The organism is Microtetraspora sp. NBRC 16547 (assembly GCF_030268965.1).
GTDB lineage: Bacteria > Actinomycetota > Actinomycetes > Streptosporangiales > Streptosporangiaceae > Microtetraspora.
Genome location: NZ_BSSE01000013.1, coordinates 5,642 through 203,763 on the forward strand (window position 1 = coordinate 5,642; position 198,122 = coordinate 203,763).

Consider the following 198,122-nt stretch of genomic DNA (forward strand, 5'->3'; position numbering starts at 1 on the left):
TTCGTCGAACACCCGCGCCTTCGCAGGGCCTTCATGGAAGAGCGCGTCGTCACACACCCGAGGGTCCGCAGGGCCTTCGTCGCAGAACGCCGCTTCGTCGAACACCCGCGCCTTCGCAGGGCCTTCATGGAAGAGCGCGTCGTCACACACCCGAGGGTCCGCAGGGCCTTCGTCGCAGAACGCCGCTTCGTCGAACACCCGCGCCTTCGCAGGGCCTTCACGGAAGAGCGCCGCTTCGCCGAGCACCCGCGCCTTCGCAGGGCCTTCACGGAAGAGCGCGCCGTCACCCACCCGAGAGTCCGCAGGGCCTTCACCGCAGAACGCCGCTTCGTCGAACACCCGCGCCTTCGCAGGGCCTTCACGGAAGAGCGCCGCTTCGCCGAGCACCCGCGCCTTCGCAGGCACTTCGTCGAGCAGCGTCACTTCCGGGAGGCGCGCTTCCACGAGCGCGGCTTCCACGAGCGCGGCTTCCACGAGCACGCCGCCAGAGGGCGCCGGTGATTTCGGTCCGAATCCCGGCCTGAACCGACCTGTCCCTCCCCCGTGATCGGATCAGCGATCGAATCACGGGGGAGGACGCGAGGCCGAGACAGGTGCGTTTGTCGTAGCGGGTGGCCACTGCTCGAAGTCCTTCAGGCAGTTGGTCACTCGCTCGACACTTGCCAGGGCCCGGACCGTCAGCGCACTCCGTAGTCGCCGAGGCCGCGCTCCAGCATTCCGAAACCGAGTTCGGCGGCGGCCACCGCGTCGGGATAGGCCTCGTCCGCCGACCCCTTGAGGAGAGTCAGGCTGTAGTTCTCCGACTGCAACGCCCGCCACAGGCTCATGATCTGGCTCGCCGCGACCCGCGCCCGCAGGTCCACCGGCCCGGACTCCCTGAGCTCGCTGATCGTCGCGGGATCGACCGTCTCCCTGATGTCGTGCGAGCCCGGCTCCCGTCCCGCGAGCGCCGCCGCCAGCAGTTGCTCGCCGCGCAGCGAGAACAGGTACAGGCGGGCGGCCAGGGACGGGGACCCCTTCACCAGGTTGATCACCTTGAGCAGTGCCGGGTCGTCGTTGAGGCCGGTCTCCGGCGCACGGGCGGCGAGCCGTTCGAGGAAGACCCGCCGGAAGGCCGCGACGACGGACTCTCCGGGCGACCGCTCAGCGGCGATGACGGCCGGATCGGCGAGGTGCTCCTCCATGGAGCCGAGGACGATGTCCTCCTTCGTCCGAAAGTAGTTAAACACGGTCATCTTGGACACGTCGGCCTTCTCCGCGATCTCCGCGACCGACACGTCGTCGAACCCCCGCTCGTGGAACAGTTCCACGGCCGCGCGGAAGATCGCATGCCGGGTCTGCAGCTTCTTGCGCTCCCGCAACCCCATCGGCTCGCCCATGGAGGCCACCATACAGGGGCGAAATTTGGCTTCGAAGATATATTGACTCTATATAAAATTTGACTCAGTCATGGCCTGATGGCGGGTCTCGGCATGGTCGTGGGCCCGCTGATCGGTGCGCTCCCCGACCCCGTACGGCCGCGCGCGCTGGAAGCGGTGCTCACTCGCGCGGGAGACCGGCCGGTCGGCCTCACACGGGGGAATCGCCGGGAACCAGGACGCGAAGCGCGCCCGGCTCTACCGCGCACGTCATCGGGATGGGCCCGACGCGTTCCCCGTCGGCGTAGGCGACCACACCGGCCGCAGGTTCCGCCGCCTCCAGCGTGACGCGGGTCGCCCTCCGGATGGTGACCGCCGGGTGGCCCACATGGCCGCCCCGGTAGACCTTCGGGAACGTACGGAGGAACTCCACCTTGGGCACGGCCCCCAGCACGAGGACGTCGAGCAGCCCGTCGTCCGGTTGCGCGTCCGGGCAGACCCGCATGCCGGCGCCGTACGAGCGGGTGTTGGCCACGGCGACCAGCATCGCCTCCCGCTCGATCACCTCCACGCCGGCGTCGGAGTCGAGCACGATCCGGAACGGGATCGGGGTGAAGGAACGCAGTTCCTGGGCCAGCGCGAGAAGGTACTTCGCCATCCCGGGCGGCCACGCGATGCCGTTGGCGCGCTCGTTCACCCGGGAGTCGAAACCGCAGGCCACAACCCCGGCGAACCATCTCTCCCCGCTGATCCGCGCCGCGTCCACCCGCCGCACCGCGGTCCCGGTCGCGCCGTCGGTCCCGGCTCCGGTCACGACGGCGGCCGCGGCCAGCGGATCTCCCGGGATGCCGAGCGCGGCCGCGATGTCGTTTCCGGTCCCGGCCGGGACGATGCCGAGGGGCACGCCGGTCCCTGCCACGGCCTGCACCGCGAGATGCACGAGCCCGTCGCCGCCGAACGCGACGAGGGCGTCCGGCCCCTCCGCCACGGCCGTGCGCGCCTGGCGGAGGGCATCCTCCGCGGACGCGCCGACGATCACGCGGACGTCGCGGCCGCCGTCACGCAACCGCCGTACAACGGGGTCGACCAGCCGACGCGACCGGCCGCCACGGGCGGTGGGGTTAACCAGGACAACGAGATCACCGGACACACCCGGAACCTACCGGGACAAATCCCCCTAGTCGAGTCCCCGGCCCATCTTCTTGGAGACGGGCCGGGGGACCCGGCGGGAGCCGCGGCGGGCCGCCAACAGCGCGCCGTCGCGGGGACTGCCTACCAGTCGTCGGAGGCGGCGGGTGCTCCTCCGTCGAGCTCCTCTTCGAGCGCCTTGGCGCGGGCGGCCTCCTCCTCGTCGCGCTTGCGGTCACGGAGGTACATGACGCCCTCGGCGACGAAGAACAGCAGCACCATGGGCATGGCCAGCGCCAGCATGGTGAACGGGTCCTGGCTCGGCGTGGCCACCGCGGCGAACACGAAGAGCAGGAAGACGACCATCCGCTGGTGCTTGGCGACCGTCTTGAACCGCAGGATCCCGACGACGTTGAGGAACACCATCAGCAACGGCATCAGGAACGAGATGCCGAAGATGACGAGCATCATCACCAGGAAGCCGAGGTAGTCGCCCACGTCGATCAGCGCGATCGCGTTGTCGGGCACGAACCCCAGCAACAGCGACAGGCCCTTGTCCAGGGTGAAGTACGCGAGCGCGGCACCCGCGCCGAACAGCGGGACGGCCAGGCCGAGGAAGGCGAGTGAGTAGCGCCGCTCGTTCTGGTAGAGGCCGGGGGTGACGAACGCCCAGATCTGGTAGAGCCAGATGGGCGCGCTGACGATCGCACCGAAGATCGCCGCGACCTTGAGGTTGATGAAGAAACCATCCAGCACGCCGTGCACGACCAGCGAGCACTCGGTGCCGCCGGTGATCTTGTACGCCGCGGGAAGACGGCAGTACGGCCCCGTCATGAAGGTCCAGATGGGGTCGAAGAACGCGAACCCGACGATAGTCCCGACGACCATCGCCAGGATCATCTTGACGAGACGGTTGCGCAGCTCACGGACATGTTCCATGAGCGTCATGCGACCGTCCTCGGCGCCGGCGGAAGCCGACGTACTGGACCGCTTCAGCAGCGCCATCTAGGAATCCTTACGCTGTGGGCTCAGCTCGACGACTGGTCCTTCTGGGCCTGGGACATCGGCACACCGTTGACCGTGGGCTCCGAGGCCACCTTGAGGCGCCGGTTCTCCTCCTCCAGCGCGCGGAGCCGCTCCTCGACCGAGGAGGCCGCGTCCACCTGCTGCGGCGCGACCGGCTCGGCCTGCGCCTTGACCACGGTGGAGTCGTCATCGTCGCGGAGCTTGGCGGTCTCCCGCTTGAACAGCCGCAGGGACTGGCCCAGCGCCTTCGCCGTGTCCGGCAGTCGCTTGGCGCCGAACAGGAGCAGCACGACCACGCCGATGATGATCAGCTCAGTGGGGCCCAAGTTGCCCATAACGCATCCTTAGCAAACGCAGGGAGTACCTAAGCCCTGATGGTACGCGTTGCAGTGGACAGTCTTCACCCATGACCGTCCTGGTTGGTCCCTATCTTCACCCGAAAGTCACCGGAATGATGCTCCAGCCGCTGTCGCGTCCGATCGATTTCCCGGCTCAGGCCGCGGGCCGCGACGAAGACCCGGGACGCCAGGACGCCGAGCACGGCGAGGCCCAGGACGGCCAGTCCGACCGCGGTGGAGATCCAGATCATGCTGCGTAATCGTACCCAGGCCCCGCCGCGGGCGACGACGCGAGGTCGCCGCCGCTCACGCCACGCGTTCGTAGTTGGCCAGGGCCTGCCGGGCGGCGTCGGTGACCTGGTCGGCCAGGGAGGCGGGCGCGATCACCCTGCCGTTCTCGCCCAGCCGGAGCGCGAGCCGTACGAGCCAGGACTGGTCGCGGGCGCGGAGAGCGACGCGCAGGCGGCCCTCGCCCAACTCGGTGACCTCCTCGCAGGGGTAGTACTCAGAGACCCACCGCCCCAGGGGAGTCAGTTCCAACTCCACGAGCTCGTCGCTTTCGGACGGCCGGAACACGCCCTCGGTGACGTCCATCGGCTCGGCCTCGGCCGGAGGGTCGGCGGGCACGTCGAGGACCTCGACCTCGACGATCCGGTCGATCCGGAACATCCGCATGGCCTCGGCCCGGTAACACCAGCCTTCGAGGTAGTGCCGGCCGTCCACCAGCACGACCCGGATCGGGTCCACCTCACGCGGAGTGATCTCGTCCCGGCCCGGCACGTAGTAGCGCAGCGAGAGCCGCCGGCGCCGCCGCGCCGCGTCGGTGATCACGGCGCGGGCGCCGGGAGCGGCGCCGATCTCGACCTGGACCTGGGCGCTGACCGTGGCCGCGCCCTCGCCCGCGGCGCTCTCCAGCTTGGCGATCACCCGGCCGAGCACGTCCATGTCCCTGAACTCGGGCAGCTCGCCGAGCATCCGCAGCGCCACGAGCAGCGCACTGGCCTCGTCCACGCCGAGCTTGAGCGGCCGGGCGATCGTGTCGGCGTTGTCGATCAGGATCTCGCCGCCGTCCCACGACACGTCGATCAGATCGCCTGGGGTGTGGCCGGGGAGACCGCACATCCACACCAACTGGAGGTCGTCGATGAGCTGCTTCTCCGACAGGCCGAACAGCTCGGCCACCTCGGGCACCTCCGCGCCGGGGTGCGACATCAGGTACGGCACCAGCGCGAGCAGGCGCGGCAGCCGGTCAGAACTCATCGCTCGATCCCCCTTCGTACGGCGCGGCGGTGCTGGGGCGGGGCGGCCCGGAGCGGGGACCGCCGCCAGGGCGCGGGCACGGCGGTCACTGGAGCGCGCCCTTCAGGCGGCGGATCACGGCCTCGCGGGCGTCCGGCGGGTCGACGACGACGGCGTCGGAGCCGAGGCTGGCGATCCACCCGGCCAGCCATTCGGGGTCGGAGAACGTCAGCTCGGCCTCGTCCCAGCCGTCGGAGCCCGGCCGCAGGGCCTGCGCTGCGTGCCGCAGGCCGAGGCAGGTGCCCTGGCGGACCTTGATGAGAGCGACCCTCTCGACGCCCATCTCCTGGTACCCGACCATGGAGCGCAGGTCGACGCCCTCGGGCACGGTCACACTGCCGGGCCGGCCGATCGGGATGACCGCGCCGACGATCCGGCTGAGCCGGAACACCCGGGAGGCGCCCCGGTCGCGATCGTGCCCCACGACGTACCACCGGCCACGGCGGCTCACCACGCCCCACGGCTCGACGACGCGGGTCAGCACCGACTCCCCGGCCGCCCGCCGGTAGCCGAACGTCACGGCGCGGCGGTCCCTGACCGCCTCCCACAGCGGAGGGAACGCCGGATCGCGGGTGTCCACCCGGAGCTCGAGCGGGCTCGGGGCGAGGTCGGCGTGCACGCCGCCCGCCCTCAGCTTGAGCAGGGCGCCGCTGGCCGCCTCGGCCAGGCTGGCCCGCTGCCAGACCTGCGCGGCGAGGCCGATGACCGCCGCCTCGTCGTGCTCCAGGGTGATCTCCGGGAGCTCGTACGCCTGGCGGACGATCCGGTAGCCGGGATCGTCGTCCCAGGGGTCCTTGTGAACCGCGATGGGGATGCCGATCTCGCGCAGCTCGTTCTTGTCACGCTCGAACATGCGCTGGAACGCCTCGTCGTTGTCCGGGTCATACCCGGGGACGACCTGCCTGATCTGCTCGGCGCTCAGCGGCCGATGGGTCGCGAGCAGGCAGATCACCAGATTGAGCAGGCGCTCGGTCTTCCGCCGTGACATCGTGCCTCCCCTCCGGCCTATTCGGTGCACCCGTCTTCCGTGCTGAACGCTACCCTTTGCGACGTGATCAGATGGCGCAAGGGCGAGGTGCTCCGGGTCCGGCGGGAATGGCCGGGAGCCATGGAGCTGGACGTCACCGTCCCGGAGGGAGAGTGCCGGGCGCTGGCCTATCCCCCGCTGGTCGGTCGTCCTGAGCCAGGCGACACGGTGCTGCTGAACACCACCGCGCTCGCCATGGGCCTCGGTACGGGAGGTTACGCCATGGTGGTCGCCGTTCCGGACCGTTTGCCACAAGATCCGTCGGGGCCCGGCCATCTGGTGAAGGCGAGGTACACGCCGCTGCAGGCGACTGTCCTCGGTGCGGACGAGCAGGACTCGCCCTACCACCCCATCCTCAGGGACGCCGACTCGATCGACGGGATGCCCGTGGTCGTCGCGGACCTGCACTCGGCTCTGCCCGCCGTCCTCTGCGGACTTTACGAAGCGAGCCGTACCGAGGCGGACCGTCCTGAGGCGGACCGTTCCGGCGCCCGGCCCCGTGTGGCGTACGTCATGCCGGACGGCGGGGCGCTCCCCGCCTGGTTCTCCATGTCGTGCGCCCGCCTGCGCGAGCTGGACTGGCTGTGCGGGGTGGTCACGACGGGCCAGGCGTTCGGCGGTGACGTCGAGGCGGTCACCCTGCACACCGGGCTGCTCGCGGCCCGGCACGTCCTGGGCGCGGACGTCGCGGTGGTCGCGCAGGGGCCGGGCAACCTCGGCACGGGCACGCGCTGGGGCTTCTCCGGCGTCTCCGCGGGCGAGGCCGTCAACGCGACGGCCACGCTAGGGGGACGGCCGGTGGCCGCACTCCGGGTCAGCGAGGGCGACCGGCGCGAGCGGCACATCGGGGTGTCCCACCACTCGCTCACCGCGTACGGCCGGGTCGCGCTCGCCCCGGCGCAGGTCGTGGTCCCGGAGCTGCCCGGCGACTTCGGCAGGCGGGTGGCCGAGCAGGCTCAGGCCCTCGCCGTACGGCACGAGCTGGTGGAAGTGCCCGTGGACGGCCTGTACGAGGCACTGCGGCAGAGCCCGGTCCGGCTGTCCACCATGGGCCGGGGGCTCGACGAGGACCTGGCCTGCTTCCTGGCCTCGGCGGCGGCCGGCCGCCACGCCGCGTCGCTGCTCACCTGACCGGCCCTCCCTGACGCACTTCGACCGCCCGTCCTGTTCGGCCGCGCCCCAGAAAGTCGGTCACACCAGAACGGCGCGCCGGAGGCAGATCATCCGCCTCCGGCGCGCCGCCATACCGCAAACCCGGGGCTCAGGCGGCCCCGAGGACGTCCACGACGAACACGATGGTGTCGGTGCCCTTGATGCCGCCCTGGGGGTTGCCCTCCTTGCCGTACCCGAGCTCCGGCGGGATCGTGATCACGACGCGGCTGCCGACCGGCACGCCGGTGAGGCCCTGGGACCAGCCCTTCACGACCTGGTTGAGCGGGAACGTCGCCGGCTCACCGCGCTCCCAGCTGGAGTCGAACTGCTTGTCCGTGCCCCAGATCTTGCCGGTGTAGTGCGCGAGAACCATCTGGTCGGCGGTGACCTTGGGACCGGTGCCCTTGATCACGGTCTTGACGACGAGGCCCTTGGGCGGCTTGGCGGTGGTCTTGGTGGTCAGCGTCGGAGCCTTGTCATCGCCCGGGTTGACGAGCTTGACGCCCTCGATGCCGGGGTCGGTCGCGGAGCCGTGGGCCGCCTTGGTCGCCGCCGAGATCACGTCGACCACGAGCACCTGGGACGTGGTGTCGAAGTCGGTGCCCTGCTGCTTGGCGGCGGCGAGCTGGTCCGGCGTCAGGTTGTCCTTGGCGATCACCGCGAGGACGCGGCCGCCGGGCTTGGCGCCGACCAGGGCCTCATGCAGCGCCTTGGGCAGCTGCGGGTTGACCGTGACGAACTCGGACTTGCCCTGGTCGTAGTCCGACCCCGGAGACTTGTTGTCCTTGCCGTCCCAGTTGTAGACGGTCACCTTGGCGGTGAGCACGTCACCGTCCTTGACCGGCTCGCCCTTGCCCTCGACGACCTTCTCCGAGGAGGACGTCAGCCGCGGCTTCCCAGCCGGGAACGTCACGGTGGGCTTCTGGTCGGCCTGCCCCGTCACCTTGATCCCTGACCCGCCCGTCGGACCCGCGCCGGTGTCGCTCTTCTGGGCGGTTCCGCAGGCTGCGGCGAATATCAAGGGCAGAGCAGCGAGTACTGCCGTACGGCGGCGCATGTGGATTCCTCTAGACAGACAGCTAGGTTCGGGTAACCCTACCCGAACCCGCTGTCGGCCCGAGGTAAAGAGCTCACATGCCCGCGATCAGCTTGTCGACCCGTTCGTCAACGCTGCGGAAAGGATCCTTGCAGAGCACCGTCCGCTGGGCCTGGTCGTTGAGCTTGAGATGCACCCAGTCGACGGTGAAGTCGCGGCGCTTCTCCTGGGCCTTGCGGATGAACTCTCCGCGCAGCTTGGCCCGTGTGGTCTGCGGCGGAACCGATTTCGCCTCGAAGATCCGGACGTCCGAGGCCACCCGTTCGACGGAGCCGCGCCGCTGCAGGAGGTAGTAAAGCCCGCGCCTCCGGTGGACGTCGTGGTAGGCCAGATCGAGCTGGGCGACCCGCGGAGACGACAGCGGGAGGTCGTACTTCCGCCTGTACCGTTCGATCAGCTGGTACTTGGTGACCCAGTCGATCTCGCGGGAGACGAGATCGAGATCGCCGGTGTCGACCGCCCGGAGCGTGCGCTCCCACAGCTCCAGCACCCGCTTGCTCGTGTCGTCGCCGCCCCTGCGGTCCACGAAGTCCTTGGCCTTGAGGAGGTACTCCTCCTGGATCTCCAGCGAGGACGCCTCCCGGCCGTTCGCCAGGCGGACCCGGCGTCGCCCGGTCATGTCGTGCGACACCTCGCGGATCGCCCGGATCGGGTTCTCCAGTGACAGGTCGCGCATCACGACACCGGCCTCGATCATGCGCAGCACCAGGTCGGTGGCGCCGACCTTGAGCAGCATCGTGGTCTCGCTCATGTTGGAGTCGCCGACGATGACGTGCAGGCGCCGGAACCGCTCGGCGTCGGCGTGCGGCTCGTCCCTGGTGTTGATGATCGGCCGCGACCGGGTGGTGGCGGAGGACACGCCCTCCCAGATGTGCTCCGCCCGCTGCGACACGCAATAGACCGCGCCGCGCGGCGTCTGCAGCACCTTGCCCGCGCCGCAGATGATCTGCCGGGTGACGAGGTATGGGATCAGGACGTCGGCCAGCCGCCCGAACTCGCCGTGCCGGCCGACGAGGTAGTTCTCATGACAGCCGTAGGAGTTGCCCGCGGAGTCGGTGTTGTTCTTGAACAGGTAGATGTCCCCCGCGATGCCCTCCTCCCGGAGCCGCTTCTCGGCGTCCAGGAGGAGTCCTTCGAGGATGCGCTCCCCCGCCTTGTCGTGGGTGACCAGCTCCACGACGTTGTCGCACTCGGGGGTGGCGTACTCAGGATGGCTGCCCACGTCGAGGTACAGACGCGCGCCGTTACGGAGGAAGACGTTGCTCGATCGGCCCCAGGACACCACTCGCCGGAACAAGTACCGGGCGACCTCGTCCGGCGACAGCCTCCGCTGCCCCCTGAACGTGCAGGTGACGCCGTACTCGTTCTCCAGCCCGAAGATGCGTCGATCCATCACCTCACCCTATGTCTCCAAGGGGACAGGCGGATAGGGATAGGTCACAGGTGTGTCGACGTACGGCTACCGCGGGCGTGGCGGTAGCCGTACCCGGTCACGGGGCGTAGATCTCGACGACCTTCGCGATCTGGTGGTTCTTCACGGTGATCAGCGCGTACAGGCCGCCCTTGACCGCGCGGGAGATGAGCGTGTCCCGCGAGCAGCTCTGGGTGCCGACGTACTGGTTGTTGATCGTCTGGTCCTTGCCGTCACAGCCGACCGCGCTGAGGAAGACGACGTTCTTGGCGATCGGGGCGGCGAACGCCATCACGTCGCCCTCCTTGGGCCCCTCGAAGCGGCTCTCGCCGCTGCTCGGGTCCTTGACGAACTTGATGGGAACGTACTCGGCGACGTTCGCGTCCTGCATCGTCCTGAGCTCACCGCGGACGATGCCGTCGCGGCTGGGGCTGATGCCCTTGGTGAAATCGTGCCCGGGGTCGGACTGGAACTGCTCACCGAAGATCGGCGGGGTCTTGTCCGAGATCGGCGGCCAGTCGTCGTCCTGCGGGTCGTCGAACACGGCGTTGGAGCTGGGCTCGGCCGCGGGCGGCGAGGAGGACACCTCGGGGGTCGGCTCCTCCGACGGGGACGGGGGCGCTGTCACCGTGACCGTGGCCGTGGGAGCGGCGGCGGAGCCGGACGAGCCCGAGCAGGCGGCCAGCGAAAGGGCGGAAACGGCGATGGCGACGGGAACGCCCACCCGCCGAAATGCGCCGAAAGTCGTAAAGTCCGTGAATATCGTCATAACCGCATGAGACTAGCGAAACCCGGGTTGGGTTTGTCCGTAACCCGTGATCTCCACCACGGGCGCGCGTACGGCGGCAGCCGCCGCACCTGTCCCACTCCATGGGCGACCGCGCACAGAGCGCCCGAAGCCCAGCGAGCGGAGCGAGCCGGTAAGCACAGCGCCGCGCCCCGGGGAGGGGGCGCGGCGGGCAACCTGCGGCGGGAGCGTTACTCGCCCGAGCCGGTGTCGATCTCGCCCTCGGGACCGATGGGCGGTGCCGTCTCGGGGGCGGGAGCCGGGGCCGGCTCGGCGGGCGGGGCCACGATCTCGTCGAGCAGCCGCTGCAGTCGGGGACCGGCGAGACGGAGGAACTTGCGGTGCTCGCGGTTGCGGTCGAGTACGGCCACCTCGAGCTGCCCCGGGGCCGGGCGCTCTCCTCCGGGCTCGGTGAGGGCGAACAGCGCGGCGTCGAGTGCCTGGGCGAGCGGCAGGCCCTCGCTGTAGCGCTCCTTCAGCCGGCCGCTGACCGCCTCCGCCTGACCGCCGATGACGGCCATGCCCTGCTCGTCGAAGACCGAGCCGTCGAAGGTGAGCCGGTAGATCTGGTCCCGTTCCGGCTCCTCGCCGACCTCGGCGACGACGATCTCCACCTCCAGCGACTTGATCGACTCGGTGAAGATCATGCCGAGCTGCTGGGCGTAGAGGTTGGCCAGTCCACGGCCGGTCACGTCGCTGCGGTTGTAGGTGTAGCCGTTGATGTCGGCGTAGCGGATGCCCGCCAGGCGAAGCGACTCGAACTCGTTGTACCGCCCGACCGCCGCGAACCCGATCCGGTCGTAGATCTCACTGATCTTGTGCAGCGCCTTGGACGGGTTGGGCGCCACGAACAGGATGCCGTCGGCATACTGCATGACGACCACGCTGCGGCCTCGCGCGATGCCCTTCCGCGCATATTCCGCCCTGTCCCGCATGATCTGCTCGGGTGAGGCATATCCAAAGGGCATGGACACCGGTGGTGATCCTCTCTTCGAGTTATCGCAGCGGAGCGGTGGGGCCGTCGGGGTCGGTCATCCGAGCGTCGAGCATGCCCTGGACGTACTCCGCGATCTCCTCGTCGGACAGGCGGCGGAAGCCGTCCGCGGTGATCACCGCGACGACCGGCCAGATCTTCCGCGTCACGTCGGGACCGCCGGTCGCCGAGTCGTCGTCGGCGGCGTCGTAGAGGGCCTGCAGGCAGGTGAGCACGGTGTCCTCGGGGGTCGCGTTCTCCCGGTACAGCTTCTTCAGGGAGCCGCGCGCGAAGATCGAGCCGGAGCCGATCGAGTGGTACAGACGCTGCTCGTACGGCCCGCCGCCCACGTCGTACCCGAAGATCCGCCCGCCGTCGCGGTCGGGGTCGTACGCGGCGAAGAGCGGGACGACCACCAGGCCCTGCATCGCCATCGCGAGATTGCCCCGGATCATGGTGGCCAGGCGGTTGGCCTTGCCCTCGGTGGAGAGCGATCGGCCCTCCATCTTCTCGTAGTGCTCCAGCTCCACGCGGTAGAGCCGGGCCAGCTCGATGCCGGTGCTCGCGGTGCCGGCGATGCCCATGCAGGAGTAGTCGTCGGCGCGGAAGACCTTCTCGATGTCCCGCTGGGAGATGATGTTGCCTGAGGTGGCGCGCCGGTCACCGGCCATCACCACGCCTCCGGCGCAGGTCGCGGCCACGATCGTGGTCGCGTGCGGGATCTGGTCTCCGACCGGGGCGGCCAGCGCCTGCGCGCGGATCGGCAGCAGGTCCGGTGCGTGTGCGCCGAGAAACTCGGTGAACGACGACGACCCCGTGTTCATGAAGAGGTTGTTCATCCAGGCCTGCTGAGATGCCACGCGACTCCCTCCAAGCGTGCGTTGTTACGAACCGACCCTACTCATGTCGCGGCGCTGGTTGCACTCTTCCCGATCAGCTAAGGGCGAACCGCCCGGATATATGGATTTGTCGCCAATGCCGAGGGAGGACGCGTTCGCGGGGAAGGTAGCGGTCGTGGAGAACCTCGGATACGAGGTGATGGCGCTGTGCACGTGACGCCCGCCTGGGAGGACTCGGGCCGCGCCGCCGCATGTCGGGGCGCTTCCGAGGGAATCTGTACCTGGTCACGAACCAGGGCAGAACGCTCATCCGCCCACGTTTCCGGCGGATCACGCCCAAAGTGATTGGGGGACGCCATGAAGGTCGCCATCGTCGGGCTGGGGATCGCCGCGCAGGTGATGTACCTGCCGCTGCTGGCACGCCGCAGGGACCTCTTCGAGCTCAGCGCCGTCTGCGACCTCGACGAGGTCCACGCCGCGAAGATCGGCGCGGAGCTGGGCGTGGCCGCGTTCGACGACCCCATGACCATGCTCGGCAGAGGCGGCTTCGACGCGCTGATCGTGCTCACCAACGGATCGCACGCGCGGCTGGTCCGCGCCGCCCTCGACCGCGGTCACTGGGTGCTGTGCGAGAAGCCCCTCGCGTACAGCAGGGCCGAGCTGGCCGGGATCCCGGACGGCGCGCGGCTGATGGTGGGCTACATGAAGCAGTACGACCCGGCCGCCCAGCGGATGGCCGAGGTCCTCCACGAGGCAGGGGGCGCGGAGGCCGTACGGCACCTCGACGTGACCGTGCTGCATCCCTCCACCGAGTCGCAGCTCCTCTTCGCCAAGGCCCGGGCGTCGCGCCCCTCCCCCGAGGCGCTCGCGCCGTACGTCGAGGCGGATGAGGAGGCCCTCACGGCGGCGCTCGGCGCCGAGGCGCCCCAGCGGCTGCGCCGGCTCTACTCCCAGGTCGTCCTGGGCAGCCTCTGCCACGACCTGTCGCTGATGCGGATGTTCACCGGACCGCCCGGCACCGTGGACCACGTCGCCGTGTGGCCGGACGACGTCTTCCCGCCCTCGGTCGAGGCGAACGGCGACCTCGCCACCGGCAGGTACGGCATGCGCTGGCACTACCTGGCGGGATATCCGGCCTACCAGGAGCGGGTGGTCATCTACCACGAGCACGGTTCGCTCGAGCTCGACTTCCCGTCTCCCTACCTGATGAACACGCCCACCACGCTCACCTCGGTGACCCGTGTCGGGACCACCGAGCGGAAGATCGTCTTCCGGGACATCGCGGAGGCGTTCGAGCGGCAGCTCGTCGCCTTCCACCGGTTCGCCACCCAGGACGAACCCCCGCTCACCGGACGGGACGGCGCGCTGAGCGATATCGTCACGGCGCAGCGGATCATCCGGCGCCACGCCGAGTCCGCGGGCCTGCCGATCGGGGGCGAGGCCGGCGCCGCGGGCGGAACCCCCTGAGGAGCACGCGTGCACTTTGAGACCTCCCACGACATCGTCGTCGTCCCGCACACGCACTGGGACCGCGAGTGGTACCTCCCCTTCCAGCGGTTCCGCATGGGGCTCGTCCGCATGCTGGACGAGGTCCTCGACTTCATGGCGGCCGATCCGCTCTACCGCTTCACCGTGGACGGACAGCTCGCCGCCGTCGAGGACTACCTCGAGATCCGCCCGGAAAGGCGGGACGACGTCAGGAGGTTCGTCGAGGAGGGCCGCCTCGCCGTCGGCCCCTGGATGATCCTCGCCGACGAGTTCCTCTGCTCGGGCGAGACGCTGATCCGCAACCTGGAGTACGGCATGCGCGGCGCGGCCGCCCTCGGCGGGGCCATGCGGGTGGGCTACCTGCCGGACCAGTTCGGGCACTGCGCCCAGATGCCGCAGATCCTCTCACTCGCCGGGCTCCGGCACGCCTGTCTGTGGCGCGGCGTGCCCGCATCCGTCCGCCGGGACGCGTTCGCCTGGACGGGAGCCGACGGCTCCACCGTGGTCACCCGTTACCTGCCCGGAGGGTACGGCAACGCGGTCGCCCTGTTCAGCGGCCCGGCCGAGGGGCTACCCGACCGGCTCTCCGCCTTCGCCGCGTCCATGCGCCCGTGGCGGCCGGACGGTCCCATGCTGGCGATGTACGGCGCCGACCACTCCGCCCCGGCGGCCGAGATCACCGGACACGGGCTGCGCGTCGCCACTCTTGAGGAGTACCTGGAGCTGGCCGGGGTCCCCTCCGGCCTGCCGGAGATCCACGGCGAGCTGCGGTCGCACGCCCGGGCCAACATCCTCCCCGGGGTCGTCTCCGCCCGCGTCCCCCTCAAGCAGGCGATGGCCCGCGCCGAGCGGGTTGTCATCCGGTACGCCGAGCCGCTGTCCGCGCTCTGGCTGGCCGACCGTACGGCGTCCGCCCGGCTGCTCGAGCTCGCCTGGCGGCGGCTGATCGCCTGCTCCGGGCACGACTCCGTCACCGGCTGCGGAGCGGACGAGACCGCCCAGCAGGTCGCGGCGCGCATCGCGGAGGCGGAGCAGATCGGCCAGGCCGTGGTGGACCTGGTGAGCGCCACGCTGGCCGCCCAGGCGCCACGCGGCTCGCTGGTCGTGGTGAACCCGTCGCCGTTCGAGCGGACCGCGCTCGTGCTCGCCGACCTGCCGGAGCACCGGACCCGCCTGACGGACGCCTCCGGGGGGGCCGTCGCCGTCCAGCGGCTGGAACACGCGCCCACGCTGCTCGACGAGACGGTCATGGACGACCTCTCCCAGCTCCTCGGCCGGGTCCACGAGCGGGAGCTGTTCGGCCACGAGATCGTCTCCTGGGAGACCGGGAAGGGCGTGTTCACGATCACGGTGAGCCGGCACGCGCCGGGTGACTACGCGTACGAGGACCTGCGCCGGGCCATCCTCGGGGCCGGTCCGGGCCCCTGGCGGGTCCGGACGCTCGCCGAGCCGGTCGTCACCGTCGCGGCGCAGGTCACCGTCCCGCCGCTCGGTCGGTCCGTCCTGACCGCCGAGCCGGCTCTCGGCGGGCTCGTCCCGCTGACCCGCACTCCTGAGGCGGTGGCCGCATTGTTCGCACCCGAGGGCACGCTCGACAACGGGTTGCTGCGCGTCACCGTCGCCGAGGACGGCACGCTGTCGCTGCGCGGCCGGGACGGGACCGAGGCGCACGGCGTGGGCCGCATCTCGCACGGCGGCGACATCGGGGACACCTACAACTACGCGCCCCCTCCGGGGGACCTGATCGTCGATCGGCCCGCGTACGTCAAGGTCGAGGAGATCTGCCGGGGGCCGCTCGTGTCCGTGCTGGAGGTCTCCCGCTCCTACGAATGGCCTGCTGACGCGGCGGCCACGGTGAGCACGGTGGTCACGACGCGGGTTGAGTTGCGCGCGGGCGAGCCGTTCGTCCGGTGCGAGCTCGACCTCGACGTTCACTGCCGGGATCACCGCCTCCGGTGGCACGCGCCGCTCCCTCGCCCGGCGTCCGAGTCGATCGCGGAGGGCCAGTTCGCGGTCGTACGGCGTGGCTGCCCGGACGGCATGGAGAGCGGTGGGGGCGAGCGGCCGATCCCGACCTTCCCCGCCGAGGGCTTCGTGGCGGCCGGCGGCGTGGCGGTGCTGCTCGACCACGTCACCGAGTACGAGTTACTCCCCGGCCGTGTGCCACCCGCCGTGTCCGCTGACGGCGGTGGAGCCGCTGACACGGGGATCGGCCGAGGAGAGAGCGCGGGCGAGACGTCCGGCGCACCGGAGCGCGCGGAACTGGCGCTCACGCTGATGAGGTCGGTCGGCTACCTGTCACGGAACCAGAACCCCTACCGGGACGAACCGGCCGGGCCGCAGCTCGCGACTCCGGCCGCCCAGTGCCAGGGGCCGTTCTCGGCGCGGTTCGCCGTTCTGCCCTACGCGGGCGGCTGGGACGAGGCGCGACTGCCGCGCCTGGCCGAGGAGTTTCGCCAGGATCTGCTCGCCGTACCCGGATCCGGGACCGCCACCGCGGGCGGGACCGGCGACCGGCCCGATGCGGCGGCGCTCTCGCGGCGAGCGCCGGCGGTGTCGGGCGACGGCGTGATGATGGCCGCGCTCCGTGAGCGGGACGGCCGGTTGGAGATCCGCCTGGTCGCCGAGCATCCGAAGGCGACCGAGGCCGTGGTCACCGGGAACTTCACCGCCGCGTGTCTCGCCGACGCGCTCGGCTCTCCCACCGCCACGCTCGAGGTCTCAGCGGGCCGCGTACGGCTCCCACTGCGACCCTTCGAGATCGTCACCGTGCATTTGTGGGACTGACAAGGCGCGATCACAGGGCGCGACGACCGGGCACCACCGCCGGGCACCTTCCTGAAGGCGCCAATGAAAGGTGCCCCTGAAAGGTGCCGGCCCGGGCCTCGGACTCCGCGGACCGTCCGCGGCCTCCTCCGGACCCGGGCCTCCCCTCCGCGGCCGCTCCCGGCCTTACTCTCCGCCCTTCTGGACGTATGACCTCACGAACTCCTCCGCGTTCTCCTCGAGGACCTCGTCGATCTCGTCGAGGATGGAGTCGACGTCGTCGGTGAGCTTCTCGTGACGCTCCTGAACGTCCGGAGTCGCCTGCGTCTCGGTCTCCTCGACCTCGCTCCCCTGACGGCCCGCCTGCTTCTGGCCGCCGGTGTCCTTCGTCGCCATGTGGATACCTCCGCTCGGGGGATGCCTCTACTTCGTATCTTCCCCGAACCGGGCGACAATTCGCGCGGATCGCCCGCGATCTTTCGCCCGGCTCCGGAAGGCGGTCCAGCCAGCCAACCCTCCGCGCGGCGGGAAATCAAGTCATCCTCCGTGCGGCCCCACCCCGCCGGGACTCCGGCCGGCCGGTGCCGCGCCATGCCGCCATACCGCGCCGTGCTCCGACGGCCGGGACCGACCCCACAAGATCGTCTCGTAGACCGGATCGTTACCCTCGGCGGGGGCCCGTCGCGGTCAACGGTGATCCTTTTGCGATCACAATATGTACTCGGGAGACAAAGGGGCCGTGTCGTGCCAGGGGGGTGGCTCATGGGGACGGATCACGAACTGCTGGGAGATCGCTACCGGCTGCTCTCGGCCGTTCGCCGCGGGCGAGGAACGGTGATGTGGCACGCGCACGACCTGCGCCTGCGGCGCAACGTGGCGATCAAGGAGCTGCGCCCGGCGCATCACGACGACCAGCTCGACCTGCAGTCCGCGCGTCGGCGGGCGCTGCGGGAGGCCAGGTCGGCGGCCCGGCTCAGCCACCCCGCGGTGGTGACCGTGCACGACCTCCTGGAGGCGAACGGCCGTCTGTGGATCGTGACGGAGCTCCTTGAGGGCCTCACCCTGGAGGAGACGATCCGCCACCTCGGGCAGTTGCCGGTGCACTGGTCGGCATGGGTGGGGTTCCAGCTCCTGGCCGGTGTACAGCACGCCCACGAGACCGGAGTGGTCCACGGGGCCATCAAGCCGGCGAACGTCCTGCTGACCGAGGACCGCGTCGTGCTGACTGATTTCGGGATGGCGGCGATCGACGGCTCGGGCTCCTCCACGCTCCCGGTCGTCCGTACGGCGGCGTATCTCGCACCGGAACGGGTGACCGGCGGGAAGCCGACCGTCGCCTCGGATCTGTGGTCGTTCGGCGCGACGCTGTACTGCGCCGTGGAGGGCCGGCCTCCCTACGCGGAGGCCGGGTCGCTGAACGACCTCGAACGCGCGCTTGGCAGCGCTCCCGAGCCGTCACTGCGGGCCGGGCCGCTCCGCCCCGTGATAGACGGGCTGCTGCGGCTCGACCCGGACGAGCGACCGACCGCGAAGGAGGCGGTCGCCCTCCTGGTCGGCGTGCTGCGGCGGCTGGGCATCTCGGCGGCGCCGCCCGGCCGCCGGTCCGAGGTGCTGCCCGCTCGCGCCTTTACGACGTAGATTTCGAAGGCTCCGGGCAGCCGTCACTTGTCGCCCGTCAGGGCGGCCACGAGGGCGGCGGCGGTCCGGCAGCGGTCCAGTAGATCGCCGACATGGGCCTTGGTCCCGCGCAGGGGCTCCAGGGTCGGCACCCGCTGGAGGGACTCCCTGCCGGGGATGTCGAAGATCACCGAGTCCCACGAGGCGGCCGCCACGGACTCGCTGTACTGGCGCAGGCACCGGCCGCGGAAGTAGGCGCGGGTGTCGGTGGGCGGCAGCTCGATCGCCCGCTCCACGTCCTCCTCCGTGACCAGGCGCTGCATCCGGCCACGGGCGACGAGGCGGTTGTAGAGACCGCGGTCGGGCCGGATGTCGGAGTACTGCAGGTCGACGAGCTGAAGCCGCGGGTGCGACCAGGGAAGGCCGTCCCGGGTGCGGTACCCCTCGAGGAGTTCGAGCTTGGCGACCCAGTCGAGCTCGCGCGAGAGCTGCATCGGGTCCTCGGCGAGCCGGCTGAGCACCGACTCCCAGCGGGTGAGCACGTCCTTCGTCATGTCGTCGACGCTCGCGCCGTAGCGGTCCTCGACGTACTTGCGGGCCTGTTCCAGGTACTCCATCTGGAGCTGCACAGCCGTCATCTTGCGGCCGTTGCGCAGCGCGATCTCGTACTTGCAGGTCGGGTCGTGGGAGACCGCGCGGAGGGCGGCGACGGGCGACTCGACCGAGAGGTCCACGGTGAGGAACCCGTCCTCGATCATGGCGAGGATCAGCGACGTGGTCCCAAGCTTCAAATATGTCGAAATTTCCGACATATTGGCGTCGCCGATGATGACGTGGAGCCGGCGGTACTTCTCCGGGTCGGCGTGCGGTTCGTCGCGGGTGTTGATGATCGGCCGCTTGAGCGTGGTCTCCAGGCCGACTTCGACCTCGAAGAAGTCGGCGCGCTGGCTGATCTGGAAGCCCTCGCCCCGCGAGTCCTGCCCGATGCCGACCTTGCCCGCGCCGCAGACGACCTGGCGCGAGACGAAGAACGGCGTCAGGTGCCGCACGATGTCGGCGAAGGGCGTCGCCCGGCGCATCAGGTAGTTCTCGTGGCAGCCGTAGGAGGCGCCCTTGGCGTCGGTGTTGTTCTTGTAGAGCTGGATGGGCGCGTTCCCCGGCATCGCCGAGGCGCGGACGGCGGCGTCGTACATGACCCGCTCCCCCGCCTTGTCCCAGCTCACCGCGGCCCGCGGGTTGGTGCACTCGGGCGTGGAGTACTCCGGGTGGGCGTGGTCCACGTAGAGACGCGCGCCGTTGGTCAGGATCACGTTGGCGAGGCCGAGGTCCTCATCGGTGAGCTGGCTCTGGTCGGCCACCTCCCTGGCGAGGTCGAACCCTCTGGCGTCGCGGAGCGGGTTCTCCTCCTCGAAATCCCACCGAGCCCGGCGGGCCCTCGCGGCCGAGGCCGCCAGGTACGCGTTGACGACCTGCGAGGAGGTCACCATCGCGTTCGCCCCGGGCTGCCCGGGTACGGCGATGCCGTACTCGGTCTCGATGCCCATCACCCGCCGTACCGTCATGCGCACCCCGCCTGCTTTAGGCCGTCGTTTCGCCGTTATATCCCCGAGCCTAGCCTCTTCTCTATGCCCGGCTACCGGACAGTTACGGCACCGATGCTTCCTTACTTTGCGTCGCGACGCGTGACTCCTCAAGGGGAGGCGGCGGCGCGGATTGCCCGTCACGTAGCCGGATCCGGTCCAGGGAGGCGCTCAGAGCGGCCCGCAGCCATCGCTGCCCGGGCTTGTCGACGAGCCGGTGGATGAGATAGGCCAGCGCGATCGAGACCGCCATGGTGAGGCCGACCAGCGCCCAGCGGCCGACGGAGTCCTTCAGACCGGGGATGAGCACGGCCGAGACGTTCTGGTGGATCAGGTAAAGCGGGTAGGTGAGCGCGCCGACGGTGGTCAGGGCGCGCCACCGCAGCCAGCGGAGCCAGCCGAGGGACACGGCCGCGATCAGCGCGAAGATCAGCGTGATGGCGATGATCGCCCCTTCCGGCGAAGCCGGGAAGTGCGCGAAGCCGATCATGTCCACCCGCCCCTTGACCCGTTCGGTGGCGGCGAGCAGGCACAGTCCGTACGAGACGCCCACGAAGACCCACAGCACCAGCGTGGAGCCGAACCTGTGGATCAGGTAGAACGCCATGCCCGCGATGAAGTACGGCGCCTGGCGGGGCATGAACAGGAAGGTCAGCACGTCGTTGTGGGTGGCCTCGGCGACGACCACGAGGATGATCCAGCCCGCCATGAAGCCCAGGCAGCGCCGCAGCGTGATGCCGACCACCACGAACAGGCCCACCAGGATGTAGAACCTGAGCTCAACCCACAGCGACCAGAAGACGGCCCCCGCGTGCCCGATGTTGGTTCCGCCCTGCAGCATGGTCATGTTGACCAGGTAGTCGCGGAGCGACAGCTTGGGGTCGAAGGCCTTCACGCCGACGAACGTGTACATCACGAAGAGCGCGATCACGACGAACCAGTACGCGGGGTACAGCCGGGAGACCCGGGAGACCACGAAGTCGCCGATGCTGTGACCCCAGGCGCTCATCAGGATGACGAACCCGCTGATGAGGAAGAAGAGCTCGACGCCGAGGATGCCCAGGGTCGTGACCCGGTTGACGCTCGCGAACAGCGCCGTGGGGGACTCACCCCACAGCGACTTGCTGGCCGCCATGTAATGGAAGGACATCACGGCGAACGCGGCGACGAAACGCAGCGCGTCGAGTTCGACGAGGCGCGGCCCCCTCGCCGACCGGCCCGTGTCCCGGCCACGCGAAAGCACATGCGTCACGGGCGCGCACCTAGGTAGATCACGCCCCTTTGACGTGAATCCGATCTCCCCGGTTCCCGGAAATTTCCGGAACTCTCATGCCCACTTCCGGGAAATTCGTACATTTCATACTAAACGGCTTGTTACTACACAAAGCGGGAACAGGAAAGGCCGGGAGGGGACGATCCCCTCCCGGCCTTCACGAGCCGGAGCCGGTTCCTAGGTCGTGTCGGACACTCCCTAGAGGTACTGGCCGGTGTTGGCCACCGTGTCGATCGAACGGCCGGCTTCGGTGCCCTGCTTGCCCTGCACGAGAGTGCGGATGTAGACGATCCGCTCACCCTTCTTGCCGGAGATGCGGGCCCAGTCGTCGGGGTTGGTGGTGTTGGGCAGGTCCTCGTTCTCGGAGAACTCGTCCACGCAGGCGGCCAGCAGATGCGCGATCCGCAGGCCCTTCTGCTTGGTGTCGAGAAACTCCTTGATCGCCATCTTCTTCGCCCGGTCCACGATGTTCTGGATCATGGCGCCGGAGTTGAAGTCCTTGAAGTACAGGACTTCCTTGTCGCCGTTGGCGTAGGTCACCTCGAGGAAGCGGTTCTCCTCGCTCTCGGCGTACATCCGCTCGACGACCCGCTGGATCATGCCCGCGATCGTGCTGTCCCGGCTGTCGCCGTGCTCGGCGAGGTCGTCGGCGTGCAGCGGCAGGTCGCTGATGAGGTACTTGGAGAAGATGTCCCTCGCGGCCTCGGCGTCCGGCCGCTCGATCTTGATCTTGACGTCCAGGCGGCCGGGCCGCAGGATCGCCGGGTCGATCATGTCCTCGCGGTTGGACGCGCCGATGACGATGACGTTCTCCAGGCCCTCGACGCCGTCGATCTCCGACAGCAACTGGGGGACGATGGTGTTCTCGACATCGGAGGAGACGCCCGAGCCTCGGGTGCGGAAGATCGAGTCCATCTCGTCGAAGAACACGATCACCGGGGTGCCCTCGGAGGCCTTCTCCCTGGCCCGCTGGAAGACCAGGCGGATGTGCCGCTCGGTCTCACCGACGTACTTGTTCAGCAGCTCGGGGCCCTTGATGTTGAGGAAGAAGCTCTTGCCGGACTGGCCGGTCTTCTCCGCGACCTGCTTGGCCAGGGAGTTGGCGACGGCCTTGGCGATGAGCGTCTTGCCGCAACCGGGCGGGCCGTACAGCAGCACGCCCTTGGGCGGACGGAGCTTGTGCTCCCTGAACAGGTCCGCGTAGAGGTAGGGCAGCTCGATCGCGTCCCTGATCTGCTCGATCTGCCGCATGAGGCCGCCGATCTCGTCGTAGGAGATGTCCGGCACCTCCTCCAGCACGAGCTCCTCGACCTCGGACTTGGGAATGCGTTCATAGACATAGTTGGAACGAGGCTCGAGCAGGAGCGAGTCGCCGGCGCGGACCGGCTGCCCCTTCAAGGAATCGGCCAGCTTGACCACACGCTCCTCGTCGGCGTGCGAGATCACCAGCGCGCGGTCGCCGTCCTCCAGGAGCTCCTTCAACATGACGATCTCGCCGACGTCCTCGAAGCCGAGGGCCTCGACCACGTTGAGCGCCTCGTTCAGCATGACCTCCTGGCCACGCCGGAGCGAGTCGACGTCCACGGCAGGGCTGACATTCACCCGGAGCTTGCGACCCCCGGTGAACACCTCGATCGTGCCGTCCTCCCTCGTCTCCAGAAAGACGCCGAAACCGGACGGCGGCTGCGCCAGCCGGTCGACCTCCTCCTTGAGGGCGACGATCTGGTCCCTCGCCTCCTTGATGGTGGAGACCAGTCGTTCGTTCTGTCCAGTGAGGGCGGCCACCTGGGCCTGTGCCTCATGGAGACGCTCTTCGATGACCCTGGCCTGGCGAGGAGACTCTGCCAGCTTCCGCCGCAGTGCGGTGATCTCCTCTTGCAGGAAGGAGACCTGTGTTGTGAGGTCGGCGACCTCCCGTTCGCGCTGCGCGGCCCGAGCCTCAGCGTCGTCGCGAGCTGCCACGCCCCGTCACCTCCTTCCCCGTCGAGAACGACTACTCAAGACCCTACCTATCTTGGCGCTGTACGTAACCTGGCCGGGCAGTGTTCGTGTAGTTACATTGGGTGTTCGGTGTTTAGTCCCGAATGGACCGTTTATTCAGGTGAAGATGTGGTACTCACCCGAATGTTCCCCATTCAAGCGGTTTTGCCGGTTTATGGCTGAAACGTCATGCGGATTCGGTCCCCTCTCCGTACGCGCCCTTGGCGGGGCGCCTGCGCCTCGGCGGCGGCGTGACGCCGTCCGCCATGCGGCGGGCCGTGACGAGGAAGCCGGTGTGCCCCACCATGCGGTGGTCGGGGCGTACCGCGAGCCCTTCGACATGCCAGTCGCGAACCAAGGTCTCCCACGCGTGGGGCTCCGTGAAACTCCCGTGTTCCCTGATGGTCTCGACCGTCCGGGACAGCTGCGTCGTCGTCGCGACGTAACAGCAGATCACGCCGCCGGGGGTGAGCGCCTTGGCCGCGGCGTCCACGCACTCCCAGGGGGCGAGCATGTCCAGGATCACCCGGTCGACGTCCGCCTCGTCAAGCGCGGAGACGAAGTCGCCGACCACCAGCCGCCACTGCTTCATCGGGCCGCCGTAGAACTTCTCCACGTTCTTGGTGGCGACCCCGGCGAAGTCCTCACGCCGCTCGTACGACGTGACGGAGCCCTCGGATCCGACGGCGCGCAGCAGGAAGCATGTCAGCGCGCCCGACCCGACCCCCGCCTCGACCACGCGGGCCCCGGGGAAGATGTCGGCCATGGCGACGATCTGCGCGGCGTCCTTCGGATAGACCACAGCCGCGCCGCGCGGCATCGACACCGCGTAGTCCTGCAACAGGTGCCGGAAGGCGAGATAGGCGGTGCCCCCGGAGGAACGGACCACGGAGCCCTCGGGCTGCCCGATCAGGTCGTCATGCGGGATGGATCCCTTGTGGGTGTGGAAGACGCCACCCTCTTTCAGCGTCACCGTGTGCCGCTTGTTCTTCGGATCGGTGAGCTGAACCTGATCTCCGGCCTGGAACGGGCCGTGCCTGCGAAAACCCATGGCGCCAAGGCTATCCGTGTTTGTCCTGTCCCCATCCGCGTCCCGTACGCGCCGCGGAGACCCGGCGGCCTCCACTCTCACGTGCTGTCGCGGCCGGTTAATCGCTTGCGACGGAGATCGGGTCGCCTGGTAGAACCACCATATGTTTCCCGAAGAGGTGGTTACCGCCGGGCCGTACGCACTGCGCCCGCCCACGGAGACCGACGCCGACGAGGTGACCCGGGCCTGCGCCGACCCCGAGATAGCCCGGTTCATCCCGCTCATCCCCGTGCCCTACACGCGCGAGGACGCCCTGTCCTGGATCAACGGGCTCTCCCGGAAGACCTGGGAGGGCGGAGGCGCCGACTACGTCATCCACGATCCGGAGACCGGCGAGTTCCTGGGCGTCGTCGGGCACAAGCCGCTCGACCGGCTGGGCAACGGCGAGGTCGGATACTGGATCGCTCCCTGGGCGCGCGGGCGCGGAGTCGCCACCGCCGCCACCCGGGCGATGACCGAGCTGGCCTTCGCCCAGGGGGTTCCCCGGGTCTCGCTGCTGACCGACGTCGAGAACATCGCCAGCCAGCGCGTCGCATACGCGTGCGGGTTCCAGCGCGAGGGGGTGCTCCGCGGCGCGTACCCGAAGCGGGACGGCTCGCGTGCCGACACGGTGGCCTTCGCCCGCCTGGCGTCCGACTCCGGGGCCGCGATCCGGCCGTACCTGCCCTTCTTCCCCGGCGGGGAGCTGACCGACGGCGTCGTACGACTGACGCCCCTCACCCTCGCGGACGCCGATGACTTCCACACGGTGGCGTCCGTTCCCGACGTCTACGGGCACCACGTCCTCCCGGAGCCCCCGGAGCACGCCGAGTCCGTGGAACGCTGCCGGTACGCCCTCCATCTGTGGCTCGCCGGCGACCGGGCCGAGGTCGCCATCCGGGACGCCGCCACCGGCGCGTACGCGGGCGACATCCAGCTCACGAACGTCGTCCCGCCGCTGGACCAGGCGATGACCGGGTACAGCCTGCATCCCGACTACCGCGGGCGCGGCTTCGTCACCCGCGCGCTGGAGCTGCTCGTGGAGTGGGCGTTCACGCACACCTCCCTGCGCCGGATCATCGCGGGCACCGCGCCCGACAACACGGCCTCCCACCGGGTGCTCGAACGCGCGGGGTTCGTCCAGGAGGTGCTCGTCAAGGACCTGCTGCCCGGCCCCGACGGCACCCGCGTGGACGACATCCAGTGGTCCCGCACCCGCTGAACGGCGCCCGCAGGGGCCATGTCCCCCGAGACGTCGCCCAAGACATCGGCTGAGACATCGGCCGAGAGCGCGTCCACCCGAGACCATGTCGCCCGGGGCCCTCGCCCCGGGCGTGACAGCCGGTCAGTCGGCGCCGAACGCCGCCCTGAGCTTGGCGAAGGCGGCGTCGGTCCCCAGCAGCGCCCGGTCGATCTCCTCGTCGGTGTGGGCGGTCGACAGGAACCAGTTGTGCCAAGGGTGGAGGTAGACGCCCTCCTGGAGGCAGGCGGCCGCCCATCGCATGCCCTTGTCCAGGGTGGCGTCGCCCTCGAAGGACAGCCACGGGATCTGCACCGGGCCGGTCTGGTTGACCACGAAGCCGTGGGAGGCGGCCTGGGCGGCGATGCCCTCGCGCAGGCGGGTGCCCGCACGCTCGATGAGGGCCGGGCCGTCTGTCTCGCGCAGGATCTCGATGGTGGCCTTGGCCGCCGCCATCGCGGTGGCCGAGAACCAGAAGGACCCGGTGGAGTACAGCGTCTGCGCCGGGCCGCGCAGCGCGTCGACGCCCGTGACGGCCGCGATCGGGAACCCGTTCGCCATCGCCTTGCTCCACGCGGTCAGGTCGGGCCGTACGCCGAAGGGCTCCCAGGAGCCGCGCAGGTCCAGCCGCCAGCCCGCGCGCACGTCGTCGATGACCAGGGCGGCGCCGAGCCGGTCGGCGAGCGCGCGCAGGCCGCGGGCGAAGTCCGCGTCGGCGAGCTCCTGGTCCTCGAACGAGTCGTGCTTGAACGGCGTCACCAGGATGGCCGCGATGTCGCCCGCCTCGGCGGCGGCCTCGGCACTGGCCAGGTCGTTGTAGGTGAACTCGATGGTGTCGGCGCGCTGGTTCGGCGTCGTGCCCGACAGACCGGGCGTGCACCAGGGGTCCGCGCCGTGGTAGGCGCCATGCGCGACCAGCACCTTCGTCCGCCCGGTCGCGGCGCGGGCGACCATGAGGGCCTGCGTGGTGGCGTCGGTGCCGTTCTTGGAGAACATCGCCCAGTCCGCGGACGGGATGAGATCCACCAGCAGCTCGGCCAGCTCTACCATGACGGGGCCCGGCCCGTTCAGGCAGTCGCCGGACGCCTGCTGGGCCGCGGCGGCGGCCTCGACCCGGGGGTTGCGGTGCCCGACGATCACCGGTCCCCAGCTGCACATCAGATCGATGTACTCGCGGCCGTCGGCGTCCCACTGCCGGGCCCCCTCGCCGCGTACGAAGAACTGCGGGTAGACGTCGCCGTGCAGCGCGGCGTTGAGGTGGCCGTACATGCCGCCGGGGACGACCCTGGCGGCGCGCTCTCGCAGAGAGGCGTCCGAGGAACCGGTCACGGAGATCTCCTTCGTCCTGTCGGGAGTGGTCACAGGGTGGCCGGGTCGAGGCCGTCGAGGCCGGCGTCGCTGCCCAGCCCGCCCGCGACCCTGGCGGCGACGGCCGTGCCGAGCCGGGCGGCGCCGACGACGTCACGGCCGTCGAGCAGGCCGGCGATGAAGCCCGCGCAGTACGCGTCGCCGCAGCCCGTGGTGTCGACCACCGGTACGTCGAGCGCGGGGATCCTGGTGTGGCCGCCGGAGGTGGCCACCAGACTGCCCTCGCCGCCGAGCGTGACCACCACGCTCGCCACGCCCTCGCCGAGCAGCGCGGCGGCGGCCTCCTCGACGCTGTCCGCGCCGGTCAGCATGAGGGCCTGCTCCTCGTTGGGCAGCACGTGGTCCACGTGCGGCAGGAAGGTCCTCGCCCCGGCGACGAGATCGGGCATGTTGGACAGCAGGTCCATGGTGACCACCGTGCCGCCGGCGCGGGCCTCGTCCAGCAGGGCGAAGAACGCGGGATCGTGCAGCCCCCAGGTGACGTCCATACCGCCGAGGTGGAGCGCGGACGCCCCGGTGATCCGCGCCTTGTCGAGGTCGGCCAGGGAGAGCCCGAGGTTCGCCCCGGGCACGTGGAACGAGGGGCGGCCGCCATCCGGCCGGATCGGCAGGATGGACGCGGCGGTCTGCTCGCCGGGCTTGCGGACGACTCCGGTGACGTCGACGCCGTGCCGCGCCATGATCATGATCAGGAAGTCGCCGAGCTCATCATCGCCCACGGCCCCCGCGGACGCCACCGGAAGGCCGATCTTCGCCAGATCGACCGCGGTGCCCGCGGCGGCCCCCGCGGCCGTGATACGGATCTGTTCGAGCAGATGGGTGTCCTGGCCCTCCGGGATCGACTCCACCGGGCGGGCCAGCACGTCCACGATGTGGACGCCGAGGGTGACGACGGTCATGCCCGGGATAATAGACGGACGTCCGACTAAAATGTCAACAGACGAAGGGGGATCCGTCATGCCGAAGATCGTGGATCATGGCGAGCGGCGGGACGAGGTGATGGCGGCGGCCCGGCGGGTCATCCTGCGCGACGGCGTCGAGGGCGCGACCACCCGCGCGATCGCCAAGGAGGCGGGCTACTCCAACGGCGTGCTCACGCACTATTTCGCCGACAAGGACGACATCCTGCTGTCGGCTCTGCGCGACTCGCACCGCCGCATCGCGAACCGGCTGAAGGACCGGCTCACCGGGCTCACCGGGCTCGCCGCGCTGCGCGAGGTGCTGCTGGACAACCTGCCCCTCGACGAGGAGCGCGCCGCGGAGACCGGGCTCGAAGTGGGGTTCTGGGGCCGCGGCCTGAGCAGTCCCGCGCTCCTCGCCCTCCAGCGGGAGGACGCCGCCGAGCTGCGCTATCTCGTGCGCAGCCTGCTCCAGTCGGCCGCCGAGGCCGGGGAGATCGCCGTGCCAGGGGACCTCGGTGAGGACCTCGACGACGTGACGGAGCGGCTGCTGGCGCTGGTCGACGGGCTCAGCGCACACCGGCTCCTGTATCCCGACCGGATGACGCCGGAGCGCCTCGAACGCCTCATTCTGCGCGAGCTGGACCGGCTCGCCGCCTCGTTGTAGGGCCGTCCTACGGGGCTCCGGGAGCGCGGATGGCGGCGGCGGGCGGGCCGCCGCCGAGGGGCCCGCGCTCCGGGCCCCCGGCGAAGGTCAGGCGTGATCGGGCCGCGATCGGGCCGTGATCGGGCCCGGGTCAGGCCGGGGTCAGGCCGTACGGTGCGGCTCGTAGCGCATCGTGCGGGAGACCCCGATCCGCACGGTCGTGCCCGGGGCGATGGCGACGACCTCGTTCGGCGGGATGTCATAGAAGTTCGGGTCGCCGGGCGGCTGGATCTGCGTCCCGTTGACCGAGCCGAGGTCCACGAGCGTGACGTCCCACCCGTCCAGCGCGACCCGCAGGTGACGCCGCGACACCGAGCCGTCGGGGCTGGTCACCCGGGCCGGCCTGGCCTCTCCCGACTGCGCCTCCGGTGCCCGCTCGGGGTCACGCCCCAGCACGTAGTCGGCGTCGAGGGACAGGGTGACGCCGTCGTCGAGCAGCAGCACGCCGAGCGACGGCCGCGTCCCCTTGTACGGCACGAGCACGTGCGCGGCGATGGGAACGCCGCAGACCGCGCAGAACTGGGCGCGCGGGTCGTTGAAGTGGTCGTTGTTGCAGTCGACTCCGTAGACCATGGGCAGCGGCTCGGAGGACGGCGTCGAGTCGAGCTGGGTCGCCTCCCCCGGCTCCTCGTCGGAGGCGGGCGAGCTCGGGAACGGCTCGAACGGCCCGGCGTCGCGCGCGGGCGGCGCGTCGTCCTCCCAACCGCCCGCGAATTCCGGCTCCGGCTGCGGCCCGGTGACGTGGCCGAGCACCGGATCGGCGATCGGGCCTGGGATCGGGCCGGAGATCGGACCCGACGGCGGGCCGGAGACGGGGTCCGCGACCGGCCCGGACAGGGGCGGCGCGGGATACGGCAGCGACTCCGCCGGCGGCGCCGGAGGGGGAACCGAATCGGCCGGGGGCGCGGGGTACGGATGCGGTTCGTACGGCGAGGCGGGATAGTGCGGCGGCTCCGGTGACGGCCCGGGCAGCGGCGGCAGGTCGAACGGCCCCGAGTCGCGCTCCGGCTCCACCCGGGGGAAAGGCGGCGCGGGGACCTGGCCGGGCTCCTTGTGCGGCTCACCCGGCGGGAACGGCGGCTCCATGGGAACGAAAGGAGTGGGCGGCGGCACGACGGGCTCGCGCGCCGCGATCGGCTCCGCCGGCAGGACCGGCGGGCCCGGCATCGGATGCCTCTGGGGCGGCGGCGGGGGGAACACGATCCCGCCCGTCTCGGTGAAGTCCTGGACCACGCCCGCGCCGGCCACCACGCCGCCGTCGAGCCGCGCGTAGGGGCTGGAGGGGCCGGCGCCGGGCAGGCGCAGCTCGATCCTCGTCACGGGGCCCCTGACCAGGCGGTCGGTCCAGGTGAGCGCGTCACGCCCGGCGAGATGGACGTCCCCGTCAGGCCCGCCCCACACGGTGGCCTCCGCGGCGCCGCTGACCAGGACCGCGACGCCGCCCGCGGTCGGCCCGGCGACCGCGCACGCGACCGGCTCGCCCATCGCCCGGTCCATCGTCCCGGCCAGGACCTGGGCGACCCGGCGGGCCAGCGCCCGGCCGTCCCCGCCCGAGGCCGCGGTCTCCCGCAGCGCCGCGAGCAGGTCCTCGACCGGCTGGTCCACGGCTCCGCAGACCAGCAGCAGGCCGTTGAGATGGGCGACGACGCCCTCTCCCGGCAGCGGGCGGACCACTCCCACGCCCTGTTCCGTCACAGAACTCTCCCTTTCCGGAAACCCCACCAGATGAACGGCACCGGCATCGGCGCGCTCACCGGGACATCCGTCCGCGGCGGGCGGGCCCGGAACGTGACCGTAGGCGACACCAGGTCGATCACCCCAGAACGTAGCAAAAAGAATGCTATGCGGCCTTCTCGGGGCCGCGCGCCCCCGGAGAGCCCCGGCCGGGCCGCCGCCCGGTCCGCGCCCGTACGTGCCGCCGCGGCACCGGCCGCGGACGGCTCGTGGGTCGGTTCGCCGACACTCGGGGGGCTGGCCACTGCACGCTCCTGATCAGTTCGATCAGAACACTAGTCCCAGGGGGCCCCGCTAGACGAGTGGGGAGGGCGCCATATCCGCATCACGTCCTCAGACTCCGGAGAACACGCGGTTCACGTCGGCGGTGACGAGCACGCCGTAGATCTCCCCGCCCCGCTCGACCAGGAGGTACTCCCCCGAGGGGGTGCCGCGCATGGCGTCGAGCAGCGGCTCGCCTTCGAGGTCGGCGCCGAGGACCAGGGACGGTTCCAGGGTGCGGGCGAGGGACCCGACGTTCACCCACGGCCTGCGGTGCTCGGGGGTGGCGCTCACCGCGGCATCGTTGACGATGGCGACCGGGCGGCTCTCGTGGTCCACCACGACCATCGCCCCGGCGCCCGCGTCCCTCGCCCGGCGCAACGCCTCCGACAGCGGCACCTCCGCGGTCACCGGCACCGCCCTGCGGGCGAGGGTCCGCGCGCGGAGCTGGGGAAGGCGGGCGCGGACCCGGGCCACCCGCAGCGACTGGGTGGCGCCGGCCCAGATGAACGACGCCAGGATGACCGACCAGATCATCAGGGACACGTCGATGGCCTGCCCGGTCATCACCGACGTGAGGATCGGCCACGTGATCATGACCACCGCGAGCCCGCGGCCGACCCACGCGGCGGCGACGGTGCCGCTCCCGGAGTTCTTCGTGACCTTCCACACCCCGGCGCGCAGGATGCGCCCGCCGTCGAGCGGCAGGCCGGGCACCAGGTTGAAGATCCCGACGATCAGGTTCGCCCAGGTGAGCTGGAAGATCAGCACGTTGACGAGCCCCTCGGCCGGCACGACGAACGTGTGCAGGACGTAGCCCACCGCGCCGAGGCCCAGCGAGAGGGCCGGGCCGGCCGCCGCGACGAAGAACTCGCGCCCGGGGGTGTCCGGCTCGCGCTCGATCTCCGAGACGCCGCCGAGCATGTAGAGCACGATCCGGCGTACGGGGTAGCCGTAGCGCTTGGCGACCACGCAGTGGGCCAGCTCGTGCGCGAGCACCGACAGGTAGAGGAGCACGGCGAAGACCAGGGCCACCACGTACGTGGCGGGCCGGCCGAATCCCGGGAGGTACCCCGCGAACACCGGTTCGGCGGTCCAGGTGATGAAGGCGGCCACGATGAGCCAGGTCGGCGAGACGTAGACCGGGATGCCGAACGGCCGGCCCATCCGCAGTCCGGGCGAGCCATTCACAGGGGTACTCATGGGGTCGTCTTCCCTCCTTGGCCTTGATGGTACGCGCCGGGAGGTGAGTCCAGGCCACCCTGAAGGCGGGCGTACCGGCGCTGGGAGGGGTTCTGTCGGCTCGGTGGCCTACAGTGCGGGACATGGCCCTCACCGAAGAGCGCGCGATCATCGGCGCCCTTTCCCCTTCCCGTGCCGGCGACTTCATGACATGTCCGCTGCTCTACAGGTTCAGGGTGATCGACCAGCTGCCCGAGCGGCCCTCCGCCGCGGCGGTCCGCGGCACGCTCGTGCACGCCGTCCTGGAGCGGCTGTACGACCTGCCCGCCGAGGCGCGCACGGTGGCCGCCGCGCAGGAGCTGCTCGAGCCGCAGTGGCGGCGGCTGCTCGAGGAGGAGCCGGAGTACGCCGGGCTGTTCGCCGACGACGACGAGCGGGACCGCTGGCTCACGCAGGCCAGAGGGATGGTCGACCGCTACTTCACGCTGGAGGACCCGCGCCGCCTGGAGCCCGCCGAGCGGGAGATGTACGTCGAAGCGGTGCTGGACAGCGGGCTGCTGCTGCGGGGCTACATCGACCGGCTCGACGTCGCGCCCACCGGCGAGGTCCGGGTCGTCGACTACAAGACGGGCAGCGCGCCCGGGCCCGAGTTCGAGGCCAAGGCGCTGTTCCAGATGAAGTTCTACGCCCTCGCGCTGTGGCGGCTGCACGGGAACGTGCCGCGGATGCTCCAGCTGATGTACCTCGGCAACGGCGAGATCATCCGGTATGTCCCCGACGAGGCCGACCTGCGGGCCACCGAGCGCAAGGTCCAGGCGCTCTGGGAGGCGATCGAGCGCTCGCTGCGGTCGCGGGAGTGGCGGGCCAGGCGCTCGCGGCTGTGCGACTGGTGCGACCACCAGGCGCTGTGCCCCGAGTTCGGCGGCACTCCCCCGCCCGTCCCCGATCGGGAGCCGGGGCTCGGCTCGCGCAGGAGCAGCCACCGGGCGGCCAGCGACGAGCTGTGACGGACGCGGTCCCGGTTGACGGTGGCCGGGAAATCGTGACGGTGGCCGGAGGTCGTGACGGTGGCCGGGATGTTGTGAGGGATGGCCGGAGGTCGTGACGGTGGCACGACGGCCTCCGTTCCGGCTCATCCGTTCGGACGAGCTCCATATCCGCCCCCGGCAGGGCCGGACTCCCAGGTTGGCTCCGTAGATTTGGATCCGTGCGCGCCACCACCGCCGATCCGAGATCCCGGATCCGATCCCACGAGCTGATCACCGACTCGGCTCTCGCGGTGGCCCTGACCGTGGCGTCGCTCCTCTTCATCCTTCTCGTGGACGCCGAGACCGCGGCGCGCTGGCAGGGCGTGACCTCCGTGGAGATGCGCGCCCCCGACGCGCTCAGTCTCGCCCTGGCCGCGCTGTGCGCGCTGCCGGTGGCGTTGCGCCGCCGCTGCCCGCTGGTCGTGCTCGCGGTCACCACGCTGCCCGATCTGGCACTCCACGCGCTGGACTACAGTCCCGGCCTGAGCGGCGTCGCCGCGCTCGTCCTCCTCTACTCCGTGGCCGCGCATCGCGGCCACGCGCTCAGCCTGCTCGCCCTGGCCGTCACCGGCCTCGGGTACGCCGTGGGCGCCCTGCTGAGCGCCCAGCCGCTCTCGTGGACGGATCACGTCATCGCCGTCGTGCTCTCCATGCTCTGCTGGACGGGCGGCCGCGGCGTACGGCTGCGCCGCGCCTATCTGGCCGAGCTGGTGGACCGGACCGACCGGCTGGAGCGCGCGCGGGAGGCCGACACCCGGGCCGCCAGGGCCGAGGAGCGGTCCCGCATCGCCCGTGAGCTGCACGACGTCGTGGCGCACCACGTCAGTGTCATGACCGTGCAGGCGGCCGCCGCGCGCAAGATGCTGGCCGTCAAGCCGGACGTGGCGCGGGACGCGCTGACCGCCATCGAGGAGATGGGCCGTACGGCGATGGCCGAGATGCGCAACATCGTGGGAGTGCTGCGCACCGACGGCCCGGCGGAGCTCGGGCCGCAGCCCGGCGTGCAGGACGTGCCCGTCCTGGTCGACCAGATGCGTGAGGCCGGCCTGCGCACCCAGCTGAGCGTCGAGGACGGCGACGGTGCGGAGCGGGCGCTCCCGCCGGGCGTGGACCTCGCCGCCTACCGCCTCATCCAGGAGGCGCTCACCAACAGCCTCAGGCACGCCGGTCCGGCCGCCCGGGCGTGGGTCACCGTACGCCGGGAGGGCGGCGAGCTGCTGGTCCACGTGGAGGACGACGGGCGCGGCCCGGCGGCGGAAACGCGGCAGCCGAACCGCACCGGGCACGGTCTCGTGGGCATCAAGGAGCGTGTCGCCCTTTATGGTGGAGTCCTGCGGATCGGTCCCCGCGACGGGGGCGGGTTCGAGGTCAGCGCCCGTTTCCCCCTCAAGGACAGATGATGCCCATCAGAGTGCTGCTGGTGGACGACCAGCCGTTGCTGCGTACCGGATTCCGCTTCATCCTTGAGGCCGAGCAGGACGTCACCGTGGTCGGCGAGGCGGGTGACGGCGCGATGGCGATGGAGCAGTCCCGGGCGCTCCTGCCCGACGTCGTCCTCATGGACGTCCGCATGCCGGGCATGGACGGCATCGAGGCGACCCGCCGCATCGTCAGGGAGGCGGCCGCCAGCGCGCACGTGCCGAAGGTCCTCGTGCTGACCACGTTCGACCTGGACGAGTACATCGTGGAGGCGCTGCGCGCCGGTGCGAGCGGCTTCCTGCTGAAGGACGTACCGCCCGACGACCTGGTCCAGGCCATCCGGGTGGTCGCGGCGGGGGACGCGATCGTCGCGCCGGGCGTCACGCGGCGGCTCCTCGACCGGTTCGCCACCCGGCTGCCGTCGGCGCAGGAGCGCGCGATCCCGGCCCGGCTGGACCGGCTGACCGAGCGTGAGCTGGAGGTGCTCCAGCTCATCGCCAAGGGCATGTCGAACGCCGAGATCGCGGCGAAGCTCGTGGTCAGCGAGACCACCGTGAAGACGCACGTCGGAAACGTGCTGACCAAGCTGTCCCTGCGCGACCGGGTGCAGGCCGTGGTCCTGGCCTACGAGACCGGCCTGATCACGCCGGGGGCCCGCTCCTGACGGGCCGCCCGGCCTGATCGCGCGTCACGACGCCGACGCCGTACCCTTTCCCGCCGGGCCCTCCCCCGGCGCGGCGTCTCCGGCCCCGCCCGCCTGCAGGGCGCCCTCCGCGGTCACCGCGCCGGCACCGGTCACGGCGACGTCCCCGGACGCGGGCGCGTTCTCCGGGAAGTGGCAGGCCACCTGGTGGCCGGTCGCGAGTGCCAGCAGCGGCGGCTCGACCTGCGAGCAGATCTCCTGCGCCTTCCAGCAGCGGGTGTGGAAGCGGCAGGCCGGCGGCGGGTTGAGCGGCGAGGGCACGTCGCCCTGCAGCCGGATGCGCTCGCGGTCCTTGCGCCGCTTCGGGTCCGGGATCGGCACCGCCGACAGGAGCGCGTTGGTGTACGGGTGCATCGGCGACTCGTACAGGCTCTTGCGGTCGGCCAGCTCGACGATCTTGCCGAGGTACATCACCGCGACGCGGTCGCTGATGTGCCGGACCACGGACAGGTCGTGCGCGATCACCACGTAGGTGAGGTCGAGCTCGTTCTGCAGGTCCTCCAGGAGGTTGACCACCTGGGCCTGGATCGACACGTCGAGCGCGGACACCGGCTCGTCGGCGATGATGAGCTTCGGCTTGAGCGCGAGGGTGCGGGCGATGCCGATGCGCTGGCGCTGGCCGCCGGAGAACTCGTGCGGGTACCGGTTGTAGTGCTCCGGGTTCAGCCCGACCAGCTCCAGGATCTCCTGGACCGCCTTCTTGGTGCCCTGCTCGGTCTGGACCCCCTGGATCCGGAACGGCGCGCCGACGATGGCGCCCACGGTGTGCCGGGGGTTCAGCGAGCTGTAGGGGTCCTGAAAGATCATCTGGATGTCGCGGCGGAGCGGGCGGATCCGCCCCTGCGACATGTGGGTGATGTCGTGGCCATCGAAGACGATCTTCCCGCCGGTCGGCTCGATCAGCCGGGTGATCAGCCGCCCGGTCGTCGTCTTGCCGCAGCCCGACTCGCCCACCAGGCCGAGGGTCTCGCCCTTGACGACGTCGAAGCTGACGCCGTCCACGGCCTTGACCGCCCCGACCTGCCGTTTGAGCATCCCCTTGGTGATCGGGAAGTGCTTCTGCAGGTTCTGCACGCTCAGCAGGGAGTCCGTCACGGCGCCTCCAGGTTGGGCTTGATCTCGTTCTCCCAGATGGAGCGCCGGACATCCCCGGACAGGTGGCAGCGCACCAGGTGGCCGCCCTCGCTCTCCAGGAGCGTCGGCACCTCGGTGGTGGACTTGCCGCCGGTGCGGTCGCCGTACGTGCAGCGCGGGTGGAAGGCGCATCCCTGCGGCACGTTGATCAGCGAGGGCGGTGTGCCCTTGATCGGCATGAGGCGCTCGGTCCGCTCCCGGTCCAGCCGGGGCATCGAGCCCAGGAGACCCCAGGTGTACGGGTGTTCCGGCCGCTCGAAGATGTCCTCGGACGTGCCGTATTCGATGGCCTTTCCGGCGTACATCACGAGGATGTCGTCCGACAGCTCGGCGACCACGCCCAGGTCGTGCGTGATGATGATCAGCGCGGCGTTGAAGTCGCGCTGCAGGTCGCGCATCAGGTCGAGGATCTGGGCCTGCACGGTCACGTCGAGAGCCGTCGTGGGCTCGTCGGCGATCAGCAGCTCGGGGTCGCAGCTCAGCGCCATCGCGATCATCGCGCGCTGGCGCATGCCGCCGGAGAACTCGTGCGGGTAGCTGTCCACCCGCCGGTCGGGCTGCGGGATGCCGACCCGGTCGAGCATCTCGATCGCGTGCTTGCGCGCGACGCTCTTGCTCACCTTGTGGTGGATCCGGTACGCCTCGATGATCTGCGCGCCGACCGTGTAGAACGGGTGCATCGCGGACAGCGGATCCTGGAAGATCATCGCCATCTTCTTGCCGCGCAGGGTCCGCACGTGCTCGGCGCTCGCGCTGACGAGTTCCTCGCCGTCCAGCCAGATCTCACCCGAGATCCTGGCTCGGCCACCCTTGTGCAGGCCGAGGATGCCGAGGCTGGTGACGCTCTTGCCCGAGCCGGACTCCCCGACGATGCCGAGGGTCTTACCCCGCTCAAGGCTGAACGAGAGCCCGTCGACGGACTTGACCAGGCCGTCGTCGGTCGGGAAGTGGATCCGCAGATCCTTCAGTTCCAGGAAGGTCACGCGAGCCTCACCCTCGGGTCGACCACGGCGTACAGCAGGTCGACGATCAGGTTCGCCACGACGACGAAGAACGCGGCGAACAGGACCACGCCCATGACCTTGGGCAGGTCCTGGTTCGTGATGGCGTCGATGGCGTACTTGCCCATGCCGGGCAGGGAGTAGGTGCTCTCGGTGAGCACGGCTCCGCCCAGGAGAAGGCCGACGTCGAGACCGAAGATCGTCAGGATCGGGGTGAGCGCGGCACGCAGGCCGTGCTTGAGCACCACCGTGCGCTCGGTCAGCCCCTTGGCCCGGGCCGTGCGGATGTAGTCCTCGCTCATCGTCTCCAGCATCCCGGCCCGAGTGAGCCGCGCGTATCCCGCGGCGTACAGGAAGGCCAGGGTGATCCACGGCAGGATCAGGCTGTACGCCCAGGCCGCGGGGTCGTCGAGGAACGGGGTGAAGCTGCCGCCCGGCGCGGTGATGCCGAGACCGTAGCTGAAGATCACCAGAGAGACCATGCCGGTGAAGAAGATCGGGAGCGAGACGCCGCCGAGCGCGATCGTCATCGCCGCGCGGTCGAAGAAGCTGCCCCGTCTGAGGGCGGAGACCACACCGGTCGCCACGCCCGCGAGGACCCAGAGGATCGCGGCGCCGATCGCCAGCGACATCGTCACCGGTAGGCGGTCGAGCAGGTCCGGCCAGACCGGCAGCCGGGTGAGGAAGGAGTAGCCGAAGCACGGGGCGGGGCAGTGCTCCACGCCCGGGCCGTAGTCGTAGTCCGCGCCCGCGACGATGCCCTTGGCGAACCGTCCGTACTGCACGACCAGGGGATCGTTGAAGCCGAGCTTCTCGGCGGCGATCTTCACTTGCTCGGCGGTGGCGGTACGGCCGACGTAACGCGTGGCGAGGCTCTCCGGCGTCGCGCCCGCCAGGCGCGGCACCAGGAAGAAAATGGCGAACGTGATGATGCTCACGATGGTGAGCATCACGGCCGCCCAGATCAGTCGCCTGATGATGTATGTGGCCACAATCCCCCCGGCTCCGGGGGCCGGTCGCGCGGACCGGCCCCCTTGCCGTGCTCAGGTGTGTCGGATCGGTTACGCGACTACTTGACGCCGAGGCCCAGGTAGTCGTACATGCCGTACGCGTCGTTCACGAAGATGTTCGTCGCGTTCTTGCTGCGGACGATCAGGCTCTTCGTCCAGATGCCGGGAAGGATGAAGGCGTCCTCCATGACCTTCTTGTCGATCGCGGTCCAGAGCGCGTCGCGCTTGGCCTGGTCGGTCTCCGCCATCGCCTGGTCGAGCATCTTGTCGACCTCGGGGTCCCGGACGCTGATGTTCGAGGAGCCGCCGGTGTCACGGATGACGCGGCTGTCGACGATCTGGCCGAGGAAGCCGAAGCCGTCGGGCCAGTCCGACATCCAGCCGTTCTGGGCCAGACCGAGCTTGTTGTCCTTCGCGTAGCCCGGCTTGCCGGCGTACAGCGCGAAGTAGTCCGCCTGCGGGAACGGCTTGAGGGTCAGCTTGATGCCGACCCGGCCCAGGGCCTGCTGCAGCGCCTCGGCGGCCGCCTTCTCGTTCGGGCGCTCGGCGCGGTAGGCGATGTTGGTCTCGAACCCGTCCGCGTGGCCGCAGGCGGTCAGGTGCTCCTTCGCCTTGTCCAGGTCGCCCTTGTTGTCCGCGCCCGGCGGGTAGAGGTTGAAGTCCTCGTGACCGGGGATCGCGGGCGGCAGCAGGCTGGTCGCGATCTGACCACCGGCGAACTCGCCGCCGAAGGCGGTCTGGTAGTCCACCTTGTTCGCGGCGTACTGGACGGCCTTGCGGCAGTCGATGTTGTCCAGCGGCGGGACGTTGCCGTTGATCGACGTGTACCAGAGGCGGGTGCTCGTCGGGTTGTCGGAGTTGGCCTTGTTCGCCGGGTCGCCGAGGACCCGGCCGAGGGCCGCCTGCTTGACGCCGGTTCCGAGAATCGCGACGTCGAGGTCACCGGAGAGGACCCGGTTGTCGATGTCGTCGGCGTTGACGTTGGTCGTGACGTCGAAGCCGTCCGGGAGCGCCTTGCGGTTCGGGTCGGTGGCCGGGTCCCAGTTGGGGTTGCGGACCAGCGTGAAGCCCTTGCCGATCTCGTTCTTCTCGAACATGTACGGCCCGGAGGCGATCACGTGCTCGCGGTACTTCGCACCGGTGTCCTTGGCCTCCGGGACCGGGATGGTCGCCGGAAGCTGGGCGAAGTAGTCGAAGTTGCTCAGCGGCTGCTTGAGGTGGAAGACGATCGTCTGGTCGTCCGGCGTCTCGATCGCCTTGTCCGTGTTGACGCCCTTGGACTTGTACGGACCCTTGTAGCCCTTCGGCAGGTCCAGGAAGTCGTTGAAGTAGGTGTACCCGTCGGGGAACACCTCCTTGTCGAGCGAGCGCAGCACGGCGTACTTGACGTCCTTGGACGTGATCGCCGTGCCGTCCTCGAACTTGACGCCGGGCTTGAGCTTGTACGTCCAGGTCTTGGCGTCGTCGCTCGGCTGGCCCATGCCCTCGGCCAGGTCAGGCGTGAGCTCGTTGCCCTCCTTGCCCACCGCCGACTTGAACATCAGCAGGGAGCGGCCGTAGAGCCGGATGAAGTTCCAGGAGTAGCCGTAGTACGTGTCACCCGGGTCGAGCGAGTCCCAGTCGCCCTCGTTGGCGAACTTGAGCACACCGCCCTTCTTGTCCGACGGGTTGACGACCCCGGTGAGGCCGGCGTTGAACTCCGCCTTCGCCTCCTCCGCGGCCGGCTGCGCCGAGTCCTTCGGCGTCGTGCCCGAGCCGCCGCCGCAGGCGGACAGCGCGAGGGCGAGCACCGCGCCCAGGGCGGCCGCGCCCGTCGTGGTTCTTCTCTTCATCTACAACCCCTTGGTTTCGGAGCGGGGAACAACAGGGAATCGGGAGAGGGTCAGCGGGCCTTCGGGTCGAGTGCGTCCCTCAGGCCGTCACCGAACAGGTTGAACGCCAGTACGGTGACGAAGATCGCCATGCCGGGGAAGAACATGAAGTGCGGGATCGTGTAGAACCGCACCGCGTCCGAGAGCATGCCGCCCCAGGTGGGGGTCGGCGGACGCACGCCCACCCCGAGGAAGGACAGCGCCGCCTCGAACAGCACGTTGCTGGGGATCAGCAGCGTCGAGTAGATCAGGATCGGCGCGACCAGGTTCGGCAGCATCTCGCGGAAGATGATGTACGGCCCGCGGGCGCCGAGGCTGCGTGCCGCGTCGACGAACTCGCGCTCGCGCAGGGACAGCGTCTGGCCGCGGACGATCCGGCCGATGTACGGCCAGTTGAAGAAGCCGATGACGAAGACCAGCAGCGCGACGCGCAGAGTGTCGCCGGTCAGGCCGAACGCCTCGTCCGGCACGATGCCGGCCAGCGCGATGGCGAACACCAGCAGCGGGAAGGCGAGGAAGACGTCCATGGTCTTGCTGATGATCGAGTCGACCAGACCGCCGAAGTAGCCCGCCGTGACGCCGAGAAGCGTCCCGATGGCGACCGACAGCAGGGTGGCGAGGAACGCGATCAGCAGCGAGATCCGCGCGCCGTAGACGACCCGGCTGAAGATGTCCCGCCCGTTGAGCGGTTCGAGGCCGAAGAGGTGGGCGGGGCTGATGCCCGTGCCGTCCTTCGGCGCCATGGTCGACGGGTCGATGAGGTCGGAGTTGAACTGGGTCGGGTCCTGCCCGAACGCCCCGACGATGAGGGGCGCGAAGACGGCGACCAGGATCAGGAAGATCACGACCAGCGCCCCGGCGATGGCGACCTTGTCGCGCTTCAACCGCATCCAGGCGATCTGCCCCAGTGAGCGGCCCTGGATGGCCGCGGCGCCCGCTCCGGCGGCGGCGGGCGCCGGGTCCACCGGCTTGTCCGGCGCGTCGAGCGGCGCGGTCACCGGAGCTCCCCGTTCTCATCCGCCGAGAGCGCGTCGCGCTTCACGGCGAATCCCGGCGTCGACTCCACGACCAATGTGCGGTGCGTATTGATGACCCTGCTTCGCGCGGCCATGCGTGTCGGCCCCCTGGGTTCCAGACGTTGTCCCGTGGTCCCGGATGGCACGCCGGTCCCAGAAGGGAGAATCTACGTCCTGAACTGCATAAACAAGCCCATACGGGAGCTATGTGGCCCAACTGTGATTGACGCGAAACTTATTCGTACTGATCTTGAAGGGAATGTTCGAGACCCGTTCCGGTTACGTCTCGGAACCGTGACATTTCCCACTATCCGAGATTTCGCGAGACGCGCGTCAGCTGATGCCGCGCCGCTTGAGGATGTCCTCGATGTCGGAGAAGTCGTCCGCCTGGGCCGGCTTCGCGGGCTCGACCGGCTTGGCCTTCCCGGCGGGCGCTGCCGGGGCGGCGCCGGCGGGGGTCGTCGTGGAGGCGTCCGCTGTGGTGGCGCCGGCCTTGCGGCCCCGCGAGATGGCGCGGCCGCGCAGCGCGCCGGAGACGACGAAGAGCAGGACGGACAGGCCGGCCAGGACGATGCCCGTCCACACCATGGGCGACAGCACCAGACGGGTCACGAAGGACACCAGCGTGGAGACGACGTTCCACAGCGTCTCCAGGATCCCGGTCAGCAGCGCGGCGAGCGGCACCAACGACCACGCCGTGGCGCGCAGCCCGGCGGCCAGCCCCCGGCGGCGGAACGCCAGGTAGCTCAGCACGAGCCCCACGACGGTGATTCCGACGCACAGCGGCGTCCAGGCGATGGCGGTGAAGGACATGACATGCTCCTCTTATGGCGTTCGTTCCATCCTGGCACGCTCCGCCCACCGGCGAGCGTGCCGAGATCACCGAGAGGCCCTGAGATCCCCCTGAGATCGCGGCGCGGCACCCCTGAGACGCCTCCCCGAGACGACCGGTGAGACCACCGCTCAGGAGCTGCGACGAACCGCGAGCAGCCAACGGCCGATCCCCGCCCGGCAGCCGCTCCGCGGGCGGTCAGCCGATGAGTCCGCGCAGGAGGGCGACATCCACGTGGTGCAGCGACGGCACGACGATCCGCCCGGGCGCGGGGTCGATGTCCAGCAGGCTGGGCACCGCGACCACGCGGCACCCCGCCGCCGTCGCGGAGGCGACGCCGTTCGGGGAGTCCTCCAGGACCGCGCAGCGCGCCGGATCGGCGGAGAGCAGGCTCGCCGCCGTCAGGTACGGCTCCGGATGCGGCTTGGTCCAGGTGACGTCGTCCGCCGTGACGATGACGTCGAAGTGCTCGCGGCCGATGGACTTCAGCACCGAATCGGCGATCACCCGCAGCGACGAGGTGACCAGCGCGATGGGCACGCCCTCGTCGGTGATCGCCTGGAGCAGTTCGAGGGCGCCCGGCATGGTGACGACCCCGTCCGCGAGGCGCCGCTCCATGCCGTCGATCAGCCACTCCCCGATGAGGGACGGGGCCACGTCCGTCCCGGTCATCGCGAGCATGTAGGCGACGCTGCGCTCCCACGAGCCGCCCACGAGCTGTTCCTGATGCTCGGGCCCCCATGTGCCGCCGAGGCGGGTCACCACCTCGGACTCCACCTCGAACCACACCTTCTCGGTGTCGACCAGCAGTCCGTCCATGTCGAAGAGAACCGCGTCCAAGCTTCCCCCTTGCCGCTTCGCCGTACCGCGTGATCGAGGCGCGTCGTCGCATGCCGGGGGGACCCCCGCGAGATCACGATCAACGGGTGTGCAGGTCAGCCATGCTATACGGACCCGGTCACATGATCACGCGAGGGATGGTCGTCAGACGTTGAAGTACTTCGCCTCCGGGTGGTGGACCACCAGGGCGGAGGTGGCCTGCTCGGGGTGGAGCTGGAACTCCTCCGACAGCGTCACGCCGATGCGGGAGGGGTCGAGCAGCTCCATGAGCTGAACCTGGTCCTCCAGGTTCGGGCAGGCCGGATAGCCGAAGGAGTATCGGCACCCGGTGATGTTGACCTTGAGCATGTCGGCGAGGGACTCGTCACCGCCGATCCCCAGCTCGGAGCGGACGCGCGCGTGCCAGTACTCGGCGAGCGCCTCGGTGAGCTGGACGGACAGGCCGTGGAGTTCGAGGTAGTCGCGGTAGGAGTCCTTCGCGAACAGCTCGGCGGTGGCCTCGCTGATCCGGTTGCCCATCGTGGCCACCTGGAAGGCGACCACGTCGACCTCGCCGGAGTCGCGCGACCTGAAGAAGTCGGACAGGCACAGGTGCCGGTCGCGGCGCTGGCGCGGGAACGTGAAGCGGGTCCGCTCGTTGCCGGCGTCGTCGAGGATGATCAGGCTGTCGCCCTCGCTGACGCACGGGAAGTAGCCGTACGCGACCGCGGCCTCCAGCAGCCCGTCGGTCTGCAGCCGGTCCAGCCACATGCGCAGCCGCGGGCGTCCCTCCAGCTCGACGAGCTCCTCGTAGGAGGGCCCGTCCCCGCCGCGCGCCGCCTTGAGGCCCCACTGGCCCATGAACGTGGCACGCTCGTCGAGGAAGGCGGCGTAGTCGGCGAGCGGGATGCCCTTGACCACCCGGTCACCGAAGAAGGGCGCCCGGGGGACGGGGTTGTCGGCCGCGACATCGGACCTGACCGGCAGGTCCTCGACCGCGGTGCGGGTGAGAACCGCGCCGGTCTTGACCCTGCGGGTGCGCAGCGCGGGCAACTCGGCGCCCACCTCGCCCCGCTTGACCGCCATGAACGCGTCCATCAGCCGCAGGCCCTCGAAGGCGTCCCTGGCGTACCTGACCTCGCCCTGGAACAGGTCGGCCAGGTCCTGCTCGACGTACGCCCGGGTCAGTGCGGCGCCGCCGAGGAGCACGGGGTACTTCTCGGAGATCCCCCGGGAGTTCATCTCCTCGAGGTTCTCCTTCATGATGACCGTCGATTTCACCAGAAGTCCGGACATGCCGATCACATCGGCCTTCTTGTCCTCGGCGGCCTCCAGGATCGCCGACACCGGCTGCTTGATGCCGAGGTTGACCACCTCGTAGCCGTTGTTGGACAGGATGATGTCCACGAGGTTCTTGCCGATGTCGTGCACGTCGCCCTTGACGGTGGCGAGGACGATGCGCCCCTTGCCCACCCCCTCCATGCGCTCCATGTGGGGCTCCAGGTAGGCGACCGCGTTCTTCATGACCTCGGCCGACTGGAGCACGAACGGCAACTGCATCTCGCCGGAGCCGAACAGGACGCCGACGGTCTTCATGCCGTCGAGCAGCACGTCGTTGATGATCTCCAGGGCGGGCCGCTGGGCGAGCGCCTCGTCCAGGTCGGCCTCCAGGCCCTTCCTCTCACCGTCGATGATGCGGCGCTTGAGGCGCTCCCACAGCGGGAGCCCGGCCAGCTCGGCCGCCTTGCCCGCCTTCAGCGCGGCGGCGTCCACGCCCTCGAACAGCTCCATGAACCGCTGCAGCGGGTCGTAGCCCTCGCGGCGCCGATCGTAGATCATGTCGAGCGCGACCTGGCGCTGCTCGTCGGGGATCCGCGACATCGGCAGGATCTTGGACGCGTGCACGATGGCCGAGTCGAGCCCGGCGTTGACGCACTCGTTGAGGAAGACGGAGTTCAGCACCATGCGCGCGGCCGGGTTCAGGCCGAACGACACATTGGACACGCCCAGCGTGGTCTGCACGGTCGGGTGGTGCCGCTTGAGCTCGCGGATCGCCTCGATGGTCTCGACGCCGTCGCGGCGGGTCTCCTCTTGCCCGGTGCCGATCGGGAACGTGAGGCAGTCGACGATGATGTCCTCGACCCGCATGCCCCAGTTGTGGACGAGGTCCTCGATCAGGCGGTCGGCGATCCTGACCTTGGCCTCGGTGGTGCGGGCCTGGCCCTCCTCGTCGATGGTCAGCGCCACGACGGCCGCGCCGTGCTCCCTGACCACCCGCATGATCCGGGTGAACCGCGAGTCGGGGCCGTCGCCGTCCTCGTAGTTGACCGAGTTGATGACCGCCCGGCCGCCGAGCATCTCCAGGCCGGCCTCGATGACGGCGGGCTCGGTGGAGTCGATGACGATCGGCAGCGTGGAGGCGGTGGCGAACCGGAACGCCAGCTCCCGCATGTCCTTCACGCCGTCACGGCCGACGTAGTCGACGCACAGGTCCAGCAGGTGGGCGCCGTCGCGGGCCTGCGCCCTGGCGATCTCGACGCACTCCTCGTGGTTCTCCGCGAGCATCGCCTCGCGGAACGCCTTGGAGCCGTTGGCGTTGGTCCGCTCGCCGATGGCGAGGAAGGAGGTGTCCTGGCGGAACGGCACGTGCTGGTAGAGCGAGGAGGCGCCGGCCTCGGGGCGGGGCCGCCTGGCCTCGCGCCGCCGGCCCCGGACGCGCTCCACGACCTGGCGCAGGTGCTCGGGGGTGGTGCCGCAGCAGCCGCCGACCAGGGCGAGGCCGTAGTCGCGGGTGAACGCCTCGTGCGCGTCGGCGAGCTCCTCCGCGCTGAGCGGGTAGTAGGCGCCGTCGGCGGTGAGCTGCGGCAGGCCCGCGTTGGGCATGCAGGACAGCGGCAGCCGGCAGTGCTTGGCCAGGTAGCGCAGGTGCTCGCTCATCTCGGTCGGCCCGGTGGCGCAGTTGAGGCCGATCATGTCGACGCCGAGCGGCTCGATCGCGGTCAGCGCGGCCCCGATCTCGGAGCCGAGGAGCATGGCGCCGTTGGTCTCGATCGTCACCTGGGCGATGATCGGCACGTCCCGCCCGGCCGCCTCGATGGCCCGCTTGGCGCCCACGACGGCGGCCTTGACCTGGAGCAGGTCCTGGCAGGTCTCGATGATCAGCGCGTCCGCTCCGCCGCCGATCAGGCCCGCCGCGTTGTCGCGGTAGGCGTCGCGCAGCGTGGCGTACGGCAGGTGCCCCAGCGTGGGCAGCTTGGTGCCCGGGCCCATCGAGCCGAGTACGAACCGGGGGTGCTCCGGGGTGGACCACCGGTCGGCCTGCTCGCGGGCGAGCCGCGCTCCGGCCTCGGAGAGCTCGTAGATCCGATCGGCGATGTCGTATTCACCGAGCGCGGCACGGTTGGCGTTGAAGGTGTTGGTCTCGACACAGTCGACGCCCACCGCGAGGTAGGCGTCGTGCACGGCCCGGACGATGTCGGGTCTGCTGACATTGAGGACGTCGTTGCACCCCTCGTGCCCCTGGAAGTCCTCGATCGTGGGATCGTAGGACTGCAGCATGGTGCCCATCGCCCCGTCGGCCACCAGCACACGCTCGGACAGGGCTCTGCGGAAGGACGGTCCACTCGTCATGCGCCAAGCCTATCCGGATACGGGTCGGCGCTTTCGAACGTGTTGTCCGATGAGAACGATCAGCGGCCTTCGCCCGGTTCCCCCGACCGGCCGGGGCGGACGATCATCGTTGGGCGCGTAGGTGACGCCGGAGGCCCCCTACGGAATAGTCTTTGGGGGAAGGCCATATCCCTGTGGGCCAGTGAGGAGGCGGCGCGTGATCGAGCTCGAAGGGCTCCCTGAGCTCGTCGACCCGGTGCTGATCGCCGCGTTCGAAGGGTGGAACGACGCGGGAGAGGCGTCCAGCGGTGTGCTCGCGCACCTCGAGGCGGAGTGGAAGGCCACTCCGCTGGTCGAGCTGGACGCGGAGGACTACTACGACTTCCAGGTCGCCCGGCCGGTCGTCGAGTTGGGCGACGACGGCCTGACTCGGTCGATCACCTGGCCGACGACCCGGCTGCTCCTCGCCCGGCCGCCGGGCGCGGAGCGCGACGTCGTGCTGCTGCGCGGCATCGAGCCGAACATGCGCTGGCGCACCTACTGCTCGGAGGTCGTGGGTCTCTGCCACGAGCTCGGTGTGGACCTGGCGGTGCTGCTGGGCGCGCTGCTCAACGACTCGCCGCACACCAGGCCGGTGCCGATCGTGGGGTCGGTGAGCGACCCCGGGATGGCCCGCGCGCTCAACCTCGAAATGACGAAGTACGAAGGCCCCACCGGCATCGTGGGCGTGCTCCAGCACTCCCTCGGCTCGGCCGGGCTGCGCACCGTCTCGCTGTGGGCGTCGGTGCCGCACTACGTCGCCCAGCCTCCGAACCCCAAGGCCACCCTGGCGCTGCTCCGCAGGATCGAGGACATGCTCGACATCCCGATGCCGTACGGCGACCTCGCCGAGGAGGCCAGGGCATGGGAGCACGGCGTGGACGAGCTGGCCGCCCAGGACAGCGAGGTCGCCGAGTACGTCCGGGAGCTGGAGGAGCGCAAGGACGCCACCGAGCTGCCGGAGGCGAGCGGCGACGCCATCGCGGCCGAGTTCGAGCGCTACCTGCGCCGCCGGGACCGCGGCACCGACGGCTGACCCCCGCATCGCCGCCCCGGCGGTGAAATGTCGGATCCGCCGGTGCCACCGGAGCAATACGGATTTAACAGAGATTGGAACGCGCCCGGCACGGGCATCTCGTTGTGGTGTCGTCGTCGCCGCGGGGAGCGTGCATGAGTGCCCGGCAGATCCGAATGTTCACCGATCCTTCGCTACGCACCGTAGCCGAACCGGTCACGACCTTCGATCGTTCCGTACGCGATCTCGTCCGGTCACTCACCGCGACCATGCGGGCCGGCGCGGGGCGGGCCGGGCTGGCCGCGCCGCAGATCGGCGTCCCGCTCCGGGTGATCGCCTTCGAGGTGGACGGGAGGGCGGGGCACATCGTCAACCCGCGCCTGGAGGTCTCCGGCCGGGTGATCCGGGCCGATGAGGCGTGCCTGTCCGCTCCCGACCGGTGGTGGCCGTTGGAGCGCTCCTTCGCCGCCGTCGCCCGCGGCAGGGACATGTACGGCAAGCCGATCACGGTCCGCGGCATCGGCATGCTGGCGCGCGTGCTCCAGCACGAGGCCGACCACCTCGACGGCGTCCTCTTCATCGACCACCTGCCCGCGGAGGAGCGGGAGCGCTTCCTCGCCGCCATCCCGTAGGCGTTCGACCGGGCGCTCAGCGTGCCGTCCCGCGCGCCGCGAGAAAGCCCGGCGCAGGACATAGCGCCGGACACAGGGCCGAGCACAGGGCCGAGCACAGGGCCGAGCACAGGGCCGAGCACAGGGCCGAGCACAGGGCCGAGCACAGGGCCGAGCACAGGGCCGAGCACAGGGCCGAGCACAGGGCCGAGCACAGGGCCGGACAATACGGCGGATAGCACGGCGGACTGGCTGCCGGATACCGCAGTGGACATTCGCGTCACTATCCGACCACGAGGAGTAGCCGTCTCCGACCCTGGGGACGATGGCTTCGACCTGCCCTGCCGGACGTGGAAACCCCGAGAATCCACGCTCAACTCGGGGAGGGTCAACATGTCCGTGTTCTTCTGCGGTCTCACGCCGGCTGGTGAGCCCGCGCACTCCGGCGACCTCGGGCCGGCTCCCGAGGTCGCGCGCACACGCGGTCTCACGCCGGCTGTGGAGGCCGCGGTTTCCGGCGGCCATCCGCCGGACGCCCCCGCGGGTCACACCGCGGCCATCGGCGCGGGAGACGGGTCCGCTGGCCGACTGGTGGTCCCAGACGGCGGCGCTCTCGGCCGGGTGGGCGAGGCGGCGATCAGCCGGCGGGCGTTCCTGGCGCTCGGGGGCGGGGTCGCGGGCGGCGCGCTGCTCCAGCCGCTGGCGCCGGCCCGGCCACCGGCCGGGGCCGCGTCCTCGGCCACCCGCGCGTCCGGCGCCAGGACCTCCGGCACCGCCGGGAGCCCGACCGGCGGCGCGGCCTCGGGCCCCACAGGCGGCTCGGCCACGGCCGGGACATCGGGGGCGTCGGGCGCTTCGGCGGCGACGACCACAGCCGCGACCACGGGGGCCGCGACCGCGGGGACGGCGACGGCGACCGACACGGCGCCCGAGGCCGCGACGGCGGAGGCAGAGACATTGACAGCGGGCGACACGGCGGGCGACACGGCGGGCGGGACCGCGACGGCGGAAACCTCGACGAGCACAGCACCGAGCGCGGCGCCCGTGGCGGTGTCGAGGTCCGCGGCGAGGTCCGCGACGGGGACCGCGTTACCCACCCCGCCGCACATCCATTCACGGCAGCAGTGGCATGCCCGTCCGCCACGGCGGCCCGCCCGGGTGGTCGACCACGCGCCGGACCGGATCGTCGTCCACCACACGGCGACGGCCAACGTGGCCGACACCGGCATCGGCGCCGCCTTCCGGCTGTCACAGGCGATCCAGCGGTACCACATGGGCCGCAACGGCTGGGACGACATCGGCGAGCAGTTCACGATCAGCCGCGGCGGCTACGTCATGGAGGGAAGGAACGGCACGCTGGCCGCCATCGCGCGCGGTGAGCACGTGGTCGGCGCACACACGGCCAACCACAACACCCACACGGTCGGCATCGAGACCGAGGGCACGTACATGACCGAGTTGCCCCTCCACGGCCAGATCGTGGCACTGACCCGCCTCGCGGCCTGGCTCTGCGGGATCTACGGGCTCGACCCCGACGTGGCGATCATCGGCCACCGCGACCTCAACACCACCTCGTGCCCGGGCGACAGCCTCTACGCGTACCTGCCCGAGCTGCGCCGCCGGGTGATCCGGCGGATGGCGCGGTTCCAGGACCCGGCCCAGGCGGCGGCCCTGGCGGCCAGGGCGGCTCAGGCCGCCCCGCCGGTCCCGCTGGAGCGCCGGCCGCCGCGGCGGCTCGCCCTCCCCGGCCGGCTGGACTTCCTCGGCAGCGCCGCGCCGTTCGAGCACGGCCCCGCCGTAGGAGGGCGCGACCTTACGGGCTGAGCGGACCGCATGACACTTTCCGACCGACGGAACTTTGATCACGATTCGGAACCGGGGTAAACCGGGCAAGAGGAGCAGACGTCAGCGTTGACACCCTACTGTGCGGTTGGTCATATGTGTTTGACGATCAGCCGCCGCTAGGGGTTACGCGCTTTTTCCTTCCTCCGAGCCCGAACCCCGGTGCTGGCGCAAGAGACGCAGTTCGGCGGGGGTGGGGCATTGAGCGAGATCCGTTCAAAAATCGGGGCAAAGGGCGTACCACGCGATTAGCCACCCGGGACATAGATCAGGAATGTAACGTAGCCCTCGTTTTTCGGCGGAATTTCGGCCGTCCCGCCAACCCGACCGAGCCGTCGTGAGACCTGTCCAGGTACATTCCAACGTCCTCACAGAAAGCGACGGGCAACGTGCCCCCCGCGCCGACGACGCCGTCAGCACCATGCCCCGAATGCCCCGGAGGATCTTCATAACATGAACCCCGAGAGCACCAAATCTCTCTCGCGTTTACATTTAACGACATTCACTCACAAGTCGTCCAGTGACGGCTTTATCCGCCTAACGCCCGATATGGCGATCTCACCGCGCGTCAGCGTCGTAGTGCCCGCTCTCAACGAGGCCGAGAACCTCCCGCACGTTTTCGCGACCCTCCCCCGCTGGGTGAGCGAGGTCGTCCTGGTCGACGGCAACTCGACGGACGACACCGTCGCGGTGGCCCGGCGGCTGCGGCCGGGCCTGCGGGTGGTCCAGCAGACCGGAAAGGGCAAGGGCGACGCCCTGGCCGCCGGTTTCGCGGCCTGCACGGGCGACATCATCGTGATGATCGACGCCGACGGCTCCACCGACGGCCGGGAGATCATCAGATTCGTCGGCGCGCTTGTCGCGGGCGCCGACTACGCCAAGGGGTCCCGGTTCGCCAGCGGCGGCGGAAGCGACGACATCACGCTCACCAGGCGGTTCGGCAACTTCGTCCTCAGCACGCTGGTCAACCGCCTGTACGGCACCCGCTACACCGACCTGTGCTACGGCTACAACGCCTTCTGGGCCCGGCACCTCGACGCGCTCGGCCTCGACTGCGACGGTTTCGAAGTCGAGACGCTGATGAACATCCGCGCTGCCAGGGCCGGGCTGCGGGTACACGAGATCCCCAGCCACGAGCACAACCGCATCCACGGCACGAGCAACCTGCGGGCGATCCGCGACGGCTGGCGGGTGCTGAAGACCATCGTGCGCGAGCGCCTCTCGCCGGCGCCGGCCGCGGAGCCGAACCATTCCAGCGCTCCCGCGGCCGGGCAAGGGGCGGCGTAAGAAGCGTGAGCAGAGGTCGGGACGAGATGAGGCGATTTCGTCTCGGCCTCGAGAAGGGGGATCTTCAGCAGTGACCGAGACTCCGGCACCCGCCGCGCGGCTCGGAGAACGACCCCTCCGGGCCGTTCTGCGTGAACGGTTGTCCAGGGATTTCAACGACCCTCTGTATCGCTCCGCCTACGCCCTCCTGCTCAACGCGGGGGCGGGGGCCGTGCTCGGATTCGGCTACTGGATCGTGGCCGCGCACGTCTTCGAGCAGCGGGCGGTCGGGCACGGTCTCGCGCTCATCACGTCCATGCGGCTGCTCGCCTCCCTGACCTCGTTCGGGTTCGTCGGCTCCCTCACCCGTTTCATCCCGGAGACCGGCCGGGCGACCTCCCGGTTCATCGCGGGGATCTACATCGTGGGCGCGGCCTTCACGCTGACGGCCACCGTCGGTTTCCTGCTCACCCTGGACGTCTGGGGACCGACGTACCGGATCCTGTCGGGCTGGGGCCCCGGCCTGCTGTTCACCGCGATGGTCCTGGTCTGGAGCACCTGGACGCTGCAGGACGTCGTCCTCACCGCGCTGCGCAAGTCCGAGTGGGTCCCGGTCGAGAACGTGATCCTGTCGGTTCTGAAGATCGTGCTGCTGGCGGCCGGCGCGATGACGCTGAAGATCGCCACCGCGGATTCGGTCTCCTGGACGGTCTACCTCGCGTGGATCATCCCGGGGATCTTCGCGGTGGTCCCGGTCAACTACATGATCTTCAGGCGGCTGGTGCCGCGGCACCTCGTCGAGACGGGCCAGCGGACCCCGCCGTCGCTCGGCCGGATCGGCCGCTTCCTCGTGGGCGACTACTTCGGCGCGTTCTTCCGGCTCGCGATGGTGAACGTGGTGCCGTTCATCGTCGCCACGCGGGTCGGCGCCGGCACCTACGCGTCGTACGGCATGGCGGTGACGCTGGCGCAGATGCTGGAGGCTCTGGCCTTCACGATGGCGACCTCCCTGACCGTCGAGGGGGTCTTCGACGCCTCGTCGCTCGCCGTGAACGCCAGACGGGCGCTGCGCCGTACGCTGTCCACCCTGCTGCCCGTCGTGCTCGTGCTCGTCGTCGTCGCGCCCCACGTGCTGGGCATGCTCGGCAAGGACTACCAGGAGGCGACGACGGTCCTGCGCCTGATCGCGGTCGCGACGATCCCCCGGGCGCTCATCGAGCTCTATCTCGGCGCCCTGCGCGCGCAGGCCAGATCGAGGCCTCTGCTCGTGATCCAGGCGCTGCAGTGCGTCATCACGATCGCCGGGGTCCTCGTGCTGCTGCCGGTCATGGGCATCAACGGCGTCGGCGTCTCCCTGCTGTCCTGCCAGCTCGTCGTGGCCGCCGTGATCGCGCCCGGCCTGCGCGCGCTCTTCAACTCCACCGAGGAGACCCGCCGCCAGGCGTCCGGCTCCGCCGCGAGCACGCCGTGGTGGCTGAGGCACACCCGCGCCCTCCCCGCGATCCTCACCGTCGAAGGCGTCCTCCTGCACGTGATGGCCCCGGAACACGCGCGGCCCCTCATCCGTACGGCCGGCCTCGCCCTCGTCCTCGTCGCGCTCCTCGTATCACTGGCCGAGACCAGGCCGCACCCCCTGGCCGTGCCGTTCCATCTCGGCGCGGCGCTGTTCTGCCTGCACCCGTACGCGCGGGCGATCCCGGAGGCCTCGGCGCTCGTCGAGGGGATCGTCGGGACGGGGGTGGGCACGGCGGGCTCGGGCGTCGAGCCGTCGGCGCTCCCCGCCTTCCTCCTGCGCGCGGGCTCGCTCACCGCCGGCCAGGTGCTCGGATGGGCGCCCCTGGCCTGCGCGCTGCTCGCATCGCCCGCGGTCGCCACCCTCGTCCGGGCGATGCGCGTCCAGGCCCCGGGCGCGGTGCTCTTCCTCGCGGGCGCCTGGGGACTCCAGGTGTTCTACCCGCCCCTGGGCCTGGCCTACGTGCTCTATCTCAGCTTCATCGCCCTGCTGACCGGCCGACGGTCCGATCCCGTGATCACGATCCTCCTGGTCGTCCTGCCGGTCGTCGCGGCGAGCGCGCACCCCCTCACCGCCCTCGTGATGGCGGCCACCTGCGCGGTCCTGATGCCCGGATGGCTCCGCCCCGGCGTCCTGCTCGCCGTCACGCTCCCCGGGACGGCCGCCGGGGTGTGGGGCCTGGCCCGCTTGGGAACGCCGGTCGCGTCCCCGCCCTGGGCCGCGGCGGCGGACGGCCTCGCCGGGCCTCCGGCCGCCGCCGTGACCGTGCTCCTCGCGACCCTCGCGCTGTCCGCAGTGTGGGGGGCGGTGCGCCTGGTCCCGGCCGCGCGGCGCGGCCGCGCCGACCGCACTCCACTCGTACTGGTGGCCGTCCCCACCGCCGTCGTCGCGGTCACGCTGCCGCTCGCCGGAGCCGCGGCGGCCCACCTGGCGCTGATCCCGGTCTTCGCGTTGCCGGGTGCCTGCGCGCTCGCCTCGCACGCTTTCTCCCGGGACGGTGCCTCACCTCGACGGGCCTTACCTCGACGGCCGCCATCGACGGCCCGACGTTGACGGCGCGTGTCCCGTGCCGTCGCCCCACCCCTCACCCCGACCAGGAGGAAGCATGCGAGGCCGCCGTCTCGGTCTCACCGCTCTGTGCGGCGTGGTCGTCCTCACCGCGGCGCTCGGCTGCCGGCCCGACACGACGGCCGTCACCGAGGCATCCCCCACGACCAGTGAGAAATGCCCGCCGGACGACCGGCTCGTGCCCCGTTGCGGGGCCTGGTGGGGCATCTCCACCCCACCCCTCCGTGGATCGCTCTCCCTCGCCGTGGAGAGCGTCGAGAGCGACATCGGCCGCCGGTTCGCCCTGGTCTACGACTTCCACGACATGTCGCAGTCGCCGAACGGCGTCCTCCTGCCCGACAACCAGCGCGAGCTCGGCGACGACCGCATCCTGATGCTCGCCTGGGTGTCCGAGGAGTGGAGCACCGGCACCCGGATCCCATGGACGCGGATCGCCTCCGGGGAGCTCGACGCCTCCGTGATCGACCCGCAGGCCAGGCGGATCAAGGAGTACGGCAAGCCCGTCATGATCGCCTTCGATCAGGAGATGGACCTACGCGGCCCGCAGGGCGCCGGGACGCCGGAGGAGTACATCGCCGCCTACAGGCACATCCAGGATCGCTTCGCGGAGATAGGCGCGACGAACGCGATCTGGGCGTGGATCATCACGGGCTACCACAAGACGCTGCCCAGGCAGAAGGAGTACTACCCCGGTGACGACAGGGTCGACTGGATCGGTTTCGACCAATACAACTTCTTCACCTGCCAGGGCCACGGCGAATGGCGGAGTTTCCGGCAGACCGTGCAACCCACGTACGACTGGCTTCGCGCGAACGGTCTCGGCGGAAAGCCGATAATTCTCAGCGAGTTCGGCACCGAGGACGATCCTCAGCAGCCCGGGCGCAAGGCCGAGTGGTATCTCGACGTACCCAAGGTCGTCCGCGAACTCAGCGGAATCAAAGCGGTGGTCCAGTGGAACTCGGAGAGCAAGGGCTGCGACTTCCGGATCAGTGAACCGAATGTGCTGAGCTCGTACGCCCGCGCCGGAATGGACCCGTATTTGAACCCCTGACCCCAAGCTTCTCGAAGCGTATTCGCAGAACTTCTCGATACGACAGGATCGCCTTATGCAGACCCCCCTGGGAATCGGAAATACGTCCAGCGCGTACGGTGAACGCGGCATCGTGAAACGACTGACCGCGCTGCGCGCCCAGCACAAGCCAAAAGGAGAGCGGCTGCTCGACGTGGGCTGCGGCGACGGCTCGTACACCGTCCGGCTCGCCGAGGGTTTCACGAAGGTCGACGGCGTCGACATCGAGTCGGTCCGCCTGAAGATGTTCGCCGAGCGCATCGAGGGGACCGATCTCGCCGAGCGGATCACCATCCGGGAGATGTCGGCCTCCGAGCTCGACTTCCCCGACGACACCTTCGACCTGGTGACCGCGATCGAGGTGGTGGAGCACGTCCACGAGCTCGACAGGGCGCTGAAGGAGATCCACCGCGTCCTCAAGCCGGGCGGGTTGTTCCAGCTCACCACGCCGAACCGGTGGTTCCCGCTGGAGACCCACGGCGTTCTGTTCCGGGGGCGGCGTTATCGCTCGACCCGCGCGCCCTTCCTCACGTGGGTCCGGCCGCTGCACCGGCGCATGGCCGACGCGCGCACCTTCACCGGAGCCGAGATCCGCGGCCATCTCACCAGGGCGGGGCTGCGGACGCGCAGGCTCGACTACATCGGCCCTCCTTTCGACCTGATGGCCGGCGTCGGGCGGTTCGTACGGCCGGTGACGGACTGGATGGAGGGTACCCCGCTCCGTTTCCTCGGCATGGCGCTCGTCGTCACCGCGGAGAAGCCCGTACCCGCGGTCCAGACGGCGCGGACTCCCTCGGAGAACGCGGGGCGATGAGACGCGGCAGCCCGGCGGGAACACGCGCCCCGCTCGACCCGGACGTTCCCGCCCTCCTGGTGAAGATCGGGCGCTATCCCCTGCATCAGGGCGGGGTGGGCGCGATTCGCTCACTGGGCCGGGCCGGCGTCCCGGTCTACGCCGTTACCGAGGACCGCTACACGCCCGCCGCCGCCTCCCGCCATCTGACCGCCCGGATCCCCTGGGCCACCAGTGGCACCGAGCCGCCCGCACGGCTGGTGGAGAAGCTGCTCGCCATCGGCCGCCGGCTTCCCCGGCCCGTGGTCGCGGTGGCCACCGACGACGAGGCGGCCGTGCTGCTCGCCGAGCATCGGAAGACGCTGGAGGAGCATTTCCTGCTTCCTCCCGTTCCCCCGGGTCTGCCGCGCATGCTGGCCGGCAAGGAGGGGCTGCACGACCTTTGCGTGGCACACGGCGTGCCCACACCGTCTTCCGTGCGGGTCACGAGCCGGTGCCAGACGGCACGCCTGGCCGAGGCCATGACCTTCCCTGTGGTCATCAAGGATTGCGATCCCTTCGTGCGGCTGTCGGCTCCCGCGGTGCGCGGCTCCACCGTGGTGCGGACCCCGGCCGAGCTGTGTGCCGCGTCGGAGAAGTGGCCCGAGTCCCCGAACGTCCTGGTGCAGGAGTACCTCCCCCACGAGCGCACGACCGACTGGACCTCGCAGATCTGCTGCGACGTCGACGGAGAGCCGGTGGTGGTCTTCACCGGGGTCAAGGTCCGCTCCTGGCCGCCGAGGACCGGCGTCACGACCTTCGGGTACACCGCGGCCAATCCGGAACTCGCGGAGCTGACGGCGCGGTTCTGCCGCGGCATCGGCTACTCCGGTGTCGCGTCGCTCGACTGGCGGCTGGACCAGCGCGACGGAAGGTACAAACTGCTGGACTTCAACCCGCGGGTGGGCGCCCAGTTCCGGCTCTTCCAGACCGACCGGGGCGTCGATCTCGTCCGGGCGCTCCACCTGACCCTGACCGGGCGAGCCGGGACGGTGGGCACGCCGGTCGGCGGCCGCAGGTACGTCCTCGAGCATCTCGACGCTCCAGCGCTGCTGTCCTACCGCGGGAGAGGCCGCGTCGGCAGGCCGCCCTCCCCGGCGCGGCGGGGTGACCTGGAGCTGGCGTGGTTCGCCCCGGACGACCCGGTGCCCGCCCTCGTCATGGCCGCCCGGTTCGCGGCGCCCGCCGCGAACCGCCTCCTTCACATCGCCGCCGATGCCGTCGGCCTTCGCCCGCGACTCGCCCGGGTTCGCCGTCTCACGGAAAGCGTCGCGGGAAGAGTCACGGAAAGACTCACGGATAGGCGGCGAACCGGCACATGAACAGGATCCCCATGGCGACGGAGCCGCTCGCCGCGACGGGGCGGAATCCGATCCACCGGATCCCGCCGTCCCGCGTCCCGATCCAGGTGCTCGAAATCGAACTCTTTCCATCGGACGGCTCCCGCCCGTCCGTCCGCCACCCGGTCGCGACGGGGCGGGCGGTCGCCGCCGGGCCGACGCTGGCGCTGGTCCGGGCCCGCGGCCGGCCGCTCGGGCTGATCCAGGCCGACGCCCGCGACCCCGGAGAGCTGACGGCCCTGCTGACGGCGACGGCCGAGCGGCTCTCCGATGAGGGCGCGGGCCGGGCCGAAGCCGACGCGGCGCTCCCGATCGACCCCCCGCTCGTCTCCGTGGTGATCGCCACCCGGGAGCGGCCCGGGATGCTGGAGAAATGCCTGACGGCGGTGCGCGGCCTCGACTATCCGCGTTTCGAGGTGATCGTGGTCGACAACGCGCCGGTCACCGAGGACACGGCGGCCATGGTCACGACCCGCTTCCCCGACGTCCGTTATCTGAGGGAGCCGCGCAAGGGGCTGGCGCGGGCGCACAACAGAGCGCTCCCGGAGGCGAGAGGGGAGATCATCGCCTTCACGGACGACGACGTGGTGGTCGACCGGCACTGGCTGCGCGCCGTCGCGGGCGGCTTCGCCGCGGCCGAGCGGGTCGGCTGCGTGACCGGCCTCATCGTCCCCGCCGAGCTGGCGACCCGCGCGCAGGCCATGCTGGAACGCCACGGCGGGTTCGCCAAGGGCTTCGAACGGCGTGTCCTGTCCCTGGAGGAGCCCGGAGACGACCCTCTCTTCCCCTTCGCGGCCGGCACGTTCGGCTCCGGTGCCAACATGGCCTTCGACGCCGCGCTGCTCAGGAGGATGGGCGGCTTCGACCCGGCCATGGGAGCGGGAACTCCCGCACGGGGTGGCGACGACCTGCTCGCCTTCTTCCGCATCATCACGGCGGGCCGCCGCCTCGTCTACGAACCCCGCGCCATCACCTGGCATCACCACCGCCGCTCGGAGGCGGACCTGGCCACGCAGGTGTTCGGGTACGGCGTCGGCCTCGGCGCGTTCCTCACCGCCGCCGTGACCGCCGAACCGCGGATGCTGCCCCGGCTGATCCGCCGCGTCCCCCAAGGGGTGGGCCACGCCCTCCGGCGCGCGGCCGCCCACCGGACACCCGAGGCGGATCGTGACAGGCGCGACACCGCCGCCACCTGGCCGTGGAAACTGTCCCTGATGGAGTGGTACGGCATGCTCAACGGCCCACTTTCCTACGCCCGGAGCCGCAGGACGGCGCGCAGGACGGGAGGGACGACGCTGTGACGAGGTACCGGGCCGACGACGAGACCGTGCCCTTCCCCCGGGTGACCGACGGCGTGACCATCGCGGACGGCACGGTCGACGGCGCGGTCGACGGCACGGTCGTGGCGAGCGCCCCGCCGGCACTGTCCGTCGTCATCTGCTGCTACACCACCGATCGCTGGTTCCTCCTCGAGCGCTCGATCGCGGCGCTGCGCGCGCAGCAGGTCCCGCCGGCCGAGATCATCGTCGTCGTCGACCACTGTCCCGAGCTCACGGACCTCGTCCGGCTGCACTACTCCGAGATCGTGATCGTGAACAACCAGGAGGAGAAGGGGCTCTCGGGTGCCCGCAACACCGGCGTGGCGGTGGCCCGCGGTGACATCGTGGGCTTCATCGACGACGACGCCGCGGCCGAACCGGACTGGACGGTCAACCTGCTCGCCGCGTACGCCGACCCCAAGGTTCTCGGCGTCGGCGGGCTGGTCACCGCACAGTGGGAGACCCGGCGCCCCACCTGGTTCCCGCCCGAGTTCGACTGGGTCGTCGGCTGCTCCTACCGCGGCCTGCCGCAGCGGAGGGCGCCGGTGCGCAACTTCATCGGCGCCAACATGTCGTTCCGGCGGGAGGTGCTCAACGAGAGCGGCGGGTTCCGCGACGGTCTCGGCAGGATCGACGACCGCCCGCTCGGCTGCGAGGAGACCGAGCTGTGCATCCGGATCAGCGAGCGGCACCCCGAAGGGGTGTTGCTGCACGAGCCCTCGGCCGTCGTTCGCCATCACGTGCCCGGGGACCGCACGACCATGTCGTACTTCCGCGCCCGCTGCTACGCCGAGGGCCTCTCCAAGGCGGCGGTCACGCGGCTCGCCGGCGCCGGCAAGGCGCTGTCGTCGGAGCGGTCCTACCTGCGCTCCACCATCCCGAAGGCGCTGCTACGCCCGCTGATCCCGGCTCCCACGGCCAGGCTGCGCGACCTGGCGGCGATACCGGCGGTGCTGACCGGCGTGGGCGCCACCGGACTGGGCTTCGTGTGGGGCCGGGTGCGCGCGCCGGCCGGCGCGTGGGAGGAGCCGGGGGCGGTCTCCCGCGTGTCGCGGGTGACCGGCATGGCCGGGCGGCTCACGCTGCCCACCGCCCTGGGGTTGTGGGCCGTCTCGCTGCGGGACGTGCCGCTGTCCCGCATGTCGGATCTCGGGCTCCTGGACGTGCTGCCCCCGACGTACTGGGCGGCGCTCGCCGTGCTCACCGTGGGTTTCTGCCTCATGCTGGGAAACCGCAGGATCGGCACGACCTGGCTGGTCGCCCAGGTGCTCGCGCTCATCGCCATGCTGCACGGCACGCCGGCCGTTCTCTATCCCACGCTCCGCTACAACTGGGCGTGGAAGCACGTGTCGATCATCGACTATCTCCTGCGGCACGGCCACATCGACCCGGGCGGCGGGGAGTTGCAGGCCTACCACCAGTGGCCGGGCTTCTTCGCGATCAACGCGATGCTGCAGCAGATGGCGGGGCTGGACACGACCGCCGGCTATGCCCAGTGGGCCCCCGTCTTCTCCAACGTCCTGCTGATCGTGCCGCTGGCGCTCATCTACCGCACGTACACGCGGAGCCGTGAACTCAGATGGGGCGCCATCTGGATCTTCTTCGCCTGCTCGTGGGTCGGCCAGGACTACTTCTCCCCCCAGGCGACGGCGTATGTGCTGTATCTCGTCGTGATCGGGGTGGCCCTGCGGCGGTTGAACCGCCGTCTCGCGATCCGCCGCGCGGGCCATCGGGGCCACCCGCTCGCCAGGCCGTTCGTCCGCTTACCCGCGGCGGTGCGCGGGTGGCTCGGGCCGGGCGTCGGCGACGCCGAACTGCTCGCCGAGGACCTGTCGCCCGGCCCGCTACGTCTCCGGCTCGCCTGGACCGCGGTCCTGCTGATACCGATCATGGCGATCGCGTCGACCCATCAGCTCACCCCGCTGATGCTGCTGGCCGCGCTCGGCGTGCTGTTCCTGCTCAGGCGCTATCGGATCGCCATCCTGCTCGTCACCGCGGGCACGCTGATCGCCGGCTGGAACGCCCTGGTGGCCTGGCGGCTGATCATGGACCGGATGGGCGACCTGCTCTCCAGATTCGGCGACTTCGGCGGCAACGCCGCGTCCGGCTTCATCGGCCTGGGCAACGCGATGCCCGGCCTGGTGCTCATCGCGATGGTCGACCGGGCGCTGTCCGGCGGCGTCTTCCTGCTCGCCGGCCTCGGCGCGCTGCGCCGCGGATCGCTGCGCCGGTTCGCGTGGCCGCTCGTGCTGCTCGGCCTGGCCCCCATCACGCTGTTCGCCGCCGGCAACTACGGCGGCGAGATGATCTTCAGGATCTACATGTTCGCGTTGCCGGTGACCGCGTTCTTCGCGGCGGCGCTGTTCCTGCCGGCCCGGCGCTCGGCGATCCGGTGGGTGGTCCTCCCCGTCGTGACGTTCGCCATGGTGACCGGGCTGCTTTTCGGCTACTACGGCAAGGAACGGCAGAACGTGTACGACCCGGCCGAGATCACGCTGGTCCACCACCTGAAGGACACCGCTCCCGAGGGTTCGCTGATCATCTCCCCCACGTACAACATGCCGGACGCGTTCTACATGTACGAGCGCTTCGAACACGTCTGGTTCGCCTACCAGCCGGAGGAGAACAACGCCGGCCTGCTCAAGGACCCGGTGGCCTTCCTGAGCGACAAGCTCAAGGGGTATCCGGCGGACCAGCGCATATTCCTCGTGTTCAACAACGGGCAGCGGCCGGCCACGGAGATGGCGGGGGTGCTGCCGATGGGCGCGATCGACGCGATCGAGAGGTCGCTCGACGCCTCGAAGCACGCCAGGGTCTACTACCGGAACGCGGGCGGCGTGGTCTACGAGTTCCTCAGGGGCCGCGCGTCATGAAGATCCCTCGTACGCTCACCTGGTTTTTCGCCGCCTCCGGATGGCTCGCCATGTGGGCCACCGGCCTTCCCCCCGGACCGCCGCGGTTCGTCATCGCGTTCGCCTATGTGCTGACGTGTCCCGGCGCGGCGCTGCTCTGCCTGATCGCCCCCCTGCTGCGCTGGCGGAGCCGCCGGGCGGATCCCCTCGAAACGGTCGCGCTCACGCTGGGGCTCAGCCTGGCCGTCGGCATCCTCGTCAGCGAGATCTACTTCCTGTGGTTCCGCTACTCGCTGCCGGTGACGCTGGGTACTCTCGCCGGGCTGACGACCGCGTTCGCGCTCGGCGCCCTGCTCAGAGAACGGGTCCAGGCGCGCCGGGCGGGGAGACCCGTTGGAGGCCGGGCGAAGAAGCCGGGCGAAGAAGCCGGACGGGGGCCGCGCCGAGAAACAACAGACCGGGAGGCAGCAGGGCGAGAAGCAGCAGGACGAGAAAGGAGATCCGCCTGATGAGACCCATCCCCGTGCTGGCCTATCACTCGATCAGTGACGACCCTCCGTCCTGGATCGCTCCGTTCACCGTACGGGTGCGCGATTTCCACGAGCAGCTGGCCCGCGTCCAGGCGGGCGGATACACCACGCTGACGGTCGCTCAGCTCACGGGCGGCGATCCGGTGCCCGAGCGGGCCGTCGTGATCACCTTCGACGACGGTTTCGCCGACCTGCTCGGGGTGGCCGCGCCCGCGCTGGCCGCGCGGGAGATGACCGCCACGGCCTATCTCACGACGGGTGCCCTCGGGCCGGTGAGCCGGAGCCTGCTGCCGCCCGCGCCGATGGTGAGACTCGACCAGGCGGTCGCCCTCGAAGAGCACGGACTGGAGATCGGCGCGCACACCCTGACCCATCCGCAGCTCGACAGCGTGCCTCTGGCGACCGCCCGCCGGGAGATCGCCGAGCCGAGGAAGGTCCTGGAGGACACGCTGGGACATCCCGTCACCGGCTTCGCCTACCCGCACGGCTACAACAGCCACGCGGTGCGCCGCCTGGTGCGCGAAGCCGGCTACCTCTCGGCGTGCGCCGTGAAGAACGCCCTCAGCTCTCCCGCGGACGATCGCTTCCAGATCGCCCGCCTCACCCTCATGTCCACCACCACGCCGGCCGAGTTCTCCCGATGGCTGGCCGGTGAGGGGGCGAGAGTGGCCCCGTTCCCCGAGCGACTGGTCACCAAAGGCTGGCGTGCCTACCGGCGTGGCCGCGCTCTGCTGCGCAGATTGGACAAGGCATCATGACCGAGCATCCCCCCGTCTCGATCGTCGTCTCGACGATGGGACAGCGCGAGACGTACCTGAAGGAGGCGATCGACAGCTTCCTCGCCCAGGACTACCCCGGCCACATCACGGTGATCGTCTCGTTCGACAAGTCCGAGCCGGACGAGAGCCTGGTCCAGGAGCTGCCGCGCCGGCGGGTGCGCGTGATCAGAAACACCCGCACCCCCGGCCTTCCCGGCTCACGGAACGCGGGCATCATGGCGGCCGAGACCGATCTGGTCGCCTTCTGCGACGACGACGACCTCTACCTGCCGGGGAAGATCACCGCTCAGGTCATGGCGATCCGTTCGTCACCCCGGTCCGTCGCGGTCTTCTGCGGCCAGCAGGTGTTCCGCAACGACTCCGAGTGGACGGTCGACCAGATCCACCCCGCCCCAGAGATCACCCTCTCCGACCTGCTCAGGCGGCGCCACGCGGTGGCGCAGAGCGTCACGCTCATGGTGCGTAAGAGCATGCTGCTGGAGGACGGGGTAGGTCTGTTCGCCGAGGATCTCCCCGGCGGGTACGGCGAGGACTACGAGATGCTGATCCGCCTTGCCCGGCACAGCCCCATCCTGAGCGTCCCCGAGGTGCACGTACGCGTCCGGGTGAACCCCGCGTCGTACTTCACCCGCCGCTGGGAGATGATCTCCGACGCGCTCCGGTGGATGCTGGAGCGCTATCCGGAGTTCCAGACGGTCCCGAGGGGGTACGCGCGGATCGCCGGGCAGATCGCCTTCGCCCACGCGGCGCTGCACGATCGCCGCGGCGCGCTGCGCTGGGCCTGGACGACCTTCCGGGCCAGCCCGCTCGAACCGCGGACCTACATCGTCCTTCCCATGGTGGCCCGGCTGGTCGAACCCGAGTTCGTGCAGCGGCGGCTGGCCGCGTTCGGCTACGGGTTCTGAGCGGGCGCGGGCGCGATCCTCTCCAGGAGCCGTACGGCGAGGCCCGCCCGCAGCGGATCGACCGGAAGCACGTGGGCGGCCCACCGGCGTGCGGCCTCGGGGGCCTCGCCCTGATCGACCAGCTCCGGGCCCAGGAGGTCGCCGAGCGGAGGCAGGTACAGATAGTGGGTGACCAGGCCGTGCCGCTGGAGCTCCGCCACGACGCGGTCCCGCTCCTCCACCAGGAGCGGGACACGGATGAGGGGCTGGTCCGCGTGGGCGCGGGCGCCCGGGGCGGCCTGGGGGAGCGCGGCGAGCCGGGCCACTCCGGCCACGCGCTCGGCGCGCTGGGCCGTGACCGCCGCCAGGCGGCGCCGCAGGTAGCGCCGGTGGAGCGCGCCCTGCGCCCGGTCGAAGTCGCGCTGGGCGACGCCGAGCAGCAGGCGGAAGGCGTCCAGGTCTCCCCCCGCCTCCAGCGCCGCCCGCACCTTCGCGCGGTAGGGCTCCGGATCGTACGCGGGCGTGCCGCTCCGCCCGAGCAGGCCCATCGCGGCGAGCATCACCCGCGCGAGCGCGGGCCTGCGCCGGGCGTTGACGGCGACGGCGTACAGGATGTTGGCCACATCCCTGGTGGCCCTCCCCGGTCGGAGGATCTCGTCCCTGGCCTGCCGTACGGCGTCGGGGTCGAGACCGGTGACGAAGCCGCCCGCGTGGCCCGCGGCGTGCTTGGAGAGAGTGTGGACGCCCGCGTCGCCGAAAGTGCCGACGCGACGGCCCCCGACGGTGGTCTGCAACGCGTGCGCGCAGTCCTCGATGAGGGGGATGCCGGCCTGGTCGCAGCGTTCGCGCAGCTCGGCCACCCGGTCCGGGACGCCGAGGTGGTTGGTGGTCAGGACGGCGTCGACGCCGTCCAGCGTCACGGTCTCGACGTCGATGTTGCCGTCCGCGAGGGACGCCGGGGCCATGACCGGCCGGAGTCCGGCGGCCATGGCGGCGAACGCGACGAGCCCGGTGTTGACCGGGGACATCAGCACCCGGCCGCCCGGCTTCACCAGGCACCGCAGGGCCAGGTAGAGCCCGAACCTGGCGGAGGGCACGTGGACGCCGGGCCGGCCGATCTCCTCGCCGAGGATCTCCTCCAGCGACATCTAAAACTCGAACCGCAGCTCGGTGAGGCCGTTCTCGAAGTTCGACAGCAGCTGTCTCGGCTCTCCGACCGCGCGGATGCCGGGCAGCCGGTCGAACAGCTCCCGGAAGATCACCGTCATCTCCTTGCGCACCAGGTTGGCGCCGAGGCAGAAGTGGATCCCGGGCGCGCCGAACCCGACGTGGGGGTTCGGGTCGCGGGTGATGTCGAAGGTGTCAGGGTCGGCGAAGACGGTCTCGTCCCGGTTGGCGGACAGGAAGTAGAGCACGACCTTGTCGCCGGGAAGCAGCCGCTGACCGCAGACCTCGTGCTCCCTCGTGATCGTACGGCCGGTCCGCATCCCCGGCGTGACATACCGGACGATCTCCTCGATGGCCGTCGGCATGTGGCGCGCGAAGTCCGACAGGAGGAGCTCGCGCTGCTCGGGGTGCTCGGTCAGCAGCCGCAGGCCGTGGGCCATGCCGTTGCTCGCCGTGTTGATGCCGGCGGTGACGAGCAGCGTGCAGAACGCGCCGAGTTCCATGTTGGTCAGCCGCTCGCCGTCGATGTTGGCGTTGACCAGCGAGGAGATCAGATCGTCCGCGGGTTTCCTGCGGCGCTCCTTGCCCAGCTCGACGAACATCGAGCGCAGCCCGAGCATGCCGCGGGTGTTCTTGACGCCCAGCCTGACCGAGGACAGGAACCCGGGGCGCACGCCGGTGTAGTCGGCCCAGGTGTGCACCCGGTCGATCACCAGGCTCCGGTGCTTCTCGGGGACCCCGACCATGTCGCAGATCACCCCGGCGGCCAGCGGATTGGCGACCATCGAGATGAAGTCGCCTCCCGGCCCGTGCGCGATCACCCGGTCGATGATGCGGTTGGCCGACGCGGTGACGTCCTCCTCCATCTTGTTCAGCATCCGGGGGGTGAAGGCACGCGCGATGATGCGCCGCAGCCGGCCGTGCTGGGGGTCGTCCAGGTTGACCATGGAGTTGCCGAAGATGTATTTCGCCCAGGGCGGCGGCGGCGGGATCGAGACCGAGGGATAGCTGCTGAAGACCTCGGGGTTGCGCAGCGCCTCGGTCACCTCCTTGTGCCGGACGATCGCGTAGAAGCCGCGCCCGGAGCGCAGCCCCGGCACGCGGGGCTCTCCGAAGTACATCGGTTCCTCTATCCGGCGCAATCGGGCGAAAGCCGCGAGCCGTTCCTTATGAGGACGGGCCCAGAAATTCAGGCTACCCAGGTCGATGTCGTCGATGGAACGATCCGTTGGTGCGGTAGTCATCCCATAACACCTTCGTCGGGGGAATATTCATGTCTATTATCACGAGGCGTCCGTCTCCTGGCGATGAACCGAAGTCCGAAGTCCGTGACGTGATTAGTATGTCGCGGACATCTCCCCACGAACCCTGGATCCCGCCTAAATGAAGATAGATGTCATTCGTCCCCGTGACCTGGGACCGTCGGAACGAGTGGCCTGGCGGGCCATGCGGCGGGCCCACCCGCACCTGGCGAGCCCATGGCTCGCCCCGGAGTTCACGATCGAGGTCGGAGAGGTGCACGACGGCGCCCGCGTCGCCGTCATCTCCGAGGGAAACGAGGTGATCGGCTTCCTCCCCTTCGAGAGCACCGGATTCCGTACGGCACGGCCGATCGCCGCGTGGATCACGCTCGCGCAGGGTCTGGTGCACGCGCCTGGGGCCGAGGTGGACCGGCGCGACCTGCTCAAAGGATGCGGACTCGACGTTTTCGAATTCGAATACCTGGTGGCCGACCAGCCCTGGTTCGCGTCGGGGGCGACAAAACAGGCAATGGTGCTCGATCTGACGGGCGGCTATGACGCTTACCGCGCGTTCCTCAAGGAGACGTCGCCGAAATCGTTTAAGACACTTCGCTATAAAGAGCGCAAATTAGAACGTGATCTCGGTCCGATCACCTACGAGTACGACGTACGCGATTCCCGGCAGTTCGCGCTGCTGATGAAGTGGAAGTCCGACCAGTTCCAGCGGATCGGCCGTACCGACCGGACGGCGGTGCCCTGGGTGGCGGAACTCATCGACCGGCTCCACCTCCTGCGCGGCGACGACTTTCACGCTCCTCTTTCCATGCTCTACGCGGACGGGCGCCCCGTCGCCGGGCATTTCGGGCTGATCAGTGAGAACGTCATGGCGGGCTGGTTCCCCGCGTACGACCCCGAGCTGGGCGGCTACTCCCCCGGCCTGGTGCATCACCTGCACCTGGCCGAGGCGGCGGCACGGCGGGGGCTGCGGCACATCGACACCGGAACCGCCGGGGACTACAAGCAGACGATCTGCAACGGCACGTTCCCCCTGTCAGAAGGCGTCGCCCGCCGCCCCTCCCCGGCCGCCGGGCTCCACTGGCTCCGGCACACACCGGTCCGCCGCGCGCGCCGGCTCGTCCTCGACAGCCCCCGCCTGTACGGCATCGCCGACCGCGTGCTGAAGACCCGCGCCCGCCTGCGGAACGGCCGGGGTGAGAAGGGAGGCGACCGGTGAAGATCGAGGTGGTCCGCCCGGGAGAGCTGGGCCCCGCCGAGCTGGCGCGGTGGCAGGAACTGCACCGGTCCCACGCAACCCGTCCCAACCCGTTCCTGTCCCACGAGTTCGTCAGGGCGGTCGGCGAGGTACGGGACGACGTCTTCGTGGCCGTGGTCGGTGACGGCTCCGGCATCGCGGGCTTCTTCGCCTTCGAGCGGCACCCGAGAAAGGTCGGCAAGCCGGTCGCGGCGGGCCTGACCGACCTCCAGGGCATGGTCTACGCGCCGGACCTGGAGCTGGACCCCCGGTCGCTGCTGCGCGCCTGCGACCTGGCCGTCTGGGAGTTCGACCATCTCGACCCCGGCCAGCCGATGTTCTCCGCGCACCACAAGGCGCTCCACCCATCGCCGGTCATCGATCTCAGCGACGGCTACGAGGCGTACGCCAAGGATCTCGCCGAGCGGTCGAACAAGATCTACAGATCGACCCTCAAGAAGGAGCGGCGCCTGGCCCGGGAGGAGGGGGAGATCCGCTTCGAGTTCGACTCACCGGACGGGGACGCTCTGCGCACGCTGACGCGGTGGAAATCGGCCCAGTACCGCCGGACCGGGCGGCAGGACCGGTTCGCCGAGCCGTGGGTCGTCGCCCTGATCGAGCGGCTCCACGAGACGAGCACCGGCGTGTTCGCCGGAACCCTCGGCCTCCTCTACGCCGGGGACCGCCTCGTCGCCGGGAACTTCGGTGTGAGAACCGAGGAGGTGCTGATCGGCTGGTTCCCGGCCTACGACGTCGAGTTCGCCCGCTACTCCCCCGGCCTCATCCACCGGCTCCGGCTCTGCCGCGCTTCGGCCGACGCCGGGATCACGCTGATGGACCTCGGCCGCGGCGAGAAGAGCTACAAGCACAGCCTGAAGAACGGCGAGCTCCTCGTCGCCGAGGGCCGGGTCGCCCGGCCCTCACTGGCCGCCGCCGCCCATTGGGCGGCGCACGAACCGAGGCGGCGCTTCACCGGCCTCGTCCTCGGCACACCGATCCTCTACCGGACCGCCGATCGCGCCGCCAAGTGGCTGGGGGCCCGGCGGACGGCCGCATCAGGGCCGGCGGCCGAGGACTGAGCCGCCACGGGCCCGCCGCCGGCTCGGCTACAGTTCGACGCCGAGCAGCGCGTCGGCGACGTCCCGGACGAGAGCCGGAGCCTCCGTGTCCGTTCCTTCTCCAGCGGCCCACTGATCGATCACCCGAAGGGCTTCCGGCGCGTTCAGGTCGGCGGCGATCAGCTCCCTGACCCGGTCGAGCACGGCCCGTCCGTCCGGCCCCGAAGGACGCGCGACGGCCGCCCACCACCGCGCCAGCCTGGCCTCGGCCTCCGTGAGCTGGTCCGGGGTCCACTCCCAGTCGGCCCGGTAGTGCCGGTCCAGGAGCGCGAGCCGTACGGCCATGGGGTCGGCGGACCGCCGCAGCTTGGAGACGAAGACGAGGTTGCCCTTGGACTTGGACATCTTCTCGCCGTCGAGCGCGACCATCCCGGCGTGCACGTACGCGCGGGCGAACGGCCACTCGCCGGTCGCCACGTGTCCCTCGCACGCGCCCATCTCATGGTGCGGGAAGATCAGGTCGGAGCCGCCGCCGGCAACGTCGAACCCGGTGCCGAGGTTGGCCAGCGCGATCGCCGTGCACTCGACGTGCCAGCCGGGACGGCCCGGCCCGAACGGCGAGGGCCACGACGGCTCGCCGGGACGGTGGCCGCGCCACAGCAGCCAGTCGAGCGGGTGGCGCTTGCCCTCGCGGCCGGGGTCGCCGCCGCGCTCGCCGAACAGTTCGAGCATCCGCTCCTCGGGGTAGCCCGACACGGCGCCGAACTTGGGCGCGGCCGCAACCGAGAAGTAGACGTCGTCGTCGAGGCGGTAGGTGGCGCCCCGGTCGCCGAGCCGGGCGATCAGCTCCGCGACCTGGTCGATGACCTCGGTCACGCCGACGTACTCGCGGGGCGGGATGATCCGCAGCGCCTCCATGTCGGTGCGGAAGAGCTCGATCTCACGCTCGGCGAGCTCCTGCCAGTCGACCCCTGTCGCCTCGGCACGCTCCAACAGGGGATCGTCCACGTCCGTGGCGTTCTGCGTGTAGTGAACTCCGTGGCCGGCGTCCCGCCACGCCCGGTTCACCAGATCGAAGGCGAGATAGGTGTTGGCGTGTCCCAGGTGGGTCGCGTCATAGGGCGTGATGCCGCAGACGTACAGCCTGGCCTCGCTCTGCGGCCTGGTCGGGCTGACCTCGCGTGTGGCGGTGTCGTACAGACGCAGGGGAAGGCCCGAACCGGGGAGCCTGGGGATGTTCGGAGCAGACCACGATCGCATGCCCCCGAGCCTATCCGCGCCGCGGAGAGCTCGGATCACCCGGGCGGTTATCGACATATCTCCCGGCCGACTGCCGATCACCGTCCGGCGACGCCGGTCATCCCGTCTCGACCTGATGCCAGGACGTGGGGTCTCCCGGAACGGGGCAGAAGTCGTAGCGGACGCCCTCGTCGGCCAGGGCGACCAGCGTGATCGAGAGGGACGCGAAGATCTGGCCGCCGTCGAGCACCCGCCGGAACACCAGGGCCCGGGGATCATTCAGGGGCAGCCCGTCCCCCGACGCCGGCGGCAGCCATTCGCCCCAGAACCTGCGGATGGACCCGGAGCCCATTCGCGCCGGGCGCGCGGCCGCCGCGAAGCGGGGCCGGAACAAGGCGACGCGCGGGTCGTCCTCGCCTCGCTCCCAGCCGCTGTTGACGATCATGTGCACGCCCGCGGGGAGCTTGTCCTCCGTCACCTGATCGCCGTTCCAGCTCCACAGCCGGACGCCGTCGAGGCCGCCCACGACGAGATGGAAGGGGTCATAGGCGGTGAGATCGAGCCGTGGCAGTTCTCCCGCGGCGGCGGCGCGCAGCGGCAGGTCGCCCCGCGTGCGGCGGAGGTCCTCCGGCGCCGCGCTGCCCTGTCCGTTCAGCAGGGCGGCCACCCGCCGGCCCGCCGGGTCGACGGCCAGCCACGTGCCACCCGCCCGCAGATCACGCCCGCCGATCAGACCGGGATGGTCGGGCCAGTGGCGTGCGGGCGACATCCACGGCCGCGACACGAACTCGTCCCTGACGCCCGCGAGGAGCACCGGCACCCGAGCCTCGGGCGCCACGCTCACGATCACCGTACACAATGCCCGTTCCCTCCAGGATCGGTAGAGACTCATGCAGAGTGCATGGTTTTGAACGATCTGCGCAAGTCACCGTGATGTCTCAGATCGGCGGCCACGGAACCGCCGGCCAGTCCTCTGACGGGTACGGATGGACCCCGGCGTCGAGCAGCCGCCGGACCCGCTCCCACGTGGCCTCCACCTCAGCCTGGGTGAGGAGCTCGCGCAACCGGCGCCCCAGGCGGCCCCGGTCGATCTCGCGCTCAAGGTGCACCAGGACGGAGACCGCCTCGCGGGAGAGAGGATTGCCGCGCCACTGCCACAGCACGGTGCGCAGCTTGTCCTCCACCGCGAAGCAGACCCCGTGGTCGACGCCGTAGATGTGCCCGTCGATCAGCGGCAGCAGGTGCCCGCCCTTGCGGTCGGCGTTGTTGACGACGGCGTCGAAGACCGCCATCCGGCGCAGCTCGGGGGTCCGGCCGCGGATCAGGGCCAGAAGGTCGACGTCCGGATCGGTGTCGATCCAGAGCTGGACCATGCCGGGCCCGAACGGCCCGTCGCGGTAGACCGTCGGCGGGACGATCCGCCAGCCGGTGGCCGCCGCCACCTCGTAGGCCGCGACCTCGCGGGCGGCCAGCGTGCCGTCGGGGAAGTCCCACAGCGGCCGCTCGCCGCGGACCGGTTTGTACACGCAGGCGGCCACGAGCTCGCCCAGGCGCACCGAGCAGTAGAGCGTCATGTTGCTGGCCTCGACCAGACGCCCGGCCACGTCGAGGGCCCCATCGCGCAGCAGCCGGAGCGCCGTGGCGTCGTCCAGGCCGGCGCCGCCCTCCACGCTGACGGCCGGATCGCTCTCCGCTGTCATCCGGCCCCCCTGCCAAGCACGCTGCCCGGCCCGTCGCCCGACCCGCTCCCGTGCCTACCGATCCGTTCGCTCACGCCGACATGCCCCCGGGGTGGTGACCGTTGAGACGGGCGCAGATATGCCCTTCAGGCTCGAGGGGCTGCCCGCACAGCGGGCACGGCGGGCGGCCGGCGGCGACGAGGTCGAGTGCCCGGCGGCTGAAGGCGCGGGCGGCGGCGGGGCTGATCCGCACCCGCAGGACCGCCGGCTCGATCCCGGTGGCCTCGAAGTCCTCGTCCTCCTCCTCGGCTGCCGTGGCCTCCTGCGCCTCGATGATCACTTGTGAGGTCTCGGGGTCCCACGCGAGCGCCATGGTGCCGACCCGGAACTCCTCGTCGATCGGCAGGTCCAGCGGGGCGTCGTCGGCGAGTTCGGCCGGCGCGGTGGCCGGGACGGGCGCGCGGCCGCCGGTACGGCGCAGCACCTCGTCGAGCAGTTCGTCGAGCCGGTCGGCGAGCACGGCGACCTGGAACTTCTCGAGCGCGACGGTGGTGACCCTGCCCTGACCCCGGGCCTGCAGGAAGAAGGCCCGTGCTCCCGGTTGCCCAACGGCACCGGCCACGAACCTGTCAGGCGGATCGTAGTCGAAGACCGGCATAACCCGACCTTACGTGGTCCCGGGTCCGCCGCCCACGGCGGCATCGCTCCCGGTGAGGTTTTCTCCCCCGTCGTGGTTCTCCGGAACCTCGCTCGGCGGAGCCAGATCTGCCACGTCTCCGCCGACGTCGTTGAGCCTGAGCAGGAAGGGGCGCAAAGGGGTGTAGCGGATCACGGTAAGCGACGCGGGATAGGCGGTGATCCGCTGGAACTGGTCCAGGTGGAGCCCGAGCGCGTCGGCCACGATGGCCTTGATCACGTCACCGTGGGTGCAGACGGCGTAGGTCGCCTTCTCGCCCAGCCGGTCGTTCCACTCCCGCACCGCGCGCACCGCCCGGCGCTGCACCTCCGCCAGGGCCTCCCCGCCGGGGAAGACCACCGCGCTCGGGTGGGCCTGCACGACCTGCCAGAGCGGCTGGCGGACCAGGTCCTCGTAGGGCACCCCGGTCCACTCGCCGTACCCGCACTCCTCGAACCGGTCGTCGGTCGCGACCTCAAGGACGCGCTGCTGGCGGGACGCCACGGCCTGGGCGGTCTCCTGGCACCGCTCCAGCGGGCTGGACACGATCGCGTCCAGCTCCAGCGGGGCCAGCCGCGCGGCCACCGCCTCGGCCTGGGCACGACCGCGTTCGTCGAGATGGACGCCCGGCGTCCGCCCGGCCAGCGCGGAGTCCGTCATCGCGGTGAGGCCGTGCCGCAGGAGCAGGAGGGTCGTCATGAAGAGATCACGCCCAGCGAGAGGAGCGTGAGCAGGAAGGTGCCCGCGAAGACCCGGTAGATCACGAACACGATGGTCGAATGCTTGGCGACGTAACGCAACAGCCAGGCGATCGAGGCGTACCCGACGACGAACGAGACGAGGGTCGCGATCGCGGTCGGCACCGGGGCCACCCCTCCCCCGTCGCCGATGTGGCGCAGTTCGAACAGGCCGGACAGGACCACCGCGGGGACCGACAGGAGGAACGAGTAGCGCGCCGCGGCCTCGCGCGTGTAGCCGAGGAACATGGCGCCGGTCATGGTGGACCCGGACCGGGAGGCGCCGGGGATCAGGGGCAGCATCTGCCAGGCGCCGATGATCAGGCCGTCGCGCAGGCCGAGGTCGGCGACCTCCTTCTTCTTCCTGCCGATCTGGTCGGCGGTGAGCAGCAGGAGGCCGAAGAGGATGAGCATGCTCGCGTTCAGCCACAGGTTGCGCGCCGGGCCCTCGATCGCGTCCTTGAACAGCAGGCCGGCCACACCGATCGGGACCGTCCCGAGGCCGATGTACCAGCCCATCCGCGCGTCCAGGTGACCGCGCAGGTCGGGGGTCCACAGGCTGCGCAGCCAGGTCCAGAGGATCCGTACGATGTCGCGCCAGAAATAGATCAGCACCGCGAGCATGGTGCCGAGCTGGATCACGGCGGTGAAGGCGGCGCCGGGGTCGTTCCACCCCAGCAACTTCGGCACGATCAGCAGATGCGCGGAGCTGGAGATCGGCAGGAATTCGGTGAGGCCCTGCACGATCCCGAGCACGATGGCCTGGAGAGAGTCCACGATGGGCCAGCTTAAACGGTCCGACACGCTAATCTGGCCTGACAATGGATCAGCGACTTGTCGGGCGCAGCGGTCTCTCGGTGTCCCGGGTGGGGCTCGGCACGATGACCTGGGCCCGCGACACCGGGGCTGAGGAGGCGACCGCTCAGCTCACCGCGTTCGTCGACGCAGGGGGCACGCTGATCGACACGGCCGACGTCTACGGGGGCGGCGACGCCGAGCTCCTGATCGGCCGGCTGCTGCGGGACGTGGTGCGCCGCGACGACCTCGTCATCGCGACCAAGGCCGTGCTGACGGCCGACGGCGGCCGCGACGCGTCCCGGCGGCACCTCATCCGCGCCCTGGACGCCTCCCTGTCGCGGCTGGGGCTGGACGATGTGGACCTCTGGCAGCTCCACGCCTTCGACCCCGACGTTCCCCTTGAGGAGACGCTCGCCGCCGTCGATCTCGCGGTCTCCACGGGCCGTACGGCCTACGCCGGGGTGTGCGACTACGCGGGGTGGCAGCTCGCCGCGGCGGCGGTGTGGCAGCGTTCGGGCGACTCCCGGGCCCCCATCGTCTGCGCCCAGGCGGAGTACTCCCTGCTCGCCAGGGAGCCCGAGCAGGAGCTGCTCCCGGCCGCCGGGCACGTCGGCGCGGGCTTCCTCGCGTGGTCGCCGCTGGGCCGGGGCGTGCTGACGGGCAAGTACCGCACCGGCATCCCCGCGGACTCCCGCGCCGCGACGCCGCACTTCGCCGAGTTCGTCACGCCGTACCTCGACGAGCGCTGCCGCAGGATCGTGGAGTCGGTGGCGACGGCGGCCGACGGCCTCGGCGTGTCGCCGCTCGCGGTGGCCCTCTCCTGGGTCCGCGACCGGCCGGGCGTGTCGTCCGCCGTCGTCGGCGCGCGCACGCACGCGCAGCTCCTCGGTGTCCTCCAGGCCGAGAAGCTCACCCTCCCGTGGGAGATCCGCGAAGCCCTGGACGACGTCTCCGACTCCTGAGGCGGCCTGCTCCCGGCTGAGGCCGCGCGCCATGTCCCGGCCACGGGCCCGCTCAAAAACGAGAGTTCTTCTCACGTATCACGCGTCGATACCGAATCGCAACTTTCGGCGAAAAATCCGGGCGCATGGGAAAAGAGTGGGTGCCGTAGGGAGTGTCCGGCACATGCCGCTCATCACGTTCGCGAGCCCGGGTCGCCGCCCGCCAGTACGGCGTGGCGAGGCGTCGCTCCGGTCCGCGCGCGGCGGGGCGGGAGTCGCCGGACACGACCGACGCGCGGGCAACGACGATTCCGGGTTTTGGGAAGGGGAGCATATGGAGATCGGACGTCATACGTCTGCGATCTCTGCCGGCGCGCTGGCGGTGGCCCTCAGCGTGGGAGTCCCCCTGCTGGCGGCCGAGCCGGCGCAGGCGGCCGACTGCACGGGGGGCGGGCTGCTGTCCGGCGTGACCAACGGCCTGTGCTCGGTGGTCAACGGCGTGACCGGCACGCTGGACACCGCGACCGGCGGGGCCACGTCAGGGCTCAGCGGCGTGGTCGACAACACGGTCGGCGGGCTGACCGGAACGGTGAACGGCACGGTCAACGGCCTGACCGGCACGCTCGGCAAGACGGTGAGCGGCGTGACCGGAACGGTCGGCGGGCTCACCGGCCCTCTCAACGGCACGGTCAGGGGGCTGACCGGCACCCTGGGTGACACGGTCGGCGGGCTGACCAACACCCTGGGCGACACGGTCGGCGGAGTGACCAACACTCTCGGCGGCACCGTCAAAGGTGTCGGCGACACGCTCGGCGACCCGGTCAAGGGTGTCGGCGACACGCTCGGCGGCACGGTCCAGGGCGTCGGGGACACGCTCGGCGGCACCGTCAAGGGCGTCGGGGACACAGTGAACGGCGCGGTCACGGGTGTTGGCGACACGCTCGGCGGCACCGTCAAGGGCGTCGGGGACACAGTGAACAACACAGTGGACAACACCGTGAACGGCGCCGGCGGCACGGGATCGCCCGGAGGCGCCGTCGGAGGCGCCGTCGGGGGCGCCGTCGGGGGCGCGGTGAACGGCGCGGTGAACGGCGCGGTCAACCTGACGGACGGGCTGGCGCAGACCGTCGGGGGCGCGTGTCTCCCCGTGGTCGGGAGCACGCGCTGCGATCCCTCCGAGGGCAGGGCGACTAAGCCGTCCGGCGGCGAGGAGAGCCGGCCTGGCACGGTCCAGGGCGAGGCGAGGGACGGCACCCTCCCGATCGAGCCCACCCGGCCGCCGGAGAACCGGCCGAACTTCATCGACGGCAAGCCCATCCGTCCGGCGGATCTGTCCATAAACCCGGACGACATGGGCATTCCGCTGCTCTGGCCGGGGCAGTACGTCCCGGGCCTCGCCACTCACATGAAGGGTGAGGCGATCGGGGGGCACCGCCCGTACGACGGGATGGAGACGGCGCTGACCGCGGCGCTGCTGCTGTCGGCCGTGCTCGCCACCCGTGTGGTGTCGGCGCGCCGCGCCCGCGCGAACCTGCCGGAGTCGATGCCGTTCGAAGGAATACGGCTCACCGGGTCTCCCGGTCGCCACCGCATCGCCTGACGCGACGGGCCGAAGCACACGGGCCGAAGCACACGGGCCGAGGCGCGGCTCTGGGCGTGATGTGGGCACCGGCGGCCGACGGCGCCGCCGCACGATGAGTGCGGCGGCGCGGCCGGGCGCGATGGCACGGGGCGGGGCGGGTCAGGCCCCCATGGCGTGCACGCCGCCGTCGACGTGCACGATCTCCCCGGTGGTGGCGGGGAACCAGTCGGACATCAGGGCGAGGCAGGCCCGGGCCGCCGGCTCGGTGTCGGTCAGGTCCCAGCCGAGGGGCGCCTTGTCCGGCCAGCTCTCCTCGAACTCCGAGAAGCCCGGGATGCTCTTGGCGGCCATGGTGCGCAGCGGCCCGGCGGCGACCAGGTTGACCCGGATGCCGTGCTTGCCGAGATCCCGCGCGAGGTAGCGGGAGCAGGACTCCAGGCCGGCCTTGGCCACGCCCATCCAGTCGTAGACGGGCCAGGCCTTGGTGGCGTCGAAGTCGAGGCCGACGATCGCGCCGCCGTCCTTCATCAGCGGAAGGCACGCGACGGCGAGCGACTTGAAGGAGTAAGTGGAGACGTGGACGGCGGTCGCCACGTCCTCCCAGCTGGTGTTGAGGAAGTTGCCGCCCAGGCACGTCTGCGGGGCGAAGCCGATGGAGTGGACGACGCCGTCCAGCCCGCCCAGGTGCTCACCGACGCGGTCGGCGAGCGTGTCGAGGTGCTCGGTGTTCTGCACGTCCAGCTCGATCACCGGCGGCGGCTCGGGCAGCCGCTTGGCGATGCGCTCGACCAGGCTGAGGCGGCCGAAGCCGGTCAGCACGACGCTCGCGCCCTCCTCCTGCGCGAGTTTCGCCACGCTGAAGGCGATCGAGGAGTCGGTGAGGACGCCGGTGACCAGCAGCCGCTTTCCGTCCAGCAGACCCATGTGTCAGCTCCAGTTCCCGGTGGCCCGCGGCCACTCGTTCTCGTCCGTGCCGGAATGCCTTCCGGGGTGCTTCCAGGAGGTCAGTGGCCCATTCCGAGGCCGCCGTCCACGGGGATGACGGCGCCGGTGACGTAGGAGGCGTCGTCGCTCGCCAGGAACCTGACGACCTTCGCGATCTCGTCCGCGCTCGCCTGGCGGCCGAGCGGGATGCTCTTGCGGATCGCCTCCTGCTGGGCCTCGTCGAGCACGGCGGTCATGTCGGTCTCGACGAACCCGGGCGCGACGACGTTGACCGTGATGCCGCGCGAGGCCAGCTCCCTGGCCAGCGACCGGCCGAAGCCGATCAGCCCGGCCTTGGAGGCAGCGTAGTTGGTCTGGCCGGCCGACCCCAGCATGGCGACGACCGAGGAGATCAGCACGATCCGGCCGCGCTTGAGCCGCAGCATCGGCCGCACCGCCCGCTTGGCGACGCGGTACGCGCCGGTGAGGTTGGTGTCGATGACGTCGGTGAAGGCCTCTTCCTTCATCAACGGCAGCAGCGTGTCCTTGGTGATGCCGGCGTTGGCGACCACGACCTCGACCGGGCCGTGCTCGGCCTCGGCCTTCTCGAAGGCGGCGTCCACGTCCGCCGTGTTGGTCACGTCGCAGCGGACGCCGAACAGCCCCTGCGGGGGCTCTCCCGAGCGGTAGGTGACGGCGACGGCGTCGCCGGCCGCGGCGAGCTCACGGGCGATGGCGAGACCGATACCGCGGTTGCCGCCGGTGACGAGAACAGAACGAGCCATGTACGGGACGCTATCGGCTACCGCCCGGTAATCCTCTTGTCCGCTGGGCACAAGATCACAGGGTTAGGATCGTGGACATGCGCCAGATCGATCCCGATTTTCTCGCCCTGCCGCTCAGGCGGCTGGCGGACGCGGCTCTCCAGCGCGCCCATGACCTGGGCGCCGAGTACGCGGCGTTCCGCCTCGAACGGGTGCGCTCAGAGACCCTGCGCCTGTTCGACGCACGCCTCGAGGGTTCCATGGACGCCGACGACCTCGGCTTCGCCGTACGGGTGATCAAGGATGGCACGTGGGGCTTCGCGTCCGGCATCGAGCTGACGCCCGAGGCCGCGGCCCGCGCCGCCGAGGAGGCCGTGCGGGTGGCCGCCGTCAGCGCCCCGATCAACAGGGAGCCCGTCGAGCTCGCGCCCGAGCCCGTCCACGCCGACGTGACCTGGGTGTCCGCCTACGACGTGGACCCGTTCAACGTGCCGCTGCGTGACAAGGTGGAACTGCTCGGCGGCTGGTCGTCCGGCCTGCTCGGCCGGGTGGACCACGTCTCCGCCTCGCTGATGCAGGTCAAGGAGCAGAAGTTCTACGCCGACTCGGCGGGGACGGTGACCACGCAGCAGCGGGTCCGGCTGCATCCGGTGCTGACCGCGATGCGGTCCGACGGCGACCGGTTCGACGACATGCGCACGCTGGCGCCGCCCGTCGGCCGTGGCTTCGAATACCTCACCGGCACGGGCTGGGACTTCCCCGCCGAGCTGGCCGAGATCCCCGACCTGCTGACCGAGAAGCTGAAGGCCCCGTCGGTCGAGGCAGGCCGGTACGACCTGGTGATCGACCCGTCCAACCTGTGGCTGACCATCCACGAGTCGATCGGCCACGCGACCGAGCTGGACCGTGCCCTCGGCTACGAGGCGGCGTACGCCGGAACGTCGTTCGCCACCTTCGACAAGCTGGGCACTCTGGAGTACGGCTCGCCGAGCATGAACATCGTGGGCGACCGTACGGCCGAGCACGGCCTGGCGACGGTCGGCTGGGACGACGAGGGCGTCGAGGGCCAGTCGTTCGACATCGTCCGCGACGGCACCCTGGTGGGCTACCAGCTCGATCGGCGGATGGCCCTGCTGAAGGGCTTCGGGCGCTCCAACGGCTGCGCGTTCGCCGACTCCCCCGGCCACGTGCCGATGCAGCGGATGGCCAACGTGTCCCTCCAGCCGGCCGAGGGCGGCCCGTCCACCGAGGAGCTCATCTCCCGGGTGGAGCGCGGCGTCTACATCATGGGCGACAAGAGCTGGTCGATCGACATGCAGCGCTACAACTTCCAGTTCACGGGGCAGCGCTTCTACCGGATCGAGAACGGCCGCCTGGCCGGGCAGCTCCGCGACGTCGCCTACCAGGCGACCACGACCGACTTCTGGCGGTCCATGGAGGCCGTCGGCGGCCCGCAGACGTACGTCCTCGGCGGCGCGTTCAACTGCGGCAAGGGCCAGCCGGGACAGGTGGCGCCGGTCAGCCACGGGACGCCCTCGGCGTTGTTCCGCGGCGTCCGGATCCTCAACACGGTGCAGGAGGGCGGCAAGTGAGCGAGCGCATGAGCACTCCCCAGGAGACGGTCGAGCGGGCGCTCTCGCTCAGCCGGGCCGACGACTGCGTCGTGATCGTGGACGAGGGATCCTCGGCGAACCTGCGTTTCGCGGGCAACACGCTCACCACCAACGGGGTCGCGCGGTCCTCGCAGCTGACCGTGATCTCGATCGTGGGGCAGAGCTCGGGCGTGGTGTCCCGCGCCGCGGTACGGCCGGACCAGCTCGCCGACGTGGTGGCCGCGGCCGACCAGGCCGCCAGGGACGCCCAGCCGTCCGAGGACGCCCGGCCGCTCGCCGCCGGCGCCTCGACCGGTGACTGGGACCGCGGCGTCGAGCCCACCACCATCGACGTCTTCCGGGACTTCGCGCCCGCCCTGGGCGAGTCGTTCGCGGCGGCCGAGGCCTCCGGCCGGAGGCTGTACGGCTTCGCCGAGCACATCCTGACCTCCTCCTTCGTCGGGACGTCGTCCGGGCTCCGTGCCCGCCACGACCAGCCGACCGGGCGGCTGGAGCTCAACGCGAAGTCGCGGGACATGTCCCGGTCCGCGTGGACGGGCGTGGCGACCCGCGACTTCGCGGACGTGGACGTGGCCGCGCTCGACGCCACGCTCGCGCGGCGGCTTGACTGGGCCAAGCGCCGCGTCGACCTCCCGGCCGGGCGCTACGAGACGATCCTGCCGCCGACCGCGGTCTCCGACCTGATGATCTACCTCTACTGGTCGGCGGGGGCGAGGGACGCGGCCGACGGCCGTACGGTCTTCTCCAAGCCGGGCGGCGGCACGCGCATCGGGGAGCGCCTCTCGGACGTGCCTGTGCGGCTGTACAGCGACCCGGCGCACCCGGGCATCGAGTGCGCGCCGTTCGTCGTGGCGCACGCCTCCAGCCGGGAGCAGTCGGTCTTCGACAACGGCCTGGCCCTCGACGCGACCGACTGGATCTCCGGCGGGACGCTGGCCAACCTGGTGCAGACCCGGCACTCCGCCGAGCTGACCGGCCTCGCGGTCACCCCGCAGATCGACAATCTGATCATGACCAGCCCGGACGGCGGCCGCTCCCTGGAGGAGATGATCGCCGGCACCGAGCGCGGGCTGCTGCTCACCTGCCTGTGGTACATCCGCGAGGTGGATCCGCAGTCGCTGCTGCTCACCGGCCTCACCAGGGACGGCGTCTATCTCGTCGAGAACGGCGAGGTCGTCGGGGAGGTCAACAACTTCCGGTTCAACGAGTCACCGGTCGATCTGCTGGGCCGGCTCACCGAGGTCGGGCGGAGCGAGCAGACGCTGCCGCGCGAGTGGAACGACTACTTCACCCGCACCGTCATGCCCGCGATCCGGGTGCCCGACTTCAACATGTCCACGGTCAGCCAGGCGAACTGACCTCCGGGCCGCCGGTCTTGCTTGACCTCGCGGCCCGGCTCTTCGCTCCGCGCCCGCCCGGGCCGGTGCGGCCGTCTCCACGACGACCGCACCGGCCCGGGCGGGCTCATGCGTTCTCGGGTGCTTTCGCGGCTCAGGCGGGCCCAGGTACCGAGACGGGGTGGTGTCAGGCGTCCTCCAGGCGGAAGCCGACCTTGAGCCCGACCTGGATGTAGGCGACCTGCCCGTCCTCGACACGGCCGCGGACCTCGATCACCTCGAACCAGTCCAGGTGCCGCAGGGTCTCCGCGGCCCGGTGGATGCCGTTGCGGATGGCCTGGTCGACGCTCTCCCCCGAAGTGCCGACTATTTCGGTCACCCGATAGGTTCGATCCGACATGACGTCCTCCCTCTCGCTCGGACTCATGCTCGTATCGCTACGGCGCTTTCGCGCCCCCACCATGCGGGGTCTACCGTGGAGTTTGTGAAGCTTTGGGGCCGGAACCGGACGGTCCACAGTGTGACGGATGCCAGGCCCTCACTGTCGGAGGACATCCGGCGACGCGAGATCAGCTACGTGATCAAGATGTCGATCCGTCTCGTGTGCCTCGTCCTCGCCGTCGCCGTGCCCGCGCCGTGGCCGGTGCGGGCGCTGCTCGTCGCCGGCGCCGTCGTTTTGCCGTACCTTGCCGTGATCGGGGCCAATGAGCGAGGTAAAGGTCAACCCTCACCCATGGAATCCGCGGAATCTAACCAAAACGAGATACCACTGCATCGACGCGAGATCGGGTCGTGACAAAGTCTTGACGCAACCCATGGGTTGTAGGTGTACAGTTTAGCCAAGCGCTCTGGTCCCCCGTCGGAGCGCTGGTGCCGGCGTTCCGGGCCCCCGTCGGAACGCCGATGAAGCGGCGCCGGGTGGTTTGCCCCCGTAACCACCCGGCGCTGCCCTTCTTTTTTGCCGAATTTCGCTTTAATTCGAACAAATTCCCGTTCGCGGCTCGAAGACTCGCGTTTTCACGGCATATCGCGATATATCTGACTATCATTCCATCCACCGGACGACGCCCGGCGACGGCGGGCGACGCGCCTCATCGCCCACCAGTCGCCTGCGGCGAGCGCGAGCCCGGAGGCGCGTCGTCGGACGCTAAGCGTCCTTCATGGTTTCGGTCGTGGCCTGTTCCCAATTGCGGGCCATCGCCGACAGGCGCTCCACCGCGTCCTGGGGGGCCGTACCCGTTCCCTGGGCGAGCCCGACCAGGTAGGCGGTGAGCGGTGCGGCCGGACGGGTCACGCCGTGCGCCACGTCGCGGGTCAGGTCGAGCACCGCCTTGCGGTCCACCCGCTCGGGATCGACGCCCAGCTCTCGGCAGACCAGGGCGGTCCACTCCTCCAGCACGTTCATGCGGTCTCCTCGCTCGCCACTCGATTCCGGCGTGCCCGGTCGAGATCGTCCATGGTGTCGCAGTCGAACCAGGGGGCGCGTCCGTCCGCGCCGGGGGCGAGGCGGAGCGTTACGGGGCCCAGGGGGCCGAGCAGCCCGCGCAGCGAGTGGCCGGTGTAGCGGGCGAGCGCCTCCCGGAGCGGCTCCGCTCGCCACACGCCGGCCAGCCACTGCTCTCTGCTCTCGTCGTCGAGGAGCATGGCGCCGTTGGCTCCGGCCGCGCGGGCGGCGTCGAAGAGCGCCGTCACATGCTCCGCGTCCAGGAACGGCAGGTCGGCGGCGAGCAGCGCCACCTCGTCGGCGGTGACGAGGGCGAGGCCGGCTCGCAGCGCCGGGACCGGCCCGGATCCGGGCGGGTTCTCCCGGGTGTGTACGGCCCGTTCCAGCGGCCCCGGCCCGGGTCGTGGGGGGCCGACGACGACGAGGGTCCGCGCGCCGGGCACGGCGGCCGCGACCCGCTCGATCAGGGATCGCCCGCCGACCAGCGCACCCGGCTTGTCCAGACCGCCCAGGCGCTCCGCGCGCCCTCCGGCCAGGATCACCGCGTCGTACGGCACGGCACTAGCCTCCGATGGCCGACATGGGGCGGGACGGCTGGAGGAAGGACGGGTCGTCGATGCCGTGGCCGGGCTTCTTCCCGCGCACCGCCGCGACCCACCGGGCCGCGAGGTCCTCGTCGGACGCGCCGGACCGCAGGGCCGTACGGAGGTCGGACTCCTCGGTCGCGAAGAGGCAGTTGCGGATCTGGCCGTCGGCGGTGAGCCGGACGCGGTCGCACGATCCGCAGAACGGCCGGGTGACCGAGCCGATCACGCCCACCCGCGCCGGCCCGCCGTTCACGAGGAACAACTCGGCGGGCGCGCTCCCCCGATGGCGCGGGTCGTCCTCAGTGAGGTCGAAGGAGCCCTTGAGCAGGCCGAGGATCTCGTCTGCGGTGATCATGTTCTCGCGGCGCCAGCCGTGCTGGGCGTCGAGGGGCATCTGCTCGATGAAGCGCAGCTCGTAGCCGTGGTCCAGGCTGAACCGCAGCAGCGGGACGGCCTCGTGCTCGTTGATCCCGCGCATCAGCACAGCGTTGATCTTGACGGGGGTGAGCCCGGCCCGCTCGGCCGCGGCCAGCCCGTCGAGGACGTCCCGCAGCCGGTCGCGGTGCGCGAGGCGTACGAACACGTCGGGGTCCAATGTGTCGAGCGAGACGTTGACGCGGTCGAGGCCGGCCTCCGCGAGCGGGGCGGCGAGCCGGGCCAGGCCGATGCCGTTGGTGGTCAGCGACACCTGGGGACGCGGGGCGAGCCGCGCGGCCGCGGCGACGATCTCCACCAGCTCCCTCCGGAGCAGGGGCTCGCCCCCGGTGTAACGCACCTCCGTGATGCCCAGCCGTTCCACGCCGATCGCGACCAGGCGGACGATCTCCTCGGCGGTGAGCAGGTCGGGCTTGGGAAGCCAGTCGAGTCCTTCCGGCGGCATGCAGTACGCGCAGCGCAGGTTGCATCGGTCGGTCAGCGAGACGCGCAGGTCAGTCGCGACCCGGCCGAATGAGTCAACCAGCAAGGGGGACCTCCCGGACGTCAGAAGACTCAAGCCTACGACCTGTCGTCTCTCAAGCGGCAACGGCCGCCGGGCCGCGACGATTCTGAGTGGACCGGCGGCGGGGCGGTGATCAGGCGAGCGCGGGAGAGGGAACGGAGCGGCGCGGGTCGAGGAGGCCGGGATCGGTCGCCATGAACACGTCCATGGAGTCGCTGCGCCATCCGGCGGAGAGCAGGGCCCGCGTGGCGGCGTGCGGCGCGGGCAGGCAGACCCGGGCCCGGCCGCCGGGCGGGTCCAGTGAGGCCAGCACGGCGACGACCGCGTCCCTGGCCGCGTTGTCCCTGGCCGCGTGGGGGCCGGCGCCGGGTTCCACGGCCATGTGCACGATGCCGTACTCCGGCCCGGTCCCGGCCACGGCCGCCGCGGCGACCACGGCGCCGTCGCGGGCCGCGAGGACCGACCGCCCGCCGGGCCGGGCGGCCCAGGCCGCGTGATCGGCGGCCCGGTCGACGCCGGTCCAGCGCCGCTCCGACTCGGCGACCTCGTCGGGGCGGGCCTCCGAGACCGTCCAGCCGGACGGAAGATGGAGCGCTCGCACGTCCCCGCCCAGGTAGAGGAGCGGCCACCAGGCGTCCAGGCCCGACCGCGTGTACAGCGGCAGCGCGTGCGCGTGCAGGCTGCTGAAGGTCATGCGGCGGGGGGTGTCCTGCCACAGGGTCGCGAGCATGGCGTTGCCGGCGCCCCGGCCGTGGGCTCCCGGATCGACGAACAGGTCGCAGAGCATCGTCACCGCGTCCGGCCCGTCGCCGATCCGGCGGGTCGCGCCGAATCCCGTCACCTTTCCGTGCCGCTCGGCGACCACCACCCGGCCGTGGGCGAGCAGGTGACCGATGTACGCCGGGTCCGCTCCCGACCACTCCTCGTCCTGCCCGGTAGCGATGGCCACCTCCGCGATGGCGTCCAGATCGTTTGCGGTCGCATCCCTTATGTCCAGGTTCGTCACGGCCATACTGTGCCACAGTCCACGCCGGGCGTGGCCTCTTCAAACGCGCGCCCACGGCTCTCGCGGGTCCCGCAGCGTTCACCCCCCGAGCGGTTCACGCATGCGGGGCAGCGAATCGGGCATCTATCGATCACTCGGACATTTCGCCGATCGGGAGGTCCCATGACGCGAATCGCCGCCGTTCGGTGCGTCCTCCCCCCGAACCGATACGCCCAGAAGGAGATCACGAACCGGCTGGCGGAGCTGTGGCTGAGCCCGGAGACCGGCCGTGACCTCCTCGACCGGTTGCACACGAGCACCCGCGTCGAGTACCGCCACCTGGCGCTGCCGATCGAGGAGTACGGCAAGCTCGACGGCTTCGGAACGGCGAACGAGATCTACATCGACGCGGCGGTCGACCTCGGGACGGAGGCGGTCCGCGCCGCGCTGGAGGCGGCCGGGCTGGCCGCGTCCGACGTGGACCTGATCATCGTCGCCTCGACAACCGGCGTGGCCGCGCCCTCGCTGGACGCCAGGATGGCCGGCCGGCTCGGCCTGCGCCCCGACGTCAAGCGGCTCCCGATCTTCGGCCTCGGATGCGTCGCCGGGGCCGCGGGGATCGCCCGCCTGCATGACTACCTGCGCGGCGCCCCCGGCGAGGTGGCCGTGCTGCTCGCGGTCGAGCTCTGCTCCCTCACCCTGCAACGCGGCGACTCCTCGATCGCGAACCTGGTGGCGAGCGGCCTGTTCGGGGACGGCGCCGCCGCCGTGGTGGCCTGCGGCGACGAGCGGCCGGGGTCCGGCCCGGCCGTGGCCGCTACCCGCAGCCGCCTGTACCGCGACTCCGAGCGGGTGATGGGCTGGGACGTCCGCGACAGCGGCTTCCAGGTGGTGCTCGACGTGGGCATCCCCGAGCTGGTGCGCACCCACCTGGCCGACGACGTGCAGGGGTTCCTCTCCGATCAGGGGCTGACGACGGAGGACGTGACCGCCTGGGTCTGCCATCCGGGCGGCCCGAAGGTGCTGGAGGCGGTCGCCGCGGCCCTCGACCTGCCGGACGGCGCGCTGGACGCGACCTGGCGCTCCCTCGCCGGTGCGGGGAACCTGTCCTCGGCGTCCGCGCTGTTCGTGCTGCGGGACACGCTGGCGTCGCCGCACCCGCCTCCGGCCGGCACTCCGGGCGTCCTCCTCGCGATGGGCCCCGGTTTCTGCTCCGAGCTCGTCCTGCTGCGCTGGTAGCGGCGTCATGTCCTGGCATGTGACCTGGCATGTGTCCTGGTACGCCCTGCTCATCCTCGCGGTGGCGGCGGAACGCGTCGCCGAGCTCATCGTGGCCCGGCGCAACACCCGGTGGAGCCTGGCCCGCGGCGGCGTGGTCAGCGGTCGGGCGCACTACCCGTTGCTGGTGGCGCTGCACGCCGGGCTGCTCGTCTCCTGCCTCGCCGAGGTGCGCCTGACCGGGCGGCCGTTCGTCCCGGCGCTCGGCTGGCCCATGCTCGCCCTGGTCCTCGCCGCCCAGGGACTGCGCTGGTGGTGCGTCGTCTCGCTCGGTCCCCGGTGGAACACGCGGGTGATCGTGGTTCCGGGGATGCCGCCGGTGCGCCACGGGCCGTACCGTCTCTCGTGGCTGCGTCACCCCAACTACGTGGCCGTGGCGGCGGAGGGCGTGGCGCTGCCCCTGGTGCACACGGCGTGGCTGACCGCGGCCGGATTCACCGTGGTCAACGCGGCGCTGATGGCCGTCCGGATCAGGTGCGAGGAGGCCGCCCTCGCCGGAGCCGCGAGCCAGGACGCCACGCCACGGCCTCCATGCCCGCCCCCGAGCCCACCGCACCCGAGCCCGGCGCCCCCTGCCGACCCCGCATGAGCCCCGCCTCAGCCCTGCCTCCGCCCCACGGGCGCCGGAGAGACGGAACGCCCGGCTCCGCGAGGGAACCGGGCGAACCGTTCGGCGATATGCGGGGACGCGTCCCTGGGATCCGGTGCCCGCCGTGGTCGTCAGGGCTGGACCCCCGAGTCACGTCCTAGCGGTGGCCCCAGCCGCCGACGACCTTGACGTAGCGGGACGCCTCCGAGCCCTTCAGACGGCGGTCGCCGTCGAAGCGCACGCCCCAGGTGCCGGACTTCGAGGCCCGGACCCGGCTGAAGAAGCGGCCGTCGCCGTTGGTCTCGACGGTCTGGACGTACTTCCACGTCCGCGCACCCCTGGGCAGGAAGTAGACGTCGATGTCCTGGCCGCCGAGCCAGTGCCAGTTGTGCCAGTAGCTACGGCTCTCGTAGCAGTCGTCGCCCCGGCCCCAGCGGCGGTCGTAACCGTCCCAGTCGTAGTACCAGTCGCTGTAGCACTGCGCGACCTCGAGCCTGCCCCGGAGGTCGAGCTTGCGGCCCGTCCTCACCGGCTGGGGCGTGGCGTTGAAGCCGCTGATGCGGGTCGCCTTGGGGCCTCTCGGCGCCGACGGCCGGCTCCAGTCGTCGTGCTTCACGTAGAAGGTCCGGTCGGCGACCCTGACCTGGCCGTCAAGGCCGAGAGCCTCGACGTGCACCGTCCAGGCGCCCGTCTTGTTGCTCCAGTCGAAGTCCCAGGACGTGGACTTCGTGTCCCACTTGGGTTCCTGCCGGTCGGACGGGTTGTCGTCCTTCCTGGCCACCCAGTGTCCGCTGTGGCCGCCACCGTGACCGTAGCCGCCACCCTGCGGCTCCAGAACGTCGATCGTGACGTCCTTGACGTCCTTCGTCCGGACCGTGGCGGTCACGCGGACCGAGCCGTGCCGGCGGACGACGACCGTGCCAGGGGTGACGTCGACCGACAGGATCCGGGAATCCACCCGGTACGAAGGGGTGCTGGGCGTCGGCGTGTCGGATGTCCCCGGAGCGCTGGAGCCGTCCGGAACGTCCGCGAAGGCCGGCGTGGCCGCCGCGAGCGCCGTGGCGCTCATGGCGGCCACCATCATTGCGGCGGTGATGCGATTCACCATGAGGGTTGTGTCCTCTCCCCGTTGCGAACGCGCCCACGGCAGTGGGGCGCGCCTACGTCAAAGACGCGCAATGAAAGGGAAAAGTTGCCCCAAACTCACAGTCAAAACATCACAAATTCGCAACCGGCCTTCAGGAAGTTGTGATATCAGCCCGTTATGACACTGGTGTCCGATGCGTAGTGTCCCGTTCCTGTGAATTCGACCTGCCAGGTGCCCGCGGTCTTCGCCGGCGTCTGGCCCTCGAACCAGCCGTCCTTGTTCGTGACGGCGGTCCCCATGTCCTTCCAGTCGGTCGAACCCTGCTGGCGGAAACGAAGCGTGACCTCCCGGTCGGCGAAGGGCCGGTAGTCGACCCGGCCGCTCGGATCGACCTTGAGGAGGGTGCCGGTGACCCGCGCGCCGTTCGCGTCGCGGTTCACGCTGACCCCTTCCAGCCGTGTCTCCCGCCGGAGGTAGAAGGTCGTGTAACTGCTGACCGTGGCGCCGTTCGCGCCCTTGGCGGTCGCGACCACGGTCCACTGGCCGCTCGGATACCAGCGGGACAGCGCGGTCTCCGGCTGGAACCGCCACTTCTCCCAGCCGGTGAACCGCTCCGTTCCTTGCCGGCCCTGGGTGGACTGCGTCCCCGAGACGGAGACCCCGCCGCTGCTCCCGTTGATCCAGGGGGGACGCAGCGCCGAGGAGGTGGCGGACTTGGCCGGGGCGACGGCCTGAAGGGCGCCTCCCGCCTGCTCGGTGGCGGCGCCCGGCGGCGGGCCGGGATCGACCTTGACGGAGACCCCGCGGTCGCCCCTGGCTCCGCGGGCGACCACGTCGATCACCAGCTTCACTGACCCGGAGGGGCCGACGACCGGGTCGCCCGGTTGCACGGTGACGGATCGGATGGCCAGCTCGTCATCGGCCGCCGCCGGTGTCTGCGCCGCGGCCCCGAATGCGGCCAGTGGAACGGCGACCGCGACGGCCGCCCTGGCGATTAGACGTCTGCTCATGGCCGAAGACCGTAGGCAGCCCCGGGTAATGCCCCCAGGGTGGAAAACCACCCCGGATGGCAAAACGTCGGCCTGCCCGAGGTCATTCGTACATCGCGTCGATCAGTTCGGCGTATTTGGCGTGGATGACCCGCCGCTTCAGCTTGAGGCTGGGGGTGAGCTCCTCGGTCTCCGGCGTCCACTCGACCGGCAGCAGCCGCCACCGCTTCACCTGCTGCACCCGGGCGAGCTTGGCGTTGGCCGTCTCGACCGCGGCCTCGACCGCTTTCAGCACGTCCGCATGCTCGGCCAGCTCGGCGAAGTCGGTGAAGGCGATGCCCTGCGCCCGGGCCCACCCCGGGGCGACCTCGCCGTCGAGGGTCAGGATCGCCACGGCGTACGGCCGGCGGTCGCCGTAGGCGAGGGCCTGCCCGACCAGCGGATGCTCCTTGAGCGCGCTCTCGATGTTCGCCGGTGAGATGTTCTCGCCGCCCGCGGTGATGATGAGCTCCTTCTTCCGATCGACGATCCGGACGAATCCATCGTCGTCGATGGACCCGACATCGCCCGTGTGGAGCCAGCCGTCCTCGTCGAGGAGCTCGGCACCGGCGTCGGGGCGGTTGAGGTAGCCGCGCGTGTTGAGTGGGCTGCGGGTGAGGATCTCGCCGTCGGCGGCGATCCGGACCTCCACGCCCGGCTCGGCCCGGCCGACCGTGCCCAGCTTGTACGCGGCCGGGCTGTTGGCCGTGAAGGCGCCGGTCGTCTCGGTCATGCCGTACACGTCCACGACCTTCATGCCGAGGCCGGCGAAGAAGCGCTGCACCTCGATCGGCATGGGGGCGGCGGCGGTGGCGAGCCAGTCCGCGCGGTCGAAGCCGATCATCGACCGGATGACGGAGAGCAGGGCGGCGTCCGCCCGGTCGTAGGCGGCCTGGACCTCGGACGTGACGGTCCCGCCGTACTGGCAGGCCTCGATGTAGGCGAGCCCGGCGGCCATGGCCGCGCGGACGCGCTCCTGCTGCTCCTCCGGCTGGGTGGCGAGCAGCGCCTGGAGGCGGGCCATCATCTTCTCCCAGACCCGGGGCACGCCGAAGAACATCACCGGCTTGACCTGGGCGAGCGCCCCGGCCAGGTTCGCCAGGTCGGTGCAGAAGTGGACGTGGGAGACCTTGAAGAGCGGCAGGTAGAGGCTGAGCACGCGCTCGGCGATGTGAGCGTAGGTCAGGTAGGAGATCTGGGTGCCCAGGGTCGGCAGCGCCGTCATCTTGTCGGTGGCCGCGGCCTCGTAGACCACGTTGGCGTGGGTGAGGGGCACGCCCTTCGGGTTGCCGGTGGTGCCGGAGGTGTAGAGGACGGTCGCCACATCGCCGGGGGTGACGGCCCGCCAGCGCGCCTCGGCCGCGTCCGGGTCGGCGGCGAGCCGCTCGGCGCCCAGGACCAGGAAGTCCGCCCAGCTCAGGAAGCGGTCGCCGGACGGCGCCCCGTGGAGCACGATGACCTTCTCCACGAGGGGCAGCTCGGCGAGGATCGGCTCCCACCGGGCCAGCTCGGAGGGACCGCCGAGCACGACCACCCTGGCCGCGACGTCGCGCGCGATGAACGCCACCTGGTCGGGCGTGAAGGTGCTGTAGACCGAGCAGGGGACGGCGCCGGCGTGGACCGCTCCCAGGTCGGCGAGGACGTGCTCGCTGCGGTTGACCATCATCAGGGCGACCGCGTCGCCGGGGCCGACGCCCAGCGCGGCGTACCCGGCCGCGATCTCCAGGACCCGCCGCCGGGCCTCCGCGTAGGTCAGGGTGCTCCAACCGTCGTCGGCGGGATCGGAATAGGCGGGGGCGCCGGGATGACCGGCGGCCGTCCGCCTCAACTGCTCACAGATCGTCAGGCCCGCGATCTCGTGTTCGATCGCGGCGCGCTCCTCAAGGACCCGGGGCATCGCGCCTCCAGTTGCGTGGAGTCTTGGACGAGTGGCCTGCATCGCACCACATCGGATCAGCCCGGACAAGACCCACATCCCGCCCCACATCCCGCTCCACATCGCGCCCCACATCCCGCTCCACATCGCGCCCCACATCGCGCCCCACGTCACGACGGGGACCGCGACGCTTGCCCTCCCGTCACGCGGGCAGTCATCCGTATACGCACGGCGATGAGTCGGCTCCTGCCGTAACGGGGGGCGGGGCGAGACATGGAAACGGAGTTGCAGGAACGCGAGCGGACGTTCTTCGGGCATCCGCGCGGCCTGGCCACGCTGTTCGGCACCGAGATGTGGGAGCGGTTCAGCTACTACGGCATGCGGGCGATCCTCGTGCTGTTCCTCACCGCTCCCCCGGTGCGCGGCGGGATGGGACTGCCCAGCGTGACCGCGGTCGGCGTCTACAGCGTCTACATCGCCTCGGTCTATCTGCTCGCCCTGGCGGGCGGGTGGATCGCCGACCGGGTCCTCGGCCCGCGCCGGGCCGTGCTGTACGGCGGGATCGTCATCATGGCGGGGCACATCAGCATGGCCGTCCCGGCGGGTGGCGGGTTCGTGTGGCTGGGCCTCACCCTGATCGCGCTGGGCAGCGGCCTGATGAAGCCGAACATCTCGGCCATCGTCGGCGACCTCTACCGGTACGAGGACGACGCCCGCCGCGACTCCGGCTACTCGGTGTTCTACATGGGCGTCAACGTGGGGGCGTTCGCCGGGATCCAGTTCGTCCCCTGGCTGCAGCGAGGCGACCGCTGGCATCTCGCGTTCGGCGCGGCGGCGGTGGGCATGGCCTTCGGGCTCCTGCAGTACGTGCTGGGCAAGCGGCATCTGAAGGGGGCGGGCGAGTACCCCGAGCACCGGCTGACCCCGGAGGAGCGCGTCCGGTTCACGCGCGTCGCCGTGCCCGCGGGCCTCGCGGCGGGTGCGGCGCTGGCTCTGTGGGCGGCCAGCGGGACGCTCACCCTCGACCGGTTCACCATCGTGCTGACGGTCCTGTCCGCGGCGGTCCCCGCGGCGTACTTCGCCTTCCTGTTCACCGGCTCCCACGAGATCACCCCGAAGGAGAAGACCCGGCTGACCGCGTACGTGTGGCTGTTCGTCGCGGCCGCGGTCTTCTGGATGATCTACGACCAGGCGGGTGGGGCACTCACGCTGTTCGCCCAGGAGCGGACCGACCTGAACATCCTCGGCTTCGACGTGCCGCCCGGCTGGGTGTCCAACGTCAACTCCGTCGTGATCATCATCCTGGCGCCGGTATTCGCGGAGATCTGGATCAAGGCGGGCGACCGGATCGGCACGCCGCTCAAGTTCGCGGTCGCCCTCGTCCTGATCGGCCTGAGCTTCGTGGTGATGGCCGCCGCCGCGCTCGCCGCGTCCGGCGGCGACAAGGTGTCGATCATGTGGCTGGTCTCGGTGTACCTCGTGCAGACGATCGGCGAGTTGTTCCTCAGCCCGGTCGGCCTGTCCGTCACCAACAAGCTCGCCCCGCACGCGTTCGTGAACCAGATGATGGGGGTCTGGTTCCTCGCCGTCGCCCTGGGCGACTCGCTCGGCGGCCAGGCGTACCGGCTCACCACGGTGATATCGATGCCGATGTACTTCCTGACCTTGGCGATCATCGCCGTGGCGGCGGGTGTGGTCATGCTGGTGTCCACGAGGAGACTCACCCGCCTTATGGGAGACTGAGCAGCCGTGACCCCCGTGCTCGACCTCGCCGGCATCTTCGTCTTCGCTCTGTCAGGCGCGCTGGAAGGCGTGCGCAAACGGCTCGACGTGGTGGGCATGGTGGTGCTGGCGTTCTTCACCGCCGTCGGCGGCGGAATCATGCGCGACCTGTTCATCGGCGTGCAGCCGGCCGCCTTCCGCGACACGGGGTACCTCCTCGTGCCGATCGCGGCCACCGTCATCGCCTTCTTCTGGCACCCCCAGGTCGAGCGGGCCATGCCCGGGGTGCTGGTCTTCGACGCGGCGGGCCTCGGCCTGTTCTGCGCGGTCGGCACCACCAAGGCGCTGCACGCCGGTCTGGCCCCGCCGCACGCCGTGCTCCTCGGCGTCTGCACCGCGGTGGGCGGCGGCGTCATCCGCGACGTCCTGTCCGGCGAGATGCCGACCCTGCTCTACGACCGCCAGCTCTACGCCCTCCCGGCGATGCTCGGCTCGACCGCGATGGCGACCATGTACGCGCTGGGCGTGCGCGGGTTCGTCGCCACCCTGTCCTCGGCCGTGCTCGCCTTCACCTTCCGCATGCTCGCCATGCGGTACGGCTGGCGCGCGCCCCTCGCCAGGGGCATCAGAGGGTCGGTGTGAGCGGCTCCGCCGGGCGGTAGCCGTACGAGCCGGTCCCGGCGGCGATGCGGTGGACCGCGTCGACGAGGACCTCGGGCGGCTGGGTGAACGGGATCCTGACGTACCTTTCGAGCGTCCCGTCGACGCCGAACCAGGGGCCGGGGGCGATCCGCACGCCCCGGGCCGCCGCCGCGTCGGCGAGCGGGGTCGCGACGGGCGCGCCGAGCCTGACCCACAGCGAGCCGCCTCCCGGGGGCGGCGTGAAGGACCACGAGGGCAGCTCCGCGCGCAGCGCCTCGACGAGCGCCGCCCGCGAGGCGCGCAGTGAGCGGCACCGGTCGGCGCGGCTCTCCTTCAGCCGGTCGAAGAGGTGGGTCACCACGAGCTGCTCGAAGACCGCGCCCGCGATGTCCACCGACGCCCGGGACAGGGCGAGCCGCCGGACCAGCGCGGCGGTGGCCCGGATCCAGCCGACGCGCAGGCCGCCCCACCAGAGCTTGGACGCCGAGCCGACGCTGATCACCCGGCCGTCGGTGTCGAAGGACGCCAGCGGCGCCCGTCGCCCGACGTCGTCGAGCGCCAGCTCGGTCCAGGTCTCGTCGTTGAGCACGATCGTGTCGTGACGGCGGGCGGCGGCCACCAGCGCGGCCCGGTCCGCGTCGCCCATGAGGTGCCCGGTGGGGTTCTGGAAGTCCGGGATCACGTACGCGAGACGGGCGGCGGACTGCCGCAGCGCGCCCGCGAGCAGGTCCAGGTGCCAGCCGTCCTCCTGGATGCCGACCGGGACCAGACGGGCGCCGCGCAGCCGCGCGACGTCGATCGCGTGCGGGAAGGTGGGCGACTCCACCAGCACCGGGTCCCCCGGGCCGACGAGCAGCGTCATGACGAGGTGGATGGCGTGCTGGGCTCCCGCGGTGACCATGATCTGCTCCGGCCGGGTGGCCAGGCCGCGCTCGCAGTACCTCCGGGCGATGGCCTCCCTCAGCGGCGCGACTCCGACGGGGTCGTATCCCATGCCCAGCGCGTACCGGTGGTAGGCCTGGCCGGCCGCGGCGATGGCGTCGCCGAGGTACGGCGTCGCGGGCGGCGCGGCGCAGTGCAGCGGGATCCGCCCGGCGTCGTCGGGGGCGATCCAGGGGCCCTCCGTGCCGAGCGCGGCGGGATCGGGCAGCGCGATCCAGCTCCCCGCCCCCTGGCGGCTCTCCAGGTAGCCCTGCTCCCTCAGCCGGTCGTAGGCGGTGGTGACCGTCGTGCGGCTGACGCCCAGCTCCTCCGCGAGGTGCCGTTCGGCGGGCAGCCGCACGCGTACGGCGAGCCGGCCGTCCAGGATCAGCGCCCGCACGGACTCCGCGAGGGCCTTGTAGTACGGCCGGGCGTCCGCCGGGACCTCGACGATCCTGGCCAGTTGGCGCGCACTAAGGTATCGCTCCATAAGGCCAATTGTCCCGATTGGCCCTTTATTTGCAAGCGAGTGGCCCGGAACATGGAAGCCACTATGAGCGAAATCTCACTGCCCCGCGCCGGCTCCCTGCCCTCCCGGCTCCTGCGCCTCTACGTCGGCCTGGCCGGTTACGGCTTCGGCATCGGCCTGCTGGTCCACTCCGGGCTCGGTCTCGACCCCTGGGAGGTCTTCCACCAGGGCATGGCCTTCCGGACCGGCTGGTCGATGGGTCTGTGCATCAATCTCGTCGGCGCCCTCGTACTGCTGCTGTGGATCCCGCTGCGCCAGCGTCCCGGACTCGGCACGATCAGCAACGTCCTGGTGGTCGGCACCTGCGCCGACGCCACCCTGGCGCTGGTCACCGCGCCGACCTTCTGGGCCGTGAAGTGGGCCTTCCTCCTCGGCGGCATCGTCTGCATCGCCGCCGCTTCCGGCCTCTACATCGGCGCGGGGTTCGGCGCCGGCCCGCGGGACGGCCTGATGACCGGGCTGCACCGCCTCGGCCTGTCGCTCCGCGCGGCCAGGACCCTGGTGGAGCTGACCGCCCTCGCCGTGGGCTGGCTGCTCGGCGGCACCGTGGGCGTCGGCACGATCGTCTTCGCCCTCACGATCGGGCCCACGACGCAGTTCTTCATGAAGGCTCTGCGCGCCGTACCCGCCCGCACGTATTAGCGTCATCGGCATGCGGATCGAGGACTACGCCCTCATCGGAGACATGCAATCTGCCGCCCTCGTCGGCCGGGACGGCTCGATCGACTGGCTCTGCCTCCCCAGATTCGACGCCCCCGCCTGCCTGGCCGCCCTGCTCGGGGACGCGTCCAACGGCTCCTGGAGGCTGGCGCCGGCGGACGGCGGAGGGGACGGCGGAGCGGGACGACGCACCGCCCTGGCCACGCGGCGGGCCTACCGGGACGAGACGCTGATCCTGGAGACCGTGTGGGAGACGCCCACGGGCTCGGTGAGGGTGACCGACTTCATGCCTCCCCGGCAGTCCAACCCCGATCTGGTCCGGATCGTGGAGGGCCTGTCCGGCACCGTCGAGATGAGCACCGAGATCCGCATCCGGTTCGACTACGGCCGGATCGTGCCGTGGGTGCGTCGCGTGGACGGCCATGTGCTGGCCGTCGGCGGCCCCGACTCGGTGTGGCTGCGCTCTCCCGTCCCGTTGAAGGGCGGCGACTACAAGCATGCCGCCGCCTTCACCGTCTCGGCCGGGGACCGGCTGCCGTTCGTGTTCACCTGGCAGCCCTCGCACGAGGGCGCGCCCGAGCTGATCGACCCGTTCGAACAGCTCGCGGAGACCGAGCAGTTCTGGAAGGAATGGGTCTCCGAGTGCACCTACCAGGGCCGCTGGCGGGAGGCCGTGGTCCGCTCGCTGATCACCTTGAAGGCCCTGACGTACGCACCGACCGGCGGGATCGTCGCCGCGCCCACGACCTCGCTGCCCGAGGACTTCGGCGGGCTGCGCAACTGGGACTACCGCTTCTGCTGGTTGCGCGACGCCGCGATGACCCTCGACGCCCTCATCGGGTCGGGATACCTGGAGGAGGCCCGCGCCTGGCGCGAGTGGCTGCTGCGCGCCATCGCCGGCCGCCCCGAGGACATACAGATCATGTACGGCGTGGCCGGCGAACGGCGGCTGCCCGAGCTGACCCTCGGCTGGCTCCCGGGCTACGAGGGCTCCGCCCCGGCCCGCATCGGCAACGGCGCGGCCAACCAGCTCCAGCTCGACGTCTACGGCGAGGTCGTCAACTGTCTGTACGTCGCGCGCCGGGAGGGGCTGCCGCCCAGCAACCACGCCTGGTCCCTGGTCCGCAGGATGATGGACTTCCTGGAGTCGGGCTGGAAGCTGCCGGACGAGGGCCTGTGGGAGATCCGCGGTCCCCGGCGGCACTTCGTCCACTCCAAGGTCATGGCGTGGGTGGCCGCCGACCGGTGCGTCCGGGTGGTCCACGAGCTGAGGCGAACCGGGCCGGTGGAGCGCTGGACCGCCCTGCGCGACCGCATCCACGCCGAGGTGTGCGAGAAGGGCTTCGACGCCGAGCGCGGCACCTTCACCCAGTCGTACGGTTCCCGCGAGCTGGACGCCTCCCTGCTGATGATCCCGCTCGTCGGTTTCCTGCCCCCCGAGGACCCCCGGGTGCCCTCCACGATCGAGGCGATCGAGCGGGAGCTGGTGGAGGACGGGCTGGTGATGCGCTACCCCGTCGCCGAGGACAACGCCGTCGACGGCCTTCCCGGCCGCGAGGGAGCGTTCCTGGCGTGCAGCTTCTGGCTGGCCGAGGCCAGGGCGATGGTCGGCCGCAGGAAAGAGGCCATCGAGCTGTTCGAACGGCTGCTGTCACTGCGCAACGACGTCGGCCTGCTCGCCGAGGAGTACGACCCGCGCTACGGCCGGCTCGCCGGCAACTTCCCGCAGGCGTTCAGCCACGTGCCGCTGATCCACACCGCGCAGACGCTCAGCGTCTGATCCCTACGGCAGGGCCCGGCCCGCGATCCGCGCGAGGAGCCGGGCGAACTCCGGCGGAGGCGCGATGACGAGGCGGGTCTGCCCGTCCTGGGTGACCACGTCGGCCTGGATGCGGGTCAGCCGCCATCCGTGCCCGGCTTCGATGTGCCACCAGTAGACGTGGGGGCTGAGCCCGTCGCGCCGCTCGTCGTACTCCCGCTGGGCGAAGATCCGCAGCCGCTCGATCGCGCGTACCACGCCGATCCCGTCCACGGGGTGCAGGGCGACCACGCCCGGGTGCGGCAGCGCGACGAGCATGCCGTCGTCCGGGACCGGGACGTACCGCTCCAGGCTGCGCAGGTGCGCCGCCGCGCTGGGCGCGGACAGCAGCCCCGCCCGCACGCCGCCGAGGTCGATCCGCGACACCGTGGGCCGCTCGTCGGCCAGGGCGTTCGCCACCGCCACGTCGAGCGCCTCGGCCGGGGGGATGGGCCAGCAGAACGCCTCCTCCGGGCGGACCGGCCGGGCCCCTATGGTGAGCACCTCGATCAGGTCGGCGCTGAGGTGGCGGCCGATGATCCTGGAGGGGTCGGGGATCGCGGGGTCGTCGGCGGCGCGCACGCGGGTGCGCAGCAGCGGCCGGATCGGCGCGAGGTTGCACGCGTCGAATGGCTCCCCCGAAACAGCGTGGGCGAGGTGCTCGGAGACCAGCATCGGCCAGTCCTCGCGGGACCGGCGGGCGGCCTCGCGCCGCAGCCCGACGAGGTTGACCACGCGGACCTGGCCCGGCCGGGCGTCCTGGCCGTCGCCGAGCGGCGGGGATCCCATCGTCAGGGACGCGCCGTCCGGGGCGAACGAGCACGTGAAGCCCATGGTCTCGGCGACCAGGGCGAGCAGGGAGTCGAGGTCGACATCCTCGACGGATCTCGCTGCGGGAAGGTCAGGCCGCTTCCGGCCACGAAGTCGCCGCAAGAGTCCCAAAGCACCATCCCTCCGCCGCTGCCAGGAAATTTCCGGGCGGGATTTAGGGTGCCCCTTCAGGATCGCGGAAGAGGCCGGTCATGGAACACGATTGCGTATCGATAACCCCATCCGCCTCCATCCACAGACTGAACTGTGGTGAGCCGTGGCCGACGGGGAGTCCGGCGACGATCGGCACGCCCAGCGGGGCCAGCCGGTCGGTCAGCACGGCCAGCACGTCGTCGGGGTCCCCGCAGCCCACCCAGGAGCCGAGCGCGAACCCGGCCGCGCCGTCGAGGCTGCCCGCCTGCAGGAGCTGGGTGAGCATCCGGTCGATCCGGTACGGCTGCTCGCCCACGTCTTCGAGGAGCACGATGTGCCCGTCCGCGCGGAAGCCGTACGGGGTACCGCAGAGAGCGGCGAGCAGGCTGAGGTTGCCGCCACCGACCGGGCCTTCGGCGCGGCCGGGGACGAGGACCCGGTCCCCGCGGATCGGGCCGGCCGACCCGCCCTCGAACAGCGCCGCCCGCAGGCGGGACAGCGTCTCCGGCTCCGGCCCCTCGGGGGCGCCGAGCAGGGAGCACGCGGGCATCGGGCCGAAAAGGGTCGCGACGCCCAACTCCCTGGCGAACGCGCGATGCAGCGCGGTGATGTCGCTCGACCCGAGCAGGATCTTGGGCCCGGCCGCGCGCATCGCGTCCCAGTCGAGCGGTTCGAGCAGCCGGGTGGCGCCGTATCCGCCCCGGGCGCAGATCACCGCGGACACCGCCGGATCGCACCACGCCGCCTGCAGGTCGACGACGCGGGCGGAGTCGGGACCGGCGAGGAACCTCTCCCTGCCGAGCACCCGCGAGCCGACGATCACATCGAGGCCGAGCCCCTTGAGGACCTCCTTGCCGCGTTCCAACCGCGCGGGATCGACCGGACCGGAGGGGGCGACGACGGCTACGGTGTCGCCCGGACGCAATCGGCGCGGAAACAGGCGCGGAAACTCAACCACGGCACGACTCGGTGTGGATGCGTTCGTTCACCTCGCAAAGGCTGTCAGACTAGCCGTACCTATGCGACCTCCGACACACATCTTGGTTGTCAACGGCGTCAAGGTCCGCCGTCCCGTGTTCGTGCTCGCCGCCCCGCATTCCGGCGCGGAGTTCCTGGCCCGCGCCTTGAAACGTTCCCCCGGCTTCCACGTGACGATGGGCCGGGCCGCGGTCACTCGCGTCACCTACGCGTTCGCCCGCAGGCCGTCGATCGCCCGCAGCGGCGGGGCGCCGAGCGTGATCAGGGACGCCCTGGCGGAGGCGTGGCGGATCGGCCCGGACGCCTGCGCCGACTGCCCGGCCGCCTGCCGGGACGCGGGTGCCATCGTCGGGACCGGTCCATGCGTGCGCGCGGCCACGCTGACGAGGTTCGGCGACGCGGGGCCCGACCTGCTCTACAGCGCGCCGATCCTGCTCCAGGCGTTCCCCGACGCCAGGTTCGTCCAGATCATCAGGGACGGCCGCGACGTGGTCGCCGACATGCTGGCCGACCCCGCCTGTATGGCCTGGTTCCGTCCCCACATGCTCAGCGAGGACGCGGAGTTCCCCAATCCCTTCCTCGGGGTGAACTCGGCCGAGCACCGCGACCGCTGGCAGGAGATGCCCGCCGCGGGCAAGTGCGCGCTGCGCTGGCGCTGCGCCGTACGGCTCAGCGCGACGCTCCGCAGGGAACTGCCCCGCGAGCAGCTGCTGACGCTCCGCTACGAGGACATGCTGGCCGACCCGGGCGAGGCCGTCGAGAGAACGTCGGAGTTCCTCGGTGCCGCGCTCTCCTCCGTCGCGCTGTACGGCGCGGCGCCCGCCCTGGCCGGCGCCTGGCGCGCGAAGCTGTCGGCCACCGACCTCGCGCTGGTGGAGAAGGTGGCCCGGGAGGAGCTCACGCGTCTGGGCTACCGGTGAACTGGGTCCGGTAGAGCTCGGCGTAGGCGCCGTTCCGCGCGAGCAGCTCGTCGTGGCCGCCGCGCTCCACGACCTGGCCGTCCTGGATCACCAGGATCGTGTCGGCCTCCCTGATCGTGGAGAGCCGGTGGGCGATCACCAGGGAGGTCCGCCCGGCCAGCGCGATCTTCAGGGCCTGCTGCACGGCCGCCTCGGACTCGGAGTCGAGATGGGCGGTGGCCTCGTCGAGCACGACGACGTCGGGGGCCTTGAGCAGCAGCCGGGCCAGCGCGACCCGCTGCTTCTCCCCGCCGGAGAGCCGGTATCCGCGGTCGCCGACGACCGTGTCCAGCCCCTCGGGCAGCGCGCCGACGAGGTCGGCGATCTGGGCCGCACGCAGCGCCTCCCAGATCTCCTCGTCGGTCGCCTCGGGGCGGGCGTAGCGCAGGTTGTTGCCGATCGTGTCGTGGAACAGGTGGGAGTCCTGCATGACGACGCCGACCGTGTTCCTGATGCTGTCCATGGTGGCGTCCCTGACGTCGAGCCCGTTGAGGCGGACGGCGCCCTCGTTCGCGTCGTACAGGCGGGAGACCAGCGACGTGAGGGTGGTCTTGCCCGCACCGGAGTGGCCGACCAAGGCGACCAGCTCACCCGGCCGCGCGGTGAACGTCACCCCCTTGAGCACCGGCTGCGAGGGGCCGGTGTCCGGCCGGGCGACCGATTCGAGCGAGGCCAGCGACACCTCGGACGCCGCGGGGTAGCGGAAGTGGACGTCGTCGAACTCGATCGTCACCGGTCCGCCGGGGACCGGCCGGGCGTCGGGAGCCTCCGCGACCATGGGCTTCAGGTCGAGCACCTCGAAGACCCGGTCGAAGCTGACCAGCGCGGTCATCACGTCCACATGCACGTTCGACAGGCTGGTGAGCGGGCCGTACAGGCGCATCAGCAGGGCGGCGAGGGCGACCAGCGTGCCGAGCTCGAAGACGCCGTTCACCGCCAGGCTGCCGCCGAGGCCGTAGACGAGCGCGGTGGCGAGCGCGGCGACCAGGCCGAGCGCGATCCGGAAGACCGCGCCGTACATCGCCACGATCACGCCCACGTCGCGCACCCGGCCGGCCCTGGCGGCGAAGTGGACGGCCTCGTCGTCGGGCCTGCCGTACAGCTTGGCGACCATGGCGCCGGCGACGTTGAAGCGCTCGGTCATCATCGAGCTCATCTCCGCGTCGAGCTGCATCTGCTCGCGGGTGAGCGCCGACATCCGCCGCCCGACCCATTTCGCGGGGAAGATGAAGATCGGCAGCAGGACCAGGGCGACCAGGGTGATCTGCCAGGACAGCACGAGCATGGCGCCGAGCACCACGACCAGGCTGACGACGTTGGAGACCACGGACGACAGGGTGCTCGTGAGCGCCCGCTGGGCGCCGATGACGTCGCTGTTCAGCCGGGACACCAGCGCGCCGGTCTGCGCCCGCATGAAGAACGCCACGGGCATGCGCTGGACGTGGTCGAAGACCTCCGTGCGGAGGTTGTAGATCAAGCCCTCGCCGATGCGCGCGGAGAACCACCGCTGGACCAGGCCGAGTCCGGCGTCCAGCACCGCGAGCGCCGCGATGGCGACGGCCAGCCAGAGCACGACGTCGACGCGCCTGGGGACGATGCCGTCGTCGATGACCGACTTCATCAGCAGCGGGTTGGCGACCACGATCAGGGCGCCGACCACCACCATGGCGAGGAAGCCGGCGATCTGGCCCTTGAACGGGCGGGCGTACCCCGCGATGCGCCGGACCGTGCCCGGCGCGAGCCGCTCCTTGGTCACCGAGCTGTCACGTCGCAGAGACCGCATCACCTGGGGGCCGTAACCCCCGCCCATCATCGCCACGCTCACCCTCCCGCTTGTGAAGCACCGGGAGGATACCCCCCGATTCCGGCGTCAGCTGGAGGCGAACAAGGCGCGGATGCGGGCCACCTGTTCGGCGCGCTCGGCGGCGGCCTGCTCCTCGAGGGTCCGGCCGGGAGCCCCCTGAAGCAGCCGCTTGGTCGCCGTCGCGGCGTCTCGGTTCGTGCCGAGAAGCGCGGCCGCGAGGTCGCGTACGGCCTGCGGCAGCTCCCCGCCCGGAACCACCAGCTCGGCCAGGCCGAGCCGGGACGCCTCCTGAGCGCCGATGGTGCGGGCGGTCAGGCAGATCTCGATGGCCCGGGACACGCCGACGATGTCGACGAGCGGCTTGGTGCCGGTGAGATCGGGAACCAGCCCGAGGGCCGGCTCCTTCATGCAGAACTTGACGTCCTCCGCGACGATCCGCAGATCGCAGGAGAGCGCCAGCTGGAACCCGGCGCCGATCGCGTGGCCCTGGACGGCCGCGATGGAGACGATGTCGGGCCGGCGGAGCCACAGGAACCCGCGCTGGGCCTCGGCGACCGCCTGTTCGAAGGCCGTGTCGTCGAGCGCGGCGACCGTGCCGAACGATCCCTGCCCGGGCACCCCTTCGGGAGTGAACATGCGCAGGTCGATGCCCGCTGAGAAGGACGGCCCCTCACCACGGACCACGACCACCCGTACCTGAGCCGGGAGGTTCTCCCCGATCCGGGTCAGTGCCGACCACGTGGCGAACGTCTGGGCGTTGCGCCGTTCCGGCCGGTCCAGGGTGATGGTCGCGATCTCGCCGTCCACCTCAAAGCGCAGTCCGATCTCCGCGAGCTCACCCGCCGAGATCGCCTCCGTGCTCCCCCCAAGTGTCGCGTCCGCCATCCTCAGCTCCTGCATCCGGTCGAGTCGTCTCCGCGGTCCCGCCAGAGCCTACCGAATATCGTTCTGATGGCTCCTGGCGAGACCGCCCGGAATGCGGGAACAGGCGACTGCGGCCGCGCGCCCGCGAGGCGGATCCCTAGCGCTTGGACTTCCCGCGGGTCGCCCCACCGCGCCCGCGCAGAGCCACACCGGACTCGCTCAGGATGCGGTGGATGAACCCGTAGGACCGGCCGGTCGAAGCGGCCAGCGCGCGGATGCTCTCACCCGCGGCGTACCGCTTCTTGAGATCGCTGGCCAGCTTTTCACGGTCGGCCCCGGTCACCCGGGTGCCCTTCTTCAGAGTCTCGGCCACGAGTACCTCCTGTAGTGCCAGACTTCCGCAGCGTTACTCACGCCATGATCAGTCATTTCGGCGGGATCGGCTACCTACTCAGCGGGAAAAGATCCCTACCCGCTCAAATTAAGATCAGGCGAGGGCCACAAGATCGGAAAATTCGTCGCTCCACGCGTCCTCGACCCCATCCGGCAAGAGGATCACCCGGTCGGGCTGAAGTGCGTCGACGGCGCCCTCGTCGTGAGTGACGAGCACGATCGCGCCGGCGTACGAGCGCAGCGCCGACAGGACCTGCTCCCGCGAGGCCGGATCGAGGTTGTTGGTGGGCTCGTCGAGCAGCAGCACGTTGGCGCTCGACAGCACCAGCGTCGCCAGGGCGAGCCGCGTCTTCTCCCCGCCGGAGAGCACGCCCGCGGGCTTGTCCACGTCGTCCCCGCTGAACAGGAACGAGCCGAGCACCTTGCGCAGGTCGACGTCGGCGAGGTCGGGGCCCGCGGAGCGCATGTTCTCCAGGACCGTGCGGTCCGGGTCGAGGGTCTCGTGCTCCTGGGCGTAGTAGCCCAGCTTGAGGCCGTGGCCGGGCCGGACCTCGCCGGTGTCGGGCTCCTCCAGGCCGCCGAGCAGGCGCAGCAGCGTGGTCTTGCCCGCTCCGTTGAGGCCCAGGATGACCACGCGGGAACCCCGGTCCACGGCGGCGTCCACGTCGGTGAAGACCTCCAGCGAGCCGTACGCCTTCGACAGCCCGGCGGCGGTCAGCGGGGTCTTGCCGCAGGGCGCGGGCTCGGGGAAGCGGAGCTTCGCGACCCGGTCGCTGCGCCGCTCGCCCTCCACGCCGGCCAGCATGCGCCGGGCGCGGCGCTCCATGTCCTGCGCGGCCTTGGCCTTGGTGGCCTTGGCCCGCATCCGATCGGCCTGGGAGAGCAGCGCCGAGGCCTGCTTCTCGGCGTTGGCCCGCTCGCGCTTACGGCGCTTCTCGTCGGTCTCCCGCTGGGTGAGGTACGCCTTCCAGCCGACGTTGTAGGTGTCGATCACGCAGCGGTTGGCGTCGAGGTACAGAACGCGGTTTACCGTCGCTTCAAGAAGGCTGACGTCATGGCTGATGATCACCAAGCCGCCCTGGTGGGATCGTAAAAAATCACGAAGCCACCCGATCGAGTCCGCATCGAGGTGGTTTGTCGGCTCGTCAAGCAGGAGAGTCTCTGCTCCGCTGAAGAGGATCCGGGCCAGCTCGACGCGGCGGCGCTGGCCTCCGGAGAGCGTTTCCAGGGGCTGGGTGAGCACCCGGTCGGGCAGCCCGAGGCTGGAGGCGATCGACGCCGCCTCCGACTCCGCGGCGTAGCCCCCGAGGACGTGCAGGCGGTCCTCCAGCCGGCCGTACGCGCGGACCGCCCGGTCGCGGGTGCGCGAGTCGTCGGCGGACATGCCCAGCTCGGCGGCGCGCAGCTCGCGCAGCACCTCGTCGAGGCCGCGGGCGGACAGGATCCGGTCGCGGGCGAGGATGCTCAGGTCGCCTGACCGCGGGTCCTGCGGCAGGTAGCCGACGCTGCCGGTGGCGGTCACGGAGCCGGTGGCGGGGATGCCCTCGCCCGCGAGCACCCTCGTCAGCGTGGTCTTTCCCGCGCCGTTGCGGCCGACGAGGCCGACCTTGTCGCCGGGGTTCACGCGGAACGAGGCGCCCTCGATGAGCAGCCGGGATCCGGCGCGCAGCTCGACGTCAGTAGCAATGATCATGATTAGGGGAACATCCCAGTGTGATGGGGTCAGGACCGGCGCGTGGTCGCACGGATGGCCGGCGAGTGCGAAAGCGGATCCGCGCGAACTCGGGGAGACGATCAATCGGGAGCGCGCATACCGCCCAGTGTACGGCCTGTCCACCGGTCGCCTCCGGTCGCAAGGTCACGACGCCCGAATTGCCGCGCGTCTCGCGAGGATGCCGGCCTGTACCGGTTCAGTCGAGAACGCGCACGCGGACCGCGCGGAACAGCCCCGGCGTCTCACGCAGCACGGCCAGCCGGGGGTCGGGGACCGTGAGGAACGGCGCGCGTTCCAGGGCGAGGAGCGGCGCCAGCCGCCGGTCCTCGCGCACGCCGTCGATCGCGCGCCGGTCGCCGCCGAGCAGGACCGCCTCCAGCTCCGCGGCGTACGGCAGCAGCACCCGCGCGGCGACGTCGGCGGCCGCCTCCAGCGCCTCGCTCGACTGCTTCTCCCTGCGCCGGGCGAAGCGCTGCTGGGACCAGCCTCCCGCCGCGCTGCGGCCGTGGACCTGCCGGGAGCCGACCTTGGAGGCCACCAGGCGCTCTCCGTCGAACACGCCCGCCGCGTAGCCGCCGAGCCGTACCAGCAGCACGCCCACCAGCCGGTCGCGTCGCGCGTGCGCGGCGAGCGCCGCCACCGGGTCGCCGCCCTCCGCGTGGGATGCGAGGGGCGGGCCGTGGCGATCACCGGGAGGGACGGCGAGGGGCGGGAAGGGCACGTGGCATTCGGCCACCGCGCCGTCGGCGGCGGTCAGCCGTACGAGATCGGGGGCGGCCGTCGCCTCGACGGCCCCGTGCCGGGCCGCGAAGCCGTCGATCCAGCGCTCGACGCGCTCGGGGGCGACCGCCACCCATCTGCCCCCGCCCGCGGCCGGTCGTGCCGTCATGGGACCCGAGGCTATCCTGCCCGCCGCTCACTGACGGGAGGCGCCCGCGTCCTTGTCCGCCTCCTTGTCCGCGTCCTTGTCCGCGTCCTGGCCCGCGAAGGGCAGCGAGAACGGCGAGGGGCCGGAGCTTCCTTCGACCGGGATCACGACCGACAGCGAGGTGCCCTGCCCCACCGGACTCGCGATGTCCATCCTGCCGCCGATCGCCTCGACGCGGTCGCGCAGCCCGACCAGTCCCGAGCCCCGCTCCGGGTCGGCCCCGCCGCGCCCGTCGTCCCGGATCAGAAGGTGGACGGCCCTGGCGTCGGCCCACAGCGAGACGCGCGCTTCGGAGGCGCACGCGTGCTTGGCGACGTTGCTCAACGCCTCCGAGACCACGAAGTAGACGGCAACCTCCACGACTTCTGGCAGCCGCCGGTCGAGCCCCACCTCGAGTTCGACGGGGACCGCCGAGCGACGGGCGAGCATCTTCAGCGCGGGCATGAGACCGCCCTTCGACAGGATCGCCGGGTGGATGCCACGGGACAGCTCCCGCAGGTCTTCCAGCACTTCCGTCAGCCCCTGGGCGGTCTGCGACAGCCGCCCTCTGACCTCCCCCGGTACGTCGGCCTCCGCAGCGCGCAGCGCCAGGCCGAGGGAGACCAGCCGCTGCTGGGCCCCGTCGTGAAGATTGCGCTCGATGAGACGCCTGGACTCGTCGGCCGCGGCGACCACCCGGGCGCGGGAGGCGGCGAGGTCGGCCCGTGCCTGGGCGTTCGATATCGCCGTGGCGACGAGTGCGGTGAAGGCGAGCATGCGTTCCTCGGCGCCGTCGAACTCCTTCTTCGGATCCGTGGCGAAGGCGATCACGATTCCCCACAGGCGCGCCTCCACGAGGATGGGGCAGCCGACAGACAGGACGATCCCTTCACCGCGCGCCCATTCGGCGACAGGTCCGGTGGCCCGGTCGTAGCCCGTCATGCGCGCCGGCTGCCTCAAGCGCCACACCCGGCCGGAGACGCCGGGCTGATCGAGCGGCCAGCGCAAGCCGATGATCTTCTTCGAGTCGAGGTCGTCCAGGGCGCTCCAGGCGCCCACCACCGTCGCGTGGCTGGGCTCGAACCGGCCCACCACGACGCGGTCGGCCTTCAGGATGAGCCCCATCTCACAGGCGACCGCGTTGAACAGCTCCGTCGGCGAGGTGCCGCGCGCGACCAGCGTCGCCACCCGGCGCAGCGCCGCCTGCTCCTCGGCGATCCTGCGGTTCTCGTCCCGGCTCGCCTCCAGGGCGATCTCGACGGCTTCCCGATCATGCGCCACCTGGAGCAGCGCCTCGATCGAGGCGACCATCCGGTCGGAGAGGCGGCGCCGTACGTCCTCTGTCAGGTCGGTGGGATAGGTGAGCGTGGCGACCCGCTCGCCGTCCGCGCGCAGCGGTAGGGCCCTCCGGCCCTCTCCGGGGACGGCTGTGCCGCGTTCGAGCACCAGCCCCGGCAACCGGAGGCCGCGTGCCAGGCGGCGCGAGACGACGGGCAATGCCGCGCCCGGATCCTCGCTGGCCAGCAACAAATGGGCCAGGTCGGCCGCGAGGGCCGCCTCCCGCCGGCGTTCGTCGGCCTCGATGGCCCGCGAGCGCGCCAGCGCCGCGATCACGCAGGAAGCCGTGTTGACGGAAACGAAGACCAGCATGTGCAGCCAGACCCAATTCTCCGTGAACCCGAAGCTTCCGTAGGGCGGGAGGTTGAAGACGTTGAAGGCGAGGCCGCTGACGAGCACCATCGCCAACCCCAGCCACAGCCCCCACAGGTACGAGGCCACCAGGACACCGAGCAGGTACACCACGGCCAGGGCCCTGCTGCCCGTGTAGAACTCCAGCGCCAGCGACAGAACGGTCTCCGCCGCGACGAAGACGACGGCGAAGAGAATCCCCAAGGCGAGCGGCGGGCGTATCGGGTGCTGCAAGAGCGACGAAAGTCGCGCGCACATAACCGTCAATGTACTCGCGTGTCACGAAAGAGATGGGCGAAGGATCTTTTTTGAACGCATCCCTCTCTAGAATTGGCAGGATATTTATCGAAATAGCGCATAGCCTACCGATTACCGCCATCACGGCGGTCAATTCTGCGCCGAATCATGGGCGGAGATGCCGTTCGACTGTTTCGATCAAGGCGATGCCCTGCGGACCCGCGAGCGCTTCAGCCGACTACCCGATCATGCTCCGGCCTGAGCGCCGGGCTGGTCGTGCGCGTCCGCGCCGTCCTGGACTTCTTCGACCCGCGTCGGCGCGGTGGTTCCGCTTTGCCCGCCTTCTCGCCGGTCTTTGTCGCCGGCCTTCCGGAGGATGTCACGGATCGCCTGCCCAGACAGATCCGACTTCGACAGGAACGCGATGGCCGGGCTGTTCACGATCAGCTCGAGGAGGTCCTTCTCGGAGTACGTCGAGACGAGGATGACGCTCGGGGCGTCCGCGACCCCGTTCAGCCGCACGGCCACGTCGAAGCCGCTCTCCGCGCCCAGCTCGACGTCCACCAGCGCGAGGTCGGGACGGAACTCGTCGACTCTCCGGACCGCGTCGGCGGCGGTGGAGGCCACTCCGACGACGTCGATGCCCTCCCGTTGCAGCAGTCCGCGAGCGGTCACCTTGAAGTGATCGCTGTCATCGACGATGACGCACCGGACGGCCATGACTCCAGAGTCGCAGACAGACTCCGCCAGGACATTGCAGTTAACCGGAAACCTCTTGAGGCCGGATCCACGCGCCGTGAGGTGCCGATCATCCGGGTGGAGGCGAGAGACCGGGCGTCACAAGGCGCTGTGATCCGCGACACGCCCGGACACAGGCGTCGGACCTGCGGTGATATATCCCCGCAGAACAGTGGTGAAAATGTCGGTGAACTTCGCTTCCCGTCACTCCTGTCACGGGTAAAGGGGCAGCACAATTCAACCGTGTCGGTCCCCCTTCCCTTCGCGGCGCCGCTCGCCCAGACCGCCCCGGACACCGCCGCGTCCGGCCCCTCCGCCGCTGACCCGCAGGTCACCGGCCACGCCTCACCGGTGCCCAGATACATCTCCTCCGCCCACCCTCCCGCCGATGCGGCGCCGCCGGTTCACAACGCTTCCGACGCCCCCTCGCCGGTGCGTCCCGGCCACGCGCCCGCCCCGGTCTTCCTCCCGATCGTGGACCTCGACACCGGCGGCGTCGTCGCCGTCGAGGTGGCGGCGGGCGACGCCGCCGGGCCCGCGCCGTCCGACGTCTCCGGGACGGTGCGGGGCCTGTACGCCGCGTCCCGGGCGGCCGCGCTCCTTCCGCTCATGCTGCCGATCCCGGCCCGCGCGGTGATCGGCGGGTCCGGCGGCCTCGCCCCGCTGCACGAGGCGGTGCGCGCGTCCGGCCGGAGGCCGCGCGAGCTGATCCTCGTGATCGAGGGGGACGTCCCGCCCGCGGACCGGCGCGCCCTCCTCGTCGGGATCGATGGCCTGCGCGCCACCGGATATCTCGTGGCCTTCGGCGGGATCGGCAGCGCGCACCTGCCGCTCGACCTGCTCGCCGACGCGTCGCCGTACGTGATCGTGCTGGCCCGCGACCTCGTGGACCGGGTGCCGCGCGACCCGCGCAGGAGCGCGCTCGCCGAGTCGCTCGTGGGGGTGGCGCGCGCCCTCGGCACGCACGTGCTCGCCCCGGGCCTGCGGGACGAGGCGCAGCTCGCCGCCGCGCGCGGCTGGGGCATCCGGCTGGCCCAGGGCCCGCTGCTCGCGCCGATCGACTGGAAGCCGTCCGGCGGCCGGGTCCAGGTGCACGTCCCGCTGCCCGTCCCGGACACCACGCCGGTGACCGCGCTGCTCGGGCCGCGCGTCCAGGAGCTGCTGCTGCCCGCGGTGACGCTGTCCTCCGACGCGACCGCCGAGGACGTGATCGCGGCGTTCGGCTCCGAGCCGTCGATCACCAGCGTCATCCTGGTGGACGAGTACCAGCGCCCGGTCGGCAGCGCCGACCGGAGCCGCTTCCTGCTCTTCATGGCCGGTGCGTACGGCCATGCGCTGCACGCCAAGAAGCCGGCCAGGCGCCTGGCGGACGCGACCAGGACCGTCCCCAGGACCACGCCCGCGATCGCCGCCATGCAGCTCGCGGGCCGGGACGCGTCCCGCGTCTACGACGACCTGGTGGTGGTCGACGAGGTGGGCCGCTGCATGGGCATCGTCCGCGTCGGCGACCTGATCCGCAACGTCGCGAACCTTCCGACCTCCCGCTGACCACGTCGCCGCCGCGGATCGGGATATCCCGGTCTCACACCACTGCCGTCGGCTGCCGGCCGGATGGGCCCACGGTGGGGTGCACCTTTCGCTCGACCAGACCGTTGCGCTCCAACATGCGCTGCCCGGACCCGCTCCGCCAGGCCGCTGTCAGGTCGTGCAAATCCCGCGCGATCCGGAGCCGTTCCTCCCCGGCCGCTCGTGATGGGGCCGGACGCCTTGATCGCTCCGTTAGGGTGTTTGCATCCTTTGGCGGTGATTTCGTAGGGGGCTGGTCACGGTGAACGGCTCGGTGGGGGTCTCCTCCGTGCTCGGCGACCGCTACCGGCTGGACGCGCTGATCGGCCGGGGCGGGATGGCCGAGGTCTGGCGCGGCCAGGATCTGGTTCGCGACTGGCCGGTGGCGGTCAAGGTCTTCGCGGCGGAGGCGTCCGACCCGTCGATGCGGGCGCGGTTCGCGCAGGAGGCGCGCACCGCCGCGCGGGTGGTGCACCCCAACGTCGTCAGCGTGTACGACGTGGGCGAGCACGCCGGGCTGCCGTTCCTGGTGATGGAGCTGCTCTCCGGCCGTAGCCTGGCCGAGGAGCTGACGGCGCGCGGGCCGCTCAGCGTGGACGAGTTCCGCCACCTCGTCGGGCAGATCGCCGTCGGCCTGGACGCCGCGCACCGGGCCGGCGTCGTGCACCGCGACATCAAGCCCGCCAACCTGCACCTGACCGACGACGGCCAGATCAAGGTGGTCGACTTCGGGATCGCCCGGCTGGCGGACGAGGCGACGGCCCGGTTGACCGCCGTCGGCATGATCGTCGGCACCGCCGCGTACCTGTCCCCCGAGCAGATCATGGGCCGCCCCGGGGACGCGGCCAGCGACATGTACGCGCTGGGCTGCGTGTGTTACGAGCTGCTGTGCGGTCACCCGCCGTTCACGGGGTCCTCGACGGAGCTGGTCTTCCAGCACGTCCAGCAGTCTCCCGCGCCGCTTCGCGGCTACCGGCCCGACCTTCCGGTCGAGCTGGAGGTGCTGGTGCTGGCGCTGCTGGACAAGGATCCGGGCGCCCGGCCGACCGTCGGAGAGGTGATCGCCCGCGTGCGCGCGACCCCGCCTCCGCGGGCGGGCGACACCGCGGTCCTCGACGTGGGCGCCGCCCTGCTCGACGGCGGCGTCCCGCCGCCCGCCTGGCCGCCGTCTGCCCATCCGCCTAGCGGAGACCACGCGCCCGGCGGGCCGACCACGCACATGTCCGGCTGGCCGCCGGCACAGGGGCCCACTCAGGGGCCCACTCAGGGGCCCACTCAGGGGCCCACACAGGGGCCCACACAGGGGCACGGCGGGCCGGCCGCACACGGGTTCACCGCGCCCGGTCTGTCCGCGTATGGATTCGGCGCACCCGGACCGTCCGTCCGCGGTGGACCGGCGACGCGTCGCGGGATGTCCCGGCGCAAGGGGGCGATGATCGCCGCGGCGGCGGTCATCCCTGTCGTGGGGTTGGTATGGCTGGCCTCCTCGTCCTCGACACCGCCGTCCGACGCCCCTCCCGCCGCGGCGAGTACGGGTGCCACCACGAAGCCCTCCCCTGCCCGCCAGAGTCCGTCCACGGCGCCGACGCGGTCCGCCGTCCCGTCCGCCACTCCGTCACCGTCGCCGAGCAGGACCGCGACCGGCCCCCGGGCGTGGCTGGCCGGACTGGAGAGCGCCCTGGCCGCACAGGAGCAGCAGCGCGGCATCGACTCCGACACGGCGGAGAAGGTGCGCGATGCGATCGAGGAGATCCGGGACAAGCTCGAGGACGGCGAGCCGCGAAAGGTCCAGAAGAAGCTGCGGGAGCTCGGCAAGACGCTGAGCAAGGCGCAGCACAGGGGCAGGCTGGCCTCCAGCGGACCGCTGATCGACTACGTGAACCGCTCCGGTCTCCTGTCGGGCAGAGGCTGACCGAAGGAGATCGCCGGAGCGTCGACGCTCTCGTCGGTGGCGGGCAGTTCCTCGGCCACGCCGTCCACGACCTCGACGGGGACGGGAGCCCTCGCGGCGGCGCGGACGGCGATCTCGCGCAACCGGCGCTCGGGTTCGACCGCGACCACCCGCGTGACGTCCGGCGGGTAGTGCGGGAAGTTCAGCCCGTTGCCCGCCCCCACCTCGATGACCTGGCCGGAGAGCCCGGCCAGCAGGGTCCGGCGGTGCCCGATCATGCCGTGGCGTTCCAACGTCCGGCTCATCCGGGGATAGAGCCGCGCGAAGAGCGGGTGGTCGATGGCCGTTCTCGGCATGGGCGTCACCGGTCCCGGGGAAGGCGCGGACAGCGGCGGACGTGGAACGGCCGCCTCTTCCTCCTCAGACTGCCACGCGCACGGTGACGCTGCGCAATCAGAGGCGGCAGGCGTAGATGGCGGTGATCAGGATGGCCTTCGCGCCGATCTCCCAGAGCTGGTCCATCATCTGCTGGTGGCCCTTGCGCGGCACCATGGCGCGTACGGCGACCCAGCCCTCACGGTGCAGCGGCGACACCGTCGGCCCCTCGACGCCCGGCGTGATCGCGATGGCCTCCTCGATCCGCTCGACGCGGATGTCGTAGTCCATCATCACGTAGTCGCGGGCGACCAGAACGCCTTGGAGCCGCCGGATGAGCTGCTGGAACCCGTTCGTCTCCGGAGCGCCGGTCCGCTTGATGAGCACGGCCTCGGAGTGGGCGATGGGCTCCCCGAAGACCTCCAGGCCGACGTTGCGGAGCGTGGTGCCGGTCTCGACGACGTCGGCGACGGCGTCCGCGACACCCAGCCGGATCGCCGTCTCCACCGCGCCGTCGAGCTTGATGACCCGGGCGTCGATGCCTTCCTCGGCGAGGTACTTGCCGAGGAGACCGGCGTAGGAGGTGGCGATCCGCAGGCCGGACAGGTCGGCCACGCCGCCGTACCTCCCGGCGGACGCGGCGAAGCGGAACGTCGACCTCCCGAAGCCCAGCGGGACGACCTCCTCGGCCGGAGCTCCCGAGTCGACCAGCATGTCGCGGCCGGTGATGCCCGCGTCGAGCGTGCCCTCGCCCACGTAGACGGCGATGTCGCGGGGACGCAGGAAGAACAGCTCGCAGGAGTTCTCCGGGTCGACGACCACGAGCTCCTTGCTGTCCTTGCGCGGACGGTAACCGGCTTCTTTCAGGATGGTCTGGGCGGCTTCGGCGAGCGCGCCCTTGTTCGGTACGGCAAGACGCAACATGGTGTGACAGAACCCTTTCGGGACGCGGATGACGAGGTCATGAAACGCGTTTCGGCCGCCGGTGGGCGGCCTAGAGATGCTTGTAGACCTCGTCGAGCCCGATGCCGCGCGCCAGCATGAGGACCTGCACGTGGTAGAGCAGCTGGGAGATCTCCTCCGCCGCGCGCTCGGTGGACTCGTGCTCGGCCGCCATCCAGCTCTCGGCGGCCTCCTCGACGACCTTCTTCCCGATGGCATGGACCCCGGCGTCCAGCGCGGCCACGGTGCCCGAGCCCGCGGGCCGGGTGCGCGCCTTCTCCGACAGCTCGGCGTACAGCTCTTCGAAGGTCTTCATGATCTCTTTCAGGGTTGTCGGGTGATGCGGAACAAGCGTAGTCGGTCCACGCGACCTGCCGCATCGCGCCACTCGCCCGCCGCGTCCGCCGTGCGTGTCCGCTGTCAGCCGAAGAGCTTCCTGGCGGTCCTCAGGTGTTCCAGGGCCTGGAGGGACTGGCCGCCCTCGTGGCCGTTGAACGGCCAGATCGAGATGTCCTTGGGACCGGCGTAATGATTGTAGGTGGCGAACACGGTCGAGGCCGGGGTCACCTCGTCCCGCAGCCCGACGGAGAACCGGGCGGGCACCGTCGCCCTGGCCGCGAAGTTCGTCCCGTCGAAGTAGGCGAGGGTGGCGAAGACGTCCTCGGTCCTGTCCCGGTTGACCGCGCAGAACCGGCTCAGCTCCCCGTACGGCAGGGCGTCGGTGATCTCCACGGCATGGCGGATGTGGCACATGAACGGCACGTCGACGAACGCGTAGGAGATCCCGGGGGCGAGCGCGGCGGCGGCGAGGGCCATGCCGCCGCCCTGGCTGGCGCCCGCGACGGCGATCCGCTCCGTGTCCACGGCGGGATGCGCTCTGGCCGCCTCGACGGCGCGCACGACGTCGGTGTACAGGCGCCGGTAGTAATAGTCGTCGCGGTCGAGGACGCCCCGCGTCAGCTTCCCGGCGGTCTCGGGGCCGGTCCCGGGGGCCGGGTCGGACGTGTCGCCCTGCCGCCAGCCACCGCCCTGGCCCCGCGTGTCCATCACGAAGGCGGCGTATCCCGCGGCGGGCCACAGCAGCCACTCGTGCGGCAGGCCGCGCCCGCCGTTGTAGCCGATGTACTCGACGACGCAGGGCAGCGGCCCATCCGGGGACGCGGGAGTGAGCAGCCACCCCTTGATCGGGTGCCCGCCGAATCCGGCGAAGGTCACGTCGTACACGTCCACCTGCGAGAGGTGGGCGTCGTACGGCGTGAAGGTCGCCGCCAGCTCGTACGCGCGGGCCTCGGCCAGCGTCCGCTCCCAGAAGGCGTCGAAGTCCGCGGGTTCGGCCCGTTCGGGCAGGTAGGCGCGGAGCTGGTCGAGCGGCATGTCGGCGAACACGGGGGACTCCTTACGCACAGGCACACGCGGGCGGGGATCCCGGTGGCGCGGACCGTTCCGGGAGGGGGAACGTGGCAGGCGCCGGTGCCCCGCGCGGGGCACCGGCGCCTGCCGGATTATCGAACGATGGGCTCAGCGGCCGTAACGGTTGCCGGAGGGCCCTCCGGCGCGACCGCCCGGACGACCGCCCTGGCGGAAGCCGCCGCCGCGCGGAGCGCGGAAGTCACCCCGGCTGTCCGGACGACGCTCGTCACGGTGACCCTCGCGGTTCCCGTCCCGGTGGCCGTCACGGTGGGCGCCGCGCTCGCCGTCGCGGTAGCCGCCACGCTCCGGGCGGCCCTCGCCGTTCTGGCCGCCCGGACGGTCGCCGCGGAAGCCGCCGGACGAGCCGCGGCCGTCGTTCCAGGAGCCACGCGAGCGGTCCCCCTGGTAGCGGCGGCCGTCGCCGTCCCGGTCGCTCCGGAAGGGGCGGCTGTCCCGGTCACCCCGGTTGCCGCCATCGCGGTCGCCACGGTAGGGACGGTCGCCCTGGTTGCCGCCATCGCGGTCGCCACGGTAGGGGCGGTCGCCCTGGTTGCCGCCCCGGCGGTCACCACGGAACGGAGCAGCGTCGCGGTCGCCGCGGAAGGGGCGGTTGTCCCGGTCACCCCGGTTGCCGCCGTCGCGATCGCCGCGGAACGGACGCTCGCCGCCGTCGCGGTCGCCGCGGAAGGGACGGCTGTCCCGGTCACCCCGGTAGCCGCCGTCACGGTCGCCGCGGAACGGGCGTGCTCCGTCGCGGGAGCCTCCGTGCTCCCCGGCACGGTGCTCGGAGTCGCGCCCCTCGCTCCCCCGTGCCTCGAAGCGGCGCCCGCCGTCCCGGCCGGGCCGGCCGTCGCGGTCGAACCTGCGCTCGCGGCGGTCGCCGAAGCGACGGGGGCGGCCCTCGCCGCCCTGGCCCTCACGGCGCGGACGCAGCGGCTTGCGGACGTCGGGCTCCCACACGGGGATCGCCTCACCGCTGGGCTGACGCGCGCCGGCGACCTCGGCGAGCGCCGCGTCGCCCGGCCGTACGCGGTGCCGCGACGGGGAGATCCCCGCGCGGCGGGTCATCGCGTCGGTGGAGCGGCGCTCGTTCGGCATGACGAGCGTCACGACGCTGCCGCTCTCGCCCGCGCGGGCCGTACGGCCGCCGCGGTGCAGGTAGCTCTTGTGGTCCATCGGCGGGTCGACGTGCAGCACGAGGCTGACGTCGTCCACGTGGATGCCCCGGGCGGCGACATCGGTGCACACCAGCACGCTCACATTGCCCTCGCGGAACTCCCCGAGGATGCGGGTGCGCTGGTTCTGCCGCTTGCCGCCGTGCAGACCGCCGGCGCGGATGCCGACCCGGGCGAGCTGCTTGACGACCCGGTCCACGCCGTGCTGGGTGCGGACGAACAGGATCGTCCGGCCCTCGCGGTTGGCGATCTCGGCCGTCACGTCGACCTTGTCGTCCCGGTGGACCTGGAAGAGGTGGTGCTCCATGGTCTCGACCGAGGAGGTCGCCGGAGCCAGCGAGTGCGTCACCGGGTCGGAGAGGAACCGCTGGACCAGCTTGTCCACGTCACCGTCGAGGGTGGCGGAGAAGAGCAGCCGCTGGCTGTCCGAGGGGGTGGCGTCGAGGATCGCGCTCACCACGGGGAAGAAGCCGAGGTCGCACATGTGGTCGGCCTCGTCGAGCACGGTGACCTGGACGTCCTGGAGCGAGCACTCGCCCTGCTCCATGAGGTCGGTCAGGCGTCCGGGGGTGGCCACGACGATCTCGACGCCGCGGCGCAGCGCCTCGATCTGCCTGCCCATGGACATGCCGCCGACGACGGTGCGGGTGCGCAGCGACAGCCCGCGGCCGAGCGGCTCCAGGGTGTCGGCGACCTGCAGGGCCAGCTCACGGGTGGGCACGAGGATGACGGCGCGCGGGCGCTTGGGCAGGGCACGCTCCCCGGCGAGGCGGGCCATGGTGGGCAGGCCGAAGGCGAGGGTCTTGCCGGAGCCGGTCTGGCCGCGGCCGAGCACGTCGCGTCCGGCGAGGACGTCGGGGATGGCCGCGCTCTGGATGGGGAACGGCTCGGTGATGCCGTCACGGGCCAGCCCGGAGACGAGCGGCTTCGGCAGGCCGAGCTGCGCGAAGCCGGCGCCGGACGGCGCGGAGGATTCGGTGGCCGCAGCGTCTGAGGTGGCCTCTGAGGCGGCGTCGGAGGCGGCCTCTGAGGAGGGTGCCGAGATGTCCTCGGAGGACATGGGGGAAATATGGCCAGCGTCAAGCATGGTCACGAGGTTCGTGCCTTTCATCGAAGATGACGTGTCGGAACACGTGGGCGCGTCACTTCTGCGAAAGGACGAGCCAGGACGGGTACGGCGTGGCCGTACTTCATTCATTCATTCGAACGCAGGGGTGTTCATGGGTGGGGCTTCCAGGACCGTTTCCTGGACGGACACAAAGTCCGGCGCCGCCGATTCATCCGGCGGGCTGGCCCCTGCGTCGGGCGGCAGTGCCACGCGATGCGCGCGTTGGGTGATGCGGCACTGCGGTCAAACCGGCGACCTCGGCGTTCCCGCAGACGTGCAGGGCACCCGCATTGATACGAGCGGCCTTGTCACGGACACCATCATTCAAGTCGCTTCGGGCATAACGAGATGCAACGATACACCATTCCCGGTGCATCAACATCGCCAGGGTCGACCCCGGTCACGGCGCAACACACGGGTCACGGCGGGTCACGGCGGAACCTGACCGGACATGGGAGATCACGGCGGAACACCGGGGAACACCGGGGAACACGGCGATGGTGCCGCCTCATCGCTCGTGACGCGGCACCATCGGTGACATCGGTGACCGGCCGGTCGCCCCGGCCGGAGCGGCCTCCCGGGACTCGTACGCCCGGGGCCGTACGACGTGGGTCAGACGTTGAACCCCAGCATGCGGAGCTGCTCGCGGCCCTCATCGGTGATCTTGTCGGGGCCCCACGGCGGGAGCCACACCCAGTTGATCACGACGCTGGACGCGAGGTCGGCGAGGGCCGAGTTGGCCTGGTCCTCGATGACGTCGGTCAGCGGGCAGGCGGCGCTGGTCAGCGTCATGTCGATCGTCGCGATCGGCTGCTCACCCTCGCCGGCGGGGTCGAGGTTGACTCCGTAGATCAGGCCGAGATCGACCACGTTGATCCCCAGCTCGGGGTCGACGACGTCCTTGAGGGCCTCCAGGACGTCGTCGAGGGAGGTCTCTCCGTCGAACGTCGCCGTGGGGGTCTCGGTCGGCTTGCTCACGCCATCCTCCTTACGTTCGTTCGAGTGGTCACACCTGGCTCCGCAGCACGGCGTCCTTGTAGGCCATCCAGGACAGCAGCGCGCACTTGACCCGGGCGGGGAACTTGGCCACGCCGGCGAAGGCCACGGCGTCGCCGAGGACGTCCTCGTCCGCCTCGACCTGGCCCCGGCCCTGCATGAGCCGGGTGAACTCGTCGACCACGGAGAGGGACTCCTCGACCGTGGAGCCGGTGGCGAGCTCGTACAGGACGGAGGCGGCGGCCTGGCTGATCGAGCAGCCCTGGCCGTCGTAGGAGACGTCCAGGACCTTGCCGCCGTCGCCCAGCTTCACCCGCAGGGTGACCTCGTCACCGCAGGTCGGGTTCACGTGGTGCACCTCGGCATCGTACGGATCGCGCAGCCCGCGGCCCTGTGGATGCTTGTAGTGCTCCAGGATCAGTTCCTGGTACATGGATTCAGCGATCATGGCTCAGCCGAACACCTTCTGGACATGGTGGAGGCCTCGAACCAGAGCGTCGATCTCGGCCGTCGTGTTGTACAGGTAGAACGACGCCCGCGTGGTCGCAGGAATTCCGAACCGCAGGTGAAGCGGACGGGCGCAGTGGTGTCCTACCCGGACGGCGACGCCGAACACGTCGTCCAGGATCTGGCCGACGTCGTGCGGGTGGATGCCCTCAAGCGTGAACGAGACCGTGCCGCCACGGGCGATGACCGTGCGCGGCCCGATGATCCGCAGCCCGGGGATCTCCCCCAGGGCGTCGAGGGCGTAGCCGGTGAGCTCCCGCTCGTGCTGCTTGATCGCGTCCATGCCGATCGAGGTGAGGTAGTCGACCGCGGCGCCGAGGCCGACGGCCTCCACGATCGGCGGCGTCCCCGCCTCGAACTTGTGCGGCACCGGGGCGTAGGTCGAGTGGTCCATCCAGACCGCCTCGATCATCTCCCCGCCGCCCAGGAACGGCGGCATGGCCTCGAGCAGCTCACGGCGGCCCCAGAGCACGCCGATTCCGGAGGGGCCGGCCATCTTGTGCCCGGTGAAGGCGACGAAGTCGACGTCGAGGTCGGCCACGTCCACGGGCCGGTGGGGCACCGACTGCGAGGCGTCGACCATCATCAGCGCGCCGACCTCGCGGACCCTGTCCAGGATCGGGGAGATCGAGTTGACCGTGCCGAGCACGTTCGACTGGTGCGCGATCGAGACGATCTTCGTGCGCTCGTTGACCAGTTCGTCGAGATTGTCCAGCGAGAGACGGCCCTGGTCCGTGACAGAGAACCAGCGCAGTGTCGCGCCGGTGCGCTGCGCGAGCAGCTGCCACGGCACGATGTTGGAGTGGTGCTCCATCTCCGTGATGACGATCTCGTCGCCGGGACCGACCCGGAACCTGTCGTCGGTGTTCACGGGGTTGCCGAAGGCGTAGGCGACCAGGTTGATCGCCTCGGAGGCGTTCTTGGTGAAGATGACCTCGTCCCGCGACGGCGCGCCGATGAACTGCCCGATCTTGTCACGGGCCGCTTCGTACGCCTCGGTGGACTCGCTGCCGAGCGCGTGCAGCGCCCGGCCGACGTTGCTGTAGTGCTGGGCCAGGTGGTCGCGCATCGCGTCGATCACCTGGTTGGGCTTCTGGGAGGAGTTGCCCGAGTCGAGGTAGACCAGAGGCCGGCCACCGGGCAGCTCGCGGGAGAGGATCGGGAAGTCCTTCCTGATCCTCTCCACGTCGAAGCTCGGAACGCTCATTACGCGGACGCCTTCACGTAGGACTCGTAACCCTCGTCCTCCAGCTTGTCGGCGAGCTCCGGGCCGCCCTCCTCGACGACCCGGCCGCCGGCGAAGACGTGCACGAAGTCAGGCTGCACGTAGCGGAGGATGCGGGTGTAGTGGGTGATCAGCAGCACGCCGGTGTCGCCCGAGGCGCGGAACCGGTTGATGCCCTCGGAGACGACGCGCAGCGCGTCGACGTCGAGGCCCGAGTCGGTCTCGTCCAGGACGGCGATCTTCGGCTTGAGGAGTTCGAGCTGGAGGATCTCGTGCCGCTTCTTCTCTCCGCCGGAGAAGCCCTCGTTGGTGTTGCGCTGGGCGAAGGCGGAGTCGATGGACAGCGCGTCCATGCCGTTCTTCAGATCCTTGGCGAACTCGCGCAGCTTGGGGGCCTCGCCGCGCACGGCGGTGACCGCGGAGCGCAGGAAGTTGGAGACGCTCACGCCGGGCACCTCGACCGGGTACTGCATCGCGAGGAACAGGCCGGCCCGGGCGCGCTCGTCCACCGACATGGCCAGCATGTCCTCACCGTCGAGCAGCACGCTGCCGGAGGTGACGGTGTACTTCGGGTGGCCCGCGATCGCGTACGCGAGGGTGGACTTGCCGGAGCCGTTCGGCCCCATGATCGCGTGGGTCTCGCCCGAGTTGATGGTCAGGTTGACCCCGCGGAGGATCTCCTTGTCGCCGACGGCGACGTGCAGGTCACGAATCTCAAGGGTTGACACGTATTACTCCTTCGAGAGCGAGACGTACACGTCGTCGCCGTCGATCTTGACTCGGTAGACGTTCACGGGCTTGGTGGCGGGCGGGCCGGTGGGCTTTCCGCTGCGCAGGTCGAAGCACGAGCCGTGCAGCCAGCATTCGAGGGTGTGGTCGTAGACCTCGCCCTCGCTCAGCTTCACCTCGGCGTGCGAGCACACGTCGTGCAGCGCGAACACCTCGCCGCCGGTGCGCACGAGCGCGACCGGGATTCCCTCGACCTCGACGCCCAGGGCGCCGTCGTCGGGGATGTCGGTGACCTTGCAGACCTTCTCGAAACTCATCGGGCGAGCTCAGCCTCCACCGCGGACAGCACCCGCTCGCGGATCTCCTCGACCTCGATCTTCTCCAGGAGCTGGGCGAAGTAGCCGTGCACCACGAGGCGCCGGGCCTCGTCGTACGGGATGCCGCGGGCCTGCAGGTAGAAGATGTGCTCGTCGTCGAGACGGCCGGAGGCGGAGGCGTGCCCCGCTCCGGCGACCTCGCCGGTGAGGATCTCCAGGTTCGGCACCGAGTCGGCGCGGGCGCCGTCGGTGAGGAGGAGGTTCCGGTTGAGCTCGTAGGTGTCGGTGCCCTCCGCCTCGGCCCGGATGATCACGTCGCCGATCCACACGGCGTGCGCCCCGTCGCCCTGCAGCGCGCCCTTGTAGGTCACGTTGCTGCGGCAGTTGGGCACCCCGTGGTCCACCCAGAGGCGGTGCTCCAGGTGCTGCCCGGCGTCCACGAAGTAGAGGCCGGTCAGGTCGGCGTCGCCGCCGGGCGCGGTGTACGACACGGACGGCGAGAGCCGTACGAGGTCGCCGCCGAGAGTCACGACGAAGGACCGGAACGTCGCGTCCTTGCCGAGCTGAGCGTGGTGGTGGGACACGTGGACCGCGCCGTCGGCCCAGTCCTGCAGGCTGACGACCTTGAGGGTGGCGCCCTCGCCGACGACGAACTCGACGTTGTCGGCGTAGACCGCGCCGCCGGTGTGGTCCAGGACCAGCACGGCCTGCGCCATCGGCTCGACCCTGACCACGATGTGGCCGAAGGCCGCCCCGTGGCCGACGCCGAGGCCGCGCAGGTTGACCACGGTCGGCCGGGAGGCCACGGCCTCCCGGGGCACCGTGATGACGGTCGCCTTCTCGAACGAGGCGTACGCCTGCGCGCTGACCCGGTCGGACGGCACGTAGGACGCGCCGATCCTGGCGTCGTCGCGGCCGACCGTCTCCACGGTCACCTCGGGTGCGGCGTCCACGTCGATCACGACGTTTCCCGTGGGGGCGGCCGTGCCGTCGTGCAGCCCCTTGAGGCGGGACAGCGGCGTGAACCGCCACTCCTCCTCGCGGCCGGTCGGCACCGCGAAATCCGCCACGTCGTACGACGACTCCGCGTGGAGCTTGGATACCGGCATCGTTTCCAGACCCATCAGCCGACGGCCCCTTCCATCTGCAGCTCGATCAGGCGGTTCAGCTCCAGGGCGTACTCCATCGGGAGCTCCCTGGCGATCGGCTCGACGAAGCCGCGCACGATCATCGCCATCGCCTCGTCCTCGTTCAGGCCGCGGCTCATCAGGTAGAAGAGCTGGTCCTCCGAGACCTTGGAGACCGTGGCCTCGTGCCCCATCGAGACGTCGTCCTCGCGGACGTCGACGTAGGGGTAGGTGTCGGAGCGGCTGATCTGGTCGACGAGCAGCGCGTCGCACTTCACCGTCGAGGCGGACCCGGCCGCGCCCTCCTCGATCTGCACGAGGCCGCGGTAGGACGTGCGGCCGCCGCCCCGGGCGACGGACTTGGACACGATCGTGCTCGACGTCTTGGGCGCGAGGTGCACCATCTTGGCGCCGGCGTCCTGGTGCTGGCCCTCACCCGCGAAGGCCACCGACAGGGTCTCGCCCTTGGCGTGCTCGCCCATCAGGTAGACCGCCGGGTACTTCATCGTGACCTTGGAGCCGATGTTGCCGTCGATCCACTCCATGGTCGCGCCCTCGTACGCCACGGCGCGCTTGGTGACCAGGTTGTAGACGTTGTTCGACCAGTTCTGGATGGTCGTGTAGCGGCAGCGGGCGTTCTTCTTCACGATGATCTCGACGACCGCGGAGTGCAGCGAGTCGGACGAGTAGATCGGCGCGGTGCAGCCCTCGACGTAGTGGACGTAGGAGTTCTCGTCCACGATGATCAGGGTCCGCTCGAACTGGCCCATGTTCTCGGTGTTGATCCGGAAGTAGGCCTGGAGCGGGATCTCCACGTTCACGTTCGGCGGCACGTAGATGAAGGAGCCGCCCGACCAGACCGCGGTGTTCAGCGAGGCGAACTTGTTGTCGCCGACCGGGATCACCGAACCGAAGTACTCCTTGAAGAGCTCCTCGTGCTCGCGCAGGCCGGTGTCGGTGTCGACGAAGATGACGCCCTTCTCCTCAAGGTCCTCACGGATCTTGTGGTAGACGACCTCCGACTCGTACTGAGCGGCCACACCCGCGATCAGGCGCTGCTTCTCCGCGTCGGGGATGCCGAGCTTGTCGTAGGTGTTCTTGATGTCGGCGGGCAGTTCGTCCCAGGAGGCGGCCTGCTTCTCCGTGGAGCGGACGAAGTACTTGATGTTGTCGAAGTCGATGCCGGTCAGGTCCGAGCCCCACGTCGGCAGGGGCTTCTTCCCGAACAGCCGCAGGCCCTTGAGGCGCAGGTCCAGCATCCACTCCGGCTCGTTCTTGAGCTCGGAGATGTTGCGGACGACCTCCTCGGAGAGGCCACGGCGGGCCGCGGAACCGGCCACGTCCGAGTCGGCCCAGCCGAACTTGTAATTCCCGAGGCCTTCCAGCTCCGGGCGGTCGGTGACAGTCACCTTCCGGACTCCTTGCTCGTCGTTTCATGACTGCGCGCGTGCCGTACGGCCAGCGCGTGAGAACTCACATGTGTGGTGCAGACCCCGTCGCCGTTGGCGATCGTGGCCAGTCGTTGCACCGGTGTGCCGAGCAGCTGCCCGAAGGCCTCCGTCTCGGCCTCGCACAGCTGCGGGAACGCCGCGGCGACGTGCGCGACCGGGCAGTGGTGCTGGCAGAGCTGCTCGCCTCCGATGCCCGTCTCGGTCGCCGAGGCGGCGTAGCCCTCGGCGGACAGTGCCTCGGCCAGCACGCGGATCCGCTGGTCGGCGGGGACCTCGCGCATGACCGACTCCAGCCTGTCGACCAGGCCGGAGACCTGTGCCCGCGCGAACTCCGACACCGCCTCGCCGCCCATGCGCTCGGCCAGGAAGCGCAGCGCGCTGCCCGCCAGGTCGTCATAGGCGTGCACGAAGGTGCTGCGACCCGCGTCGGTGATCGCGAACAGCTTCGCCGGCCGCCCCCTGCCCCGCTGGCCGCGCGGCCGCGCCGTACGGGGTTCGATCATCCCGTCGGCGAGCAGCGCGTCCAGATGGCGGCGGACGGCGGCGGGAGTCAGCCCCAGCCGCTCGCCCAGGGAAGCGGCCGTCACCGGGCCGTGTTCCAGGATGAGACGCGCCACCCGCGCGCGCGTGCCACGCTCGGCGGACAACGCGCCCCCGGAAGCGCTCTCGGACGCGCCTGAACGCCGCGCGGCGGCGGCATTCTCGGCGTTCGTCTTCCCGGGCACGTATTTCACAACATCAGTGTGCCGTAATTCCTTCCCATGTCACAACGGAAGTGAGAACCGCCCGGGATGCAATTTGTCACGCAGGGTAGCCTTACCTAACCTGCCAGGAAAGGGGTCGCGGCGCGCGCGAGGAGGCCGCGAGAGGCCTCCGAGGGCGGAGGCACGCCAACGCCTCCCTAGACTCGTTTCGTCAAGAAGTGTGTCCCATCTGGCTGGGGGGAGGCCGGTAGCGTGGGGACTGCTGGCCACAGTGTGCCCTCGGGTCTGCCATGGTGCGGACGGCAGGCAGGAGAACCATGATGCCGGACGCCGCGAACACGCGACCCGCGGGAGGCGCCGACGACGCGCCCGCGGTCGAGGTGCGCGACCTCGTCAAGCGGTACGGCCGCACCACCGCGATCGACGGGCTGACGCTGTCCTGCGCGCGCGGCCAGGTCACCGCGATCCTCGGTCCCAACGGAGCGGGGAAGACCTCCACGATCGAGATCTGCGAGGGCTTCCGCCAGGCCGACGGCGGCACCGTCCGCGTGCTCGGCCTCGCCCCGTCCGACTCGTCGCTGAAGGCGCGGGTCGGCGTGATGCTCCAGTCGGGTGGGGTGCCGCCCGCGATGCGCGCCGGGGAGTGGCTGCGGCTGATGGCCCGGTTCCACGCGCACCCGCTCGACCCGGCCGCGCTGCTCGACCGGCTCGGCCTGAGCGAGCACGCCCGCACGCCCTACCGCCGGCTGTCCGGCGGGCAGCAGCAGCGGCTGTCGCTGGCCGGGGCCATCGTGGGACGGCCCGAGCTGGTCTTCCTCGACGAGCCGACGGCGGGCCTCGACCCGCAGGCCAGGTACGCCTGCTGGGACATCGTCACCGGCCTGCGCGAGGCCGGGGTCTCGGTCGTCCTCACGACGCACTACATGGACGAGGCGGAGAAGCTCGCCGACCAGGTGATCATCATCGACCACGGGCGGGTCGTCGCGGCGGGGACCCCCGCGACCCTGACCGGCGCGGAGCGCCAGCTCCGGTTCCGGGCCCGTCCCGGGCTGAACCTGGACGAGCTGCTCTCCGCCCTGCCGCAGGGGAGCGCCGCCAAGGAGTCGCCCGCCGGGCACTACATCATCGAGGGGCAGGTCGCTCCGGGTCTGCTCGCCACGGTCACCGCCTGGTGCGCGAGCGAGGGCGTCACCACCGAGGACCTCAGCATCGAACGGCGCACCCTCGAAGACGTCTTCCTCGAACTCACCGGCCGGGAACTGCGATGACCTCCCTCACCCCGGGGTACGACACGGCCCGCCCACTTCGATCGGACCAGGCGATGACCACGACGCTCGACTTCACCCCTCGACCGGGTGCGGCCCCGCTGCCGAGGATGGTGCTCGCGCAGGCGGGCGCGGAGATGCGCGCCATGCTCCGCAACGGCGAGCAGCTCCTGCTCACCCTGATCATCCCCGTGCTGCTTCTCGTCGGTTTCTCCCAGGCACCGCTGGTCAGCGTGGACGGGGCCCGCGTCGACTTCGTCACCCCCGGCGTTCTCGCGCTGGCGGTGATGTCGACGGCGTTCACCGGCCAGGCCATCGCCACCGGGTTCGAGCGGCGGTACGGCGTGCTCAAGCGCCTGGGTGCCACTCCCCTGTCCCGGCCGGGGCTGATGTTCGCCAAGACCGCCGCTGTCCTCGGCGTCGAGGTGATCCAGGTCGCGGTGATCTCCATGGTCGCGCTGGCGATGGGATGGTCCCCGCACGGCGACCCGCTCTGGATCGCGCTGCTCATCGTGCTCGGCACGGCCGCCTTCAGCGGCCTCGGCCTGCTGATCGCGGGGACGCTCCGGGCCGAGGCCACGCTGGCCGCGGCCAACCTCGTCTACCTCGTCCTGCTGGGGCTCGGCGGTGTCGTCTTCCCGGTCGCCAAGTTCCCGGAGGGCGTGCGCCCGGTCCTGGAGCTCCTGCCCATCACCGCGCTGACGAACGGCATGCGCTCGGTGCTGGCCTCCGGCGGGGGTTTCCCGGCGGGGCCGGTGCTCGTGCTGCTGGTGTGGGCGACGGTCACCCTCGGTGTGGCCGGCCGTACCTTCCGCTGGGAGTAGGCGGCCGGAAGCAGACCCCACCTCGGTGCGATCCGGCCCGGCACGAGGCGATAGGTTCTGACGCTCGGGTCGAGTGGTCGACGCCGTTTCGAGGCGGTCGACGAACGTATGGAGGTGGCGGCCGGATGACGGCTGAACCCGCGTGGGGGGCGGCGGAGCCGTACCGGATCAGGCCGTTCCGCGCCGGACGCGGCGGACTTCGGCCGGGCACGCTGCTGCGGGCGGCGTCGGACTCGATCCCGCCGTCGGGGCTGGTGCTGCTCGCCGTCCTCTCGGTGCAGGTGGGCGCAGGGCTGGCCAAGAACCTCTTCGCCGAGCTGCCGCCGAGCGCCGTGGTGTTCCTGCGGATCGCGATCGGCGCGGCCATCCTCGTCCCGGTCGCCCGGCCCCGCCTGAAGGGGTTCGGCCGGAAGGACCTCGCCGTCGGGGCGGCCTTCGGGCTCAGTCTCGGCCTGATGAACCTGTCGTTCTATGAGGCGCTGGCCCGGCTGCCCATGGGCATCGCGGTCGCGATCGAGTTCATCGGGCCGCTCACCGTGGCGGTCGTCGCCTCCCGGCGGCGGCTCGACCTGTTCTGGGTCGCGCTGGCCGGCGCCGGCGTGATCCTGCTCGCTCCTTGGGGGCAGGCGGACGGCGCGAACTGGGCCGGCATCGGGTTCGCCGCCCTCGCGGGCACCATGTGGGCCGCCTACATCGTGCTGTCGGCGGCCACCGGCGCCCGGTTCCCCGGCTCCAGCGGCCTCGCGCTCGCCATGGTCGTCGCCACGATCGCCGTCGCCCCCGTCGGGGTGGTCTCCGGCGGCGCCGACCTGCTGCGCCCCGAGATCCTGCTCCTGGGCGCCGGGGTCGGGCTGCTCTCCTCGGTCATCCCGTACACGATCGAACTGGAGGCCCTGCGGAGGATGCCGAAGCGGGTCTTCGGCATCCTCATGAGCCTCGAACCCGCCGTCGCCGCGCTGGTGGGCCTCGTCGTGCTCGGGGAGTTCCTCCAGGCCCGTGAGTGGGCGGCGATCGGCTGCGTCGTCATCGCCTCGATCGGCGCGACCAGATCCGGCTGAGCCGTTCACCTCTCCGGCCGGTCGCGCTTCTCGGGCTTGTCCGCCCAGATGCCGCGTACGTGCTGGATGTGGTGGCTCATGATGCGCTCGGCCTCCCCGGCGTCGCCGCGGACGAGGGCGTCCACGATGCCGACGTGCTCGCGGGCCGAGTCGATCAGGGCGCCGCGCTCGGCCAGGCCGCGCAGGCCGTACAGGCGGGCCCGGCCGCGCAGGTCGCGGATCACCTCGACGAGGTGCGCGTTTCCGGACAGGCTCAGCAGCCCCAGGTGGAACCGCAGGTCGGCGTTGACGTAGGCGAGCAGGTCGCCGCGCCGCGCCGCCGCGACGATCTCCTCGGCGACCGGCCGCAGCTCCTCGAAGTCGGCGGCCTCGCGGCTGCCCGCCAGCCGGGCCACCGTCGGGACCTCGATGAGCTGGCGGATCTCGGTGATCTCGTCGAGGTCGCGGTCGGTCATCTCGGTCACCCGGAATCCCTTGTTGCGCACGGCCTCGACCAGGCCCTCCTTGGCCAGGTCGAGCATCGCCTCGCGCACCGGGGTCGCAGAGACGCCGAACTGCGCGGCGAGCACCGGCGCGGAGTAGACCACGCCCGGCCGCATCTCGCCCGCGACGAGGGCGTCCCGCAGCGCCTGCGCCACCTGCTCGCGCAGGCTCTGCCGCTCGCCCACCAACGGCAGGCCGAGCCCGTCCGCGGCCGATGGCGCCATGTCCCTACCCTCTTTCGTGCTCACCGGAGATCCCCCGCCGGGTGGTCCACGCCTCATACGCGGCCGCGGCGACCACCAGGTCCTGCCAGGCCATGCCCACGCTCTTGAAGACGCGGGGGCCCGGGCCGGGAGCCACCCGGCCGGCGATGAGATCGGCGAGGTTCCCGGCGAGGTGGTCAGCCGTGATCCTACCGTCCCGCAATGGGACGACCAGGTCGCCGGCCTCCGCCAGTGCCGCCGTACGGGCCTCGACGACGACGGCGGACCGGGCGACGAGGTCGCCGTCCAGCTCGCGCGCGTCGGGTTCGTGGGACCCGACGGCGACGACCACGGCGCCGTCGCGGACCAGGCCGCCGGGGAACAGCGGGGTCCGCGCCGTCGTGCAGCAGGCGATCAGGTCGGCCTCCTCGACCGCCCGCCGCCAGGCCGGGTCGGATGCGGGATGGGAGCGGGCGGTCAGGCCCGCGGCGGCGCAGCGCTCCGCCAGGCGGGCCGCGCCGCCCGGGTCACGGGCCACCACGGTGACCCGTTCCACCGGACACACCTCGCGCAGCGCGGTCACGTGCCCCCACGCCTGCGGGCCGCTGCCGAACACCACCAGCGACCGGGCGTCCGGCGACGCCAGGTGCCGTACGGCGAGGGCCGACACGGCGGGGGTGCGCAGCGAGGTCAGCGCCGTGCCGTCCATGGTGGCGATCGGGCTCAGCGTGGCGGCGTCGAGCAGCAGATAGAGCGCCTGGATCCGCGGTAGCCCGCGCGCGGGGTTGTCCGGCGCCACCGTCGCCACCTTGACGCCCGCGTACGGCCCCCAGGACGCGGGCATGAGAAGGAGCTGCCCCGCCGGGACGTCGACGACCGGGCGCGGCGGGGCCGTCTCGGGGTCGAGCCCGCCGCGCAGCGCGTCCTCCAGCGCCTGTACGGCCAGGCCCGGCGGCACGAGCCCGTACACCGTGTCTCCGTCCAGGTGGGGCAGTCCGTTCATCCGCCCGTCCCCCTCATCTCGTCGGTGTCCTGTTGTCCCACTGGTCTCATTGGCCTCACTGGCCCCGCCGGTCTCACCGGAGGGTGAATCCGGTGCCGAGCGGATCCCTGGGGTCGAGGGTGAACCGGTGCTCCCCGGTGCGGAACGCCGTGCCCTCGATCTCCGGGACGATCGCCCGCCGTCCCGCCTCCTCGGTCACGTCGGCCACGCCCGCAAGGAAAACGCCGCCCGCGACGCCCTCGTGCCGCAGGGTGACCGCGCGCGGGTCGGGGTGGTCCTCGGCGAGCAGCGCCAGCCGGGCGGCGGTGCCGGAACCGCAGGGAGAGCGGTCCACCTCGCCGTCCGCGAACACGGTCACGTTGCGCTGGTGGTACCGGTCGCCGTCCGACCCGAGATCCTCGTGGAAGATCACGCCGTAGATCCCGGAGAGCCGGTCGTCCGACGGGTGCCGCGCCGACGGGTGCCCGGCCAGCGCGGCCTTGATCGACCGGCCGAGGGCGATCAGCTCGGTGAGGTCTCCCGGGGTCACCGAGAGGCCGAACGCGGCAGCCGGGACGGAGGCGTAGATCGCTCCGCCGTAGGCCACGTCCACGACCGTGCCGCAGGCGGGCACGTCCCTGGCGACGGTGTAGGACGGAACGTTCCGGAACGTCACCGCCTCGACCCGGCCGCCCGCGCTGCGCACCCGCGCCAGCACCCGCCCCGACGGGACGTCGATCGCGATGGAAGTCTCGCCGTCGGGGTCCGCGGCCACCAGGCCCTGCTCCACGGCGTAGACGCCGAGCGCGATGGTGCCGTGCCCGCACGCCGTGGAGTAGCCGTCCTTGTGCCAGAACAGCACACCCAGGTGCGCCCCGGGGTCGTCGGGCGGGACGAGGAAGCACCCGTACATGTCGGCGTGGCCGCGGGGCTCGTGGCAGAGCAGCCGGCGTACGGCGTCCACCTCGGGCGCGGTGGCGGCCGTCCTGCGGTCCAACACCGTCGCGCCGGGGATGTCCGGCACCCCGGAGACCACGATCCGGAACGGCTCGCCGGCGGTGTGGTAGTCGACCGTACGGACGTCGTGACTCGTCAGGAATGTCACTTCGGTCACTTCTGCCCCTTCGCTTGCGAGCCGCCCAGGTATGCCTCGGCGACCCGTGTGTCATCGCGCAGTTCGGCCGCCGTCCCCGAGAGGACGCACGTCCCGTTCTCGATGACGTATCCCCGGTGCGCGATCTTCAGTGCGGCCCGCGCGTTCTGCTCGACCAGCAGCACGGCCGTCCCCTCGGCGTTGATCTCCCTGATCACGTCCATCACGGCGGCGACCACCAGCGGGGCCAGGCCCATGGACGGCTCGTCGAGCAGCAGCAGGCGGGGCCCGGTGACCAGCGCCCGGCCGATGGCGAGCATCTGCTGCTCGCCGCCGGACAGCGTGCCGCCCTGCTGGCCGCTGCGCTCGGCCAGGCGGGGCAGCAGCGTGTACACCCGGTCGATCCGCCGCCTGACCTCCACCTGGTCGCCCACGGCGTACCCGCCGAGCAGGAGGTTGTCGTGGACGCTGAGCGTACTGAACACCCGCCGTCCCTCGGGGACGTGGACCAGTCCGAGCCGGACGATCGCGCTCGGCTTGGCGCCGGTGATGTCGCGCCCCTCGTAGACCACCCGTCCCGCGCTGGGCCGGACCAGTCCCGACACGGCCGACAGGGTCGTCGTCTTGCCCGCGCCGTTGTTGCCGAGCAGGGCGACGACCTCACCCTCCCCGACGGTCAGGGACAGCCCGCGCAGCGCGTGGACGCCGCCGTAGTGGACGTCCAGCCCGTCGATCTCAAGCGCCGCCATCGCGTCCTCCCGCAACGCTCGCCCTGGCCTGCTCGATCTCGGCCTCGTCGGCGTCCCTGCCGAGGTAGGCCTCGACGACCTCGGGGTTGCGCCGCACCTCGTCCGGGGGCCCGTCGGCGATCTCCCGCCCGAAGTTGAGCACGACCACCCGCTGCGAGACGTCCATGACCAGCCCCATGTCGTGCTCGATCAGGACGATCGCGATGCCGAGCTCGCGGATGCGGCGGATGAGGTCGAGCATCTCGGCCTTCTCACCGTGGTTGAGCCCGGCGGCGGGCTCGTCGAGCAGCAGCAGGTCGGGCCGCCGGGCGAGCGCCCTGGCGATCTCCACCCGCCGCTGCTCACCGTACGGCAGGGCCCGGGCGGGGCCGTACCTGTCGCCGCGCAGCCCGGCGAAGTCGAGCCAGTGGTGGGCCTGCTCGGTGCTCTCCCGCTCGCCCCTGCGGTAGCGCGGGGTGTGCAGCAGCGCGTCGAGGACGTTCTGCCTGATCCGCAGGTGGGTGCCCGCGCGGACGTTGTCGAGGACGGACATCTCACCGAACAGGCGCAGGTTCTGGAAGGTGCGCGCGACACCGAGCGCGGCCACCGCCGAGGGCCGCAGCCCGGTGATGTCGCGCCCGCGCAGCCGTACGGCTCCCGCGGTGGGCCGGTAGAAGCCGGTCACGCAGTTGAACGCGGAGGTCTTCCCCGCGCCGTTGGGGCCGATCACCGAGACGATCTCGGCTTCACCGACGCCGAAGGTCAGCCCGTCGATGGCGAGCACGCCGCCGAAGGAGAGCCGCAGGCCCTCGACGGAGAGCAGCGGGGCGTTCCCCGTGCCGTTCACTGGGCCACCTCCCGGGACCTAGCCGGCCACAGGCCCTGCGGCCGGACCAGCATCACGGTGATCAGCAGTACGCCGAAGGCGAGGAACCGGTAGTCGGCCAGGTCGCGCAGCAGCTCCGGCAGCACGCTGATGATCACGGCCCCGACGACGACGCCCCTGATCGACCCCATGCCGCCGAGTACCACGGCCATGAGCACAAGCGCCGACTGCAGGAAGGTGAAGCTGCCCGGGGAGATCGCCGACAGGTGCGCGGCGAACAGCACTCCGGCCAGCCCGCCCCAGATCGCCCCGGCGACGTAGGCCGCCATCTTGATCTTGTAGGTGTGCACGCCCATGGCCTCGGCGGCGTCCTCGTCCTCGCGGACGAACCGCCACGCCCGGCCGAGCCGGGACCGGCCCAGCCGGGCGGCGCCGACCACGGCGACCGCGACGACCAGCACGGTCACGTAGTACATGGAGACCGGGCCGCCGGTCAGGCCGGGGATGCCGTAGATCCCCGACGGACCGCCGGTGACGTCGAGGTTGTTGGCGGTGACCCGGATGATCTCCCCGAAGCCGAGCGTCACGATGGCCAGATAGTCGCTGCGCAGCCGCAGCGTCGGGGCGCCGATGATCAGCCCGGCGAGCACGGTGACCACCAGGACGGCGGGCAGCGTGGCGACGAGCGGCAGGTCGAACCGGGTGGAGAGCACCCCGCTCGTGTAGGCGCCGACGGCGAAGAACGCCGCGTAGCCGAGGTCGAGCAGGCCGCAGTAGCCGACGACGATGTTGAGCCCGGCCGCCAGCATCACGAAGATCGCGGCGCTGGTCATCACCGACAGCGCGTACGGCGTGGCGTTGACGAAGGGCGCGAGCAGCGCGACGGCCAGCCCGACAAGCCCGGCCCACCGGTTGTCCATCAGCCGCGACGCGATCGAGCGCGGCCCGGCGCCCCGGGGACGGGCGCTTGAGGGCGCGCCGGGGGGCGTGCCCTGTGGCACGGTGGCGGTCATACTCGCTCCGTCACGCGTTCGCCGAGCAGGCCCGTCGGCCGCACGGTCAGGAACAGGATGAGCACACCGAAGGCGAAGACGTCGCGCCACTCGCCGCCGAGCCAGAAGGTGCCGAACGACTCGAGCAGGCCGAGGAGCAGCCCGCCCAGCATGGTGCCCGGGATGTTGCCGATGCCGCCGATGACGGCCGCCGTGAACGCCTTCAGGCCGATCAGGAAGCCCATCATGAAGTCGATCTTTCCGTAGTGGGCCCCGGCCATGACCCCGGCGGCCCCGGCGAGGGCGGAGCCGAGGAAGAACGTCCGGGAGATGACCGCGTCCACGTCGATCCCCATGAGCGCGGCGGCCTTGGGGTCGAGCGCGACCGCCCGCATGGCCCGGCCCTCGCGGGAGCGGGTGACGAGCAGGTTGAGGCCGAGCATGAGGACGACGGCCACGGCGACCAGGGCGAGCTGCTGGAGGGTGATGCGGGCGCCGAGCACCTCCACCGAGGTGCCGCCCAGCCGCACCGGGTACACCCGCGGGTCCGCTCCCGCGGCGGCGCGCATGCCGTACTCCAGGGCGAAGGACGCACCGACGGCGGTGATCAGCAGCGAGAGCCGCGGGGCGCCGCGGAGCCGCCGGTAGGCCACCCGTTCGAGCAGCACCCCGGCGAGGCCGGTGACGCCCATGGTGAGCACGAGGACGGCGAGCAGCAGGGGCAGGGCCATGGCCGCGGACACGCCACCGGCCGCGCCGAGGACGGCGAAGCCGATGAACGCGCCGAGCATGTACAGGTCGCCGTGGGCGAAGTTGAGCAGCTTGATGATCCCGTAGACCATGCTGTAGCCCAGCGCCACCAGCGCGTAGAACGACCCGACGAAGAGTCCGTTCCAGACCAGTTGGGACATGTCACGATTCCCTGGAGGTCACTGGAGTGCGTCCTGGAGGACGAACTTGCCGTCCTTGACGACCAGGATCTGGAACCCGCCGGTGCTCAGGGTGTGCTCGGGGGTGAACTTCAGCGGCCCGGAGAACATCGAGAACCCGTCGATCCCCTCCAGGGCGGAGATGACCTTCTGCCCGTCGGTGCCGCCGGCCTTGGTGACCGCTTCGGCGGCCAGCCGTACGGCGTCGTAGGCCTGGTTGGAGTACGGCCCGGGGTCGGCGCCGAACTTCTGCTTGTAGTTCGCGATCCAGCTCTCCGCGCCCTGGAGGGTGTCCGGGGTCTGGGTCATGGTGGCGTAGACACCGGTGGCCGCCTCGGCCCCGGCGATCTCGATCAGCTTGGGCGAGACCGAGCCGTCACCGACCATGATCTTGCCCTTGTAGCCCGCCTGGCGGAGCTGGCGGGCGATCAGGCCGCCCTCCTGGAAGTAGCCCGTCCAGTAGACGTAGTCGGGCTTCTTGGCCAGCACCTTGGTGATGTTGGCGCTGTAGTCGCTCTCCTTGGGGGTGACCGCCTCCAGGATCGCGGTCTCCGGGCCGCCCGGCTCGTCGAGCAGGGTCTGGGTGCGCAGCGCGATGTCCTTGGAGTAGCTCGTGTTGTCGTGCATGAGGGCGACCTTGGTGGCCCCCTCCTTGGTCATCCAGGCCGCCGCGGCCCCGGCCTGCTGCGAGCCGGTGCCGTTGATGAGGAAGACGTTCTTGAGCTTCTGGTCGACGAGCTCCTGGGAGTTCGCCGCCGGAATGATCATCGGGATGTCGGTCTTGGCGAAGATCGGCAGGGTGGGGAGGGTGGCGCCGGAGCAGTATCCGCCGATCGAGACGTGGATGCCCGCGGTGACCAGCTTGTTCGCGCCCGCCGCCGCCGTCTGCGGGTCGCAGGCGTCGTCGGCGGTCTTCAGCTCCAGCTTGCGGCCGAGAACGCCGCCCTTGGCGTTGATCTCGTCCACCGCGAGCTGGGCGGCGTTGCTCATGTAGGGACCGATCGCCGCCTCGCTGCCCGACTGCGGGATCAGCATGCCGAGCACGATCGGCTCGTCCTTCTTGTCGCCGGAACCGGCGTCGTCACCGCCGAGCAACCCCTGCCCGCACCCCGCGGTCAGCAGGACCGCCGACGCCATGACGGCCGCGAGGGCCGTCCCATAGAGCTTGCGCATCCGCGCCTCCTCTTCCGAATGTGGAATGTGACATTGCACCTCCCGGAAGATCGGGTCAAGGTCTGAGATCAGACCGTTAGTTCCCTGTGAGGACGACGGCGCGAAGACCACATTGCAAAGACCACATTGCGAAGACCAGATTGTGAAGACCGCATCCGCCCGCCGGAGGCGCTCCGGCGGGCCCCGTCACTCTTAGAGCAGGAACCCCGCCGGGAAGGGGTCGCGCGGGTCGAGGAAGTACTGCGCGGTCCCGGTCACCCAGGCCCGCCCGGTGATCGTGGGGACCACCGCGCCGAGGGATCCGACGGCGGTCTCCTCGACCAGGCGTCCCACGAACCGGGTGCCGATGAACGACTCGTTGACGAAGTCGGTGTCCAGCGGCAGCTCACCGCGGGCGTGCAGCTGCGCCATCCGCGCGCTCGTACCGGTGCCGCACGGCGAGCGGTCGAACCAGCCCGGATGGATCGCCATGGCGTGCCGCGAGTGGCGCGCGTCCGAGCCCGGCGCGACGAACTGCACGTGGTGGCAGCCGCGGATGCCGGGGTTCTCGGGGTGCACCGGCTCCGCCTGCTCGTTGATCGCCGCCATCACGGCGAGTCCCGCGTCGAGGATCTCCTGCTTCCGGGACCGCTCGAACGGCAGGCCGACGGACTCGATGGGCAGGATCGCGTAGAAGTTGCCTCCGTACGCGAGGTCGTAGCCGACCTCCCCGAGGCCGGGCACCTTCACCGTGCGGTCCAGCCCGACGCTGAACGACGGCACGTTGGTGATGGTCACCGCCACGGCCGCGCCGTCCTCGACCCGTACCTCGGCGGTCACCAGCCCGGCCGGGGTGTCCAGCCGGATCACGGTCACCGGCTCGGTCACCTCGACCATCCCCGTCTCCACGAGGACCGTGGCGACGCCGATGGTGCCGTGACCGCACATCGGCAGACAGCCCGACACCTCGATGTAGAGCACGCCGAAGTCGGCGTCGGCCCGGGTGGGCGGCTGCAGGATCGCCCCGCTCATCGCCGAGTGGCCGCGCGGCTCGTACATCAGGAGCGTGCGCACGTGGTCGAGGTTCGCCAGGAAGTACTCCCGGCGCTCGGCCATGGTCGCGCCCGGGATCACGCCCACGCCGCCGGTGATCACTCGGGTGGGCATGCCCTCGGTGTGGGAGTCGACCGCGTGGAAGACCCGCTTCGTCCTCATCGCGCCCCTCTCCACTCGCACGCCGTCCCGGAAACACCGGACCCGGCGATGCTACGGCCGGCGACGGTACGGCCGCGCACCATCAGCGCAGCCCTTCGGCGAGCGCCTTCTCGGTGGTGGCGCGCACGGCGGCCTCCTGCTCGGCGGTCAACGGCTGCCTGGGCGGGCGGCACGGGCCGCCCCGGCGCCCGGCGATGTCCATGGACAGCTTGATCGCCTGGACGAACTCGATCTTGGAGTCCCAGCGCAGCAGCGCGTGCAGGGACCGGTACAGCGGGAGCGCCTTCTCCAGGTCACCGGCGACCGCCGCGCGGTAGAGCTCGACGGTCGAGGCGGGCAGCGCGTTGGGGTAGCCCGCGACCCAGCCGACCGCCCCGGCGAGCGCCACCTCGAGCAGCACGTCGTCGGAGCCGATGAGCACGTCCAGCCCGGGGGCCAGCTCGGCGATCTCGTAGGCCCGCCGCACGTCCCCGGTGAACTCCTTCACGCCCACGATGAGGCCCTCGGCGTGCAGCTGCGCGAGCAGCCGGGGCGTCAGGTCCACCTTGGTGTCGATCGGGTTGTTGTAGGCCACGACCGGCACCCCGGCCGCCGCCACCTCGCGGTAGTGCGCCACGACCGCCCGCTCGTCCGCCCGGAAGGCGTTCGGCGGCAGGAGCATGACCGCCCCGCAGCCGGCGTCGCGGGCCTGCTCGGCCCAGCGGCGCGCCTCCAGCGCCCCGTAGGCGGCGATGCCCGGCATGACCCGGTCGCCGCCGACGGCCGCGACCGCGGTCTCCACGACCGCGGCCCGCTCCTCGGGGGTCAGCGTCTGGTACTCCCCCAGGGAGCCGTTGGGCACCACGCCGTCGCATCCGTTCGCGACCAGCCACCGGCAGTGCTCGCCGTACGCGTCGTGATCGACGGTCAGGTCGTCGTGCAGCGGCAGCGCGGTGGCCACCATCACTCCGCGCCAGGGCTTCTCACGTGTCGTCATCAGGTTTCCTTCCATTCATCGCGGCCATCCATGGCGGCGAGGTCACCGAGGCTTACGGGCTGGGCGATCGGCCGCCGGGGCGGCGCCGGGTCCTCCCCGGCGAGACGCGCCACGGCCTCGCCGCAGATCCGTCCCTGGCACCAGCCCATGCCGGGCCGGGCCAGCAGCTTGATGGAGCGCGCGTCGGCGGCGCCCAGGTCGCGGGCCTCCTTGACCCGGCCGTAGGGCACCTCCTCGCAGCGGCAGATCAACGTGTCGTCGTGCAGCCAGGACGTCCAGCCGTCCCCGACCGGGTAGGCGCGCAGCAGCGCACGCGCGAACCCGGCCAGCCGCCGCCTCCTGGCCTCCGTGCGGGGGTCGGCGGGGTCTCCGGCCACAGGGGTGCCCAGGGCGTCGGCCACGACGGCGCGCCCCGCGATCACTCCTTCGAGCTCGGCCAGATCGGCCCCGCCCACTCCGGTGGTCTCCCCCGCCGCGTACACGCCCGCGACGCTGGTCCGCATGTGCCGGTCCACCCGCGCCACGGGGCCGCCCGCGGCGTCCCTGGACGTCTCGCAGCCGAGCTGCGCCGGGAGGTCGAGCTGGGGCACGAAGCCGTAGCCCACGGCGAGGGTGTCGCACTCGATCGTCTCCTGGCCGCCCCGGTAGGGCCGCCAGTCCGCGTCCACCTTCGCGACCGTCACGTGGGTCAGCTCGCCGTCGCCGTGCGCCGCGACCACCGCGCGTCCCCCCTTGTACGGCACGCGGTGCCTGGCCAGGCGGTAGCCGTACGCGAGGGCCTCGGCGGCCTTGCCCGGCCGGGCGAGGGCCTGGGGGGCCAGCGCGAACCGGCCGCCCGCCTCGAATACCCCGGCGACCGTCGCTCCCGCCGCCGCCAGCGAGGTCGCGACGGGCAGCAGGAAGGGCCCGGTCCCGGCGACCACGACGCGGCGTCCGGCCATGACGAGGTTGCCCTTGAGCAGCGCCTGGGCGGCCCCCGCCGTCATCACGCCGGGCAGATCCCAGCCGGGGAACGGCAGGACGCGGTCGTGCGCGCCGGTCGCGATGAGCAACCGGGCCGCGGCGACGGTGCGCGCCCGCTCCTCCCGGCCTTCCAGGCAGTGCACGGCGAAGCCGCCGCCCGGCCCGCGCTCGACGGCCCAGACCCGGTGCCCGAGCAGGATGTCGGCGTCGCCGAGCGCGTCACGGAGCCGTACAAACCGGGAGAACCCGTGATGGAGCGCCCCCGGCCGCGCGGCGCGGAACCCCTCGGGAAGCTGGCGGAAGTACTGGCCGCCGATCCGCGCTCCGGCGTCCAGGACCGCGACGCGCAGGCCCGCCCGCGCCGCGACGCCCGCCGCCGCCAGGCCCGCGGGTCCCGCCCCCACGATCACCAGGTCGTAGCGCCCCACAGCGCGCTCGCCCACGCCGTCTCCGCCCGCGTCAGGAGTGGGGGTGTCATGCGCCGTCATGAGGTCGTCACCTCGTCTCCGGGGCGGGCCTCGGTCAGGCAGGCCCGCAGGTTCTCCACGCCGTTGACGGTGACCAGGCAGTCGAAGCAGACGCCGATGCCGCAGAACAGGCCGCGCCGGCGGTCGCCGAACCGGGTCGTGCGCCAGGTGCGGATCCCGGCGGCGTGCAGCGCCGCGCCGACGGTCTGGCCCGGCACCACGGGCACGGGCCGCCCGTCCACGCGCACCTCGAACCCCGGCTCGGGCCGTGCACCCACCAGCCGGTACGGCGAAGCCCCGGACATGCCGCCTCCCTCGTCTCCGTTGCGCACAGTGCTGGCGCCGCTCACACGGCCGTCCGGGCCGCTCCCGCCGACGCCGCTCATGCCGCGGCCTCGGCGAAGCGGTCGGGGCGGAAGGGGGCCGGATCGAGTTCGGGTGCCGCGCCGGTGATGAGCTGCGCGATCAGGAGCCCGGTCACCGGGGCGAGTCCGATGCCCGCTCCCTCGTGGCCGCACGCGTGGTACAGCCCGGGAACCCGCGGGTCGGCCCCGATCACGGGCAGGTGGTCGGGGCAGTAGGGCCGGAACCCGCAGTAGGCGCGGATCGCCCGGACATCGGCGAGCGCCGGGAACAGGCCCACCGCCTGCCGTGCCAGCCGGGCGAGGACGGGCAGCGAGACGGTCCGGTCGAAGCCGACCCGCTCGCGGCTGGCCCCGATGAGGACGGTGCCCGCCTGGGTGGCCTCCACCACGGCCGAGGTCTCCAGGCCCGCGGAGTCGCTGGCCACGTTGGTCACGTAGGCGGCCGTGTAGACCTTGTGCCGGACCAGCGGCCCCGAGCCTACGGACGATCCGGGCGCCCCGGAGGCGTCGTGTGACGGCAGCCCGGTCAGCGGCTCGGTCACCAGGATGAAGCCCCTGCGCGGCATGATCGGCAGATCCACGCCCGCGAGCGCGGCGATCTCGCCGCCCCAGGTGCCGCCCGCGTTGACCACCGCGCCGGCCGGGATGTCCCCCGCGTCGGTGCGCACGCCAGTGACCCGGCCGCGCTCCGTGAGGAGGCCGGTCACCTCGGTCCCGGTGCGGAGGGTGACGCTCGGCCGGCGCCGGGCCAGCCGGGCGGCGGCGAGCATCGGCTGCACCTGGGCGTCCTGGGGGTAGAACACCCCGCCCGCGAACCCGGGTGCGAGATGCGGCTCGTAGTCGGCCAGCTCGTCGGCGGCCACGGCGCGGGTCACGACGCCGCTCTTCTCCTGGTGCCCGGCCAGCTCGGCGAGCGCGCGCAGCACCTCGTCGTTCTCCGCGACCACCAGGCCGCCCTTGGGCTCGTACTCGAAGCCGCCCAGCTCGCGGGCCTCGGAGGCCAGCTCGGTCCAGAGGCGGCAGGACAGCATGGCGAGGTCCAGCTCGGGGCCGGGCTCCTTGTCCGAGACGAGGATGTTGCCCTCACCCGAGCCCGTGGTGCCCGCGGCGACCGCCCCCCGGTCCACCAGGGTGACGCTCAGGCCCTCGCGGGCCGCGTAGTAGGCGCAGGCGGCGCCGATCATTCCGGCACCGATCACCACGACATCCGGCACGCCTGCCCACCTCCCTCTCGGTCAGTAAGGTGTCATATTTCACTGGCCCATGGCAATACCCGGCGATATCCCTCTAAACGGGATCCCTCTCAACGGGCCGGAGGCGGGACCACCCCCACCGCCGCCTACCATTTGAGCGTGACCAGCCTCTCCGCTTTCCACCGGTCGTACTGGCTGCCCAGCACCGTCACAATGCGGCGATGGGCGCTCGCGAGCGTCGTCGTCAACGCGGGCATCACGGTCACAGGCGCGGGCGTGCGCGTGTCCAAATCGGGGCTCGGCTGCCCGACCTGGCCGAAGTGCACGCCCGACAGCTTCGTCCCGGCCCAGCACGACGCGCACTCCGCGTTCAACATGGCGATCGAGTTCGGCAACCGGCTGCTGACTTTCCTGGTCCTCGCCGTCGGGGTCGCCGTCGTCGTCGCCGCCATCCGGCTCGTCCGCGAGGGCGACGGCCAGAGCCAGGGCCGTCGCGACCTGGTACGGCTCGCCTGGCTCCAGCCGATCGGCGTGCTCGCCCAGGCGCTGTGGGGCGGCCTGGTCGTGCGGACCATGCTCAACCCGTTCACGGTGAGCGTTCACTTCCTGCTGTCGATCGCCATGCTCGCCGCGGCGTACGCGCTGTTCGTGCGGGCCGGGGAGGGCGACGAGCCGCCGCGGCGGGTCGTCCACCGGGACATCCGCACGCTCGGCTTCGTCCTGCTGGCCGCGGTCGCCGTGCTGCTCATCGCCGGCGTCGTGGTCACCGGGACCGGACCGCACTCGGGCGACGACGCCGCCTCGCGGTTCGGCTTCGACATCGAGACCGTGGCCCGGCTGCACGCCGACGTCGTCTGGATCGTCGTCGGCCTCACGTTCGCGCTGCTGTTCGCGCTCCACCTGACCGACTCCCCGGCCCGGGTCCGGCGGGCCGCCCTGGCGCTGTTCGCCGTGGAGCTGGCCCAGGGCGTGATCGGCTACGTGCAGTACTTCCTGGCCATCCCGGCCCTGCTCGTCCTGCTGCACGTGCTCGGCGCGAGCCTGGTCTGGATCGGCACGCTGCGCGTCGTCTTCCTCATGCGCACCCGCGACCCGCTCCCCGGCGGCGACGCCACCGACGACGCGACGGGCGAGCGCGACGCGGACGCTCCGCGCGTCCTCGCGCCGTCGACGCCGGGCGACGCCACCGCCTGAGCGGTCAGCCGCTCTCCTCGACGAACGGCTCCAGCAGGCCCGGCACCGCGTGGCGGGCCAGCCGGAGCCCCTCGTCCCGCCCCACGTCGAGTACGTCGTACCGGCCCTCGCCCGCCGCGGTCGTGGCCGACACGGTCACCAGGCCGGCCCGCCGCTGGAACAGCGACTCGCTGATCGTCAGGCCGATGATCCCGGAGCGGTCCAGGGCGACCGTCCTGCGCCTGACCGCGCCCGAGCGGGTGACCAGATACCGCCGGGTCAGGCCGTGTCCCAGCGAGCGGTAGCCCTCGGCCGCGAGCGCCCACCCGGCCGGTACGGCCAGCACCGGCAGCGCCCAGGCCCAGGCGGGCACCCACGCGTCCAGCACGCCCAGCACGCCCAGCGCGGCCGCGAGCGCCGCCGCGGCGACCAGCGCCCGGCGCACCCGCCTGCCGCGGGCCGCGCGCGGATGGCCGCGCAGCCCGGCCGGGTCGAGCTCCTCCCCCAGCACCGCGGAGGCGATCCTGCCCGCCCGCGAGGCCCGCCTCCCCCGTGCCCACCTTCACCACGGCCAGACCGAGCGCCCGCCGTACGGGATCGGCGGTGACGTCCACGCTGCGCACGCGCTCGCGTGGGACGGCGCGGTACTCCTTGGTCCAGATGCCGCTGTGCAGCTCCAGGCGCCGGCCGGTCAGGCGGTACCGGGTGGTGCGCCTGCGGGCGGTCTCGTAGACCGCGGCCGCGCCGACGACGAGGAGAGCCGCGGCCGCCGCGGCGGCGACGGCCCTGTCCAGGGCGACGCCCCTGCCGACCAGGAACCGCGCGAGGGCGATCGCGGCGGGGACCGCGACGGCGAGGGAGACGACGGCGGCGGCGGCCACCACGCGCGGGTGCGGCGACCGCCAGGCGGCGTTCTCCTCCGTGGCGGTCTCCTCGATGTCGGGGGGACCGTCCACCACGCCACCGCGCGCGGATCGGCCCGGTGGCGCGGCGGGCGCAGGCGGAGGGAGCGCGTCACGAGGCCCGGTCCTTCTTGAGGGTGCCGGCCGTCCCGAGCAGGGCGACGCCGAGCACCGCCAGCGCGATCGAGGCGAACACCTCGTACCCCGCCAGCACGTCGAGCCGGTGGACGATCAGCAGGTCGTGCGCCCACCGCCACCAGCCGAACAGGGTGTTGGCGGCGCCGCCCACCCCCTGCACCAGCGCCACCCAGCCCGCGATTTCTAGTGCCGTGACCGGCAAGGTTTGCCCGGAAGGAGCGGTGTCCAGGGTGGTGCATCGCAAGGCGGAGGAGGAGGTCGTAGCGGAGCCTACGGCCGACATTCCCGGGCCCCGCGGAAAGTCCGAGCCTGCGAGGAGTTTTCGTGGGTGGGGCGACAACGCGGCGAGGTGCCGTCCTGGGCGACGCGACGGGGCAAAGATTGACGGGAGGGGCACTAGCAACGTCTTCATGGTGCAAGCCTCGGGGAGCGGGGGCGGCGGCCGCTTCTGCCCGAAGTAGCCGAGACCGGCTACTTTGGTCGCTGTCGCGAACCTGCGATCACGCCGTAACCTCGGTGAACATGAAGTCGAGGACGGAGTACGGGTGGCTGCTGCCCTCGGTCCTCCTCGGCGAGGGCGAGGGTGAGCGGCCCGCGCGGCGCTCCACGCGCGACTGGATCGTGGACACGGCGCTGTTCCTGGCCGCCTGCGGGCTCGCGCTCGCCTCGGCGCCGGACATCGCCGGAAAGCCGCAGGCGTACGTCGTCGCCGAGCAGGTGCTCGGCGCGCTGTCCTGCGCGGCCCTGTGGCTGCGCCGCCGGTGGCCGGTCACCCTGGCCCTGGTGACGTCGCTGCTCGGCTCGGTGTTCACACTGCTCGGCGGCGCCAACGTGGTGGCCCTGTTCACCGTGGCCGTGCACCGCCCCTTCAAGATCGCCGGACCGGTCCTCGCCTCCTGCCTCCTGGCGGCGATCCCCTATGTGCACATCTGGCCGGACCCCGACCTCGGCGTGTGGGGCACGTTCCTGTTGCTGGTGGCGCTCACCATGATGATCTTCGCGTGGGGGATCGTCGTACGGGCCCGGCGGCAGCTGGTCTTCTCCCTGCGGGCCCGGGCGTCCGCCGCCGCCGAGGAGGCCAGACAGCTGGAGCGGGAGCGGATCGCCCGCGAGATGCACGACGTGCTCGCCCACCGCATCTCGATCCTGAGCCTGCACGCCGGGGCCCTGGAATACAGTCCCGGCGCCCCGCCCGAGCAGATCCAGCGGGCGGCGAGCGCCATCAGGACCAGCGCCCATCAGGCGCTGCAGGACCTGCGCGAGGTGATCGGCGTCCTGCGGCAGGCGCCGGAGGACGCGCGGCCGGAGCGCCCGCAGCCGACGCTGGCCGACCTGCCCGCTCTGGTGGAGGAGTCGCGGCAGGCCGGGATGGACGTCGCGCTCGACCTCGTCGAGCCCGCGCCGTCCGCGCCTGAGTTGTCCGTGCCCACGTCGTCCGGGCCCGCGCCGCCCGAGGCGCTGGGCCGCAACGCCTACCGCATCGTCCAGGAGGCGCTGACCAACGCCCGCAAGCACGCCCCCGGTGCCCCGGTGACCGTACGGGTGACGGGCGCGCCCGGCGAGGGGCTGACGGTCGAGGTCGCCAACCCGGTGCCGGCGGCCGCGCACCGGCGGCAGGCCGTCTCCGAGATCCCGGGCGCCGGCACCGGGCTCATCGGCCTGGCCGAACGTGCCAAGCTGGCCGGCGGACGACTGGACCACCACCTGGCGGACGAGGGCGCGTTCGTGCTCCGCGCCTGGCTGCCGTGGTCGTGACTCGAGAAAGGGAGGGCATGGACCGTCGTATCAAGGTGCTCATCGTGGACGACGACGCGCTCGTACGCGCCGGGCTGTCGATGATCCTGGCGGGCGCGGGCGACATCGAGATCGCCGGCGAGGCGGCCGACGGCGACCAGGTGCCGCTCATGGTCGCCGAGCACCGGCCGGACGTGGTGCTCATGGACATCCGGATGTCCCGGGTGGACGGGCTGACCGCCACCGAGGCGCTGCGCGCCACGGCCGACCCGCCCGAGGTGGTGGTGCTGACCACCTTCCACGCCGACGCGCAGGTGCTGCGGGCGCTGCGGGCGGGCGCGGCCGGGTTCCTGCTCAAGGACATCCACCCGGCCGACCTGGTGTCCGCCGTACGCAAGGTCGCCGCGGGCGAGCCCATCCTGTCGCCCGCGGTCACCCGCCAGCTCATCTCGCACGTCTCCGACGGTGGCGCGGGAGGCCGCCGGGAGCGGGCCCGCGTCCAGTTGGACAAGATCAGCCCGCGCGAGCGGGAGGTCGCCGTCGCGCTCGGCGAGGGCAAGTCCAACGCGGAGATCGGGGCCGAGCTCTACATGAGCGTGCCGACGGTCAAGGCCCACGTGTCGCGGATCCTCACGAAGCTGAGGCTGAACAACCGGGTCCAGATCGCGCTCATCGTCCATGACGCGGAAGCGGCGAGCCGGACGTCCTGACTTCCGCCGTTCCGACGGAGATCAATGGGGGCTGGACCTACACTTGGTGCTCCATGAGGGCCCTCATGAGACGTCTCCTCCCCTGGACCTGGTCCCGCACCGGTTTGCGGCGCGGCTTCCAGGTCCTGGTCGCGCTGAGCGTCCTGACCCTCACCCCGATGACCTGGGCGTGGCTGGACAGCTCCGGGCATCGCGTCACGGCGGACCGCTCGGACGCCTCGCTCTCCTCGGTGCCCGCGATGCCGGTCGCCCTCGTGCTCGGCGCCGGGCTCACCGCGAACGCCGCCCCCACGGCGATGCTGCGCACCCGGCTCGACATCGGCGCCCGGCTCTACCAGGCGGGCAAGGTCCGCGCGCTGCTGGTGTCGGGCGACAACAGCCGGGTCGGCTACGACGAGCCGACGGCGATGCGCGACTACCTCACCTCCCAAGGGATCCCGCGGGAGAAGGTCGTCCTCGACTACGCCGGATTCGACACGTGGGCCTCGTGCGTCCGCGCCAGGAAGATATTCGGGGCGTCCCGCGCCCTCGTGGTGACGCAGACCTTCCACCTTCCCCGCGCCGTCACGCTGTGCCGTACGGCGGGGCTGGACGCCTTCGGCGTCGGCGACGACTCCTCCACGGACTGGCCGCTGCAGACGTACGTGTACGCCACCCGGGAGTTCTTCGCCTCGGCGAAGGCACTGCTGGAGGCCCGGATCCTCCACTCCGATCCCCGGTTCCTCGGACCGCGCGAGGTCACGCTCGACCGGGCGCTCGCCTCCTGCCCCGAGCCCTGCCGTCGAGCGGCACGCTCACACCACGTCTCGCGCGGGCACGGAGCGACGAGAGACATGGGCGGCCGGGCGTGATCCACGCGGACGCGGAACCTTCATCCCAGCGACCTCGCTGAGCTGCGGCGACCCGGTGGCGCGGACGTTCCGAACTCGGCGCCTTATCGGAAACCGTCGGCTACGCCCTCGGTGGCGGGTTCCAGCGGGGAGGTCCCGGAAACGGCGGAGGCGGATACTCCGGGCGCGGATTCCCCTGCCCCGAGCCGGGCGGAAAGCCGTACGGCGACGGGCCGGAGCCCGGCGGATAACCGCGCGGCGGACCTCCCTGCGGGCCCCCCGGCGGCGGAGCTCCGGGCGCGTACCCGGGCGGCGGCACCCCTCTGGCCGCGGCGGGCAGGTGCCGTGCCGGCAGCGGCAACGACATGCGCGCGTACGCCATGAGCTCGGCGAGCGCCCGCTGCCGCTCGCGGAAGGACTTCTCGTCGACGCCGTCCCGCGACGCCCTCTCGTGGAGCAGCCCCAGCTCGGTGGCGGCGAGCTGGTAGTCGCTCATCGCCCGCGCCCCCGCCTTGCCTCCGTGGGCCTTCGCCCACTGGCGGGCCTGCCGCCTGCCCTTGAGCGACGACAGCATGAAGATGTCCGCCTCGTTGATCAGCCCGTTGCGCACGTACAGCGGCAGGTAGTGGTGGATCAGTCCGACGATGCGCTTGCGGTCCCGGAAGATGACGCCGAGCTCGACGAAGAGCAGGACCATCAGCACCAGGTACGCGACGGCGAGCCCGGGGAAGCCGCCGAACGAGGCGAGGCCGTTCCACAGGCCGTGCAGGACCATGGCGCCGATCCAGCCGGCGCCCACGACCCAGATCCCCGCCTTGCCCCGGCGCTGCTGGGCCGCGTACGCCACGGAGATGCCGATCAGGGACGTGAACAGCGGATGCGCGAACGGCGAGAGCACACCCCTGAGCACGACCGTGGCCGCGAGTCCCTCGGGACCGTGCTCGGACAGCGCCGCCAGGTAGTAGCTGACGTTCTCCGACATGGCGAACCCGAGGCCGACCATGCTGGCGTAGATGATGCCGTCGGTGGGCCCGTCGAGCTCCTGGCGGCGGAACCGGAGCAGACCCAGCAGCACCAGGCCCTTCATGGTCTCCTCGACCAGCGGGGCGCCGAAGGTCGCCACGAGGTTGTGCGCGTTGGTCGCGTTGCCGATCTGGTGCTCGATGTAGATCAGGTTGAGGGAGTTCAGCAGGCCGGCGAAGAGCACGGCGACCCCGGCCCCCCACACGAACGCGAAGGCGAGGTTGGCGCGCGGTTCCGGCTCCATGCGGTCGAGGGCGAGCACTCCGGCCAGCAGCAGCGGGACGGGGGCGACCGCGAGCACGAGCGCGATGAAGAACTGGACGGGGCCGCCGTCGAATATGTCGAACGACAATGTCACGAGAGTGCAGATGCCTGCCAGCACCAGGCCGATGATCAGGCCGACCGACGGGCGTTCCTTCAGCACGGCACGCGGATCCAGGCTCGCCATTCCGCGAATGTAACCGACCGTGGACCCGCTGTCCGCCCCGCCCCCGAAGATCCCCGAGCTGCCGCCCCTCATTCCCCGCCTTTCCCGAATGCGGACCCTCGTCTGACCATACGCTCGGCCCGGCCATTCCCAGGCCGGAGTACGGTTCTGCCGATGTGATCTTCTTTGGGTCGTTCGTCACAGGGAGCGGAGCGGATGGGCGAGACCGACGGCGGCCGGCTGAGCCGCCGGACCTTCCTCGGCGTGGTGGCCGCCGCCACAGCGGGCGCCTCGGCCTGCGGGGCAGGACCGCAGGCGGATCCGGCTGAGGTGAAACCGGCCCCGGTGGGCGGCAGCCCGGCCTCCGGGCCGGACCTGCTCCCGTCTCCGAGCCCGTCGCCCACGGCGGAGGCCGCCCGCTACGAGCGGCTCAGACCGGGCGATCCCGGCTGGCGCGCCCGCTCGTACGGCCCGGCCGAGGCGATCGAGGGATACACCGACCAGGTGAGCGTGCTTCCCGGCCACCCGGTGGAGCTGCGTGTCTCGACTACCGCCGACCGCTTCCGGGTCACCGCGTACCGCATGGGCTGGTACGGCGGGGCCGAGGCGCGCCGGGTGTGGCGGTCGGAGTGGCTGCCGGGCCGCAGGCAGGGCCGCGGCGACCTGGACGGGGCCACCCGTACTGTGCACGCGAACTGGCGGCGCTCCCTCACCGTGCCGACGGCGGGCTGGCCGGAGGGCGCCTACCTGCTGCGGCTCGACTCCGCGAAGGGGCACCAGCGGTACGTGCCGCTGGTCGTGCGGTCCGCGGACGCCACGGGGAAGACGCTGCTGGTGCACGCCGCGGCCACCTGGCAGGCGTACAACCAGTGGGGCGGCTACAGCCTCTACTACGGCCACGGCAGCTACGGCGCCCGCTCGCTGGCGGTCAGCTTCGACCGCCCCTACGACAAGAACGGCGCGGAGAAGTTCCTCGTCCATGAGCGCGCGCTGGTGGTGCTCGCCGAACGCCTCGGCATTCCCCTGGCGTACACGACGGGCATCGACCTGACGCCCGAGGTGATGCGGGGGGCGGCCTCCATCGTCTTTCTGGGCCACGACGAGTACTGGACGCCGCAGACCCGCAGGCAGGTCACCCGGGCCAGGGACGCCGGGTCCAACATCGCCTTCCTCGGGGCCAACACCTGCTACCGGCGGATCCGCATCGCGGATGAGGGCCGCCTGGTCATCTGCTACAAGGACCAGTACGCCAGCGACCCGATGTACGGGCGGCGCCCCGCCGAGGTGACGGCGGACTTCCGGTCGTCGCCGGCGCCGGACCCGGAGTCCTCGCTCACGGGGGTCTACTACGACGGGTTCCCCGCCGACGCCCCGTACGTCGTCACGAATCCGCACCACTGGCTGTTCGAGGGGACCGGGGTGCGGCGGGGCGACGCGTTCCCGCACCTGGTCGGCGTCGAGTACGACCGGGTGACGCCCGGCGTGCCGACGCCCCGGCCGATCGAGATCCTCGCCCACTCCCCCTTGATGTGCGGGAAGCGGCCCAGCTTCGCGGACTCCGCGTACTACACGACGCCGAGCGGCGCGGGGGTCTTCGCGACCGGGACGATGCGCTGGGTGGAGGCGCTCGTGGCGGGCCGCCCCGGAGGCCCGCGGGTGCACGACATGAACGCCAGGACGCGCCGATTCGTGACGAGGACCACGACGAACCTGCTGCGTTCGTTCGCCCGGGGGCCGGCCGGCGAGCACAGGGCGGCCGCGCGCGACAACGTCCACCTGTTCTACACGTGAGCACGGCGCGGGTACGGCACGAGCCCGGGCAGGCCCGCCCCCGCCGGGCCGCTCACAGGGTGCCGGACGCCGGCCCGGGTCGGACCAGGCCCGGATCAGACCAGCAGCGAGTCGACCGCGACGGCGAGGAACAGCAGCGCGAGGTAGATGTTCGACCAGTGGAAGAAGCGCATGGGGCGCAGGTCCACGCCGGTCTTGCCCGCGTTGAGGCGGCCGAGAAGGCGGTAGACCTCCCACAGGCAGGAGGCGCCGAGGACGGCGGCGACGATCGGGTAGAGCAGCGAGGTCTCGGCGACGGGCCACAGCAGCATCGAGCAGATCACGGTGGCCCAGGTGTAGGCGATCGCCTCGCGCACGACACGGCGCTCGCTCGCGACGACCGGCAGCATGGGCACGTCCACCGAGGCGTAGTCCTCGCGGTAGCGCATGGCCAGCGTCCACGTGTGCGGCGGCGTCCAGAAGAACACCACGCCGAACAGCGCGACGGGGGCCCAGGAGAGGCTGCCGGTGATGCCGGCCCAGCCGATCAGCACGGGCATGCAGCCCGCGATGCCGCCCCAGACGATGTTCTGCACGGTGCGCCGCTTGAGCACCATCGAGTAGACGAGGACGTAGAAGAGGATCGCGCCGAGCGAGAGCGCGGCGGCGAGCCAGTTCACCGACAGTCCCAGGCCGAGCGTGGAGACCACGCCGAGGATCACGCCGAAGACCAGCGCGCCCTTCGGGGAGACCTCGGACTTGGCCAGCGGGCGGCGGCGGGTGCGCCGCATGGTCTTGTCGATGTCGCGGTCGATATAGCAGTTCAGCGCGTTGGCGCTGCCCGCCGACAGGGTGCCGAAGACCATCGTGGCCAGAGCAGTCCACAGCGGCGGCAGGCCGCGCGCGGCGAGGAACATGACGGGCAGGGTCGTGATCAGCAGCAGCTCGATGACCCGCGGCTTGGTGAGCGCGACGTACGCCCGGACAAGCGCGCCCAGGGAACGCGGCGCGGTTGCCGCCGCCGTTCCGAGCGGGGGCACCGATTCCATCTTCGTCAGCACCGTCAAGGCGCTTCCAGCGTGTGCGGGGTCAACGCGTAACCTCTGAATTGAGCGGATCTCCGGGCAGCAGCCAGGCACTTGTGGACTCACTGTAGTCGGGAGAACCGGTGGTCCCTGAACTGGGGCCGGAGGCGACGAGTCCGGGCGCCCGTGGAAACGCCGCCGCTCAGGGCGCCGGGCGGCCGGTGCGGTGGTGGTCTACCGAACGGTAGGACCCCCGACCCGTTAGGGTCCGGTGTGGGCGGGAAATGCCGAAACCGGCGCAATGAAACTAGAGGGGATCGAGCAGTTGAGCAGCGCAAGCCTTGAGTGGACCGATCTCGACCGGCGAGCAGTCGACGTGGTGCGAGCACTGGCGATGGACGCGGTCGAGAAGGCGGGCTCGGGTCACCCCGGAACTGCGATGAGCCTGGCTCCCGCGGCCTATCTGCTTTTCCAGCGCGTCATGCGGCACGACCCGTGCGACGCCAAGTGGGCGGGCCGTGACCGGTTCGTCCTTTCCTGCGGCCACAGCAGCCTCACCCTTTACATCCAGCTCTACCTGTCGGGGTACGGCCTGCGCCTGGAGGACCTGAAGGCGCTGCGCCAGTGGGGCAGCCTCACCCCCGGCCACCCGGAGTACGGCCACACCGTGGGCGTCGAGACGACCACCGGCCCGCTCGGCCAGGGCCTCGGCAACGCCGTCGGCATGGCCATGGCGGCCCGGCGCGAGCGCGGCCTGTTCGACCCGGAGGCGGCCCCCGGCACGTCCCCGTTCGACCACATGATCTGGTGCTTCGCCTCCGAGGGCGACATCGAGGAGGGCATCAGCCACGAGGTCAGCGCGATCGCCGGCCACCAGAAGCTCGGCAACCTCGTGGTCGTCTTCGACTCCAACCACATCTCCATCGAGGACGACACGCAGATCGCCCTGTCGGAGGACATCACCAAGCGCTACGAGGCGTACGGCTGGCAGGTCCTGGAGGTCGACTGGACCGCCACCGGTGAATACAAGGAGGACGTCCAAGCGCTCTACGACGCGCTGGAGGAGGCCCGCGCGGAGACCGAGCGGCCGACGTTCATCAAGCTGCGCACGATCATCGGCTGGCCCTCGCCCGGCAAGCAGAACACCGGCAAGATCCACGGTGCGGCTCTGGGCGAGGCCGAGGTGGCCGCCACCAAGCGGGTGCTCGGCCTGGACCCGGAGCAGACCTTCCAGGTCCCGGGCGACGTCCTCGACCACTCCAGGGAGGTCGTCAAGCGCGGCCGCGAGGCCCGCGCCGAGTGGGACAAGATCTACCACAGCTGGCGGGCGGCCAACCCGGAGCGTGCCGAGCTGTTCGACCGGATCTCGGCCCGCCACCTGCCGAACGCCTGGTACAAGGCACTGCCCACGTTCGAGCCCGGCACCTCTGTGGCGACCCGCAAGGCGTCCGGCGAGGTGCTGAGCGCCCTCGCGCCGGTGCTGCCCGAGCTGTGGGGCGGCTCCGCCGACCTCGCCGACTCGAACAACACCACCATGAAGGGCGAGCCGTCCTTCATCCCGGAGGAGTACCAGACGCGCGAGTTCCCGGGCAACCGCTACGGCCGCACGCTGCACTTCGGCATCCGCGAGCACGGCATGGGCGCCATCCTCAACGGCATCGCCCTGCACAACGGCACCCGGCCGTACGGCGGCACGTTCCTCGTCTTCAGCGACTACATGCGCCCGGCGGTGCGGCTCTCCGCGCTGATGAAGCTGCCGGTGATCTACGTGTGGACGCACGACTCCATCGGTCTCGGCGAGGACGGCCCGACCCACCAGCCGATCGAGCACCTGTGGTCGCTGCGCGCCATCCCCGGCCTCGACGTCGTACGGCCGGCCGACGCCAACGAGACCGCGGCGGCCTGGAAGACGGTGCTGGAGCACACCGACCGTCCCGCGGCGCTCGCGCTGACCCGGCAGAACCTGCCGGTCTACGAGGGCACGGGCGACGCCGACCGCGTCGCGCGGGGCGGTTACATCCTGGAGGAGGCGTCCACCGGCCAGCCCGCCGTCGTGATCATCGGCACCGGCAGCGAGGTCGAGCTGGCCGTCGGCGCCCGCAGGATCCTCGAGGAGCAGGGCGTCCCGACGCGGGTCGTGTCCATGCCGTGCGTGGAGTGGTTCCGCGCCCAGGACGCCGCGTACCGGCAGTCCGTGCTGCCCCCGGCGGTCCGGGCCCGGGTCGCCGTCGAGGCGGGAATCTCCCTCGGCTGGCACGAGTTCGTGGGCGACGAAGGGGAAGTGCTGAGCCTTGAGCACTTCGGCGCCTCCGGGCCGTACCGGACCATCTACGAGCAGTTCGGCCTGACCGCCGACCGTGTGGTGGCCGCCGCCAAGGCGAGCCTCGCCAAGACGGGGGCCGACAAGGGCGAGACGACCGGAAACTGAGGAGATCATGAGCGAGAACCTGAAGCGCCTCACCGCGGCCGGCGTGTCGATCTGGCTGGACGACATCAGCCGTGACCGGCTGCGCACCGGCAACCTGGCCGCCCTGATCCGCGACAAGCAGGTCGTGGGCGTCACGTCCAACCCCACGATCTTCGCGGGCGCCCTGAGCAAGGGCGACGCGTACACCGCCCAGCTGCACGACCTGCGGGTGCGGGGCGTCTCGGTCGAGGAGGCCGTCCGGTCGATCACGACCTTCGACATCCGCTGGGCCGCCGACGTGCTGCGTCCGGTCTTCAACGCCACGGGCGGCGTGGACGGCCGGGTCTCCATCGAGGTCGACCCGCGCCTGGCCAGGGAGACGGAGAAGACCGTCGCCGAGGCGCGCGCGCTGTGGTGGCTGGTCGACCGGCCCAACCTGTTCATCAAGATCCCGGCGACCGTCGAGGGCCTGCCCGCGATCACCCGGTGCATCGCGGAGGGCATCAGCGTCAACGTCACGCTGATCTTCTCCCTTGAGCGGTACCGCGCGGTCATGGACGCCTGGCTGGAGGGCCTGGAGAAGGCCAAGGCGAACGGCGTCAACCTCGCCACCATCGAGTCGGTGGCGTCGTTCTTCGTCAGCCGCGTCGACACCGAGATCGACGCCCGCCTGGACCGGGTCGGCACGCCCGAGGCCGCCGCGCTGAAGGGCCGGGCCGCCGTGGCCAACGCGCGGCTCGCGTTCGCCGCATTCGAGGAGGTCATGGCGAGCCCCCGCTGGCAGGCGCTGCGCGCGGCCGGCGCCCGGCCGCAGCGCCCGCTGTGGGCCTCGACCGGCGTGAAGAACCCCGACTACCCCGACACGCTGTACGTCGACCAGCTCGTCACGGCGGGCACGGTCAACACGATGCCAGAGAAGACGCTCGACGCGGTCGCCGACCACGGCAGGATCTCGGGCGACACCGTGCGTCCCTTCTACGAGCAGGCGTGGAACACGATGGCCGCGCTCAAGGAGGCCGGCATCGACTACGACGACGTCGTGCGGGTGCTCGAAGACGAAGGCGTGGACAAGTTCGAGGTCTCCTGGAAGGAGCTCCTGGAGACCGTGGCCGCCGAGCTCGGGAAGGCCTGAGATGACCATCGAGGTAACCCTCGGCCAGGAGCCGGAGGCCGTACGCGCCCTCCGGGAGAAGCTGGTCGCCGAGGGGGTTCCGGCGGCGCTCGCCGCCGGCGACCCCGGCCTGTGGGGGCCGGAGGCCAGGGCCGAGGCGGCCGTCCGCCTCGGCTGGCTGAAGCTCCCGCTGACCAGCAGGGAACTGCTGCCCGAGATCACCAAGCTCGTCGAGATGGCGCGCGCGGAGAGCCTCGACCACATCGTGCTGGCCGGGATGGGCGGCTCGTCGCTGGCCCCGGAGGTGATCTGCGCCACCGAGGACGTGCCGCTGACCGTGCTCGACACGACCGACCCCGCTCAGGTACGGCGGGCGCTGAACGACCGGCTGGACCGCACGCTGGTGGTCGTCGCCAGCAAGAGCGGCGGCACGATCGAGACCGACAGCCACCGCCGGATCTACGAGGAGGCGTTCCGCGACGCCGGGATCGACCCGGCCGAACGCATCGTCGTCGTCACCGATCCGGGCTCCCCGCTGGAGGAGACGGCCATCGAGTCGGGTTACCAGGTCATCCTGGCCGACCCGAGCGTCGGTGGCCGCTACAGCGCGCTGAGCGCCTTCGGGCTGGTGCCGAGCGCGCTCGCGGGCGCCGACGTCGGGCGCCTGCTCGACGACGCGGCCGCGGTGGCGCCCCGGCTCGCACGGAACGACGGCAACCCGGGTCTCGACCTCGGTGTACTGCTCGGCGCCGAGGCCCTCGCGGGACGCGACAAGGTGATCCTGCGCGACAGCATGACCGACATCAACGGGCTCCCCGACTGGATCGAGCAGCTCATCGCCGAGTCGACCGGCAAGTCGGGCAAGGGCATCCTGCCCGTCGTCGGCGCCGAGGCGGCCGAGGCGCACGACCAGTTCCTGGTCAGCATCGGCCCGGACGGCGGCACGTCGGTCGACGGCCCGCTTGGCGCGCAGTTCCTCGTCTGGGAGTACGCCACGGCGATCGCCGGCAGGGTGCTCGGGATCGACCCGTTCAACCAGCCGAACGTGGCCGAGTCCAAGGAGAACACGACCCGCATCCTCCAGGAAGCGGGCGACGGTCCTCTGCCGACCGGCACGCCGATCCTGACGGACGGCCCGGTCGAGGTCTACGGCGACGTTCCGGGCGACCCGAAGAACCTCGCGGACGTGCTCACCGCGCTGCTGCGGGCCATCCCGGATCGCGGCTACCTCGCGATCATGGCGTACCTGGATCGTGAGGCCGCGTTCGACGCCGCCCAGGTCGGCGACGCCTCGTTCGAGGAGCTGACCGAGGCGTGGGCGGCCGCCGACCCGGCGACGCTGCGGGCGCTGCTCGACTATCGGACCCACCACGCGGTGACCTTCGGCTGGGGACCGCGCTTCCTCCACTCGACCGGCCAGTTCCACAAGGGCGGCCCGGAGGTGGGCGTGTTCCTGCAGATCACCGGCGCGGTCACCGAGGACATCGAGGTGCCGGGCAAGCCGTACACCCTGGGCAGGCTCCAGCTCGCCCAGGCGCTGGGCGACCTCGGGGCGCTGGCGTCACGGGGCCGGCCGGCCGTACGCCTGCACCTCACCGACCGGGTCGCGGGCGTCAAACACCTGCTTTCCGTGGCGGAAGAGCTCTGACCATGAACACGCCACTGGCGACAAGCCGGGAGGCGAGGAGATCCGATGGGTGATCGGAAGAACCGCCCCACCGAGAAGGCGAAGGCCGCCGCGGGGACGCCAGACGTCCCGGCGGCGGCCGGGCCGACCGGCACGGCGGACGCACAAGAGACGACGGACGCACAAGAGACGACGGACGCACAAGAGACAACGGATGCCCAGCGCACGGCGGACGCGACGCGGACGCCGGAGCCGCATGACCTGGCGGCCGCGCTCGGCCTGTCGGTCGAGGACGCGAACACGGTGAACCCGCTCCGGGACCCGCGCGACAAGCGACTGCCCCGCGTGGCCGGTCCCTGCGTGCTCGTCCTGTTCGGCGTCACCGGCGACCTGGCGAAGAAGAAGCTGCTCCCGGCGATCTACGACCTGGGCAACCGGGGCCTGCTGCCCCCGGGGTTCTCCCTGGTCGGCTTCGCCCGCCGCGACTGGGCGCACGAGGACTTCGCCCAGGTCACGTACGAGGCGGTGAAAGAACACGCGCGGACGCCGTTCCGCGAGGAGGTCTGGCGGCAGATCGCCGAGGGCATCCACTTCTGCCCCGGGGAGTTCCACGACGACGGCGCCTTCGACGTGCTCGCGATGATGCTCAAGGAGATCGACGAGACGCGCGGCACCGGCGGCAACTACGCGTTCTACCTGTCGGTGCCGCCGAAGTTCTTCCCTCTCGTGGTGGAGCAGCTCAAGCGAACCAACCTGGCCAACGCCCCCGAGGGGGCCTGGCGCCGGGTGGTCATCGAGAAGCCGTTCGGCCACGACCTGAAGAGCGCCCGCGAGCTCAACGCGATCACCAACGCCGTGTTCCCCGAGAAGTCGGTCTTCCGCATCGACCACTACCTCGGCAAGGAGACCGTCCAGAACATCCTGGCCCTGCGGTTCGCCAACACGCTGTACGAGCCGATCTGGAACCGCGGCTACGTGGACCACGTCCAGATCACGATGGCCGAGGACATCGGCATCGGCGGCCGGGCCGGATACTACGACGGCATCGGCGCGGCCCGTGACGTGATCCAGAACCACCTGCTCCAGCTTCTCGCCCTGGTCGCGATGGAGGACCCGACGTCCTTCGACGCCGACTCGCTGCGCCGTGAGAAGGAGAAGGTGCTCCGGTCGGTGCGGCTGCCGGCCGACCTGTCGCTCGGCACCGCCCGCGGCCAGTACACCGCGGGATGGCAGGGCGGCGAGCCGGTCGTCGGCTACCTGGAGGAGGAGGGCATCCCGCCGGACTCGATCACCGACACCTACGCCGCCATCCGGCTGGAGGTGGCCAACCGGCGCTGGGCGGGCGTGCCCTTCTACCTCCGCGCGGGTAAGCGGCTCGGCCGCCGGGTCACGGAGGTGGCGGTGGTGTTCCAGCGGGCGCCGCACCTGCCGTTCAGCTCGACCGCCACCGAGATCCTCGGGCAGAACGCGCTGGTCATCCGGGTCCAGCCGGACGAGGGGATCACCGTGCGTTTCGGCTCCAAGGTGCCGGGCACCGCCATGGAGGTCAGGGACGTCAGCATGGACTTCGCCTACGGCGAGTCGTTCATGGAGTCCTCTCCGGAGGCGTACGAGCGGCTGCTGCTCGACGTCCTCATCGGTGACCCGCCCCTGTTCCCGCACCAGAAGGAGGTCGAGCTGTCCTGGATGATCCTCGATCCCATCGAGGAGCACTGGGCGGCCTCAGGCCGTCCGGAGGGCTATCCCGCGGGCACCTGGGGCCCGCCGTCCGCCGACGCCATGATGACCCGTGACGGGCGCGTCTGGCGGCGGCTGTGAGTGAACGGAAAGCGCCGTGACCACCTTCAACCTGACCGACACGACAGCTTCGAAGATCTCCGCGACGCTCACCCAGCTGCGCCACCAGATGGGCGCTCCCGCGGTGGGCATGGTCCTCACCCTCGTCGTGGTGTGCGACGAGGCCGGCCAGTACGACGCCGTCCGGGCGGCCACCGAGGCCGCGCGCGAGCATCCGTCACGCGTGCTGACGGTCATCCGGCGCGACACGTACGAACCCGACCGGCTCGACGCCGAGGTGCGGGTGGGCGAGTCGTCCCCGGGTGAGGTCGTCCTGCTCCGCCTGTACGGCCGGCTCACCGGGCACGCCGACTCGGTGATCAGCCCGCTGCTGCTGACCGACACCCCGGTCGTGGCGTGGTGGCCGGGCGACTCTCCCGCGGTGCCGTCGCGGGACGCCGTCGGCCAGTTCGCGACCCGCCGGATCACCGACGCCAGGGCCGCGCGCGACGCCGTGGCGGCGATCAGGGGCCGGCACACGGGCTACGTGCCCGGCGACACCGACCTCGCGTGGACGCGGCTGACGTCGTGGCGCAGCCTCCTCGCCTCCGCGTTCGACCGGCATCCCGGGCCGATCCGGTCCGGCGTCGTGGCGGGCGCCGCGGGCAACCCGAGCGCGCCGCTGCTCGCGGCGTGGCTGGCCGAGCGGCTGGGCGTCCCGATGGAGCTCACCGAGAGCGACGGGCCGGGCCTCACCGAGGTACGGCTCACGCTCGCCGAGGGCGGCGAGCTGAAGATCGCCAGGACGGACGCCCGGCTGGCGACGCTGTCCCAGCCCGGTCAGCCGGACCGGCGGGTCGCCCTGGCCCGCAGGTCGACCGCCGAGCTGCTCGCCGAGGAGCTGCGCCGCCTGGACTCGGACGACATCTACGGGTCGACGATCCAGTGGCTGGCGAAGTCCCCGATGTCCCAGTCGTCCCACTCGTCCTAGACGTCCCAGACGTCCTGATGGAGAAGAACACGCCGTGAGTGTCCCGAACGTCATCGTCCACCGCGACGCCAACGTGCTCGCCCAGGCCGTGGCGGCCCGTCTGATCACCCGGCTGGCCGACACGCAGGCGGCTCGCGGGTCGGCCCATCTCGTGCTGACCGGCGGAACCGTCGGCATCGCGACGCTCGCGGCGGTCGCCGGAACGGCCGCGCGCGACGCGATCGACTGGCGCGCCCTGGATGTGTGGTGGGGGGACGAGCGATTCCTGCCCGCCGGTGATCCCGAGCGCAACGAGACCGGCGCGCGTACGGCTCTGCTCGACCACGTGGACGTGGATCCCGCCCGCGTGCACGCGATGCCGTCCCCCGACTCCGGTCTCACCGCGGAGGAGGCGGCCGAGGTCTACGCCGCCGAGCTGGAGAAGGCGTCCCGGCCCGAGGACCACGGCCCGGTGCCGTCGTTCGACGTGCTGCTGCTCGGTATGGGCCCGGACAGCCATGTCGCGTCGCTGTTCCCGGGGCAGCCCGCCCTTTACGAGGAGGAGCGCACGGTGGTCGCGGTGCACGGCTCCCCGAAGCCGCCGCCGACCCGCCTGTCGCTCACGTTCCCCGCGATCCGGGCCGCGCGCGAGGTGTGGATCGTCGCCGCGGGCGCCGAGAAGGCGCAGGCCGTGCACCTGGCCCTGTCCGGGGCCGGCCCGATCCAGGTCCCGGCGGCCGGAGCCCGCGGCAGTCAGCGCACGCTGTTCCTGCTCGACCGGGCCGCGGCCGGAAAGATCCCTCCCGGCCTCGGCCGCATCGCCTCTCCCTGATCCCGCCACACTCGGCGCCGAACTCCTGCTCAACGCGCTCTCGACGATCGTGACCGCGTCGGAGGCCGTGGGCGGCCGCCTGATCGTCGTCGACGCGATCGATGAGGGTGCCGCCGATTTCTATGCTCATCACGGCTTTCTGCCGGTCAAGGGCAACCCATGCCGTCTGGTGATGAAAACGGCGACCGCACAGGCCGCGCTTGCCTCACGGAGCGCGGACTGACTGCTTCGCTGCACGGGGGCGGCTCCCAGGCCGCGTTCATCGAGTGCGGCCCGGAATCGATCTACAGAGGAAGGCGTAATATCTCGAGAAATCTGGCAGATTAGACCTATGCCAGATGCTCCCCTGCCCCGTGAAGAGTTGCGCGCGACCATCGAGGCCCGCCGCGACCTGGGCCCCGAATACGAAGCCGCTCTGACGGACGCCTTCCTCGACCGCATCGAGGCCACCATCGCGCAGCGGGTGAAGGCGGAGGCCGACAGCAGGCTTCCGGACACGCGGCACACGGCGTGGGTGGAGCAGCAGGAGCGCAAGCGGGCCCTCGGGATGGCGCTCGGCTCGCTCGGCATCGCCCTCCCGCTCACCGGCGCGGCCGGGGCAACCGGTGGGATGCCCGGAATGATCGTCGCGTGGGCCGGCATCGTGGCGGTCAACATGGCCTACGCCTTCGGACGCCGACGGCGCGGCTGAGGTCGGCCGCTCCCGGAGCGGCGGCGAGAGCCGGGCGGGCGGCGGCGATCGTGACCAGCGCGCCCGGCGCGAGCGATCGGACCCCGTGAAACGATCATCCCGGCCCGCGGCCGCTGAGTCGCCGCGAGCCGGGGTGATTCACCGTGACGGGATCAGCTCGGGGATGCCGTCGCCATCACGCCCACGGCGATCCGCGCCTCGATCACACCGGGGTCCTCGGTGTAGGCGAGCGTGGCGCCGAGGGAGAGCAGCAGCCTGCGCATGCGGGCGTTGTCGGACAGGAAGGACGCCCTGACCTCCGCGAAGCCGAGGTCGCGCGCTTCCTCCAGGAGCATGCGGCCGAGGATCCGGCCGAGGCCGCGTCCCTGCCAGCGGTCCTCCACGAGGAAGGCCATCTCGGCGATCCCGGGGTCGGGGGTGAACACCAGGTTGGCCATGGCGACCACCTGGCCGTCGTGCCCGGCGACGAGCGCACGGCCGTGGTCACGGTCGCAGAGCCGCTCGAACACGCGCGGCGGCAGCGACGGCATGGCGGTGAAGTAGCGGAACCTGCGGGACTCGGGCGAGCAGCGCTCGTGCAGGTCGCGGACGGCCTCCCGGTACAGCGGGGTCAGCGGCCTGACCATGACCTCGGCTCCGTCGCCGAGCCGTGCCGGTCGATCGGCGCCCTGCGCCTCGACGGGAGGCTGCGCGAGCCGTACGAGCGCGGCGGCGCGGGCGGCCTCGGTGAGCGTGAACGGCAGTTCGGCCCGGCGCAGCCGGATCGCGCGGCGCGGCGCCACGGGCACGGTGAGCAGGGTCGGGTCGGGCAGGTCGGAGAGGTCCGCGCCGTAGACCCAGCGTGCGTCGTCGGCGCGCAGCAGATCGCGGAGGATCTCCGGCAGCCGCCACGGCATGGCGCGCAGGCGGGCGGCGAGCAGCAGCACGCGGGTGGGCTCGTCGGTGAGGTCGTGGGCGGTCGCGGTCACGACATGGACCCGGCGCCCGCCGGCGGCCTCCAGGGCCTCGCGCACGGTCTCCGCGGAGGCGGGGATCTCGGCGACGAACTCGTCCACCGTGCCGTCCGTGTCCGGCTGGACGGAGAGGCCGAGGATGTTGCCGCCCTGCTCGGCCAGCGCCGCCGCCAGCGAGGCCAGCTGCCCGGGCCGCTCGTCCACCGTCGTCCGAATCCGCAAGAACCCCATCGATACCGCTCCCTCCGTCACAGAAGCAATCCTGTCGTAGATCTGTTACGCGATTGCTACATGGAGGTGTGCCGACCGTTTCAACCTGGCGAACCCTGTCATGAGCGACGTTATCGGTATGTAAGACGCCTTCTCACCACGGCATCCGCAGCGAGGTTCACCAACCGGTACGGATATAGCAGGATATTCCTCATGAACGCTCCGCTGTCCTCAAATTTCGTCAACGGCGATGTGTCCTTCTGGTACCGATCTCTCGGGATTCCGACCCCCGGCGCCCCTCTGGAGGGAGACAGGGAGGCCGACGTCGCCATCGTCGGAGGCGGCTATACGGGCCTGTGGACCGCCTACTACCTGAAGAAGGCGGACCCGTCCCTGCGGGTGGCCGTCCTGGAGAAGGAGTTCGCCGGCTTCGGCGCGTCCGGACGCAACGGCGGCTGGCTGACCGGCGCACTCGCGGGCTCGCCCGAGCGCTATGCCAGGACGCACGGGCGGGAGGCCACCCAGCGGTTGCAGCGGGAGATGTTCGCCGCGATCGACGAGGTCATCGCGGTCTGCGCGGACGAGGACATCGACGCGGACATCGTCAAGGGCGGGCTGTTCAACGTCGCGCGCGGCCCGGCGCAGGACGCCCGGCTGCGCGCCGAGCTGGCCGCGCAGCGCGAGTGGGGCTGGACCGAGGAGGACGTCCGGCTGCTCTCCCGCTCCGAGATGGACGAGCGGATGCGCGTCTCCGGCGCGGTCGGCGCCATCTGGAGCCCACACTGCGCCAGGATCCAGCCCGCCAAGCTCGCCCGGGGGCTGGCGGAGGCCGTACGCCGCCTGGGCGTGGATCTCTACGAGGGGACCCCGGTGACCGCGATCGCGCCCGGCCGGGCGGTCACGCCGTACGGCACGGTCCGGGCGCCGCACATCCTGCGGTGCACCGAGGGGTTCACCGCGACGGTGCCGGGCCACCACCGGGACTGGCTGCCGATGAACAGCTCGCTGATCGTCACCGAGCCGCTCCCCGCCGAGGTGTGGGAGACGATCGGCTGGGAGCGGCGCGAGCTGCTCGGCGACATGGCGCACTACTACATGTACGCGCAGCGAACCGCGGACGACCGCATCGCGTTCGGCGGGCGCGGCCGGCCCTACCTGTACGGCTCCCGCGTGGACGAGCGCGGGCACACGCACGACTGGACCGTGGACGCGCTGTGGAACCTGCTGACGTCGTTCTTCCCCGCCGTCGCGTCCTCCCGGGTGGCGCACGCCTGGTCGGGCGTGCTGGGCGTGCCGCGCGACTGGTGCGCGACGGTCGGCCTGGACCGCTCGACCGGTCTCGGCTGGGCGGGCGGATACACCGGTCACGGCGTGACGACGACCAACCTGGCCGGGCGCACGCTCCGTGACCTGGCGCTGGGACGGGACACGCCGCTGACCGGCCTACCGTGGGTGGACCGCCGCGTCCGCTCCTGGGAGCCGGAGCCGCTGCGCTGGCTCGGCGTCCACTCCATGTACCGCCTCTACCGCATCGCCGACGCCCGTGAGGCCAAGGGCATGACGCGGACCTCCGTGCTGGCCCGCGTCGCCGACCGGATCACCGGCCACTGATCTCCGCGCGCGCCCGGGGACGCCGGGCGCGCGTTCACCGTGTTCGCCACCACGTCGGCGCGGCCGACGTGGAACGACCAACGAAGAAAGGGCAGCATCGTGAGCTCCCCCATCCTCTTTCACGGCGGCCGGGTCTTCACCCCCGGCGGATTCGCCGAGGCGGTGCTCGTCCGCGACGGCGTGATCGCCGCCGTCGGCGCCGAGTCCGATCTCGCCCGGCTCTCGCCCAGCGCCGAACCGGTGGACCTCCAGGGCGGCCTGCTGACCCCGGGGTTCGTCGACGCCCACATCCATCCGGTCCAGGCCGGCCTGGAGCGGGCCTCCTGCGATCTGTCGGGCATCCATGGACTCGACAACTATTTGGCGCACATTTCGGCATTCGCCGCGGCAAGTCCGGAAAGGGAGTGGATCACCGGCGGCGGCTGGGACATGTCGGCCTTCCCCGGAGGCCTCCCCCACCGCTCCCAGCTCGACTTCCTCGACCGCCCGGCGTACCTGATCGTGCGCGACCACCACACCGCGTGGGTCAACACCCGCGCGCTCGAACTCGCGGGCATCACCAAGGACACGCCCGACCCCGTCGACGGCCGGATCGAGCGCGACCCCGACGGCACCCCCAGCGGCGTGCTGCACGAGGGGGCGATGGACCTCGTCGGCCTGCTCACGCCGCGCCCGACCGCCGCCGACGCCGAGGCGGCCCTGCTCGACGCGCAGCAGCACCTGTTCTCCCTGGGCGTCACCGGCTGGCAGGACGCCATCGTCGGCTCCTACGCGGGCATGGACGACCAGCTGCCCATCTACCTGTCCACCGCGTCGAGCGGCCGACTGAAGGCCCGCGTCGTCGGCGCCCTGTGGTGGGACCGTACGCGCGGGGCCGAGCAGATCCCCGAGCTCGTCGAGCGGCGCGCCCGCGCCGAGGGCCTGGACCGCTTCCAGGCCACCGCCGTAAAGATCATGCAGGACGGCATCCCGGAGAACTTCACCGCCGCCGTCATCGAGCCCTACTGCCGGTGCGGCGGGACCGGGCTGTCGTACGTGGACCCCGAGCTCCTCAACGGCTACGTCAAGGAACTCGACGCCCACGGGTTCCAGGTGCACTTCCACGCCATCGGCGAGCGCGCCGTACGCGAGGCCCTGGACTCGCTCACCGGGACGAACCCGGAGAACCGGCACCACATCGCGCACGTGCAGATCATCACCCCTGAGGACCTGCCGCGCTTCGCCGCCCTCGGCGTGACCGCCAACCTCCAGACGCTGTGGGCCACCCACCACGCGCAGATGGACGAGCTGTGCATCCCCTACCTCGGCGAGGAGCGCTCGTCGTGGCAGTACCCCTTCGCCGATCTCGTACGGCACGGCACACGGCTCGCGGCCGGGTCGGACTGGCCGGTCACCTCCGCCGACCCGCTCAAGGCCATGCACGTGGCGGTCAACCGCACCGAGCCGGGCGACTCGGCCCACGCGTCCTACCCGACCGCGCAGACCCCGTTCCTCCCCGGCCAGCGCGTCGACCTGCGGACCGCCCTGACCGCCTACACGGCCGGATCGGCCTGGCTGAACCGCTCGCCCGCCGGAGTGATCGAGGAGGGCCGCCCGGCGGACCTCGTCGTCCTCGACCGGGACCCCTTCGCCCTCGATCCCGAGGACATCTGGACGACCCGCGTACGGATGACCTTCGTCGACGGCGAGTGCGTCGCCGACAACACCACAGCCTGACGGAGCCGGCGCCCGGACACGGCAAGGCCCCCGCTCCCACTGGGGAACGGGGGCCTTCCCGTATGCCGCGAACAGGCCTAGTAGATCGGGCGCGACGAGGACCGCAGCCGCTCCAGGGCCTCGGCCAGGATCTGCGCGCCGTCCTTGTCGCTGCGACGCTCCTTCACGTACGCGAGGTGCGTCTTGTACGGCTCGTTCCGCGGCGGAGCGGGCGGGTTCGCCTCGTCCTGACCGGCCGGAAGCCCGCACCGGGGGCAGTCCCAGTGCTCAGGGACGGCCGCGTCGCTGGCGAAGCTGGGACGCGTCTCGTGCATGTTCGCGCACCAGAACGAGACCCGCACTCGGGGGGCCGCCTCGCCGCGTTCGGCTTCCCCCATGGGGCCCGCACCGACTCGGCTGCCACGGATCGCGTTGCCACTACCCACGAATGAACTCCTCGCTCTCACGCCCCGCGGGACACGGGGGAAAGATGAATCTATGTCACGTGTCGCCGCAGATGAGCCACTTCTGCCCGGTTTTTTACAGCCTGCCCGGTTTGGGCGTGCCGGTGGTTACGGCGTGCCCGTGGTTACGACTTGAGCAGCAGGCCCAGCGCGATGATGCAGACGAACCACACCACGCCCGTGATGATCGTGAGACGGTCGAGGTTGCGCTCGACCACCGCCGACCCGCCGAACGACGACGAGAACCCGCCGCCGAACATGTCCGTGAGACCACCACCCTTGCCCTTGTGCAGCAGAACGAGCAGCACCATCAGGGCGCTGGACAGAATGAGGGCGATGGAAATTCCGATAATCACCGTTGACCTGTTCCTATGACCCGCGCGGGTGCGCAACACCAGCGGTGTGACGATTCAATCTTGCCCTATGAGGGTACGGCCTGTTGTCAAGTCGCACCCTCCGAACGGCTCAGCCCGCCATCTCGCCGAAGCGGGAGATCTTCACGAACTCACCCGGGTCGAGGCTGGCCCCTCCGACGAGGGCGCCGTCCACATCCGGCTGCGCCATGATCCCGGCGATGTTGTCGGACTTCACCGATCCTCCGTAAAGGATACGGACGGCCGCGGCCACCTCACCGTCGTACAACTCGGCGAGTCGCGTCCTGATCGCCCCGCAGACCTGCTGCGCGTCCGCCGGAGTGGCGACCTCGCCGGTCCCGATCGCCCAGACCGGCTCGTACGCGACCACGAGGGACTTCGCCTGCTCGGCGGTGATCCCGTCGAGGGCGCCGTCGAGCTGGGCCAGGGTGTGGGGCACCTGCTCGCCGGCCTTGCGGACCGGCAGGCCCTCCCCGACGCACAGGATCGGCGTGATCGCGTGCCGGTAGGCCGCCTTCACCTTGGCGTTGCACACGCCGTCGTCCTCGCCGTGGTACTGCCGCCGCTCCGAGTGGCCGACCAGCACGTAGGAGCAGCCGAGCTTGGCGAGCATCACGCCGGAGATCTCCCCGGTGTACGCCCCCGCGTCGTGCCGCGACAGGTCCTGCGCGCCGTAGGCGATCTGGAGCTTGTCCCCGTCGACCAGGGTCTGCACGCTGCGCAGGTCGGTGAACGGCGGCAGGACGGCGACCTCGACGGCGTCGAAGTCCTTGGCGGTGAGGGAGAACGCCAGCTTCTGTACCAGGTTGATGGCCTCGAGGTGGTTGAGGTTCATCTTCCAGTTGCCGGCGATCAGCGGCGTGCGGCTCACGAGTCCTCCAGAGCGGCGAGTCCGGGCAGGGTCTTGCCCTCGAGGTATTCGAGGCTCGCCCCGCCACCGGTGGAAATGTGGGAGAAGCCGTCCTCTGGCAGGCCCAGGCGGCGTACGGCCGCGGCGGAGTCGCCGCCGCCCACGACGGTGAACGCCTCGGAGGCGATCAGCGCCTCGGCCACGGCCCGGGTCCCGCCCGCGAACGCGTCGAACTCGAACACGCCCATCGGGCCGTTCCAGAACACGGTCCGCGCGTCGGCCAGCTTGGCCGCGAACAGGTCGCGGGTGCGCGGGCCGATGTCGAGCCCCTGCCAGTCGGCCGGGATCGCGGTCGTGTCCACCACCTCGTGCGGCGCGTCCGGCGCGAACCCGGTCGCGGCGAGCACGTCGACCGGCAGCACCAGGTCGACGCCGCGGGCCTTCGCCTCCTCCAGGAAGCCGCGCACCTGGTCGAGCTGGTCCTCCTGCAGCAGCGAGCCGCCGACCTCGTGGCCCTGGGCCGCCAGGAAGGTGTAGGCCATGCCGCCGCCGATCAGCAGCCGGTCGACCTTGGACAGCAGGTTCGCGATGACGCCGAGCTTGTCGGAGACCTTCGCGCCGCCGAGCACCACCACGTACGGCCGGGCCGGGTCCTCGGTGAGCCGCTTGAGCACCTCGACCTCGGCCACGATCAGGCCGCCGGCCGCGTGCGGAAGCCGCTTGGGCACGTCGTAGACGCTGGCGTGCTTGCGGTGGACGGCGCCGAAGCCGTCGCCGACGTACAGCTCGGCCAGGGCGGCCAGCCGGTCGGCGAACGCGCCGCGGACCTCGTCGTCCTTGGACTCCTCACCCGGCTCGAAGCGCAGGTTCTCCAGGAGCGCCACCTGGCCGTCCTGCAGCGCGGCCACCGTGGCCTGCGCGGACTCGCCGACCACGTCCGTGGCGAACGCGACGTGCTCGCCGAGCAGCTCCGACAGCCGGCGCGCGACGGGCGCGAGGGAGTACTTCGGGGTGGGCGATCCCTTGGGGCGGCCGAGGTGGGCGCAGACGATCACCTTGGCGCCGCTGTCGAGCAGCTTCCTGATCGTCGGCACCGAGGCCCGGATCCGCCCGTCGTCGGTGATCGTCTCTCCGTCGAGAGGGACGTTGAGGTCGGCGCGCACGAGCACGCGCCGACCCTTCACGTCGAGCGAGTCGATGGTCCGCATCAGAGCGAGGCGCCCACGTACTCGATGAGGTCGACGAGGCGGTTGGAGTAACCCCACTCGTTGTCGTACCAGCCGACGACCTTGATCTGGTTGCCGATCACCTTGGTGAGGCCGGCGTCGAAGATGCAGGAGGCCGGGTCGGTGACGATGTCGGCCGAGACGATCTCGTCCTCCGTGTAGCTGAGGACACCCTTCAGCGGGCCCTCGGCGGCGGCCTTCAGCGCGGCGTTGACCTCCTCGACCGAGGTCTCGCGGCGGACCTCGACGGTCAGGTCGGTGGCCGAGCCGGTGGGGATCGGCACACGCAGCGCGAAGCCGTCGAGCTTGCCCTTGAGCTCGGGCAGGACCAGGCCGATCGCCTTGGCGGCGCCGGTGGAGGTCGGGACGATGTTCAGCGCGGCGGCGCGGGCCCGGCGCAGGTCCTTGTGCGGGCCGTCCTGCAGGTTCTGGTCCTGCGTGTACGCGTGGATCGTCGTCATCAGACCCTTCTCGATGCCGAAGGTGTCGTTGATGACCTTGGCCATCGGGGCCAGGCAGTTGGTCGTGCACGACGCGTTGGAGATGATCGTGTGCGTGGCCGGGTCATAGGTGTCGTGGTTGACGCCCATGACGATCGTCACGTCCTCGTTCTTCGCCGGAGCGGAGATGATGACCTTCTTGGCGCCGTTCTCGGCGTGCACCTTGGCCTTGGTGGCGTCGGTGAACAGCCCGGTCGACTCGACGACCACGTCCACGCCCAGGTCGCCCCACGGCAGCTTGGCGGGGTCACGCTCGGCGAACGCCCTGATGGCCTTGCCGTCCACGGTGATCTCGTCCGCCGAGGCCTTCACCTCGTACGGCAGGCGGCCAAGGATGCTGTCGTACTTCAGCAGGTGGGCAAGAGTGGCATTGTCGGTCAGGTCGTTGACCGCGACGATCTCGATGTCCTTACCGCTGGCTGCCACAGCGCGCCAGAAATTGCGGCCGATACGGCCGAAGCCGTTGACGCCTACGCGGATGCTCACGGAATCGGTCTCCTCGTACGTCGTGCGCCGGCGGTCCGGCGACAGGGCTGGCTTTGAAACCTCAGTCACAGACCCTATCCGACTCAAATTGGTTTAGACCATCGCGCCCCCACCGCTGATCGAATCCGGCAAAGCAGGCGTCAGAGAGGGGCGTTCACGGCAAAGCGGCCGGTCCGCGCACGCAAACCGGCCGCCATGCCCGCAGTGGGTAGAGGCGAGGTCAGGGAGCCAGCATGTCGGCTGTGAGGTTCGCCTCGGTGTTGGCGACGCCGAGATCCTGAGCGCGCTTGTCGGCCATGGCGAGCAGCCGCCGGATCCGCCCCGCGATGGCGTCCTTGGTCAGCGGCGGGTCGGCGATCTGGCCGAGCTCCTCCAGCGACGCCTGCTTGTGCTCGACACGGAGCCGCCCCGCGACGACCAGGTGCTCGGGCGCCTCCTCCCCCAGGATCTCCAGGGCACGCTGGACCCGAGCGCCCGCCGCGACGGCGGCCCGCGCGGACCTGCGCAGGTTGGCGTCGTCGAAGTTGGCCAGCCGGTTCGCCGTGGCCCGGACCTCGCGGCGCATCCGCCGCTCCTCCCAGGCCAGCACGCTGTCGTGCGCGCCGAGCCGGGTGAGCAGGGCGCTGATGGCGTCGCCGTCGCGGACGACGACCCGGTCCACGCCGCGCACCTCGCGCGCCTTGGCGTGGATCTTCAGCCGGCGCGCGGAGCCGACCAGGGCGAGCGCCGCCTCGGGCCCCGGGCAGGTCACCTCCAGCGACATGGAGCGGCCGGGCTCGGTCAGCGATCCGTGTGCCAGGAACGCGCCGCGCCAGGCCGCCTCGGCGTCGCACGTCGCGCCCGAGACCACCTGGCGGGGCAACCCGCGCACCGGGCGGCCGTGGTTGTCGATCAGCCCCGTCTGGCGGGCCAGCGCCTCACCGTCGCGGTAGACGCGCACGACGTACCGGGAGCCCTTGCGCAGCCCGGCGGGGGCCAGCACCAGCACCTCCGCCTTGTGGCCGAACACCTCGCCGATGTCCCTGATCAGCCGGCGTGCGGTGACGTTGGTGTCGAGCTCCGCCTCGATCACGATCCGCCCCCCGACCAGGTGCAGGCCGCTCGCGAACCGCAACAGCGTCGAGACCTCGGCCTTACGGCAGCAAGGCTTCAGCACCGCGAGGCGGCTCAGCTCGTCTTTCACCACACCCGTCATGGCCATCTGCGCGTGTCCTCCCCCAAACAGACTTTGGCAGCCAGTCTCTCGCACCACAGAGGGCCGGTCTCACCGCTTCTCACGGAAAATCTCGTCCAGGACCCTGGCAAGACGTGGTCCATCGTGCCGTGGAGATCCGTCAGAGGCCCCCACATCGGCCAATATCAGACGTGCTCCCATGGACACCGCGGCCTTCTCCAGCGCACGCGGGTCGTCGACCACGCCGTGGTCGGCGAGCACCGCGTCCACCGGCAGCGACGGGGCGTGCTCCCTCAGCACCTCCAGGTGTTTCTCCGGCGAGAAGCCGTCCGTCTCGCCGGGCTGGGGGGCGAGGTTGAGGATCACCAGCCGCCGGGCGCTCGTGGTGTGCAGCGCGCGGGCCAGCTCGGGGACCTTCAGGTGCGGCAGGACGCTGGTGAACCAGGACCCCGGCCCGAACACCACCCAGTCGGCCTCGTGGATCGCCTCCACCGCCTGCGGGCAGGCCGGAGGGTCGGGCGGGAGCAGCGAGATGGCCCGGACCCGGCCCGGCGTCAGCGCGCACGCCACCTGCCCGCGCACGGTCGTGACCTCGCCGTCCAGCTCGACCTCCGCCTGGATGTCCAGCGGGACCGACGCCATGGGCAGCACCCGCCCGTGCGCGCCGAGCAACCGCCCCACCCAGTCGAGGCCCATCACCGGGTCGTCGAGCAGCTCCCACAGCGCCACGATCAGCAGATTGCCGACGGCGTGCCCGTGCAGCTCACCCTGGCTCAGGAAGCGGTGCTGGACGACCCGGCTCCAGGTCTGGCCCCACTCGTCGTCACCGCACAGCGCGGCGAGGGCCATCCGCAGGTCACCCGGCGGGATCACCCCCAGCTCGCGCCTGAGACGGCCGCTGGAGCCCCCATCGTCGGCCACGGTGACGATGGCCGTGAGGTCGCGCGTCACCGTCCTCAGCGCGGACAGGGAGGCGTACAGGCCGTGTCCTCCGCCGAGGGCCGCCACTTTCGGGCCGGACGGACCGGTGTCCTCGGTCCCCTCGTCCTCAGCGGCCGACCCGCTCATGCCGCCCCTCCTCTTCTGACAGGACGGATCCGACCAACGTCACTCGCGCCCCACATCGCGGTGGCTGACCTGTACCTCAATGCCGCGGTCGCGCAGCCGCACGCCGAGTTGCTCGGCCATCGCCACGCTGCGGTGCTTGCCACCGGTGCAACCGACGGCGAGGGTGGCGTAGCTCTTGCCCTCGCGCGCGTATCCGGCGGCGACGACCCCGAACACCTCCTCGTACGCGTCGAGGAACTCCTTGGCCCCGATCTGGCCGAGGACGTACTCGCGGACGGAGGCGTCGAGACCGCTCATCGGGCGGAGCTCGGGAACCCAGTGGGGGTTGGGCAGGAAGCGGCAGTCGACCACGAGGTCGGCGTCCACGGGCAGGCCGTACTTGTAGCCGAAGGAGACCACGTTGACCTTGAGCCCCGGCCGGTCCTCCCCGCCGAAGAATGAAACGATCTTGCTGCGCAGCTCGTGCACGTTCAGCGAGGACGTGTCGATTATCAGGTCCGCGTTGGCCCTGACCTCGCGGAGGATGCCACGCTCGCGCGCGATCCCGTCGACGAGCCGCCCGTCGCCCTGCAACGGGTGCGGACGGCGAACGTTCTCGAACCGGCGAACCAGCTCCTCGTCGCTGGCCTCCAGGAAGACCACCCGGAACCCGACCCCGCGGCCGTCCAGCTCGCCGATCGCCGCGTTGAGGTCGGAGGTGAACGCGAGGCTGCGCACGTCGACCACCGCCGCGACCTTGTCCGCAGCCAGCTTGACCCGGCCCGCCTCCTCGGCCAGCGAGAACAGCAGACCGGGCGGCAGGTTGTCGATGACGAACCAGCCCAGATCCTCAAGGGCCTTGGCGGCGGTGCTGCGTCCCGCCCCCGACATGCCCGTGACGATCACGAACGCCGGTTCTCTCGCAGCGCACATCAGTCGCTCACCGCTTTCTCTCGGTCGGCGTCCCGCGCACCGCTCAGCGCCGCCACGATGGCCTCGGCCGTCGCGGGCCCGATGCCGGGAACCTCACGGATCTCGGCCACACCGGCCTCACGCAACCGCTTCAGCGACCCGAAGTGCCGCAGAAGCGCCTGCCTGCGAGCTGGCCCGAGGCCGGGAACCTCGTCCAGCGCGCTCTCTTTGACTGCTCTGGACCGCTTCGAACGATGGTAGGCGATGGCGAATCGGTGCGCCTCGTCACGAACGCGTTGCAGGAGGTAAAGGCCCTCGCTGGAGCGCGGGAGGATCACCGGCTGGTCGTCACCCGGCAGCCACACCTCCTCCAGCCGCTTGGCGAGGCCGCAGACCGCGACGTCGTCCACGCCGAGCTCGTCCAGCGCGCGCTGCGCGGCCGCCGCCTGCGCGGGCCCGCCGTCGACCACCACGAGGTTGGGCGGATAGGCGAACTTGCGCGGGCGTCCGGTGTCGGGGTCGATCGGCATGCCGGTGCGGGGATCCGCGCCCTCGCCCTCGGCGGCGTCACCGATCGAGGCCGCGGTGTCGGGGGCGGGCTCGGCGCCCAGCTCGCCGGTGGCCGACCGCTCCTCCAGGTAGCGCTTGAACCTCCGCGAGATCACCTCGTGGATGGACGCGACGTCGCCCTCGGCCTTCTTGATCGAGAACCGGCGGTACTCGCTCTTGCGGGCCAGGCCGTCCTCGAACACGACCATGGAGGCCACGACGTCGGTGCCCTGGATGTGCGAGACGTCGTAGCACTCGACGCGCAGTGGCGCCTGGTCCAGGCCGAGCGCGTCGGCGATCTCCTGCAGCGCGCGGCTGCGGGTGGTGAGGTCGCTCGCGCGCCGGAGCTTGTGCTGTGCCAGAGCCTCCTTGGCGTTGCGCTCGACGGTCTCCATCAGGCTCTTCTTGTCGCCGCGCTGCGGCACGCGCAGCTCGACCCTCGCCCCCCTCTGCTCGGTCAGCAGCTCGGTCAGGGCGTCGGCGTCCGGCGGCGGCGCGGCCACCAGGATCTCGCGGGGGATCGCGGCCTCGCCGTACATCTGCAGCAGGAAGTGCTCCACCAGGTCGCCGGGGGTGGAGTCCTCGACCTTGTCGACCACCCACCCGCGCTGGCCCCGGATGCGGCCTCCGCGCACGTAGAAGACCTGGACCGCGGCCTCGAGCGCGTCCTCCGCCAGGGCGATCACGTCGCAGTCGGTGTCGTCGCCGAGCACCACGGTCTGCTTCTCCAGCGCACGCTGCAACGCCTGGATGTCATCGCGCAGCCTGGCGGCCTTCTCGTACTCCTCCACGGCGGCGGCGTCGCGCATGGCGCGCTCGAGCCGCTTGATGAACCGGCCGGTGTTACCGGCCATGAAGTCGCAGAAGTCCTCGGCCAGCGCGCGGTGCTCCTCGGGGGTGACCCGGCCCACGCACGGCGCGGAGCACTTGTCGATGTATCCGAGCAGGCAGGGCCGCCCGATCTGGCCGGCCCGCCGGAACACCCCGGCCGAGCAGGTCCGCACGGGGAAGACCCGCAGCAGCAGGTCGACCGTCTCCCTGATCGCCCAGGCGTGGGAGTAGGGGCCGAAGTAGCGCGTGCCCTTGCGCTTGGCGCCGCGCAGCACCTGCACGCGGGGGAACTCCTCCCCCATCGTGACCGCGAGGTATGGATAGGACTTGTCGTCGCGGTATTTGACGTTGAACCGGGGGTCGAACTCCTTGATCCAGGAGTATTCGAGCTGGAGCGCCTCGACCTCGGTGCCGACCACCGTCCAGTCGACGCTCGCCGCGCTGGTGAGCATCGTCTGCGTCCGCGGGTGCAGGCCGGCGAAATCCGCGAAGTACGAATTGAGTCGCTGGCGCAGGCTCTTGGCCTTGCCGACGTAGATCACCCGGCCACCGGGGTCGCGGAAGCGGTACACGCCCGGTGACTCGGGAATCGCGCCAGGTGCTGGTCGATAGGTTGCCGGATCCGCCACAAATCCAGCCTACTGTCAGCTACCGACAATCGACGATCTCGATCGGACGGCGGCCGCGGGCGGACGGCGCGGGCGGGCGGGCGGCGCGGGCGGACGGCGCGGGCGGGCGGCGCGGGCGGGCAGCGCGGGCGGGCGGGCAGCGCGGTCAGACGAGCACGATGCCGTCGCCGTCCAGCCGGAGCGGGAATTCCTTGAGCGGCGCGCCGGCCGGACCGCCGAGGCACGCGCCGGTGTCGAGGGCGAACGTGCTCCCGTGGCACGGGCATTCCACTGCCTTCTCGGAGAACCGCCCGACCAGGCAGCCCTTGTGCGGGCAGTTCGCCGTGAACGCCTTGAAGACGCCCTCCGACGGCTGGGTGAGAATGATCTTCCAGTCCATGATGACGGTGCCGCCGCCCACCGGGACGTCGGACGTCTTGGCGATGACCTTCCCCTTGATCCCGGGGGGCACCACCGGCTCCGGCGGGACGCCCACGCCGCATCCGGCGAGTGCGACGCCGCAGGCGGCGACGCCCGCCGTCCCGAGCACCTGACGGCGCGTGGGCATACCTGGGGAGTTGCTGGTCATCGTGGATTCCTTCTCGGGGATCGGGGTGTGACTCCAGCCTATGGACGGAACCACCCGCCCTCGCATCCGGCCTGGCGAGTTCACGCCCGGCGGAACACGGCCGGTCGCGGCAGCTGCGGGCCGGGCATGCCTGCTCCCGGCGGGGCCGCGTTCACGGCACCGCCGGGGGCACGGCCGCGGGAACAGCCGAGGACACGGCCAAGGGCACGGCCGGGTGCCGGATGCGGGACAGCGGCCCGTCAGACGCCCAGGATCTTGCGCAGGAACAGGCCGGTGTGGCTCCCCTCGACGAGGGCGACCTCCTCCGGGGTGCCCGTGGCGACGACCGTGCCGCCCCGGGAACCTCCCTCGGGCCCCATGTCGATGATCCAGTCCGCGGTCTTGATCACGTCGAGGTTGTGCTCGATGACGATGACCGTGTTGCCGTTGTCGACGAGCCGGTTCAGCACGCCGAGCAGCCTGCGGATGTCCTCGAAGTGCAGGCCGGTGGTCGGCTCGTCGAGGACGTAGATCGTCCGCCCGGTGGAGCGGCGCTGCAACTCGGAGGCGAGCTTCACGCGCTGGGCCTCGCCGCCGGAGAGCGTGGTCGCCGGCTGGCCGAGCCGTACGTAGCCGAGACCGACGTCGTGGAGCGTCTGCAGGTGCCGCCGGATCGCCGGGATGGCGTCGAAGAACTCCAACGCCTCGTTGATCGGCATGTCGAGGACCTCTGAGATCGTCTTGCCCTTGTAGTGGACCTCGAGGGTCTCCCGGTTGTAGCGGGCGCCGTGGCAGACCTCGCACGGGACGTAGACGTCCGGCAGGAAGTTCATCTCGATCTTGATGGTGCCGTCGCCCGCGCAGGCCTCGCACCGGCCGCCCTTGACGTTGAAGCTGAACCGGCCCGGAAGGTAGCCCCGGATCTTCGCCTCGGTGGTCGCCGCGAACAGCTTGCGCACGTGGTCGAAGACGCCGGTGTAGGTGGCGGGGTTGGAGCGGGGCGTGCGCCCGATCGGTGACTGGTCCACGTGCACGACCTTGTCGGCCTGGTCGGTGCCGGTGACCCGGGCGTGCCGCCCGGGAACCGTGCGGGCGCCGTTGAGCTCCTTGGCCAGCGCGCTGTACAGGATGTCGTTGACCAGCGTGGACTTGCCGGAGCCCGAGACGCCCGTGACCGCGGTGAAGACGGCGAGCGGGAACTCGACGTCGACGCCCTTGAGGTTGTGCTGGCGGGCCCCCTTGACGACGAGCTGGCGCTTCCTGTCGCGCTTGCGCCGCGTGGCCGGAACCTCGATCGCCTTGCGACCGGCGAGGTAGGCGCCGGTGAGCGACTGCTCGCTGGCGAGCAGCTCCTGGACGGTGCCGGACACGACGACCTGGCCGCCATGCTCGCCCGCGCCCGGACCGATGTCCACGACCCAGTCGGCCGCGGCGATGGTGTCCTCGTCGTGCTCGACGACGATGAGCGTGTTGCCCATGTCGCGGAGCCTGATCAAGGTCTCCAGCAGCCGATGGTTGTCCCGTTGGTGCAGGCCGATCGACGGCTCGTCCAGGACGTACAGCACGCCGACCAGGCCGGAGCCGATCTGGGTGGCCAGGCGGATGCGCTGTGCCTCGCCGCCGGCGAGCGTGCCCGCGGCCCGGTCGAGGGTGAGGTAGTCGAGGCCGACGTCGAGGAGGAAGCCGAGCCTCGCGTTGATCTCCTTGACCACACGCTCGGCGATGTGCATGTCGCGCTCGGAGAGGTCGAGGGCGGCCAGGAAGCCGGCGCACTCGCTGATCGACATGGCCGAGACCTGCGCGATCGAGGCGTCGCCCACCGTGACCGCGAGGGATACCGGCTTGAGCCGGAAGCCCCTGCAGGCGGGGCACGGGATCTCCCGCATGAAGCCCTCGAACCGCTCGCGCATGGCGTCGCTCTCCGACTCCGCGTGCCTGCGCTGCACCCAGGGGATGACGCCTTCGAAAGTGGTGTAGTAGGAGCGCTCCCGGCCGAACCTGTTGCTGTACCGGATGTGCACCTGCTCGCCGTAACCGTGCAGGACGGCCTTCTGCGCTTTCTTCGACAGCCGCTCCCACGGCGTGTCCAGGTCGAAGCCGAGCGCGTGGCCGAGGGCCTCGATCAGCCGGACGAAGTAGTCGCTGGTGTGGCCGCCGGCCCACGGGCTGATCGCGCCGTCACCGAGGGTCCGCTCCGGGTCGGGCACGACCAGGTCGGGGTCGACCTCCATCCGGGTGCCGAGACCGGTGCACTCCGGGCACGCGCCGAACGGCGAGTTGAACGAGAAGGACCTCGGCTCCAGCTCCTCGAACGACAGGTCGTCGTAGGGGCAGTAGAGGTGCTCGGAGTAGAAGCGCTCGCGGTTCGGGTCGTCCTCGGGCAGGTCGACGAAGTCGAGCGTGATCGTGCCGCCGGACAGCTGGAGAGCCGTCTCGATCGAGTCGGTCATCCGGCGGCGCGCGCCGTCCTTGACCGCGAGACGGTCGACGATCACCTCGATGTCGTGCTTCTCGTACTTCTTCAGGGTGGGCGGCTCCTCGAGCCGGATGATCGTGCCGTCCACCCTGGCCCGGGCGAAGCCCTTGGTCTGCAGCTCGCGGAACAGCTCCGCGTACTCGCCCTTGCGGCCACGGACGACGGGGGCCAGCACCTGGAACCTGGTGCCCTCCTCCAGCTCCAGGACGCGGTCCACGATCTGCTGCGGGGTCTGCCGGGCGATGGGCCGGCCGCAGGCGGGGCAGTGCGGCTTGCCGATGCGCGCCCAGAGGAGACGGAGGTAGTCGTAGACCTCCGTGATGGTGCCCACGGTGGAACGCGGGTTGCGGCTGGTGGACTTCTGGTCGATCGAGACGGCCGGGGACAGGCCCTCGATGAAGTCGACGTCGGGCTTGTCCATCTGCCCGAGGAACTGCCGGGCGTAGGAGGACAGCGACTCGACATAGCGACGCTGGCCCTCGGCGAAAATGGTGTCGAAGGCCAGGCTGGACTTGCCCGAGCCAGACAGCCCGGTGAAGACGATCAGCGCGTCTCGCGGGAGCTCGAGCGAGACGTCCTTCAAATTGTGCTCACGTGCGCCACGCACGATCAGGCGGTCAGCCACTGCGGTCCCGGTAGGTCGTTGGAGTCAACAGGAGGTGCACGGGCAGGCTATCCAGAGCCACCGACAATTTCGTGGGGGCCGGAATCGCCGCCGGATCGCCCGCCGGGCCCGCGCGTACGCTCCGATGGTCGCGGCCCCTGTCTGTCCAGGGTATGGGCTCCTTCGACCGTACGTCTCCGAAGTCGGCGATGATGGCCTACGCCCCGGCCACATCCGGGACTCAGAGATGAAGGAGTGGCATGAGCTACACCGGTGACGTGACGAAGGGCGGCCCCGCCGACGTGCGTGAGCTGCCCGGGTTGACGATCTCCAAGATCGAGGTCGGCGACTTCGGCAACAACGCGTATCTGCTCCGTTGCGCGGAGACGGGTGACGGCCTGCTCATCGACGCCGCCGCGGAGCCCCGCCGCCTGCTCGAACTGATCGGGGACCGGCCGATCAGCACGATCGTGACCACGCACCGGCACGGTGACCACTGGATGGCCCTGAAGGAGGTGGCCGCGACGACCGGTGCGCAGGTGGTCGCCCACCCCCTCGACGCGCCCGAACTGCCGGTCGCCGTCGGCCGCACGGTCGAGCACGGCGACCGGATCACGGTGGGACGGATCCCGCTGGAGGTCATCCACCTGCGCGGGCACACGCCGGGGTCGATCGCGCTGTTCTACGAGGGCGGGGGCGGCCACCTGTTCACCGGCGACTCGCTGTTCCCCGGCGGGGTCGGCAACACGCAGAAGGACCCGAAGAGATTCGACCGGCTCTACACCGACGTGGTCGAGCGGATCTTCGACCGCCTGCCCGACCAGACCTGGGTCTACCCCGGGCACGGCAGGGACACGAACCTCGGCGCGGAGCGCCCCTCACTGCCGGAGTGGCGCGCCCGCGGCTGGTGAACGCCGTTAACCGGTCGCCACGCGGCCCGGCGGCGCGGTCTCAGGAGGTCGGCTCAGGAGGTCGGCTCAGGAGGTCGGCTCAGGCGGTCAGCTCAGATGACCGGCTCCGACGGCGCGGTCTCAGGCGGGACCGCCCGGCGACCGAGCGGCGAACACCTTGAGGATGCGGTCGGCGGCCGCCTCCGGGTCGTCCGTGCTCTCCACGATCTCGCCCCAGGACCACCGGTAGAACCAGCCGTCCGGCGTGGCCACGCAGTCGACGGTCTCGCTGAGCAGCGCGGCGTCAGGATCGGTCGCCTTCAGCGAGGGAGGATTGGACCGGAGCGCGACGTCGAGTCCCCTGATCTCCAACACCTCGGCCAGCTTGCCGAGGAAGTACGTCCGGGTGTGCTCACGAGGCGGGGTAGCGGTCATGCCCCATTAAACAAAGTGATCGCCCGGCGCGGAAGCCGGACACGAAAGCAGAGAGGCCCGGATTCACCATCCGGGCCCCTCTCGTTGTGCGCTTGGTGATCGTGCGCGGCGTCAGCCGGCGTGCTCGGAGCGGCGCGCCCGGCGGCGCTCCCACTTGAAAACCAGCACGCGCAGCGGGATGGCCGCCACGATGGCGATCTGCATGACCGCGCCCACGGTGATGAGCTGGTCGCCCCCGGCCAGGCCGGAGGCCCAGATGCTCAGGCAGGCGACGTTGATCAGCATCCAGGCGAGGACCACCGCCGCGACGTTGCCCTTGGGCTTGGGGTACTCGATGCGGCTCACCATGAGCCAGGCGACGCCGAAGATGCCGGCGATCGTGACGTAGTTCGGCTGGAAGAGCAGCACGATCGACACCACCGTCATCGCGCCCATGGGGATGGGCAGGCCCATGAAGTCGCCGCTCTTGGTCTTGACGCAGGCGAAACGCGCCAGCCGTACGACACCGGCGAGCAGGACGGAGGCGGCCGCGCAGAGCACCAGCCAGAGGGGAAGACGGCCGGAGAACCCGGCCCAGATCACGACCATGAACGCGGGCGCGAACCCGAAGCTGATCACGTCCGCGAGGTTGTCCAGCTCGGCGCCCATCGCCGATGCGCGGAACCTGCGGGCCACCAGGCCGTCGAACAGGTCGCAGGTCGCGCCGATGAGCAGGAGGACCACCGCGGTGCCGAAGAACCGGGGGTCGGGCTCGAACTTGCCGCCGAACTGCTGGAGGTTGGAGATGGCCGACCAGGCCAGGACGCACACGGCGAGGAAACCGCTCAGCGCGTTGCCGAGCGAGAGGGAGTCCGCGGCGGACAGGCGGAACGCCTTACCCACGGGCCCGCGGGGCTCCTCCTCCAGCTCACTTACCGGCCAGCTCTCGGCGCCGAGCTCAGGCGTGGTCAATGCGAGTCACCCCCGCCACGGTCTTCTGGCCGACGCTCACCGCCGGCGCGATGCCCTCGGGCAGGTAGACGTCGACCCGCGAACCGAACCGGATCAGGCCGATCCGCTCGGTCTGCGCCACCTTCGCGCCCGCTGAAAGGTACGGCACGATCCGGCGTGCGACCGCTCCCGCGATCTGCACCATCTCGATGTCGCCGAGCGCGGTGTCGAAGTGCCAGACGACGCGCTCGTTCTTGTCACTGTCCTTGTCGAAGGCCGGCACGAACCCCCCGGGAACGTGCTCGACCGACGTCACCGTACCGGCCACGGGAGCCCGGTTGACGTGCACGTTCAGGGGGCTCATGAAGATCGCCACCCGGGTGCGGCCGTCGGCCCACGGGTCGATGCTCTGCACCACGCCATCGGCCGGCGAGACGATCCGTCCCTCTCCCGGCGCACGCTCGGGGTCACGGAAGAACCAGAGCATCGCGCCGGTGAGCGCCGTGAGCGGCACGGCGGCCGCGGCCCACTTGGGGGACTTGCGGACTAGGACAGAGGTGACAGCCGCCGCCGCGGCGGTCGGAGCCAGCCACGGGGACACCCCGCGCGCGAGCCGGACCCGACCGCGGGGATATTCGGAATCGTTGGACACAGGGAACCTTTGTACTCTTTGCGACTGGGGACCGATATGCGACTTAACGATCGATATTACCGATCCCCTGGTCATTTGTACGGCACAACGAGACAAGCAAACAGTGTCAGTTCCCCTTGCGCCAGCCCTGTGGGGCCTCAGCAGGAAGTGACGACCTCATCCCGACGAGCCTTGATCAGGCTCGCGACGGTCGTCACGGTCATGGTGACGCCGATGACCGCCAAAGACACCCAAATCGGGATCTGCGGTGCCCATGAGACATGACTCTCATGCAACGCCTCGAGGACGAGTTTAACCCCGATGAACCCGAGCACGAACGCGAGCCCGTAGCTGAGGTATACCAGGCGCTGCAGCAGACCACCCAGCAGGAAGTAGAGCTGACGCAGTCCCATCAGGGCGAACGCGTTGGCGGTGAAGACGATGAACGGGTCCTTGGTGAGCCCGAAGATCGCGGGAATGGAGTCGAGCGCGAACAGCAGGTCGGTGGTGCCGATCGCGATCATCACGATGAGCATCGGGGTGACCAGCCGCTTGCCGTCCACCTTCACGATCACTCGCGAGCCGACGTAGTCCGGGGTGGTGCGGAAGACCTTGCGGGCCGTGCGCAGCAGGAGGTTCTCGCTGAACTCCTCCTCCTGCTTGTTGTGGTCGCGGACCAGCGTGTACGCCGTGTAGATGAGGAAGATGCCGAAGACGTAGAAGAGCCAGCTGAACCGCGCGAGCGCCGCGGCGCCCACGGCGATGAACGCCCCGCGCATGACCAAGGCGAGCAGGATCCCGACCAGCAGGACCTTGTGCTGGTAGAACCGCGGCACCGAGAACCGCGACATGATGATGAAGAAGACGAACAGGTTGTCGACGCTCAGGCTGTATTCGGTGAGGTACCCGGCGAAGAACTCGCCCGACGCCTCAGGACTTCGGAAGACGAGCAGGCCGATGCCGAAGAGCACCGCCAAGGCCACGTAGAAGCCGACCCAGAACGTCGCCTGTCTCATCGAGAATTCGCGGGGTTCCCCACGATCGACGATCCACAGGTCGAAGGCCAGGATGAGGAGGAGCCCGATGACGACGGCAGCCCAGACCCACACAGAAACATTCAAGATCGTTAACCTCCGGCACGCGCGCGAAACACACTGCCGGAGTCTCTCCCGCCCGAACAGGCCGGACCGACGGCCCCGGGTGCTGACACCGTGATGACGGAACCGCCGCGAAGGGATACTCCCCCCAACGCGCCCAGTATAGGGAGCAGGGCGTGTCACACCTAATCGGAAGTTCAAGAACGATGTATCCCCAGGTCAGCGACGCCGACTGGGGACCCTGAAGCGAGGGGCCGGCCCGGCTCCCACTCAGCCGGCGTGCTCCGAGTAGGCCCGCAGCACCGCGTGCAGCGCGTCCTCCTCGCCCGGCAGTTCCCGTCCCCGGCGAGCCGAACGCTCCGCGAGCGCCTTCAGCAGGGCGTGGTCGCCGAGCAGCCGGTCGAGCTCCCCCCGCATCGCGGCCGCGTTCCCCTCGGGGACCAGGACCGCGGCGTCGCCGACAAGATCGGGAATGCCGCCCACACGGGTGGCGATGATCGGCGTGCCCGCCTTGAGCGCCTCCTGGACGCTCAGCGGCTGTCCCTCCCACCGGCTCGGCACCAGCAGCGCGTCCGCGACCTGGAGCAGGTCCGCCGGGGCGGCCCAGCCGTACAGGAGGACGGGCAGCCGCTCCGCGTCGATCCGCTCCTGGATCTGCCGCCGCAACGGCCCGTCCCCGGCGACGACGAAGAGCGGCCTCGCCGCGTACGGCCCCGCCGCCGCGTCCAGCAGCGCCTCCAGCCCCTTCTGCTGGGCCAGCCTGGCGATCGTGAGCACGACGGGCCGGTCCCCGGTGAACCCGGCGGCCCGCTCGGCGAGCTCCCGCCGTACGTCCTCGGGTGAACGGGAGGGCCGCGCGAGAGGCGGCGCGGGCACGACAGCGGCGTCGATCCGCCTGGCGCCCCTGGCCCGCATCCGATCCCCGAGGTCGGGGGAAACGACCAGGACGCGGTCGGCCCGGCGCGCCACGATCCGCTCCAGCACCCCGTAGATCGCGCCCGTCGCCCCGCCGGCCGTGACGGCGTTGTGCAGGGTGACCACGAGCCGCGCTCTCCGTCCGGTCCCCGCCAGCGCGAGCGCGGCGAAGGCGCCCGCCCGCAGGCCGTGGGCGTGCACAGCGTCGGCGCCTCTGACGGCGTTCCTGAGCCGGAGGACGGCTCCGAGGTCGGCGAGCGGACGCGGCCGGTCGGCGATCGGCACGGCGGCGAACCGCGCGCCCGCGCCGGTGAAGTCGAAAGCGTCTTCGGTGGCCCGCGGTCCCGCGACCACCACCTGGCGACCGTCCCCGGCCAGCCGCTCGGCGAGCATCCGCACGTGCCGGCCCACGCCTCCCGCGCTGGTTCCCAGCACGAGCGCGACCCGCCGCACCCCCTGATCAGACACCTTCCCCCTCTTCCCGGCGACGCCTGATGGCGCGCAGATCCTCGCGATCGACGGCCGCCGCGACCAGGACGCCGACGGCGACGGCGGCGAGCCCGGCGAGGATCGCCACGCCCGCGCTCACCCACGGCCCGGTTCCGCCCACAAGCCGTACGGCTCCCGCGCCCGCCAGCCAGCCCGCGCCTCCGCCCAGCAGCGCGGCGGCCGCGGCCCGGGAGATCCCCCGGAGCGCCTCGCCGCCGCGGGCCCGGAACACGGAGGCGAGCAGGAGCGCTCCCCCGGCCGTCATGCCGACCGCCTGGCCGAGCGCCAGCCCGCCGAGTTTCCACCCGTCGGGGAGAGCGGCCGCGAGTGCCACCTGGGCGACGATGACGACCAGCCAGCCGGCGACCATGCCCCGCGCTGCCTCCCTGCCCCGGCCGTCGGCGTAGAGCACCTTGCTGAGGTGGGCCATCAGGCCGTATCCGACCAGGCCCGGCGCGAACAGCGCGATCGCCCGGGCGAACTCGGCGGGGTCCACGCTGGTGTCCGCCTGCCCCAGGAAGACCTCCGCGGCGGGAGCGGCGACGGCGGCGAGCGCTCCCGCGGCGAGCCCGGAGACCAGCACCACGGCCCGCGTCGTCCGGGACGACAGCGCGGCGAAGCCCGCCGGGTCGCCGGCGGCCGCCCGGGTCGAGAGCACGGGAAACGCGCTCGTGGCGATGGGCACCGCGAGCACGGCGTACGGCACCTGGTAGATCGCCCACGCGTAGCCGTACGCCGCGAGCGTGCCGCCGCCGATCCGGTTGGCCACGGGGATGACGATCGCCATGGCGGCCTGCTGCACCACCAGCGCGCTGAGCCCGGCCAGGGCGAGCCTGCGCACCTGGACGGCGACACCGGGAGGGAAGCGCAGCGTCGGCCGCAGCCGCAGCCCGAGCCGGGAGACGGGCCCGAGCACGGTGACGACCAGGGCGAGCACCCCCAAGGTCGTCCCGACGGAGAGCGCGAGCTCGGCCGGGCGCGGCAGCTCGGACAGGTCGGCGCCGTGCCCGCCGAGCGGGACGAACATCAGGTACGCGACGATGACGACGACGCTGGACACCAGCGGCGCGACGGCGGGGGCGGAGAAGCGGCGATGGGCCTGGAGCACGCCGTAGAGCACGACGGCCACGCCGTACAGGGGGATCTGCGGCGCGAAGACGACCAGCATGCGGCCGGCCACCGCGACCACCTCGCCCGCGTCGCAGCCGGGGACGGTGGAGGCGACCAGACCGACGAGCGGCCGGGCCAGGAGCGCGGTGAGCACGCCGAGCGGGACCAGCAGCACGACCACCCACGTCAGCAGGGCCGAGGAGATCCAGCCGACCTCCTCCCGGGCCCCCTCCTCATCTGTGGCTTCCGCGGCGCTCTGGGAGGTGTCTCCAGGACCGGGTACGGCCGCCGCCCGTGAGGAGGCGGACACCGCCGCATAGCGTCCGGCGGCCCCGGCGAGGACTGGGACGACCATTCCGGCGAGCGCTCCGCCGACGACGAGTTCGAACATGATGTTCGGCACGTTGTTGGCGGTGACGTAGGCGGTGGAGAGGCAGTTCGTGCCGACCGCGCGGGCGAAGACCAGCTGCTTGGCGAACCCGGTGGCGCGGGCGATGATGCTGATGGCTCCGATGAGCACCGCCGCGCCGGCGACGCCCGCGCCCACGCGCCTGGTCATACGGAGCCGCATCTCACGGGGTCGGGGAGGCGACGACGGGCGGAGGCGGCACGGGGCGGCGGCCCAGCATGTCGATCCGGTTGAGCACGGGGTTGGCGGCGATCACCTTGGTGAAGCTGACCTTCTCCGAAGCGGCGGTGAGCGCGGCGACCGTGCCGAGCAGGACCAGCCGGCCGGTACGGCCCAGCCGCACGGTGGAGGCGAGCCCGAGCAACGCCCCGAGCGCGTTCGCCCCGGCGTCGCCGAGCATGGCCCGCTCCCCCAGGTCCTCTGGCAACAGGGCCACGGCGGCGCCGAGCGGGATCGCGGTCAGCACGGCGGCGCCGCGTGGATCGGCCGCCCGCGCATCCGGAGACGCCGAAGACGCCGGAGACGTCGCCGGGGACGTCGCCATGGCTGTCCCCAGGGATGCCGCGAGCAGCGGCGCCCCGGCCAGGAGCGCGACCTTGATGGCTCGTCCCGGCCTGAGGTCGAAGAGGTTCGCCAGGTTGGCGCTCCCGGCGATGACGGCGCCGTCGACCAGCGTGTCGAGCACGCCCAAGGCCGCACCGCTGGGGCGAGTGGCCGGGTCACGGGCGAGCACGGCCGCGGCGAAGCCGGTCGCGCCGATCCCGATGATCTTCACGGCGCCGCTGGTGACCTCGCCGCGTGCGAGCGCCGACAGGTGGCCTTTGAACCCCTTGGACGAGGTGCTGCCGAGCACGTCGTCGTACGCGCCGAGGGCGCCGCTGCCGAGACCGGCGAGCAGCGCGGCGGAGCGGAGCCGCGGGGAGAGCCCGGGCGCGAGCGCCGCCGCCGCGCCGGCGCCGGCGACGAGGGCCGGCCCCTCCAGCAGCGTGATCGGCTCGCCCCTGTGGTTGGTCCTGGTCCACGTCTTCTCGTCGCCGATCGGGGGACGGCGCCGGAACGCGGCGTAGGCCGCGCGGGCCGCGACCGCTCCGGCCGCCGCGCCGGCGACGGCGGCGGCGAGAACGCCGATCATCGATGCGGGCTTCGCTCCCGGCGACGGGCTCGCCGGCGACCGGCGCAGCAAGGTGCTCGCCGCCAGACCGGTCCAGGGACGACTGGCCACAGCAGGCTCCTCTTCCTCGGATATTCCTCGGGACGCGTTCTGTCAGCCGCCCGACGCCACCGGTTTGGGGGTGGGGCTGATGCCGGGCGCGGCGGGCGGCGCGAACGCCGAGGTGTCGCTTCCGACACCGTACGCGCCGGAACGACCGGCAAGTTGCTCCCGAAGAGCGTAGACGACGGTGATCCGGCCCGCGGGCATATCGACGGTGTCCACGGTCGAGACCTTCGACGCGGCCTCGCCCGCGTCGTGCAGCGCCGAGATCGCGCCACCCGAGCCGGAGGCGGTCGTGGTGCCGGCCAGAACGGTGCCGAGACCGGCCGAGTCGAGACCCGCCGCGAGAGACACGATGGCGGCCGTCTGCGTCTCGGCGTCATCCCCCTCGTACGCCTGGCCCGGTGCCATCACGATCGCGATGGTGGCGCGCTGCGCCGGTGTGCCGGCCATGGCCAGGAAGCCGCCGGTCTGGAACGCCTCCAGCACGCTCACCGCGGCCGGGTCCTCCCGGCCCGCCTGACCGCGGTCACCGGTCAGCAGGGCCCCGCCCAGCACCGCCGCCGCCTTGTCGTACGGCGAGGCGGCGTCGGCGAACCGCGTCCCGGCGGGGGCGACGGTGCCCGCGAGCTGGTCGACGACGTTCGTCTGGTCGGAGGCGAGGAACTTCTCCGTCAGGCTGACCCGGCCGGTGTACACCGCGCCGGAGTCGCCGAGGACCTTCACGATGTCGTCGCGCCGGCCCGCGGGGGCTCCGGGGGCCTCGACGAGGACGACCCGCTCGCCGGTGAGCTGGCCACGGAGCAGAGCGGCCGAGTGCTCGGTCACGAAGGAGGCGTTGCCCTTCTCCCTGGCCTGCAGCGCGGTGATCGTGTCGCGGTTCTCCGAGTTCGCCTGGCGCAGCTGGGCGGTGATCTCCTGCGCCGACCTGTAGAACGGCGTCTCCAGCACGGTGCTGCCGAGCACGATGCCGACCGTGAGCGCGAGGAAGATCGCCACGATGGATACGAGGTGATAGCGGAAATCGATCACGAGAAGAGTCCGACCAGCCAGAAGGTGAAGCCGTTCCAAGCCTCGACCAGCCCGTTCAGCCAGACGCGGCCGACCGGTGAGACCGAGAGCACCACGCCGATCGTGATCAGCGTGGTGGCGACGAGAAGCAGCAGGGACGACGTGGAGATTCGACTGCGATAAAGCCTGCTGACGCCCTTGGCGTCGACGAGCTTGCTGCCCACCCGGAGCCGGGTGAGGAAGGTGCTGGCCATGCCGGAGCGCCCCTTGTCGAGGAACTCGACGAGCGTCCAGTGCGTGCCGACGGCGACGATCAGCGACGCGCCCTTGTCGTCGGCGAGCAGCATGGCGATGTCCTCGCTGGTGCCCGTGGCGGGGAACAGGACGGCCTGCTGGCCGAGCCGGTGCACCCGCTCCAGGCCCGGCGCGCGGCCGTCGCGGTAGGCGTGCACCACCAGCTCGGCGCCGCAGCAGAGCGCCTTCTCGGACACCGAGTCGAAGTCCCCGACGATCATGTCGGGCAGGTAGCCGGCCTCGACCAGGGCGTCCGCTCCGCCGTCCACCCCGATGAGCACCGGACGGTACTCCCGGATGTACGGCCGCAGCGTCGCCAGGTCCTCCTTGTAGTGGTATCCGCGGACGACGATGAGGACGTGCCGGCCCTCCATGGAGGTGCGGACGTCGGGCACGCCGATGCCGTCGATGAGCAGATCACGCTCGCGCCGGACATACTCCATCGTGTTGGCGGCGAACGCCTCGATCTGGACCGACAGCCCGGCCCTGGCCTCGGTCATGGCCGCCTCGACCGTCTCGACGGTCTGCACCTCGCCCTTGCCGACCACTTCGTCGCCGACGTGGACCAGCCCCTCGTGGAGGCGGATGACGTCGCCGTCCTTGATCCGCTCGAACAGCTCGGGGGTGGCGTTGTCGACGACTGTGACGCCGGCCTCGACGAGGATCTGCGGCCCGAGGTTGGGGTAGCGCCCGCTGATGCCCGCCGCCACGTTGACCACCGCGGCCGCGCCACACGCGACGAGGGCCTCCGCGCTCACTCGGTCGACGTCAACGTGATCGATAATCGCGATTTCCCCGGCCTTGAGGCGCTTGGTCAGCCTCTTGGTCCGCCTGTCGATTCTCGCCACTGCCGTCACCCCGGGAAGGTCGTCTGCCTTCCTGCGGCGGAGGCCCGGAACGTTCAAGCTCGGGACCTTCATCGTGACCATCCTGCCAGAGCGGGCGACCAAGATGGCCCCGCACCCCAGAGCGTGTCAGTTTTGTCACACCGAGTCAGGGTGTGGTCTTGTCCGCCGACGCGATCGAAAGGAGCTCCTCCGCGTGCGCTCTCCCCAGCTCGGAGTCCTCCAGCCCGGCGAGCATCCGGGAGAGCTCCCGGGCCCTGCCCTCCTGGGTGAGGGCGACCACGCCGCTGCGCACCACGCTGCCGTCGCTCGCCTTCTCCACGACCAGATGCTGGTCGGCGAACGCGGCCACCTGGGGCAGGTGGGTGACCACGATGACCTGGGCGTTCCTGGCGAGCCGCGCGAGCCGCCTGCCGATCTCGACCGCGGCCTTGCCGCCGACTCCGGCGTCGACCTCGTCGAACACGAATGTCGGCACGGGGTCCGCGCCGGCGAAGACGACCTCGATGGCCAGCATGACGCGGCTCAGCTCGCCGCCCGATGCGCCCTTGTTCAACGGCAGCGGTGGGGCCGCCGGGTGGGCTGCCATCCGGAGCTCCACCTCGTCGACGCCGTGCGGACCGAAGTCCTCGCTCCGCGTCAGGGCGACGCTGACGCGGGCGTGCGGCATGGCGAGCGCGGTGAGCTCGGCGGTGACCGCGGCGGCGAAGCGCTCGGCGGCGACCTCCCGTATCGCGGTCAGCTCGACGGCGAGCTCTTCCAGGCGCTCGGCGAGCTCGGCCCGCTCCCTGGTGAGCTCGTCGATGCGCTCGTCGTCGCCGTCGAGCTCGCCCTGCCGCGCCGCGGCGTTCCTCGCCCATTCGAGCACCGCGGCGGTGTCCTCGCCGTACTTGCGGGTCAGCCCGGCCAGCAGCGACCTGCGCTCCTGGACGGCCGCGAGACGGGCCGGGTCGGCCTCGACGGACTCGGCGTAGGCGGCCAGCTCGGTCGCCACGTCGGAGATGAGGTATCCGGCCTCGGCCAGCCGATCGGCGAGGCCGCCGAGCGCCGGATCGAAGTCGCGCACCGCCTCGACCGCCGACCTGGCCTGCCCGACCAGGGACACCGCGTCCTGCGCGATCTGCGAAGCGGACATGGGGTCGCCGAGCAGCGCGGTGTGGGCCGTGGTGGCGGCCGTGCGCAGCGCGTCGGCGTGCGCCAGCCGCTCGGCCTCCTCCCTGAGCTCGGCGTCCTCGCCCACTTTGGGGTCGGCCTTCTCGATCTCATCCAGGCCGAAGCGGAGCACGTCGGCCTCGTGGGCGCGCTCCCTGGCCCGGGTGGTCAGCTCCTGGAGCTGCTCGGCGACCTGGCGGTGCCGCTTGTACGCCTGCTCGTACGCGCGCAGCGGCTTGACCAGCTCCTCTCCGGCGTACCGGTCGAGCGCCGCGCGCTGACGGCCCGGCTGCAGGAGGCGCTGCTGGTCCATCTGGCCGTGCACGGCGACGAGGTCGTCGGCGAGGTAGGTGAGCGTCCCGACCGGGACGGTGCGGCCGCCGAGCCAGGCGCGGGAGCGGCCCTCGGAGGAGACGGTTCGGGAGATGATCAGCTCGCCGTCCTCGATCTCGCCCCCGAGGTCGGACACCTGCTGCGCCACCTTGCCGCCGGGGTCGACGACCAGGGTGCCCTCGACCGTCGCCCGGTCCGCGCCCGGCCGGACCCGCGCGGGGTCGGCCCGGCCGCCGAACAGCAGACCGAGCCCGGTGACGACCATCGTCTTGCCCGCGCCCGTCTCACCGGTCACCACGGTGAACCCCGGTGACAGCTCCAGAACGGCCTCGTCGATCACGCCGAGCCCCTGGATCCGGACCTCCTCGACCCGTGGCCGCACTGGTCCCCTCCCGTTTCGCCGACAGATCCCGCCAGAGATCCTACGCATATATCGCCAAGATTTTCGAGGACGGTGCGGTCAGGGGGACCGCACGCGCCCGCGCCAGCCCTCCACCGGGAGCCCGAACTTGGCGACCAGCCGGTCGGTGAACGGCGCTCCGGTGGTCTCCACCCCGAGCAGCCGGGCCAGCCTCACGGGCACGCCTCCCCTGCGTACCTCGACCCGGGCGCCCGGCGGGACGTCGAAGCGGCGCCGGCCGTCGCACCACAGCACGCCCGCGCTGGTCTCGGGGACGATCTCCATGGCGAGCGTGGAGCGCGGGGAGACCACCATCGGACGGGCGAACAGGGCGTGCGCGCTGATGGGCACCATCAGCAGCGCCTCCACCTCCGGCCAGACGACCGGGCCTCCGGCCGAGAACGCGTAGGCCGTCGAACCGGTCGGCGTCGCGCAGATCACCCCGTCGCATCCCCAGCGGGACAGCGGCCGCCCGTCGATCTCCGCGACGAGTTCGAGCATGCGGTCCACCTTCTCGACCGTGGCCTCGTTCAGCGCCCACGTCTCGGCGAGCGTCGAGCCGTTCAGCCGGATGGCCACCTCGACCGTCATCCGCTCCTCGACCTCGTAGTGGCCGTCGACGACGCGGTCCACGGCGGCCCCGAGGTCGGCCACCTCGGCCTCGGCGAGGAAGCCGACGTGCCCGAGGTTGACCCCGAGCAGCGGGACCCCGGCCGGGCGGGCCATCTCGGCCGCGCGCAGCAGCGTCCCGTCACCACCGAGCACGATCATCAGCTCGGACTCATGGAGAGAGCCGGGGGCCGTGGGCGCGATCTCCGCACCCGGACACGCGATCTCCTCGGCCTCGACGTCGAAGACGCGGACTCGCAGCCCGGCGCTCAGCAGCCGGTGGATCACCAGCCTGGCGCTGTCCACCGCCGCGTCCCTGCCGGTGTGGGCCGTGACCAGGACGGTCCGCGGAGGAAGCTTCTGTGTCGTCACCGCGGCCCTTCCGCCACTGCGCGCTCGATGGCCTCGTCCAGGTCGGCGACCGGCTCGTGCCCCGGCCCCTTACCCAGCCAGAGGACGTACTCGACATTGCCCGAGGGGCCCGGCAGCGGGCTCGCGGTCACGCCCTTCACGACCAGGCCCAGCGCTCCGGCGGCCGTCGCGACGTCCCGGACGGCTCCGGCGCGCAACGCGGGATCGCGGACCACGCCGCCCGCTCCCACGCGCTCCTTGCCCACCTCGAACTGCGGCTTGACCAGCATCGCGAACTCGGCCACCTCGGCCGCGCAGGCGGCCAGCGCGGGAAGGACCAGGCGGAGCGAGATGAACGACAGGTCGCCCACGATCAGGGTCGGCGGCTCTCCCACCATGTCGGGTGTGAGGTCGCGGACGTTGACGCGTTCCATCACGGTGACGCGGTCGTCGGTGCGCAGCGACCAGGCGAGTTGGCCGTACCCGACGTCGACCGCCAGCACGTGGGCCGCGCCGTGGCGGAGCAGCACGTCGGTGAAGCCCCCGGTGGAGGCGCCGGCGTCCAGGCAGCGGCGGCCCTCGACCTTGAGCCCCTCGAAGGCTGTCAGGGCGCCGAGCAGCTTGTGGGCGCCGCGGGAGACGTAGTCGGGTCCCGCGGCGTCCTCGGCCACCACGATGGCGGCGGCGGTGTCCACCTGGGTCGCCGCCTTGGCCGCCGTGCGGCCTCCCACCGACACCCGGCCCGCCTCGATGAGCTGCGCCGCCTGCTCACGGGAGCGGGCCAGCCCGCGGCGGACGAGCTCGCTGTCCAGGCGCAGGCGCTTCATCGGCTCCACCCGCCGTCCTCCGGCATCGCCGGCACCAGGTGCCGCGCGGGGCGCGCCAGCACGAGTGTCATCGGAACTGAGCGCCGCGCGGGGCACCGAGCGTCGACCGGAGCGGGGCACAGAGCCGCCGATCGGAGCACCGATCGGGCCGGGGATCGGGTCGGGCGAAGCGCGGCACGCGGCGCGGACACCGCGCCATCGGATCGTCGGTTCACCTGCGCGGCTCTCCCATGGGCTCGTCCACCGACGCGAGCGCGCTCTCCAGGAGGCTCAGCGCCTCCTCGAACACCCCGACGTGCTCGGCTACGGGCAGCTCCCCGAGCCTCCGGAGCGTGGACATGGCCCCCTGGACGGCCTCGTCGCCCCCGCGGGGCGCCTGCGGCACGGGCCGCGTCTCCTGCCCCGGTTCCCCCGGGAGCCCCGGCCGCGCCTCCGGCCGAAGTTCCCGCCGGGGCTCATGCTGGGAGTCGTGCGCCGCGGAGGCACCCCGCAGGAACCGCAGCCCCGCCGACGGCTCGGCGCCGGTCTCGGTCATTCGTCCCCTCCGATGGACCCGGAATCCCGGTCCTCGTCGTATTTGATCGTTCCCCCGCCCGCCACCGCGGCCGTACGGCTCCGGACCGCGCCCGCGGCCACGTGTGACGCTCGTCGTCTCGACGGTAGCGGAATCGGCCCGGCACGGCTTCGCGTTGAGCGTGCCGCATGGAGCCGCGGGACAGCCGGGGAGTACCGGCGCGATGGCCGTGGTCAGCGCATTCGCCCGCCGGACATACCCTGGCAGGGCCTCGACGACCATGCGGGCCCCCTTGTCGCTCATACGCCGCCACGTGTCAGATTTCGCGCAGTGCTCATGAGGAACGCTACCGTCCGTAGATACAGAGGCATCTGACCGGCCGTGGGAAGAGAGGCATACGCATGGCGACCGTCGAGGAATGCCGGGCGGCGCTCGAGCAGCTCGTCGAACAGTTCGACGAGCTCAGCGCGGAGGACCGTGCCCGGCACGTGGTCGAACGCAGGCTCGCCTGCCACATCTCCGACCTCGGCATGACCTTCTACGGCCGCATCCATCGTGCGGGGCTGGACCCCTTCACCGACGCCCCTCCCCAGGACGGCCGCCCCTCCGAAGTGAAGATCACGCTTGCCAGTGCGGATCTGATCTCCATGGTCAACGGTGAGCTGGACATGGGCCGCGCCCTCTTCGGCGGCCGGGTCAAGATCGACGCCAGCCTCGGCGACCTGCTGCGGCTCCGCAAGCTCCTCTGACGTCCTCCTCGAAAATTTCCCCTCCCCGAACCCCCGGCGGACACCTCACCGCTTCTCGCCGCTCCTCACCGGCTATCGGCCCCTGTCGAACGGCGGACGCGGATCCGCGTGTCGTGCCCGGAACCCGGGGCAGGCCACCCGGCGTTCACGGCGGAAAGCCAGCCGTCGGCCGGGCGCGATGGTCACCGCCCGGCCACGCCCCATGGTCACCGCAGCAGGGACCCGAGGGCCGCGAGAACCGGCTTCACCTCGTCCTCATCCGCCCGGCCCTCGCCGGCCCGCTCCCATGCCGCCGCGCACGACGCGCGCAGCCCGTCCATCGGGTCCCCGCTGCCGGACAGGCCGAGCCGGCCGCCCTCCCAGCGGGCCGTCCAGCCGCGGCACTCCCATCCACCCGGGCCGCGCCGTACGCGGGCGGGCGGCTCGTGCAGCCCGCACAGGCCCGCCGCCACGTGGGTGGGCCGGTGGTGCGGCGTCGCGGTGAGCAGGTCCAGCGGTCCGGTCACACCGGTCAGGACGAGCAGGCTGTCCACGCCCGCCCGGGTCGCCCCCTCGATGTCGGTGTCGAGCCGGTCACCGACGATCAGTGGCCGCTCCGCACCCGTGCGGATCATCGACTCGCGGTGCAGCGGCGGCTCGGGCTTGCCCGCGACGACGGGCTCCACGCCGGTCGCGGTGGCGATCACCCGGCTCATCGAGCCGTTGCCCGGCAGCACGCCCCGGTTCGTGGGCATGGTGGTGTCCGCGTTGGCGGCGACGAACCAGGCGCCCGCGCGTACGGCCAGCGCCCCCTCGCAGAGCAGGCCGTAGGACAGGGCGTCCCAGATGCCCTGCACGACGGCGACGGGACCGTCCAGCGCGGTCGTGACCGGACGCAGGCCGTATGCCCGCACCGCCATGCGCAGGCCCATGCCGCCGACGACCAGCACGGGCGATCCGGGTGGGAACCGCTCGGCTACCAAGCGAGCGGCCGCCTGGGCCGAGCTCACGACGTCGTCAGAGGTCGCCGGGACACCGAGGCCGCTCAGATGGGCGGCGATGGCGCCGGGCGTGCGGGAGGCGTTGTTGGTGACGAAGGCGAGCCGCGCGCCTCGGTCCCGCGCCGCGGCCAATGCTTCGGGAGCGCCGGGCACGGCGTGCCTGCCCAGGTAGACCACGCCGTCCAGGTCGAGCAGGAGGGTGTCGTAGGCGTCGATCAGAGCTGGGTCGCGCATGTCGGGGCTCACGCCTCCCTCGCCCGGAGCGTGGCGCGCACCTGGGTCAGCGCGGAGACGTAGTGCCGGATATCGGGGCGCATGGCCACGGCCACGGCGAGCGGCTCCTGGGCGGCCTCGATGTCACCGGTGCGCCACAACGCCATGCCGAGCCCGTAGTAGGCGTAGTCCTCGGCGGGGTTGGCGTCGACGATCCAGCGGAAGCTGCCCACCGCGTCGGCGTACCTGCGGGAGTTGAACTGCGCTCTGGCCAGGGCCTCGCGAATGCTGCGCGACTCGGGTTCCGCCTGAGCCGCGCGTTCCAGGAGCGCCGACGCGGCGGCGGGACTGCCCTCTTCCAAGAGCTTGACGCCACGCTGGAACCACTCGTAAACACCCCCGGCCGGGCCGTCCTGCTGGTAATCCGATGGTCCATGTCGTCCCTGGATCATTCTGTGGGGCCTCCTGCAATGCGATTTCCTGACCAACCCGCCACCGCAGCCTCGGGAAGACCGGGCATTTATGGCAACATGCCCGGTATGGAGACTTCTGAACGGCCGGCCTTGGTGCTGCGTCCGTTCCGCGGTGTGCGGTTCACGGTGGACGATCTCGCTGCGGTGACCTCGCCGCCGTACGACCTCGTCTCCCCCGATGACATCCAGGATCTGCTGGACTCCCACCCCAACAACGTGGTGCGCCTGATCCTTCCCGGGGTCAGCCACTACGCGGACGCGCGTTCGGAGATGGACGCGTGGCTGTCGTCCGGCGTGCTCGCCGTGGACCCCCTTCCCGCGCTCTACGTGTACGAGCAGAGCGCGCCCGGCATCTTGCAGCGGGGGCTGATCGGTGCGCTGGAGGTCGGTTCTCCCGCGGTGCTGCCGCACGAGGACGTCATGCCCGGCCCGATCGCCGACCGCCTGGCGCTGATGCGGACGACGGAGGCCAACCTCGAACCGATCTTCCTGCTCTACGAGGGCGGAGGGGCGGCCTCCCAGCTGGTGGACGAGGTCGCCGCTCTGCGCGTCCCGGTCCTCGACATCCAGACCGGCGACGGAGTCCGCCACCGCCTCTGGGCGCTGACCGACCCCGTGGAGATCGCGGCCGTCGGCGAGGATCTGCGGGACAGGCAGGCGTTGATCGCGGACGGTCACCATCGCTATGCCACGTACCAGAAGCTGCGCAAGGACCATGAGGAATCCGGTCCGTGGGATTACGGACTCGCTCTCCTGGTCGACTCCACGGTCTATCCGCCCGATCTGAAGGCGATCCACCGGGTGGTGCCCGGCCTGTCCCTGTCCGAGGCCGCGGCCCGGGCGAAGGGCGCGTGGCAGGTGCACGAGTTCGTCTCGCTCGATGACGCGCTGTCCGGGCTCGCCACCGCCTCGGGACCCTCGTTCGTGCTCGCCGGAGACGGCCCGTCGCATCTGCTCACCAACCCCGATCCGATGCAGGTCGAACACGCCATGCCTCCCGATCGCTCCGCCCGCTGGCGGGGCATGGACACCTCGATCCTCACCGAGTTCCTCCTGCCGAAGGTCTGGGGCATCGCGGACGACGAACGCCGGGTGCTGGTGGTGCATCACGACCCCTACGCCGCCGTACGGCTCGCGCGGCAACTCTCCGGAACCGCCGTCCTGCTCAACCCGCTGGCGACCGAGGACGCCCTGGCCGTGGCCGCGCAGGGGGAGCGTGTTCCCCGGAAATCCACCTCGTTCAGCCCGAAACCCCGCACCGGACTCGTGCTGCGCACCTTCGCCGCCGGCTGACCCCGCCGGTCGACGGTTCACCCCCCGCGGCCGCCATCCTCCGCGCCGGGGGTCACGGTCGCGGCCGGCAGCGGTCGCTGATCTCCATCTGCGGCCCCCTCCCGCTCCACGGGCCGAGCCGTCCGCGGGCGAGATCTCTGGTGAGGACGGTGACGCTCGATCCGCCGTGCCGTATGGACCTCGATCTCGTATCGGCTCCCGCCACGCCACCAGCGGCGGCGCACCGCCCCCTCGACCTCGACCACGTCGTCGAGCCGCCAGCCGGACACGATCTCGCGCACGCCGTCCTCGAACGTGGCGCATTCGATGGCGTCGGCACGCTGATGACCGGGGTGATCCTCGGGCCTCCGGACGGCGAGCCGCCATCGCGTGAGCAGGACCCCGCTGGGCAGCTCCCGATCCTCGGCCTCCATCGACAGCCGTCCGCGCAGCAGCACGGAGTTCAGATGCATGTCGTCTCTCCCCTCTCGCCGGGAGACAACTGTCGTTCACTAGGCTGAAGGCAGCTTTGCCCGAACCTGATTCTGGGGATAGTGGGGTGACTGTGGACAACGTGACACCGCTCGGCGCGGACGTCTACGAGATCGACACCAAGATGGCCGGATACTCCGGAATCACAGCCGGCTACCTGATCCTGGGCGATCGGCCCTGCCTCGTGGAGACCGGCACGTCCACCTCCGCGCCGATCGTCAGGGACGCGCTGACGTCACTCGGCGTCGGACCCGGCGACCTGGCGACTGTCGTCGTGACGCACATTCATCTCGACCACGCCGGCGGTGTCGGCGACATCGCGGGTTACTACCCCTCGGCCGAGATCGTCGTACATGAGAAGGGCGCGCGGCACCTCGCCGATCCGTCCCGGCTCATGGCCAGCGCCAAGATGGTGTGGGGTGACAAGCTCGACGTGCTGTTCGGCACCCTGGCTCCCACCGACGCCGCCCGGATCCACGCGCTCGGCGACACCGGGAGCATCGACCTGGGCAACGGACGGACCCTGTCGAGCCATTACTCGCCCGGACACGCCAAGCACCACGTCGGACTGCTCGACTCGCTGAGCGGCGATCTCTACGTGGGCGACGCCGCGGGCGTCTACCTTCCCGAGACGGGTGACCTCCGCCCGGCCACGCCGCCGCCGGACTTCGACCTCGGGGTGGCCCTTGACTCGATCGCCCTGTTCGAGGCCCTGGGTCCGCAGCGGCTGCTGTTCAGCCACTACGGCCCGGTCGCGAACGTGGCGGAGACCCTGGAAAGGTCGGCGGAGGAGCTGCGCGTCTGGGTGGACCTCACCCGGCAGGCCCACTCCGAGGGGCTCGATCTGGACCACGCCGTCGCGATGGTCCGCGACCGGACGCGTGAGCGGTACGCGGCGCTCCAGGGCGACGAGGCGACCGCCGAACAGTTCGAGCTGCTGAGCGGCGCTCCGTCCAACGTCGCGGGCATCATGCACTGGCTGGAACGCACGACCGGCTGACCACGCGCAGACGAAAAGAGCGGCGCCACCAGGTGTGATCACTGATGGCGCCGCTCTTCACCATACTGCTCAGGAGCTCGGCTTGTCCCGGTCTTCCGGACTGTCCAGGACGTCACCGAAGTTCGGCTCGATGAACGCCGGCCCCAGGGCACCGGACTCCTCGCCCTTGGCCGCCTGGTCCGCGTCGGCGTCGGCCCCCTTCTCGGCAGCGCCGGCCTCGGCCGGGCGGTCCGCCTTCACGGCCGGCTCAGCGGAAGGCTCCACGGCGGCCACGTCCTCGACCTCGTCGTCCGCCTCTTCCTCGGCGTCCGCCTCTTCCTCGGCACCGGAGACGTCGTCATCGGCGTCCTGCTCCGCCTCCACCTCATCGAGGTCGTCGAAGTCCTCCTCGAGGTCCTCGATGACGCCGCCGGTCAGCTGGGCGTAGCGTTCGGCCGCGTCGGTCTCGCCGTCCTCGTCGAAGGCCATCGCCTTGGCGAACCAGTCGGTGGCCGCGGCCTGGTGGCCCGCATCGGCCAGCGCGTCCGCGTACGCGAACGCGAGCCGGGCCGACCACGGCCTGGGCTGCGGGTCGCGCAGCTCGGGCACGCGCTGGAGCGTGATCACAGCGGCGTCGTGCTGGCCCAGATCACGGCGGGCACCGGACTCGACGATCGCCAGCTCGATCTTGCCTGCCCGGTCCAGCCGCTCGGCCTCTCGGGAACGGACCAGGTCCAGAGCGCGCTCCGGACGGCCGAGCCCGCGCTCGCAGTCGGCCATGACCGGCAGGTATTCGTCCGAGCCCGTCATGCGTCGCGCGGCCCGGAGGTCACCGAGGGCCTCCGCGTACTGGCCGGCGTGGTAGGCCGCGATCCCAGCCGCCTCCCGCACGACCCCGATCCGTCCCGCGAACCGGCGGGCCGCCTTGGCGTGCTCGTAGGCCCGCTCCGGCTCCCCCTCGCCGAGCGCGCGGGCCGCCGCCACGAGGTGGCTGGCCACCAGGTTGGCGAGATCGTTCGGCAGCGACCTCAGCTCGGCGCGCGCCTCGCTGTCCAACTCGTCCGGCGTGATGTCGGGCGCCAACTCCGGCAGCTTCTCGCGTTCCCTGGGCTCGTTCTCCTGGTCGTAGCGCGTACGGCTGCCCCCAGAGAAACCCTCGCGGCTGAACGGCCTGGCCCCGCCCCGGTCCTCACGCTGCGGGCGGTCGCGGAACGCGCCCTCGCCGTCACGGTCGCGGAAGGGGCGCCCGCCACGCTCATCGCTTCGCTGGAAGCGGTCTCCACCACGGTCACCGTCTCGATCGCGGGAGCCGTACCGACCGCCGAAACCGCCGCCCTCACGCGCGGGACGACCACCACGGTCATCACGGAAGCCACGAGACGCGTCCCGGTCACCGTAGGACCGCTGAGGACGGTCACCACCACGGGCGGCGTCCCGGTCACCGTAGGAACGCTGAGGACGGTCACCACCACGGGCCGCGTCACGGTCGCCGTAGGAACGCTGCGGCCGGTCACCATAGGACCGCTGACCACCACGATCATCGCGATCGCGGAAGCCACGGGCCGCGTCGCGGTCACCGTAGGATCGCTGAGGACGGTCACCGCCACGGGCCGCGTCACGGTCACCGTAAGAACGCTGAGGACGGTCACCACCACGGGCCGCGTCACGGTCACCGTAAGAACGCTGAGGACGGTCACCACCACGGGCCGCGTCACGGTCACCGTAAGAACGCTGCGGCCGGTCACCATAGGACCGCTGACCACCACGATCATCGCGATCGCGGAAGCCACGGGCCGCGTCGCGGTCACCGTAGGAACGCTGAGGACGGTCACCACCACGGGCCGCGTCACGGTCACCGTAGGAACGCTGAGGCCGGTCACCATAGGACCGCTGGCCACCACGGTCGTCACGGTCACGTGAGCCGTACCGACCGCCGAAACCGCCACCCTCACGCGCGGGACGACCACCACGGTCATCACGGAAACCTCGGGCCGCGTCGCGGTCACCGTAGGACCGCTGAGGACGGTCACCACCACGGGACGCGTCACGGTCACCATAGGAACGCTGAGGACGGTCACCACCACGGGCCGCGTCGCGGTCACCGTAGGAACGCTGAGGACGGTCACCACCACGGGCCGCGTCACGGTCACCGTAAGAACGCTGAGGACGGTCACCACCACGGGCCGCGTCACGGTCACCGTAAGAACGCTGAGGCCGGTCACCATAGGACCGCTGGCCACCACGGTCGTCACGGTCACGTGAGCCGTACCGACCGCCGAAACCGCCACCCTCACGCGCGGGACGACCACCACGGTCATCACGGAAACCTCGGGCCGCGTCGCGGTCACCGTAGGATCGCTGAGGCCGGTCACCGCCACGGGCGGCGTCGCGGTCACCGTAGGACCGCTGAGGCCGGTCACCGCCACGGGCGGCGTCGCGGTCACCGTAGGACCGCTGAGGCCGGTCACCGCCACGGGCGGCGTCACGGTCGCCATAGGATCGCTGAGGCCGGTCACCGTCGCGATCGCCGAACATGCGTCGCGGACGGTCAGCACGGGACGCGTCGCGATCTCCGTAGGAACGCTGGGGACGATCACCCCTGTCCCTGTCGCCGAAGGGGCGGTCGCCCCGGTCACGCCCACGGAAGTCGCCGCGGTCTCCGGAACGGCCCGCGAAGCCGCCTCGGCCCTCGTCGCGGCCTCCAGCGGTGCGGCGCGGCTGGTAATTGCTCTCTGCGCGGTTCTCTTCGCCACGGCCCACGCCGTCACGCCCGTCTTCTCTGTTCACTTCTGTCCTCTGTTACTCACTCACCGCGTACGGGGTCCAGTGCCGGGATCTCCCCTGATCCCTGGCCCCCCACAGGAGATGAACGTATGAGCCGGACGATGCTGAACGTCCGCTGTCGGCCGAGAGTCCGGTTGGTTGCTGGCTCTCGTCGCTCGCCGTGGCCTTCGCTCCTTGCCAGACGCGAAGAAGGCCACCCATTTGGGGGTGGCCCGACGCTTCAAGCCTAGCAAGTCGCCACTACCACACGAGCCGAAGTCAGGATCCGGATCTTGCCCTGCGGGGAGAGACGGTTTGCCCTGGTCAACAGTAGGGAGGGATCCAGTCGGAAAAGACAACGAACCTGTGGTGCGGCGGGAGAGCGGGGCGCGGAGGCGGGGGGTTGTGGAGGCCGGCGTAAGACCGTGCCAGCAACCACCGCGCCCGCGAACGCCGCGAACAGCGGCTCACCAGAGACCCGCTATCACGGCCGGCCGGAACAACCCCCCGCCGCAGCGCCTACGGACACCAGCCACACGCGCCCACACGCACCCACAGGCACCACCAAACAACCAACAGCCGACAACCAAACCCCGGAAAACCCCTACCCCGCAACCCAAGAAAACCCGCCCCGCAACACCCACCAACCCCGGACCAGAAACAACCACCAACAAAAAAGAGGGCCCCGAAACCCGGAACCCCCACAAACAAAGAAAACAAGAAAAACCCAGAAAACAGAGAAAGGGCCACCCCAAAAACGGGTGACCCTCCCCCACAAAAATTGTCCGGCGGCGTCCTACTCTCCCACACCGTCCCCAGTGCAGTACCATCGGCGCTGGAAGGCTTAACTTCCGGGTTCGGAATGTAACCGGGTGTTTCCCTACCGC

Annotated in this window: 179 protein-coding genes, 1 rRNA gene and 1 pseudogene; 60 read left to right on the top strand and 121 right to left on the bottom strand. The window is 71.1% G+C overall.

Annotation, left to right across the window (positions count from 1 at the left end; all coding sequences use genetic code 11):
• From QSK17_RS18620 to QSK17_RS18655, 8 genes are all read right to left on the bottom strand, one after another.
• A partial coding sequence (locus QSK17_RS18620) for a hypothetical protein (RefSeq protein ID WP_285706138.1) occupies positions 1-480 on the bottom strand: 480 nt, incomplete at its 3' end.
• Positions 481-677: 197 nt separating this feature from the next.
• The gene (locus QSK17_RS18625; RefSeq protein WP_285706140.1) at positions 678-1,379 is read right to left on the bottom strand and encodes a TetR/AcrR family transcriptional regulator; all 702 of its coding nucleotides are present in this window, start codon (positions 1,377-1,379) and stop codon (positions 678-680) included.
• 190 nt (positions 1,380-1,569) lie between these two features.
• Positions 1,570-2,508: a diacylglycerol/lipid kinase family protein gene (locus QSK17_RS18630; RefSeq protein WP_285706141.1), complete on the bottom strand. Its 939-nt coding sequence runs from the start codon at positions 2,506-2,508 to the stop codon at positions 1,570-1,572.
• Positions 2,509-2,630: 122 nt separating this feature from the next.
• On the bottom strand, positions 2,631-3,491 hold the full coding sequence (gene tatC, locus QSK17_RS18635; protein WP_285706142.1) for a twin-arginine translocase subunit TatC: 861 nt from the start codon (positions 3,489-3,491) through the stop codon (positions 2,631-2,633).
• A 23-nt stretch (positions 3,492-3,514) separates the two neighbouring features.
• Positions 3,515-3,847 (bottom strand): Sec-independent protein translocase subunit TatA, encoded by a 333-nt coding sequence (tatA, locus tag QSK17_RS18640; protein WP_285706143.1) that lies wholly within the window; start codon positions 3,845-3,847, stop codon positions 3,515-3,517.
• Between the two features lie 65 nt (positions 3,848-3,912).
• Positions 3,913-4,101, bottom strand: a complete 189-nt coding sequence (locus QSK17_RS18645) for a hypothetical protein (protein ID WP_285706144.1) — start codon at positions 4,099-4,101, stop codon at positions 3,913-3,915.
• Between the two features lie 55 nt (positions 4,102-4,156).
• A complete protein-coding gene (locus QSK17_RS18650; protein WP_285706145.1) occupies positions 4,157-5,110 on the bottom strand; it encodes a helix-turn-helix transcriptional regulator in 954 nt (317 codons plus the stop codon).
• An 85-nt stretch (positions 5,111-5,195) separates the two neighbouring features.
• On the bottom strand, positions 5,196-6,137 hold the full coding sequence (locus QSK17_RS18655) for a helix-turn-helix transcriptional regulator (RefSeq protein ID WP_285706146.1): 942 nt from the start codon (positions 6,135-6,137) through the stop codon (positions 5,196-5,198).
• A gap of 120 nt (positions 6,138-6,257) precedes the next feature.
• On the opposite strand from QSK17_RS18655, the gene QSK17_RS18660 reads away from it, so the two are divergent.
• On the top strand, positions 6,258-7,307 hold the full coding sequence (locus QSK17_RS18660; protein WP_502889245.1) for a DUF3866 family protein: 1,050 nt from the start codon (positions 6,258-6,260) through the stop codon (positions 7,305-7,307).
• Positions 7,308-7,437: 130 nt separating this feature from the next.
• On the opposite strand, the gene QSK17_RS18665 is transcribed toward QSK17_RS18660, so the two are convergent.
• The 5 genes from QSK17_RS18665 to prcB all read right to left on the bottom strand — a co-directional run bounded on the left by QSK17_RS18665 (position 7,438) and on the right by prcB (position 12,434).
• On the bottom strand, positions 7,438-8,385 hold the full coding sequence (locus QSK17_RS18665) for an FKBP-type peptidyl-prolyl cis-trans isomerase (RefSeq protein ID WP_285706148.1): 948 nt from the start codon (positions 8,383-8,385) through the stop codon (positions 7,438-7,440).
• A 73-nt stretch (positions 8,386-8,458) separates the two neighbouring features.
• The gene (gene pafA / locus QSK17_RS18670; RefSeq protein ID WP_285706149.1) at positions 8,459-9,817 is read right to left on the bottom strand and encodes a Pup--protein ligase; all 1,359 of its coding nucleotides are present in this window, start codon (positions 9,815-9,817) and stop codon (positions 8,459-8,461) included.
• Positions 9,818-9,914: 97 nt separating this feature from the next.
• A complete protein-coding gene (locus QSK17_RS18675; RefSeq protein WP_285706150.1) occupies positions 9,915-10,604 on the bottom strand; it encodes a hypothetical protein in 690 nt (229 codons plus the stop codon).
• Between the two features lie 209 nt (positions 10,605-10,813).
• Positions 10,814-11,590: a proteasome subunit alpha gene (gene prcA / locus QSK17_RS18680; RefSeq protein ID WP_285706322.1), complete on the bottom strand. Its 777-nt coding sequence runs from the start codon at positions 11,588-11,590 to the stop codon at positions 10,814-10,816.
• Positions 11,591-11,618: 28 nt separating this feature from the next.
• Positions 11,619-12,434: a proteasome subunit beta gene (prcB, locus tag QSK17_RS18685; protein ID WP_285706323.1), complete on the bottom strand. Its 816-nt coding sequence runs from the start codon at positions 12,432-12,434 to the stop codon at positions 11,619-11,621.
• A 357-nt stretch (positions 12,435-12,791) separates the two neighbouring features.
• Between prcB and QSK17_RS18690 the strand changes: the two genes are divergently transcribed.
• Together QSK17_RS18690 and QSK17_RS18695 are read left to right on the top strand one after the other, a co-directional pair.
• A complete protein-coding gene (locus QSK17_RS18690) occupies positions 12,792-13,901 on the top strand; it encodes a Gfo/Idh/MocA family protein (RefSeq protein WP_285706151.1) in 1,110 nt (369 codons plus the stop codon).
• Positions 13,902-13,910: 9 nt separating this feature from the next.
• The gene (locus QSK17_RS18695) at positions 13,911-16,709 is read left to right on the top strand and encodes a glycoside hydrolase family 38 N-terminal domain-containing protein (RefSeq protein ID WP_285706152.1); all 2,799 of its coding nucleotides are present in this window, start codon (positions 13,911-13,913) and stop codon (positions 16,707-16,709) included.
• Positions 16,710-16,874: 165 nt separating this feature from the next.
• Here the strand turns inward: QSK17_RS18695 and QSK17_RS18700 are convergent, their stop codons facing one another.
• Complete coding sequence (locus tag QSK17_RS18700) at positions 16,875-17,084, bottom strand: ubiquitin-like protein Pup (RefSeq protein ID WP_285706153.1); 210 nt, start codon at positions 17,082-17,084, stop codon at positions 16,875-16,877.
• A 366-nt stretch (positions 17,085-17,450) separates the two neighbouring features.
• Here QSK17_RS18700 and QSK17_RS18705 point away from each other — a divergent pair, with 366 nt between their 5' ends.
• Entirely contained in the window at positions 17,451-18,326 is an 876-nt protein-coding gene (locus tag QSK17_RS18705; RefSeq protein ID WP_285706154.1) for a serine/threonine-protein kinase, read from the top strand.
• 23 nt (positions 18,327-18,349) lie between these two features.
• Here the strand turns inward: QSK17_RS18705 and dop are convergent, their stop codons facing one another.
• From dop to QSK17_RS18725, 4 genes are all read right to left on the bottom strand, one after another.
• Positions 18,350-19,867, bottom strand: coding sequence for a depupylase/deamidase Dop (dop, locus tag QSK17_RS18710; RefSeq protein WP_285706324.1), 1,518 nt, complete (start codon positions 19,865-19,867; stop codon positions 18,350-18,352).
• Positions 19,868-19,949: 82 nt separating this feature from the next.
• On the bottom strand, positions 19,950-21,137 hold the full coding sequence (locus QSK17_RS18715; RefSeq protein ID WP_285706155.1) for an acyltransferase family protein: 1,188 nt from the start codon (positions 21,135-21,137) through the stop codon (positions 19,950-19,952).
• Positions 21,138-21,356: 219 nt separating this feature from the next.
• Complete coding sequence (gene arc, locus QSK17_RS18720) at positions 21,357-23,120, bottom strand: proteasome ATPase (protein WP_285706156.1); 1,764 nt, start codon at positions 23,118-23,120, stop codon at positions 21,357-21,359.
• A gap of 205 nt (positions 23,121-23,325) precedes the next feature.
• Positions 23,326-24,189, bottom strand: coding sequence for a tRNA (adenine-N1)-methyltransferase (locus tag QSK17_RS18725; RefSeq protein ID WP_285706157.1), 864 nt, complete (start codon positions 24,187-24,189; stop codon positions 23,326-23,328).
• A 142-nt stretch (positions 24,190-24,331) separates the two neighbouring features.
• On the opposite strand from QSK17_RS18725, the gene QSK17_RS18730 reads away from it, so the two are divergent.
• Positions 24,332-25,429 carry a GNAT family N-acetyltransferase gene (locus QSK17_RS18730; protein ID WP_285706158.1) on the top strand — a complete coding sequence of 366 codons (1,098 nt, stop codon included), beginning with the start codon at positions 24,332-24,334 and terminating at the stop codon, positions 25,427-25,429.
• A 123-nt stretch (positions 25,430-25,552) separates the two neighbouring features.
• Here QSK17_RS18730 and QSK17_RS18735 read toward each other — a convergent pair whose 3' ends face one another.
• Both QSK17_RS18735 and QSK17_RS18740 read right to left on the bottom strand, forming a co-directional pair.
• Positions 25,553-26,776, bottom strand: a complete 1,224-nt coding sequence (locus tag QSK17_RS18735) for an aminotransferase class III-fold pyridoxal phosphate-dependent enzyme (RefSeq protein WP_285706159.1) — start codon at positions 26,774-26,776, stop codon at positions 25,553-25,555.
• 29 nt (positions 26,777-26,805) lie between these two features.
• The gene (locus QSK17_RS18740; RefSeq protein ID WP_285706161.1) at positions 26,806-27,714 is read right to left on the bottom strand and encodes a carbohydrate kinase family protein; all 909 of its coding nucleotides are present in this window, start codon (positions 27,712-27,714) and stop codon (positions 26,806-26,808) included.
• Positions 27,715-27,772: 58 nt separating this feature from the next.
• Between QSK17_RS18740 and QSK17_RS18745 the strand changes: the two genes are divergently transcribed.
• Entirely contained in the window at positions 27,773-28,381 is a 609-nt protein-coding gene (locus tag QSK17_RS18745; protein WP_285706162.1) for a TetR/AcrR family transcriptional regulator, read from the top strand.
• A 141-nt stretch (positions 28,382-28,522) separates the two neighbouring features.
• Here QSK17_RS18745 and QSK17_RS18750 read toward each other — a convergent pair whose 3' ends face one another.
• A complete protein-coding gene (locus tag QSK17_RS18750; protein WP_285706164.1) occupies positions 28,523-30,115 on the bottom strand; it encodes an FHA domain-containing protein in 1,593 nt (530 codons plus the stop codon).
• 372 nt (positions 30,116-30,487) lie between these two features.
• Positions 30,488-31,618 (bottom strand): site-2 protease family protein, encoded by a 1,131-nt coding sequence (locus tag QSK17_RS18755; protein WP_285706165.1) that lies wholly within the window; start codon positions 31,616-31,618, stop codon positions 30,488-30,490.
• 122 nt (positions 31,619-31,740) lie between these two features.
• Here QSK17_RS18755 and QSK17_RS18760 point away from each other — a divergent pair, with 122 nt between their 5' ends.
• From QSK17_RS18760 to QSK17_RS18770, 3 genes are all read left to right on the top strand, one after another.
• Positions 31,741-32,604: a RecB family exonuclease gene (locus QSK17_RS18760; protein WP_285706166.1), complete on the top strand. Its 864-nt coding sequence runs from the start codon at positions 31,741-31,743 to the stop codon at positions 32,602-32,604.
• A 200-nt stretch (positions 32,605-32,804) separates the two neighbouring features.
• On the top strand, positions 32,805-34,025 hold the full coding sequence (locus QSK17_RS18765) for a sensor histidine kinase (RefSeq protein ID WP_285706167.1): 1,221 nt from the start codon (positions 32,805-32,807) through the stop codon (positions 34,023-34,025).
• A complete protein-coding gene (locus tag QSK17_RS18770; protein WP_285706168.1) occupies positions 34,025-34,708 on the top strand; it encodes a response regulator in 684 nt (227 codons plus the stop codon). Before QSK17_RS18765 ends, QSK17_RS18770 begins: the two co-directional genes overlap by 1 nt.
• Positions 34,709-34,732: 24 nt before the next feature.
• Here the strand turns inward: QSK17_RS18770 and QSK17_RS18775 are convergent, their stop codons facing one another.
• The 8 genes from QSK17_RS18775 to metH form a co-directional block, all read right to left on the bottom strand.
• Complete coding sequence (locus QSK17_RS18775; protein ID WP_285706325.1) at positions 34,733-35,782, bottom strand: ABC transporter ATP-binding protein; 1,050 nt, start codon at positions 35,780-35,782, stop codon at positions 34,733-34,735.
• Between the two features lie 56 nt (positions 35,783-35,838).
• Positions 35,839-36,864, bottom strand: coding sequence for an ABC transporter ATP-binding protein (locus QSK17_RS18780; protein WP_285706169.1), 1,026 nt, complete (start codon positions 36,862-36,864; stop codon positions 35,839-35,841).
• Positions 36,861-37,874 carry an ABC transporter permease gene (locus QSK17_RS18785; RefSeq protein WP_285706171.1) on the bottom strand — a complete coding sequence of 338 codons (1,014 nt, stop codon included), beginning with the start codon at positions 37,872-37,874 and terminating at the stop codon, positions 36,861-36,863. The genes QSK17_RS18780 and QSK17_RS18785 overlap by 4 nt, the downstream gene beginning before the upstream one ends.
• A 77-nt stretch (positions 37,875-37,951) precedes the next feature.
• Entirely contained in the window at positions 37,952-39,724 is a 1,773-nt protein-coding gene (locus tag QSK17_RS18790) for an ABC transporter substrate-binding protein (RefSeq protein WP_285706172.1), read from the bottom strand.
• A 50-nt stretch (positions 39,725-39,774) separates the two neighbouring features.
• Entirely contained in the window at positions 39,775-40,761 is a 987-nt protein-coding gene (locus QSK17_RS18795; RefSeq protein WP_502889242.1) for an ABC transporter permease, read from the bottom strand.
• Positions 40,762-41,112: 351 nt separating this feature from the next.
• A complete protein-coding gene (locus QSK17_RS18800) occupies positions 41,113-41,592 on the bottom strand; it encodes a cellulose synthase (protein ID WP_285706174.1) in 480 nt (159 codons plus the stop codon).
• Positions 41,593-41,809: 217 nt separating this feature from the next.
• Complete coding sequence (locus QSK17_RS18805) at positions 41,810-42,451, bottom strand: HAD family hydrolase (protein WP_285706175.1); 642 nt, start codon at positions 42,449-42,451, stop codon at positions 41,810-41,812.
• Positions 42,452-42,595: 144 nt separating this feature from the next.
• Positions 42,596-46,060: a methionine synthase gene (gene metH, locus QSK17_RS18810; protein ID WP_285706176.1), complete on the bottom strand. Its 3,465-nt coding sequence runs from the start codon at positions 46,058-46,060 to the stop codon at positions 42,596-42,598.
• Between the two features lie 196 nt (positions 46,061-46,256).
• Between metH and QSK17_RS18815 the strand changes: the two genes are divergently transcribed.
• Both QSK17_RS18815 and QSK17_RS18820 read left to right on the top strand, forming a co-directional pair.
• Positions 46,257-47,114, top strand: coding sequence for a PAC2 family protein (locus QSK17_RS18815; protein WP_285706177.1), 858 nt, complete (start codon positions 46,257-46,259; stop codon positions 47,112-47,114).
• 134 nt (positions 47,115-47,248) lie between these two features.
• Complete coding sequence (locus QSK17_RS18820) at positions 47,249-47,725, top strand: peptide deformylase (RefSeq protein WP_285706178.1); 477 nt, start codon at positions 47,249-47,251, stop codon at positions 47,723-47,725.
• A gap of 524 nt (positions 47,726-48,249) precedes the next feature.
• On the opposite strand, the gene QSK17_RS18825 is transcribed toward QSK17_RS18820, so the two are convergent.
• Positions 48,250-48,801, bottom strand: a complete 552-nt coding sequence (locus QSK17_RS18825) for a hypothetical protein (protein WP_285706179.1) — start codon at positions 48,799-48,801, stop codon at positions 48,250-48,252.
• Between the two features lie 61 nt (positions 48,802-48,862).
• Between QSK17_RS18825 and QSK17_RS18830 the strand changes: the two genes are divergently transcribed.
• The 11 genes from QSK17_RS18830 (at position 48,863) to QSK17_RS18880 (ending at position 63,019) form a co-directional block, all read left to right on the top strand.
• On the top strand, positions 48,863-49,528 hold the full coding sequence (locus QSK17_RS18830; RefSeq protein WP_285706180.1) for a peptidoglycan recognition protein family protein: 666 nt from the start codon (positions 48,863-48,865) through the stop codon (positions 49,526-49,528).
• Positions 49,529-50,095: 567 nt separating this feature from the next.
• The gene (locus QSK17_RS18835) at positions 50,096-50,833 is read left to right on the top strand and encodes a glycosyltransferase family 2 protein (protein WP_285706181.1); all 738 of its coding nucleotides are present in this window, start codon (positions 50,096-50,098) and stop codon (positions 50,831-50,833) included.
• A 70-nt stretch (positions 50,834-50,903) separates the two neighbouring features.
• The gene (locus QSK17_RS18840; RefSeq protein ID WP_285706182.1) at positions 50,904-53,378 is read left to right on the top strand and encodes a lipopolysaccharide biosynthesis protein; all 2,475 of its coding nucleotides are present in this window, start codon (positions 50,904-50,906) and stop codon (positions 53,376-53,378) included.
• 52 nt (positions 53,379-53,430) lie between these two features.
• A complete protein-coding gene (locus QSK17_RS18845) occupies positions 53,431-54,444 on the top strand; it encodes a glycoside hydrolase family 26 protein (protein WP_285706183.1) in 1,014 nt (337 codons plus the stop codon).
• A 55-nt stretch (positions 54,445-54,499) separates the two neighbouring features.
• Positions 54,500-55,276 carry a methyltransferase domain-containing protein gene (locus tag QSK17_RS18850; protein WP_285706184.1) on the top strand — a complete coding sequence of 259 codons (777 nt, stop codon included), beginning with the start codon at positions 54,500-54,502 and terminating at the stop codon, positions 55,274-55,276.
• Positions 55,273-56,616: a carboxylate--amine ligase gene (locus QSK17_RS18855; protein WP_285706185.1), complete on the top strand. Its 1,344-nt coding sequence runs from the start codon at positions 55,273-55,275 to the stop codon at positions 56,614-56,616. Before QSK17_RS18850 ends, QSK17_RS18855 begins: the two co-directional genes overlap by 4 nt.
• Positions 56,617-56,627: 11 nt before the next feature.
• Positions 56,628-57,935: a glycosyltransferase family 2 protein gene (locus tag QSK17_RS18860; RefSeq protein WP_285706186.1), complete on the top strand. Its 1,308-nt coding sequence runs from the start codon at positions 56,628-56,630 to the stop codon at positions 57,933-57,935.
• Positions 57,932-60,826 (top strand): glycosyltransferase family 2 protein, encoded by a 2,895-nt coding sequence (locus QSK17_RS18865; protein ID WP_285706187.1) that lies wholly within the window; start codon positions 57,932-57,934, stop codon positions 60,824-60,826. The genes QSK17_RS18860 and QSK17_RS18865 overlap by 4 nt, the downstream gene beginning before the upstream one ends.
• The gene (locus tag QSK17_RS18870; protein ID WP_285706188.1) at positions 60,823-61,314 is read left to right on the top strand and encodes a DUF1616 domain-containing protein; all 492 of its coding nucleotides are present in this window, start codon (positions 60,823-60,825) and stop codon (positions 61,312-61,314) included. Before QSK17_RS18865 ends, QSK17_RS18870 begins: the two co-directional genes overlap by 4 nt.
• Positions 61,314-62,093 carry a polysaccharide deacetylase family protein gene (locus QSK17_RS18875; protein ID WP_285706189.1) on the top strand — a complete coding sequence of 260 codons (780 nt, stop codon included), beginning with the start codon at positions 61,314-61,316 and terminating at the stop codon, positions 62,091-62,093. The genes QSK17_RS18870 and QSK17_RS18875 overlap by 1 nt, the downstream gene beginning before the upstream one ends.
• Positions 62,090-63,019, top strand: a complete 930-nt coding sequence (locus QSK17_RS18880) for a glycosyltransferase family 2 protein (RefSeq protein ID WP_285706190.1) — start codon at positions 62,090-62,092, stop codon at positions 63,017-63,019. Before QSK17_RS18875 ends, QSK17_RS18880 begins: the two co-directional genes overlap by 4 nt.
• Here QSK17_RS18880 and QSK17_RS18885 read toward each other — a convergent pair.
• On the bottom strand, positions 63,007-64,146 hold the full coding sequence (locus QSK17_RS18885; RefSeq protein WP_285706191.1) for a DegT/DnrJ/EryC1/StrS family aminotransferase: 1,140 nt from the start codon (positions 64,144-64,146) through the stop codon (positions 63,007-63,009). The genes QSK17_RS18880 and QSK17_RS18885 overlap by 13 nt on opposite strands.
• The gene (locus tag QSK17_RS18890; RefSeq protein WP_352231816.1) at positions 64,147-65,286 is read right to left on the bottom strand and encodes a cytochrome P450; all 1,140 of its coding nucleotides are present in this window, start codon (positions 65,284-65,286) and stop codon (positions 64,147-64,149) included.
• A gap of 262 nt (positions 65,287-65,548) precedes the next feature.
• Between QSK17_RS18890 and QSK17_RS18895 the strand changes: the two genes are divergently transcribed.
• Both QSK17_RS18895 and QSK17_RS18900 read left to right on the top strand, forming a co-directional pair.
• Positions 65,549-66,640: a GNAT family N-acetyltransferase gene (locus tag QSK17_RS18895; protein WP_285706193.1), complete on the top strand. Its 1,092-nt coding sequence runs from the start codon at positions 65,549-65,551 to the stop codon at positions 66,638-66,640.
• Positions 66,637-67,737 (top strand): GNAT family N-acetyltransferase, encoded by a 1,101-nt coding sequence (locus QSK17_RS18900; RefSeq protein ID WP_285706194.1) that lies wholly within the window; start codon positions 66,637-66,639, stop codon positions 67,735-67,737. Before QSK17_RS18895 ends, QSK17_RS18900 begins: the two co-directional genes overlap by 4 nt.
• 27 nt (positions 67,738-67,764) lie before the next feature.
• Here the strand turns inward: QSK17_RS18900 and mshC are convergent, their stop codons facing one another.
• From mshC to QSK17_RS18930, 6 genes are all read right to left on the bottom strand, one after another.
• A complete protein-coding gene (gene mshC, locus QSK17_RS18905; protein ID WP_285706195.1) occupies positions 67,765-68,976 on the bottom strand; it encodes a cysteine--1-D-myo-inosityl 2-amino-2-deoxy-alpha-D-glucopyranoside ligase in 1,212 nt (403 codons plus the stop codon).
• Positions 68,977-69,073: 97 nt separating this feature from the next.
• The gene (locus QSK17_RS18910) at positions 69,074-69,847 is read right to left on the bottom strand and encodes an NRDE family protein (protein ID WP_285706196.1); all 774 of its coding nucleotides are present in this window, start codon (positions 69,845-69,847) and stop codon (positions 69,074-69,076) included.
• Positions 69,848-69,893: 46 nt separating this feature from the next.
• Entirely contained in the window at positions 69,894-70,655 is a 762-nt protein-coding gene (locus tag QSK17_RS18915; RefSeq protein WP_285706197.1) for an SCO1664 family protein, read from the bottom strand.
• A gap of 70 nt (positions 70,656-70,725) precedes the next feature.
• The gene (locus QSK17_RS18920) at positions 70,726-71,292 is read right to left on the bottom strand and encodes a DUF3090 domain-containing protein (protein WP_285706198.1); all 567 of its coding nucleotides are present in this window, start codon (positions 71,290-71,292) and stop codon (positions 70,726-70,728) included.
• A 9-nt stretch (positions 71,293-71,301) separates the two neighbouring features.
• On the bottom strand, positions 71,302-72,009 hold the full coding sequence (locus QSK17_RS18925) for an MSMEG_4193 family putative phosphomutase (protein WP_285706199.1): 708 nt from the start codon (positions 72,007-72,009) through the stop codon (positions 71,302-71,304).
• A complete protein-coding gene (locus tag QSK17_RS18930; protein WP_285706200.1) occupies positions 72,006-72,824 on the bottom strand; it encodes an undecaprenyl-diphosphate phosphatase in 819 nt (272 codons plus the stop codon). Before QSK17_RS18930 ends, QSK17_RS18925 begins: the two co-directional genes overlap by 4 nt.
• Before the next feature lie 44 nt (positions 72,825-72,868).
• On the opposite strand from QSK17_RS18930, the gene QSK17_RS18935 reads away from it, so the two are divergent.
• Positions 72,869-73,807 (top strand): aldo/keto reductase, encoded by a 939-nt coding sequence (locus tag QSK17_RS18935; protein WP_285706202.1) that lies wholly within the window; start codon positions 72,869-72,871, stop codon positions 73,805-73,807.
• A gap of 313 nt (positions 73,808-74,120) precedes the next feature.
• A complete protein-coding gene (locus QSK17_RS18940) occupies positions 74,121-75,386 on the top strand; it encodes a collagen-like triple helix repeat-containing protein (protein ID WP_285706203.1) in 1,266 nt (421 codons plus the stop codon).
• Positions 75,387-75,527: 141 nt separating this feature from the next.
• Here the strand turns inward: QSK17_RS18940 and fabI are convergent, their stop codons facing one another.
• Together fabI and QSK17_RS18950 are read right to left on the bottom strand one after the other, a co-directional pair.
• Complete coding sequence (gene fabI, locus QSK17_RS18945) at positions 75,528-76,292, bottom strand: enoyl-ACP reductase FabI (protein ID WP_285706204.1); 765 nt, start codon at positions 76,290-76,292, stop codon at positions 75,528-75,530.
• 80 nt (positions 76,293-76,372) lie between these two features.
• The gene (locus QSK17_RS18950) at positions 76,373-77,077 is read right to left on the bottom strand and encodes a beta-ketoacyl-ACP reductase (RefSeq protein ID WP_067131694.1); all 705 of its coding nucleotides are present in this window, start codon (positions 77,075-77,077) and stop codon (positions 76,373-76,375) included.
• Positions 77,078-77,154: 77 nt separating this feature from the next.
• On the opposite strand from QSK17_RS18950, the gene QSK17_RS18955 reads away from it, so the two are divergent.
• Positions 77,155-78,648, top strand: a complete 1,494-nt coding sequence (locus QSK17_RS18955) for a TldD/PmbA family protein (RefSeq protein WP_285706205.1) — start codon at positions 77,155-77,157, stop codon at positions 78,646-78,648.
• A gap of 8 nt (positions 78,649-78,656) precedes the next feature.
• Positions 78,657-80,027 carry a metallopeptidase TldD-related protein gene (locus QSK17_RS18960; RefSeq protein WP_285706206.1) on the top strand — a complete coding sequence of 457 codons (1,371 nt, stop codon included), beginning with the start codon at positions 78,657-78,659 and terminating at the stop codon, positions 80,025-80,027.
• A gap of 166 nt (positions 80,028-80,193) precedes the next feature.
• On the opposite strand, the gene QSK17_RS18965 is transcribed toward QSK17_RS18960, so the two are convergent.
• Positions 80,194-80,406 (bottom strand): dodecin, encoded by a 213-nt coding sequence (locus QSK17_RS18965; RefSeq protein ID WP_285706207.1) that lies wholly within the window; start codon positions 80,404-80,406, stop codon positions 80,194-80,196.
• A 75-nt stretch (positions 80,407-80,481) separates the two neighbouring features.
• Between QSK17_RS18965 and QSK17_RS18970 the strand changes: the two genes are divergently transcribed.
• Positions 80,482-80,802 (top strand): DUF3099 domain-containing protein, encoded by a 321-nt coding sequence (locus QSK17_RS18970; protein ID WP_285706208.1) that lies wholly within the window; start codon positions 80,482-80,484, stop codon positions 80,800-80,802.
• A 351-nt stretch (positions 80,803-81,153) separates the two neighbouring features.
• Here QSK17_RS18970 and QSK17_RS18975 read toward each other — a convergent pair whose 3' ends face one another.
• The 4 genes from QSK17_RS18975 to QSK17_RS18990 form a co-directional block, all read right to left on the bottom strand.
• Complete coding sequence (locus tag QSK17_RS18975; RefSeq protein WP_285706209.1) at positions 81,154-81,411, bottom strand: DUF6457 domain-containing protein; 258 nt, start codon at positions 81,409-81,411, stop codon at positions 81,154-81,156.
• The gene (gene mobA, locus QSK17_RS18980; RefSeq protein ID WP_285706210.1) at positions 81,408-82,007 is read right to left on the bottom strand and encodes a molybdenum cofactor guanylyltransferase; all 600 of its coding nucleotides are present in this window, start codon (positions 82,005-82,007) and stop codon (positions 81,408-81,410) included. Before mobA ends, QSK17_RS18975 begins: the two co-directional genes overlap by 4 nt.
• Before the next feature lie 4 nt (positions 82,008-82,011).
• Positions 82,012-83,001 carry a GTP 3',8-cyclase MoaA gene (gene moaA, locus QSK17_RS18985; protein WP_285706211.1) on the bottom strand — a complete coding sequence of 330 codons (990 nt, stop codon included), beginning with the start codon at positions 82,999-83,001 and terminating at the stop codon, positions 82,012-82,014.
• Positions 83,002-83,110: 109 nt separating this feature from the next.
• A complete protein-coding gene (locus QSK17_RS18990) occupies positions 83,111-83,983 on the bottom strand; it encodes a GNAT family N-acetyltransferase (protein ID WP_285706212.1) in 873 nt (290 codons plus the stop codon).
• Between the two features lie 162 nt (positions 83,984-84,145).
• Here QSK17_RS18990 and QSK17_RS18995 point away from each other — a divergent pair, with 162 nt between their 5' ends.
• The gene (locus tag QSK17_RS18995; protein ID WP_285706213.1) at positions 84,146-85,201 is read left to right on the top strand and encodes a type III polyketide synthase; all 1,056 of its coding nucleotides are present in this window, start codon (positions 84,146-84,148) and stop codon (positions 85,199-85,201) included.
• Between the two features lie 7 nt (positions 85,202-85,208).
• On the top strand, positions 85,209-85,829 hold the full coding sequence (locus QSK17_RS19000) for an isoprenylcysteine carboxyl methyltransferase family protein (RefSeq protein ID WP_285706214.1): 621 nt from the start codon (positions 85,209-85,211) through the stop codon (positions 85,827-85,829).
• Positions 85,830-85,986: 157 nt separating this feature from the next.
• Here the strand turns inward: QSK17_RS19000 and QSK17_RS19005 are convergent, their stop codons facing one another.
• The 3 genes from QSK17_RS19005 to QSK17_RS19015 all read right to left on the bottom strand — a co-directional run bounded on the left by QSK17_RS19005 (position 85,987) and on the right by QSK17_RS19015 (position 89,841).
• Positions 85,987-86,937 (bottom strand): hypothetical protein, encoded by a 951-nt coding sequence (locus QSK17_RS19005; protein ID WP_285706215.1) that lies wholly within the window; start codon positions 86,935-86,937, stop codon positions 85,987-85,989.
• 146 nt (positions 86,938-87,083) lie between these two features.
• Entirely contained in the window at positions 87,084-87,926 is an 843-nt protein-coding gene (locus QSK17_RS19010; protein ID WP_285706216.1) for a hypothetical protein, read from the bottom strand.
• Between the two features lie 82 nt (positions 87,927-88,008).
• Positions 88,009-89,841: an AMP-dependent synthetase/ligase gene (locus tag QSK17_RS19015; protein ID WP_285706217.1), complete on the bottom strand. Its 1,833-nt coding sequence runs from the start codon at positions 89,839-89,841 to the stop codon at positions 88,009-88,011.
• Between the two features lie 252 nt (positions 89,842-90,093).
• On the opposite strand from QSK17_RS19015, the gene QSK17_RS19020 reads away from it, so the two are divergent.
• Positions 90,094-91,563 (top strand): peptide MFS transporter, encoded by a 1,470-nt coding sequence (locus QSK17_RS19020; protein ID WP_285706218.1) that lies wholly within the window; start codon positions 90,094-90,096, stop codon positions 91,561-91,563.
• 6 nt (positions 91,564-91,569) lie between these two features.
• Positions 91,570-92,184 (top strand): trimeric intracellular cation channel family protein, encoded by a 615-nt coding sequence (locus tag QSK17_RS19025; RefSeq protein WP_285706219.1) that lies wholly within the window; start codon positions 91,570-91,572, stop codon positions 92,182-92,184.
• Here QSK17_RS19025 and yczR read toward each other — a convergent pair.
• On the bottom strand, positions 92,168-93,595 hold the full coding sequence (gene yczR / locus QSK17_RS19030) for a MocR-like transcription factor YczR (protein WP_285706220.1): 1,428 nt from the start codon (positions 93,593-93,595) through the stop codon (positions 92,168-92,170). The genes QSK17_RS19025 and yczR overlap by 17 nt on opposite strands.
• A gap of 63 nt (positions 93,596-93,658) precedes the next feature.
• Between yczR and yczE the strand changes: the two genes are divergently transcribed.
• Together yczE and QSK17_RS19040 are read left to right on the top strand one after the other, a co-directional pair.
• Positions 93,659-94,276, top strand: coding sequence for a membrane protein YczE (yczE, locus tag QSK17_RS19035; protein ID WP_285706221.1), 618 nt, complete (start codon positions 93,659-93,661; stop codon positions 94,274-94,276).
• 10 nt (positions 94,277-94,286) lie between these two features.
• On the top strand, positions 94,287-96,074 hold the full coding sequence (locus tag QSK17_RS19040; RefSeq protein ID WP_285706223.1) for a glycoside hydrolase family 15 protein: 1,788 nt from the start codon (positions 94,287-94,289) through the stop codon (positions 96,072-96,074).
• Between the two features lie 3 nt (positions 96,075-96,077).
• Here QSK17_RS19040 and QSK17_RS19045 read toward each other — a convergent pair whose 3' ends face one another.
• Positions 96,078-97,025, bottom strand: coding sequence for a hypothetical protein (locus tag QSK17_RS19045; protein ID WP_285706224.1), 948 nt, complete (start codon positions 97,023-97,025; stop codon positions 96,078-96,080).
• 52 nt (positions 97,026-97,077) lie between these two features.
• On the bottom strand, positions 97,078-98,013 hold the full coding sequence (locus tag QSK17_RS19050) for a S66 peptidase family protein (protein ID WP_285706226.1): 936 nt from the start codon (positions 98,011-98,013) through the stop codon (positions 97,078-97,080).
• Positions 98,014-98,074: 61 nt separating this feature from the next.
• Here QSK17_RS19050 and QSK17_RS19055 point away from each other — a divergent pair, with 61 nt between their 5' ends.
• Positions 98,075-98,953: a sulfotransferase family protein gene (locus tag QSK17_RS19055; RefSeq protein ID WP_285706228.1), complete on the top strand. Its 879-nt coding sequence runs from the start codon at positions 98,075-98,077 to the stop codon at positions 98,951-98,953.
• On the opposite strand, the gene QSK17_RS19060 is transcribed toward QSK17_RS19055, so the two are convergent.
• The 7 genes from QSK17_RS19060 to QSK17_RS19090 all read right to left on the bottom strand — a co-directional run bounded on the left by QSK17_RS19060 (position 98,931) and on the right by QSK17_RS19090 (position 107,320).
• Positions 98,931-100,811: an ABC transporter ATP-binding protein gene (locus QSK17_RS19060; RefSeq protein ID WP_285706328.1), complete on the bottom strand. Its 1,881-nt coding sequence runs from the start codon at positions 100,809-100,811 to the stop codon at positions 98,931-98,933. The two genes, QSK17_RS19055 and QSK17_RS19060, sit on opposite strands and share 23 nt — an antisense overlap.
• Positions 100,812-100,862: 51 nt before the next feature.
• On the bottom strand, positions 100,863-101,681 hold the full coding sequence (locus QSK17_RS19065) for an enoyl-CoA hydratase/isomerase family protein (protein WP_285706229.1): 819 nt from the start codon (positions 101,679-101,681) through the stop codon (positions 100,863-100,865).
• Between the two features lie 136 nt (positions 101,682-101,817).
• The gene (locus QSK17_RS19070; protein ID WP_061255603.1) at positions 101,818-102,033 is read right to left on the bottom strand and encodes a helix-turn-helix domain-containing protein; all 216 of its coding nucleotides are present in this window, start codon (positions 102,031-102,033) and stop codon (positions 101,818-101,820) included.
• Between the two features lie 114 nt (positions 102,034-102,147).
• Complete coding sequence (locus QSK17_RS19075) at positions 102,148-103,746, bottom strand: ABC-F family ATP-binding cassette domain-containing protein (RefSeq protein WP_285706230.1); 1,599 nt, start codon at positions 103,744-103,746, stop codon at positions 102,148-102,150.
• 217 nt (positions 103,747-103,963) lie between these two features.
• Positions 103,964-104,656 carry an acVLRF1 family peptidyl-tRNA hydrolase gene (locus tag QSK17_RS19080; protein ID WP_285706231.1) on the bottom strand — a complete coding sequence of 231 codons (693 nt, stop codon included), beginning with the start codon at positions 104,654-104,656 and terminating at the stop codon, positions 103,964-103,966.
• A 27-nt stretch (positions 104,657-104,683) separates the two neighbouring features.
• A complete protein-coding gene (locus tag QSK17_RS19085) occupies positions 104,684-106,621 on the bottom strand; it encodes a sensor histidine kinase (RefSeq protein WP_285706232.1) in 1,938 nt (645 codons plus the stop codon).
• 225 nt (positions 106,622-106,846) lie between these two features.
• Positions 106,847-107,320 carry an ANTAR domain-containing response regulator gene (locus tag QSK17_RS19090; protein ID WP_285706233.1) on the bottom strand — a complete coding sequence of 158 codons (474 nt, stop codon included), beginning with the start codon at positions 107,318-107,320 and terminating at the stop codon, positions 106,847-106,849.
• 261 nt (positions 107,321-107,581) lie between these two features.
• Between QSK17_RS19090 and QSK17_RS19095 the strand changes: the two genes are divergently transcribed.
• Both QSK17_RS19095 and QSK17_RS19100 read left to right on the top strand, forming a co-directional pair.
• Positions 107,582-108,886: an EAL domain-containing protein gene (locus QSK17_RS19095; RefSeq protein ID WP_285706234.1), complete on the top strand. Its 1,305-nt coding sequence runs from the start codon at positions 107,582-107,584 to the stop codon at positions 108,884-108,886.
• A gap of 280 nt (positions 108,887-109,166) precedes the next feature.
• Complete coding sequence (locus QSK17_RS19100) at positions 109,167-110,816, top strand: serine/threonine-protein kinase (RefSeq protein ID WP_285706235.1); 1,650 nt, start codon at positions 109,167-109,169, stop codon at positions 110,814-110,816.
• Here the strand turns inward: QSK17_RS19100 and QSK17_RS19105 are convergent.
• The 13 genes from QSK17_RS19105 to QSK17_RS19165 all read right to left on the bottom strand — a co-directional run bounded on the left by QSK17_RS19105 (position 110,777) and on the right by QSK17_RS19165 (position 122,891).
• Positions 110,777-111,151 (bottom strand): methyltransferase domain-containing protein, encoded by a 375-nt coding sequence (locus QSK17_RS19105; RefSeq protein WP_285706236.1) that lies wholly within the window; start codon positions 111,149-111,151, stop codon positions 110,777-110,779. The genes QSK17_RS19100 and QSK17_RS19105 overlap by 40 nt on opposite strands.
• Positions 111,152-111,248: 97 nt before the next feature.
• On the bottom strand, positions 111,249-112,094 hold the full coding sequence (gene hisG / locus QSK17_RS19110; protein ID WP_285706237.1) for an ATP phosphoribosyltransferase: 846 nt from the start codon (positions 112,092-112,094) through the stop codon (positions 111,249-111,251).
• A gap of 70 nt (positions 112,095-112,164) precedes the next feature.
• The gene (locus QSK17_RS19115) at positions 112,165-112,428 is read right to left on the bottom strand and encodes a phosphoribosyl-ATP diphosphatase (protein ID WP_285706238.1); all 264 of its coding nucleotides are present in this window, start codon (positions 112,426-112,428) and stop codon (positions 112,165-112,167) included.
• 104 nt (positions 112,429-112,532) lie between these two features.
• Entirely contained in the window at positions 112,533-113,498 is a 966-nt protein-coding gene (locus QSK17_RS19120; RefSeq protein ID WP_285706239.1) for an acetylxylan esterase, read from the bottom strand.
• A gap of 132 nt (positions 113,499-113,630) precedes the next feature.
• Positions 113,631-115,757, bottom strand: coding sequence for a DEAD/DEAH box helicase (locus QSK17_RS19125; protein ID WP_285706240.1), 2,127 nt, complete (start codon positions 115,755-115,757; stop codon positions 113,631-113,633).
• Between the two features lie 660 nt (positions 115,758-116,417).
• Entirely contained in the window at positions 116,418-116,783 is a 366-nt protein-coding gene (locus tag QSK17_RS19130) for a metal-sulfur cluster assembly factor (protein WP_285706241.1), read from the bottom strand.
• A 28-nt stretch (positions 116,784-116,811) separates the two neighbouring features.
• A complete protein-coding gene (sufU, locus tag QSK17_RS19135) occupies positions 116,812-117,249 on the bottom strand; it encodes a Fe-S cluster assembly sulfur transfer protein SufU (protein WP_285706242.1) in 438 nt (145 codons plus the stop codon).
• A 3-nt stretch (positions 117,250-117,252) separates the two neighbouring features.
• Positions 117,253-118,515: a cysteine desulfurase gene (locus QSK17_RS19140; protein ID WP_285706243.1), complete on the bottom strand. Its 1,263-nt coding sequence runs from the start codon at positions 118,513-118,515 to the stop codon at positions 117,253-117,255.
• On the bottom strand, positions 118,515-119,261 hold the full coding sequence (gene sufC / locus QSK17_RS19145; RefSeq protein ID WP_285706244.1) for a Fe-S cluster assembly ATPase SufC: 747 nt from the start codon (positions 119,259-119,261) through the stop codon (positions 118,515-118,517). Before sufC ends, QSK17_RS19140 begins: the two co-directional genes overlap by 1 nt.
• A 3-nt stretch (positions 119,262-119,264) precedes the next feature.
• On the bottom strand, positions 119,265-119,579 hold the full coding sequence (locus tag QSK17_RS19150; RefSeq protein WP_285706245.1) for a non-heme iron oxygenase ferredoxin subunit: 315 nt from the start codon (positions 119,577-119,579) through the stop codon (positions 119,265-119,267).
• On the bottom strand, positions 119,576-120,703 hold the full coding sequence (gene sufD / locus QSK17_RS19155; protein WP_285706246.1) for a Fe-S cluster assembly protein SufD: 1,128 nt from the start codon (positions 120,701-120,703) through the stop codon (positions 119,576-119,578). Before sufD ends, QSK17_RS19150 begins: the two co-directional genes overlap by 4 nt.
• The gene (sufB, locus tag QSK17_RS19160) at positions 120,703-122,115 is read right to left on the bottom strand and encodes a Fe-S cluster assembly protein SufB (RefSeq protein WP_285706247.1); all 1,413 of its coding nucleotides are present in this window, start codon (positions 122,113-122,115) and stop codon (positions 120,703-120,705) included. Before sufB ends, sufD begins: the two co-directional genes overlap by 1 nt.
• Positions 122,112-122,891, bottom strand: coding sequence for a helix-turn-helix transcriptional regulator (locus tag QSK17_RS19165; protein WP_502889243.1), 780 nt, complete (start codon positions 122,889-122,891; stop codon positions 122,112-122,114). Before QSK17_RS19165 ends, sufB begins: the two co-directional genes overlap by 4 nt.
• A 290-nt stretch (positions 122,892-123,181) precedes the next feature.
• On the opposite strand from QSK17_RS19165, the gene QSK17_RS19170 reads away from it, so the two are divergent.
• The 3 genes from QSK17_RS19170 (at position 123,182) to QSK17_RS19180 (ending at position 126,008) form a co-directional block, all read left to right on the top strand.
• Positions 123,182-124,129, top strand: coding sequence for an ABC transporter ATP-binding protein (locus QSK17_RS19170; protein ID WP_285706248.1), 948 nt, complete (start codon positions 123,182-123,184; stop codon positions 124,127-124,129).
• A gap of 53 nt (positions 124,130-124,182) precedes the next feature.
• The gene (locus QSK17_RS19175) at positions 124,183-124,950 is read left to right on the top strand and encodes an ABC transporter permease (protein WP_285706332.1); all 768 of its coding nucleotides are present in this window, start codon (positions 124,183-124,185) and stop codon (positions 124,948-124,950) included.
• Positions 124,951-125,075: 125 nt separating this feature from the next.
• A complete protein-coding gene (locus QSK17_RS19180) occupies positions 125,076-126,008 on the top strand; it encodes an EamA family transporter (protein ID WP_285706249.1) in 933 nt (310 codons plus the stop codon).
• A gap of 5 nt (positions 126,009-126,013) precedes the next feature.
• Here QSK17_RS19180 and QSK17_RS19185 read toward each other — a convergent pair whose 3' ends face one another.
• The 13 genes from QSK17_RS19185 to QSK17_RS19245 all read right to left on the bottom strand — a co-directional run bounded on the left by QSK17_RS19185 (position 126,014) and on the right by QSK17_RS19245 (position 138,596).
• Complete coding sequence (locus QSK17_RS19185) at positions 126,014-126,739, bottom strand: GntR family transcriptional regulator (RefSeq protein WP_285706250.1); 726 nt, start codon at positions 126,737-126,739, stop codon at positions 126,014-126,016.
• A complete protein-coding gene (locus QSK17_RS19190; protein WP_285706251.1) occupies positions 126,720-127,697 on the bottom strand; it encodes an ornithine cyclodeaminase family protein in 978 nt (325 codons plus the stop codon). The genes QSK17_RS19185 and QSK17_RS19190 overlap by 20 nt, the downstream gene beginning before the upstream one ends.
• Positions 127,698-127,770: 73 nt before the next feature.
• Positions 127,771-128,790, bottom strand: a complete 1,020-nt coding sequence (locus tag QSK17_RS19195; RefSeq protein ID WP_285706252.1) for a proline racemase family protein — start codon at positions 128,788-128,790, stop codon at positions 127,771-127,773.
• Entirely contained in the window at positions 128,787-129,518 is a 732-nt protein-coding gene (locus tag QSK17_RS19200) for an ABC transporter ATP-binding protein (RefSeq protein ID WP_285706253.1), read from the bottom strand. The genes QSK17_RS19195 and QSK17_RS19200 overlap by 4 nt, the downstream gene beginning before the upstream one ends.
• A complete protein-coding gene (locus QSK17_RS19205) occupies positions 129,505-130,344 on the bottom strand; it encodes an ABC transporter ATP-binding protein (RefSeq protein ID WP_285706254.1) in 840 nt (279 codons plus the stop codon). Before QSK17_RS19205 ends, QSK17_RS19200 begins: the two co-directional genes overlap by 14 nt.
• Positions 130,341-131,336 (bottom strand): branched-chain amino acid ABC transporter permease, encoded by a 996-nt coding sequence (locus QSK17_RS19210; RefSeq protein WP_285706255.1) that lies wholly within the window; start codon positions 131,334-131,336, stop codon positions 130,341-130,343. Before QSK17_RS19210 ends, QSK17_RS19205 begins: the two co-directional genes overlap by 4 nt.
• Entirely contained in the window at positions 131,333-132,226 is an 894-nt protein-coding gene (locus tag QSK17_RS19215; RefSeq protein ID WP_285706256.1) for a branched-chain amino acid ABC transporter permease, read from the bottom strand. Before QSK17_RS19215 ends, QSK17_RS19210 begins: the two co-directional genes overlap by 4 nt.
• A gap of 18 nt (positions 132,227-132,244) precedes the next feature.
• Positions 132,245-133,417, bottom strand: a complete 1,173-nt coding sequence (locus QSK17_RS19220; RefSeq protein ID WP_285706257.1) for a branched-chain amino acid ABC transporter substrate-binding protein — start codon at positions 133,415-133,417, stop codon at positions 132,245-132,247.
• Between the two features lie 192 nt (positions 133,418-133,609).
• A complete protein-coding gene (locus tag QSK17_RS19225; RefSeq protein WP_285706258.1) occupies positions 133,610-134,611 on the bottom strand; it encodes a proline racemase family protein in 1,002 nt (333 codons plus the stop codon).
• An 82-nt stretch (positions 134,612-134,693) separates the two neighbouring features.
• Positions 134,694-135,587 (bottom strand): dihydrodipicolinate synthase family protein, encoded by an 894-nt coding sequence (locus tag QSK17_RS19230; protein WP_285706259.1) that lies wholly within the window; start codon positions 135,585-135,587, stop codon positions 134,694-134,696.
• Entirely contained in the window at positions 135,587-137,038 is a 1,452-nt protein-coding gene (locus QSK17_RS19235; protein WP_285706260.1) for an NAD(P)/FAD-dependent oxidoreductase, read from the bottom strand. Before QSK17_RS19235 ends, QSK17_RS19230 begins: the two co-directional genes overlap by 1 nt.
• Positions 137,035-137,322 (bottom strand): (2Fe-2S)-binding protein, encoded by a 288-nt coding sequence (locus QSK17_RS19240; protein ID WP_285706261.1) that lies wholly within the window; start codon positions 137,320-137,322, stop codon positions 137,035-137,037. The genes QSK17_RS19235 and QSK17_RS19240 overlap by 4 nt, the downstream gene beginning before the upstream one ends.
• Positions 137,323-137,399: 77 nt before the next feature.
• A complete protein-coding gene (locus QSK17_RS19245; RefSeq protein ID WP_285706262.1) occupies positions 137,400-138,596 on the bottom strand; it encodes an NAD(P)/FAD-dependent oxidoreductase in 1,197 nt (398 codons plus the stop codon).
• A 138-nt stretch (positions 138,597-138,734) separates the two neighbouring features.
• On the opposite strand from QSK17_RS19245, the gene QSK17_RS19250 reads away from it, so the two are divergent.
• Positions 138,735-139,769, top strand: coding sequence for a COX15/CtaA family protein (locus QSK17_RS19250; RefSeq protein WP_285706263.1), 1,035 nt, complete (start codon positions 138,735-138,737; stop codon positions 139,767-139,769).
• A 4-nt stretch (positions 139,770-139,773) separates the two neighbouring features.
• Here the strand turns inward: QSK17_RS19250 and QSK17_RS19255 are convergent, their stop codons facing one another.
• The 3 genes and pseudogenes from QSK17_RS19255 to QSK17_RS19260 form a co-directional block, all read right to left on the bottom strand.
• Positions 139,774-140,259, bottom strand: a complete 486-nt coding sequence (locus QSK17_RS19255; RefSeq protein WP_285706264.1) for a PH domain-containing protein — start codon at positions 140,257-140,259, stop codon at positions 139,774-139,776.
• A 46-nt stretch (positions 140,260-140,305) separates the two neighbouring features.
• A pseudogene (locus tag QSK17_RS36205) lies at positions 140,306-140,707 on the bottom strand (PH domain-containing protein); the annotation flags it as partial.
• A gap of 55 nt (positions 140,708-140,762) precedes the next feature.
• Positions 140,763-140,957 carry a hypothetical protein gene (locus QSK17_RS19260; RefSeq protein ID WP_285706265.1) on the bottom strand — a complete coding sequence of 65 codons (195 nt, stop codon included), beginning with the start codon at positions 140,955-140,957 and terminating at the stop codon, positions 140,763-140,765.
• A gap of 353 nt (positions 140,958-141,310) precedes the next feature.
• Between QSK17_RS19260 and QSK17_RS19265 the strand changes: the two genes are divergently transcribed.
• From QSK17_RS19265 to QSK17_RS19275, 3 genes are all read left to right on the top strand, one after another.
• Complete coding sequence (locus tag QSK17_RS19265) at positions 141,311-142,543, top strand: sensor histidine kinase (RefSeq protein WP_285706266.1); 1,233 nt, start codon at positions 141,311-141,313, stop codon at positions 142,541-142,543.
• Between the two features lie 17 nt (positions 142,544-142,560).
• Complete coding sequence (locus QSK17_RS19270) at positions 142,561-143,232, top strand: response regulator (RefSeq protein ID WP_285706267.1); 672 nt, start codon at positions 142,561-142,563, stop codon at positions 143,230-143,232.
• Positions 143,233-143,297: 65 nt separating this feature from the next.
• Complete coding sequence (locus tag QSK17_RS19275; protein WP_285706268.1) at positions 143,298-144,083, top strand: SanA/YdcF family protein; 786 nt, start codon at positions 143,298-143,300, stop codon at positions 144,081-144,083.
• Positions 144,084-144,183: 100 nt separating this feature from the next.
• On the opposite strand, the gene QSK17_RS19280 is transcribed toward QSK17_RS19275, so the two are convergent.
• The gene (locus tag QSK17_RS19280; RefSeq protein WP_285706269.1) at positions 144,184-145,533 is read right to left on the bottom strand and encodes a PrsW family intramembrane metalloprotease; all 1,350 of its coding nucleotides are present in this window, start codon (positions 145,531-145,533) and stop codon (positions 144,184-144,186) included.
• Between the two features lie 195 nt (positions 145,534-145,728).
• Between QSK17_RS19280 and QSK17_RS19285 the strand changes: the two genes are divergently transcribed.
• On the top strand, positions 145,729-147,303 hold the full coding sequence (locus QSK17_RS19285; RefSeq protein WP_285706270.1) for a N,N-dimethylformamidase beta subunit family domain-containing protein: 1,575 nt from the start codon (positions 145,729-145,731) through the stop codon (positions 147,301-147,303).
• 95 nt (positions 147,304-147,398) lie between these two features.
• Here QSK17_RS19285 and QSK17_RS19290 read toward each other — a convergent pair whose 3' ends face one another.
• Positions 147,399-148,331 carry a heme o synthase gene (locus tag QSK17_RS19290; protein ID WP_285706271.1) on the bottom strand — a complete coding sequence of 311 codons (933 nt, stop codon included), beginning with the start codon at positions 148,329-148,331 and terminating at the stop codon, positions 147,399-147,401.
• Between the two features lie 277 nt (positions 148,332-148,608).
• On the opposite strand from QSK17_RS19290, the gene tkt reads away from it, so the two are divergent.
• From tkt to QSK17_RS19330, 8 genes are all read left to right on the top strand, one after another.
• Positions 148,609-150,735, top strand: coding sequence for a transketolase (tkt, locus tag QSK17_RS19295; RefSeq protein WP_285706272.1), 2,127 nt, complete (start codon positions 148,609-148,611; stop codon positions 150,733-150,735).
• A gap of 7 nt (positions 150,736-150,742) precedes the next feature.
• A complete protein-coding gene (gene tal, locus QSK17_RS19300; RefSeq protein WP_285706273.1) occupies positions 150,743-151,846 on the top strand; it encodes a transaldolase in 1,104 nt (367 codons plus the stop codon).
• A gap of 1 nt (position 151,847) precedes the next feature.
• Positions 151,848-153,473 carry a phosphoglucose isomerase-related protein gene (locus tag QSK17_RS19305; RefSeq protein ID WP_285706274.1) on the top strand — a complete coding sequence of 542 codons (1,626 nt, stop codon included), beginning with the start codon at positions 151,848-151,850 and terminating at the stop codon, positions 153,471-153,473.
• Between the two features lie 45 nt (positions 153,474-153,518).
• On the top strand, positions 153,519-155,270 hold the full coding sequence (gene zwf / locus QSK17_RS19310; protein ID WP_285706275.1) for a glucose-6-phosphate dehydrogenase: 1,752 nt from the start codon (positions 153,519-153,521) through the stop codon (positions 155,268-155,270).
• A 16-nt stretch (positions 155,271-155,286) separates the two neighbouring features.
• A complete protein-coding gene (locus QSK17_RS19315; RefSeq protein WP_285706276.1) occupies positions 155,287-156,219 on the top strand; it encodes a glucose-6-phosphate dehydrogenase assembly protein OpcA in 933 nt (310 codons plus the stop codon).
• Positions 156,220-156,253: 34 nt separating this feature from the next.
• The gene (pgl, locus tag QSK17_RS19320; RefSeq protein WP_285706277.1) at positions 156,254-157,030 is read left to right on the top strand and encodes a 6-phosphogluconolactonase; all 777 of its coding nucleotides are present in this window, start codon (positions 156,254-156,256) and stop codon (positions 157,028-157,030) included.
• Between the two features lie 49 nt (positions 157,031-157,079).
• A complete protein-coding gene (locus QSK17_RS19325; protein ID WP_285706278.1) occupies positions 157,080-157,253 on the top strand; it encodes a hypothetical protein in 174 nt (57 codons plus the stop codon).
• Positions 157,254-157,361: 108 nt separating this feature from the next.
• Positions 157,362-157,721, top strand: coding sequence for a hypothetical protein (locus tag QSK17_RS19330; protein ID WP_285706279.1), 360 nt, complete (start codon positions 157,362-157,364; stop codon positions 157,719-157,721).
• A gap of 152 nt (positions 157,722-157,873) precedes the next feature.
• Here QSK17_RS19330 and QSK17_RS19335 read toward each other — a convergent pair whose 3' ends face one another.
• Positions 157,874-158,905: a GNAT family N-acetyltransferase gene (locus QSK17_RS19335; protein WP_285706280.1), complete on the bottom strand. Its 1,032-nt coding sequence runs from the start codon at positions 158,903-158,905 to the stop codon at positions 157,874-157,876.
• Positions 158,906-159,097: 192 nt separating this feature from the next.
• Between QSK17_RS19335 and QSK17_RS19340 the strand changes: the two genes are divergently transcribed.
• Positions 159,098-160,495, top strand: coding sequence for an NAD(P)/FAD-dependent oxidoreductase (locus QSK17_RS19340; protein WP_285706282.1), 1,398 nt, complete (start codon positions 159,098-159,100; stop codon positions 160,493-160,495).
• A 99-nt stretch (positions 160,496-160,594) separates the two neighbouring features.
• Positions 160,595-162,211 carry an amidohydrolase gene (locus tag QSK17_RS19345; protein WP_285706283.1) on the top strand — a complete coding sequence of 539 codons (1,617 nt, stop codon included), beginning with the start codon at positions 160,595-160,597 and terminating at the stop codon, positions 162,209-162,211.
• Between the two features lie 77 nt (positions 162,212-162,288).
• Here the strand turns inward: QSK17_RS19345 and QSK17_RS19350 are convergent, their stop codons facing one another.
• The 11 genes from QSK17_RS19350 to uvrA form a co-directional block, all read right to left on the bottom strand.
• On the bottom strand, positions 162,289-162,636 hold the full coding sequence (locus QSK17_RS19350) for an RNA polymerase-binding protein RbpA (RefSeq protein ID WP_084259626.1): 348 nt from the start codon (positions 162,634-162,636) through the stop codon (positions 162,289-162,291).
• 143 nt (positions 162,637-162,779) lie between these two features.
• Positions 162,780-163,010, bottom strand: coding sequence for a preprotein translocase subunit SecG (gene secG, locus QSK17_RS19355; RefSeq protein WP_285706287.1), 231 nt, complete (start codon positions 163,008-163,010; stop codon positions 162,780-162,782).
• A gap of 109 nt (positions 163,011-163,119) precedes the next feature.
• Positions 163,120-163,899, bottom strand: coding sequence for a triose-phosphate isomerase (tpiA, locus tag QSK17_RS19360; protein WP_285706288.1), 780 nt, complete (start codon positions 163,897-163,899; stop codon positions 163,120-163,122).
• Complete coding sequence (locus QSK17_RS19365; protein WP_285706289.1) at positions 163,896-165,086, bottom strand: phosphoglycerate kinase; 1,191 nt, start codon at positions 165,084-165,086, stop codon at positions 163,896-163,898. The genes tpiA and QSK17_RS19365 overlap by 4 nt, the downstream gene beginning before the upstream one ends.
• Complete coding sequence (gap, locus tag QSK17_RS19370) at positions 165,086-166,090, bottom strand: type I glyceraldehyde-3-phosphate dehydrogenase (RefSeq protein WP_285706290.1); 1,005 nt, start codon at positions 166,088-166,090, stop codon at positions 165,086-165,088. The genes QSK17_RS19365 and gap overlap by 1 nt, the downstream gene beginning before the upstream one ends.
• Positions 166,091-166,310: 220 nt before the next feature.
• A complete protein-coding gene (gene whiA / locus QSK17_RS19375; protein WP_285706291.1) occupies positions 166,311-167,291 on the bottom strand; it encodes a DNA-binding protein WhiA in 981 nt (326 codons plus the stop codon).
• A gap of 63 nt (positions 167,292-167,354) precedes the next feature.
• Positions 167,355-168,332, bottom strand: a complete 978-nt coding sequence (locus QSK17_RS19380; protein ID WP_285706293.1) for a gluconeogenesis factor YvcK family protein — start codon at positions 168,330-168,332, stop codon at positions 167,355-167,357.
• 39 nt (positions 168,333-168,371) lie between these two features.
• Positions 168,372-169,244, bottom strand: a complete 873-nt coding sequence (gene rapZ, locus QSK17_RS19385) for an RNase adapter RapZ (protein ID WP_285706294.1) — start codon at positions 169,242-169,244, stop codon at positions 168,372-168,374.
• Positions 169,244-171,232, bottom strand: a complete 1,989-nt coding sequence (gene uvrC / locus QSK17_RS19390) for an excinuclease ABC subunit UvrC (protein WP_285706295.1) — start codon at positions 171,230-171,232, stop codon at positions 169,244-169,246. Before uvrC ends, rapZ begins: the two co-directional genes overlap by 1 nt.
• Before the next feature lie 145 nt (positions 171,233-171,377).
• A complete protein-coding gene (locus QSK17_RS19395) occupies positions 171,378-171,800 on the bottom strand; it encodes a Rieske (2Fe-2S) protein (RefSeq protein ID WP_285706296.1) in 423 nt (140 codons plus the stop codon).
• A gap of 239 nt (positions 171,801-172,039) precedes the next feature.
• Complete coding sequence (gene uvrA, locus QSK17_RS19400; protein WP_285706298.1) at positions 172,040-174,880, bottom strand: excinuclease ABC subunit UvrA; 2,841 nt, start codon at positions 174,878-174,880, stop codon at positions 172,040-172,042.
• Between the two features lie 239 nt (positions 174,881-175,119).
• Here uvrA and QSK17_RS19405 point away from each other — a divergent pair, with 239 nt between their 5' ends.
• A complete protein-coding gene (locus QSK17_RS19405) occupies positions 175,120-175,770 on the top strand; it encodes an MBL fold metallo-hydrolase (RefSeq protein ID WP_285706300.1) in 651 nt (216 codons plus the stop codon).
• 120 nt (positions 175,771-175,890) lie between these two features.
• Here the strand turns inward: QSK17_RS19405 and QSK17_RS19410 are convergent, their stop codons facing one another.
• The 13 genes from QSK17_RS19410 to QSK17_RS19470 form a co-directional block, all read right to left on the bottom strand.
• Positions 175,891-176,184, bottom strand: coding sequence for a hypothetical protein (locus QSK17_RS19410; RefSeq protein WP_285706301.1), 294 nt, complete (start codon positions 176,182-176,184; stop codon positions 175,891-175,893).
• Positions 176,185-176,295: 111 nt separating this feature from the next.
• Positions 176,296-177,135, bottom strand: a complete 840-nt coding sequence (gene pssA, locus QSK17_RS19415; protein WP_285706302.1) for a CDP-diacylglycerol--serine O-phosphatidyltransferase — start codon at positions 177,133-177,135, stop codon at positions 176,296-176,298.
• Complete coding sequence (locus QSK17_RS19420; protein ID WP_285706303.1) at positions 177,122-177,766, bottom strand: phosphatidylserine decarboxylase; 645 nt, start codon at positions 177,764-177,766, stop codon at positions 177,122-177,124. Before QSK17_RS19420 ends, pssA begins: the two co-directional genes overlap by 14 nt.
• Before the next feature lie 137 nt (positions 177,767-177,903).
• Entirely contained in the window at positions 177,904-178,866 is a 963-nt protein-coding gene (locus QSK17_RS19425) for a TerC family protein (RefSeq protein WP_285706304.1), read from the bottom strand.
• 246 nt (positions 178,867-179,112) lie between these two features.
• Entirely contained in the window at positions 179,113-180,225 is a 1,113-nt protein-coding gene (locus tag QSK17_RS19430) for a glycosyltransferase family 4 protein (RefSeq protein ID WP_285706305.1), read from the bottom strand.
• Entirely contained in the window at positions 180,218-181,915 is a 1,698-nt protein-coding gene (murJ, locus tag QSK17_RS19435; protein WP_285706307.1) for a murein biosynthesis integral membrane protein MurJ, read from the bottom strand. Before murJ ends, QSK17_RS19430 begins: the two co-directional genes overlap by 8 nt.
• 13 nt (positions 181,916-181,928) lie before the next feature.
• On the bottom strand, positions 181,929-182,897 hold the full coding sequence (locus QSK17_RS19440; RefSeq protein ID WP_285706334.1) for a hypothetical protein: 969 nt from the start codon (positions 182,895-182,897) through the stop codon (positions 181,929-181,931).
• A 132-nt stretch (positions 182,898-183,029) separates the two neighbouring features.
• Entirely contained in the window at positions 183,030-184,010 is a 981-nt protein-coding gene (locus QSK17_RS19445) for a copper transporter (RefSeq protein WP_285706308.1), read from the bottom strand.
• Positions 184,007-185,203 (bottom strand): putative cytokinetic ring protein SteA, encoded by a 1,197-nt coding sequence (steA, locus tag QSK17_RS19450; protein ID WP_285706309.1) that lies wholly within the window; start codon positions 185,201-185,203, stop codon positions 184,007-184,009. Before steA ends, QSK17_RS19445 begins: the two co-directional genes overlap by 4 nt.
• A 73-nt stretch (positions 185,204-185,276) precedes the next feature.
• Positions 185,277-186,995 carry a DNA repair protein RecN gene (gene recN / locus QSK17_RS19455; RefSeq protein WP_285706310.1) on the bottom strand — a complete coding sequence of 573 codons (1,719 nt, stop codon included), beginning with the start codon at positions 186,993-186,995 and terminating at the stop codon, positions 185,277-185,279.
• 78 nt (positions 186,996-187,073) lie between these two features.
• The gene (locus QSK17_RS19460; RefSeq protein ID WP_285706311.1) at positions 187,074-187,994 is read right to left on the bottom strand and encodes an NAD kinase; all 921 of its coding nucleotides are present in this window, start codon (positions 187,992-187,994) and stop codon (positions 187,074-187,076) included.
• Positions 187,991-188,800 (bottom strand): TlyA family RNA methyltransferase, encoded by an 810-nt coding sequence (locus QSK17_RS19465; protein WP_285706312.1) that lies wholly within the window; start codon positions 188,798-188,800, stop codon positions 187,991-187,993. The genes QSK17_RS19460 and QSK17_RS19465 overlap by 4 nt, the downstream gene beginning before the upstream one ends.
• A gap of 211 nt (positions 188,801-189,011) precedes the next feature.
• Complete coding sequence (locus QSK17_RS19470) at positions 189,012-189,335, bottom strand: hypothetical protein (RefSeq protein WP_285706313.1); 324 nt, start codon at positions 189,333-189,335, stop codon at positions 189,012-189,014.
• 380 nt (positions 189,336-189,715) lie between these two features.
• Here QSK17_RS19470 and QSK17_RS19475 point away from each other — a divergent pair, with 380 nt between their 5' ends.
• Positions 189,716-190,063, top strand: coding sequence for an SCP2 sterol-binding domain-containing protein (locus QSK17_RS19475; RefSeq protein WP_285706314.1), 348 nt, complete (start codon positions 189,716-189,718; stop codon positions 190,061-190,063).
• A gap of 206 nt (positions 190,064-190,269) precedes the next feature.
• On the opposite strand, the gene QSK17_RS19480 is transcribed toward QSK17_RS19475, so the two are convergent.
• Positions 190,270-191,277, bottom strand: a complete 1,008-nt coding sequence (locus QSK17_RS19480) for an HAD-IIA family hydrolase (RefSeq protein ID WP_285706315.1) — start codon at positions 191,275-191,277, stop codon at positions 190,270-190,272.
• Between the two features lie 8 nt (positions 191,278-191,285).
• On the bottom strand, positions 191,286-191,708 hold the full coding sequence (locus QSK17_RS19485; RefSeq protein WP_285706316.1) for a tetratricopeptide repeat protein: 423 nt from the start codon (positions 191,706-191,708) through the stop codon (positions 191,286-191,288).
• A gap of 87 nt (positions 191,709-191,795) precedes the next feature.
• Here QSK17_RS19485 and QSK17_RS19490 point away from each other — a divergent pair, with 87 nt between their 5' ends.
• Entirely contained in the window at positions 191,796-193,022 is a 1,227-nt protein-coding gene (locus QSK17_RS19490; RefSeq protein ID WP_285706317.1) for a DUF1015 family protein, read from the top strand.
• A gap of 17 nt (positions 193,023-193,039) precedes the next feature.
• Here QSK17_RS19490 and QSK17_RS19495 read toward each other — a convergent pair whose 3' ends face one another.
• Positions 193,040-193,474, bottom strand: coding sequence for a single stranded DNA-binding domain-containing protein (locus QSK17_RS19495; protein ID WP_285706318.1), 435 nt, complete (start codon positions 193,472-193,474; stop codon positions 193,040-193,042).
• Positions 193,475-193,566: 92 nt separating this feature from the next.
• Here QSK17_RS19495 and QSK17_RS19500 point away from each other — a divergent pair, with 92 nt between their 5' ends.
• Positions 193,567-194,493 carry an MBL fold metallo-hydrolase gene (locus QSK17_RS19500; RefSeq protein WP_285706336.1) on the top strand — a complete coding sequence of 309 codons (927 nt, stop codon included), beginning with the start codon at positions 193,567-193,569 and terminating at the stop codon, positions 194,491-194,493.
• A 69-nt stretch (positions 194,494-194,562) separates the two neighbouring features.
• Here QSK17_RS19500 and QSK17_RS19505 read toward each other — a convergent pair whose 3' ends face one another.
• The 3 genes from QSK17_RS19505 to rrf all read right to left on the bottom strand — a co-directional run.
• On the bottom strand, positions 194,563-195,555 hold the full coding sequence (locus QSK17_RS19505) for a tetratricopeptide repeat protein (protein WP_285706319.1): 993 nt from the start codon (positions 195,553-195,555) through the stop codon (positions 194,563-194,565).
• Positions 195,501-197,240: a hypothetical protein gene (locus QSK17_RS19510; protein WP_285706320.1), complete on the bottom strand. Its 1,740-nt coding sequence runs from the start codon at positions 197,238-197,240 to the stop codon at positions 195,501-195,503. The genes QSK17_RS19505 and QSK17_RS19510 overlap by 55 nt, the downstream gene beginning before the upstream one ends.
• 778 nt (positions 197,241-198,018) lie before the next feature.
• A 5S ribosomal RNA gene (gene rrf / locus QSK17_RS19515) occupies positions 198,019-198,122 on the bottom strand; the annotation flags it as partial.

Bases quoted from the DNA above. Each gene is read 5' to 3' on its own strand.
- QSK17_RS18655 (WP_285706146.1), bottom strand. From the start codon at position 6,137: ATGTCACGGCGGAAGACCGAGCGCCTGCTCAATCTGGTGATCTGCCTG.
- QSK17_RS19140 (WP_285706243.1), bottom strand. From the start codon at position 118,515: ATGAGCGTTCCGAGCTTCGACGTGGAGAGGATCAGGAAGGACTTCCCG.
- QSK17_RS18820 (WP_285706178.1), top strand. From the start codon at position 47,249: ATGAGTGCCCGGCAGATCCGAATGTTCACCGATCCTTCGCTACGCACC.
- murJ (WP_285706307.1), bottom strand. From the start codon at position 181,915: ATGACCAGGCGCGTGGGCGCGGGCGTCGCCGGCGCGGCGGTGCTCATC.
- QSK17_RS18995 (WP_285706213.1), top strand. From the start codon at position 84,146: ATGACGCGAATCGCCGCCGTTCGGTGCGTCCTCCCCCCGAACCGATAC.
- QSK17_RS19290 (WP_285706271.1), bottom strand. From the start codon at position 148,331: ATGGAATCGGTGCCCCCGCTCGGAACGGCGGCGGCAACCGCGCCGCGT.
- QSK17_RS18770 (WP_285706168.1), top strand. From the start codon at position 34,025: ATGCCCATCAGAGTGCTGCTGGTGGACGACCAGCCGTTGCTGCGTACC.
- QSK17_RS19200 (WP_285706253.1), bottom strand. From the start codon at position 129,518: ATGGCGGCGCTTGAGATCGACGGGCTGGACGTCCACTACGGCGGCGTC.
- QSK17_RS18730 (WP_285706158.1), top strand. From the start codon at position 24,332: ATGTTTCCCGAAGAGGTGGTTACCGCCGGGCCGTACGCACTGCGCCCG.
- QSK17_RS18875 (WP_285706189.1), top strand. From the start codon at position 61,314: ATGAGACCCATCCCCGTGCTGGCCTATCACTCGATCAGTGACGACCCT.
- QSK17_RS18690 (WP_285706151.1), top strand. From the start codon at position 12,792: ATGAAGGTCGCCATCGTCGGGCTGGGGATCGCCGCGCAGGTGATGTAC.
- QSK17_RS18975 (WP_285706209.1), bottom strand. From the start codon at position 81,411: ATGAACGTGCTGGAGGAGTGGACCGCCCTGGTCTGCCGAGAGCTGGGC.
- QSK17_RS19235 (WP_285706260.1), bottom strand. From the start codon at position 137,038: ATGACGGCGCATGACACCCCCACTCCTGACGCGGGCGGAGACGGCGTG.
- QSK17_RS19380 (WP_285706293.1), bottom strand. From the start codon at position 168,332: ATGAGCGGGTCGGCCGCTGAGGACGAGGGGACCGAGGACACCGGTCCG.
- QSK17_RS19085 (WP_285706232.1), bottom strand. From the start codon at position 106,621: ATGTGCGCGCGACTTTCGTCGCTCTTGCAGCACCCGATACGCCCGCCG.
- QSK17_RS18755 (WP_285706165.1), bottom strand. From the start codon at position 31,618: ATGAGTACCCCTGTGAATGGCTCGCCCGGACTGCGGATGGGCCGGCCG.
- QSK17_RS18940 (WP_285706203.1), top strand. From the start codon at position 74,121: ATGGAGATCGGACGTCATACGTCTGCGATCTCTGCCGGCGCGCTGGCG.
- QSK17_RS18855 (WP_285706185.1), top strand. From the start codon at position 55,273: ATGAGACGCGGCAGCCCGGCGGGAACACGCGCCCCGCTCGACCCGGAC.
- QSK17_RS19180 (WP_285706249.1), top strand. From the start codon at position 125,076: ATGACGGCTGAACCCGCGTGGGGGGCGGCGGAGCCGTACCGGATCAGG.
- QSK17_RS18880 (WP_285706190.1), top strand. From the start codon at position 62,090: ATGACCGAGCATCCCCCCGTCTCGATCGTCGTCTCGACGATGGGACAG.
- QSK17_RS18700 (WP_285706153.1), bottom strand. From the start codon at position 17,084: ATGGCGACGAAGGACACCGGCGGCCAGAAGCAGGCGGGCCGTCAGGGG.
- QSK17_RS18725 (WP_285706157.1), bottom strand. From the start codon at position 24,189: ATGGGTTTTCGCAGGCACGGCCCGTTCCAGGCCGGAGATCAGGTTCAG.
- QSK17_RS19480 (WP_285706315.1), bottom strand. From the start codon at position 191,277: ATGCGCGACCCAGCTCTGATCGACGCCTACGACACCCTCCTGCTCGAC.
- QSK17_RS18800 (WP_285706174.1), bottom strand. From the start codon at position 41,592: ATGTCCTTCACCGCCATCGCCTGGACGCCGCTGTGCGTCGGAATCACC.
- QSK17_RS19115 (WP_285706238.1), bottom strand. From the start codon at position 112,428: ATGAAGACCTTCGAAGAGCTGTACGCCGAGCTGTCGGAGAAGGCGCGC.
- steA (WP_285706309.1), bottom strand. From the start codon at position 185,203: ATGAAGGTCCCGAGCTTGAACGTTCCGGGCCTCCGCCGCAGGAAGGCA.
- prcA (WP_285706322.1), bottom strand. From the start codon at position 11,590: ATGCCCTTTGGATATGCCTCACCCGAGCAGATCATGCGGGACAGGGCG.
- fabI (WP_285706204.1), bottom strand. From the start codon at position 76,292: ATGGGTCTGCTGGACGGAAAGCGGCTGCTGGTCACCGGCGTCCTCACC.
- QSK17_RS19215 (WP_285706256.1), bottom strand. From the start codon at position 132,226: ATGTCCCAACTGGTCTGGAACGGACTCTTCGTCGGGTCGTTCTACGCG.
- QSK17_RS18790 (WP_285706172.1), bottom strand. From the start codon at position 39,724: ATGAAGAGAAGAACCACGACGGGCGCGGCCGCCCTGGGCGCGGTGCTC.
- QSK17_RS18890 (WP_352231816.1), bottom strand. From the start codon at position 65,286: ATGTACTTCGGAGAGCCCCGCGTGCCGGGGCTGCGCTCCGGGCGCGGC.
- mshC (WP_285706195.1), bottom strand. From the start codon at position 68,976: ATGCGATCGTGGTCTGCTCCGAACATCCCCAGGCTCCCCGGTTCGGGC.
- QSK17_RS19490 (WP_285706317.1), top strand. From the start codon at position 191,796: ATGGAGACTTCTGAACGGCCGGCCTTGGTGCTGCGTCCGTTCCGCGGT.
- QSK17_RS19495 (WP_285706318.1), bottom strand. From the start codon at position 193,474: ATGCATCTGAACTCCGTGCTGCTGCGCGGACGGCTGTCGATGGAGGCC.
- QSK17_RS18625 (WP_285706140.1), bottom strand. From the start codon at position 1,379: ATGGGCGAGCCGATGGGGTTGCGGGAGCGCAAGAAGCTGCAGACCCGG.
- QSK17_RS19105 (WP_285706236.1), bottom strand. From the start codon at position 111,151: ATGCCGAGAACGGCCATCGACCACCCGCTCTTCGCGCGGCTCTATCCC.
- QSK17_RS18910 (WP_285706196.1), bottom strand. From the start codon at position 69,847: ATGAGTCTCTACCGATCCTGGAGGGAACGGGCATTGTGTACGGTGATC.
- QSK17_RS19440 (WP_285706334.1), bottom strand. From the start codon at position 182,897: ATGATCGGCGTTCTCGCCGCCGCCGTCGCCGGCGCGGCGGCCGGAGCG.
- dop (WP_285706324.1), bottom strand. From the start codon at position 19,867: ATGACGGTACGGCGGGTGATGGGCATCGAGACCGAGTACGGCATCGCC.
- QSK17_RS19340 (WP_285706282.1), top strand. From the start codon at position 159,098: ATGAACGCTCCGCTGTCCTCAAATTTCGTCAACGGCGATGTGTCCTTC.
- QSK17_RS19365 (WP_285706289.1), bottom strand. From the start codon at position 165,086: ATGCGGACCATCGACTCGCTCGACGTGAAGGGTCGGCGCGTGCTCGTG.
- QSK17_RS18950 (WP_067131694.1), bottom strand. From the start codon at position 77,077: ATGGCTCGTTCTGTTCTCGTCACCGGCGGCAACCGCGGTATCGGTCTC.
- QSK17_RS18660 (WP_502889245.1), top strand. From the start codon at position 6,258: ATGGAGCTGGACGTCACCGTCCCGGAGGGAGAGTGCCGGGCGCTGGCC.
- tatA (WP_285706143.1), bottom strand. From the start codon at position 3,847: ATGGGCAACTTGGGCCCCACTGAGCTGATCATCATCGGCGTGGTCGTG.
- QSK17_RS19470 (WP_285706313.1), bottom strand. From the start codon at position 189,335: ATGACCGAGACCGGCGCCGAGCCGTCGGCGGGGCTGCGGTTCCTGCGG.
- QSK17_RS18665 (WP_285706148.1), bottom strand. From the start codon at position 8,385: ATGCGCCGCCGTACGGCAGTACTCGCTGCTCTGCCCTTGATATTCGCC.
- QSK17_RS19410 (WP_285706301.1), bottom strand. From the start codon at position 176,184: ATGACCGCTACCCCGCCTCGTGAGCACACCCGGACGTACTTCCTCGGC.
- QSK17_RS19170 (WP_285706248.1), top strand. From the start codon at position 123,182: ATGCCGGACGCCGCGAACACGCGACCCGCGGGAGGCGCCGACGACGCG.
- QSK17_RS18965 (WP_285706207.1), bottom strand. From the start codon at position 80,406: ATGTCGGATCGAACCTATCGGGTGACCGAAATAGTCGGCACTTCGGGG.
- QSK17_RS19210 (WP_285706255.1), bottom strand. From the start codon at position 131,336: ATGACCGCCACCGTGCCACAGGGCACGCCCCCCGGCGCGCCCTCAAGC.
- tal (WP_285706273.1), top strand. From the start codon at position 150,743: ATGAGCGAGAACCTGAAGCGCCTCACCGCGGCCGGCGTGTCGATCTGG.
- prcB (WP_285706323.1), bottom strand. From the start codon at position 12,434: ATGAACAACCTCTTCATGAACACGGGGTCGTCGTCGTTCACCGAGTTT.
- QSK17_RS18920 (WP_285706198.1), bottom strand. From the start codon at position 71,292: ATGCCGGTCTTCGACTACGATCCGCCTGACAGGTTCGTGGCCGGTGCC.
- QSK17_RS19305 (WP_285706274.1), top strand. From the start codon at position 151,848: ATGACCATCGAGGTAACCCTCGGCCAGGAGCCGGAGGCCGTACGCGCC.
- QSK17_RS19080 (WP_285706231.1), bottom strand. From the start codon at position 104,656: ATGACGGCACGACCGGCCGCGGGCGGGGGCAGATGGGTGGCGGTCGCC.
- QSK17_RS18960 (WP_285706206.1), top strand. From the start codon at position 78,657: ATGAGCACTCCCCAGGAGACGGTCGAGCGGGCGCTCTCGCTCAGCCGG.
- QSK17_RS18955 (WP_285706205.1), top strand. From the start codon at position 77,155: ATGCGCCAGATCGATCCCGATTTTCTCGCCCTGCCGCTCAGGCGGCTG.
- QSK17_RS18925 (WP_285706199.1), bottom strand. From the start codon at position 72,009: ATGACGACCCTCCTGCTCCTGCGGCACGGCCTCACCGCGATGACGGAC.
- QSK17_RS18675 (WP_285706150.1), bottom strand. From the start codon at position 10,604: ATGACGATATTCACGGACTTTACGACTTTCGGCGCATTTCGGCGGGTG.
- QSK17_RS19010 (WP_285706216.1), bottom strand. From the start codon at position 87,926: ATGAGCAGACGTCTAATCGCCAGGGCGGCCGTCGCGGTCGCCGTTCCA.
- QSK17_RS19015 (WP_285706217.1), bottom strand. From the start codon at position 89,841: ATGCCCCGGGTCCTTGAGGAGCGCGCCGCGATCGAACACGAGATCGCG.
- QSK17_RS18760 (WP_285706166.1), top strand. From the start codon at position 31,741: ATGGCCCTCACCGAAGAGCGCGCGATCATCGGCGCCCTTTCCCCTTCC.
- QSK17_RS19275 (WP_285706268.1), top strand. From the start codon at position 143,298: ATGAGACGTCTCCTCCCCTGGACCTGGTCCCGCACCGGTTTGCGGCGC.
- QSK17_RS18745 (WP_285706162.1), top strand. From the start codon at position 27,773: ATGCCGAAGATCGTGGATCATGGCGAGCGGCGGGACGAGGTGATGGCG.
- rapZ (WP_285706294.1), bottom strand. From the start codon at position 169,244: ATGTGCGCTGCGAGAGAACCGGCGTTCGTGATCGTCACGGGCATGTCG.
- QSK17_RS19075 (WP_285706230.1), bottom strand. From the start codon at position 103,746: ATGATCATTGCTACTGACGTCGAGCTGCGCGCCGGATCCCGGCTGCTC.
- QSK17_RS19285 (WP_285706270.1), top strand. From the start codon at position 145,729: ATGGGCGAGACCGACGGCGGCCGGCTGAGCCGCCGGACCTTCCTCGGC.
- QSK17_RS18775 (WP_285706325.1), bottom strand. From the start codon at position 35,782: ATGCTCAAACGGCAGGTCGGGGCGGTCAAGGCCGTGGACGGCGTCAGC.
- QSK17_RS19190 (WP_285706251.1), bottom strand. From the start codon at position 127,697: ATGAACGGACTGCCCCACCTGGACGGAGACACGGTGTACGGGCTCGTG.
- QSK17_RS19040 (WP_285706223.1), top strand. From the start codon at position 94,287: ATGCGGATCGAGGACTACGCCCTCATCGGAGACATGCAATCTGCCGCC.
- QSK17_RS19125 (WP_285706240.1), bottom strand. From the start codon at position 115,757: ATGTCCTCCGAGGACATCTCGGCACCCTCCTCAGAGGCCGCCTCCGAC.
- QSK17_RS18885 (WP_285706191.1), bottom strand. From the start codon at position 64,146: ATGTCGCTGGAGGAGATCCTCGGCGAGGAGATCGGCCGGCCCGGCGTC.
- QSK17_RS19465 (WP_285706312.1), bottom strand. From the start codon at position 188,800: ATGAAGCGCCTGCGCCTGGACAGCGAGCTCGTCCGCCGCGGGCTGGCC.
- tatC (WP_285706142.1), bottom strand. From the start codon at position 3,491: ATGGCGCTGCTGAAGCGGTCCAGTACGTCGGCTTCCGCCGGCGCCGAG.
- QSK17_RS19220 (WP_285706257.1), bottom strand. From the start codon at position 133,417: ATGCGCAAGCTCTATGGGACGGCCCTCGCGGCCGTCATGGCGTCGGCG.
- QSK17_RS19335 (WP_285706280.1), bottom strand. From the start codon at position 158,905: ATGGGGTTCTTGCGGATTCGGACGACGGTGGACGAGCGGCCCGGGCAG.
- QSK17_RS18650 (WP_285706145.1), bottom strand. From the start codon at position 5,110: ATGAGTTCTGACCGGCTGCCGCGCCTGCTCGCGCTGGTGCCGTACCTG.
- QSK17_RS19475 (WP_285706314.1), top strand. From the start codon at position 189,716: ATGGCGACCGTCGAGGAATGCCGGGCGGCGCTCGAGCAGCTCGTCGAA.
- QSK17_RS19265 (WP_285706266.1), top strand. From the start codon at position 141,311: ATGAAGTCGAGGACGGAGTACGGGTGGCTGCTGCCCTCGGTCCTCCTC.
- QSK17_RS19055 (WP_285706228.1), top strand. From the start codon at position 98,075: ATGCGACCTCCGACACACATCTTGGTTGTCAACGGCGTCAAGGTCCGC.
- QSK17_RS18740 (WP_285706161.1), bottom strand. From the start codon at position 27,714: ATGACCGTCGTCACCCTCGGCGTCCACATCGTGGACGTGCTGGCCCGC.
- QSK17_RS18915 (WP_285706197.1), bottom strand. From the start codon at position 70,655: ATGACAGCGGAGAGCGATCCGGCCGTCAGCGTGGAGGGCGGCGCCGGC.
- QSK17_RS18870 (WP_285706188.1), top strand. From the start codon at position 60,823: ATGAAGATCCCTCGTACGCTCACCTGGTTTTTCGCCGCCTCCGGATGG.
- QSK17_RS19000 (WP_285706214.1), top strand. From the start codon at position 85,209: ATGTCCTGGCATGTGACCTGGCATGTGTCCTGGTACGCCCTGCTCATC.
- QSK17_RS18835 (WP_285706181.1), top strand. From the start codon at position 50,096: ATGGCGATCTCACCGCGCGTCAGCGTCGTAGTGCCCGCTCTCAACGAG.
- QSK17_RS19270 (WP_285706267.1), top strand. From the start codon at position 142,561: ATGGACCGTCGTATCAAGGTGCTCATCGTGGACGACGACGCGCTCGTA.
- QSK17_RS18705 (WP_285706154.1), top strand. From the start codon at position 17,451: ATGGGGACGGATCACGAACTGCTGGGAGATCGCTACCGGCTGCTCTCG.
- hisG (WP_285706237.1), bottom strand. From the start codon at position 112,094: ATGTTGCGTCTTGCCGTACCGAACAAGGGCGCGCTCGCCGAAGCCGCC.
- whiA (WP_285706291.1), bottom strand. From the start codon at position 167,291: ATGGCCATGACGGGTGTGGTGAAAGACGAGCTGAGCCGCCTCGCGGTG.
- QSK17_RS19090 (WP_285706233.1), bottom strand. From the start codon at position 107,320: ATGGCCGTCCGGTGCGTCATCGTCGATGACAGCGATCACTTCAAGGTG.
- QSK17_RS19230 (WP_285706259.1), bottom strand. From the start codon at position 135,587: ATGACGACACGTGAGAAGCCCTGGCGCGGAGTGATGGTGGCCACCGCG.
- QSK17_RS18895 (WP_285706193.1), top strand. From the start codon at position 65,549: ATGAAGATAGATGTCATTCGTCCCCGTGACCTGGGACCGTCGGAACGA.
- QSK17_RS19240 (WP_285706261.1), bottom strand. From the start codon at position 137,322: ATGTCCGGGGCTTCGCCGTACCGGCTGGTGGGTGCACGGCCCGAGCCG.
- yczR (WP_285706220.1), bottom strand. From the start codon at position 93,595: ATGGAGCGATACCTTAGTGCGCGCCAACTGGCCAGGATCGTCGAGGTC.
- yczE (WP_285706221.1), top strand. From the start codon at position 93,659: ATGAGCGAAATCTCACTGCCCCGCGCCGGCTCCCTGCCCTCCCGGCTC.
- QSK17_RS19280 (WP_285706269.1), bottom strand. From the start codon at position 145,533: ATGGCGAGCCTGGATCCGCGTGCCGTGCTGAAGGAACGCCCGTCGGTC.
- QSK17_RS19405 (WP_285706300.1), top strand. From the start codon at position 175,120: ATGAGCTACACCGGTGACGTGACGAAGGGCGGCCCCGCCGACGTGCGT.
- QSK17_RS18850 (WP_285706184.1), top strand. From the start codon at position 54,500: ATGCAGACCCCCCTGGGAATCGGAAATACGTCCAGCGCGTACGGTGAA.
- QSK17_RS19395 (WP_285706296.1), bottom strand. From the start codon at position 171,800: ATGACCAGCAACTCCCCAGGTATGCCCACGCGCCGTCAGGTGCTCGGG.
- QSK17_RS18860 (WP_285706186.1), top strand. From the start codon at position 56,628: ATGGCGACGGAGCCGCTCGCCGCGACGGGGCGGAATCCGATCCACCGG.
- sufD (WP_285706246.1), bottom strand. From the start codon at position 120,703: ATGGGTCTGGAAACGATGCCGGTATCCAAGCTCCACGCGGAGTCGTCG.
- QSK17_RS19225 (WP_285706258.1), bottom strand. From the start codon at position 134,611: ATGAGGACGAAGCGGGTCTTCCACGCGGTCGACTCCCACACCGAGGGC.
- metH (WP_285706176.1), bottom strand. From the start codon at position 46,060: ATGACGAGTGGACCGTCCTTCCGCAGAGCCCTGTCCGAGCGTGTGCTG.
- pafA (WP_285706149.1), bottom strand. From the start codon at position 9,817: ATGGATCGACGCATCTTCGGGCTGGAGAACGAGTACGGCGTCACCTGC.
- tkt (WP_285706272.1), top strand. From the start codon at position 148,609: ATGAAACTAGAGGGGATCGAGCAGTTGAGCAGCGCAAGCCTTGAGTGG.
- QSK17_RS19175 (WP_285706332.1), top strand. From the start codon at position 124,183: ATGACCACGACGCTCGACTTCACCCCTCGACCGGGTGCGGCCCCGCTG.
- zwf (WP_285706275.1), top strand. From the start codon at position 153,519: ATGGGTGATCGGAAGAACCGCCCCACCGAGAAGGCGAAGGCCGCCGCG.
- QSK17_RS18935 (WP_285706202.1), top strand. From the start codon at position 72,869: ATGGATCAGCGACTTGTCGGGCGCAGCGGTCTCTCGGTGTCCCGGGTG.
- QSK17_RS19330 (WP_285706279.1), top strand. From the start codon at position 157,362: ATGCCAGATGCTCCCCTGCCCCGTGAAGAGTTGCGCGCGACCATCGAG.
- QSK17_RS19150 (WP_285706245.1), bottom strand. From the start codon at position 119,579: ATGAGTTTCGAGAAGGTCTGCAAGGTCACCGACATCCCCGACGACGGC.
- QSK17_RS18845 (WP_285706183.1), top strand. From the start codon at position 53,431: ATGCGAGGCCGCCGTCTCGGTCTCACCGCTCTGTGCGGCGTGGTCGTC.
- sufU (WP_285706242.1), bottom strand. From the start codon at position 117,249: ATGATCGCTGAATCCATGTACCAGGAACTGATCCTGGAGCACTACAAG.
- QSK17_RS19485 (WP_285706316.1), bottom strand. From the start codon at position 191,708: ATGATCCAGGGACGACATGGACCATCGGATTACCAGCAGGACGGCCCG.
- QSK17_RS19065 (WP_285706229.1), bottom strand. From the start codon at position 101,681: ATGGCGGACGCGACACTTGGGGGGAGCACGGAGGCGATCTCGGCGGGT.
- QSK17_RS18645 (WP_285706144.1), bottom strand. From the start codon at position 4,101: ATGATCTGGATCTCCACCGCGGTCGGACTGGCCGTCCTGGGCCTCGCC.
- QSK17_RS19020 (WP_285706218.1), top strand. From the start codon at position 90,094: ATGGAAACGGAGTTGCAGGAACGCGAGCGGACGTTCTTCGGGCATCCG.
- QSK17_RS19005 (WP_285706215.1), bottom strand. From the start codon at position 86,937: ATGGTGAATCGCATCACCGCCGCAATGATGGTGGCCGCCATGAGCGCC.